Consider the following 230,686-nt stretch of genomic DNA (forward strand, 5'->3'; position numbering starts at 1 on the left):
GAAATAGATTAAAAGTTATCATTCTTTGGGTCGCTATTTTGGCAGGGCTTGGTTTTTTTGCATTGAAGCTGCCTGATGTACTCAGCGGCAATGGATTTGAGTACGATGGGGAATATAAGAAGACACAAAGTATACTACAAGAAGACTTTGGCTATCCCGATTCCTCCATTATCCTGCTTTTTGAGAAGGATCGAACTGTCTCGACTGAAAAGTGGCAGAAATTCATTAACTCTAATCTAAAATCAGCAAGTAAAATCAAGGGAATACAAAAAGTAATCAGCCCTTTCGAAAATAACGGCATGGTAAAAGATGATTATGCTTTTGCGGTCTTAGAAGGTGCCAAGAAAGCAGAAGATATGGGGCCCACAGTTAGCGAACTACGTTCGGCTATACATATTGACGACGGCATGAAAGTTAGTATTACGGGAGAGCCTGCAGTCGTAAAGGATTTGAACGAAGCGAGCCAAAAAGACCTGGCAAAAGCAGAAATGATTGGTCTCCCTATCGCTCTTATCGTGTTATTATTCGCATTTGGCAGCCTTGTAGCTGCCAGCTTGCCATTGATAATAGGTGTTGTTTCCATTCTATCAACGATGGGCCTTGTTTACTTTTATGGGCAATCATTTAACTTAACTATTTTTATCCTGAATATCATTCCGATGATTGGTCTCTCTCTCAGCATTGATTTCGCGCTTCTTTTCATCAGTCGCTACAAGGAAGAATTGCGCAATGCACCGACAGATACAGCACTAGCAACAACAGTTGCTACTGCTGGGAAATCGATCATTTTCTCTGCATTATGTGTATTTATTGGCCTATTTGCACTAATGTTCATTGAAATTGATATATTCCGGAATGTTGCTCTTGGTGGAGTCACCGTTGTCCTTATCTCTGCTTTTTCTGCACTTACCCTACTACCTGCCCTACTAGCAACTATTGGTGGACGAATTCATACCTTTACTTTGTTGAAGGTAAACAGTGAGAAACCTGGTATATGGAGTCATTTTGCTAATTTTGTTATGAGAAGACCCGGAACTATGTCAATTATTGCACTAGCCTTTTTGTTTATTGCGCTAGTACCTTTAAAGAACATGATTTTAACTGTTCCTGGAATTGATGCCTTGCCATCTCAATATGAATCGCGCAATGCTTATGATAAATACGAAAGGACCTTTATCGATAAAGACCAAAGGGTCGAGAATAAGGTAATTGCTGTCATTGAGTCTGATGGACCAGCTTTGGAAGTGAGTAATTTGCAGAACTCTCTAGAAATGATTCATAATATTAACCGCGATGAAAAAGTCGCTTCCGTCGAATCATTGTTCAGCGTTACAGGTATCCATAACGCAAAAAAGCTGGTTGGCGTCCTGCAATCCCCTGGAAACCCTTTAGGAGCAGCTTCGAAGCAATTCGCGGCCGATGATAGACTGCTAGTCAATATATATTTGAATCATGATCTTTCATCAAGCGAAAAACAAAAATGGGTTAGAAAAATGGCTGAAAAAGAGCATAGTGCAACGATCTACTTTGGGGGAGCACCAAAATTCGAGCAAGAGATTTTTGACGAGATATGGAATAAGGCACCTAAGGGCCTTTTTCTCATCATTATTTCCACTTTCTTCATTTTGATGCTGGCATTTCGATCCATTCTTATCCCACTAAAAGCAATACTAATGAATGTGCTGAGCTTAGGAGCAACCTTTGGCATTGTTGTATGGATATTCCAAGAGGGCCACTTATTTCAGGAACCTACAACCATCGCTCTCATCCTTCCAGTATTTGTTTTTAGTCTAGTATTTGGACTGTCAATGGATTATGAAGTATTCCTAATATCAAGAATCCATGAGCTATATATCAAGACCGGAAACAATAATAAAGCAACTTTAGCAGGGCTTATTTCAACAAGTAAAATTATTACTTCAGCTGCAGCCATTATGATAGTAATTACAGGTGCTTTTGCTTTTACTGGAGTAATGCCCGTTAAACAGATGGGAATCGGAATTGCACTCGCTATCCTGCTCGATGCAACCATAATCCGAATGGTTCTTGTCCCTTCTCTGATGAAACTCCTAGGGGACTGGAATTGGTGGTTTTTTGGAAGATCTCATAGAGTAAAACGAAAAGATAAAGGAAATTGCTAGAAGTATATTCATATAAATGGTTTAATAGTATACGGTCCGTATGCAGTTAAATGTCAGAAAACCCCCTATTTCAATTTAAAATAGGGGGTTTTCTCCAATAAAATGTCTATCTTATATTTCCTAGGAAGACAGAAGCCTTTTGCGTTCGTACCTTTGTTCTCCGCCCAATTTTTCCGAATGATATATTGCGTTGATTTCTCCGCCAAGCAATAGCGCTAACCCTGTTAAGAAAAGCCAAAGCATTAGAACAATAACTGCACCAAGGCTTCCATAAGTAGCTGAGTAATTGGAAAAGTTGCTGACATAAAATGAAAATCCTAAAGAAGTTAACTGCCAAGCAATCGTTGCAAAAATCGCACCAGGAATCGCATGCATGAGAGAATACTTTTTATTTGGCGCAAAGTAGTATAAAACAGTTAACACTGCAGTAATGACAACTAATGCGACAATCCAGCGAAGAACCTTTATGAGTATTGCAGTTTCATCCGGCATTGGAATAATTTGCTGTACGAGGTTTAACAATACATTCCCGAAAACAGGTAATACAAGCGCTATGATAAACGCAAGAATCATACCTAATGTTAAACCAATGGAAAGAATTCTCGTTTTGATAAATGACCGTGTTTCTTCTACATCATAAGCTGTGTTCATTGCTTTGATAAAAGCATTCATCCCATTTGATGCCGACCATAGCGTGCCGATTACACCAAAAGTAACAAGTCCCCCATTTCGTTCACTGATAATCTTAATGATGTTCTTTTTCAGGAAACCTGCTGTTTCAGGAGGCAGCACATTATTAACAAACCGGATTGCTTTAGTAGGCTCGATATTCAAATACGGAACGATTGATACTAGAAGAATTAACATCGGAAAGAGTGCCAGCATATAGTAGTATGCTTGTTGTGCGGCCAACCCTGTTGCCCTGTCATTCTTTAGTTCGGTCACAATAGATTTTCCATAAAGGATCCACCTTTTCTTCATCCTTACACCTGCTTTCTGCCATGCTGCTTGCTATCCTTTTCCCTGCTAGGCAGAACGATAATCCTATCGGTAAGAATTTTTACGGCAGAACCGACTTTTCATCATTCCTTTTCCTTCTCCGAATATGGGTCATGCTCATATGCAGGAAGATCACCAAATGGGCTCATTAACCCTTCTTCATCAAGCTCTTCTTCATATCGTTCATGCTGTTTACTTGGATAGATGGAAACAGGATTGCCATGGATATCTGTAGCGGCAAAATTCTCATATTCCTCCACATATCCGGTATACTCCTCGCTTTCCAAATACATGTCATTGTAGTGGTCAACAGGCAACGCCAAATCTGAAGGCGTTTCCGACGTCCCCCAACTCGCTACTTCTTGCCATGAATCCTCGGCATCATATACAACACTTTCGTTCTTCTCATCCTTATCAAACTTGCCAAAGGGCGGCATTAATACACCTTCTTCAATCGGCCTATTCGTGGAAATAGTCCTATCAGGAGAGTGATCAATACAATAGGAAGTATAAGGAAGAGCCTCTAGTCTTTCATATGCTATTTCCTTTCCGCATGTAACGCACTTGCCATATACGCCGTTCTCCATTCTCGTAAGAGCATTCACCACTTCTTTTAACAAGTACTCTCCATGATCATTTAAAGCAATGTCCTTCTCGCGTTCATACAAATCCGTCCCTTCATCACCAGGATGGTTATCGTAGCTAGAAAGCTCCCCCATTGATTCATGATAATGTCCTCGCTCTAGGCCAAAATGATCGTTCATGCTCATATGTTCTTCCAATTGCTCTTTGGATTTTTGTAGCCTTTGCTTTATCTTTTGCATTTGACTGTTTGTCAGCATTAGGATGCTCCTTTCAGAAAAACCGTTTCTTTTAGTATGAAACAAACTAACCGCTTTCATGAATATCTTGCATGGAATAAAATTCTTTGTTACGGAAAAAATAAAAACCGCCATCCAAAAAAGGATAGCGGAAGAAGGTTCTTATTGGACAATGGTTACTTTGACTTGTTTCCTTCCCCATGCCAACGCATCTGACTGGTTCGGGATAAATACATCTATTTTATTACCCTTGATTGCACCGCCAGTGTCAGCAGCAGTAGCATATCCATAACCCTCGACATATACTTTTGATCCAAGCGGAATAACGGATGGATCTACTGCAATAACCTTTGCCCCTGGGTTAGCTTTTAAATTAACGCCAGTGGCAGTTGTTCCAGAACATCCCTTGCAATTTGCTGTGTAAGCTGTAGCAGACACTGTAAACGAAGTTGCATTAGCAGCTTTAACATTTTCTTCAGCTTGCTGATTTGCCGGCTCTGCTGGTGCAGATGCCGTTGCTTGCTCTGGTGCCCCCTGTACAGGTGCTGTTTGCTGCTCTGCCTTAGCTGGTTGTTGCTTACCTTGAGCTGGTTGCTGCTGCGGGGCTTCCTGTGTATTGTTTTCAACTACCGGAGCATCGTCTGCTGTCGGTGTATCTGTGTATATAACTAGTTTTAATCCCGGATGAATCAAATCGGATGAAAGTTTGTTCCACCTCATAACATCCCCAATTTGGACATCATAGACTTTTGCAATATTCCAGAGAGTGTCACCTTGTCTTACAGTGACGGTTTTTACTGGTGATACTTCCAATCGGTCATTTGGATGAATCACATCACTTGATAATTTGTTCCATTTCTTAAGAGAGTTAACCTCTACGCCATACTTTTTAGAAATTCCCCATAAAGTATCTCCCTTTTGTACGACGATTTCTTCTGCCTGCGCATTGGCACCAGCAGCTCCGGAAATTGCCGCTGCAGCAACCAATGATAATACTGTCTTTTTCATTTGTTTGCCTCCCATCGGCTCTTTTTCTCACGTGAACAATCGTATCACAGATTTCTCGGAAAAAAAGAACAAAGGGTTAACGTTTAGATTACGAGAATAACAGATTTATATCAGTGACATTTCAAATTATCTGATAATTAAACAGTTTTCTAGAATAAAAAAAACGGTCAACCTTTTAGGGAGACCGGTTTTTCGAATTTCAAACCAGGGTGGTTTGTCTGAAATGAAAATGACACAATTGAACCAAGAAATCCATGAATATGGGAAATAATAATGGAAATGGAAATTAAGCAGACTTGGTAGGCAAAAGAATTTTGAAGGTAGTCCCTTTATTCATTTCACTTTCAATATAGACTTTGCCATTATGGCTTTCAATAATCTTAAAGCTAACCATCAGCCCAAGACCATTTCCATTTTTCTTCGTGGTATAAAAAGGTTCACCAATTTTCCTTAACGTTTCAGGAGGAATTCCGACGCCTGTATCCTGGATGGAGATTTCAATATTTTCACCAGACTTTTCGGCATGAACATCAAGCTCCCCCCCATTCGGCATCGCCTCAATCCCATTCTTGATAAAGTTTAAGAACACCTGTTTTAGACGATTTTCATCGCAATCAATTTGAACAATCTCTTGATTCGTATCAATCCGAAGTTTAACATTCCTTTTTCTCGCTTCAAACTCAAGAAGAGACACAACATTACGAATGATTGGAATGATGTTCTTTTCTTCTAATTCCACTGCTTTTGGTTTGGCAAGGAGCATGAATTCCTCGACAATATTATTAACCCTGTCAATTTCATCAAGGATAATGTCGATGAATTCCCGTCTTTCTGGGTTCTCTTCATCAAGCTGCAGAAATTCCGCATACCCTTTCATAGATGTTAGCGGATTACGAATTTCATGAGCGACACCAGCAGCTAACTGGCCTACAGCAGCCAACTTATCTTGCCTATGCAAAATTTCCTCCGTCTTTTTCTTTTCCGTAATATCATTTCGGATAGCAAGATACTGATACGGCTTTCCATTCTCGTCAAGAAATGGAACGATCGTTGTACTGACCCAATAATATGAGCCGTCTTTTGCTTTATTCCGTATATCGCCTTTCCAGACTTGCCCTGCAGTAATGGTTTTCCAAAAATCCTTAAAAAAACCTGGCGAATGATAACCGGAATTTAAAAGACCATGCGTTTGTCCAATAAGTTCTTCCCTCGCATACTTCGATATTTCACAAAATTTATCATTTACACTTTTAATGATTCCTTTTTCATCGGTTATCGCCACTATAGAGGACTCATCAAGAGCAAACTTATAGTCTGATACTTCTTTTAAGGAGTCTTTCAGGCTGGCTTCTGCCATTTTACGATTCGTAATGTCTGTCCTAATCGACACATATTGGTATGGTTTACCTTTGCTATTAAGAAAAGGCACAATGGTTGTATCCACCCAGTAAAGACTGCCGTCTTTCGCTTTGTTCTGAATCTCTCCTTTCCATACCTTTCCTGTTCCTATTGTCGCCCACATGTCATGGAAAAAGGATTTTGGGTGGTGACCGGAATTGAGAACAGAATGATTCAGTCCTATCAATTCATTTTCACTATATTTAGAGATAGCCGTAAACTTATCATTCACATAAGTAATTATTCCTTTTGGATCAGTTATAGCGACGATGGATGAAACATTTAGTGCATCTGTAATGTCCTTTAAATTTGAATCACTTACCGCAAGACGTTTGCTGATGAGTGCGCTAGTTCCAATAAGACCTGCAAGAGTGATAATAGAAACAATAAGAATGGAATATATCACAAAAGTTTCTGGAAACCTGTTTGAATCCGCTTTAAGACTTTCTGAACCGAAAAAAACAGCAGCCCTAGTTAACAGAATATGTCCTTGTACTATTGCTCCTGTTACTGTTACAGCACTAAGCGGCTTTAGCCAGGCGTGTTTCTCTCTCGTGTAAAGCTTAGAAAAATACAGAAGCCAAAAAGCGAAAAAAAAGGATATAAATACTAGTAAAAGAGCAGCTATCATTGTGAAAGCTTTATAATGAAATGAAAGTCCCATAGAAAACAGTCCGAAGATATGGACGGAAAGAACCCCTAATGTCATGAAAAGACTGCCAAAAAACAGGTTTGCTGGCCCAAGTTTTTGACTGGCCAGTGTAAAGAAAGACATCCCGGAAAAGGTAATACCAAGTACGATGGAAAGCAAGGCTACAGGAATCTGAACGGAGAAGTTCCCACTGGTATTTGTTGCTAGCATTCCAAAAAAGTTCATTACCCAAATACCAATTCCAAAAGAAAACGATCCAGCCAAAAACAAAAACCGTTGATTCCGGCTCGCTGATTTGATTAATGAAAACAAATCAAGGGCAGTGTAGGATGACATTAAGGTCAATAAAATAGCAACAAGAAGCAAAACAGGGTTAAAAGACATTTATTTTATTTCATCTCCCATCCTTAGTCCCCTAAATTCATTGTCATAATGATTGTAATGTAAGAAAAGAGAGAATGAAAGGAAAAAATTAATTTTTTTGTAATATTTACAAACCCTTTAGCCCTTGACTTAGTAAATGAGATATGGTTTTCTGAATATTTCCTTTCAATGATCAACAACATAAAAAAAGCTTCCTCAATCGGAAGCCTTTTCCCAACATTTTAGGAGACCCAACCATCCTACCAGCTTTGTACAACTTGCGCCAAGTAGCCAAGTAGCCTTTTGCGGGCTTTGTTGGCGGATTCAGCCGGTATGCTGTTCCGCATGAGACCTTTTAAAATCTTTATCAGTTTTTAAAAGATTCTCTTCAACTCTTCAAATGCGGTCTAATCACCGCGAGACTCATTAACCTTTTTTGCTTTACTGAAACTGGACCACTTCTTTACGAGAGTTTTTGTGTTAATCCAATTAACCTACTCTAACAAGTTTTATTGGATTGTTATCAGCAGATCCAATATCCGCTAGCCCATAAATCCGCAGACCTAAAAGAGATTCTCATACCAAATTACGAGGCTAAATGTAAATCGTTCCCCTAGTATTTAGAAACCCATTTTTCAGAAGAAAAGCTTCTTTCCTGCGTATTTTCCCGAATAGGCAGGAGATTCACCTTTTTCCTACTGGCCGACAGATTTGTTGGTAATTAGCAGGTCCATCTTGAGTAAGCAGGTTTGAGAAATGCTTCTTTACAACAAAAGTATATTTGCTGTAAAGATTCTCAGGATTTTTCACACCTCTCTAAAAACAAGAATGGTGGAAGCTTGTAAAGTAAAGGAATTAACGTTTACTCGTTCAGTTACGGAACGAACACGTATGGTTGAGCCTCCTAAAATGTTGGTTTTATTTTTTATTTTCCTTTACAGCTTCATTATAGCATGTTGTAAGCGATTTCAATCTTGACTTTGTGTCATAATTGTGACATTTAATTCATCAAGGATAAGGATGAATAAATCTGATACTCGAGTCAAAAATAAGAGTTGAAAAGGAGCTGATTTTTATGATGAAAAAAGACACTAGACTTACTAATGCACCAAGTAACAGTGAAGTGACCATTCAAACTGGCGATGCTCCGCCTAATAAGAAACATACACCCGGAGATTCTGTGGCAGAACATAAAGACCAAGAAATGGCTAATTTGATGATTGCGGAAAATGAAATTGGACAACAAAACGAAAACCTATAGTTTAAAATATCCCTTCATGTCCCTTTTCTCTATCAAGACACCAAATGAAAGCTTTTTTTCTCGGGGAAAAGTGAACGACTGGGACTTGCTCCATGTATTTACTTGGAAGAAAAGGAGCCATATTTTGTTGGATGATTGTGCCTTCCGCTTTTACTAGCTTCCACCTTGTATGATGAATGTCTACTCGGTACAATTTCCCTCGGAGTTTCGTCCAAAGGCAATATCTCTCTGTAAGCCATCCCTCTAGTTTAATTTTGCTGAAAGTGATTGTTTCTCTACAGGGTGTATACTCAAGACGGCAGTACGCTTCTTGTTTTTTTTCATTAGGTCGAGATTCAATCATATGAAAAAGATCTCCGTCCCGTCCCTTATAAATGTCGGCTTTTTTATATGGGATAGAAAAGGTTTTTCTAGCAATAAATGCTGCAACAGGGCTGGTTGCATCTAGAGAAAAAAAATATGCCCCGGTTCTCGTGCCGCAGCGGACATATGTCCTGACATTAATCTGATTGAATTCTTTGAGACCCGGAATGGGCGGACAAAATCTCACCCGCATATCAGTTACAGTAAATGCGACAATACCAATCCATGCACTTCCTTCAAATGTATCAATCTCTAAACCTGACGGCAAACATTCCTGCAACGTCTCTGGCGGCACAGGAAAGTGAAAGAATACAACATCTTCCCAAGTTTGTTTCATTATCCATGCATTATTTCTTAATGGAAATGGTCGATGTTGAACTATTCTTAATTCCCTTTCCATGATTACCATCCTCCTTATTCATTGAATGTATTATTCCCCCTTTCATAATCATAAACACTTTCTATTTGTTCATTTAACGAGATGTTTCGTAGGCGGAACACCAGGGAAACAGAAACATAGGCTGTAGAATAGGAGGACTGATCAAATGAGAGTATTGACAGCTTCTTCACAACACATTTATGGCTTTGGTCTCGAAAGAGGATTCTTGTATGTCAGAAAAGGAATTTTATTTCCCCAAAAAAGCGTAACATCTGGAAGAGTTACAACAGCAAAGCCATTGCCTTAGTAAGTTTTATTGAACAATGAGTATATAAAAAAAATTTAAATTTATCGTGTTAAGCGAAAACAAAAGGTAGTAAAGGAATTAAAAATAGCATATGTCCAATCCCTTGAGCAAATAGGGTTACCACTGATAAAGGCTATAATAATTTTGAAAACCCACCAAATACGATAAAATCAAAAAACACTAAAAAAAGCTGTCCATAAAGTATTTTGGACAGCCACTCTGACTAAGTTAAATGATTGGAAACATTGTTAAATATGCCATTTTCTTGTCTCTCGTTTCGAATAAGCCAAATAGTTAGCAATAAACCTACTGAGGTCAAAATTGCAAAAAACAAGTAAATGCTATAAACATCAAACTTTTCAAAGATGATTCCTCCTACAAATGTGAAAAACCAGCTGCCAATCCCGTTTCCCACAGCAGAATAAATCGTCACTGCGGTAGCCGTTACTGCTGGTGGAGAGATAGTTTTAATATACTGCAAACCCGCCGGAATAAACAACCCAAGTGAAAAGCCCTGAACAACCGTCGAGAAGTAGACAATCGTTAAATCTGGCTGGAGAAAATAGAATGACCAACGCACTAAGGAAACCGCTCCCCCGATTGCTGCAACCTGAAGCAAACCCAGCCTATTGATCAGTCTGCCTGCAGCTCTCATAAAAGGTATTTCCGATAGAACTGCTATAAGAAAAGCAATTCCTATCCCTGTATACGTCCCTCCCCTGTCTTCAAGAAAAAGCCCGAAGTAAAAATTGTTAGCCAAGTTCGGTCCGAACACAAGGAATGTTACGAACATGAAGACTACAAACTTTTTAATTTGGAATAGTTCTTTCATTCCTCCCAATAGATTATTCCCTTTGACAGGATTCTCCGTTGGGAATTTTAAAGAAATTAACGAGGCAGCAAAAAGGGTTGCGAAAAAGGCATAAAAAATCACCTGTGGGTTCCACTCTGAAAACCTCCCCATTACGAATACCGCAAGTCCAAATCCTAATGATCCAAAAAGGCGTATGTTTCCGTAGTTCACTCTCGCCCTTTCAGAAAATTGCAGAGATATGCTGTCTGACAACGGTATGATGGCACTTTGAAATATACCCGTCATTACAGCAACAATCAGAATCCAGTAATATTGTCCAAATGCTAAGTAGCCTAGTCCGAATATTCCAGCTGCTGCAGTCGTAAGCGTAAGAACTTTGTTTGTAGCGTTTTTGAGATCAGCAACCATTCCCCATATTGGCTGAAAAAAGACCATAATAACTGGGCCAGTGGATAATATCGTCCCTATTTGATAGCCATTTAGTTTTCCTACAGAGCTCAAATACACGCCAAGTAGTGGCGAAAGGCTCCCAAACCCAAAAAAAGCAAAAAGGTAAAAACCTTGAAGGCAATACAATGTTTTTTTATCTTGATTTTTCATTTAAATCCTCCTGGAAGCTAAAAAATACGTAGATTTATATTCTACCACCAAATTGCCAGGAAGAATAAACGTTTCTGTACATAAATATTGACTTATTGTTTCTCTTTTGAGGAGAGATACGCATATACTGAACCGACAAAAAATCCTCCTCCAATAATATTTCCGATTGTTACTGGTATTAAATTATGAATAGCTCCGTTCAAGGAAACAGTTTCAGGATGTTCAACGAATAAGCCGATGGAGAAGAGTACCATATTTGCAATGCTATGCTCAAACCCTGAAGCAACAAACGCAAAAACGACCAGCAGTGTAACACCTATCTTTGCCCCATCCCCCTTAATATAATACGGAACCCACACAGCAAGACACACTAGCCAGTTACAAAGGATAGCCCTAACAAATAGTTGAAGTGTTGGTGCATTCATTTTTAAAGAAGCGGAATACATAAGGTATTGAGACTTTTCAGGCTCACCAAACAAGCCTGAAAGGGCAATAAGCGCCGCAAAAAATATTGCACCAAGCAGGTTGCCTGAATAACAGGCTGTCCAGTTAACAAGCAGTTCCTTAAAAGTCGTTGCCTTTTTCCATGTACTCATGGAAAAGATCATCGTATTACTTGTAAATAGTTCTCCTCCCGAATACAAAATCAATACTAGTGCGATTCCAAAAAATATCGAACTCATCAAGTAAGTGGCTGGTGAATGCACATCAAAATACCCTTCGCCTAGCCTGTATGAAACCATGATCCCAAAGCCGATATAGACACCTGCCAATACCGCCCTAGTCATATACATCGGAAAAGAATGATAAATCATGTCTCTTTTCTTTTCTGCATTTTTAATAGCCATTTTTATTGTATCCATACATCTTTCTCCTCATTGCTAAAGTGAAAAACTTCACAAGTTATCGTATACTGTTATCATACCTTTTCTTTCCTAGAGTGATAGCAAAGAATCATGAACGAAATATGACAACTTTCGAAGCGTTTCCAACGAGAAAGAATGTTCACATTTTCTCTATTGACCAGTTGTTTATCTTTCTTTTTAATAAGAAATAATGCTACGATGCTTCGGTTAACTTTCCTGCATTGTTTTTATATAAACGTATATGGTAAAAGAGTCCCATTAACTTTAATCTTTATCTGTGAGCCAACGTCTTTATCTTCAAAGGATGGGGACTTTTTGCATGATGCATTTTTTTGCAAATTGTTTCCAATATGCATTGTCCCATTAAGATTTTCGATTTCAACAGATTCCAGCCGGTAAATCCATTCTTGAACGACAGGCTGACTAATGTTTAGAACATCAATATGAATACGAAGTGGCTTGGTAGAAATTGCAGAAGACATTCTTTCTGCAGATTCATATCGCTGCGCTTTCTTATTTAGCGTTTTCAGCGTAGCCCTTAGTTCAGAAAGAATGAGATTGAGTTCGGTTATGAGCTTATCCTTTTCTTCACTATTCATGCTGACCCCCATGCCCTTTTTATCAAAATATGAATCACCTGAATGTTTTATGATGCAGACTAGACTACCGTGTAATTTGAAATAAACAAAAAGGAGAATAGCATTCGTGAAAAAAATTTATCTGATCAGTATAATTGTTGTCTTCATTGGAATCACTTCAGGCATTACCTACTTCATCACACGGGATGCTAATGCGAAAATCCCGGAAAACATCGTCCTAGTAAATCAAGATGGAAAAGATTACAAAATAGAGAATTCCAACGCAGAAGTGAAGCTTGTTGAATTTATTTACACTCATTGTCCGGATATTTGCCCAACAACAACTCAAAAAATGAACCTCCTGAGGAAGGAACTAATAAAACAAGGTCTTTTTGGAAAAAAGGTCAAATTTATTACCATTACGATTGATCCGTATAGGGACAGTCCAGAAGTATTGCAAGATTACATGGATGATTTTGGAATTATTAGCGACGGCAATTGGCAACTTCTCACTGCACATCCTAATAGGATGAAGGAAGACCAGAAAAAAATAAAAAGTATCGCCGATACCTTTAAGTTTCAATATCGTGATCCCGGAAACGGATTTTATGTACACAGCACATTTACGTATCTAGTTGATGAAAATAATCAATTTATCAAGAAATTTCCAATGGGTGGAGATTTCAACAAAGATGAAGTATACAAAGAAATTATGAAAGAATTATAAAAAATGGCAGGAGCAACGCTCCTGCCATTTTATCATGTATTAATGTGAATTCACTGCAGCTGTATGTTTCTCGTTTTGCTTCAGGGAGAAAAATTCTGATTTCGGCTTAGTAAAGCTTACCTTAATTCCTGATTCTTTGAGACGATTCACAAACTCGACAAGCTGCTTTTTAGCCATTTATAAAAACTCCTTTTGATACCTGTTTGTATACTATTTTACATCATAAAAATGAAAAATGTGTGAATTCAAGCAAAAAAATTGACAATAAACAAGAAAAATCGTTGCTATTCTATTTTTTTGCGCTTTGTAATTCTTTTTCCCTGCTCTATTCTCCTATTTTCTCGCTTTCCAAGCGTAAAAACACTCCTTGAAAAACGGTATATCTTTTGTTGGGGTCGATGGAAAAACAATAACATGATATAATTCTAATCATATTTGTTAATGGAGGCTATACATGATTACAGTAACCAATGTCGGCTTAAGGTATGGAGACCGTAAGCTGTTTGAAGATGTCAACATCAAGTTCACACCAGGTAACTGCTACGGACTAATAGGAGCTAACGGTGCCGGAAAATCCACTTTTCTAAAAATCCTATCCGGGGAAATCGAACCACAAAGCGGAAATGTTTCACTATCACCAGGGGAACGGCTTGCTGTCCTTAAACAGAACCACTTTGAGTATGAAGATGTCGAAGTATTGAAAGTAGTGATTATGGGACACGCAAGACTCTTTCAAATCATGCAGGAAAAAGACGCCATCTATATGAAGGCGGATTTTACCGATGAAGATGGAATGAGAGCTGCTGAACTCGAAGGGGAGTTTGCCGAGCTGAACGGCTGGGAAGCTGAATCTGAAGCCGCTATCCTTCTCAAAGGTTTAGGTATTGAAGAAGAACTTCATGATAAGAAAATGGCGGACATTTCTGGTTCAGAAAAAGTAAAAGTACTATTAGCACAAGCATTGTTTGGCAAGCCAGATGTCCTATTACTAGATGAACCGACAAACCATTTGGACTTGAAGGCAATTCAGTGGTTAGAGGAATTTCTGATTAACTTTGAAAATACTGTTATCGTTGTATCCCACGATCGTCATTTTCTGAACAAGGTTTGTACAAATATTGCAGACCTTGACTTTGGTAAAATCCAATTGTATGTCGGAAATTACGATTTCTGGTATGAATCAAGCCAGCTTGCATTAAAATTGACACAGGAATCCAATAGGAAAAAAGAAGAAAAAATAAAAGAACTACAAGCATTTATTGCGCGATTTAGCGCAAATGCATCTAAATCCAAGCAAGCTACGTCCCGGAAGAAATTGTTAGATAAAATTTCGCTTGATGATATCCGACCTTCTTCTCGCCGTTATCCTTATGTGAATTTTTCAATGGACAGGGAAATCGGCAACGATGTTCTTCGTGTTGAAGGGCTTTCAAAAACGATTGACGGTGTAAAGGTCCTCGATAATATTAGTTTCATTATGAACAAGGAAGATAAAATCGCTTTAGTCGGAAAAAATGAACTAGCAAAGACCACTCTTTTCAAGATTCTAATGGGAGAAATGGAGCCAGATAGCGGTTCTTACAAATGGGGTGTGACCACTTCCCAAGCATATTTCCCGAAGGATAACTCCCAGTATTTTGAGGGCTCCGAAGAAACGCTAGTTGACTGGCTTCGCCAATTCTCGCCGCAAGATGATAGCGAGAGCTTCCTTCGTGGGTTCCTCGGCAGGATGCTCTTCTCCGGTGATGAAGTATTGAAAAAGGCAAGCGTTCTATCAGGAGGAGAAAAAGTGAGATGCATGCTCTCCAAAATGATGCTCTCTGGGTCTAATGTGCTGCTACTTGACGAACCAACAAATCACTTAGATCTTGAATCCATCACAGCGCTTAACAACGGTCTTATTGCCTTTAAAGGTGCCATGATTTTTTCATCGCATGACCATCAGTTCGTCCAGACAATTGCAAACCGTATCATTGAATTAACTTCTACTGGTTTAATCGATAAGCAAATGAGCTATGACGAATACCTTGAAACACATGAGCTTCAAGCTTAATTAACATGAACTAAAAAAACAACAAAGCCTTCGCTTTGTTGTTTTTTTTAGTTTAATGCTTTTTCGTCTTCTCTCTTGAAGACGATACTTCTTTTCCGCCAATTTCTTTTTCTGTTGTTCCCTGACCTTCTATACCCGGAGAACTTATTCCCGTTTTTGAAGGATCTTCCTTTCGCCTTTTCACACGAACACCCCCCTATCCTTCTTACCATTTCATACAGTGGAAAATATTATTCACTACTTAGGCATATTACTTTTCAACATTGGGAAGTTTACAAAAAGAGGAGGTGTTACTCTTGCCAAAGGTTGGTGTTGAACAGTCACTAGCAAATATTTCAGAAGCGCTTCGGGAGAAAGGCTTTGAAGTGATCGATTTAAGAAAAGAATCCGACGCAAAGGGATGCGACTGCTGTGTTATTTCCGGGTTGGATTCAAATGTAATGGGAATGCAAGATACTGTCACAGCAGGCTCTGTCATTGAAGCAAACGGACTCTCTGCAGATGAAGTTTGCCAACAGGTTGAAGAAAAAACAAGTTTCCAATGATGAAAGGACTGCCTGCAATACGGCAGTTCTTTCATCATTTTCTCTGCTATTCTCCTTACATGTTTTTTTATTCATTTTAATTCGGTATAATAAAGTGCATAATACGTTTTCTTTATTGGAAGGATTTAAAATGGCAAACAATTTTTGGACTCCAGTCATCCTCTCCCTGCAAATAGCAAGTATCGCACTTGTCATTGTTTTTATCTCAGGAATCATTGCAGCACGGTTGTTAACATTAAAAGCATTTAAATTTAAAGGGAAAGTTGTCCTTGAAACCATCCTGCTTCTCCCTCTCGTTCTCCCGCCAACAGTCGTCGGTTTTTTATTAATCATATTTTTTGGAATAAAAAGTCCGATAGGCCAAGCCATTGAAAAAATTACAGGACAATCTATCATGTTCACTGCAACAGCAGCAGTTATCGCTTCATCTGTTGTCGCTTTTCCGCTTATGTACCAGTCAGCTAAAACTGGGTTTATTTCCGTAGACAAAGATGCTGAGGATGCAGCCAGAATCGATGGAGCGGGAGAATGGAAAACCTTCCTTTATATCACCCTCCCACTTTCTGGAAGGGCACTAGTTGCTGGAATTATTTTAAGTTTTGCCAGAGCATTAGGAGAATTCGGAGCAACTCTCATGTTTGCGGGGAACCTTCCAGAAAAAACACAAACCATTCCTACGGCAATCTACATTGCCTTCGAATCGGGTAATATGTTAACAGCATGGCTATGGGTTGCTGTCATGATCTCCTTCTCCTTCATTATGTTGCTTGCTGCCAACAAGTTTAAATAATATTTAACGAATGCGAGAAATTTAACAGACAAGTTATCTCCCCCCTTTTGCATATATATTCTTAAAAGCACTGGGAGGGGTTGGACTTGCATTTTCTTGTAATTCAAAAAAAACAGTTAACAGTCATCATTTTTGTGGTGTGTATCGTACTTGCAGCATTATGGCTATGGAATAACTATTCCACAGTTGCACCAGTAAGCAAAACTACTAGCGAAGATAAAATTCGGGAAATCCATATGGTGACCGGGGAATTTAAATCTCAGAAAAAGGACGGCAGTGAAATAGAAGCTTACCGTTGGGACCCAGGAACGATTTTCCTCAATAAGAATGAGCGTACTCGATTGAAAATCCTAGGTATCAACGGAGAGGAACATCCTTTCGCTATCGAAGGTACCAGTATCAGGGGCGTGGTTAAGAAAGGAGAGGAGACCGTAGTCCCGCTAGAATTTAAAGAAGAGGGTGTATACCGCCTCATCTGTTATACCCACCCTGATAAAGAAAACAACGGTCCAATGATTGCATACATTGTCGTTGATTAGAGAAAAGCAGCAGATTTTGCTGCTTTTTTCGATGAGTTTTAACCCAATAAACAAACTCCACAATACTTTTATATTAATATTAGCAATATAGTAAAGTTATTTGCTATCATAAAGATAGGAGGATTAACTGTTTTATATAACACCTCTCCTTCTTTCTTAGTTGATTATAGTACAGCTTTTGTTTTGGTTAAATTTTCCGTCATTAAATCTCCCTGAAACCTTTATTTTTCTATTGTTCAATTGTTCACAAAAATGTAACACCAAAACTGTTATAGTCATAGTAAGATGTAATTGTAGTAACTGTTGTATAGTATTTAAATAATTTTTTGAGGTGATTTTATAATGGAACAGTGGAAAGGTTTTAAAAGTGGTACATGGCAAAAGGAAATCAATGTCCGCGATTTCATCTTGAACAATTTTACACAGTATAATGGAAATGATGACTTTCTAGCTGAAGCAACCGAAACAACAAAAGAACTTTGGGTTAAAGTCATGGAAATGACAAAGGAAGAAAGAGATAAGGGCGGCGTCCTCAATCTCGATACGAAGACTGTTTCTACAATCACTTCTCATGGCCCTGGCTACCTTGATAAAGAGAAGGAAACAATTGTGGGTGTCCAAACGGATGAACCTTTTAAACGTTCTATGCAGCCATTTGGCGGAATCAGAATGGCAAAAGGAGCGGTCGAAGCATACGGTTATGAACTGGATAAAGAAGTAGAAAAGATTTTCACTGATTTCCGTAAAACACATAACCAAGGCGTATTCGATGCCTATACTAAAGAAATGCTATTGGCTCGTAAAGCTGGTATCATTACTGGCCTTCCTGATGCATATGGTCGGGGCCGGATCATTGGTGACTATCGTCGTGTTGCCCTTTACGGTGTAGATTTCCTTATGGAAGAAAAGAAAAAAGATCATGAAGGCACTAGCAAAGTAATGACAGAGGATGTTATTAGACTTCGCGAAGAAATTTCTGAGCAGTACCGTGCACTTGGAGAATTAAAGAAGCTGGCTGAAAGCTACGGCTTTGACATCTCCCGCCCTGCTCAAAACGCGAAAGAAGCATTCCAGTGGGTATACTTCGGCTATCTTGCAGCGATCAAAGAGCAAAATGGCGCAGCAATGAGCCTAGGCAGGGTGTCCACGTTCCTAGATATTTATGTGGAACGTGACTTGAACGAAGGCAACCTGACTGAAGTGGAAGCACAAGAGCTAGTCGACCATTTTGTCATGAAGCTTCGCCTTGTCAAATTCGCAAGAACACCTGATTATAATGAGCTTTTCAGCGGCGACCCTACTTGGGTAACAGAATCAATCGGCGGGGTAGCTATGGACGGCCGAGCGCTCGTAACAAAGAGCTCGTTCCGCTTCCTGCATACATTAGACAACCTCGGACCAGCGCCGGAACCAAACTTAACTGTTCTGTGGTCAAAAGACCTGCCTGAAAACTTTAAAAAATATTGTGCAAAGATGTCTATCAAGACTAGTTCTATCCAATACGAAAATGATGATATCATGCGCCCTGAATGGGGTGATGATTACGGTATCGCCTGCTGCGTTTCCGCTATGGAAATCGGGAAGCAAATGCAATTCTTCGGTGCACGCGCTAACCTAGCAAAAGCAATGCTCTACGCTATCAACGGTGGTGTGGATGAAAAGCTGAAAATCCAAGTAGCTCCTCAATTCCGTCCAATCACTTCTGAATACCTCGAATATGACGAAGTGATGGAGAAATTCGATAACATGATGGAATGGCTTGCCGGCCTTTATATCAATACACTGAACGTCATTCATTATATGCATGATAAGTACAGCTATGAGCGTATTGAAATGGCATTGCATGATACGGAAATCCTTCGTACCATGGCAACAGGTATCGCTGGTCTGAGTGTTGTTGCAGACAGCCTAAGCGCGATTAAATATGGAAAAGTAAAAGTTATCAGGGATGAAAATGGCATTGCTGTTGACTTCGAGACAGAAGGAGATTTCCCTAAATACGGAAACAATGATGACCGTGTTGACAGCATTGCAGTAGACATTGTAAAAACTTTCATGAAGAAGCTGAAGAAAAATCCAACTTACCGTGGTTCTCAGCATACAATGTCAATTCTCACCATTACATCTAACGTCGTATATGGTAAAAAGACTGGTAATACACCAGATGGACGTCGAACCGGCGAACCATTTGCTCCTGGTGCTAACCCAATGCATGGCAGGGATACTAAAGGAACGCTTGCTTCCCTATCATCTGTTGCAAAAATTCCTTACAATTATGCGTTAGATGGCATTTCCAATACATTCTCCATCGTGCCAAAAGCGCTTGGTAAAGACGAGGAAAGCCGTATTCAAAACCTTGTTTCTATTCTTGACGGCTATGCTGTGAAAGAAGGCCATCATTTGAACGTCAACGTCTTCAATAGAGAAACACTTCTGCATGCGATGGAGCATCCAGAAGAGTATCCACAGCTGACTATTAGGGTTTCCGGATATGCTGTTAACTTTGTAAAACTTACCCGTGAACAACAGCTTGATGTTATTAACAGAACATTCCACGAGACAATGTAAATAACACAAACTACAACAGGGCAACCTTGCCGGTTGCCCTGTTTCTTGATTATCAAAGGAGGAAACATCATGAACGGAAACATTCATTCAATTGAAACTTTTGGCACTGTAGACGGGCCTGGCATACGCTATGTCGTGTTTACCCAAGGATGCCTTCTGCGCTGTCAATTCTGCCATAATGCAGATACATGGGAAATAGGTGCTGGAAAATCGATGAGTGTTTCCGATATCATGGATGATTTGAAAACCTATCTTCCATTCATTGAATCCTCTGGTGGAGGGATCACTGTTAGCGGAGGCGAGCCGCTCTTACAAATTCCTTTCTTGATAGAATTGTTCAAAGAATGCAAGAAACTAGGGATTCATACTGCCATTGATTCCTCAGGCGGCTGTTACTCGCCAAATGCTCATTTTCAGGAACAATTAGCGGAATTACTTCAATATACTGATTTGATTCTTCTTGACTTAAAGCATATTAACAGAAAAAAACACATTAATCTTACAGGGATGCCTAATGATCATATCCTTGAATTTGCCAGGTTCTTATCGGAACGTATGGTTCCGATTTGGATACGGCATGTTCTAGTACCTGGTATAACCGATGATCAGGATGATCTTCAATCGTTAGGTAAGTTCATTGGTACACTAGAGAATATCAAAAAAATCGATGTACTTCCTTATCATAAACTTGGCGTTTATAAATGGGAAGCGCTGGGATTGGAGTATCCTTTGAAGGATATTGAGCCTCCTAGTGAGGATAGTGTTGAAAATGCCATAAACCTGCTTACTGCTGAAGTAAGTTATATGGATTAATGAAAATGCATTAAAATAAACAGTACCCTCTCAGTGCGTACTGTTTATTTTAGTGCTGTCTTTTTAATTATTTTCTTCGCTTATTTCCACAAGACAAGCTACAACTTCCTCTTTTTCCTTTTCTGCAACCTTGGCAGTAATAATTTCATCGCGCTCCAGCTTATCGATTGCTTCACTTTCCGCATATAATACTTGCTTTCTAAGTGTATCCAATAGCTTCTCCCTTATTTCGGGGCTTCGGCTATATAGTTTTTCAATTTTTTCCCGTGTTTCCACAATTCTTTTTTCATATTCAGCAACCACTTCATCTGTTGTCGGTTCAACCGCATACATCCTTGATTGTATATGGCGTACCTCCTGGATTGCTCCTTCAAATCTGTTTAATTTTGCAACAAGGCTTTCGTATTCGCTTTCTTCTTCCCTTTTAATAATGCCAAGCTTTCCGATGAACGGTTTAATTGTTAGCCCCTGTACGACAAGGGAAAACAAAACAACGCTGAAAGCCAGCACTAATACTTCGTCACGAGCAGGAAAGCCTCTAGGAAGACTCATGACTAGCGCAATAGATAGTGATCCTTTTAAGCCCCCCCAATTAAGAATATGAAGCCATTTAACAGGAAAGTTCCTGATAAAAGCCATGCTAATATAAACTGCTGCACTTCTTGAAAGAAGGACTACTGCAATAGATCCAACAATCAATTCCCATTTCTCATGAATCTCAATGACGGTGATTTCAAGACCAACCATGAAGAACACAATAGAATTAGCAAGAAGCGCTGCCACATCCCAAAAGTTATGGATATTTAGTTTGGTCGTAGGCGTCATTCCAATTTTGCCGCCATAGTTCCCAAAAATGATCGCAGCTACCACTACCGCGATTACTCCAGAAGCGTGGAAACGTTCAGCAAGAAAAAATGAACCATAAAATAAAATGAGACTAAATATTATTTCTAAAGGATAATCATCATAAAATTTTGTTAATATGGAGAATCCATAACCCATAAGTCCGCCGACTGCTAGTCCGATTGCAATTACCCTTACAAAATCCATTACTCCTGAGCCAAGCCCCATCCATCCTGCTTCAACATAGCTCAATAAAGTAAAAGCAGATATTTTAAATAGGACAACAGCAAGCCCATCATTAAATAAACTTTCCCCTTCAATCACAATTGAGAGTTTCTTGGTTACACCGAGTGATTTAAAAATAGAAAGAACACTGACTGGATCTGTCGCACTCATCAATGCACCAAAAACAAAAGCAGCAGGAAGCGGTAAATCAAGAAAATACAACGCTGCAAAACCAGTTATCAAAAAAGAAATCAATGTTCCCCCGACCGCAAGGGAAAGAATTGGTATTCTATTTTCTTTCAAGTGATTGTATGGCAATTTAAAAGATGCTTCACCAAGAAGCGCAGGAAGGAATAAAGTTACAATGACAAAATTGAAAACTTCCCCTTCTGTTATCAGCTTTTTCAACGGTTCCAAGAGAGGAATGTTCGCCAAGCCAATGAGCGCACCGACAATGACTAAGGCAATCGGATATGGCTGCTTTATTTTCTTGGCCACTGCTGTCACAGCTGCTGCAAGTAGAACAAGCAACAAGCCTAATTCAAATACATGATGTAAATCTACTTCCTCCAACTTCCTAGCTCCTCTCCTTCTCTATTCCACTCTATGCCATATCTAACGACTGCCTATATTCCGGTTCGCAATTGACACAAACAGGTTCTTCATAATCTAGGACATTCACATCTGCTTCGTTGTAATCAATCCCGCAAAGAGAACAGGTAATCATGCCATCTTCCTCGTCTGCAGCTGCGGGAAACGCATCGTTTATTTTCAGTTCACCGATACGTATTCCTGTGACATGTCCCATCACTTGATTTATATACGCTTCACAAGCTTCGGAAGTCGCCCAAACACCGCGGTCCCAAAACATTTCTTCAGCGCTGCCTGTATCGATGAATAACCCATAGACAGTTTTCATATTATCTTCCCCTTTCCAAAGGCAATATAATCTTGCTATTGTTTAGCCTTTTTTGGAAAGGTTGAAACCAGGATGAAACTTTATCAATATAAGTTCGTATTATAGAAGGTGATTGCTTCCTGCACCATCTTGCTTTATACTCATATCATTGACCTTTAAATTGATGGTAGATGTCTTTAGAGAGGTGACATATTTGTTTGAGATTTACCTTCAAAACTTTGATTTTACTACGGTATACACTGTTTATATAACCTTTCTTCTTAGCGTTTCTTTAAGTGTATTATGGATCGTTCGGGTGGAATTGCCGTTCATCCAGTCTTGCTTAAGGAAGTTAAGCTTCAACTTACAGCCAACCGATTTTATTTATAAAGAATTATCAGGTGGAAACACCAGATTTACACTAAAATTATTGCGGCGTGTTCGAATGAAAGTAAGCAAAGAAGATGACCTGCAGCCTTTTTCTCCTATCAGCTATCATTCATAAACAACAGGAGGAGAAAAATGAAAAAGAAGACAATTTTGCTAATGATGCTGTCTGCCTTTGCTATCCTACTAGCGGGATGCCAATCTACCGGAGGAGACGCGTCTTTCTTTCAAAGGACATTTGTGAATCCTTTTGCAATGCTGATTCATATCTTTGCTGAACTATTTGCCGGCAGTTACGGAATTGCCATTATTATGATCACCCTATTGATCAGGCTCGTTTTAATGCCGCTCATGCTAAAGCAATATAAAGCACAGCAGCAAATGAAAGAAAAGATGGATATATTTAAACCCGAGATGGATCTTATTCAGCAAAAGCTGAAAAAGACAAAAGATCCTAAAGAACAGCAAAAATTGCAGCAAGAAATGATGGGACTTTACCAAAAACACGGTGTCAACCCATTGCAGATGGGCTGCTTGCCAATTTTAATACAAATGCCAATTCTTATGGGACTTTATTATGCAATCCGAGGTTCAGAGGAAATCGCGACGCATTCCTTCCTTTGGTTTAACTTAGGACAGCCTGATTTAATCATTACGATTGCAGCAGGAGTCGTATATTATTTTCAATTCAAGGCTTCCCAGTCCAACATACCAGAGCAGCAAAGACAACAGATGCGATTCTTCGGTTTACTGTCCCCATTGATGATCCTAATGGTTTCTTTTAATGCACCAGCAGCTCTGCCGCTTTACTGGACAGTAGGAGGAACTTTCTTAACAATACAAACCATTATTTCAAGAAAAATATACAACGAAAAACAGAGAAACGAAAACGCTTCTTAATGTAAAGTCCATTACAATAATAAAACGGCTGCACTCATAAATAGTGCAGCCGTTTCTATTGCTCTAATAAATCATCCCGCCAATGTAATATCCTAAAAAAATCGCCAGAAATCCTCCTAAGTAGGTTACGGTTAAATAGGAAATTCCAGCTCTGTAACTACCTGATAGCCATAGCTTTAAAATATCAATATTTATTGTCGAAAAGGTTGTAAATGCTCCCATAAACCCAGTGCCTGCAAACCTAAAAATATCCGGACCGATATCCCCGCCAACTAAAAATCCTAGGAAGAGAGAACCAGTTAAATTAACGATGATAGTTCCGTATGGAGTGAAATTGGGTGCAAGTCGAATCTGTAGAAAGTATCTGCAAACAGCTCCTAGAAACCCGCCAATGGAGATTAGGACTAGTGTCGTCATTTCTTCCTCCCATGACTCCTTTCTAATCCGCCGAGGTAAAAGCCCAGCATTGCCGCTAATAGCCCTCCTGCCATACTTAGAAAGAGATACAGCATCGCTTGAATCCCTCTTCCCTCTTGCAAGAGTTTCATTGTGTCAAGGCTGAATGCAGAAAAAGTTGTAAAAGACCCTATCATTCCGGTAGAGATTGATACAACCAGAACAGGAGGAATACGAATTATTTGTTTCTCCACGATCGCCGCTGTAAACCAGCCCAGCAAAAGGGACCCTGTTATATTAACCGACACCGTTGCCAACGGACCTTCTATAGTAACCATTACGAAATACCTTAACAGACTGCCGACAATGCCCCCTATACCCACTGCAATAAATTTCATTAATAACACTGTCCTTTATTGTAACTAATTATCAACAATAATCTTTCTTTTACATCTGGCCACTTGCCGGCTAGAATATTGAAGGAAACAGTATTTCGAATAGTCTCCCATTTCTTGTACCCCACCAAAAAAAGCTGCTAGGTTCACCTGCAGCTCTAAATCACTTCAAAATACTCCTTGTAATAACCTCCAACCTTACCAGAGTTATCGATAAGGAAGTAAAATTCTTCTGTTTCATTTTTTACATCGTATGATTTTCCTTCGGTAAGGACTCGGTTTACAACATATTTCTTAGCATCTGTATGTACGCACTTCACCTTTTTAATCGTTTCTCTTCCATGCCAATCTAAGTGAATCATTTATTGCCACTCCTCTATACATCAATATCTATTAGTATAAAGAATAAACTAACTGTTATGCAATCCCCTTCCTATCAACTTGCTGCTCTCCTTCTATTTTGTTTATTCTCTTTATATGCAATATATCTCCTTGTTCAAAGGTAAACATCTCTCCGGTGACAATACTCTGCATCGTGACATAACGGATGCCACAAATTTGATCCACCCGAATAAACTGCAAATATGGAAAACAAGTATTATCATATATAATATCATATATATCATTTTGTAAAAGTTTGTTCTTCATGGTAACTCCCTCTTTCCCGGCTGTTTTCCCCAAGGTGTCGGCTGTGTTTATATACCACCGAACATGCCGGAACGAAACCTTTATTTCCTAAAACATTGTGTAAGATCTGGAGTTTTTTTATTACTGGTACCGTTTATTTCCACCTTTATTATACCGTTTCAGGAAATTATGTGATTGAATGTTTATGAAGATTTATTGTATTTTTATCCTGTTTTCTTCAAGATTAAACGAACGAAAATGAAAAAAGGCTCCTGGAAAACCAAGAACCTTTTGAAAAATGATAATGAATTATTTTAGTCATTCTTCCTGTAACGGAAAAGAACATTAGCAGCCACCATCAACGGAATGAAAGCGGCAGCAGTAAAGCCTAGTGCATAGCCTGAGAAGTTTTCTCTGGCAACATGCTTGCCGATAGACATGCCGAGAAAAGATACTTCGGCTATGCTTTGATCCATTAGCCATAGCTCTGCTGCTTTGCTAATAAAAAGCAAACTAATGCAGCAAAGTATTGAAACAATTAACCATTTCATACCGGTAGACCTCCATAAAATTGATCTCAACGTAGAGAACAAACTTAATAACAATTATATGGAGTTAATATTTTATAAGATATAGTTGTAACAAAATGTTCATATATAATTATAAGCGTTTTGTTACAATTTAGATTTTTAACGTACTAACATATTTCTTTGCCTGTTCGCGAAGCTTAAACTTTTGGATTTTGCCCGAAGCAGTCATTGGAAATTGTTTGACGAAAGAGATATACTTAGGTATTTTATATCTAGAAATTTTTCCATTGCAGTATTCCTGAATCTCTTTTTCTTCTGCCGACATTCCCTCTTTTAAGATCACCCACGCCATCACCTCTTCCCCATATACTTTATCTGGAATCCCTATCACCTGTACATCCTGAATCTTCGGATGCGTATATAAAAACTCCTCGATTTCCCGAGGATAAATATTCTCTCCTCCGCGGATAATCATATCTTTCAATCGACCGGTGATCCGGCAGTACCCAACTTCATCCATGATTGCTAGATCCCCTGTGTGCAGCCATCCCTCATCATCAATAGCATCACGTGTTGCATCGGGGTTTTTATAATAACCATGCATCACATGATAGCCTCTTGTACAAAGCTCTCCCTCCATGCCTATAGGCACCTCTTCAGAAGTTCCCGGCTTGACTATTTTTACTTCTACCTGCGGCAAAGCCTTCCCTACTGTTTCCACTCTTATCTCCAGTGGATCATCGGTTCTTGTCTGAGTAATAACCGGAGAGGCTTCGGTCTGCCCATACGCAATGGTTATATCCCTAGCCCCCATTTTCTCGATCACTGCTTTCATCACTTCTGTTGGACAATTTGACCCAGCCATGATGCCGGTTCTCAGAGAAGACAAGTTATATTGTTTAAAATCGTTATCATTTAATTCGGCGATAAACATGGTAGGAACTCCATGCAGCCCCGTACATCGTTCCTTTTGAACTGTAGATAAAACTGCTTTTGGGGAAAATTCTTGGACCGGAACCATTGTTGCTCCTACAGTCACACAAGCCAGCGTGCCAAGCACACAGCCGAAACAATGAAAAAACGGGACAGGAATACAAAGGCGGTCTTCTATCACCAGTTTCATACAAGAAGCGATATTATAAGCGTTGTTCACAATGTTGTTGTGTGTAAGCATAACGCCTTTGGGAAAGCCCGTTGTACCAGATGTGTACTGCATATTAATTACATCATTCGGCTGTAGAGCAGCCATTCTTGCATCGAGCATTCCATCACTAATGCCATTTCCCATTTGCATAATATCCGACCATGTGTAAACTCCTTGATAAGCCTTCTCTCCAAGGACAATTACATTTTTAAGGTGTGGCAGTTTTAGGGTATTGAGCTGCCCAGGTTTTGCGCTTTTTAATTCGGGAACAATTTCATAAAGCGTGTCGATGTAAGAGGTATCTTTGAATTGTTCAATAAGGATAATTGTAGAGACATCTGATTGCCGCAGCAGATATTCCAACTCAGCAGCCCTGTAATTCGTATTTACTGTAACTAAAACAGCACCCATCTTTCCTGTTGCAAATTGAGTGATAATCCATTCCGGTGTATTGGTTGCCCAGATTGCTATGTGTTCTCCTTGTGAAATACCAAGCTTCATCAATCCTTTTGCTGCTTGTCTGCAAACATTATTGAAGTTCTCGTATGTCATACGCAAGTTGCGATCAGAATAAACAACAGCTTCATGGTTCGGGTGCAGCTTAGCCTTTTCTTCCAACAATTCACCAACCGTAGTATTTAAAATTCCCGCCATTTCCTCTTCCCCTCCTTCTCCAAACATCTAAAAAAACGCTAATATATTATATATCTCTGTTGATTGAATATTCAATATTATCTGTTCATTTTCCTTCTTTCCTTTCTTTTCAAGAATCAATTTTTCGTCAGAAATTTTGATGTTTACTTTCACTTTTCGCCTTAACCTCCTAAGATATATGTCGAAAGTGCTATTTTTAAAAGATTTTTACCTAGATTATTCACCGATATATATAAAATCCCACAGAAAAGCCGACTTGTTGGCTTTTCTGTGGGATTCTCTTTTTCACTTAAAAGATGAAAAAAGAATCCATTTCTGTTATGGTTATTGCGACTAAACACCAACCAACTAGAAAGGATTCTTCTAATGGCTACTTTATCGCAAAACACTCTACATTTCAACCGTTCCATTAAATTGTCTAATGATGGTGGTGCGCTTTCTTCTGACACTGGAGAATTCATTTTTCGTGAGTTTGATGAAAAAATCAGTTTCTCACAAACGATTTCAAAACATCTCCAATTAAAAGATGAACGCACGTATTGCTTCCATACGAATGAACATTTACTTCGTCAAAAAATCTATCAGCTGATCGCTGGCTATCATGAGGATGATGCAGCGGACCGTTTAACACATGATCCGGTTTTCACACAGGTTCTTGGCAAATCTGCACTCGCTTCTCAACCGTCCTTATCACGATTTTTTAAGCGCTTTGACACGGAAGCACTAAACCAACTTCAATCAGCCAATCAGGAACTGCTTGACCGGGTTCATCATGCTCGACAATCGAAGACACTTATTTTCGACCTGGATTCCACACATGCCGATACATACGGAAACCAAGAAAATTCTTCCTACAACGCGCATTATTCTACAACAGGCTTTCATCCACTAGTCGCATTTGATGGGCTAACAGGTGATTTCTTGAAAGCGCAATTGCGCCCGGGAAACGTTTATACTTCCAATGGTGTTGTAGATTTTATGCGCCCACTCATCGAGCACTATAACGAAGTTTTCCCCGAAAAATCTTATCTAGTCCGTGGCGATAGTGGCTTCGCGGTGCCTGGTCTATATGAATTATGCGAAAAGGAATCGGTTTACTATATCATTCGTCTAAAAGCGAACGCCAAGTTAAAAGCACTTGCGGAAGAACTACACCCAGCACATGAAATTCATGATGTGTCCGTGACAGAAAGCTATGTAGAGGAGTCCATTTACCAAGCATCTTCTTGGTCAAAGCCTCGTCGTATTATCATTCAGTCCATTCGCCCTGCTGGTGAATTGTTATTTTCACATGCCTTTTTTGTGACGAGTCTGGGTGAAGCCTTTTCGCCCCAAGCGATTGTCACATCTTATCAACAGCGGGGCACAATGGAGAATTTCATCAAAGAAGCGAAAGATGGCTTTGGTTTTGATCAGATGAAAAGCCATGATTTTCTGATCAATGAAGCTCGGATGATGTTGAGTCTGCTTGCCTATAACTTCACGAACTGGTTACGGACATTCAGTTTTCCGACCAAGTATAAGGGCATTCAAATCCAAACGATTCGTACCCGGCTAATCAAAGTGGCAAGTAAGTTGGTGAAATCCGGACGCTCGCTATATTTTAAAATGTCCTCGAGTTTTGTGTATGAACGCTTTTTTTGGGACGTACTCACCCGAGTGCAACAACTAAAATTTGAATAAATACCCTTTTAAAATAAATCGAACCTGCACCAAGGGAGAAGTCTGTCCAAAAATCGGTTTCCTCCCAAGAATCGTTTTAAATTTCCTGTCATTCGATTATTTTCTCCGTAAAAATTCACCTAAACTTTAAAAATTTCATTAAATACCCAGAATTTCAGATCACGGTGAATAATTCAGGTTTTATATAGGGGTTTTCAAAATCTTAATAAACCTTTACAATAAGTTTGTATACAAAAATTGAATATTCAATCCATTCTTACCGAGGAGGAATGCAAATGAAGATTATGAGCAACGAACAATTGGTGGCTTCGTATCGGGATGCATTAAAGACGGATCAGGATAAGGATTGGGCAAAAATTTTAAAAGATGAAATTGCACGCAGAGGTTTACAACCCTTTAAGAACAGGTAAAAAAGTCAATCGCCAGGCATGCCCTGGCGATTTTTTAATGCAACTGTTTTTAATTTAACGTATCTTCTATAAAACCCTAATATAGAAAAAAGCTGGCACAAAGGCATTCATTCACCTTCGTATCAGCTCTTTTTCTAATTAGCTTCCTAATAATAACGACTCAGGATCTTCAATTAATTGTTTCACTGTCTTCAAGAAAGTTACCGCTTCTTTTCCATCAACGATTCGGTGATCATACGAAAGCGCAATATACATCATTGGGCGATTTTCCATTCTATCCGCATCAATTGCAACCGGTCTTGTTTGGATTGTATGCATACCAAGTATTCCAACTTGCGGTCCATTTAATATTGGCGTAGACATCAATGATCCAAATACCCCACCATTAGTGATTGTGAAGGTTCCCCCTTGCAAGTCGCCTAGTGTTAATTTATTATGACGCGCTTTTTCAGCAAGTTCCGCGAGACTGCCTTCAAGCTCTGCAAAGTTCTTTCGATCTGCATCCCTGATTACAGGAACGACAAGACCATCATTTGTAGAAACCGCAACCCCGATATCATAATATTTCTTCATAAGAATTTCATTACCTTGAATCTCTGCATTCAAATATGGCGTCTTTTTTAAAGCTGCCACAACTGCTTTCGTAAAGAAAGACATGAAGCCAAGGCGAACGTCATTTTCCTTTAGGAAACGATCTTTCCATTTTTTACGGAGATTCATTACGTTTGTCATGTCGACTTCGTTGAAGGTTGTAAGCATTGCAGCAGTTTGTTGTACCTCAACAAGCCTGTTTGCAATGGTTTGCCTGCGGCGTGACATCTTAATTCTCTCAACTTCTTTTCCGCTTTCAGCAGTTGGCATAGCTTGTAGAACAGGTTGTGAACCGCTTGGTTTCTCCGGCTGCTTTTGAGCAGGCACATACGCTGAAACGTCTTGTTTTCGTACGCGGCCTAATGGATCAGCAGCAGGCACTTCATTAAGATTAATCCCTTTTTCCCTTGCCAATTTGCGCGCTGCAGGCGATGCAATAATGCGCTCGTCTGCTGTTTCAGATCCTGAGGGACTTGCTTCAGCTGGAATTTCCGAAGTTTCCTTATTATTCGTAACAGGCTGTGGGGCTTTACCGTCCGGCTCATCCACAGATTCCGCCTCTCTGCCTGTGTCAATTTGCGCTGTGCCTTGCCCGATTACAGCAATTGTTTCTCCGACTCGCACAGTGTCCCCTTCTTCGGCTTTTAGTTCAGCAATTACTCCTTCAAAATCGGATATAATTTCAACATTTACCTTATCGGTTTCCAATTCAACGATATACTCCCCTTTTTTCACAAACTCTCCTGGCTGCTTGAGCCATTGGGCTATCGTACCTTCATTGATGGATTCCGCCAATTCGGGGACTTTTACTTCTGCCACCTTAAATCCTCTCCTTATCACATTCTTATTTTAATAAATATGTTTTTTTATTTTGTTAGAGCTTCTTCAATGATTCTCGCTTGTTCCATCTTATGGATGACTGGATCCCCCTCCGCTGGGCTGGAACGCCTGCGTCTTCCAATATAGCGTACATTAAATCGATTTTCGGATGCTTCGTTTATTCTTGGCTCAACAAAAGTCCATGCACCCATGTTTTTCGGCTCTTCTTGTACCCACACAACTTCCTTCAAATTCGTATATTCTTTAAGCCTATGCCTTAATTCTTCAAGCGGGAAAGGATAAATCTCTTCTAAACGGAGGATATTCACCCAATTATGTTTTTCAGCATCCACCTTTTCAGAAAGGTCGATAGCGATCTTTCCTGTACATAAAACCACTCTCTCCACATCATCTACATGATTTGGCAGTTTCGGTTCATTTAAAATTGCTTTAAAGCTACCTTCACTAAATTCTATAGGACTAGAAGCTACCAATGGATGACGCAATAGGCTCTTTGGTGTCATAAGGACAAGTGGCCTAACTGTCTCTTGATCTAGTATTGCTGCCTGACGACGGAGAATATGGAAATATTGTGCTGCTGATGTAAGATTGGCAACTGTCCAGTTATTTTCGGCTGCAAGACTGAGGAATCGCTCAAATCTTGCACTTGAATGCTCAGGACCTTGACCTTCGTAACCATGAGGCAGCAACATCACAAGGCCAGACTTTTGACCCCACTTTGCTCTCCCTGCTGCGATAAATTGGTCAAAAATGACTTGAGCAGCATTTGCAAAATCTCCATATTGCCCTTCCCACAAAACTAGCGTCTCAGGGGAAAAAACGTTATAACCATATTCAAAGCCAAGAACGGCAGCTTCTGATAATGGACTGTTATGAATAGCAAACGCCGCTTTGGCATCCGGTAATGTGTGAAGCGGAGAAAATTGTCTTCCCGACTCACTATCATGGAGAACAATATTTCGCTGTGCGAATGTACCCCGTTCTGAATCTTGACCTGTCAGCCTTACTGGAGTTCCTTCAGAAAGAATAGTAGCAAAAGCCATCGTTTCCGCATGGCCCCAATCGAGTTTCCCGTTCTCATCGAAAGCTGCTTGTCTCCTTTTAAGGATTTTCTCAAGCTTTCCAAACACTTTAAAATTATCAGGCCATATCAATAAATCCTCGTTCATTTTCTTCAGTACATGGAACTCAACACTTGTATTTATTTGTGGTAAACCATTTTCAATAAATTCTGGTGGATTGGTTTCCTCCACAACATGCGTACCAGCAGCAGGAACTTTTTCATAGGCCGCTGATAGTTTAGCTGAAATAGACTGATCTAATTTTTGTTGCATACTTTCATCCATGACTCCCTGAGAAAGAAGCTTCTGGGCATACAAAGTGCGAGTAGTAGCATGTTGGCGAATCAACTTGTACATTTGCGGATTTGTCGTCATTGGTTCATCCATTTCGTTATGTCCATAACGACGATAACCAATCAAATCAATCAGAAAATCTTTGCCGAATACCGCTCTGTACTCTGCAGCGAGTCTTGCCACTGCAATAACAGCCTCTGGGTCATCTGCATTCACATGGACAATTGGTATTTCGTAACCTTTGGCCAAGTCACTCGCATACCTGGTAGAACGAGAATCTGTTGATTCTGTTGTAAATCCAATGGTGTTGTTAGCAATGACATGGACAGTACCGCCGGTATTATAACCTAATAGCCTGCTCAAATTTAGGGTTTCTGCTACAATTCCCTGACCTGGGAAAGCTGCATCTCCATGAATGAGAATAGCAAGAGCCTTTTCCTGCGACTGTTTTGGATAGCCAGGCATAGAACGATCGTCCTGTGCCGCACGCGTGAATCCTTCAACTACTGCACCCGCAAACTCTAAGTGACTCGGATTATTGGCTAGGGTTAGCCTTACATTCCTCGTATTTTCAGCTTTTATTTGTCTGTCAAGACCAAGATGGTATTTCACATCACCAGTCCCTCCGTAATTGATTCCGATTGAACCTTCAGAAGGGACCAGTTCTTTATTCGGTGCATGCTGAAACTCTGCAAATATCATTTCGTACGGCTTTCCAAGGACATGAGCAAGAACATTCAGCCTTCCCCTGTGAGCCATCCCTATATTAACGGTATCTACACCGTTATGGACCGATTCCGCGATAACTTCATCGAGAAGCGGCACCATGCTTTCAAGTCCTTCTATGGAAAAGCGTTTTTGGCCAACAAAGGTTCTGTGAAGGAATCTCTCAAACTCTTCCGTTTCAGCTAACCTTTTAAGAAGCGCTTTCTTTTTATCATGATTAGGTTCGTTAGCAAGACTTCCACTCTCTATCTTGCAGCGAAGCCAATTCTTTTCCTCTAGATCATGCACATGGTGAAACTGATAAGAAATCTTATTTGTGTAAATGCTTTTTAAATGGTCCATAGCCTCCGCACCATTTTTAATATTTCGAGGAGCGTTTGGAGAAATCAATTCTACGGGTATACTAGCCAGATCAGTGTTGGTAAGTCCCCATTCTTTCTCATTCAATTTAGGATCTTCATAGGACATGTCTTTCAGCGGAAAAACATCCGCAGAAAGATGGCCGTAGCCTCTAATATGCTCAGCCATCATTAGCGCAGCAGCTACCTTTTCAGGATTGAATGACTCTAGACCAACCGGTATGGAAGATAAGTCTGCATTCGATGATGATTGCTGCATTTCAGGAACAAACCCTTTGTCAAAGTATTCCCTGATTTCTGAATCGACCAATTTTGGATCTTCCTGATACTTTTCATAAAGTTCGACAACGTAACCAAGATTCGGCCCAAAAAAATCAGGCCAGGCAGCATCTTGGCCGCCAGCAGGTTTTTTCATAAAAAAACTCGCCTACCATTTCATTATTTTGTTTTCGTTTCCACCAGAATATTTCATAATTGTTAAATTGAATAATGTTAAAATTCTGGGGAAAAACGTTTTCATAGCCATTCTATCATTCGTTTTTCATATGCACAAAGGTTTTGACTCTATTGATAGTGAAAACTTCTAAATTGTATTATCTATTAATAATTTTATTGTAAAAAAATAATTAAACAAAAATAAGAACTCTCCTAAAGTCGGGGAGAGTTCTTTCATGATGCTTGAAAAGGAAATAATGTATCCAGAGTAAATGTTTAGAAGAACATGATATTTTGATAGATGTCTTTTGGTGTCTGAGGTTCCCTCCATTTTTCCGCAAATGAATCATAGACAGGCTCGCCTGTTTTCACTAAAAATTCCATATGAGCAGAACAGATGCTTTGATGGAACCTAGGGCCTGAAATAAACAAATCGACTCCATCGTTGTTGATTAAACATAAGCTTTCTTCATGTGTAGAGTAGCGATGATGACCACTTTTAGATTCACGCATTTTCAGAACCTCCCGCTTGATAGTTTCTGCCTCTATTATAAATAAATATTCCGAATTTTCATGTGACAATTTATAGAATTATACATATAAAAAACGGAAAGCAGTGCTTTCCGTTAAAGAAAATTATGCATGGATTTGAGAGTTCAATAAATGGGTTTTCAATTTTTCTGTTATTCCATTTGGAACATCGCCATCCATTTCGATGAACTTCCCATCATAGTCCTTCAAAGCGTGTCTATATCTAGGGTCATAGTAGTATTCCAGGAGTATACGAATAACGGTAGGATAGTCTTCCTCCACAGCTGCAAGCTCTAATTCTGTTATCACCTGATGGTTCTTCAAACGTTTTTCAATTCGTCTAATTTTATCCAGCACTTCCTCCTTGAACCATGGCTGCTTCTTATAAGGAACAACGTATTCAGCCATTATTCTTTCCACTCTCCTTTCAACGGAAGAATGGATATAGATATGCATGGCACTATTTTTGCGTTCTAAAATTGCGTCCGGCTGTACAGCGCGACCAATTCTTTTGCTCTCTGCTTCCATAATAAAATATTGGGAGCCCTTTATTTCCAGGAGTCTTTTGAACAACAAGGCATCAAATGTCTTTTGGTTATATCCCTCACCTGTTCCAATCATACCGAAAAGGGACCCGCGATGGTTGGCCATCCCTTCCAAGTCCAGTACAGGAAGCCCTTCCTTTTGGAGTTCATGGAGGATATCAGTCTTTCCTGTACCGGTCATCCCATGTAAAATGACGGAACGATCAGGAATCAAGCGCGGTATTGCTTGAAGAATGTATTCCCTATACGCTCTATACCCTCCTTCAAGACGAAAGGATTGGCAGCCTGCGTAATCTAGGAAAGTAGCGACTGCTTTACTTCGCATTCCACCTCTCCAACAATGCACAACAGGTACTGCTCCAGAATTTTCAATATCGCGAAGACTTCCTAGCAGTTCCGGCAGCTTCGGAGAAACAATTTCCATTGCTCGCCATCTTGCAGCCATCTCTCCGGAATTCTTGTAAAGGATTCCAATTTCTCTACGTTCTTCGTTTGTGAACAGGGGTATGTTTACTGACCCTGGAATCGAAGCCTCTACGTGTTCAATAGGCGATCTGACATCAACAGGAATATATTCCGCCCCCGTGACAAGCTCTTCAACTGTAATGTCTCTCAATTTAAATCATTCCTCCATTGGAGCATGGGTATTAAATAAAGTGTAAATGGTTAATAAACGTTCCCTATTTTACACCTTTGTGGCATTGTGTGCAAGGACAACTGTTATTTTTTTACTATTCTGTCTTCGGAAAATGTAATTCCTTAATAAATCAAATGGTTATTTAGAGGTTTGATAGGGATACAAGGCAGGGAAAAGCGAAATAATAGGGAGGTTAGTCAACGATGATGAATGATATGATGGCAAGGCAATTTGAAAAACCAGAAGGACTTTTAGGGAAATTAGCAGGAAAAATCATGGATAAAGAAAACAGAGAAATCAATAAGTGGACCATTGAATATCTCCAACCTATAGAAGGAGATAGAATCCTTGAAATAGGATATGGTCCTGGGTTCGCAATAAAAGAGATTGCCTCATCGGTAAGCAATATTACTGTACATGGTGTTGATATTTCCGAAAAAATGAAAGAGACAGCAGAAAGCAAGAATCATGATGAAATAGTCCATGGAAAAGTACAGTTATACCATGTCGATATACACGATTTTGATCAGGGAATCCTCTATCATAAAATATTTTCAGTTAATAACTATCCTCTATGGAAAAAACCTCATGAATCCCTTCTTCACATAATGAAGCTTCTGGAAAACCATGGTGAACTTATTATAACTGTACAGCCTAGAGAAGAAGGAGCCAATGATGAAACAGCTAAAAGTCTAGGAGAGAGTATGAAGGAGGACCTTCTGCTCGCCGGGTATTGCGATATTCAAATTAGCTATTTAAAAATCAGACCAGTATTGACAGTGTGTGTAAGAGCAAGGAAATAATTCGGTTTATCGCCGGATTATTTCCTTTGTTTCTGTTTTCTGTCGATGATTAGAGAAAGCTTTTCTTTCCATGCATTTGCCAATGAAGGAATGCGAACTACTTTTTGCAAATCGCTTATATCCGATTCTTTATTATAAAGCAGTTTATGTGCTTTTAGGATAGAGACATCTTCTTGTTCCCTTTCTAATAATTCAAGCTGATCTTCTTGGGCAATAACCCCCTCTTTCAACACTCTGAAAAAATATCCAGTATAACCTGTTGCCACCACTCTATCCAACAAGTTTTTCACACCATTATATTTGGAAATAGTATTACAAGGGATTCTTCCTTGGGAAATTTGAAGAATAGAGCTGCCCGCCTTATAAATATCCCCAATGTACACATTCTCCTCTAACATGCCAGATACGGTCATATTCTCTCCGAAGGCAGGAAGCATGAAGAATTTCCCACTCTCCTGCTCCCACTTACTATAGTGGTCATAAGAATATAAGCAGACTGCACGGTCGAATCCACCATGAAATTTTTCATTTGCAACACCATCATCGAGAATGCCATGTTTAAGGACAACCGCATTCCTCACCTGCGATTTCCCTATCGCTGATTTTTCTATTTTGCCTTGGTAATGATAAGAAACAGGCAAACCAATATTTAACGAAAGAATGATGCCTTCCATAATGTTTCCCTCTCCCTATTTATTCTTAATGTTCCGCCCTTCTATTTTACCAAAAAGATACAACATTTAATAAAGTACTTTAGCTAATAATAAAAACAGAATGAATTAAAAGGCGGGTCTATAAATGAACTATATAGAGAAATTGTTTACGAAGCCAGGGGAAAAGTCATCTAAAGGTCAATCAGATAAAGGGATCGATAGTCAAAGGGCCGCAATATTTGCAATCGCCTCCATTCCCTTGGTTATGACGCTAGGCAATTCAATGTTAATTCCAGTTCTACCTGTCATGGAAAAGGAAATGAATATTTCAGCCTTTCAGTCCAGCCTCATTATTACTGTGTATTCAGTTATAGCCATTTTTCTAATTCCGGTAGCAGGTTACCTTTCTGATCATATTGGAAGGAAAAAGGTAATCATCCCCAGCCTGATATTAGTTGCAATTGGAGGAGGAATTAGCGGTTGGGCCGCATTAATGGGTGAAAACGGTTATTGGGTGTTGCTTGTTGGTAGAGCGATTCAAGGAGCAGGCGCAGCAGGTTGCTTCCCAATCGTGCTTCCATTAGTTGGGGATATGTTCAAAGACGAAGACGATGTGAGCAGCGCATTAGGAGAAATTGAAACTTCTAATACATTAGGAAAAGTTCTAAGCCCGATTGTGGGATCTTTTTTAGCGGGATTTATTTGGTACATTCCTTTCTTTTCAATTCCAGTACTTTGTGCCATTTCCATCCTATTGATGGTTTTTTTCGTAAAGAGTCCGAACAATAAAGCCGAACCTCTTCCTTTCAAGATTTTCATAAAAAAGATAAAGCTCATTTTTACGGAAAACGGAAAAATGCTTTATGCTATTTTTTTTATCGGGGTTATCCTCATGTTCGTACTGTTTGGAGTTCTTTTTTATCTTTCAGATATTCTCGAGCTCCAATACAATATTAAGAATAGAAAAAAAGGATTGATTCTTGCATTACCACTTGGCGTACTTTGTCTCTCCTCCTTCATTGCAGGAAGGCTGATCAAAAAGGATAAAGTATTGATGAAATGGATAGCATTTTCAGGAGCAGTTCTGCTAGGGGTCTCAACCGCTATTCTTGGTTTTTCAAAAGATCTTTGGTTCATTATCACGATGTTTCTCATCAGCGGAATTGGAATTGGAGCAAGCTTACCGCCACTGGATACTTTGATCACAGAGAGTATCGAAAAAGAAGAACGGGGAACCATTACCTCTATTTACAGCTCAATGAGATTTATTGGTGTAGCCGCAGGTCCGCCTGTCATTGCGCTATTAATGAAGAATTCAGAGAAGACCATGTTTTTTTTGTTGACAGGACTCAGTTTGGCTGCAGCAGCAGCAACATTTATTGCTATTAAGCCAGAAAAGAAAAAAGGGGGACATTGAAAAAATACAAATCGTGACAGCATACCATGAATATGATATCCTAAAAGTGAAATTATAAATAAACCACAAGTGTTGGCCCACCTGTGGTTTATGCAGCAGCTGTTTCCCGGAAGGGATCGGCATTATAAATGACTGGATCCCTCCCTGATTAATTAGGGAGGTCTATTTTTTTTGATTAAATGACAGGATCGCAATAATCAGGCTGGCAAACGTAAACATAGCCATAAATGTCTCGAATACTGTCAAGAGGCATCACCCCCTTTCAGAGGGGATAGCCGACCACCCTTCCTTTCACTAGACTACTGCTTCTTTATTATAACATATCGCCCGCCTTTGAACGAACGCTTGTTCCCCTTATATTTAAATTAAGTCAAATAGCCTATTTAGAACCTTATATTCGGAATAGGTATGATTGTAACTATTACAAATTCTTTGTGAAAAATGTTAAGACAAAAGAATAATTTAAGTAAATTTACGTAAAACATGGTTTTTTACTCTTTTTTTCTCTTCAAAATCTTGTATGATTGGCTTGTAATCCCATTACTACTAACCAAGGAGGAGAAAAATTGAAGAACAATCTCCAAAAAGGAATGCTGGCTTTGACTGCCGCTTTCATGCTGACCGGTGTAGCAACAGGATGCAATAATGATAGTAATGAACAGGAAGAAACAGAAGAAAACCAAGACGTGGAAAATAAGCCTGATAACGAAATGGAAGAAGAAAAAACAGATGAAACAGATCAAGATGAGCAAAATAATGATGAAGCAGATAACGGAGAAACCGAGGAAGATAAAGAAAAAGAGGAATAATCATACTTTAGGCTGAGCCCCCTTGTGGCTCAGCCTTTTTCTAACTTTAGTAAGGAGGCCATTGAACGACCAAAGCTGTTTGCAGCCGCCGGTCAACTTCTTGCCAGTTTACAATATTCCACCACTGTTCTATATACTTGCGCCGATCATTTTTGTATTGTAAATAATAGGCATGTTCCCAGACATCAAGAACTAAGAGTGGGATGGTGTCCCATTGCGTTAAGTTTTGGTGTTTTTCTGCCGTTAATATTTCAAGTCGTCGAGCCCTTGGTGACCAAACAAGCAAGGCCCAGCCTACTCCCTCTACTGCAGCAGCCGCTTCAGTAAAATGCTTCTTAAATTTTTCATAACTCCCGAAAGAATTGGTTAAGTACTTTAATACGATCCCGCCGGGTTTGCCGCCTCCGGTTGGAGACATAACCTTCCAAAATATCGTGTGTAAATAATGTCCTGAACCATGAAATGCAGCTTCTCTTTCCCAATGCTTGATCAGCTTAAACTCATTTGTATCTCTGGCTTTTTCCATCTCCAACTCCGCCTTATTCAATCCTGCTACATAGCTTTGGTGGTGTTTCGTATGGTGGAGTATCATGATCTCCTCAGCAATAAAGGGTTCCAGGGAATTATAAGCATATGGCAATGGCGGCAACCGATGCATTCCAGACGGAATTGTACCTTGTCTCTCTTCCCCTTCACTTCGTATAGAAAGAGAGGTTTGAACTAAAATACTTGAAAGTCTATCATAGAGAGTGTGTGATAATTCGTATAGCTCCGCTTCATTTTGGTTTCTTTCCTCTTCCGCCTTCATTTTCAATAAACCAATGCTTTCCAATAAGGAATCAATCTTTTCCTTGTGTTGGCTCCTTAAAGAGCGAAGCAAACTTTCCATTTCAGAGCACCATTCCATTAATAAGCTTCTATAATGTTGCTTTTCCATCAACATCCCTCCTTAAGAACATCTCTAATGAATATGACAAGAATAAATGGTAAATAACCTAGAAGCAGAACTAAGAGATTCAATTTCTGCCTTTTGCGGAAAAAAAGATTATAATAGGGTTATTATTTCACATTAGAACAGGAGGAGGTTTTTTTATGGGGGACAAAAAAATGCCAGAAACATTAAAGTTGATAAAAGAATTAGTCACTATTCCTAGTCCGTCAGGAAATACAGAAGAAGTAATCAGTTTCGTAGAAGCTTTCTTAAAAAACATTGGGGTTGAGTCAAAAAGAAATCGTAAAGGTGGCTTAATTGCAACACTCCAAGGAGAAGATGATGAACATCACCGAATGCTAACAGCGCATGTCGATACTCTTGGCGCGATGATTAAGGAAATAAAACCTTGTGGCCGCCTTAAGATTGATTTAATAGGTGGGTTCAAGTTCAACTCAATTGAAGGGGAGTATTGTACGGTCGAGACTTCCACAGGAAGAAAATTTTCAGGCACTATTCTTATGCACCAAACGTCTGTCCATGTATATAAAGATGCTGGTAAAGCAGAACGGAATCAGGAAAACATGGAAATACGACTTGACGAAAAAGTCCGAAATGAAGATGATGTAAGGGCGCTTGGAATAGAAGTAGGAGATTTTGTCTCTTTTGATCCTAGAATAGAAATAACTCCATCAGGGTATATAAAATCTCGACACCTTGATGATAAAGCAAGTGTTGCCCTGCTCCTTTTATTAATGAAAAAAATAAAAATGGAGAATATTCTCCTTCCTCACACAACGCATTTTCTTATTTCTAATAATGAAGAGATTGGCTATGGAGGAAATTCCAACATTCCGGCGGAAACAGTGGAGTACTTGGCAGTAGATATGGGTGCGATGGGAGATGGCCAGGCGACAGATGAATATACTGTGAGCATTTGTGCGAAAGATGCAAGCGGTCCCTATCACTATGGTTTACGCAAACATCTTGTTGAATTGGCTTACCGAAACAATATTGACTATAAAATAGACATTTACCCTTATTACGGATCAGATGCATCTGCTGCGATACGATCAGGTAACGATATTGTCCATGGATTAATTGGACCAGGCATCGACTCCTCCCATGCATTTGAGAGAACCCATATCGATTCTCTCGATAATACTGAAAAACTCCTCACCTGTTATATTCAGTCTAAAATGATGTGTTCCTAGTTTTTTAAGGTGATTTGCCCTTTTGGCAATCACCTTTATTTTTTAGGGTTTAGTATTCAAAAGAATTGCTGTTCTTTCCTGCTACACTTATGATATGGAAAAAAGAAAGATATTTAAATAGCCTCGTTTAAGATACGTCTCTGTACAGCCATTAACGCTTCTTCAAGAATTCGGAGCATTTCATCTACTTCCTTCTCATTAATCACAAGCGGAGGAGCAAATACAATAGTATCTTTCCCTTCAAAACAGACAGTCCTGACCATTAGACCTCTTTTAGCCGCCTCGGCGCTCACTTTAGGTGCAATGAGTTTATCGAATCTTTTGCCATTACGATCCATTATCTCTATCGCACCAATAAGTCCGAGTGCACGTATTTCGCCTGCAATTTCTACTTTTTCCTTCAGCTTTTTCAGGCCATTAACAAGTTTTTCTCCCATTACTCTAGAATTCTCTACAAGACCTTCCCTTTCAATTATCTCCAGGTTTTTCAAACCCACCGCACACGCAGTTGCATGCCCACTGTAAGTATATCCATGGAGAAGAACATCACTTGAAAGCTCTACAAGCTCCTTGTGTAGTTCTTCCGTCAAAGCTACAGCTCCCAACGGAATGTAACCACTTGTTATCCCCTTGGCAAGAAGCATTAAATCAGGAACCACATCATAGTGTTCACAGCCGAACATTTTTCCTGTTCTGCCAAAACCCGTTATTACTTCATCTGCAATGAACAGGATATCGTGATCGTCACAAATTTTTCGAATTTCCTTAAAATAACCTTCAGGTGCCATATTTACCCCGCCTGCTCCTTGGATAGGTTCTGAAATAAAAGCAGCAATAGAATTTGCACCTTCTGCTTGAATGCAATCTAGAAGTGACTTAGTGCTTTCAGGTTCCACATGAAGAAAATCAGGTGCCAGTGATGTAGTCATCTCTTGAAAAGGCATGATCCCTGTTGCACTAGTGGCACCAATGTTTACTCCATGATAACCTCTCCTGCGAGAAATAATCTTTTTCTTATCAGGTTTTCCTTTTAGTTTCCAGTAATGACGTACAAGCTTATATGCTGTATCATTCGACTCCGATCCACCTGATGTGAAAAAAACAGCATTCAAGTTACCGGGGGTGATCTCTGCCAGTTTTGTTGCAAGTAAAATTGCCGGCTCATTACTCATGGAAGAAAACGAATTGGTGAATGCCAGCTTTTCCATTTGTTCTTTTGCTGCTTCTGCAAGTTCTGATCTTCCATAGCCAACATTGACATTCCAAAGGGAAGACATACCTTCCAATACTTTCTGTCCAGAAATATCTGTAAGGTAAACACCTTCACCTTTTACAAAAATAAACGGAGCTCCCTGCTGCTGTTGCAATTTTAGTGAAGAAGTGGGGTGAATAAAATGTTTTTTATCCAGTTCGATTAAATCTTCTCGGTGATTTCTTGCCTGTTCCATCATCAATGACTCCTTCCTGTTCAAAAAACACGTTATTTATTCCTTTTCGCAATGGTAAGAAAATTAATTGCTAAATTAAATTTTCTTTACACAGTATTTAACTGTAAACATATAAGAAGAGACTACATGCTTATTCGGAAATCCCCTTTATGCCTGTAAATAAAATTGTTGTCACCTGAATCTAACCTTTCACCGATTATTGCATTCTCAATAATTGTATTTTTTCCTACTACTGCATTCGGAAGCAATACTGAATTTCGAACCACTGCTCCCTTTTCAACTTTTGCAGCATAAGAGATAACAGAATTAAATACTTTTCCATATATTTCACTTCCCTCTGAGATAAAAGACTGTCTGACAAGTGCATCTTCGTCTATATAAGCAGGCACTATACTTTGATTGGAAGTAAATATAGACCATTTTTTATTATCCATTAATATATTGGTTCTGTGAGTTAACAGATCCATATTCGCCTCCCAGAGGCTTTCGAGTGTGCCTACATCCTTCCAATACCCTTCATGCATGTAGGCATATAATGAGAAACCCTCCGCTAACATATACGGAATGACATCTTTTCCGAAATCACTGAAGGAAAGTGGATTGTCATCAAGCACTTCAATAATATTGCGTAAAACTCTCCAATTGAAAATATAAATACCCATTGAAGCCATATTCGAGGCAGGGAATTGGGGTTTCTCCTCAAATTCATGTATTCTTCCGGTAACAGGGTCAATACACAAAATACCAAATCGATTTGCTTCGCTCCATGGTACTGGAATTACTGAAATACTAACATCTGCTCCACTCTTCTTATGCTCTTTTAACATCTGACGATAATCCATTTTATATATATGATCCCCAGAAAGGACGATAACGTAGTCAGGGTCATAAAAAGAAATAAATTCCCGGTTTTGAGCCACAGCATGTGCGGTTCCTTCATACCAACGAGAACGGGTTTTACATTGGAATGGAGGAAGAAACGTAATTCCATCAACATAACGATCAAAACCCCAAATTTTTCCATCGTTTATGTATTTTTGAAGTGTATGCGGTTGATACTGTGTCAGAATCCCGACTGTCTCTACCTCGGAATGAATACAATTGCTCAGTGGAAAATCAATGATTCTATATTTTCCGCCAAACGACACAGCCGGTTTTGCAATGTTTTCAGTAAGGCTTCTTAGTCTTGAACCCCTGCCCCCAGCCAGTATCATTGCAATTAGTTCTTTTTTTGCCATGGTTCCATCCGTCCCATCCTTTCGTTCAAAGTAATAGACTATCGTTTAATCAAATTGGAGTCCAATCTAACCAAATTTCTAACATGGATTAATAGGCCTTTTGGCACAAATTTATCGTATTTCGGTATTCATTTTATAAAAAGTAGCGAATAGCTTTATACGATTTTATGCTATACAACTAATCAGTATGTATTATACTTTTGTTGGTGAGAAAATTTGACTTTCGGAAGTAGCGGAATCAACAATTCAGGCTCACCGCGGCTGGTTGAAGTCTTCACATCCGCAAAAAAACACAGGCAGCTGCCTGTGTTTTTTTACCTTTCATTTAACCGTTAAGGTTTAAGCTATGGTTGTTAACTACTTCCAACACACGCGTCTCATTTGCCATCTGGCTGTGGCAAATCGGGCATTCAGGAGTCTCGCTGCTCTTAAAGTTGTCCCTAACCCAGCAGTTACAATCCTCAGAAGTACAAACCCATACTTTTGTTTCTGCAGTTACAATTTCCTCAGGCAGCCTTCTTCCAAATGCCATTACCTCACGCTCCAATTCTATAGTGTTCATACGGCCAATATAAAAGGGTGAAAAAAAATTCATTTATTATAAAAAGCTTCTCTTAACTTCTTATAATAAATGAATCCACTTTTATTGGTATCAAGTCTAGTATAACATACTCAGTGTAAATTTCCAAAAAATCCTTTCATTCCCTTTCGGCCAGCTGCATCACTTTAAGTATATGCTTCTTCCTATATTTTATTCCTTCGCATTTCCATCCATTTTTGTCGTAAACACCTTTGTTTCCGAATAATTATAAGACGAGCAATACATGTCCAATGATAAAATGGAGGGTTATTGTTGAGTATATTTTTCAGCTATGTTTTTTTAGGTTTATCGCTCGCAGCCCCAATTGGTCCAGTTAATGCAGCACAGATGGACAAAGGAATTCGAAATGGTTTTCTGCATGCGTGGCTGCTAGGACTTGGAGCTGTTACAGCAGACATTATCTACATGGTTGCTGTATTTCTCGGAATAGGCAGATTCTTGGAAACACCTTATATTCAAATGTTTCTTTGGCTATTCGGCGCTTTTATTCTGCTTTATACCGGAATTGAAAGCATTATAGGTGCCGGAAAAATCGTACACCAGACTAGAAAGGATGAATCCAAAGGGAAATCGTTCTTATCAGGATTTCTGATGTCCATTTCAAACCCTTTAACAATCTTATTTTGGCTTGGAATTTATGGTTCTGTTTTAGCGAAAACAGCTGCATCATACGATGCCGTTCACTTAGCCCTTTACAGTTTGGCTATCATCATCGGTCTTTTATCTTGGGACATCGTCATGGCAGGCATTTCAAGCAGCTTCCGAAAACTGTTAACAGCTAAAATACTGACGATGATTTCTGTGCTTTCAGGTATTTCTCTTATTGGGTTTGCCATTTATTTTGGCTGGGAAGCTGCAAAGCTGCTCCTTCGCCTGTAAAACGTAAAGAAGCTTGGGCTCCACCAAGCTTCTTTACGTTTAGGCACCTTGTGGTTCCAAACCTTTTCTTCTTTTTCCAAGTTTATTGATAATAAGGAGGACGGACACGATAATACCAACAAAGAGAAGACTAATAAAAAAGCCTGGACGGCTCCCCTTGTCGAGGAGTGTGCCACTCACTGCAAAGAGGATTAGCAGGATTCCGGTAACCTGCTTTATTTTCTGGAAACTATCCAGGTCGATAATTTTCTTATAGGAAAACAGCACAAACAACCAGTTATACAAGAGCATTAACCCAGCCGCTGTTGTCAAGTATTCATAGATTTTATCCGGCATAGCAAGAGCTAAAACAATCGAGCCGGCTAACCCAGCAATCGTTAGGAGTAAAGCAAAAGCAGGAACCTTTAGTTTCCCTTTTTTCGCAAGAATCTTTGGTGCGTCTCCATCCTTCGCAAGCGTCACAATCATTGTGATGACAGCAAAAAGAGAAGCACACATTGTAGAAAAACCAGCGATAATCATTGCTCCATTGAAAAGATGCGGAACGAGCGGGAGATGGTATCGATCAAGGGCGAGGACGAACGGGCTTTCTTTCGTATTAAAATCCTCAAACCTTACCATCGTTACCGCAAGCGCAATAGATAGAAGGTATATCGTTGTCAATGCTAACAGCATAACTTTTCCTGCTTTTGGAGCATCTTCTTTATTTTTCAACCTAGGTGCCATCATTCCCATGATTTCAATCCCGCCAAAAGCGTAAAATGCAAAAATAAGGCCAGTCCAAAGGCCTTTCATCCCATTCGGAAAAAAATCTCCCATCGAAGCAGGGGTGACAAACTCGTTTCCTTTCCCGTGGATGATACCGAACAAAGCAAGCGCTGCAATAATGAGAAACATCAATATTGCTGCTACCTTGATCACTGCAAAAATATTCTCCATCTTTTCAAATCCGTTTGTTCCTGTCAGTATAACAATGATTCCTAACACTGCAAAGCATGCAGCAAATACCCACATTGGGATATTAGGAAACCAAAAGCGGGAAAAAATCGAAAGAGCGGTCAATTGGCTCCCCATAATGAGCAGCTCTGAACTCCAATAAACCCAACCGCTCGTAAATCCAGCCCAATGACCATAGGCCTTCTTTGCATAGGCTCGAAAAGAACCTTTTTGCGGATCTTTTGCAGACATTCTCGATAGCGCGTCGAATACGAGATAAGTACCGGTTGCTGCAAGAATAAAAGCTACGAGCACAGCAGGTCCTGCCATTGTAATAGCAAGGCTAGAACCTAGGAAAAAGCCTGTACCAATTATGCAGCCTACCCCTATAATGGATAACTGCCACCACTGAAGCTTTTTTCCTTCTGATGATGATGATGATGGCGTGCATTGACTGCCCATCAAATCCCCCCTTTTTACAATATTGTTTGATTTTGAATAGGGTTTTATGTAAGGGATGTTGTTACAATCGATTCTCTAACCATCATTAAATGGTATAATGATAATTGATTGTTTTTTGCTAATGGGTTATATAATAGGAAAAATGAACAATAAAGGATGATAGTACATGTTGAAAATATCCGGACATACAGCGGAACGGCTCGAAGATCCATTCGGTCTACTGGAAGGCGAGCGTTATGAATACTTCTTGAATATTGATGTGGATGAAGAGGATGAATTATATTCAGAAAACGGGCTTTTACTAAAGGTAATCTTTTCGCTAGAAGATGGCAGCGGAAAAATCCGTCAATATTATTTCATTGATAAAGGGACAGAAAAAGTACTGGACTTCGCACTAGAGGAAGATGAGGAAGCTACAGTAAATAAATACTGTTTGGAAAATGTGCCCGTAGAGGAAACTTCATAAAAAACGAAGGAAAGCCGAGTCCGCCGATTTTATAATTCCATATAAAAAAACAGAATTAATTCCGAATTCTAGCAATTAAAGAATGGGGGCAGCCACATTGCTTATTGGACATGTAGAAGAGATCGTCCGTCACCCTGTAAAGTCTTTTCGTGGCGAAAAAGTAGAAGCAACCAATGTAATGAGCTATGGTCTTTATGGTGATCGGAGCCATGCTTTTTCTGATAGAACAAGACCCGGAAAGTTTCTGACCATTACTCAGTTTCCCGAGATGGTACTTTACAGTGCAAAATTCAACGGAGAGGAAAGCATGGATAGATTCCCACCAGTCGAAGTAAAAACTCCATCGAATGAAGTGCTCAATTGGGGAGACAGTCGTCTTACAGAAGAAATAGCTTCAAAAGGAGAACGAGAGATTGAGCCTATCACGTTCGATCCTGCCGCTGTTCCTCTTGGTGCTATTGAAGAAGAGCATATATTAATTGTAACGGATGCATCGATGGAAAAATTGAAATCCTTGAGTGCTAATGCCAATTTAGACTATCAGCGTTTTAGACCAAACCTCTACCTTGCCCTAAATGATAAAGATCCTTTTATTGAAGAGAGCTGGTTTGGAAAAAAGCTGAAAATAGGAGATGCTGTCGTTCTTAGACTAATCAGGCATTGCGAACGCTGCATGATCGTTACTGTTGATCCTATGACGGCTCACACTGATCCTTCTCTCCTTCAGACATTAGTCAGAAAAAGAAATAATCATTTTGGGGTGTATGCAGGAGTCTTAAAAACAGGTAAAATCCGGACAGGCGATCCGGTATACCTAATCGACTGACAATATGCAGGAGAGCCGCCAGCTTTCCTGCATTATTTTCCATCTTCCACTTTTGAAAAAAAGACATGCTCCGCTATTAATTCTTCTCCAATCGTGAAAATACCGAAAGAAAAATCTTTTTGCCTTCGCTTGTCAGTGGGAGAACCAGGATTAAAAAGCAACGTCCCTTCAATATATTGAAGGGAAGGTATATGCGAGTGCCCAAAAATGATTGCATCTACATCATCTCCTTTAAAAGCTTCAACTGCTCTTTGCTTCGTCGACCTCCCCTTGCCATGCCCATGTATAATCCCAATACGCTTCCCCTCTACCTCGAGGATTTCCTTTTCCTTTAAGTATCTCCTAAGTTCTGGCGAGTCAACATTTCCCATAACTCCGACAAGAGGAGCAAGTTGGTGAATTTCTTTATAAACCTCAACTGTTTGCCAATCACCCGCGTGGATGATTAACGAAGCATCTTCTATTTCGCGCTTAATCACCTTTGAAAGCACTCTCCCTCTTTTGGGCAAGTGGGTATCAGACAGAATGACTATTTTCATCCTCGCACCTCCTATTGAAATATTCCCTTGTTTTATTTTTTAAACTCATCAAAAATAGATTACGAAAAATGGGAGAGGCGGAACGGAATAGAATCCACGAATGCTCGTGGATTCCTTTTCTCACGCTTCTTTTTTAGCAGCAGTCGTCCGCTTTCTTTTCGCCGGTTGCTTTTTCGGTTTTGTCCTATCGATTGATGCTTGTAGGGCTGCCATTAAGTCTGTCACATTTGACACAGGTTCTCTATCTGCAACTGAAACAATTTCTTTGCCGCTCCGCTTCGCTTCTATCAGCTCCATTAATGATGCTCTGTAATCATCACGGTATTTTCTTGGCTCAAATTCAGCAGTAAGTTGATCAATAAGAAGAATGGCCGTATCCAATTCCTTTTGGGTAACTTTATCATCCGGAGGCACATTGGGTATATCAGCAGTTTTGCGCACTTCATCAGGAAAATGGATGGTTTCCATAACCAACGTGTTTTCATATACCCTGATCACCGCAAGCTGTTCTTTGGCACGAATAATAATCTTTGCGATACCGACTTTTTTCGATTCTTGAAGCGCTTTTCTTAAAAGAGAGTAAGCTTTTCCTCCCCCTTCATTAGGAGACATATAATATCCTTTATTAAAATAGATAGGATCAATCTCTTCCATATTGACAAAATCGATGATTTCTACTGCCTTTTCTTCATTTTCTTTTCGCAAATTTTCTAATTCTTTATTGTCTAGCACAACAAATTTCCCTTTAGTATATTCATAAGCCTTTACAATGTCCTCAGCTTTGATTTCCCGGTCACACGCTGGACAAACCTTTTCGTATTTCAATGGAGTATGGCACTCTTTATGCAGTGTCCGCAGCTTGATATCCTTATCTTCCGTTGCTGCATGCAGCTTTATTGGAATGTTGACAAGTCCAAAACTGATACTTCCCTTCCACATGGTATGCATGATAATTCCACCTTTTTTCTTTATCTTGTGATGCTGACAGTTAAACATTCCTTTTAAGATTTCCCAATGTATCATTTGTATCATTGTGAATCTTTTAGTGAAAAACTATGCTAAAAGGAATGAAAAAAATGAAACCAATGCTTCCTACATTAACATTTGACCCGCCAATAGGCGAGAACTGGCGTTACGAAACAAAATTTGATGGCTACAGAGCTTTGCTTGATGTAGGAAAGGACATCACACTAACAAGCAGAAATGGAAAATCTTTAAAAAGTATTTTCCCGGAAATTCACCAATATCTTGATACACTTTCCCTTAAGTTGAAAAATACCCTACCCATTCGCCTTGATTGTGAACTTGTTCTGCTGGAAAACAACTACAAGTCAGATTTTTCCGCTTTGCAGGTAAGAGGAAGAATGCGTTCTCCTTCTAAAATTAAAGAAATGGCAGAGAGAAGTCCATGCAGTCTTATCGCTTTTGATTTATTGATGATAAAAGGAAAGGATCTTAGGTTTTTTCCATATTCTCAGAGAAGGAAAAAATTAGAATTGCTTCTTGACTCTCTTGGCTTGCCAAAACATCTAAATGTGGATCATCCAGGTTTGTTAAAAATCGTTCAATCAACAGATCAATTCGATTCATTATGGGAATCTGTCGTGTCCCATAATGGAGAAGGAATCGTTGCAAAAACACAGGATAGCATATGGCAGGAGGGCAAGCGCAGCAACCATTGGTTAAAGCTCAAAAACTGGAAGTATGTTTCTTGTTTTTTAACCGGATACGAAAAATCTAATGGTTACTTCTATGTTTCTGTCTTTGATGAAAAGGAAATCATCCAAATCGGCCATGTGTTGTTCGGTTTTAAACCAGAAGAGAAGGCCGCGCTTCTAGAAACAATGAAGAAAAACAAATCCTCAGAGGATGCTCGATTTATTACAACCCTTCCAGGTATTTGCCTAGAAATAAAGTACCTGGAACTTTATGAAGGAGAACTGCGTGAACCTCATTTTCACCAATTTCGTTTTGATCTCGAGCCTAAAGATTGTACTTTTCATCAATTCAAGGTTCAGCAAAGGAATTTGCCGCCAGGTATTGAAATAACCCATCCGGAGAAAATTCTATGGAAGGATCCTAAGGTTACAAAGCAGGAGTATATCCAATATCTTCATGACGTTTCAGGCTATATGCTCCCTTTTTTAAAAAATCGGCATTTAACCGTGATACGCTATCCCCACGGAACTATGGGAGAAGCCTTCTATCAAAAAAACAAACCAGATTACGCACCAGAATTTGTTCCATCATCCGAATGGGAAGGAATCCAATACTTAATATGTAATGATTTAAAAACGTTAATGTGGCTTGGAAATCAAATAGCGTTGGAATTTCATATTCCTTTTCAGACAATTGGAAAAGACTGCCCAGATGAAATAGTCTTTGATCTAGACCCTCCATCAAGAGATTACTTTCATTTGGCAGTAAAGGCCTCGTTAATAATCAAGGAAGCCCTTGACGGACTACGATTAGAAGCTTTTATTAAGACATCAGGAAACAAAGGTTTGCAAATTTACATTCCTCTTCCTAATGGAAAATATAGCTATGAAGAGACTAGGCTATTTACAGCCTTTGTTGCCCAATACCTTGTTTCGAAGGACCCAGACAGTTTTACAGTTGAAAGATTGAAGAAAAATCGCAAAAACAGACTCTATGTTGACTATGTCCAGCATGCAGCAGGAAAAACAATCATTTGCCCTTATTCACCTAGGGGAAGCGATAGAGCAAATATAGCAGCTCCGTTATATTGGGATGAGGTAAACGAAACTCTCTCCAGCGACAAGTACAAGCTTCCAACAATGATGGAACGCTTAAAAAAGATAGGATGCCCTTTTAAAACATACTTCGAAGCAAAAGATCGCCAGGATTTCGAAGCTGTTTTCAAGTTTTTAAAACAAAAAAAATGATGCGGTTTTTTCCGCATCATTTTGGGTTGGGGGCTTGGATTCGCTCCTTAGCAGAAAGTTTACATCCTTAAGCTTCTGCGATTACCCTTTCGGCTATTTCCTGTATTTTATTGTATCGCTCCTGCTCCTTCAATTCCTTCTTCTCCTGCAATAAGACAGAACCGCCGGATATATCGACATCAACCAACGCTTTGTATAAGTATGTCGCGTTTCCAATTAAATCAATGGAGTAGTTTCCCCCAGATCGATGTACTACGCAACGAACCATTCCACCTGGATTGTATACTTCGATGCTCTTTTCAAAGTCATTTCCCGCAGTAAGACACGTTACGAGACTTGCTGCTGACATCGCTGTACCGCATGCATTCGTAAATCCGACTCCTCGTTCGTAAGTCCTGACAAATATTCTATTTTTCCCTAACAACCTGATAAAGCTTACATTGACTCCATCAGGAAAAAAAGGATTTTTACCGTTTACTTTTTCGCTCAACTCCCATTGCAAGTCAGAATCCAAGTCTACTTGATCCACCATAGCGGCAAGGTGTGGATTCGGAACAGCAAGCGCAGTAAATTCAAGTTGTTCTGACAACTCTGGGATTTTGTCCTTAATAAGTTCCTTTTTATTCAACACAAGCGGTAAATCTTCCAACTGAAAGGAAACAGGTGAAATCTCTACAGAATAAGTCGGTATACCTTCCAATATATCTTCGTCTTTATGCACACGAAGGTCTGCTTTCATCGTCTCTATTAAGGCTTCTGTTATTCCTAGCTGTTCACATACATAGCGCCCGGCACATCTTAAACCATTTCCACACATGGATGCTTCTGATCCATCACTGTTAAAAACCCTCATCCGCGCCTCCGCTCGGTCACTCTTTAAAATATATAGGACACCGTCGGCACCTAAAGCACCTTTCCTGTTACATAAAAGCTCTGCCAGTTTACCTCTAAATATTTCATGTATTTCCAGATTACCTTTTGTCTCATCAATCAACAAAAAATCATTTCCAGAACCATGGCATTTAATAATTTCTATTTTCATTCTAGACTCCTCCAACCACTTTTTATACTAAAAGCTGCCATAACCTAAAGCCAATGTACAAGATTCTAATAGAAAGAAACACTTAGCATAAACTATGGTAGTTTCTTCATTTCCCTCTCCATAAAGCTTCTATTCATTCCCCCGATGGACTTGCTGCGGATTACTCCTTTAGAATCAATGAAATATGTGGTAGGATAGGCCATGATTTCATACATGCTTGATACTTCCCCTTCCTTGTCCAAAGGAACAGTAAAAGTCAAACCGTACTCTTTCACAAACGCTTCTACATGTTGGAGTTTCTTCTCGCTATGTGCCATATTGACCGCTAAAATTACATACCCATTTTCTTTCTGATCTTTAAACATTTCTTCCATTTCTGGCATTTCTGCTCTGCATGGCTTGCACCATGATGCCCAAAAATTCAGCAACACTTTCTTTCCTTTATAATCACTTAATGCAACTGTTTTTCCATCTAAATCTGTCAGTTGGAAGTCAGGGGCTTTATTCCCTTTCTCCAACCCTTCTATTATTGACTTTATATCCTTGATTTCTTCGTACTTCCCTGCTTCTCCAGCTCTCTTTATCATGCCCTCTTCCTTTAGCATGGTTTTGTCGACAATGAAAAGCACTGCAAGAAGAATTCCTACTATTAAAATGAATTTTTTCATCACTTTCCTCCTGTACACTCCCTCCTGTTCATTGTAACTTTTCCTCGTTTACTTGACCATAGAAACGTTCCTTGCCAGAAGCTCAATGGTTGAAATAGCAATATTCGACCGTCAGCACCGCGAGCATAAAAAGCCTATTCTTCCGATTCGCGCCTGCATCAAAACTAAGAATTGGAGTGTTAGGCCGAAATAAGTGGTTCCACCCCGATTTCATCCAACCCGTTTGATATTGAGAAAGCACAAATCCGTTTTCCTTTTTCAAACGTAAATCGGTATACATTTTGGACCCAGAGGACAAGGAGGCAATCTCCCTTTCCGGAAGCATCAACCCTCTTTTTAACGTACCATCATATCGTGCTATAAGATTTCCTTTGTCATCAAAAACTTTTGCTTTTTTTTCCCATACAGTTATCCTGGCATTCATTACTCCTTGCTGATCTAGTAGAAAAAAATCTTTCTTTAAACGTTTATCCATAAAATCCGGAAAAATCCATCTCCAAGCTTTTTCTCTTGACTCCTTGATTTCCCCTACCATTATTCCCTCGGGAGAAAATAATAGCAGTTTCAGTGCTTGAGCTGGAGCAAAAGCTACTACCAGATGCTCTGTATCCAAAATATCAGATTTATTATCTATACTGCAATTCTCTGAACTGGTGAAAGCGATTTGTGATTTATTCAATAAATACCCTTGAAACTGCCAAAAGGAAAAGAATAAATAGGGCCCTGCAGCAAGTCCAAATGGTACTCTGATGGACAAAATTAAACAGAAACCGAGAATGGCAGCCATAATAGTAAGGGAGAGAATAACGGAATTTAAGTAAGAAGATGCGCAATGCAAATAGTATTGTCGGATGCTCATTTAGGTTATCGTCCTTTATTTGAATTCTACTATAGTATATTAATCCTTCTAGAAATCATGCTGAAAAACAGAATAAGGAGTACAGTCGTTGATGACCATACTCCTCATTTTCTTATTTTAAGGCACTTACTGCATTAATCAGTCCAAACCCGGATTTCTCATCATATCCCTTCTTGAACACATCTTTTGAAGAAGATTGAAGGATATGCTTGACTTGAGCTGGTGATAACTGGTCTTTCCCATGCTTTGCTATGATGACACCCGCCAATGCAGCAGTCTTTGGTGCCGCCATCGAAGTGCCAATATAATATGCGTATCCATGACCTGTTACATTTCCTGCGGCATCCACAACAGGTACAGTACTTAAACTCATGTAAGAATTGTCTCCACCTTTTTTAGTTACAGGATCATAATTAGGCCCTCTGTCTCCTCCCGGTGCCATTACATCAATTTTTCCAACGCCGTAGTTCGAGTAGTATGCGAGATTCTCGAGCTTACCGCCTGAAGAAACCCTAATTAACTGTTGACTGCTAGGACTACGATGTGTTGCTCCTTTATCATCTCCTGACAATTTCCCTGGAGAGCTAATATCAACACCGTTATTACCTGCAGATCCAACAACCGTTACGCCTTTTTTAATGGCATACTGAATGGCCCTATTGAAAAGATGAACATCTGCTACCACATCTTTTGTCGCAAACTCTGGATTCTGGAACCAGTCATATCCTCCAAGGGACATATTTACCACATCGACATTGTCATCTGCAGCTGTTCTTAATGCATCAGCAATATGAGAGGTCTCGGCACCACCAGACGGACCAAAAACACGATAAGCGGCAACTTTTAATTCAGGGCCGACACCCATCACCCTTCCTTTTCCAGCAATGGATCCTGCTACATGCGTCCCATGGCCGTCCTGATCCATTGCATCTGGGTAACCTGGAACAAAAGACTTACCATAAGCGTAGTTTTCTTTAATATCTGGATGGTGGTAATCTATTCCCGTATCAATGACACCGATTACAATGTCTTTACCGTTGGTAGATTTTCCAGTTCCGCCTTTCATTTCCCATGACTTTCCCTCATCCGTTACTTGTTTGATATCCCATTGATACTTCTCATAAAGGTCTGATGAGGAAGTTGCGCTTCCTTCCACTGTTAAAGCCTCAGAATCAGCAGGCTTCTCAGGATAGACAATATGCTGGTTCCCTGCTGCCATAACAGAGGTTGATTTTTCGATGTCTTTCAAGAAATTAGGGTTAGAAGACACTACTTCAGCAGCTCCAAGATTTCTTAGCGCAGATTCAACCTTTCCCCCTGCAGACTTGATTTCCTTTTCATAATTAGCTGGTAAATTTCCCTTATCTTTAAAAACAACTATGTACTTTTTTTCTGTAGATGCTAACGCTTTTTCTGTTGGATAACTTCCTGCGAATACCGTTGCTGCTCCCAAAGCGAAGGCAAAGGTACCAGCAATAAATTTTTTACTCATCATTAGAACAACCCCCTTCATCGTTATGTTTTCATTATATTCTAAATATTTAAATTTTCAATTATTTTTTCTGCCTCGCTTCAGTATTAAATGTTTCTTAAGACCCTAGTAGGAGAAGTGATTTGTTCAGTTTTGATATTCCTCTCTAGCTATCCTCCTAAAGAAATGGATTTTTTATCCTTTTTTCAGACGAATAGTGTCGAATTTTTCATTCTAAGGCACTAACAAACAAAAAAAAACCGCTGCTCGGCTCGCGAGCTAACGGTGATCTTCTATCTACCATTTTTCCATTATTAAAAGTGCTGTTTGTGCATTTATTATGGAATAATTACTTAACTGAAGCTAAGAAGTAGATTCACAGATTCATTTGCAGTTCTTTCCTAAAGCAGTCTAAAGATGAATGGGAATCTGTAGTGTTCGCCGCTGTATGCTTTTACTGCTGCAATAATAGTAAAAACCATTGCCATGATACCTAGCAGCCATAATAAAACTACCCCGAGAAGCACAATGATTAAAATGAAAGAAACTAGTCCATACACACTGTAGGAAATAAAGAAATTAAAATATTCTCTTCCATGATAATCAATAAATTCTGATTCATCCTTCTTTAAAAGCCAAATGATGAGCGGGCCAAAGAATGCAGTAAAAAAACTGATAATATATCCTAGATTATTCACCGATATATATAAAATCCCACAGAAAAGCCGACTTGTTGGCTTTTCTGTGGGATTCTCTTTTTCACTTAAAAGATGAAAAAAGAATCCATTTCTGTTATGGTTATTGCGACTAAACACCAACCAACTAGAAAGGATTCTTCTAATGGCTACTTTATCGCAAAACACTCTACATTTCAACCGTTCCATTAAATTGTCTAATGATGGTGGTGCGCTTTCTTCTGACACTGGAGAATTCATTTTTCGTGAGTTTGATGAAAAAATCAGTTTCTCACAAACGATTTCAAAACATCTCCAATTAAAAGATGAACGCACGTATTGCTTCCATACGAATGAACATTTACTTCGTCAAAAAATCTATCAGCTGATCGCTGGCTATCATGAGGATGATGCAGCGGACCGTTTAACACATGATCCGGTTTTCACACAGGTTCTTGGCAAATCTGCACTCGCTTCTCAACCGTCCTTATCACGATTTTTTAAGCGCTTTGACACGGAAGCACTAAACCAACTTCAATCAGCCAATCAGGAACTGCTTGACCGGGTTCATCATGCTCGACAATCGAAGACACTTATTTTCGACCTGGATTCCACACATGCCGATACATACGGAAACCAAGAAAATTCTTCCTACAACGCGCATTATTCTACAACAGGCTTTCATCCACTAGTCGCATTTGATGGGCTAACAGGTGATTTCTTGAAAGCGCAATTGCGCCCGGGAAACGTTTATACTTCCAATGGTGTTGTAGATTTTATGCGCCCACTCATCGAGCACTATAACGAAGTTTTCCCCGAAAAATCTTATCTAGTCCGTGGCGATAGTGGCTTCGCGGTGCCTGGTCTATATGAATTATGCGAAAAGGAATCGGTTTACTATATCATTCGTCTAAAAGCGAACGCCAAGTTAAAAGCACTTGCGGAAGAACTACACCCAGCACATGAAATTCATGATGTGTCCGTGACAGAAAGCTATGTAGAGGAGTCCATTTACCAAGCATCTTCTTGGTCAAAGCCTCGTCGTATTATCATTCAGTCCATTCGCCCTGCTGGTGAATTGTTATTTTCACATGCCTTTTTTGTGACGAGTCTGGGTGAAGCCTTTTCGCCCCAAGCGATTGTTACATCTTATCAACAGCGGGGCACAATGGAGAATTTCATCAAAGAAGCGAAAGATGGCTTTGGTTTTGATCAGATGAAAAGCCATGATTTTCTGATCAATGAAGCTCGGATGATGTTGAGTCTGCTTGCCTATAACTTCACGAACTGGTTACGGACATTCAGTTTTCCGACCAAGTATAAGGGCATTCAAATCCAAACGATTCGTACCCGGCTAATCAAAGTGGCAAGTAAGTTGGTGAAATCCGGACGCTCGCTATATTTTAAAATGTCCTCGAGTTTTGTGTATGAACGCTTTTTTTGGGACGTACTCACCCGAGTGCAACAACTAAAATTTGAATAAATACCCTTTTAAAATAAATCGAACCTGCACCAAGGGAGAAGTCTGTCCAAAAATCGGTTTCCTCCCAAGAATCGTTTTAAATTTCCTGTCATTCGATTATTTTCTCCGTAAAAATTCACCTAAACTTTAAAAATTTCATTAAATACCCAGAATTTCAGATCACGGTGAATAATTCAGGTATATAAGCCTGCAGCCAATACTTTTTCTTCATTGCTCGGCATTAGTATTACCTCCCTCTATATTCCTTTCCTTATCTTACGGAATTCCCCTCAAAAAGATTCATTTTCCAAGGAAGGAATACTTATATTTTTGTTGTTCTGTCCCTTTTTGTAACGAATAAACTATATTACCATTTTATAAGGAGGAAGGGTAAAGCGAGAATTGCTGTTTACCCGTATTAGAATGACATCAATCCTGCTAAAGAATGCTTATGTTTTCCCGATTACCGACATCCCCGCTCTGGAATCCGACGTCCTAGTGGCGGACGGAAAAATAATTAAAATAGGCAAATCACTACCTTTACAAGAAGGAGCGTCCCTCATTGACTGCTCAGGAAAATACTTATTTCCTGGATTCATTGATGTACATACTCATCTTGGTCTTTATGATGAAGGCACAGGCTGGGCCGGGAATGATGCGAACGAAACAATAGAACCGTTAAGCCCACATGTGAGAGCATTGGATGGAGTATACCCACTCGACCCGGCTTTTTCGGATGCCTTAAAAGCAGGAATCACAACGGTGCATGTCATGCCTGGAAGCGCAAATGTAATCGGGGGAACTACTTCCGTCATAAAAACCGCAGGTAAAAATGTCGGCAAGATGATTGTGCGAGAGACTGCCGGCTTAAAAATCGCCCTTGGAGAAAACCCTAAGAGGATACACAGTCAAGGAAATAAAGATAGCATTACAAGAATGGGCATCATGGGCATGCTTAGAGAAGTCTTTTACGAGGCAAAATACGCAGATGACCCGACACGGCTACGCATTGCATCAATCGCTAAGGCATTAAAGCGGGAAATACCTGTGAGAGTTCATGCTCATAGAGCAGATGATATCATTTCCAGCATTCGATTCGCAGAGGAATTTGATTTAGATTTACGAATTGAACATTGTACGGAAGGACATTTAGTATCAGAAGAGCTTTCAGGAAGAGGTTTAAAAGTATCGATTGGCCCTACGCTTACAAGAAGATCAAAGGTCGAACTAAAAAATAAAAGCTGGTCTACGTACAAAGAACTAGATGAAAAAGGTGTGGAAGTTTCCATTACCACTGACCACCCCTATGTTCCGGTTCAATATTTGAATATTTGTGCCGCAATTGCAGTTAGGGAAGGAATGAATGAAAAATCTGCGATTGAGGGGATTACGATAAGGCCTGCACGAAATCTTGGCATCGACAATTTGGTAGGCAGTATTCAACCCGGAAAAGACGCTGACCTCGTTCTTTGGAGCCATTTTCCCTTTCATTACTCCGCAAAGCCAGTATGGACGATGATCAATGGACAAATGTTTTTTCACAACGGAAGAATATTGTAGAAATTTAGCGGAATATCACTGAAAAATTTCCGTTAAAACCTATTTTCTTTTGTTTGATTTTTTAGTATGATTTCTATGAAAAACTCAAAAGAAAAATTTCATATTTAATGTAATGAGGGAAGGCAAATGGTGCGCCACCAGTATCCTGGTTCTAGTGGGTTCGATTCCCACCCCGAAATTTTTTAGCAATTTCACAAAAAATTTCGAGGGTGGTTTGGAGATGATAAGTCTGCCAAAAAAACGAACTGCCCTGTATAGGAGGCTACTGCATGCTCAAAAAACGTGATCTTAGTGATAGCCACGCTTTGTATGAGCTTTTAAAGCACCCCGATGTCTTCCCTTTTGTCCGTGATAAAGCATATTCTTATGACGAATATGTATTTATGACAAAAAAGACAATCGAAGCAGAGGAACGTGGTGAGCTTATTTCTAGAACGATTACAGATGACTGGGGTGCTCCAATCGGGACAATTAACTTATATGATACCAAGGAGAATGCGGGGTTCTTGGGTACATGGATTGGAAAGCCATATCATGGAAAAGGATACAATACGATAGCAAAAGCTGCTTTTTTTCAAGAACTATTTTATGAAAAAGGTATTGAAACGATTTTTATGAGGATCAGGAAGAAAAACATCAGATCCATAAAGGCTGCGCAAAAACTTCCCTATATCATGAAAGCCAATGACTCACGCCCTAACTTGTACGTTGAGATTAATAAAAATGAAGAGATTTATGATCTTTTTGAAGTATCCCGTGATCAGTATACCTTGTATTCTAGAAGGGAAATCGCAAATAATGAAGACATTGCAACAGAACTGCGTGAAGCATAATGGAAACCAGCACCATTCGAAAGGATGGTGCTGGAATATTTTAGTTGACATAACATTATTATGACTGATTCAACCGCTGTAAAGCATGTGCTATAATCAAGGAACAAAAATGCAGTAAACATTTGAGGTAATTATTAATGAAGGAAACTTTCAATCAATACGAAAAAACGAAACAATTACTTACTATTTTATTCCCAATTCTAATCACTCAGTTGTCTATGTATGCGATGAATTTCTTTGATACAATGATGTCAGGCCATTATAGCTCCGTAGACCTTGCTGGTGTTGCGGTTGGTTCATCGCTTTGGGTCCCTGTATACACAGGACTTAGCGGCATTCTCATTGCTGTTACCCCTATCGTTTCACAATTTATAGGTGGGTCAAAAGAAGAAGATGTCGCCTTTACAGTTATTCAGGCTGCTTATCTAGCAGTATTTATGGCATTAGTTACCATTGTTGTAGGTGGTTTTGCTATCACCCCTATTGTATCTAGCATGAGTCTGGAAAAAGAGGTTGAGATTGTTGCACATGATTATTTAGTAGCACTAGGGATAGGGATTTTTCCACTATTTCTTGTTCATGTACTGCGAAACTTCATGGATGCATTAGGCAAGACACAAGTAACCATGATGGTAATGTTATCCGCCTTTCCGATTAATGCATTCTTAAATTATGTATTTATTTACGGGAAATTAGGGTTACCTGACTTTGGTGGAGTTGGCGCTGGCTACGCATCTGCTATCACTTATTGGATACTTCTAATGATTACAATTGGAATAATCCTCCGTAAACGTCCTTTTTCCGTATACCGTATTTTTGACAAATTATTTCGCATCTCCTTTCTTGAATGGAAAGAACTTTTAGTTATTGGAGTTCCGATTGGCTTTGCCATTTTCTTTGAAACAAGTATTTTTGCTGCGGTCACTCTTTTCATGAGTGGTTACGATACGGTTACAATTGCTTCACACCAAGCAGCTTTGAACTTTGCTTCTTTTCTTTATATGGTTCCCTTGAGTATTTCTATGGCATTAACGATTGTTGTCGGCTTTGAGGCAGGAGCAAAAAGATATCGCGATGCTATACAGTACAGCATCATAGGAATATCGATTGCTGTAGGAATGGCAATACTTTGCGGTTTAGGATTATTCGTATTTCGTGAGCAGATAGCTGGAATATACAGTGGAGATGAAAAAGTAATTCAATTAACAGCCCAATTTCTTGTTTATGCTTTGTTCTTTCAGCTTTCAGATGCTATCCAGGCCCCAGTACAAGGTGCATTAAGAGGATACAAAGATGTTAACATCACTTTTTTGATGGCGTTTATTTCCTATTGGATCATTGGCTTGCCAGTTGGTTACTTACTAGCTCAAATGACTGTGCTTGGTGCAATCGGCTTTTGGGTTGGACTGATTGCAGGCCTTGCTGTTGGAGCAACTACTTTGCTGATTAGGTTATTATTCATCCAGAAAAAAAAACTAGGTGAACACCATAGCATCTGAAAGAAAAACCCAGCTTCCACTCAGAAAAGCTGGATTTTCCATTGTATTTTGTTATCTTGCTTTACCTAATACATCCTTTCCTCCGGTAACAGGAATAATTCCTCCAGTTAAGAAATCAGATTTTTCATCAGCAAGAAAAGAAATGACCCGTGCGATATCTTCGCCAGTTCCTGGTCTGCCAACTGGCGATGCTTTATCGATTTCATTAACAGCAGAAGCAATATCTTTTTCCTTCCACTGTGAAACAATATCGCCGGGACATACCATATTAGAAGTGATTCCATGATCGGCTTCTTCTAAGGCGACGGTTCGTGTTAATGATGCCAGTCCTGCTTTTGCCGCAGCAAAAGCAGATCGATAAATCCAGCCCGGAACAGTTTCCACCCGATCATATCCAATCGTGATAACACGCCCCCATCTTTGTTCTCTCATGATTGGCAAAAGCATGCTTGATAAATAGAACATGCTGTTCAAATTTCCATCTATTAAATATTTCCATTCCTCAAGGGAATATTCCCCCATCCTTTTTCGTTCATGAATATAGGGCCCTGCATTGTGAACAAAAATTTCAATCGAACCAAACTCCTCCAATGCCTGTTCTACAAGTTTGCTGCAGTTATTGTATATGGATACGTCTCCAGCCAATGCAATATTTCTCGTTCCATAGCTTTCGGTTAGATTTCTTGCAAGAAGCAGGGCTTCTTCTTCACTTTTTCTGTAGTTAATCACCGTATTTACTCCTGCTTTAGCAAAGCTGTAAGCAATTTGTTTTCCAATTCCGGTTGATCCCCCGGTTATTAACGCTGTTTTCTTAGCCACAACCGATACCCCGCACTTCCTATTAATATTAATACTAACTTAATAGTAATAAGAACATCATGCATATGCAAATCATAACAGTCAGCAAAGAAGCAGGAAAATTACTTAACATTTGGGCATAAAGCTGCATAGTATAATACATCAATGGTTGAGGGAGTGAGAGGATGCATACGGTCATCAATATTTATAGCCTCAAAATCAACAACATTTCTAATAATGGATCACTGAATATCGGGGATTCGCTCCATAATTCACCTACCGCTAATACAAAGTCACAGGGTCAAAATGCTTCGTACGGTGATTATGCCCCTCCGACAGCTGCAATGGAAAATGTTTTCATTGATCCGGATTTGAATGACCAGGGTGACATTGCAGATCCGTCTAACGTTAACTCCATTCAATTTTAGGAAAGTTTGTGATGGTAATGCCTATACAAATAAATTTGTTTAACTTTAAATCAAATGGAATGAATAATAATGCCAATATTGATATTGGTCCGACCGTTCATAACAGTCATACATCGAACTCTAAATTAATAGGAACCAATGCTGCTTTTGGAGACTTTTCACCTGCTTTTGCTTGCTCTGCCAATGCATTCGGAGACCCTGATGTAAGCGACCAAGATCAAATTTTTAACCCTTCCATGCCTGTCACTACACAGCTTTGATGCTCCATTTATGAAAGGAGAGGAAGAAAGCTATGTTTCCTTGGAGCATGCTCCCAAACAATAAAGACATGCAAAAATTGTTCGGTAACATGAAATCTGGTGATGTCGAGAAATATATTCAGGATTTATTCGGTAAAATGTTTAATGAGAATATGGAAGGCGTAATGAACCCAAACGAATGGATGAAAGCTGTTCAACCCCTTCAACAAAACAGTCGGGGTGACACTCAGCACAAGGGAGCTTCCGTATTTGAAACGCATGATTACGTGTATATCCGATTGAATTTAGAACACGAAAATAGCCTAAAGGACATGAAAATATTTCATACATCTAATAAGGCCATAATAGAGAACCTTCCTCAAATAGGAGAGAAATTAAGCATTACTCTTCCTTCCCTTGTTAAAAAAAAAGGAGCATCAGCTGTGCATAAGGATGGTGTACTAGAAATCCGGATACCTAAGGCAGTGGATATGCAATTTTCCGAGGTGGATGTGAAGAATGATAGATAAAGCATTCCAAAAGGGGGTTAAAACGTGGAAGTAGAAAAACTGAAAAATTGGCTGGATCTAACAAAGCAGTATGCCACTGAAAGCTTCTGGAAAGAGGTTTTGCAGCAGCAAAACAATCGTTCGAATACATCCGCTCATTCCAATCAACCACAAGATCGCTTTCCGCATTGCGATCTTTATGAATCTAACGGATATCTTTATGTTCAAGCTGAATTGCCTGGAATACAGGTAGAAAATATTCAAATCATTCTTCAGGGAAAAAGTCTCATTCTAAAAGGACATTATGCAACGCTTAAACCGACAATTAAATACTATTTAAAAGAACGGCCTGACAAGGAATTTGAACGGATTATCCGACTTCCTTATAAAGTACACAGGCAGAGTATTGAAACAAACATTCAAAACGGGCTGCTAACTGTCCTGCTACCTATTTTACCCGAAGAGGAGGCAGTACCAATTACCCTCAATCTTCATCAGCAAAATGAGGCAAAACCATATTAGAGGTTATCCAGTGTAGAAAAAGCTCCGAAAAACGGAGCTTTTCCCATTAATGTTCATGTTTTGTGCTATCATGTTCCATCTTATTACTGTTAGAATCCATATTTTTATTGGATTTCTCTGGTTCACTTGGCTTTCCGATGACAAATTCCTTCTTCGGCATATTATGCATGTCCATGGCAGTTACATGAGAAATGACATAATAAGTTCCCTCTTCTTTAAAGGTTTTTGTTAAAGTGAACTTACCTTTTCCATTATTCTTGGGAGTAAGCTTTTCATGACTGTCATCTTGAGAGCGCCAAATTTCGAATTGAATGTCTTCTGGATTCTCCACTTTTTTATCTCCATAAGTGACAGTTGCTTCAAAATTCACTTCTTCACCTGGCTGAGGAGAATCTGGTGTAACAGCCAGCTGTACATCTAGAAATTGTGGAACCTCTTCACTCTTGTCTTTTGCTTTTTCACCACTGCAACTGCTTAAGACGAAACCTAGCGCAATTAAGCAGATAATCATCGTTTTTCTCATTATTTCCCCTCCGTCGTTCCTTCACACTAAATAACCGGGAAGATCACTCTGATGATCGTCCCTTCCCCTACCGTGCTTTCTATTTCCATTTTGCCACCATGAAGACGAACAAGTTTCTCCGTAATATACAAACCAAGTCCGGTTCCTCCATCAGCTCTTGATCTTGCTTTATTAACGCGATAAAAGCGCCTTGTTATCTTATTTAAATGCCCAGGAGGGATACCAATTCCGGTATCCGCAACCTGCAATAAACACCCATAAGGGTGCTTCGTTAAAGATAAATTAATGGATCCTCCTACATCAGTATAACGAACCGCATTGTCCATGATATTTTGGAGAATCTGTTCAATTCTTGCATCATCACCATTTACAATGATATCAGGATCTAACACCTTCTGGAAAGAAATTTGCTTTTCCTCCATCAATGGTAAATACTTTTGCGAGAAATCTTCCATTAATTGAGCCAAAGGGAAAGGATGTTTTTCAAGAGTATATTGTCCCCCGTCCATTTTAGAGAGGTCGAGCAAATCAGCGACAAGTTTCACCATACGGGTGGCCTCTCGATTGATGAGTCCCAAATATTTTTTCTGTTCTGCTTCAGGCTTTATAATTTCTGAAACTAATGCCTCACTATAACCTTTTATATAGCTAATAGGAGTCCTAAGTTCATGTGATACATCTGCAAGGAAGTCACGCTTTCTCTCATCCTCTTCTTCGATTGACCGTGCCATTGCATTAAAGGCTTCCGAAAGTCGACCCACTTCATCATTTGAATATATTTTCACTCTAGCCGAATAATCCCCTTGTGAAACATGTTCTGCTGCCCTTTTCATATCCACTAATGGCTTTGTCAATTTCTCCGTCATTTTGAATCCCAGGAAAACAGCAATAATGATAAAAGAAGCTCCACCAAGCAACCATAAGAAAGAGAAGTCGTAAGTAAGCTCTGAAATTCTTGCAAGGGGTACATAAAGGTAAATAATTCCTTCTAACCTATCCTTATCCAGCAACGGAATAATAACAGCGACAATTTCTCTATCAAATCTCTCCTCGAACCCCTTCTTTGTTACAGATTTTCCAGAGAGAAGCTTCTCTCTTTCTTTTGGACCTACTAGCGTCTGATAATCTATGTCAAAGGGAAGGCAAGCACTCAATTCTCTAGGGTTGTTTACAATAAAGACTTCAGATTCCGACTTTTTGTTGTACCAAAAGATTCGGTCTTTTAATTCCTTTGTTAAAGCACCACCCTGATAGTCTGCTGCAAGCCGATTCCCTTCCTCTAATAATGCTCTTTCTTCCTGATCTACATAGAGCTTCTCATAAAAGAGATAAGATAAAAGAAAGGAATAAAAAATCGTAATTAAAATGGAAGCTGTAATGGTTAGCCACAGCTTTTTAAAGAGGCTGTTGGCAAGAAACCTCATGTTCCCTGCACCTCAAATTTATAGCCAACTCCCCAAATCGTCTGGATATAATCGCCTGTACCAAGCTTCATCCTTAATGTCTTAATATGAGTATCAACTGTTCTCAGACTTCCATGATAGTCCATTCCCCAAACGTGTTCTAAAAGCTGCTCTCTGCTAAGCGCCTGAGATTGATGATCAACGAAAAAATTCAAAAGTTCAAACTCCTTAAGCGTCAGTGGAATCACTTCCCCTTCCACTAATACCCTTCGTGCTTTCTTTTCGATAGTGATTTTTCCGACCTTCATGACTTCTTCTTCCAGCTTAACAGGCATAGCTCTCCTTAAGACCGCTGAAATTCTTGCGACAAGTTCTCCTGGACTGAATGGTTTTACTATGTAGTCATCACCGCCTAACTGCAAGCCCTTTACTTTATCCCATTCCTCTCCTTTTGCAGAAAGGAAAATGATTGGTACTTGAGAGAAGGAACGAATTTTTTCACATACAGCATAGCCATCCTCATAGGGCATCATTATATCAAGAATGATAAGGTCGATTATATTATCGTGGATAATTTTATAGGCCTCCGCTCCGCTTTCTGCCTGATAGCATTTGAATCCTGAATTCTCAAGATACATTTCTAGCAGGTGCCTCATATCCTCCTCGTCGTCAATGATTAGCACATGGAATGTACTCACGGCATATTCTCTCCTTTGATTATTTGAAATGGGCCTTTCCCCACTTTTATTCTCTTATAAATTTCAAGTCCCTCTGGGTCAACGAGGTAAACATCATCGCTATCATACCCTGCCACTACGAGCATATCTCCCACTGTCTCCACTTCAAATGGGTTGGCTCCAATCCTTAAAGAACCCAATCGCTTCCCATTTCCATTGAATTTGTACAGCATACTTGATCCATGGCTTAATACAAAGAAGTGATGCGAAAAATATGAGAAGTTCACTGGCATTTCAGGGGCATTAATTTGTCTTGTCAATTCTCCGCTATCAATTTTGTACACATGGATTGTTTTTTCCATAATGGATCCTTCTCCATGACCACCTATCCATATTTCGTTTTTTTCTTCGTTTAATATTGCACCAGCCGCAGCGGAATGTATTGGTACAGATTTAATATACTCTCCCTGTTGAAGATTGATGATGTGAAGCATGCTTCCATGGAAGCTAATCGTAAACAGTTTACTTCCATCCTTAGATTGAAGTAATGTAAACGGCGAAGCAGACAATGTTATCGACTTCTCTTTTTTACCCTTATACGTATAGAAATCAAGACTATTATTGGAATCGTTCGAAAAGACGATTCCTTTTTTTCCATCTATTAACAATGCATCTACAAAGCCCTTACCAGTATTCCAGCTTTGTATTTTTTTCCCCTTTTTAAGGGAAAATAAGTCTACCTCTTTTAGTGATTTTCCATAGAGCAGCAAAGTATCTCCATCAGGAAGGAAAATTCCGCCATTGTAAGGTTTATCTACTTTCCAGTCTGCAATTTTCTTCCCCTTATTTACATCGATAAATGTCACAGTCATATCTTTTATATTAACTGTTGAAATGACAGAGGAACTATACTTCACGGAAGCAAAATCCCTGGATGAACACCCCCCTGTCAGAACTGTCAGTATTAAAATGACGAGTGTCAATAAAGGTTTCATCTTATTTCCCCTTTTATCCCCATATACCCCATTTTATTATAAACTTTAATTATGATGAAAATATGAAAACTATAAGCAAAGGAAATTCTTTATTACTGTTTCAGTTTTTCAGCAATTTCTACATATACGCTAATAAGCTGAATTTTATCCTTTTCCTTGAGAGGTGAATCTAATAATCGTTTTACCGCTTGATAAAATTTTTCTTGCATTGTCTGCCTTACTCTTGGATGGGTATTTTCATCCTTAAGTTCGCGCAGAATCGCTTCCTTGAGGGTATGTTCTTCATCATCACAACAAATCAATGATCTGCTATTCCATAATTTACGATATATATCCAATAACCGCTGATATTCCAGTTTTTCCAAAATGACTACCCCCTTTAATTCCTGTTGTTATTTTGTCATAAAATTGCTGACAATAGCAAAGAATACTCCTATGTTTGTAAATAAGGAGGTATTTTGTGGATGGGTGTTCCCTATAGATGTCCGAATTGCAGGACAAACAGAAGCAGATTCAACATCATTAAACAAGTACCACGTGCTGTCAAGCTTGATCCCGAAACTGGGACAGTCATGGAAGAGTACACCACAGAACAACTTAGTCCATTACATTTTACTTACAAAGGACCTGAAGTAAAAATCCAATGTGGTGTCTGCGGATTAATTGAAGAAGAACGAACCTTTGCAAAGTTCGGTGAGAAATAAGAAAAGGAAAGGCTTGGGATCGCGGCTTCAAGCCTCTCCTTACATTCTCATATATGCTGTTACGCACAAAGCAAATATCCTCCTTATCAGCTTTCTCCCCTTCCACATGATAGCCAAGAAAAAGTTTTCGCATTGAAAACAAGTATGATGCTATGCGCCAAAAATAAAAGAACCGATTTAAGCTTGCCGGTTCTCCATCTATAACACTAAATTATTAGTAAGATAGTTTAGGATTCTAACCTTTCAAGCTTCGCCTTAATACACGACCAATCAATATCAAAGCCAATGAATACTAAATTTAGCGGAAGTTTCATATACTCTCTCATAAACAAGGTTGTTCCATAAGAATACTGAAACAAATCAGGAAAATCACAATGATCAAAGTGTAAATAGCCTTTAATCCTAAAAATACCTTCGGGCAAATTCATAAGGAATTCTTCAAATGACCTTTTATTAATTCTGTCTTTAAAAGTAAATACGAACGTACCGAGACCGAGCCTAGACTTTACGTGAGCAGTATCAGCCCCTGACTTGTCATGAAGCACTAGTTCATGATACTTTTTGACAGGTATCTTTGAAAATTGAGTTAAAATAATTTCAGCTGAATGATTTAAGCTTTGAAGCTCCATACAAAGTTTTCCTGCCTCCGATTCAGTTAGAAGATCCGTCTTATTAACAATTAATAAATCCGAAAACTTCACTTGTTCCACTATGAGCTGTTGAATTTGTGGTGGTAATGCGCCTCTTCCCATCCACAAAGTTCCATCCACCGTTGTTAATATCCCTTTCACTTTCAATGATTGACTACATAGCGGGGAGCAAACAGCGTCCAGTACCTCCACAGGGTGTGCGGCACCAGTGGTTTCAATATAGATTGCATCTGGTTTATGAAGGACGAGAAGTTCTTGTATTTGTGCTTCTAGCTTGTCCTGCAGTGTACAACAAACACAGCCCCCAAGAAGTTCTTTTAAAGGGATGCCTTCGTCCACTTCATCTGAATCAATAGAAATTTCACCAAGTTCATTCATGAGTACGGCAACTTTTCTGCCTTCTTCCCGTTCCCTTGATAGCATTTTTTTTAGCAGTGTTGTCTTTCCCGTGCCAAGAAAACCTGAAAGTATGAATACCTCTGTTTTGTTCATTCTCATCTCTCCTTTCCCAATCCTATTTTTACCGTAAAAAGCCCTCCGTTTATGGAGAGCTTTTCTTATTAATCTAATTCTTTCTTTAGGATCTCTGTCGCTTTTTCGATTTGCGGATCCTCTTTTTTTAGTTTTTCTTGCAAAGCACCCATCAATTTCACAGTTGTACTGCCTGAGAGAATACCAGTTTGGTCAAGTTGATTATCCTGTTGGAAGCGGATTACAGCCTGTTTGGTTTTCCCGTCAAAGTAACCATCTTCTCTCCCTGTTGTATACCCTAAAACGTTGAGCATTTTCTGTGCTACCTTTACAGATTCTGAAGCAGAAGACTCCTTAAGTTCTGTATCTGGATTAATGAATGGGAGCGAAGCATATTCTGGTAGTGTAACCTCAAATGTCGGTTTAATACCTTTTTTGTGTATCCAATTACCATTTGGCGTTAACCATTTTTTAGTTGTAAACTTCAGGTTAGAACCATCCTTAAAGCCTTCTGCCCTTTGAACAGTTCCTTTTCCAAATGTCTTTTCCCCAACTAAAGGAACATCCGCAGATTCACTTACAGCTCCTGCAAGTATTTCAGACGCGCTTGCACTTCCCTTATCAATGACAACTACAAGTGGTATATCCTTGTTGCCGTTTCCTTTTGATTTATATTCCTGAACATTTCCCTTTCGGTCCTGCACTTTAAACAGTACTTTTCCTGCAGGTACGAACCTGCCGGATATATCGATGGCTTGATCAAGGAGGCCACCTGGGTTTTGACGGACATCAAGAATAAGACCTTTCATTCCCTTTCCTTCTAAATTCTCCAGAACTTCTGTCAGTTCCTTTGAAGTATGTTCTGAAAAGTTTGTGATTTGAACTTTTGCGATTCCATCTTTCAACATTTCTCCATAAACAGTTTCTATCGGAATAGTATCACGAACAATTGAAATATTTAATGGCTCCTCTATTCCTGGTCGCTGAATGGATAATTTAACTTTTGTTCCTTTTTCTCCGCGAATTAGCGCTACTGCCTCAGATGAGCTCATTCCTTGCAGCGGCTTCCCATCAACCGAGAGAATTTTGTCTTCAGGTTTAAGGCCTGCCTTTTCTGCGGGAGACCCCTTGATTGGAGAAACAATAACAATATGCCCGTCTTTTTCTTGTATCTCTGTTCCAATTCCTTCGAAAGAGGAAGAGATACTCTGATTGAAATTTTTCGCATCCTCTTGGTTCATATAGTCGGAATAAGGGTCACCCAACGAATCAACCATACCATTGATTGCTCCATTAATGAGCTTTTTTTCGTCTACTTTTGTATAGTAGTCTGCTCTTAAAGTATCATAAGCTTCATATAGCTTTTGGAATTCTTCTCGTTCTCTAATCACTTTAACAGCAGGTTTTTCATCATTGCCAAATGCCAGTGCAAAGGTTGTAATTCCTGCAGTTAAGAAAACAATCAGGAATAGAAGCATTGTAAAGTGAAACTTTTTAATCCGGATAAATCCATGTTTATGATGGCCAGGCTCTCCTTTATTAAGGTGATTTTCTCTAGCAGCCATTTCTTCATTGTTCCTTTTATCTTGGTCCATTGGTTCACCACTTTCAAAACAATTGCATTCATTAAAAATCCTTATTGAATAGAATACCATTTTTAATACAAAAAGGACAGGGAAATCCATACAGTATCTACCCGATTTTAAGAGTAAGGGACAGCTTTATTGCTGCCCCTTAGCACTCAAATAATATGAAAGCCTTCTGATATGATAGCTTCTTTCAACGCATCTGTGGATACTCTCTTAGAATCGTACTGTACTAAAACGGTGCATTCCTTAAATGAAACCGTAACAGAAACTACACCATCCTTTTCCATTAAAGCACTTTCTAAGTTGATCTCACACTGATTACATGACATACCTGCAATTTTAAATAATTGAGTTTTCATAAAGTCTCTCCCTTGTTCTACTTGATAAAGATTGGATACCCTTTTTCAAGAAAAATAAGCGCTAGCTTAACTGCCAGCGCTACACACTATATTTTCTTCACCGTTTCAAAATACTCTTCGAGCGTCCACTTATTCTTGTAAATCGTTTCTGCTGCATTCTTTCCCACGAATCGAAAATGCCATGGTTCATATTGGTATCCTGTGATATCTTCCTTCCCTCTAGGGTACCTTAAGATGTATCCGAATCGATATGCATTATCTGCAAGCCAAACTCCTTCTTTAGCATTTCCGAGTTCTTCTGTCAGGTTTAAACCTACACTATTTCCAGAGATGTCCATAGCTAGTCCTGTCTGATGCTCACTATTTCCTGGAAATGCAACCGCTTCTGCTGCCTTTTCTTTGCCAACACGCTGAACCTCTGCGTCAAACACAGCGGTTTGCCTATCATAAGATCGGTATCCAGAAACAGCAAATAATTCTACCCCTTGTTTTCTCGCCTCACTAAACATAATTTCTAATGCCTTTGCAGCATCCTCCCTCAATAAAGCCTTCTCTAGCTTCTCTTCACCAAAGGAGTAAGATACATTCGCTCTCACAAGGTCATCAGGTGTATAACTAGAAGGTAATCCATATTCTTTATTAACCAATGCTAGTTCATTATAAGGATTATTAATAATCTTTTTTCCATCTACTACTTTAATATCATTAAAATATGCGGCTTCCAATGTTGGAGAGTCTTTCCATGGGGTTTTGCTGCTCTGTGGCTTCTCCTTCTCCTTCGAATGATTTCTACTATCCTTGAAGAAATCAGGCGCAGAACAGCCGCTAGCCAATAATGCTGCTGTCGCAAGCATGATGATTACTTTTCTCATTTTATCCACCTATCTGATTGATTTCTATGTTTAAAAATACAATATCTATTTTAGCATGCTTCATGTTTCGACACAAAAATTGAATTTTTCCAAAAAAAACAGGAACCTGCAAAAATAGCCAGGTTCCTGTCGGATATTATAAAACCGCTTCAAGCGCAACTTCAATCATATCGTTAAATGTTGTTTGTCTTTCTTCCGCAGTTGTTTCTTCCCCTGTAAGGATATGGTCGCTAACAGTCAGAATCGAGAGCGCTTTTCGATCAAATTTTGCTGCAAGCGTATAAAGAGCTGTAGTTTCCATCTCAATAGCTAGAATATTATATTTTGCCCACTTTTCCAGCTCGCTGTTATCATTATAAAATTGATCAGCGGTAAAAACATTTCCTGCTTTCAAATGAAGCCCTTTTTGCAATCCGGCATTGTAGGCTTTCAAGAGAAGATTAAAATCGGCTGTTGGCGCATAATCAACTCCACCAAAAGTCAGACGATTCATTTGGGAATCTGTTGATGATGACATTGCCAAGATGACGTCCCTTACTTTAACATCCTTTTGGATGGCTCCGCAAGTGCCAACACGGATAAGGTTTTGCACATTATAGCTGCTCATCAACTCGTTAATGTAAATAGAAATAGAAGGAATACCCATTCCTGTTCCTTGTACGGAAATTTTCTTTCCTTTATATGTTCCTGTATAGCCAAACATGCTCCTAACTTCGTTGTACAGCTTAGCATCCTCCAGGAAAGTTTCTGCAATATACTTCGCACGAAGCGGGTCTCCGGGTAATAGCACTGTATCAGCAATTTCATGTTCCTGTGCATTAATATGTACGCTCACTGTGCTTCCTCCTTTATTTTAAAACTGTTTTTCGTAAGTACTATAACATAATTCCCCTCTATGGGAAAATTATTTGTTGAAGATTCAATATTATGCCAACAAAAAAGCAACGGAAACTTTGCCGCTGCTTGTAATGTATTTAACAGTATCTATCGATGAATGATTTAAGTTTGCTATCCATCGTAGGGATATCCGAATTAGTGATGCTCAATCTAATGTTTGTTTCATCCATTTCCAGTGCTTCAGATAGAAAGCCACCAAGTCCTCGCGCCCTTCTGTCAACTTGCATATGAAGCTCCATTTGTGTAGATGTTACCGGGAAAAAAACCAATTCTAGCTCATCTAGCCTTCCACGGAACGGCCCCGATACCGGAACAAATTCAAATTCCTGGATAAACGGAAGTCTTCTTCGCAAATGATAGGGAGCTTGCTCACATTCGGATTCTCTCAGGCGAAAGCCTAATTTGTCAACTGTTTTAAATACCGCAGCCATTAATTCGGTTGGCAGTACTTTGATGTAGTCCTTATCACCAGGATCTACAGCATTTTTTATATCGAGTCCTGTGGCAACCCATATTTTCGTCTTACCTGCAGAAATTGGTGTGTCTCCAGGAAGGACGAAAGTAAAAGGAATCTCTTTTCTTTCATCTGGAGAGATGACAAATGTTTCGGAGATTCTAAAACGTTCAATCATGCCGGTGCTTGTATATTTTTTGTCATCGGCTTCTTTAACATAAGTAGTATGCAGGGATAGGTAAATATCGTCTACCTTCTGCTCTATATTTCCTCCTTTAATTTCAACAATTCCATTCACTTCTTGTCCAGGTGAAAAGGTATCTTTCTCGAGCTTCGTATCCACTTGAGCAGAACCAATCCCAATGCTTGCAAATATTTTATTGAATAATGACATTTTTTATTTCCTCCTTAAATTGAATAACGATAAAATCAAAATCTTCCTTTATTTCTTTCCAATGGTGATAAGGTTTGTCTAGCTGAAGAAGCCTTCGGATTACCTTCTTAGAGTCATCCAAGATATCTAACTCTTCCTGCCATCCTTTTTCCTTACGATCAAAAATCTCAAGATCATACGATGAGTACAATAGAAAAAGAAGAAAATGGCCTATCCCATAGAAATCACTTCTGACAGACAACTCTTTGTAGGGATTAGGATCGTTTAAATTGAAGGGAGTGTCTTCGGAAGGCAATTGCTTAGCAAGTCCGAAGTCAATAATCCTGACTCTGCCTTCTTCCACCATAATATTCGGTATCCTTATATCCCTATGAACGATTTTCTTATCATGCAAATAGCCAATATGATCAAGGAGTTCACTTGCTATTAGAAAGGATTCTTTCTCGCTAAACCGTTCTCCTTCACAAAAAATAATCTCTTCAAAGTTTTTTCCCTTTATGTACTCCATGACGAAATACGGTAGCTTATTGTCTACCCCCATAGCATAGAAAGTGGGGAATGACGAATGATGCAGCTTTGATAAAAATGCCGATTCCTGTAAAAACTGTTTTCTCCCCTTATGAGAAAGACGTTTATGAAGACGGAGAGTTTTTAAAACTGCTGCTTTACTCTTACCTTTTTCCTTTACAAGATAGCTATTTCCATAACTTCCCGATCCAAGATATTTGCTGACGATATATTTATCATCAATAAGGTCCCCAGGTTGATATTTCTTCTCGGCAAGATTTGAAATGATATGAATAAGCGACTTTAACATAGAGAATATCAGCTGCTGAAAAAGCTGCTTCTGCTTGAGAAGAAACTCCTGCTTTTCCGTTTTCGCTTATAATACTGGTGCCCATAGGAACTATGTCTCCTATATTTATCATCAGAAGAATAGCGGTGCTTACCCATTGAGTTTTTCATTAGGGATTTTAAAATTTTTTTAATCACCTTTTCACTCTCCTACATGTTTTATAGTCTATATACGTTTTTTTCTTCTATAGGTTTCATCAGGAGCTGCGTTTTGATAAATAAATTATCTCTACACGATGCATGAATGCCTTTGACCACAACGACGTTATACACTCTATTTATAATGATAGAAAGGATGCAAAAAGGCGGGCCGTTAATTAGCCCGCCTTCCGTCAAATCTCTTCAGGATCTTCATCAATGATACACTTTTTCACTAGATATTCAAATGTGATATCTGCCATTTCCTCGATTTCTTCCTCAGTGGGAACGTATCCCCTGTTCAAAAGCTCCTGAAAGAAAAAATCAGCAATTTCCTCCGTATCGATAAAAACCTCAATTTCTTTCAAAGAATCGCCCCCTTTGTACGAATGTATGAATTACCCGCTTACTTCATGTCTATGTTATTTCTAAAAACCTTTAGGAAGTAGCATGTTTCCTTATGGACAAACATAGATTTATCAGTAAAACGATGAAGGAGATGACAAAAGAAAATGATAAAACGTGCAATCACACTTTTCTCCAACGATGTCAATAATCCTGAAGGAATCACTGTCAGCACTATAGGTAAAATTACAAAGGTTTTATTCTCCTCCATCATCATGGTCTTTTTTCCATATTTCCTTTGGATTGCTTTCTTGTTTGCGAGAAGTTTATAATCTTACCACTCATTTCCCATATTTATCAAACTAGAAAGCTCAAGCAAAATATAATCGAGCACATCCTCATATTCATCATCGCCAAACCATTTATACAATATAAGGTAATCGTTATAAATGTCCAAAAGGCTGTCAATGATTAAACTTTTTTCACTTGCTTTCAAATGTGCCAACCTCTCAGCTGCATGGTGTAGTAGCTTTCTTTCCTTTTCAGGAGAGGGTAGTGCCGGTTGTGCGGACTTTGACACCGAACCCATTTTTTTGATGGCTGCTTCTGCATTTTGCGCTTCTGCAAAAAGGATCAGCTCCTCTTCTCCAGCTTCCAGCCATTCCCCATCCTTTAAACGAGATAGCTCGTAAATAACGTCTTCCCAAGCATCTTCTTTATATCGCCAAATCTCTGTCCGAAACCCAACAATCTTGAACAAATCTGCTCCATACCCTTTTACTTTAACTAGGTCTCCGAAAAAAAATCTGTATTCTATGTCAATGTGTTCTTTCTCTATAAGCTTTCCTTCATATTCCGAGAGAAGTTCTATGCTTGATTCTAAATAAAGTCCGTCGCTTCTGTTAATTTCATAGAAATATAGTCCGTCAAGCCACTTAACATTTGTCACTTTACCCACAGTACCATAGATTGTGATCACGACTGTATCACCGATTTTATATTTCGGTTCCTTCTTTTTTTCCATTTCCTCCATCCCCTCAATGATGAGCCGTGAAGTTGATTACCATCAGTATATGCTCCTGCAATGAAACCGACACCGTAAGTGTATTAATTGAGCAGACACCTATTTAAAGCAAAAAAAGATAGGGTTTCCCCTATCCTTCCCACTGTAAGTACTGTTCCCATGCTGAATCAAAGACCGTCATACTCGTTAAATAATGACCATTCAGTTCAAGATAGGAACTTAAATCATCATAATCAGTAGACAGCTTGGGAAAACTGTGATCCCGATACGCATCATTCGCAAACCTGCTGATTGTATCCTTCGGGTTCGGATGTCTATACTTCATCAAAAAATGATAAAAGCTCTTTTGCATAATTCTTGCCTCTCTTAAAACCCATAATGGCTTTACTATACCCAATAATTTGCCTCGAGTCTACAAAAATCAGATTCAAATGTCTAAGAATGTGCATGATTATTGGAAGAGTTATCAACCAACTTTGTGTAGAAATCGTTCATCTTGCGAAGAAATCAACCAACTTCTTCAATAAATCAACCAAACGGCGTTCCTGCGCCTTTTTCCGGCATCGGGGTGATTAAAAAAGTCGCTTGCAGGTACTCTTTTTAGGGCGAGCGGGTGGCCTGGGGGGCGGAATCACTCACATTGGAAGAGTTATCACTCAAGTTGAGCGCAGAATCAACCAACTTTGAGGAGAAATCGCTCATCTCGCGAAAGAAATCAATCAACTTCTGCGATAAATCAACCAAACGGCGTTTCTGCGCCTTTTTTCGGTATGGGGTTGCTTAAAAATGCCGCTTGCAGTTACTCTTTTTAGGGCGAACAGGCGGCATGGGGGGGCGGAATCAACTACATCGGGAAGATTATCACTCAAGTTATGCGCAGAATCAACCAACTTTGACGAGAAATCGCTCATGTTGCGGAAGAAATCAACCAACTTTTGCGATAAATCAACCAAACGCTGTTCCTGCGACTTTTTCCGGTATCGGGGTGATTAAAAGTGTCGCTTGCTGTTTGTTGTTCTAATGATTCAGGACTAACTGATGGGTTGCGAGCTGCTTATGGGAAAACAGGAACAAATCATCGTGATCTCAAACACAAAAAAGAACAGCCCGACTGAGCTGTTCTTTGATTGCCTGGCAGCGTCCTACTCTCACAGGGGGAAACCCCCAACTACCATCGGCGCTGAGAAGCTTAACTTCCGTGTTCGGTATGGGAACGGGTGTGACCTTCTCGCCATCGCCGCCAGACTATTTGGTTTGAGGTTTGTTCCCTCAAAACTGGATAATGTATGTTTCAGAAGGTAAAGAAGAATGAGTATGCCANAAAGGAGGTGATCCAGCCGCACCTTCCGATACGGCTACCTTGTTACGACTTCACCCCAATCATCTGTCCCACCTTAGGCGGCTGGCTCCAAAAGGTTACCCCACCGACTTCGGGTGTTACAAACTCTCGTGGTGTGACGGGCGGTGTGTACAAGGCCCGGGAACGTATTCACCGCGGCATGCTGATCCGCGATTACTAGCGATTCCGGCTTCATGCAGGCGAGTTGCAGCCTGCAATCCGAACTGAGAATAGATTTATGGGATTGGCTTCACCTCGCGGCTTCGCTGCCCTTTGTTCTATCCATTGTAGCACGTGTGTAGCCCAGGTCATAAGGGGCATGATGATTTGACGTCATCCCCACCTTCCTCCGGTTTGTCACCGGCAGTCACCTTAGAGTGCCCAACTGAATGCTGGCAACTAAGATCAAGGGTTGCGCTCGTTGCGGGACTTAACCCAACATCTCACGACACGAGCTGACGACAACCATGCACCACCTGTCACTCTGTCCCCCGAAGGGGAACGTCCTGTCTCCAGGATTGTCAGAGGATGTCAAGACCTGGTAAGGTTCTTCGCGTTGCTTCGAATTAAACCACATGCTCCACCGCTTGTGCGGGCCCCCGTCAATTCCTTTGAGTTTCAGCCTTGCGGCCGTACTCCCCAGGCGGAGTGCTTAATGCGTTTGCTGCAGCACTAAGGGGCGGAAACCCCCTAACACTTAGCACTCATCGTTTACGGCGTGGACTACCAGGGTATCTAATCCTGTTCGCTCCCCACGCTTTCGCGCCTCAGCGTCAGTTACAGACCAGAGAGTCGCCTTCGCCACTGGTGTTCCTCCACATCTCTACGCATTTCACCGCTACACGTGGAATTCCACTCTCCTCTTCTGCACTCAAGTCCCCCAGTTTCCAATGACCCTCCACGGTTGAGCCGTGGGCTTTCACATCAGACTTAAAGGACCGCCTGCGCGCGCTTTACGCCCAATAATTCCGGACAACGCTTGCCACCTACGTATTACCGCGGCTGCTGGCACGTAGTTAGCCGTGGCTTTCTGGTCAGGTACCGTCAAGGTACCGGCAGTTACTCCGATACTTGTTCTTCCCTGACAACAGAGCTTTACGACCCGAAGGCCTTCTTCGCTCACGCGGCGTTGCTCCGTCAGACTTTCGTCCATTGCGGAAGATTCCCTACTGCTGCCTCCCGTAGGAGTCTGGGCCGTGTCTCAGTCCCAGTGTGGCCGATCACCCTCTCAGGTCGGCTACGCATCGTTGCCTTGGTGAGCCGTTACCTCACCAACTAGCTAATGCGCCGCGGGCCCATCTGTAAGTGACAGCAGAAACCGTCTTTCAGCTTCCCTTCATGTGAAGGAAAGGATTATCCGGTATTAGCTCCGGTTTCCCGAAGTTATCCCAGTCTTACAGGCAGGTTGCCCACGTGTTACTCACCCGTCCGCCGCTGACTTCCGGGAGCAAGCTCCCTTCTGTCCGCTCGACTTGCATGTATTAGGCACGCCGCCAGCGTTCGTCCTGAGCCAGGATCAAACTCTCCATAAAAGAGTGAGTGATAAGCTCATCAAATAAAACGTTGGCTGATGGTCAGTGACCATCATATTATTGTTTGTTGACGCTTGTTTGTTTAGTTTTCAAAGAGCAATTATGCTGTTTTAATATAAGCGACTTTTATATCTTACAATTTTCAAAGCAAGTTGTCAACACTTTTTTTATCAGTAAGTAGGTGACTAACTTGTTTATTTATCATACCATTAGACATCAAGTAATCCAATGGAAATTTAAGGAGCATAAAAAGCGTCAGATATTAACCTGACGCCTGTTCACCCTTAAGAGGAAAAGTCGAAGTAGTTTCTTTTTAGCAATCTTGGAATTGCCATTAGGTCCTCAAACTTTATTACTTTATCTATTTTACTCGTATCAACAAGAAATAACTGGTCTTCAATTTCCTTTATGATTTCCTCTGTCTGATATGTCATTCCACAGTCTGAGCATGTAATAGCAGGAGTCTCATTAATCGCAATTGCACGAGAACCATCTGGAAGCTCCCAAAAGACTGTATTTCGGGTTTCATCTGCTTTACGACCGCACCATTCACAAATGTGGCTCATTTGCAGCCCCCTATTCATTTGAGACCGGACCTGCGGCCGGTACACTATTATGGGTTTTCTGTTTTTTTAACTGCGCCTGAAACTTCTTTTCTTTTAGTTCATCTCTTTTCTCCCGCTTGTCTTTCAAGGATGCATGGGAAGGGTCTACCTCATAGTGCTGCCTTCGATCCAGTCGTTGAAGATCTTCCGGAACAAGGTTAAATTTTGAATCGTTCATGACTGCTGCTATACCTACATCCGATTTTTTATTCTCATAATTAGGGTAAATCCCTTTGAAATATCCTTCTGCCTTTCCAGGAACATAGTTTTCTGGCTCCGGATAGGAAGTAATGACCCCTTCAAAGTTACGAAGCACCACTTTATTTGGACTTTGAGAAATAAGGTAATTAGGCTGTAAGGATATTTTTCCTCCGCCTCCCGGAGCATCGACAACAAACGTCGGAACTGCATATCCAGAAGTGTGGCCTCTTAGACCTTCAATAATTTCAAGTCCTTTAGAAACCGGAGCTCGGAAATGACCAATCCCTTCGGAAAGATCACACTGGTAAATATAATAAGGTCGAACCCGTATTTTCACCAAATCATGCATCAGCTTTTTCATAATCGGGACACTATCATTGATTCCTGCTAGGATGACAGACTGGTTGCCAACAGGAACACCGGAATTTGCCAGCATTTCGCAAGCAAGTTTTGATTCCTCTGTTATCTCAATCGATGTATTGAAATGGGTATTGAGCCAAACTGGATGATACTTTTTCATAATGTTGCACAAGTTTTCTGTTATCCTTTGCGGAAAAACTACTGGCGCCCTTGTTCCAATTCGGATGATTTCCACATGATCAATTTCACGAAGGCTCTTTAAAATATACTCAAGGATATTATCGTTGATTAATAAACCATCACCACCTGAGATAAGAACGTCTCGGACTTCTTCCGTTTTACGAATATAGTCTATCGCCGCATCCAGCTGTTTTTTCGGTACCCCCATGCCAATTTGTCCCGAAAATCTCCTTCTTGTACAATACCGGCAATACATGGAGCATTGATTCGTTACAAGAAATAAAACCCGGTCTGGATACCTGTGCGTCAGACCTGGCACAGGAGAGTCCTCGTCCTCATGAAGCGGATCTTCTAGATCATATCTTGTTTTATATATTTCTTTGCCAATTGGAACGGACTGCATTCGAATAGGACATCTTGAATCATCTGGGTTCATTAAAGAGGCATAGTAAGGCGTAATATTAAGAGGAATTGTTTTTGTAGAGATTCTAACGCCTTCTTCCTCTTCAGGAGTCAAATTAATTACTTTTTTAAGATCCTCCAGCGTTCGTACAGTATTCGTTAACTGCCACACCCAGTCATTCCACTGTTCCGCTGTCACATCTTTCCAAAGTTCAATATCTTTCCAGTGTCTAGATGGCTTATATAGAGTTTGTTTCATTTCATCGCTCCTCTGCTCATTGTTATTAAAACAACTTGCAAGAACCGTGCCAACGTGTTAAACAGCCGAAAATGTACTTTTATCCCCTTGCAGTTCATTAATAAGTGAAAAATTTTTCAAAAAATGCCGAATAATTGGCAGGCTATTGTTTCTTTAGTTTATATTGAAGAGTTTGTCTTGGTATCTGGAGTAGTTCAGCGGCTTTTTTCATATTTCCTTTGCTCTTTTCCATCGCCTCCAGGATTAACTGCTGTTCAACTTGTTTAAGGTTATCCCTCAATGACAAACCTGGTTTGATTTTTCCACGAGAGCGGTCATTCCCTTTCAGAAATGGCGGGAGATGTACACTAGACAAAGTAGGACCTTCGCATACATTCATCATATACTCAATGGTGTGCTTCAATTCCCTGACATTCCCTGGCCATTTATGTGCATAAAATGCGGATTGTACCGAACCGTCTAATTCCAAAACATTCATCCTAAGCTTGCGGTTAAAAGAATCAATGAAGGCTTCGGCTAAAAATAAAATATCCTCCCTTCTATTTCTGAGTGGAATCAATTCAAAGGAAAGTACATTCAGCCGGTAAAAAATATCCTCACGTATTTTTTTCTCTTCTAGCGCTTTTCTTGGATGCACATTCAAAGCTGCAATAATTCGTACATCAACTGTTTTGACAGAGGTGGCACCAACCCGCCTAACGGAACCGTCTTCGAGCACCCTTAACAGCTTTGCTTGGAGTTCTGCTGGCATAGCATGAAGTTCATCAAGAAAAAGCGTTCCACCGTCTGCGAGTTCAAACAGACCCGGCCTGTCAACAGCGCCCGTATAACTGCCTTTGCATGTACCAAATAAGATACTCTCAAGCAGTGACTCAGGGATAGCCGCACAATTCTGCGCTACCAGAGGGCTTTCATATCTTAAAGATGCATTATGGATTGCATGAACGAAAAGCTCTTTCCCTGTTCCGCTTTCTCCGTATATAAGTACTGGGGAAGAGGATTTTGCAAGCTTTTCCGCTCTCTTTTTCGTTTCGATAAAATCCATGTTTTTTGTTAGCAAGTCTTCAAAAGTATATTTTCCTTTTGCATGTGCTTTTTTACTGACGGGATTCCCTATGCTATTCTTTAGATCAACGAGCTGCTCAGAAAGCTGTTTGAGGCGGGAATAATCTTTGGCAATCTCTACTGCCCCTATTAATTTGTCTCCCATATGAAGTGGCAGGGTCGAATTTACCGTTTCAATTTTTTTGCCATACAAATTTAAAAAATTCTGTGATTTATTGTAAATAGGCTGCTTTGTTTTCAATACTGTCAACAGAGTACTCGTTTTTTCACTTAAGGAGGGAAAGGCGCGAAGCAACGGCTTTCCCAGTACTTCCTTCACTTTAAGCCCATCATGAAGGGCGGCCACTTTGTTATAATAAATCGTGATTCCTTTTGTATCCACAACATGAATCGCTTCATCGACGCTTCCTAAAATAGCTTCCAACACTTCAACGGAAATCTTTTCAGCAATTTCCACTCGTTTCACCTGCCTAATAAACTATATGCAGGGATGCCTAAAAGTTGTCAGTTGTTTGCCGAATATTTGGCACTACCGATAAATCTTTGACCCACATGTTCATGTTCTCAATTTTATCGTAAATATAGCAGTTGTTTAGCATCCTCCCCCGATAACGATAGCCAAGTTGGTGGAGGGCTGCATTCATTCCGAATGACAGGGCCCGAGCCATGGAATAAGTACAATATATACCCATCCCCTTGAGACGATCTTCCAATTTTACTAAAAGGAATTTCATCAGTCCGTATTTCCTGTGTTCCTGAAGAGTTGCACAGTCTGTCAGTTCCGCGTTCCGGTAGATTGCGTCTATTTCTGCGGATGCTGCACTGATAACCTTGCCATGATGGCGGAAACCGTAATAGACTGTACCTTCTCTCATCGTTTTTCTGATATATTCAGGATCATTCAGATTGGTAGGATAAATTTCAAACACCTGTCCATAAAGGTTTGCCAACTCGGTTGCATCATTTTCAACTAATCTAACTATGTTATACTCCGGAGGGGGAGAAATTTGTGGAACCCCGCTGTCTAGCTCCGAAACCTTTGATAAGATTTCATCCTCAGTAACCCAGTAAGCGTTGATTTTCCTTCCTGCAGTGTAAAACTTGGAGAAAAACAGGCAGTCTGACCCATGAAAAAAACCATCTATCATCGCTTCAAATCGAAAACCTTGTTCAATAAGAGCGATGTAATGCTCTTTGCGAGCTTTAAAAATCAATTTTTCCGCTACATGTTCTCTTGCGATTTTTTCCATTTCCTCTACTATCCCATTTATATTACCGTAATAATCTTCCACTCGGATTCTATTATTATACTGATCAACACAAACTGTCACAAAGTAATCCTTTTTTTCTATACGATAAGTCTTGCTTTCCATCATTCGTATTCCCCCTTTTTAAAAAAAGACCAGCCGTATTCGACAGGTCCTTCCTCATAGTAAAAAAATGGTTTACTGCACGATTTCGCACCAATCTAGCAAAGCAAGCGCAAGAATTTCTGCTGTTTCAAACACCCTTGCGATTTCAATATGTTCATTTGCTTCATGCGCAAGGCTCGTTGTTCCCGGCCCAAACACCAAAACAGGGGTTTTCCCAATCTTATCAAGGAACCCGCCGTCTGTTGCCCATGGAGAAGCCTCGATTTTTGGTTTTTCTCGCATCACTTTTACAAAACTATTATAAGCAGTTCTTACCAACTCATGTTCTGCTTCAATACTCCCAGGGAGCCATCTGGCACCGAACCATTCCACTTCAGGTGGGTGTTCCAAAAACCATTCATCCGTTTTGGCCAGATCCGCCATTGCTCCTTCTAATTCCAACATGGCATTTTCCATGGTTTCCTCTGGTGCCACCCCCAATCTTCCTTCAATAATCGCAAGATCCGGAACGGAAGAAGGCCATTCTCCACTACTTATTTTTCCAATATTGATTGGAATAGGAATGGGTATATCAGAAAAAAGCGGATCGGCAATTTTTTCATTACGCGTCTTTTCAAGCTCCTTCAATTTTTCAATTGCAACCATTGCTTTATCAATAGCGCTAATCCCCTCGTACCGAGTTCCTCCATGCGCTTGCAATCCCTTCACCTTTAATCTGAACCACACAGAACCTTGCTGTTTGGGAAAAAATTTCATGTTAGTAGGTTCGGGAATAATTGCTGCATCCGCCTGATATCCCCGTAAAATGGCGGCAAGCGTCCCTGTACCCCCGCTTTCTTCCTCAATGACACTTTGGAAAATAATATCTCCCTTAAGTGTGATCCCTGTTTTTACAATAGCCTCGATGGCAATCAAAAGAGCTGCGGTCCCTCCTTTCATATCTGTTGAACCACGTCCGTACAGCTTCCCGTCCAACACCAGACCGCTGAATGGATCATTCTCCCATGAACCTTCATCCCCCACTGGAACAACGTCAATATGCCCGTTTAAAATAATGGACCGTCCGCCACCTCTCCCTTTGAGAAGGCCGACAACATTAGGATTTCCTGTGAATTCCTTTCGGTCAGAACAAAACGCAGGATGGGAGCGCAGTTTATCATCGCCAATCTCCCATATATCTAGCTCCATTCCTAATTCTCGGCATTTTTCAATAATGATGGCCTGCGCTCCGCTTTCCTCGCCTCTCACACTTCCTTGCTGAACAAGCCTTTGTAAAAACCGAATTCCGGTTTCTTTATTACAACGAATATATTCTCTTAAAGTATTTTCTTGTTTTTTCAAGCGTGTTCTCCTTTCCAACTCCTATTTTTATAACCCTTTACACTCTTTGCTGGTGACAAAGCAGCATCCAGTGCTGTTCCTTATATCATCTAGTGAAAATGGAGGAAATACCTCTGTTAAGAGCAACTCATTCTCCATTAGCGAAAAAACGGCCCTATCAGTAATAACCATATTGACACATCCTGCAGCTGTGATCGGCAAGGAGCATTTCTCTAAAATCTTTGGGTTTCCGTCCCTGTCTATGTGGTTCATAAGAACAATCAGTTTCTTCGCTTTTCCTGCTAATTCCATTGCTCCACCCATTCCTGGAACTTTTTTTCCAGGAATGATCCAATTGGCAAGATCGCCGCTTCGACTTACTTGAAGCGAGCCTAAAATAGACAGATCAATCAAACCTTTTCTAATCATCCCAAAGGCTAAAGCGCTGTCAAAATAAGAAGTGCCCGGTACAGTTTCAACAGGAAACCCGCCCGCATTGCATAGATTTTCATCTTCCATCCCTTTTGGTGGCGTTCCTCCCATTCCGACAATTCCATTTTCAGCCTGAAACATAACCCTTATTCCTGGTTCAAGATGGTCTGGAACGAGCGAAGGAATACCTATTCCAAGATTAACTACCATCCCTTCGGTAATCTCAGCTGCAGCTCTCTTTGCCATCCTTTGCCTCGCTTCTATTGCCATGCCCATTTCCAATTCACCCCAATCGAAGGAACAATATAATTAACGAATACACCTGGCGTCACAACCTCTTCAGGGTCCAAGTCACCAAGCGGAACGATTTCTTCTGCCTCTGCAATCGTTACTTCTCCTGCGGCGGCCACAAGCGGATTTGTATTCCTAGCACTCTTATCGAACACAAGGTTGCCGAACGGATCTGCCTTCTTTGCATACACAATGGAAACATCCGCTGTCAGAGCAGGCTCCACAAGGTACTCCCGCCCATTTAGCTCCATTCTTTCTTTTCCTTCCGCAACAATTGCATTGTGCAGACCGACATCTGTAAGAATCGCACCAAGCCCCATTCCTCCTGCCCTAATCCGCTCGGCTAAAGTACCTTGTGGGGAAAACTCCACTTCAAGGAGGCCTTGATTCATCAACTTTCCTGCAACAGGGTTTGAACCAATATGCGAAGCAACCAGCTTTCTTACAAATCCACGGCTAACGACTTTCCCAATTCCTATCTCAGGAAAACCAGCATCATTGCCTATTAATGTGAGATTGTTTACATTTGAGGCTAACAGGGAATCAACCAACCCCGGTGGAGTCCCTACTCCACCAAAACCCCCGTACATTAACGTCATGCCGTTACGGAAGAAATCAATTACCTTCTCTCTTTTAATTAATTTCCCGAAAGGATTATCCACCTCTCGTTCACCCCCTTACTAAACTTTTGATTTCCAAGTCTACATCCTTCATTACCTTGCGGAACAGCTCGATAACTTCATCTAACTCTTCCCTCTTCACCGTCAATGGCGGTGCAATGATAACTGCATCTCCGCTTGAACCGTCCATCCCGGCTCCAGCTGGATAAACAAGTAAGCCGTAATCTCGCGCTTTCTTCACAATGAAAGCCGTTATATTTAGGCTCTTTGAGAAAGACTTTTTGGAAGCAGAATCCTCAACAAACTCTAAACCTATCAACAAACCTTTTCCGCGCACATCACCAATGAAGGGAAATTCTACTTTCATTACAAGCAGCTTATCTTTCAAGTACTTCCCTTTTGCATCCACATCTTCTACAATTTTCTTTTGCTCCAAATATGTTAATACAGCGAGAGATGCTGCACATGATTGGGGGTTGGCACTTAAAGTGTGTCCGCTCATAATTGATTTTGACCCTTGAAGAATAGGCTCCATTACCTTTTCACTGACAAGTGCAGCGGCAATTGGGGCATATCCCGCTCCCATCCCTTTTCCAACGGCCATAATATCTGGAATCACTCCCCAATGCTCGATTCCAAACATTTTTCCTGTCCGTCCGAAGCCAGTCATTACTTCGTCCGCAATAAAAAGTATATTATGGTGCTCACAAATCTCCTTAATTTCTTCATAATAGCCTTCTGGAGGAGTCAACGAGCCACCTGCAGCTCCAACAAGCGGCTCAGCAATAAAAGCAGCAATGTGTTCTGCGCCAATCCTTCTGATTACCATATCCAGTTCTTTTGCACATTTATTTCCACAACTTCCAGAATCCAGCCCCATAGGACAACGATAGCAATACGGTGGAGGCACATCAGGGAAATCCTGCAGCAGTGAAGTGAATCTTGCACGGCGAGATGGGTGGCCAGACATCGATAGCGCTCCCATTGTAATGCCGTGATAGCTTACCCATCTTGAAAGAATTCGATTTTTGGTTGGCATTCCTTTTTCTTGCCAATACTGGATGGCGATTTTCATGCTTGTTTCCGTAGCTTCAGAGCCACTGTTGACAAAAAAGCTCCAATTCAAGTCTCCTGGTGCCAAATGGGCAATTTTTTTTGCAAGCTTCTCTGCAGGGGCACTTGAGAACTGCGCCCTGTACACAAAAGATACTTTTTCTGCTTGAGCTTGCATGGCAGCAGCAATCTCCTCCACCCCATGTCCAATGTTGGCAGTTACCGCACCTGATGCAGCATCTAAATAGCGTTTTCCAGATGAATCAAATAAATAAACACCTTTTCCATAGACAGCAATTGGATACTCTTCATCAAGCTGTGGCTTAATTAAATATGTCCGTTCCATCTGTTCTCACATCTCTTTCTCTGAAAAGTTCAGAAAATCTTTTGATTATAATTGATTGTATGTTGGGCCTGGACAAATCTTTCGTGGTAAATAGAAAAAAGCACCCATAATCGGGTGCTTTCACTGTCAATTTACTCTTCATGATAAACGGTAATATCCATATTCCCATCCATAGTATTTATGCTGGCTTTACACCCTATTGGAATGGTGGCAATTGGATTCACGTGTCCAAAGTTCACATGAGCGATGACCGGTACCCCTGTCAATTCCTCTTTAGAAGAAATGATTTTTCTTAATGCCTCCTCCGTGACCCCTGAGTCTTTCTGGAATCTACCAATAAGGACCCCTTGAATACCATCTGCATTAGGAAGGTGTAGAAGCGACTGTAAATCACGATCAAAAGTGCGCAAATGCGATTCTTCATCATCTTCAATAAATAGTATCGAGTTCTTTAGTGAAGGCATATATTCTGTTCCTTGCAAAAGGTTTATCGAGGACAGATTACCGCCAATTAATCTCCCTTCAGCCTTCCCTTGTTGAATAGTGAGAAATCCTCTATTCTCATGAAAAGTTCGGTTCTCCTGGTCGAGGTACCACGCATCTTCTGACCAAGATTCTGATGGTTCTATATCGTAAGAAGCATCATTCGTTACTGCTTCCAAAAACGAATCTAGCGAGTATTGAAATCCATGCTTCATACCGAAACTGGAGAAAAATGGTCCAGAATAGGTGACAAGTCCTGTCTTGTGAAATAGGGATAACTGTAGTGCAGTAATATCACTATATCCGCAAACTATTTTCGGATTTTTCTCAATTAGGCTATAGTCAATTTTCTTTAATAACTGATTCGAGTTGTATCCTCCAAGTGCCGCCAAGATACATTTTACTTTGGGATCAGCAAAAGCATCATGCAAATCCGCAAGCCTGTCTTCTACTGATGTACTGAAAAACTCATCATGACCGCTCGTATGTTTTCCATATGTCACCTTGAAACCGAATCGTTCAAGCCTATTCTGCGCAAGTTCCAATTGGGCTTTTTTAAGGACAGCCATTGAAGTGGCTGGTGCAATCACTCTAATTTCATCACCAGGCTGTAATCTATCTGGAATCATAATTACCCCTCCATATATTCACTCAATAAAGTTTATTTTATCAAACAGGAGAGGAGTCCACACTGTTTTTTCAAAAGAAAAAGCCCGCTCAAATGAACGGACCTTGGAACATATTATGCAAAGACAGGCTCCGATTTATTTCCTGTCTGAAGTTTTTCAATAATGTCAGTTGCAATCCAGACTCCGCATGCACTTGCTTGAGCTAGTCCTCTAGTGATTCCTGCGCCGTCTCCTCCAACATAAAGACCAGTGATTTCCGTTTCGAATTTATCGTTAAGCTTCGGTCTTGCAGAATAAAACTTCGCTTCCACACCATAGAAAAGCGTATGCTCCGATGCCAATCCAGGAGTTACAAAGTTGAGCGCTTCTGTCATCTCAATAAGACTTTTCATTGTATTATATGGCAGCACAAGTCCAAGGTCCCCCGGAACAGCCTCCTTCAACGTCGGTTCAAGAAAGCCCTCTTTAATTCTCTTTGATGTCGATCTGCGGCCTTTTAGAATATCGCCATACTTTTGAACAATTAAGCCTCCACTTGAAAGGCTATTAGCAAGGCGGGACACTTCATGTGCGAATTCATTAGGCTTATCGAAAGGCTCTGAGAAAGTATGTGATACTAAGAGTGCAAAATTAGTGTTTGGGCTGCCAAGATCAGGATCTTTATACGCATGACCGTTCGCAAGCATAATTCCTGAATGATTCTCAACCACAACATGGCCGGAAGGATTGCTGCAGAAAGTTCTAACCTTTGTTCCGACAGAAGTGTTATAAACAAACTTTCCTTCATAGAGATTCTCGTTAATTTCTTCCATCACTACATTAGAAGTCTCCACCCGGACACCGATGTCAACCTGGTTATTGATCATTTTCAAACGTCTGGATTTCAACAGCCCTGTAAGCCATTTAGAGCCGTCACGCCCAGGTGTGATGACCACCTTTTCAGCTGTAAATTCCTCCCCGGATTTGAGCTTGATGCCACGAGCGATATAGCTGCCGTTATGCTTATCCGTTATTAAGTCATCAACTTCCGCTTTGAATTTCATTTCAATTTTTGTCAGTAAATATTCATAGATGCTTTTTAGTATTGCTAGGTTCTGTTCTGTACCTAAATGTCGGACCTGTGCCCGCAGGAGCTTTAGTCCCGCAGCATAACCCCTTCGTTCAATATCCCGTACTTTATCTGTAAGCGGATCGGTGATGCTCTCAGTTGCGCCGTGATCTAAGTTTATCATGTCCACATATTTAATCAGCTCGACTACTTTTGATTCAGGTAGATATTCAGTCATCCAGCCGCCAAATTCACTTGTTATATTAAACTTCCCATCAGAATACGCCCCAGCACCCCCAAAGCCATTCGTAATGGAACAAGCCGGAAGACATCCTGCAAAACCTTTTTTACCAGCAGGAGGAGGACATTTTTCAATTTTTTTCTGAAGGATAGGGCAATTTCTCGAATAAATATCGTGACCTTTATCAATCAGAAGCACTTTTGCTTCTGGCAGCTTTAACGTAAGTTCATAGCAGGTAAATATTCCAGCCGGTCCAGCGCCGACAACTATTACATCATAATTTGTTTTCATGCTATATCACCGCTTATCAGTTATTTTTCTTAACCAAAGCTAAATATAGCAAATACAATAGTGATGGTCAACCTAAAAGCGAACTATTTATATCAATGTCAATTAAAATGTTCGTTATTTGTCCTATTAAAGAAAGTTGTTATTGCTTTGGCCATATAGGGTAAATTTAAATAGGAATGCAGAAATCTAAGTTATAAGGATGATTATTTAATGCGTAAAAACTTGTTTATTACAGGCACGGTTGGAATAATTGCATTGGCAATATATTTTCTTGAGACAGCAACTTCCTCTGGGACAGGTAAAGCCAATACTGTATACGAAAAACTCTCCAATGGACGAAATATTCATTACTTGGTAATTGGAGATAGTATTGGCAGAGGTTCCGGAGCTGAAGCAATTGAAGATCGCTGGTACAGCCAATTGGAAGTCCTTCTTAAGGATAAAATGGGAGTGCAGGCGAAACGACAGTCGATTGTCCAAAGTGGAGCAACCGCCTTTGAAGGAATATACCGTTTCCAAACTTCTTCAAGGCTTCGTCCACCTGATGTCATTTTTATCTTTTTTGGAGAGAACGATCGCAAATACATGGATGCTCACGAGTTTTCGTATTTTTATGATAAGCTGTTAAGGGATGCAAAGACAAGATTCCCTGACGCAGAAATCATCACCATTACAGAAAGCCCCTTAAAACAGGATGATTTTGCACGACAAATCCAGCGAATTTCTTATCATTACGGAGCCAAAAATATCGATATGCGAAAGGTTTTTCGTGAAACCGGTATGCTTACAGAGAAGTTGACAGCTGATACTGTTCATCCAAATGGTACCGGCTATCAGCTTTATGCCAACGAAATATTCAATATCCTGTTAAAAAACAGCAAAAACAAGCCAAATATCGCCCAGCTTAAAAATAGCCTTTATGCAAATTCCGAATTTACATTAAAGACGGTCGGCAGAGCCAAAAAAATGGAGGGATTTATAAATGAGGAAGATTTTTACACCAGTAGCACACCCGGGGATTATATTCAATTCCACTTTGATGGTCCCATGCTGGGAGTAAAGCTAACAAGAAAGGAAAACGGCGGAATGGTGAAAGTATACATTGATGGAAAATACATTCGAACCATCTCCACATGGTGGCCTTTTCCAAGGGAAAGAAACCTGTACGTAGCCAGCGGACTTGAAGAAGGAAAACATACAGTAAAATTCGAAGTGATCAATCAAAAATCCTCCCATAATTCGTCAGACCAAGGGAACATTCAGATTTCTTCTATCTTATGTGCAGAAAAGAAAAAAAGATTGAATAATCCTTTATAACAATGTATCTTTACAGACATAACCATACAAGGGAGAAAAAAATGAAAAAGCTTTTTAAAAATTTTCTTAACGGGATACTGACCATCGTTCCCATCATTCTAGTTATCTTTGTCTGTTACAAGACCTTTATGTTCCTGGACGGGTTGCTCGGAAGTTTCCTTGAACCGTTTATGAAGAATGATTATATTCCAGGGTTTGGACTATTGCTCACTCTTATCCTCATCACCCTTCTTGGCTGGCTGTCAACGCGTTTCATCACCGGAACTATTGTCAGGATAACAGACAGGATCCTTGACAGAATCCCTATTGTGAAAACTATTTACTCCGTCATCAAAGATACTCTTCGTTCCTTTCTTGGAGAGAAAAAATCTTTTTCCATCGTGGTGCTTGTCACAATACCAGCTACAGGAATGAAAAGTATGGGTTTTATTACAGCAGACGATTTAGCAGCTTTCTATAGTCCGTTGGAGGATTATGCGGCCGTTTACATTCCCCAGACATTCCAAGTAGCAGGATTTACTTTCTTTGTGCGGAAAGACGAACTTGAAGTACTGAACGTGAAACCTGAGGATGCTATGAAGTTCATTTTGTCAGGCGGTATGACGGCGAAGAAAACATCAAATACATTATGATTGAAAAAAGGTACAGGTTCTCAGCCTGTACCTTTCCATTATTTTAAATGAACTTTCATAAAGGCAGTGGTGCCTTTTTCTGTTTTCCCTGTTTCTATTTTTTCTACTGATAAAACAGCATCGCTGTTCGTAATAATAACAGGTGTAACCGTGCTTTTCGCCTTGTCTCGAATCATCTGTAAATCGAAGCTCATAAGGAGATCACCAGCCTTGATAGCATCACCCTCCTTAACATGCGCCTCAAATCCCGCACCTTTTAAGCCGACAGTCTCGAGTCCGATATGCAGGAGAATTTCCACTCCAGTTTCCGACCTGATTCCGATCGCATGCTTTGTCGGGAAAATTTGAATCACCTCACCATCAACGGGTGAAACTGCCATACCCTCTGTTGGGTCAATGGCAAGCCCGTCTCCCATCATCTTCTCGGAAAATACGGGATCTGGTACATCTTCCAGTTTTACCATGCTCCCTGTTAACGGCGCGAGTAACGTAACAAACTTCCCGTGTTGTTCTTTCTTTCCAAAAAATTTCTTGAACAATTTGCTCATCCTTTCACTTTACCTAAATTATCAAACATTGGCAAATAAGCACCAAAACCCTCTTCTTCTAATTTTTCCTTTGGTACGAACCGCAGTGCTGCAGAATTAATGCAATACCTTAATCCTTCCATGCCTGGCCCATCATCGAAAACATGGCCCAAGTGGGAGTCAGCAGTTGAGCTGCGAACCTCCGTTCTGACCATTCCGTGAGAATAGTCCACTTTTTCAAGAATTTCCAAAGAATCAATTGGCTTTGTAAAACTTGGCCAACCGCAACCTGCATCATATTTATCAAGGGAGCTGAACAATGGTTTCCCTGAAACGACATCGACGTAAATTCCATCTCGGGATTCGTTCCAATATTTATTTTGAAACGGCGGTTCCGTTCTGTTATTTTGGGTTACTTCATACTCCATTGGTGAAAGCTTTTTCTTTAATTCTTCCTTATTCATGCCGATCCCCCCAATGCTTCCGAATGTAAGCTGCACGTCCCGAACCTTCTTGATAAGCACTATATCTTAGAGGATTTTTCTTATAATAATCCTGGTGATATTCTTCTGCTGGATAAAATGTTGTTGCTGGCAAAATTTCAGTTACAATCGCCTTATTGAAAATGCCACTTTCATCAAGCTCTTGCTTGTATTGTTCAGCAATTTTTTTCTGATTCTCATTGTGATAATAAACAGCTTGTTTATATGACTCGCCTCTATCGTAGAATTGACCTCCTGCATCGGTTGGATCTATTTGCCTCCAGAATAGCTTTACGAGTTCGCTATATGGAAAAACTTCATGATCGAAAGTGATTTTCACTGCTTCAGTATGACCTGTTATACCGCTGCATACTTCCTCATATGTCGGATTCTTTGTATGACCTCCGGTATAGCCAGAAACAACGCTTATGATACCGGGAGTCTCCACGAAGGGCTTTACCATGCACCAAAAGCAACCTCCCGCAAATGTCGCCTCTTCAATATTAGAATGTTTCAAGCTCTCCACCTACTTTCACAGTTCTTACTTTCTATTCCCTATTGTAACCAAATTCATTCTAGGAAAACAAAGAATTATGGCGCATTCAACTCACACTAATGAAATAGTTATTTTTTAGCAGGCAGAAGCAATGTAAACGCAATATTATCTTCCTTCAAGTCAAATTTCTCCGCCCTTATGCCGGCACCTCTTTTTAATTCTATTTCCTTAAGCGACACATAAATTGTTTCTTCGTCAGGTTGGATATGTACGAACTTCGGCAGCTGACCATTACGATGAAGCAATCTCAACATGTAGGATACAGGCAAATGAAGATTGCCAACAGATAAGGATTTTTGTCTCAATACAATATCTCCATTATCCATTGTGCTAGGCTCAAAGGTCGCTTTTATTCTTGCTCGTTCCTTAAACAGTGGAATAGTCCCATAAAACTCTACATCTTCGTTGAGATTGACCTGGTAATCAACAGACCCTTTTTCGGATTCTTCCGCGAGATAATGGCTAATCACCCGGTTCAAATCATCTTTATTTGTCCTAACATGAAGTTTGACCGTATCAGATTTTCCGTTGCCACTTCGAGAAATTTCTTTTCCATCTTCCACTGGTGCCAATATCATTGTGACGAGAATTCCTGCTCCAATCACCAAAGCACCTAGCAAAGCAAAAAATGCTAGTTTCCATTTATTCATTAGCTATCTCTCCTCTTTCGCCTCGTGACTTGAATTTTCACCGTGCATTAGGATGATTCTTTCAGGTAAAAAAAGAGCCCGTTCGGGCCCTTAATCTAGTGATTTGATATCTTTGAGGATATCATCAAACGGGACTTCCTTTGAACCGGAATAGGATTTCATAATCTTTCCTTCCTGGTCAACAAGGAAAAAATAGGACTGGTGAACTACTTGGTCCCCGGTCTCCGGTTTCTTTACAAGTGTCTTAAAGTTATCCATCGCGAATGTTTCAATTTCCTCCTGAGAATATCCTGTGAGAAAGCTCCAGTTTTTTGTATCAACATGGAATTTCTCACTGTAATCTTTCAATATCTTAGGATTATCAACAGTTGGATCAACGCTAAAAGATACAAACTCGACATTCTTTAATTTCTCTTCTTTTACCATATCTTGAAGCTTCAGCATATTTGCCGTCATTGGAGGACAAATTGTATCGCAACTCGTAAAGATAAAATCCGCCACCCATATTTTTCCTTTCAGGTCCTTCAGACCGAAAGGCTTGTCTTCCTGATTTGTAAATGTAAAGTCCTTAATTTCATAGTTTAATGGATTTTCAATCCCTTTATCTCCGCATCCCGCGATGAAAATAAGGATCATTAATGGTAAAGCAAGCCACTTGGCTCTCAAATTATCACCCGCTATCATTCTCTTTAAAGATCAAATTTAACCTTACTCAAAATAATACATGAACCCAATTGCCCCTGTGCCTGTATGAGTGCTTATAATAGGTGTAGTCACTTCCATATCGACCTTGGTATAGCCTGTCAATTCCTTGATTGCCTCTTTTAACTTTGTTGCAAGTTCCATCCCCTCTGCATGTGTCAATCCAATACCCTTAACGACCTTCCCTTTAACATCCTCAGCAAACTGCTTGGACAAATATTTAACGACTTGAGAATGACTTCTGGCTTTAGAAACAGGCGTATACTCTCCTCCTTCTAAGGAAGCAATAGGCTTAATATTCAAGAGCGATCCAATCATTGCCTTTCCTTTTCCGATTCTTCCACCCTTCAAAAGGTTTTCAAGGGTGTCTACAACAACGAAAAGCCTTGTTTGTTCCCTTACTACATCGATCCTTGCAATAATTTCTTCCATATTCATTTCTTGTGAGGCCATCACTGCAGCTTCTTCAACTTGAAAGGCAAGTCCTTTTGAGATGAACATGGAATCCACTACCGTTACATTTGCCTTAGACATCTCTGCAGCACTTTGTGCAGAACGGACAGTGCCGCTCATGCCTCCAGTCATATGAATAGAAAGAACTTCATACCCATCCTCACCAAGTTCATCAAACACTTTAAGGAATTCTCCAACTGAAGGCTGTGAGCTTTTTGGAAGTTCAGGTGACTTCTTCATTTCATCAAGGAATTCCTCGGGTGAGATGTCTACTCTATCCAAGTAATGCTTTCCATCAATTATAATGGAAAGAGGTACGATACGAATATCATACCGGCTGATCATATCTTCAGCCAGATCTGCTGTTGAATCTGTTACTATTTTTATTTTACCCATATCAAAAAACACTTCCCTTGCCATTATACATGATATTGCGGCTAATATGAAAAACATAAGCACGAATAGAAAAAAGGGCACCATTTTCCGGTGCCCTTCCGTCAAGCGTTGTTCTTCAGTTCACCAGAAGTAAACAATCTTTCATACTCCGGCCACTTCATTGTTCGTTTAAGGTAATCTCTGAAAGAGTGTACACTTCCCAATTTCCTGTCTCGATATAGAATGGTTATAAACGTTTGCAAACGGACCTGAATCATGAAAAAATGTGGGCTATCTTCCTGCAGGACAGGAATATCAATGACTTTTACCTTCTGTCCAATAAAATTTTTGAACTCCAGGCTTTTGAATAACAAAATATCATCCTCTTTATACCCGTTTGTTTCTATTATAACCGATAATTCACATAAAAAGTATTTCCATTCAATAAATACTCTAATAATTAACGAAAAAATTTTTAGCATATTCTTGGAAGCATGCTTCCGGAAAGCCTTGAAAGAAGTCGCTTTGACCCAATTGGAGTTTCTAAGAGCAGCCTGCCTTTTTCCAAACTAGAAACTGTACCGATTACAACGGCTTCCTTTCCTTCAGGGTAACCATTCATAATGCTAAGTGCTTTATCCACTTGATCCTCCGCTACGATAATAATAGCTTTTCCTTCGTTTGCAACATAAAGCGGATCAAAACCAATTAGCTCACACATACCATCTATTTCTTCTCTAACTGGAATACTTGACTCCTTTATTGTAATGGTAATAGAAAAGTCCTCCGTTATCTCTACGAGCGTTGTTGCCAAACCTCCCCTTGTCGGGTCCCTCATAATCCTTACATCTTCGACATCTTTCACGATTTTCATTAGCATGCTGTTCAGCGAAGCGCAATCACTTTCAACCGGTACGGTAATCCCGAGCTCTCCACGTGCTCCGAGAATAGCCATTCCATGGTCCCCAATTGTTCCGGAAATAATGACCGCATCTCCAGTCTTAAAGGCAAGATTAGGCTTTTTCTCGTCTTCATAGACCCCAATACCCGTCGTATTGATGTAAACACCATCAGCACTTCCACGCTCAACAACCTTTGTATCTCCTGCAACAATTGCGACTCCTGCTTTCTTTGCTTCTAGTGCCATATCTGCTACTATCCTTTTTAAGTCCGATAGCCTGTATCCTTCCTCAATGACAAAACCGCAAGCGAGATAAAGCGGTCGAGCTCCGCTTACGGCCAAATCGTTCACTGTTCCAGCAACAGCGAGTTTGCCGATGCTGCCCCCAGGAAAGAATATTGGCTTAATGACAAATGAATCTGTTGTAACGGCAATTTCATTTCCTGGCAATGTAAGTGAGGCGGCATCAAACATTGCCTTATCTCTGTGACCAAAAGCCTTAATAAACACATTCTTGATTAATTGGTGGCTGAGCTCACCGCCGTCACCATGAGCTAGACTAATTCTTTGTTCCATCAGTCAATCTCCCTTAAGTATTGGTAATAAGCAGAACAGCTTCCTTCGGCAGAAACCATGCAAGGACCAATAGGATTTGTCGGTTTACAAGCTTTTCCGAAAAGAGCGCACCCTGTCGGGCGAATGAAACCTCTAATTACTTCGCCGCATCTGCATTTTGTTTTCTTTGGTTCCCCTGGATTCACATGATGACGTATTTTGGCATTATACTGATTATATTCCTGACGCAAGTCTAGACCGCTCTCTGGAATAGTTCCAATTCCTCGCCATGCTTCGTCAGATACAGAAAAATACTCTTCCATCAACTTCTTTGCTACAGCATTTCCTTGTTTTTTCACAACAGCTCGATGATCATTCACGATTAAAGGCTGTTTAACTAAGACCATTTCCAAAAGCTTATGAATTCCGCTGAGCATTTCTGCTGGTTCGAAACCAGAGATAACGCCGCCTATCTTGTATTCTTGAGGCAGAAAACCGTAAGCTTCTTCTCCAAGGATAATAGAGACATGTCCTGGGAGAAGAAATCCATCAAGTATCACATCACCAGCATTGAGAAGGGTACGCAATATTGGTTCCACGAGCTTCGTTGACATCCAAATGGAAAAATTATCGATACTCCTAGCCTTCGCATCTTTTATTAGAAGAGCCAATATAGGAATCGTTGTTTCGAAACCGATTCCTAGGAAAATAATATCTTTATCAGGATTTTTTTCCGCAATGTCTATTGCATCAACGGGAGAGTATACAACTCTAATGTCTTTTCCTCTTATTTTCGCATCCATCAGTGACTGCCTTGATCCGGGAACTTTCATCATATCACCGAAGGTACAGATAATCCGTCCATCCCCTTCTGCAAGTTCGATCATACAGTCAATGGAATGCTGATCCGTCACACAAACCGGACATCCTGGACCGGAAATTAAGTTAACATCTTCTATTATCGCTTGCTTGATTCCTGATCTTGCGAGTGACATCGTATGTGAACCGCATACTTCCATGAATGCAGGCTTTCGGCCATATACTGTTTGAAATTTTTGAGCTAACTCCTTGACTGCGATTAGCAAGGGTTTTAAAATATCAGGATTTGAGGATTGTTTCAGGACTTCTAGCATTTGTGAATTTCCTCCATTCCTCAACACTTTCTCTTGCGTACGTTTTGTCAATAATGCTCATAGCCTGTCCAGCATGGACAATCACATAATCCCCTTCTGCAACATCCGGAACAAAAATAGTTCCTACGGTGGTCTTTGAACCCATGACATCTACAACAGCAGAGAACTCTTGCTTCTCGATAACTTTTGCGGGTACACCTACACACATTGAATATTCCTCCTTCTTGTTGCAGCAACAATTAACTGGCCGAATGATAGTCCTCCATCGTTGCATGGGATACCTCGATGAACGTATACGCGAAATCCAGCATTCTCTAGCACTTCCTTTAATCTTCCTGATAACCACCGATTTTGGAAGCTTCCGCCTGATAGAACTATTTGTTTTGCTCTGTCGGGATATCTTTCAAACAGAACGATCATAGCCTTTTCTATGCTTACAACAAGCGTCTCATGAAATTTTCTGCTGATAAAAGATTTATCGCTGCCGGATAATACATCTACACTGATTTCCTTTAACATCCTGGCAAAATTAAAAACTATTTGACCTTCCACATATTCAAAGTCAAAAGGATAGACAGAATGTTCGTGGTCTTTACAGCAGCAAAGTTCTGAAAGCATGATTGCAGCTTCCCCTTCATAGGAAGATTCTTCGATAAGGCCGCATATTGAACTAACTGCATCAAAAAGTCTGCCGCAGCTTCCAGCTTCCACAGTATTCATACCTTTTTCTACCATATTGCTAATAACAGCAATTTCTTCTTCTATGGTTGGAAAGACCTGCTTTGCAATTTCAGCTCCTTCATGGCCCAATAAGCTAATAAGCATCGCTGAAGCATTTTTCCATGGGGATCGTATTGCTCTATCACCACCTGGTAAAGGGGTGTATTTTAAGTGAGCTTCCCTTGAGAAATTGCCAGTATCGCCATACAAAATTTCAAATCCCCAAATTTTCCCGTCTGCACCATAACCAGTTCCATCGAGAATAATGCCGTAAGCTTCTCCAGATAATCCATTATCCGCCATGCATGCAGCCATATGGGCATGATGATGCTGAACTTCAACAAAATCTTTAAACGGGAAAGACTTAGCATTTTCCCTGGAATGGTAGCCTGGATGTGCGTCAAGCACCGCAGTATGAAACGGAGTATCGATCCATGATAATAAATGATGGAGCTCTCTTTCAAAATGCTGTATCGTTTCGACATTGTCCAAATCCCCAATATGCGGCCCAATAAATATTTGCTGGTTTCGGCCGATCGTAAAGGTTGACTTCTGTTGCCCTCCGAACGCGATAATCCCATTAACATCATCATGAGAGGAGATTGGATCAGGGACATATCCTCTCGATCTCCTGATGATTTCTGGTCCCATTACAGAAATCTGCATAACCGAATCATCGAGAGGATGTAAAATAGGCCTATTATGAATGAGAACATAGTCTGCAATTCCTTCCAGATACTTCAACGCATCTTTATCCCGGTAAACAAGTGGAAGGCCAGAGGCATTTCCGCTTGTCATCACAAGGTTTTCTAGCTTCATGCTATCAAATAACATATGGTGCAAAGGAGTATATGGAAGCATCGCTCCAATTGTTACCATTCCAGGGGATATGAGATTAGAGAGAGAAGAAGGTAACTTTTTTTCGAGTATAACAATGGGAGCTTCCGGACTTTCCAGCAAGCGTTTCTCCGTTTCGTTAATCAACGCGAAGTTTTGTATACTTCCGAGACTCGCACTCATTACAGCAAAAGGCTTATTAGGTCGTTTCTTGCGCAATCTTAATCTTTCTACTGCGTTATCATTTTCTGCGTTACAGGATAGATGATAGCCGCCCAACCCTTTTATTGCTACAATTTTCCCTGCCTCGAGTGCTGTTGAAGCAGATTGAATTGGGTTATCGGTTTTAATTTCACTCCCGGATGAATCATATAATTTCACTTGCGGACCGCATTTATGGCATGCTATTGGCTGAGCATGGTGTCTCCTATCAACAGGGCTATTATATTCTCCTTCACATGCTTTGCACATTTGAAAGTCATCCATGGAAGTGTAAGGTCTGTCATAAGGGAGCTCGCTAATAATGGTATACCTCGGTCCACATTGTGTACAGTTAATAAAAGGGTATTGGTATCTTCGATCTTCGGGATTCCTCATTTCATCTAAACATTCTTGGCAAATCGCTGAATCGATTGGAATGATTAACTGGGATGCCCCTGTTCTTTCACTTGGAATGATAAGGAAATCATCCATACCGATAAAAATAGCATCCTCACTTTTTACTTCTTTCACTTTTGATAACCTTGGAGCATTTACAAGGATGCTATTCGTAAAATCGAAAAGCGTTTCTTCACTACCTTCTGCATGTATGTTAACACCGTCCATATTATTTTGGACTGTTCCTTTAATCCCAAAGGCTTTGGCCATTTTATAAACAAATGGTCTGAACCCTACCCCTTGGACGCGGCCAATTACTTTGACATTTAATGCTTTTTGCATGATTTCAAGGCTGCCTCAATCCAAGAGAACCACCCATCCAGCCCTTCTTTCGTCCTTGCAGAAAGTTGTATTAAGCTGGACTCTGGATTAATGCCCATTAAGTCAGCAATCGCCTCGTCCACATTGAAATCCAAATATGGCAGAAGATCTATTTTATTGAGAAGAACCAGTTCTGTCCTCAAAAACATAGTCGGGTATTTCGGAATTTTATCATTGCCTTCCGGAACGCTCAACACCACCACTTTATGCTGTTGCCCTAAGTCATATCCTGAGGGACATACAAGGTTCCCGACATTCTCAATGAACAAAATGTCTGTTTCCTCCAGATCAAATTCAGGAAGTGTTGCTGCAACCATTCTTGCATCAAGATGGCAGCCTCCATGTGTGTTAATTTGAACAGCTTGGGCTCCCATCGCACGAATTCTGTCCGCATCCCTGTCGGTTGCCAAGTCGCCTTCGATTACTGCGATTCTATATTTATCAGACAATGAGCGCACTGTTTCTTCCAAAAGTGTTGTCTTGCCCGCTCCTGGCGAACTCATTAAATTAATCACGAGCGTGTGTGTATTTTGGAAGATCTCTCGGTTGTATTCGGCTGCCTTATTATTATTAGTCAGTACATCGGTGCGCAAAGTTACCTTCATTATTGCTGTCTCCCCTCGTACGATAAAATTTGAAACGTTTCGCCTGATACCATTTTTCCGGAAGGCATGCTGCAGTCTGGGCAAAAGGCGAGTTTCTGATCCGGGATATATTCTTTTCCACATAAGATACACTCTGCTTTCGCTTCTTCCCGATGGATAACTAGTCTGGCGCCTTTTTCAAAAAAGTGCAGATTTTGTTCCTTAAATATTTCAAACGCCATTTCGAGAGCGTCAGGAAGCGCATTGCTGATATCTCCGACAATGAGCTCAACTTTTTGGATCTTTTCGATACCTTTTCCTGCCGCATCCTCCTGGATAATCTGGAGAATATCTCCCATCAAAGCCATTTCATGCATGGTCATCATTCCTGTTTTTAGTTCTGTTCCAGAAGGAGATTTGAAGATACCCTTCCTGCAAACGAATAGGATATTCCGTTATTTCCAACTTACCGCTTCCTTGCAAAAAATCAGTATCTTTTTCGCATTGGACACATTTTCCTGTTGCATATAGTGTTGAGATCATAAGAATTTGCGAACATGAAGGACATATCCCACTGAATGCCCTCACATTCTTCTCTGAACGAATGATAATGATAGGAAATCCATTAAAGAATTTCAGCTCGATTCCCTCATTTACTTCGCTTTCCCTACAAACCGTCTTCCACTCAACCCCTAATATTCTATCTGTTGCTATCTCTAGCTTATTTGTATCTTCTTCAAGGAACGGCTCATAAATAAATTTTGCTGTCTTAAGCAGACTTATTTGCATTTCTTTTAGAAAATTAAGCCTGTTCATAATAGCCGTTTCGCCATTTTTCCACCTGGAAGACAATAACATCAATTAGTTTCGGAAGACTTTTTTGGTTCGTTTCCGACAACTTTACACCAAGTTCCAAAGAGGTTGGCTGCATGCCATGCATGACGATATGTTGGGGGTATTTCTCTCTTAACTTAGCGGCAAGCAGCACTTCTTGAAAACCTAATTGATGGATAGACATTTTGATGCCGTAATAAGCAGGAATTTCATCGCCATATAGTGACACTATTGTTCCTCCTTCTTTTCCGGCATTGATGGCATCAATGACAATCAAACTTTCCGCATCTTCTATTGGGCCTAGGAGCTTCATTCCATCCGTAGCGCCTTCCATAATTTCAACAGTCGGATCATCACGGAAAAGGTGTTCAAGGATTGGCAGTGCATGCACGCCAATCCCCTCATCTTGAAAAATACTGTTTCCAATACCTAGAATGGTAATTCTTTTGCTCTCACTCATGTTATTTCTCATCTTTTTCACCAACATATTTCTTAGGTTCCATTTTGTAACCTGTAAAAATAGATGACATCGTTCCATTCCGCTGCAGATAGTCCTCTCGGAAGGCTAGGTAAATATGAATCACTGTAAATCCCATAAAAGCCCAAGCAACTAAATGATGCCATGATCTAACAGTATAGCTGTCACCACCGAAAACAAAAGGGACCCATGAAAAGAACATATTGCCGTAAACAGACTCCGGCTGCGGTTCAAAATACAGGAAGAAACCAGTGAAGATAATGAAAACTGATCCAAGCCCCATAAAAATAATATAGCTTAGCTGCGCCAGCGGATTATGACCGATAAAGTGAGGTTTCTTATGCCTCATGAAAAGATAGAATTTTATTGTTTCCCACGTCTCCACCCAGAAAATCTTCCTGAAGGGGTGTGATATAGCATACCGGTTTCCTTTAAAAACCCAGTATTGTCGGAAAATCATGTTTGCGGTAAAGATGAAGGCACAAAAGAAGTGAATATAACGTGCCCATCCCATCAGATAGGAATAATAAGCGTCTTCAGCAATGGATGCACTGGCAAAGGGCTTCCCGATATAAATTCCAGTAATCATTAATGCGAAGATCGCAATGAAATTAATCCAATGCCAAACCCTTACCGGCAGCTCCCAAACATAGATTTTCACATGGGTATTCGTAATGGTATTATACTTTGCTGCCCGATGAGGTAATAAAGTTGTTTCGCTGGTGCCTTTCACTTCTTTGCCAGTTTCGGTTATGATGGGATTCTGTCCTGGATTGACATTTAAATCCGCCATGCTTAAAAGCCCCCTTATCCGATCCTGATTTCAGTGGAATTTTTCGTTTCCAAGTCTGTCAGATGGACAGCACACGCCAAACAAGGATCGAAGGAATGGATAATCCTCAATATTTCAAGCGGCTGTTCCTTATCCAACATAGGAGTACCTTTCAATGCAGCTTCATATGCTCCAATATTTCCATTATGATCTTTAGGTGATGCATTCCATGTAGATGGTACAACCGCTTGATAATTCTTTGTTTTTCCGTCTTCGATTTCTATCCAATGCCCAAGAGATCCCCGCGGAGCCTCAAGCCAGCCAACACCTTTAGCGAATTTCGGCCATGTTTCCGGCTCCCATTTTGTCTTGTCAAAGGTAATCATGTTGCCATTTTTAATATTTTTAAACAACGCATCCATGTCATTTCTCATCCAATCCGCAATAAGTCCGCACTCAATACCACGAGCGACAGTTCGTCCGAGTGCTGATTGAAGCGCATCTATTGGCAAATCCAGCTTTTTAAGTGTATCGTCCACAAGGTTGACGATATCATCTTTGCCAGCAGCATAACCGACTAGCAGCCTTGCAAGCGGTCCTGTTTCCATCGGTTTTTCCTTCCAGCGAGGAGCTTTCAGCCAACTGTATTTCGCTTCTGTATCAAGCTGTTTGAAAGGAGCTTTCGGTCCAGTGTAATTGAAAGTAGTTTCCCCTTCCCATGGATGTTTCCCGACTCCGTCTTTTTCTTTCCCGCTGTAGCTGTACCAAGAATGATCAATGAACTCTTGAACATGGGATGGATCTTTCAAGTCGATATCATGTAGTTCTTTCAAATTTCCATTTAGAATGATTCCTCTTGGGAAACGGTAATTCTTAATGTCATAAACATTTGTTGTCGAAAAATCGCCGTAGCAAAGGTAATTATTAAGTCCACCGCCATAAGTCCAATCTTTATAATAAGAACCTATTGCCATAAGGTCAGGAATATAGACTTGATTTACAAATTCTCGTGCATGGTCAATAATTTGCGAAATGTGAAGAAGTCTTTCCGCATGTATTCCGTTATCGCTGTTAATATCAAGCGGCGTGGCCATCCCACCGACAAGGTAATGTGGATGAGGGTTCTTACCGCCTAGGATTGTATGAATCTTGACAATTTCCTTCTGCCAGTCAAGCGCTTCCAGATAATGAGCAACAGCCATCAGATTCACTTCCGGCGGAAGCTTGTACGCTTTATGACCCCAATAGCCATTAGCAAAAATGCCAAGCTGCCCACTATCCACAAGCCTTTTCACTTTGTCTTGGATATCTTTGAAATAACCTGGAGAAGATTTCGGCCATGCTGAAATTGACTGGGCTATTTTTGACGTCTCATTAACATCTGCTTTCAATGCACTGATGACATCCACCCAATCAAGGGCATGCAAATGATAAAAATGGACAACATGGTCGTGTATGAAAACCGCTTGATTCATGATCTCCCTGATTAAATGGGCATTTCTCGGTATTTTAATATCAAACGCATCCTCAACAGATCTGACAGCTGCCAGCGCGTGGGTCGTTGTACAAACACCGCATATACGCTGGATATATGCCCAAACGTCACGCGGATCACGTTCTCTAACGATCAGTTCCAAACCGCGAACCGCTGTTCCGGAGCTATACGCTTCCTTTATAACTCCTTTATCATCGACGTCTACTTCTACTCTTAGATGTCCTTCAATCCTCGTAATGGGATCGACTACGATTCTTTCACTCATTCTCCGCCACCTCTTTTGTCATCCATTTTCTTTTTAATTACCGTGCCTGTCGCATGGATTGCAACGCCTGCTGCTGTGAGAGCGGTTGCGGCCAATCCAACATTGTCAGGGTTGATGGTCGTTTGTGTTCCCGGTATTTTAGCTCTTCTCGTATAAAAAGGCCCGTTATCCCAAAAGCCTGCCTCAGAACAGCCAATGCATGGATTTCCTGATTGAATGGGATAGCTGACTCCTCCATTCCAACGCATTTCCGCACAGCTATTATAGGTTGTTGGACCTTTACAGCCGACTTTGTACAAGCAGTATCCCTGCTTCGAACCTTCATCATCGAAAGATTCGACAAACAGACCTGCATCAAAATATGCACGCCGATTGCATTTATCATGTATTCTGTGACGGTAAAATGCCTTTGGCCTTCCTAGATGATCAAGTTCAGGAAGCTGTCCAAAAGTAATGATATGTCCAATCACCCCTGTCATGACTTCCGCAATCGGAGGACAACCTGGCACAAGCATAACTGGTGTATCTTTCATGAAGCTTGTTACAGGCTTTGCATTTGTTGGATTCGGACCAGCTGCAGGTATACCTCCCCAAGCAGCACAGCTGCCATAAGCAATAATCGCTTTAGCCCCTGCAGCCATCTCTTGGAAAGTTTCTTTTGCGTCAATGCCTCCCACAGTTAAACAGCCTTCTTCTGAAGGAAGGCTGCCTTCGACTGCGAGTATGTACTCGCCCTTATAATTTTTAAGGACATGATGCATCGCTTCTTCAGCTTGATGACCTGCAGCAGCTGATAGAACTTCCGTATACTCTAAAGAAATCATGTCCAAAAGAACACTTTCAGCCTTTGGATGGGTTGTGCGAATAAAAGATTCCGAACATCCTGTACAGTCTTGGAACTGCAGCCAGACTACCGGCACCCTCTCTTTCGTTTCCATTGCCTCGACCACTTTATCCGATTCGCTAAAGTCAAGTCCCATTGTTGCAGCTAGCGCTGTGCACATTTTTAGAAAGTCACGCCTTGACACTCCCTGATCAAGGACAGCCTGTAAAACTGTTTTTTTCCTTTTAGTAATCATTTCTACCTCTCCCTCCCCCTATTTAGGTATATATATTTAGTAAGGATTCACATCGAATGTATCATAATGCAAAAGATGCAGTCCTGAATTTTCAAGAACTGACACAAATTATCCCAAATTGTAGAACAAACCAATGTACACGAACGCTTGGAATTCCCTTGTTTCCGCCTCTATCGTCGAATGTAGAGGGAATCCTGGAATCTAATCTTCATAGTGGTAATCCCCTATTAATGATTCCTAAAATAAAAAAAAACCAGGCTTTCGATAGCCTGGGGTTCATCTATTCATTTTCATCGGCTGATTCATCATCGCCGTATTTTTCATTCCACTCTTTTTCCTTTTTTACCTTTCTCCGATAAACAATCTTTGACAAACTGATGCTGATTTCATAAAGGAGCAACAGTGGTATAGTGACGATAAAGTCCGACATAAAGTCAGGTGGTGTAATAATGATTGCAATAAACACAAGAACAAAATATGCATATTTACGGAGTTTAACGAGTACATAAGGGTTAATGATACCAAGAGACGTTAGGAACATGACGACGACCGGAAGTTCAAAAAGCACACCGAATGGAAGCGTCATATGCATAATAAAACGGAAATAGCGATCAGCGGTGAAGTTAGTCACCATTAGATCTCCACCCAGTTCAACGAGAAACTTAAATACTGTCGGAAATATGACAAAGTACCCAAAACTAAGACCGACAATAAATAGAACGAACAAGGCAGGTATATAGGAAAGTGAGATTCTCCGTTCGCTCGGCTTCATAGCTGGCTTCACAAATAACCAAATCTGCATGGCGGCAACAGGTATCGTTCCTGCGATCGCAATCACCGTTGCAAGCATGAAGTACACCCAAATGATATCACTTGGACCAAGGACGATCAATTTAACGTCAAGGTCCCTGACAAAAAAACTGTATATTTCTTCGACGTAGACAAAACCTGCAATAAAAAAAACAAAAAAGGCAGCAACACAAATCATTAGCCTTTTTCTTAATTCTTCCAAATGGTCAACAATATTTAATTCTTTATCTTCCATACATTTCTCCTGCCAAATCCGGAAATCGACCGGTTTTTTCAAAAAAAAAGGTGTAAGACAAAGTCTTCTCACACCTTATTTGGTCACTTTTGCCGCTTCTTTCTTTTCGTCTTCAAACTCTTCCATTACATCGCTTGTAAGCTCGCGTGTTGATTTCTTGAATTCACGAAGCGTCTGGCCAAATGCGCGTCCAATTTCAGGAAGCTTCTTTGGTCCAAAAATGATTAGAGCTAAAACTAGTATAAGAATTAATCCAGGAACTCCGATGTTTGAAAGCATGAAGTAACAACTCCTTCTTTAAATGTGAATCTACCATGATTATATGGTATTTATGCTAGCAGGGAAAGCAAAACAACAAATGTTCATATCTTCTACATAAATTTCTTTTAATATTAGCAGTATTATATTATTATTCCAGTACAATGATGATTCTATCGCTAAATGGTCATTTATACAAGTAAATTAAACAATTGGTTATCCTTATTTATTTCGAGATAGCCAAATCCTTTGCTATTCATTCTTTCAATCAGAGCGTGGTAATCATGCTTTTTTCTCAATTCTATTCCCACAAGTGCAGGTCCGCTGTCTTTATTGTTTTTCTTCGTGTACTCAAATCTGGTGATATCGTCGGTAGGACCGAGCACATAATCCAAAAATTCTCTCAACGCTCCCGCACGCTGAGGAAAATTGACTATGAAGTAATATAGCAACCCTTCATGCAGTAAGGATCTTTCCTTGATTTCCTGCATTCGGCCAATCTCATTGTTCCCTCCACTGATAATGCAGACAACGGTCTTGCCTTTGATTGCTTCCTTCATGCTTTCAAGTGCCGCGATTGGGAGTGCTCCAGCAGGTTCCGCTACAATGGCGTGCTCATTATATAACTCAAGGATTGAGGTGCACACCTTGCCTTCTGGGACAACGATAATGTCATCGACAAGGCCTCTAAGTATATCAAAGGTTTTTTGCCCAACTTGCTTTACAGCAGCACCATCAACGAAAGTTTCAATTTCAGCCAATTCCCTCACTTGCCCATATTCAATAGAAGCTTTCATGGATGCTGCACCCGCAGGTTCTACGCCAATCATCTTCGTAGATGGTGATACGCTTTTAATGTATGTAGACACACCAGCCATCAAACCCCCGCCACCAATGGAACCTAAACAATAGTCTACAGTTTCTTCACAATCATTCATTATCTCAACTGCGACAGTTCCTTGTCCCGCTATGACCTTTTCATCATCAAAAGGGTGAATGAACGTGCCCCCTTCTTCATTGCAACACGCTAACGCCATATTATAAGCATCATCAAATGAATCGCCAGAAAGAATAATTTCAACAAACTCCCTTCCAAACATTTCAACTTGGCTTACTTTTTGTCTAGGTGTCGTGGCCGGCATAAAAATTTTCCCCTTCATTCCGAGTTGCCTGCACGCGTATGCGACTCCCTGAGCATGATTTCCTGCACTTGCGCATACCACTCCATTTTCAATATCCTTTGCCACCATTTTCATACAATAAAACGCACCTCTTAATTTAAAAGAGCGGACATACTGGAGGTCTTCCCTTTTTAAAAATACATTGCAGCCATATTTTTCAGACAGTCTCTCGTTCCTTTGAAGAGGCGTGTGCGCTACAATTTCTTTTAGATGTCTGTATGCGATTAAAATATCCTCGACTTGCAGCCATTTTTTCGTTGAGATTCCTGATTCCATACAGCATCTCACCTTTCCTTACATATTAATTTGTACATTATAACATGAAAGAAAGGATGTTTTTTAAAACATTTGGAAAGTTTGCTTTATCTAAAAGAAAACCCCTTCCCGCAAAAAGCAAAAAGGGGCTTAACTTATACCTTTTTACGATAAATAATAAATTCATAATCGTAAGGGTTTTTATCATTTTTTATTCCATTTTCCTGCCAGTCCTTCTCCCATTCTGCTAGATCAACAAAAGGGAAAAAAGTATCTCCTTCAAAATTTTCGTGAATTAGGGTAACAACCAGCTTGTCGGCGTAAGGCAGGGTTTCTTTAAAAATCTCTGCACCTCCGATGACAAAAACCTCCTCGCCCTTATTAGCAGCCCATTCCATCAATGCAGGAACGGAGTGTAGAACGATACAGCTTTCACTTTTATAATCCTTATTCCTCGTAATGATAATATTTTCTCTGCCTGGAAGAGGTTTTCCGATAGATTCATGTGTTTTTCTGCCCATTGCAATAGCATGCCCTAACGTTGTTTTCTTAAAAAACTTTAAATCTTCCGGCAGATGCCATGGAAGTTCGTTATCCTTTCCTATTAACCCGTTGTCATCCATTGCCCACATCAAAGAAATCATACACTGACCACCCCTTTAATATGTGGGTGTGGATCGTACCCTTCCAAGGTAAAATCATCATATTGGAAGGAAAAAATATCCTTAACTTCAGGATTCAGCTTCATTTGCGGAAGCTCTTTTGGCTCCCTTGAAAGCTGAAGCTTCACTTGTTCTAAATGATTCGTGTAAATATGCGCATCACCAAGAGTATGGATGAACTCTCCTGGCTCATAGCCTGCCACTTGCGCAACCATCAGTGTAAGAAGGGCATAGGAGGCTATATTGAAAGGGACTCCAAGAAAAATATCTGCAGACCTTTGATATAACTGACAGGAAAGTTTGCCATCTGCTACATAGAACTGGAATAAGCAGTGGCATGGCGGCAATGCCATTGTATCGACATCCGCGACGTTCCAAGCACTGACAATCATCCTGCGGGAATCCGGATTATTTTTAAGCTGTTCCATTAGAATGCTGATTTGGTCAATATTCCTGCCATCGGGAGCAGGCCAGGATCTCCACTGATGACCATAGACTGGTCCCAGGTTGCCTTCTTCATCTGCCCATTCATTCCATATCCTAACCCCGTTATCCTGTAGATAGCGAATATTAGTATCGCCTTGAAGGAACCAAAGCAGTTCATGGATAATGCTTTTTAAATGCAATTTTTTTGTTGTCATTAGAGGAAAACCTTCCCCCAGATTGTACCTCATTTGGTAACCGAATGTGCTGATTGTTCCTGTTCCTGTGCGGTCTTCTTTTCGTGTACCAAATTGAAGCACATGCTCGCATAAATCTAAATACTGTTTCAACATTTGACCCCCTTTGATTAGCATGCTTCCTATTTTAACGCAGCATTGCCATTAACGAAAGTTTTCTCTAGGTTACATATCCTTGAGATAAACTTGTAAGTATTTGGTGCTTTCTCTTGCAGTTCCGCGCTCGTAGATTTGCTGTAGTAAAGCATGGCAAATGACTCTGCAAAATACTCTTCTGGGTAGTCCAGCATGTATCGGCGGTTCGGAAAAAGCCGTTCCTTTTCCTCCTCCCATACCGAAAGAAACTCTTTGTTATCGCGAATGCGATCAAACAATAAGCGATCGACGGAATGGGCAAGCTCATGAAGTTCCAAGTTAACCGATCCATGCCCTTTTCCTTTTTCACTAGCACCAATTTTTACTAGTACAAGAGCTGTACCGCCTACTCCGGGAATATCATCCCAAGTTATATTTGAAGAATATCCACGCGGCTTGACACCGGAAAAACTTGACATATTAGGTTGATCTGTTAGCTTTCCATTGAAAAGCTGAACTTTGATGCCCTTTTCTGCGATTCTCTTTAACAGTTTCTCAGGAAGGTTTCCCAGCCGCTCAATGATAGCAAATGCTTCCTTTTCATCGAAAGACCCTTCCGGAAGTATAACAACTCTTCCCAGAAGGCCTTTGGAACTGCCTTCCATTGTGGTGTATAATGAGACACGCTGATAGTCTCTTAACAGCTTGCCACTAGTATATGCATGCATGCTCCCCGGTAATAACACGATGAATACAGAGAGGAAAACCAGTACTTGAAGGAACTTCATGCAAATCATCTACCTTTCAGGGGGGAATCCGTGAAACTTCAAATAAATGATAATCATTCTTTATATAAAATAAGAAACTTCACTTGTACTTTGATTATATCCGGCCAAATGGCCCCATCATCAAAATTATACCATATGATCATAGCCTTACAGAATGCGAGTTAGCTGTGAAAAAACAGGAAAGAAAAGAATGGAAGATTCCCATTTCCAGGGTTTGGTTTTTCAGATTTTTTTTGTCTGTCTCACCTTGTGTATCGGGCACCGGAATAGTAATCCTGGCTCTTATATATAGCAATCTGCTATTTCCTTTAAGTTCTCCGCTCGCATTCCTTCTCCAACAGCTGTAAACCGCCAGCCATTTACTCGTCTTTCTAACTCTCCCACAATCAAACTTGTTTTCCAAGAATAATCCTCTGTTAAACTATACCTAACAAGGTCCTTATTGTTGTCACTTTCAGCAATCCTTATGTAAGCATTGTTCAACATTCCAAAATGGTGCTTTCTCTTACGGCTATTATATATATTGACGACAAATACCAGCTTACATATACGGGGGGTAATCTTGTCAAGCGTAACAAGGATTTGTTCATCATCCCCACTGCCTATCCCACTTAAATTATCACCAGTATGTTTGATTCCTTCATCAACGCTTTTCAGATTTCCATAATGAATAACATCTTGGTTGCCGTGTAGCATACCGTCTTCTTCGAGCATTAGCACAGAAGCATCACAGTCAATATCTGCACTAGGAACACCTAGAAACTTCTCCATTAGCAAAGAGCGCCAGCTTCTAATTGGATCCCACCCAAGTCCAACAATAAACGTTCCTTCTCTCCCAATATGGAGATAGCCCCCTTTTTTAAGCTGTACTGTCATTCGGCTTCCTCCTTTCTTTTATTCCTATTATTCCATCACATTTTCAAAGTTCCCGCATATATTATAGTACTATTCGCATAAAGTAGGTGAACCAGCTTTGCGTGCTAAAAGGCGATACCGGGAAGAACTTGAGGATAAGGATATAGAAATGTTGCTTCAAACATTGAGTTCAGGGAAATTAATTCTGCTGGATATCATTTTTCTTTCGTTTATCTCCCTTTTTTTCATTATTCCTCCCCAATCCCCACTATACTATTACCCGATTGTGTTTGCTTGTATATTTATATCGGCTGCCAGTTTATTCGCTTTCATACATTGGATATTCAAAAAAAAGGCATAGCTGCTATTAATGCTAGCAACTATGCCTGGCAGTCTACTATTGGACATCCTTCCTGCTGTAACGTTCCGGATTTTTCTTCTTTCTGTAAAAATGGACAAGGAAGGTAGCTCCAAACGTGATAAGCAGCAGGATAAAAAAGTCTTTGTGCTCTATATGAATGCCGAAAACTCCCGCAAACATCTTCGCAGCGATAATTCCTATAAGAATATAAGCACTCGTTTCAAGCTCAGGTATTCTTTCAATTAGCTGAAGGAATACACCGGCGACACCTCTCATCATCAATACACCGATCATCCCGCCGAGTAGAAGCACCCATGGTTCTTGGCTGATTCCAAAAGCCGCGAGCACGCTGTCAACAGAAAAGGCAATGTCCATTAATTCCACCGCAGCAACCGTTCCCCAAAATGTACCGAACAAACGCATTAAAATTCCTGACTTAGACATTTCCTCCTGTTCTTGGGAAGGAGCATCTCCTTGCTTTCTTTTATCCAAAAAGTACTTGATTGATAGCCACGCTAAGTATGCTGACCCAAGTACTTTAACCCACCAAAGCTTAATCAGGAACACACCAACACCTATTGCTATAAAACGAAAGATATAAGCACCTATTAATCCGTAGAAAAGTGCCTTTCTGCGCTTTTCTTCAGGAAGAGGCTTTACCATCACAGCAAGTACAAGCGCGTTATCTGCGGAGAGGAGGCCTTCCATTATAACAAGCGAACCGATAAGTCCCCATGCTACTGGATCCTGTAAAACCTTTTGCCACATTTCCCAGTCGAAAAACAGTGCATACGTATCTACAATACCTTGCAAAATATCAGACATTCAAACTTCCTCCACTTTCTTAGTTGCTCTCCAGAAAGGCCCGGCAAAGCCGAGCCCTCTGGTGTTATGACTTTCGTTATTTTATACGGAATACATCTATTACGCAAAATATTTTGATCAACTTCTCCACTTAGGAGGAGTATTCTTATCCCAATATATCGAGCCCAAATTATGATGCTCTTGAAAGTTATCTTGGTGCACATGGTAATGAAAATTAAACCAGAATCCTTCTTTAGGAGGATTCTCCCTTCTAACGTGAAAACGAATTAGATCCTGCATTTCCTCCCCTTTAATATGAAAAATCTTTTCAGAGTAGCCTCCTCCAGGTTCTTCGGAAATCGTGAGGCTTTCAAGCTTTTCTTCTGGATATTGCTGTGAAAATTCTGCGATAGCAGCTTCAATGTTTGGTAGAATCGCCTGCCTGAATTCATCTTCGATTACCGGTCCAATTCTTTTTCCGAATTTTTCGAAGGATTGCTGTTCCGCCTCCATAATTGCATGATTTAGGAACTTGTCTCTTATACCTTTCCCTTCAAACAACAGCGTTTTCTGTTCCACCGCAGCAGAGCGATTCTGTGAAGGAGATTCTTCACCTCTGGAAGGGGGAGAAAGGAGAACATTCGCCTGTGCAGGAGTTACAAGCCCTAGTGTAAGTGCTGAAACAAATACAACGAGAATTTTCCTAATCCAAGTACGCATGTCTTTACCTCACAATTTTGGCATAAAGATTTACCCTTGTTTTTTAGTATACTCGTTTTTACGGAAAAGCGCTGTTGGAAGTTTCATTTTTTAAGAGAATGGGTATAAATTTTTATAAAAACTTTCATGAACGAGGGGGAGAATTTGTGGATTTATCAATGGTCACCACTATAATGAGTCTATTCTTGATTGTATATTTTGTCTATCTAGCAATTGCTGATTAATTTCTTCCATTCAAGAGGCCGTTTCAAGACATAAATTTGAGAGGCCTCTTTTTTGTTTCCATCCATAATGATTCATAAGCTTCTCAAAAATAAAAGATTCATCATTTTAGTGAAGTGAGCAACCCTTTAAACATCTTCTTTCTCCATTATGCCATAGTGAAACTTCGCTGATTTTCTTATAGTTGCTTTAAAGCCAAACTCCTCAAATCTAGCACTTCTGAAATGATCTTTTAGAATAACTCTTTTTCTAGCTACTCGATACGCCTCTTCCACCATCTCGCTTGTAAGGCTGCTGTAATCTGCGAAGTTAGCGAGGCCTCGTATGCCATCAGATTCAAGAATTGTTTCTTCAAACATCGGGTCAAAATACACACAATCTATACTGCCGGTATCCATCCTTTTTAATACCGAAAGAGAGTTATTGTATACAACCTTTACCGCTCTCATAGCCGCATCGATTTCCGGCAGACCCGACTTCCAATTCTTTAACCCTACATAGACAAGGAAAGCCAAAAACCGATTGCTTTCTATCCCGATAACGCTACCTGTTTTTCCTGTCACAAAGGAGGCCACAATACTATCCGAACCAAGACCTAGGGTACAATCAAGTACGCTCATTCCCGGAATTAATTCTGCCGCACTTACCAGTGGATCTTTTTCCCCTTTTAGAAGTCTTTTTATTCTAAACATGGCTGAATTGGGATGGAAAAAGAAAGGTTGTTCCTCCCCCTTTAAATAAAGCTCAAGACGCTCCTTTCCGACAACCATACAGCAGCTATCTTCCATTTTTTCTAATAACTTGGCAACAGATTGTTTTCTTCGCGGCACAAATTCCACGCCTAGCTTCGATGCAAAGAGAAGTGATTTTGTCACCGTTTCATCATCCGGCCGTCCAGCAGTAGTCACTATCATGTTGTTTAAACCTCCGCTTTATCGTAAAAAAACCAAAAGGATGCAACAACATCCTTTTGGCAGTTAATTAGCAGTATTGTTGGAAAGCAGAGACCAGGTTCTCCATTATCTCTTCCATGCTATGGCCTTCTATTTCATGGCGGGGAATGAAGTGAACAACATCTTTCCCCTTCAATAATGCCATTGATGGGGAGGAAGGCTCTAATCCAGTAAAATATTCCCTCATCTTTGCTGTTGCTTCCTTTTCCTGACCAGCAAATACTGTTACAAGCTGTTGAGGCTTCTTCTCCGACCGCAGAATTGACTGAGTGGCTGCTGGGCGAGCTAAACCTGCCGCACATCCGCAAACAGAATTTACGACCACAAGCGTCGTCCCTTGAACATTTTCCATAAACGCTTCCACTTCATCGGCTGTCAGCAGTTCTTTAAATCCTGCAGCAACAAGCTCCTGACGCATTGGTTTTACCATTTGTCTCATATATTCTTCATATGCCATTGACATATACATCCCTCCACTCATTATTCGCAGTGTTAGCATACTATATGTTTTACAGCTAATGCAATTACTTCGCGCAAAACAAATTCTTTTGCCTTCTAAGGAGAAGGAACTTTTGTTGGCACAAAGATGTGAAACATACTTCTATTTCTAGTTATTGTTTTTTCGTGATTCGGTCATTTGCTTCCAAACAGATCCTTTTGCCTCTTCGCCATGGAGAATTCTTTCAGAAGCAATTTTTGCCTGCATGCTGACTTCAAACTCTGGATCGCTCTCCGCTTCCTTTAATGCTGGCAGGGCCCTCTCATCTGCTACTTCATAGAGGAACATAGCCGCTCTCCACCGAACGAGCTTGCTATCATCCTTTAAGGCGTCCATCATTGCCGGAACTGCCTCTGGATAACCTAAATCCGAAAGGCAATCTCCCGCAGTCCTCCTTACAGTAACAGTTTTGTCCTGCAAAGCTTTGTATAGAGCAGGCAACACCGCCTTATCCTCTATCATCCCTAAATAAACGGTAGCTAGTCGACGAATAGAAGCTTTCTCGTCATGAAGAGCCTGTTCTAATAGCGGAAGGTCCCCGATAGTCGGAGCATCCATACCTTCCAGCAGTTGATAGCGAACCTTCCAATCCGGATTGCGGAAGTCTTCCATTGTTACCTTGCCACGCAGCCTTCCAGTTTTTTTGTCTTGTCTTTCCTTCTCATTTACAATGCTTTCTAACCGCTCAGAAGGATATGCTGCAACAAGTTCATCAATGATCGAATTTCCCACCTCATTCAAATCGCCATATCGAACACCTTGGTCCTTCCAGCGTCTTTCTACAACAACATTATCATCAGGACTTCTAATGGCTGTAACTGCATTTAAAAATTCGTCCGGCAGCCCAAAGCGTCGTTCCTCATCTCCATCTGACAGTTTCACCTGCATCGGAATTCCTTTATACATTTGCACTTGCACTTTTATTTCTCCAAAATTCTCCTTCGAACGATGATCAAGTTTGTTTGCTTCTCCCTGTTCCTGTCCAAATATCCTTCTTACTTGACGCAATATTTCCTGCCAGTCAAAGCGAGCATTTCGTTCGACCGCTAAAAAATCAGCGACATGATATACTCCCTTCACTCCTTCAATATGAAGAATTGCTTTAATGATGTCTGGAGCTCTCTCCACCGTGTCTTTCTTATAATTACTGCTTTTGCCCATGGGAAGTTCTTCATCTAAGCTTACTTTCATCGTATTCGGACTTGGTGTTGGTTCTATTGATACAATGCGCAAAATCCCACCCCGTTTCAAACTGAAGTTCCCTTATTTTAGCATAGAGATATCTCAATAACATTTAATGTGCTCTCATGTATCAGCTAGCAGACGATTCGCATAAATAATTTAATAATTAATTCTAAAATTTTGAAATAATGCGTTAAAATATCTATAGGATATTGCCTGATGGATAATAAAACATCGTTTAGAAAGAAATGTGGGAGGGGAAAACAGATTATATGGAATTTAGGGGAGCAAGCGTTTATGACCAAGAGGATTTTTTTACCAATTTTTGAAGAGAAGGGGAAGGAAGGATAGCCCTAACAACGCTATCGAAAGTCCTATCATTTACGATCTCATTGGTAACTTTCAAAATAAAAGTATATTAGATTTAGGATGTGGGGATGCCTCGTTTGGAAAAGAGTTACTAAAACAAGGTGCACAGTTTTATACTGGAATAGAAGGTTCAAAGCAAATGGTAGGCTCCGCAAATCTTAATCTGGCTAATGAAAATGGCATGATTCATCACGAGACAATGGAATCATACACCTACCCCACGAAAAAATATGATATTGTAACTTCTCGTTTCGCCATACACTATGTCTCAGATGTTGATTTACTTTTTCAAAATGTGCATAAGACCTTAAAAGATCATGGTAAGTTTGTGTTCAGTGTGCAACACCCCCTCACTACTTCTTCATTTATCAGCAAACAATCAGGAGATAAACGTGGAAACTGGATAGTGGTTGACTTACGGGAGGGAACACCAAAAAGGGGACATTTCACCAATGATGAAGAGTTCTCAAGAAGACTAAGAATCCCAGTTGTACTAGTTTTTTATTGTACAAAGTAAACGGTTGAAAGGATAAATAAAAAACGCTTGGAAATCCAAGCGTTTTTCTATATGATTTTTATTGTATTTTTTCTTTCCCAGGATCCCGGATTAGCCTTCTGAAGCGATTTCTTCAAGAAAACTCCATCTTTCAATAAGCTGTTCGAGCTTTTGATTCAACCCTTCTTCTTCTTTCATTAGCTCTTGTGCTTTCTCAAAGTTGCTGCCTGTCTTCGCCATTTCCTCAGCTATCTCTTCAAGCCTAGCTTCCGCCTCGGCAATCTTATCCTCAAGTCCTTCCCATTCTCGTTTTTCGTTATAGCTCATCTTTCTCTTTTTAGGTTTTTCCTGTCTCGTATCCCTTTCTGGCTTCTGCTGTGGAGGGATCTCAACTTTTTGCATCTCTTTCTCCAAGTAGTCCGAATAATTTCCGTATACGAAAGAAATGTTTCCCTCTCCCTGTAAAACCAAAAGCTGGTCTACCGTTTTGTCCAAGAAATAGCGGTCGTGGGAGACAGTAATAACAACACCAGGGAAATCCTCTAAATAATCTTCCAGTACTGTCAACGTCTGCGTATCCAGGTCATTTGTCGGCTCATCTAAAAGAAGAACATTAGGTTCCTCCAACAAGAGTTTAAGGAGAAAAAGCCTTCTCTTTTCACCGCCTGAAAGTTTGCGAATAAGAGTACCATGTGTAAAGGAAGGGAATAGAAATCTCTCTAGCATTTGCGCCACAGAAATGGTTTTTCCATCCGTCGTGTGGACAATTTGTGCCGTTTCCTTTAAATACTCAATCATTCGCTTATCTTCTTGAAGCCCTTCGTTTTCCTGCGTATAGTAGGCAATTTTTACGGTTTGCCCGATTTCCATTTCTCCACTATCTAAAGGAATTCTGCCTGCTAAAATATTTAACAGCGTCGTCTTTCCGGTTCCGTTTTTCCCAATGATACCAAGTCTGTCCCCTGGTTTTACAAGAATATTGAAATCATCCAAAATCAGTTTATTTCCAAATCGTTTACTGCCATGCTTTAATTCTAAGACTTGTTTGCCAAGCCTGCTGGCGCCAATGGACATATCAAGCTTTTCATCTGTTTTTCCGGAAGAAACTTGAGACTCGAGCTCCTCGAAGCGCTGAATTCTTGCTTTTTGCTTTGTCGTTCTGGCTTTTGCACCTCTTCTAATCCAGTCAAGCTCTTTACGGAAAAGGTTCTTCCTCTTTTCCGACGTTGCAGCTTCATTTTCCTCCCGGATTGCTTTACCTTCTAAGAATGCGGCATAGTTACCCTTATAACTGTAAAGCGATCCACCCTCAAGTTCGAATATTCTATTCGTTACCCTGTCAAGGAAGTAACGATCATGGGTAACAAGCAGGACACTCCCTGTATAACGCCCTAGATAATCTTCCAGCCATTTGATGCTTTCATGGTCAAGATGGTTCGTTGGTTCGTCCAGAATGAGAAGGTCAGGCGCTTGGATTAGAACACTAGCGAGTGCCACACGCTTTTTTTGTCCTCCAGATAGCTCTGATGTCAATTTTGTAAACTCTCCAATACCTAGCTTTGTCAAAATTGATTTAGCGGCAGTATTGGCATCCCATCCGTTTTCACTATCCATTCGCTGTTGCAATTTTGATAACTTCTCTTGTAAACCAGTATCCTCAGGGCTATTTTGCATTTCAATCAACGCGGTTTCATACTCTCTCATCAGCCTGAGAATCGGAGCATCCCCATAGAACACTTCTTCAAGCACCGTTAATCCTTGATGAAGTTTGGGATCTTGCGGCAGATAGGAAATGGTATAATCCTTACCGGAAATTATTTCACCATTTTCAGCCTGATCTATCCCTGCGACGATTTTTAAAAGAGAAGATTTTCCTGTTCCGTTTACTCCAATGAGACCAACGCGCTCGCGTTCTCCGATTGTGAAGGAAATATCATTAAAAAGCAGTTTTTCACCATACGATTTTGAAATATGATCAACTGAAATCATCTTCATGCGTTACCATTCCATTCACTATAAAATTGTTGTAAATAATCTACCATGACTCTATGGCGCTTTTCAGCAATCTGCCTTGCCGTTTCTGTATGCATGCTATCCTTAAGCTTTAGCAATTTCTCATAAAAGTGGTGAACCGAAGAGGTGTTTCCTCCTCTATACTCTGTAATACTCATATTTTCCCGAACCGGAAGCTTCGGTTCGTAAATCGCATGTCCAGCATTACCTCCGTAAGCAAAAGTTCGCGCAATACCAATAGCACCTAGTGCATCAAGACGATCCGCATCCTGAACAATCTTGCCTTCCAACGTTACAGGTTGGATGTTATTCCCACCTTTATAACTAACTGTTTCAATAGTTTCAACAATTCTCCTCTTTACTTCGCTGGAAAGGTTTAACTCATCTAAAAAATTTGTTAGTTTTGCCCAACCTGATTGTTGTGATTCATTTAGCTTTTCATCTGGAATGTCATGGAGGAGCGCAGCCATTTCAATAATGAAGGCATCTCCAGCATTCTCCATTTTCAAAATAGCTAACGCATTTTTACGGACCCTCTCAATATGATGGAAATCATGTCCGGAAGCATCTTGTCCCATTACGGTTAACACAAACTTTTCCGTCCTATTTTTTATCTGTTGCATTATGTATTCCCTACCTTCCCACATTGTTATTTTACCACGAAGGAAGCTTTATGCCAGTTCATCAAAAAAGCGCTGTATCGCTACAGCACCTTAAAGCATCTGATTCCAGCTCAGTCCAAGTGTTTGCTCACCAGCATGAACTCCAACAACAGCAGCCAGCGGGTAGGAATGAAAGAGAATTTCCGGAAACTCCTCTTCTAGTTCCCTTTGCCATTGATCAGCAGCTTCTTTATTCAATCCGTAAAGAATCCAACCTTCCTTTACGCGTTGCTTATCGTGGGAAGCTTTTAAAAGGCTCGAGATTTTACCCTTCGCTTTTTTTTCACTGCGTGCCTTATCTATCATTTCCAGGACACCTTCAGTAATTTCTATAATCGGTTTAATATTCAGCATACTGCCAAGGTAAAACTTGGCCGCTGTCATTCTTCCGCTTCTATGAAGCTGTTCCAGGCTTCCAATTAATACATAGGTTTTTGTTGCATCCCTTAAGGATTCGAGGACTTTCATTATGTCATCCGCGGATTTTCCGCTCTCCGATAGTTCTATCCCCCTTTTTAACAGTGCAGTCAGCGGATATGACAAAATCTTGGAATCAATCGTAATGACGTTATGGTTGGAAATTTGTGCAGCCTGCCGGCTAGATTCCACCGTCCCGCTCAATTTTCCTGAAACAAGGATGGAAATGATCGTTTCGTATTCTTCTCCAAGCCTATCATAAAGCTCCCTAAATGCACCGATCGATGGCTGGGAAGTTTTTGGTGGGGTATCAAGAGACTTCAGCCTGCTATAAAGCTCTGCGGGTTCGAGATCTACTCCATCAACAAATTCCTCTTCATCCAAGATGATCGTCATCGGAACCTGATAAACATCAGGGTGATTGACCATTTCTTCATCCAAAAAAGCAGTGCTATCCGTTACCCAAGCTATTTTCTTCATTTATGCGCCTCCCTTTAAATATAGTCACTTTCCTTCAACGAAAGAGCATTCCATTTAGAGTAACTTTTCAATTTCCTCCGCCAATTCCGAAGGTTTTGCAGCAGGTGCATGCCTGCTGATAACTTTTCCTTCTCGGTCGACAAGAAACTTTGTGAAATTCCACTTTATCGTTTTCGTTCCGAGCACTCCTGGTGCCTCTGCTGTTAAAAATTTGAACAGCGGGTGAGCATCATGCCCTTTGACAGCAACTTTTTTAAATACCGGAAAGGTTACTCCGTAATTTATATTGCAAAACTCGGCTATTTCAGGATCACTTCCTGGTTCTTGGGCTCCAAACTGGTTGCAAGGAAAACCGAGAATCTCTAACCCCCGTTCCTTATACGTAACATAAATATCCTGCAATCCGCGGTACTGAGGTGTGAAGCCACACTTGCTCGCAGTGTTTACTATGAGCAGTACTTTTCCTTTATATTTCTCCAAAGAGACAGATTCTCCTGTAAGAGAATCAGCCTTTAAATCATAAATTCTCAACCCATTCCCCCCTTTCCCTATCCCAATATCTTTTGTAGTTGATCAAGCGAAGCCGTCATGTAATCCACCATGTTGGCCAAATCTTCTATGTGGTCTTCAAGGACAAGTCTGTTAAAAGAAACATCAACCGAGATATCGGCATTTTCACTTTGACTAAATGGATTAATCGTAGCAACTAAGCTAACCGTTCTCTCTTCTCCCCAAATATTTGTCAATATTTCTCTAACTTTCAGAAGGGTGTCAATATCGTACTTTGTGGAGAAATCAAAAGAAATCTTTACGGTACAGCCAGCATGGTAACGCTTTCCTTTATCAAGAAGCTCAGCAGCCAAATTTTCCAATGAAGATGAAATAGAAATAGAAGCTTTTGTTCCTTTTGCAACTGCGTTCCTTAGCAAAAAGCTAACAGAAAACTCCCTTGACATTTTGGAAAGATTCATGAGGTCATCGCGGTTTGTGATGAGTATTTCTCCTTCAAGGTCCCTGTCATATAAAGCCCCTTCAACAACCACTTTAATATTCTCGAAGGCAGTGGGATCAAACATTTCAACACCACCCTTCCATTTTTTATCAACAAGGGCCAGCATGTTAATAGCTGGCCCATGGGCACCTTAAAACAACCCTGTTGCATTCCCTTTTTCATCAATGTCCATTTTTAACGCTGCCGGCTGTTTCGGAAGGCCCGGCATTGTCATTACATCACCGGTCAAAGCTACGATGAACCCTGCGCCAATAGAAGGTTTTAATTCCCTGACCGTGATTGTGAAGCCTTCTGGCCGACCAAGCTTTAAAGGGTCATCCGATAGAGAATATTGGGTTTTTGCCATGCATACAGGAAGGAGGCTCCAGCCATGCTTCTCAAATTCATCGAGCTGCTTTCTAGCCTTCGGTAAAAATTCCACACCTTCTGCGCCATACACCTTTGCAGCAATCGCAAGGATTTTTTCTTCCAACGAATCGGAAAGGTCATAAATCGGTGTATATTTTTCATTTTTGGTTTCGATTGCTTTCAAGACCAGCTGTGCAAGCTCCTGACCGCCTTCCCCGCCTTTTCCCCAAACATTTGTAATAGCTGCAGGTATATCGTTATCTTTGCAGAGAGTGAGAAGAGTTTCAGTTTCCCTTTCGGTATCATGAATAAAGCTATTTATCGCAATGACAAAAGGAAGGCCAAATGCAGCAATCGTTTCCGTATGCTTCTTCAGATTGGCAAAACCCTTTTTCAATGCGTCAACATTTTCCTGAGATAAGTTGTTTTTTAGGACACCGCCATGCATCTTCAGCGCTCTGATTGTTGCAACAATAACAACGGCGGAAGGATCGATACCAGCAGTGCGAGCTTTAATATCAAGAAACTTCTCTGCGCCTAAATCTGCCCCAAAGCCTGCTTCTGTCACGACATAATCCGCAAGCTTACAAGCAGCCTTTGTAGCGATCACACTATTGCAGCCATGAGCAATGTTGGCAAATGGACCACCGTGGATAAGTGCCGGAGTATGTTCAATTGTCTGGACAAGATTCGGCTTTGCTGCATCACGCAAAAGCAATGCAAGCGCGCCCTGAGCCCCTAAATCCTTGACCGTGACAGGATTTCTATTTACATCATAGGCGATAACCATGCGCGCAAGCCTCTTTTTCAAATCCTGCAAATCGGAGGCAAGACAAAGGACAGCCATGATTTCCGATGCTACCGTAATATCGAACCCATCTTCCCTCGGAATCCCTTGGACAGGGCCGCCAAGACCAATAACCACTTTTCTCAAAGCACGGTCATTCATATCAAGAGCTCTTTTCCAAACGATTCTCCTTTGATCAATTTTTAATTCGTTTCCCTGTTGTAGATGGTTATCAATCAGTGCAGCAAGTGCATTATTGGCAGCAGTAATAGCATGAAGATCGCCGGTGAAATGAAGGTTGATATCTTCCATTGGAAGTACTTGGGCATAACCTCCACCGGTCGCGCCACCCTTTATTCCCATAGTTGGACCCAATGATGGTTCTCGGAGCGCGACCATCGTTTTCTTTCCTGCCTTGTTAAGCGCGTCCGCAAGCCCTACAGTGACTGTAGATTTCCCTTCTCCTGCGGGTGTAGGACTGATTGCAGTAACGAGAATTACTTTTCCATCTTTATTGAATTCTAGTTTTTTCAATGTTTCAAACGATATTTTTGCTTTATATTTTCCATACATTTCGAGATCGTCCGGTGAAAGGCCGATTCCCGCAGCTACATCTAGAATTGGCTTCATCGCACTCTCTCGTGCAATTTCCAAATCAGACTTGATCTTTGTCCCAGTTTCCATCTCTCTTCCCCCGCTTCTTTACTCCGCAATTTTGTACATAGTTATTGTACCATCAGGAGACTCGTTTACGCGCTAGTTTTGCTATTATCGAAAAATTCTCAAATATAGAATTGCCTCAATCTTTCATCATGCTTATAATTAACTTTATTGAAAAAAATAATCGGAAGGAGGCAGCTGTCATGCCAATCAATATCCCTAAGCTTTTGCCAGCAAGAAGCATTCTTGAAGAAGAAAATATTTTTGTTATGGATCAGGACAGGGCACAACAACAAGATATAAGGCCATTGAACATCCTAATTCTAAATTTGATGCCCGAGAAGGAAAAAGCCGAAGCGCAGCTTCTCCGCCTTCTAGGAAATACACCACTCCAGGTCGATATTACGTTTCTAAAAACAGCGACTTACATTCCAAGGCACACGAGCAAATTTCACTTAGATCAGTTTTATTGTACTTTTGAAAAAATACGCGACAGGAAATTCGATGGAATGATCATAACGGGGGCCCCTGTGGAACTCATGGATTTCGAACAGGTACAGTATTGGGATGAATTGAAAGAAATCCTTGATTGGTCGTGTACCAATGTAACGTCTACACTGCATATTTGCTGGGGAGCTCAAGCAGCACTATACCATCATTTTGGTATCGGAAAAATGGAGCTTCCAAGGAAATGTCTTGGGGTTTATTCCCATCACGTGCTGGATAGGAAAGAAAAGTTAATGCAGGGATTTGATGATATCTTTTTTGCCCCACACTCGAGATATACAGATGTTCCTGAACACAAAATCCAGGAAAATCCTGACCTGCTGCTTTTAGCTTATTCCCCCGAAGCTGGTGCTTTTATCATCTCTTCACAGGATGGAAAGCAAATCATGGTTACAGGGCATTTGGAATACGAAACAGATACCTTGGCTCAGGAATATGCGAGGGATACGGAAAAAGGTCTTTCCATTCATTTGCCTGAGCACTATTTTCCGGAAGATAATCCAGGAAGACCACCAGTCAATAGGTGGCGTTCCCATGCTCACCTATTCTTTTCCAATTGGCTAAATTACTATGTTTATCAGGCTACTCCATTTGAATGGCGCTAATTATCAAAACCCGGCTGTCTCAATACGAGACAGCCGGGTTTTTAACTTATATTCATTTCTGCAGCAAAAATACCCACATAAAGGATACAGCCTGCTTCAGTTCCAACGGCATCGCTCCGTGCGGCAAATTTTCAGCAGCCTGTTTATAGACGCCAGTTTCCGCTTTTTTCTTCCATCCACACTCCGCGGCTAACTTCTCAAATTCCCATGGCATCATTGTGTTGCAGACAACCTTCTCCCCATGCAGCCGAGCATAGCTATGTTCCCTAGGAGCGGACGTCGGTCCTAGTATTCCGATTACCGCCTGCCCGCCAGATTTTGTTATTCTGTACATTTCCTCTATTGCCTTTATTGGCGCTTCTGTCCATTCAAGGCTATTTATCGCTATCATTGCATCGAAACTCTCCGCAGCAAAATCTGTTTTCGCAATATCCGCCTTGATAAAACGAGGCCCTTCCTCGCCTAATCTTCCCCTGGCGTATGCAATCATTTCTTCTGAAACATCTACACCTGTAACAAGATATCCTAATTGGTGTAGTTTAAAAGAACCGTATCCGTCTCCGCAACCCAAATCGGCAACTTGAGATCCCGGCTTAACATATTTCATGAAAAAAGGAACAATGTCCTTTCTGCTTCCTGATTCCCACATTTCCCTGCTTCGTGAATTCCATGATTTTGCCATTCCATCCCATTTTCGTTCAGATTCTTTTTGCCATTCAAACTTCAAATAGTATACCCCCTATGTATCCATTTTCCCTACTATCTTCGACAAAGACCGGAAATAACCTTTTTCTAACAGAAAAAGCACCTTTCTTAAGGTGCCTTCCTGTCCTATTCATTGCTCTGACGCTGTACTTCCCTAAGGGCATCGATTCTGCTTTTATCTTCTTCAAAAAACTGTATTAAATCCCCAATACGGTCTATCGCATCCCAGCTTAAGTGATGCTCGATACCTTCGACATCTCTGTAGATATTTTCCTCTTTCACACCAATAAAACGAAGAAGCTGTTCGAGTAGTTCGTGCCTATATACGAGGCGCTTACCCGTTTTTTTCCCTTTAGGAGTCAGCATTAAACCGCGGTATTTTTCATAAACAAGATATTCATCTTTGTCTAGTTTCTGAACCATTTTTGTGACTGAGGAGGGATGGACAGACAGAGCATCGGCAATATCCGAGACTCTCGCATATCCTTTTTCTTCAATCAATATGTAAATCTGTTCGATATAATCTTCCATACTTGGTGTCGGCATCCCTAAACCTCCATTATCCTTTCAATCGACAAATAAAGTGTACTATAGAAAAACATACCGTACAACATTGCTTTTAAAGACAATCCTAACGCACAGCATGGAGAAACTTAAATTTCTGCTCTTCCTCACTCCATGCGAGCTTGGCAGTGAACGAATTGCCGTCTTTTCCTTTAAATTCCATCACTTCTGTCTCACCTTTTGAGAGAAGCTCTTTTAAAATTTTTTGGTTCATGCTAACGCCCAGAATTTTTTTGGAAATCGTAAAGCTACATTGATTCTTTACATAATTGGAGCAGCCATAGAAGCTACCCTTATCAATGATTTTACCGCCGCATTTTTTGCAAGTACCAATAGCCCTTATCCCGCTTTTCCCCTTCCTTTTTCCAGGAACAAAAGAATTTGAGACAGTTTCATCGAAACTCCAAGCTTCTGCTTCTTTAACGGTTTCCGCTACAAGATGACCCACCATTTTCTTTGTTGCGTCCATGAATTGTTTAGGAGATGCCTGCCCTTCGCCAATTTCTTTAAGACGCTGTTCCCATTTCGCCGTCATGCCAGGGCTTGCCAGTATCACCGTGCCTAATGACTGTACAAGTATTTTCGCTTTTGCAGTGGCATACACAAGGTTCTTCCGAATCTCTATATAATTTCGATCTTTCAGCATTGTGATAATTCCTGCACGCGTCGCCTCCGTTCCAAGGCCCTCGGTTTTCATCAAAACCTTTTCCAAATCCTTATCTTCCACGTGTTTTCCAGCTGTTTTCATCAGCGTAATTAGCTGCCCTTCTGTATAGCGTTTTGGCGGCTGTGTCTTGCTTTCCCTTGTATTAACTTTAACTGTTGTTCCATGTTCTCCTTTTTCCAATTGAGGAAGTATCTCTTCTTTATCACTATCTTTCTGTGGAAGCACCTTTTTCCAGCCTTCCTTTACCATCACTTTTCCCTTTGAGATGAACTCAGCTCGTTGATCAACAAGCGTTGTGATGGTGGTAAACTCTATTACAGACTTACCAAAATGCGCGGCAATCAAAGTTCGTGCAAGCAAATCGTAAAGCTTCCTTTCATCTCCTGAGAGTTTGTCCACATTGGGAACCTGTTCTGTAGGAATGATTGCATAGTGATCTGTTACTTTCTTTTCGTTAACATAACGTTTATTATGGTTAATTGACTGAATAGGAAGCGGAAAAAATTCTTTATATTGTGATTGTTGTTGTAACTTTTCCAATATAGCAGGAAACATTGCCGCTTCCCCTGGTGTCACATGACGGGAGTCTGACCTGGGATAGGAGACGAATCCACGCTGATATAGACCTTGAAGCACATCGAGGGTTTTTTTGGGAGGAAATTTAAACCGTCTGTTCGCTTCTGCCTGCAGTGCAGATAGATTATAGAAAAGTGGCGGCAAAAATTCTTTCTTTTCGGCTTTTATATTGGAAACTTCCGCTGGTTTATCTGTGCAGAATACAGCAATTTTTTTTGCAAGCTCTTCCGTCTTAATTCGAGATTCACCTTCTTTTTCCCACTTGCCTGTATACCCTTTTCCTTTTATTTTGAATTTCGCTTCCACTTCCCAAAAAGGTTCGGAAACAAAATTTTCTATTTCCATTTCCCTCTTTACAATTAATGCCAGAGTAGGCGTCTGAACACGTCCTACGGAAAAAACATCTGCAAAACCTTTGTTTTTAAGCAGGATCGTATAGAGTCTGGAAGCATTCATTCCTACCACCCAGTCTGCGCAAGCTCTTGTGTATGCTTCAAAATAGAGATTCCTTGTTTCATTTTCTTTCAAAAGATTTTGGAACCCTTCTTTAATTGCTTTTGGTGTAAGAGAGGAAATCCATAACCGTTTCATCGGCTTTTTGCATCCTGTAAGACGGAGAATATTGCGGATAATCAGTTCGCCTTCTCTTCCGGCATCACCAGCATGAATGATTTCATCGACACTTGAATCGCTTGCTAACTTTTTAATGATCGTGTACTGCTTCGCTTTTCCTTTTACCACTTCATATTGAAATTTAGAAGGAATGAGGGGGAGGCTGTCAAGAGACCACTTTTTCCATGATGCATTATACTTTTCAGGTGACGCAAGCTCAGTTAGATGTCCAACTGCCCAAGTAACATATGCACCATCAGGGAAGGTGTTGTTTGGAAGAATTTCTAGGAAGCCTTCCCGCTTTTTCATCCCAAATACAGAGGCAAGCGTTCTTCCCTGATCAGGTTTTTCTGCAATGATCAGTTTCATTTTATCCTCCTCCATTTTAAGTTTGCTATTATCCCAATTTATTATTTTACTCCTTCCGGAACATTTTTGAAACAGTACCATCGAGGAAGAAAATAATTCGACATGATAAAACAAAAAGTGAAGCTCCAGCCTAAAAACAAGCCGGTCTTCACTATCATTTCATTTTCCTCGTCCCATGGGCATCCTGTACAAACCATTTATCCTGTGGAACAATTGCTGTGACTGTTATAATGAAGGATGGAATTCTCTCTACTTGAAAAACGACAATTCCATTTCCTTGGTCCTTAATGATAAACGAGTCACCATGGGAGTAGGAAAGTATTTTATCCTTGAGCAAAAGGAGTGTTCTTACAATCATATCTTTCTCTAAATCTTCCACTTGTAGCTGAGGAGAGAACCTCACAATCCAATTTTCCTTTTCCGATGAGAATCTGTACATGACCCCACCCTTTTTTGTTTATTGTCATTGATATGAAAAGGATACTGAATTTATTCCTATCCTTCTTGATTGCTAACAATTGCGTGAAATTGTAAGCCTTTCCATTGTTGCTGTTAGATTAAAATTATAGTGAAAAAGGCATACTATCAGTAGAATTTTCCTAATTTGTATTGATTGTATTTTGAATAATTTGACTCTAGTGGGTTTTTTTCGCTGAAAAGTGTTTGCAATGATTGACTGAACAAGCAGTTTTCGTGTATATTATATACATCATTTATCAGAATATATCATCAGTTTATAGCTAAGTATGTTTTTGATGAATGATAATCTCAACATAGGCACATTCGTGTCCTGATAGCTTAGGAGGCAAGATTTACATGCAAAATGGTAAAGTGAAATGGTTCAACAACGAAAAGGGCTTTGGATTTATCGAAGTTGAAGGCGGAGACGATGTGTTCGTCCATTTCTCTGCTATCCAAGGAGATGGCTTCAAATCTCTTGAAGAGGGACAAGAGGTATCTTTTGAAATCGTCGAAGGAAATCGCGGACCTCAAGCTGCAAATGTCGTGAAGCTATAATTTTTCTATCGACTATACTCAAGGCTGGCACATTGCCAGCCTTTTTTGTTTTGGTCACCTTCCTATCCTCTTCCCGCACTCTTTAATCTTTTCGCCAACTGTGCAACTACTAATACAGAAGCGGTGTGCAAACCTTTTCCCTTTTTCTTTTCGATGATACTTCTTCAACAGGCAGTCAGTACAGTAATAACCCATTAACACTTCCGCTTCCATAAGCCACTCTTTTCCCGTCAAGCTCATCCCACGCTTTCTAGATGATTTGCATCTTGCTGTTAATGATCTTCCCTTGCAAAGCTTGTGCAGCAAGTTTGTCTGCTTCTTTGTTTTCATTCCGCGGCACTGCTATATATCTAGGAAGGAGTGCCAGCTTTTTCAGCTTTGCCTCAATTCTGTCAAGCCAATTGTTGAAACATTCTTCGTAACAAGGCCATTCCCCTTCCAACTGCTTCAGTACAACCTGTGAATCACCCTTAAATTCACATGGCATGCTGTGAACCCCAAGCTCTTCCAACAATCCTATCGCAAAATAAAATGCCGCGTACTCCGCTTCATTATTTGATTCCATTTCTTCAATTACTTCATTGGCCCTCAAGCGATATTTCTTTTTTCCCTGACGGTAATAGACGATCGCTCCAAGACCTGCCCTGCCGCTATCCTTATCATAACCGCCATCAAAATAAACAAGCAGGTCAGCTGGCTCCTCCTCTGTTTCCGCAAGGAGCTTTTTCATTTCTTTCAAAGTCCAAGTTGTTCCCATTTCATCTGTGAAATCAAGCGCCTCCGCTGATCGTGTTTTTTCAATATCACTTCCAACTTCAAGTGCTGTTTCCCCGTCCAGCCAATCAGTGAAGAAAGTTACAGGCTGTTTTCCTTTTCGTTTATAGTTCCATTGCAGTTTATATTTCATGAAATCCCATCCTTGTGATAAATAATCGTCCATATACTATCTTACGCAAGCATAGAATACTATACCGTGCATCATGTGTTTTATGTTACACTAACTATTAACATTATAAACCCTATCGGGAGGTATTTCCTTGATCGAAGTGTATTTTGATGGGGCTAGCGCAGGTAATCCCGGCCCTAGTGGAGCAGGAATTTTCATAGTTGATAATGGGGAGGTTCATCGATACTCTATTCCACTTAAAGAAATGACGAATCACGAAGCTGAATTTCACGCTTTTATCATAGCACTTGAGATATGCCACCAAAACGGCTACCGCACCGTATCTCTTCGCACCGATTCAGACCTTGTAAACAAAGCTGTTGAAAAAGAATATGTGAAAAACAAGTTATTTTCACCCCTCTTGGAATCTGCCCTTTGTCTAACAGAGAAGTTTGACCTCTTTTTCTTAAAATGGGTACCCTCTTCCATGAACAAATCCGCTGACGAACTAGCGAGAAGAGCCATTGATCGGAGTGAACCAGGGAGGCAGTAGAAAAATTGAAATTTCCCAACGCTGCAAATTTTTTTTGCTTCCGGCTGCAATGGTATGCGGAGCAACTTTCTTCGTTCTGAAATTAACCTTACTACAGTCCTAATGGTTTCTATTGTAAATTTTTCCCACCAAGGCACATTAAAGAAGTTTAGAAGATTGGCACTCCACTCACAGAAAAACGGGGCTGACCGAGAGGCATTGCCTCATATCAGCTCCGTTTAAAATGGAAAAAGTCTATTTTCTTTAATATATTGAAGTGCTTCTTGTTTTGAAGTAATTTTATTAGCTGCAAACGTCTCCAGCAAAGAAAGATAAAAACTTCCATCAAAGGTTTTCTGCACTTTCAGGGTCACTTCTATTGCAGCGTTGATTAACTCGTCACCCTGGCCAGTATAATGTTTTCCAAAATAAATAAAGCCAATGGCATCTTCCCCTAGTTGAAAGCCTTTGCTTTTCAACGTATACAAAAAATCATCCAATGTGTGCACTACTGGGTCAATCCTCTCTGCCTTTACTCTCCCTTTCATAGTAACAGAATAAACGACAAAATTCTACCATTTTTTTGATACTTGGTATCCAGCCCACCCAATTAAAGCTCCTAGCAATGCGCCTCCAACCACCTCTCCTGGTTTATGCCCAAGCACTTCTTTTAGTGGGTCAGGTGATTTTTCGACATAAGCAACGGGATCATCTTCATGTATCTTATCAATTAATTCATCCAAATCATTCACCTTTAACGTCAATTCCCCTGTTTGCCTGCGAATACCTTGAGCATCATACATTACAATCAGGCCAAAGACTACCGAAAGAGCAAAATCAATCGTCCCAACCCCTTTATCTAATGCGATATACGTTGATAAGGAAGATACACCGGCAGAATGGGAACTTGGCATGCCACCTGTTACAAAAAACTTGCTTGGTCTCCACTCACCAGTATTATAATAATGTACCGGTATTTTCAATCCTTGAGCTAAGCCTATACTCGACAATGCAATCATCAATCCATTATTATTCAATCTTATCACCTCATTATTATTTTCAGATTCGTACGCGAATCTTATACTTTTTTTCACTTCTATTAAGTGAAATAAACCTTACATAGGCGGCTTACTAATAGTTGAATATTCCTCCAAATGGGTTATCTACGGTAATCTCCCATATATCAAAGATACACAATAAAATATCTACAGCAGGTTCCACTACAATTCCATTTTTCTTTAATATGTAAATTCCATAAAAAACAAACCAGCGCAAAAATAAAAGACTGTAGAACAACCTGGTTATCACCAAGTTTGTCTACAGTCTGTCAGATCTTCTAAACAGTACGCAATCATGCATACATACCTTCTGCCGGAAGTATACGGTGAAGGCCCTTTAGCTCTATTTCTGCGAATTTCTGTAAAATCTTATCACTGTCAGGATTGTAGACAGCATGTTCAATCTTGCACTCGACCGGAACGTCACACTTGATTGCCGCAAGCTGCCTGCTCAAATGAAGCATCTCCAAATCATTTTTTATTTTCATTCTCTGACCTTTTGGCAGTGCTTCCAGATTTGAAAGAACACCCTCAACATTATCATATTGCTCCAGTAGCTTAATGGCAGTCTTTTCTCCAATGCCCCGGACTCCAGGATAATTATCGCTAGTATCTCCCATAAACGCTTTTAAATCTACCATTTGTTCTGGCCATATTCCCTTTTCTTCATAGAGCGACTCCCTGTTATGCACTGTATAGTTACCATAACCTTTTTGAAGGAGGATGACAGAAATTCTGTGGTCAATCAACTGGAGGATATCTTTATCTCCTGTAAGAATCAATACTGCAGTAGAATCGGGGGCATTCCTAGAAATGGTCCCGATACAATCGTCTGCCTCAAACCCTGCCAGACCTATGTTTGGTATATCGAAAGCATCGACTATATCCCTTGCTAATGAAAATTGAGGGATAAGTTCAATCGGTGCTTCCTTCCTATTGGCTTTATAATGAGGATAAAGATCGTTCCTGAATGTCTTGCTGCCCATATCCCAACAAACAGCTACATGCGATGGCTGAAAGCCTGCAATGGCTGAAATTAAATGCTTTACAAAACCGTAAACACCATTGGTCGGCATCCCTTTTGAATTGAACATAAACTGACCTGTCACAGCAGTTGCGTAATAAGCTCGAAACAGCAGCGCCATACCGTCTACAAGCATGAGTTTATTTTCTTTCATAAAAGCTCCTCCTCGTTTGTGCCTACCTATTATAACACGAGAAGGAAGCTTCGTTATAGCTGCTCTTCTTCGTTACTCTTACAAACTGGGTTATCTTCATAGGAAATCCAATCGCTAAAACTTCCTGCATATAACTTTACATTCTTAAAGCCAGCTTCCTTTAGGGCAAGAATATTAGGTGTCGCTGTAATACCTGATCCGCAATAAACAATAATCTGCCGGCTCTTGTCCAATTTTGCAAACCTTTCCACTTGCTCCTCAGATGCCTTAAAATAAATATCATCGTAACCTTGAAGCCAAGGCATATTGATCGCTCCTGGTATATGTCCTGCCTTTTTGTCAATCGGTTCCTCTATTCCCAAATACCTTTTTTCTTCCCTTGCATCAATTAAAACTGATTCTTCGTTCTGCACAGCCTTCCTCACATCCCCAACAGAGGCAATGATGGATGAATCTAAAGAAATATGATAGCTCATCTTCGGGTAAGTTTCGATTTTCTTCACCACATTAAAACCAGCGCTCTTCCAAGCATCCAGACCGCCATTTAGAATAAAGACATTGCCGTGACCCACATACTTTAGCATCCACCATAACCTGGCAGCATAAGGTTCTCTCCCGGCATCGTAAAGAATCACCGTCATTTCATTATGAATGCCGTTTTTTTCTAAAGTTTTCCTGAAGGCTTCTGTCTCTGGAAGAGGATGGCGTCCGCCATGTACTCCAACAGGGCCTGACAAATCTTTGCCGATATCAAAGAAAACCGCACCAGGAATATGACCGTTTTCGAAAGCACGCACTCCAGCCTCAGGATCGCCTAAGGAATACCTGCAGTCTACAATCCTGGTATGTTGATCGGATAGCCTTTCTGCAAGCCATTGAGTGTTAACAAAATGTTTCATTCAGCTTTCCCGCCTTCCTTTTTTATTAATTCCTTTATATGCGGCTTAGGGTTCCAACATTGGAATTGATAATGAGGTTTTGTTGCAAATCCAAGTCTTTCACAGAAATAACTCATACCTTCTCCCGTCTTCTGTGGCGAAAAATGAATGCAGGTGGCGCAAGCATGAAAACGGCTTGTCGTGCTCACTCGCCAGCACCGTCACTGTCCTGCTTTATGATGGAAAGCTTTTCTTCAAGCAAATGAAGCGGGAATGTAGTTTCCATTGCCATTAGAATAGAAGTGAAAAATCCGATTACTTCTTCTTCCATCTCTTCAGTTAATCGTGTGAAGTGAGTCTGCAATACTTCAGCATACATGCTCTTCACCCGGTGATTTTCCGTTTGTAAATACTCATCTGTCGGAGTTTGAAGCGCTTGCTCGAGCGCTTCGCTCAACAATTTCTTACCATCCTTTTCAAAGAAATGCTTTGGGTTTTTAAATAATGTTAAATGCTTTTTGCATCCCTTCCTATCCAACTCTTTGAAAGCTTCCTCAAAATCAAGCCGGTAAGAATGAAAATCCTTCCTATAAGGAATAAAGAGAGAAGGATGAATCTCTCTGATACGATCCATAATCGTCCGCTGGTATTCTACTATTTTCTTCACGATGAATGTATCCATTCTGACTGTTGATGCACGTAATTCCTGGGATAAATCGAATCCGACTGCCTTCAGTAAATCATCTAGAGAACGATCCAGCTGTTTCTTTATATCACTTCCATCCTTTAATACTGCAGGATTAAAAGCTTCTTTAAAAAACTCTCCAAATCGAAAAAACACACGTTGTTTTAAATAGAATAAAAGTTCCTCCAATTCCTGTTCCATTGCTTTGATTAGCGTGTCTGGTTTTCCTTCTCGAATGGCAGCAGTTGCCAACTCTCTTTTATTCGTCAGTTCCTGAATCCTTTTCTGCTTCTTTTCACTGCTTTCCTTTGCTGATGCAACCATTTCTGACACCTGGTCAATGGCTTGCAGCCACTTAGCCTCTGCTGAATCAATAGCAACTCTCGCAAGGTCATTAGCGATGAATGAATAAAATGCTTTTTCAAATGTAACAAAGCGGGAATCAGCGGTTTTTTCATTCTCCATTTTTGCCTTTAATGCTGCAATGCTTGAAACAGGAAATAAGGTAGGTTTTCTAATTCCATACTTCACTAACTGCTCTCCCACATAACTCAGTACGTCACCCATTTCTTCCTGGGAAGAAGCAAGGTCAACAGCATTTACTATGAAGAACATTTTATCAAGTTCGAAAGAATCCTTCACACGACCAAGCTGGATAAGAAATTCCCTATCTGCCCGAGAAAACGCATGATTATAGTAAGTGACAAATAAAATGGCATCAGAATTCTTAATATATTCAAAAGCCACACCTGTATGCCTTGCGTTGATCGAATCCGCTCCTGGGGTATCAACAAGCGTGATACCTTCCCTTGTAAGCTTGCAGTCATAATATACTTCTATCCATTCCACAAAGCATGATTTTTCCTCAGCAGCAACATACGCTTCAAAAGATTCCAATTCAAGGATAAACTGTTCACCCAATAAGTCAGAAAAATCATTAAATCCTTTAGAAAAAGCTTTTAAGAAGGAGGCATGAAGGCGATCCTCCGGTCTGGTTTCACCTGTTAGAAACCCAGGTTGGGCAATTTTTATAATGGCATCTTTTAGATTTGATGCAGATGATCCAAAAAGTTTGAGAGAACGGTTAACTTCGTCGAGTAATTGAGACTCCTCTTTCGCTTTCACTACCACAGTTCCATGGGGGTGAAGTGCGTCTACTGGCATTATTTTATTAATGGTAGCGGTAGTAGGGTTGGGAGATACAGGGAGTAGCTTATCGCCAATAAGTGCATTGGCAAAGGATGACTTTCCTGCGCTGAAAGCCCCAAATAGCGCAACCGTAAATTTTCTGTTTTCAAGCCTTTCTGCTTTATGAGTAAGTTCAGCAGCCAACTTTTCCAATCCGGGGAGTCCCTCTAATCCATTTGCAGTGTTCCGAAGCTTCCAAACAGTGTTTTTAACTAGTTTATGAGACTCATCAAGATCGTTAGCTATCTCTCCGGCTTCACTTTCTTCCACTCCCATTGATACTTTTTCCTTTTGAGAAATATGATCTCTGTCATTTTCTAATGAAAGACTGTAAACCACTTCTTCATTGTATTGCTCTGGGGCAAAAAGCAACTCGGCATTCAACGAAACTTCCCCTGTATACTCGGAATTTATGACATCCAGCACTTTCTGTTTTTTCAGGGAAACGTCTGCTAAACACGTTTCTAATTTTTTATACGCAGCATTCAGATTTTCATATCTATGTTCTTCTTCCCGCAACGTATGGAGTTCTTTTTCAGCAGCAACTGACACCAGCTTGGCAAGCTTTTGCCTAATGGACACAAATTGTTTCTTGACTTCTTTTTTTACAGCCTCTGCTACATCATTTGTGTAAACCAAAACATAATCACCAGATAATGATGCGCCGTTTTTTATCGTCTCTGCCAAGAGTTCTGGTGGAAAAACAATTTCATAACCCTGAAGCGAGTTTGTTAGTTCATTATCGTGGACTCCTTTCTCTCTCATCCACTTTTGAATATGTTCTTTAATATGCCATTCAATTTGAGTCTTAATTTTTTCCATCAAATCACTATGGAAAGCTTGCAGCCTACGCTGCCGTTCCTCCCGGGTTTTTTGCTTTGCAAAAAAGAGCCCTGCTTTAAATCCTGACTCCATACTTTCAAGGTAGTTTTCTGCTAATTCCCTTGTTTCATAAGGCATTAAATACGCGTTTTTCAGAATCGCAGTCAATGCAGTATCAAGCTCAATCTCTGAATTCTCTTTGATTCTCTCCAGTTCTCCTACGCTCTCCTGAACGGTTAGAAGTTTCTCCGAAATATCGTCCCATTCTGCCTCTGGTAAATCCTTCAAAGTTTTCCTTGCATGCGAGAGCTCTTCGTCCAACCTTCTATCAAGCTGTTCTAAGTGTTCAAGCGCAACATTAACAGCTGCGTTATGAACGGATTGGATTAAAAGGGGCTCTTTATTTGAAATTTTGTCTTTAATAAATTGCTGCAGGTTTTTAAAATCATTCCCTGATGTTTCAGGCTGTCTCAATGATGTATAAAAAATCCCTTCTGGATGAACCCCCCAAGCAGCAAATGATTGAAATACACTGTCCTGAAATTCGTTAAATCTTAATTCACCCTCGTTATGCTTATCAATTTGATTGACAATCAAATAAAGTTCTTTGCCTGCCTCACACAAATCCTTTGCGAACATGAAGTTCACCTCGGATTGTACATGGTTATAATCCATGACATAAAACACCAAGTCCGCCAGATGCAGCGCTGATTCAGTAGCGATTCTGTGAGCGTCATCTGCCGAATCAATTCCTGGTGTATCCAGGATGACACAATCCTTCAGCAAAGCTGTTTCAGCAGTGCTTATTTCGATCATCCTGATACTGTCTCCGTCCCTGCAATGACGCTTGACCTCTTCATAATCATATGGTGCAGGATACAGCCTTGGCTTCCCGTCTTTAAAGAAAACCCTTGCATATTCGTCTCCGCTTCGGACTTTGACGAGGTTAGCACTCGTTGGAATAGGACTTGACGGCAAAATATCATTACCGACAAGCCTGTTGATCATACTGGATTTCCCTGCAGAAAAATGACCGCAAAAAGCAATGACAAATTCTTTGCTTTGCACCTTCCGACCAAGCTCCAATATTTTAGAAACCGCTTTCTTATCTTCATTTTTCAAACATTCATCATGGAGCGTTCCAAGTTTCTGAAGCAACTCCGGTCGTTTTACTACTATTGATTGACCCATTTTCATACCCCTTGTGACAATTTTGTGAATATGTTCATTATAAATAATTCTTTGCTATTTTCCTATAGTAACAGACAGGATTGAAAAAAATAAAAACCCGGCATAGATAGCCAGGTTCCATCATTTGGTTATTTATATATTTTTTCAATGTGGTTTTAGTACATTACCTAATACATGCTTCATTACTGCACAGTATACAACGACTGTAGAGACTACAAATAGAGAGACCATTCTGGTAACACCATCCTCAAGCTGACAGATTTGTTTAATTGAGAATAAATATCAACCTCAAGTAACAGTTTACCATCATCAATATCCCTTTTCAACCTGTCTCTAACGATTGTCAAACTTATTTAACAAATTAGGCAAAAAACGATTTTTCTCCTTAAAGGTTTCTCCATATGTTGTCCATTCCTTCAGTGCCTTTTCCTCTGCATGAATTCTAATGGATAAAATAATGATGTTAATTACGGTAAAGAATAATGCAGTAAAATATGCTTCAAACATCAGGGGAATAATCATTATTTCCGCTGTTACCACTGCATAGTTTGGGTGTTTTAGCAGCTTGTAAGGTCCTTTTTTCACTGCTTCGGCACCTGGCAGGATGATGATTTTTGTATTCCAAAAAGGGCCAAGTGACATCAATGCCCACACTCTCATAACTTGGGTGGCAAGGAACAAGCTTATCAGCAATGGCCAAAATGCGGAAAGATCCCTTCCCATGAAAACCACTTCTGCAACTGTCGATAGAAGAAAAGCTATATGGATTAGAACCATTGCCTTGTAATGGCCTTGCCCTGCCTCAATGGCTCCCATTGCTTTTAGCTTTTGCTCATTGCTTCTTGCAATTACAAGTTCAGAAAGCCGTTGGAAGATAATAAAACCGATAAAAAGATAAAATACCATCATTCCCACCTCAATAGAAGCAACTCTGAACTAAATCCCGGCCCTAGTGCTGCCGCCAGGCCGTACTCTCCTCCTGATGCTTTCTCCATGAACCGCCTAAGGACATAGAGAATCGTTGCAGATGACATGTTGCCGTGTTCCCTTAAAACATCAAGGGAGACCTCAATCTTCTCTTCCTCAAAGCCAAGTGCTTGTACATATGCATCGAGTACTTTCTTTCCGCCAGGATGTGCGATGAAATGATGAATATTCTCTATCTTCAATCCATCTTTTTGAAGGAATTCCTCTACATTTGGCTTCAGCCAGTCCTGAACAATGGACGGGATGCTTTTTGAGAAAACGACATGCAATCCTCCGTCCTTCACATCCCAGCCCATCACATCAAGAGCGTTTGGCATTAATGTAGCATGTGTATCTAGAATCCGCGGGTTGGAAGAAAGCCTGGAGAATTTCTTATAATCCGATTGATCACCGCAAACTAGCGTGCACGCCACGCCGTCTGCAAACAGGGATGTCCCGACAAGATTACTCTTCGACCGGTCATTAGGCTGAAAAGTGAGGCTGCAAAGCTCTACAGCAAGCACAAGTATTTTTGCTTCAGGAAATGCCTTGCAGTATTCATAAGCGCGGGAAAGTCCAGCTGCCCCGCCTGCACAGCCCAACCCCCAAATGGGAATTCTTTTTGTGTGCTTTGAAAAAGGTAGGATATTCATAATCCTCGCTTCAATGCTCGGTGTACTCATTCCCGTACTTGTAACAGTGATAATTCCATCAATATCTTTGTATGGAACTTTCTCTGTTAAAAACTCTTTGCTTGAAAGGCAATGTTCCATTGCTTTGGCACCTAACTGAACAGCTGTCTCAATGAAAGCGTCATTTTTTTCTTGAAGGCTATGCTCACACTCATACCAATCAAGACTTTTTGCAAATCTTCGCTTTTGTATTTGCCCATTTTGAAACACTTTCAACAGCCTGTTGATATCCTTGAAGTTTTCTGAGAATAACTTCTGGGCAAACTCCATTACTTTATCCTGCTCAACTAAAAATGGCGGATGTTCTTCCACTGTAGACAATATGATTGGCATAGTTTCTCTCCTTCAACATCTTAAGGTTACTTTTTCCATTTACCCGAAGACTATGCAGTGAAACAAGACAAGTGTCCTTTCAAAAAAAATAAAAAAGCTTTCCCGCAAAAAGGAAAAGCAAGACGTTTTGAAGATGTTGCTGTGCATTTTTATTATAGACGAATATTGTCATTAATATGAAAAGGAAATATTTCTTCAGAACCCCTGGATTGTCATTCCGCCGTCCACAAACAGTGTTTGGCCCGTAATATAGCTTCCCGCATCCGTGCAAAGAAAAACTGCTGGTCCTACAAGCTCAGGCAATTCACCAATCCTTTTCAAAGGAGTAACCGCAAGGATGTCATTTACATAACTTTCATCCTGCAGCAATTTTTCTGTAAGTGGTGTCCGAAAATACCATGGTCCAATAGAATTGATATTTATGCCATATTTGCCCCACTCCAATGCTAATACCTTTGTCATTTGTATCATCGCTGCCTTTGTTGCGGCATAGACAACTCCTGTACGTAATGCAACATGGCCGGCAACAGACGAAATATTTATGATTCTTCCTCCCTTGCCCCCCCTTCGCATTTCTTTGCCTGCTTCTTGAGACATCATGAACGCTGACTTAAGGTTTGTATCCATGATGGTTTGCCATTCCTCATCTGTCACATCCATGGCTTTAGTCCTGATATTCATTCCTGCATTGTTGATGAGAATGTCAATTCCACCCCACTCTCGTGCTATATGTTCGACAGCATGTTGGATATGTCCCCTCCGGGTCACATCAGCTGGTACGATCATCGCTTTTCTTCCTAGCGCTTCGACCTTTGAAGCGGTTTCATCTAAGTCTTTTTCTGTTCTTGAAATCAGAGCCACATCTGCGCCTGCTTCAGCAAGGCCAATGGCAATCGCGCGGCCAATCCCACGTCCTGCTCCAGTAACTATTGCTGTTTTGCCTTCTAAATGAAACGAAGGTAAATACATGTTATCATCACCAATCCTTTTTGCAGCTTTTCGTCCATTCTAACACGTTATAGGACAAACTCCCATCAAGGTGATTCCAAACAAAAAAAGCTGGCTCAAAAGGTAATCTCTCTAGCCTTTTGAGTCAGCTTCTTATTGTTCATCATCCTTACTGCGGTTTGGAACCATTCTGTACGTCTATTGTAATTTTTCTGACTGCAAGGATACCGCATTTTGCGCAAGTCTGCATGTTGTCAAAAAGTCGCCTGCACTTCTCACAATAATATCTCTCTATGTTCATCACTTCCCTGAAACAACAGTTTGTTCATTATATGCAGTCATACTGTATTGTTTCCTTTGATGAAAAAAAATCTTATCAAGAAGCGTGCTGTTCCTTTGCAGCAGAAACGGCTGGACTCTTCAATGGTTTCACGTTAAAGACAACATTGAGAATAATAGCAGTGAGACTACCTGCAACAATACCATTGCTTGTCAAAATTTGAACATTTTCCGGCAGCTTCGCAAAAAGTTCTGGGACTGCTGTTACACCAAGTCCCATTCCGACGGAACAAGCAATAATGAGCAGGTTTTCCTGTGATGCAAAGTCGACCTTGCTAAGCATTTTGATTCCGTAAGAAATAACCATTCCAAACATTGCTACCATTGCTCCTCCTAAAACGCTGGATGGAATGATGGTTGTCATTGCGCCAATTTTTGGCATAAAGCCGAGCAGAACGAGGAATCCTCCAGCAGTATAGATAACGCTTCTGCTTTTCACCCCAGAGAGCTGGATAAGTCCAACATTTTGAGAGTAGGTCGTATAAGGAAATGCATTGAAAATTCCTCCGAATAGAATCGCCAACCCTTCCGCCCTGTACCCTGCAGCTATTTCTTTTTCTGAAAGTTTTCTGTCACATATATCGCCCAGTGCAAAATAGACTCCTGTTGATTCAACAAGGCTTACAGCCGCAACCAGTATCATGGTAAGAATAGGAGTGACCTCGAACGTAGGCATCCCAAAGTAAAATGGCTCCGCTATATGAAACCAAGATGCCTCTGTTACTGCAGAAAAGTTTACCTTGCCGAGAATTGCTGCTGTTGCCGTTCCGGCTCCAAGTCCGAGCAGAATGGCGATGGAGCGAATGAATCCAGTAAAAAATCTGAACAGAATAATAATAAAAAGCAACGTTCCAAAAGCTAGTGAGATATTTGTAATCGACCCGAAGTCATGGTTCCCCACCCCACCTGCCATGTTATTCATCGCAACAGGTATAAGCGTAATACCAATAATAGTGACAACAGAACCCGTAACTACAGGCGGAAAGAATTTGACAAGCTTTCCGAAAAAAGAAGAAATCAAGAGGACAAACATTCCTGATGCCAAGATAGCACCATAAATAGCAGATATTCCATAATCACTCCCTATGGCAATCATAGGGCCTACAGCTGTGAACGTACACCCTAACATTACAGGGAGACCAATGCCGAAAAATCTATTTTTCCATACTTGAAGTAGTGTGGCAATTCCGCACATTAGAATATCAATTGATACTAAATAGGTAAGTCCTTCTCCCGAAAGTCCCAGAGCCCCTCCTACGATCAGAGGTACAATCACCGCACCAGCATACATAGCGAGAACATGCTGGATTCCAAGTGAAGCTATTTTCAACGGATTTTCTCTCATTGTATTGCCTCCTTAATTTCCTGAGTAAGGAACTTTACGTTTCCGTTCTCGAGAGAGCTGATTCTTGCTAGTGATTCTACTCTATAGCCCATTCTTTTCAGCTTATTTCCACCTTCCTGGAATGCCTTTTCGATGACAATACCGATTCCAGTGATACTTGCACCTGCTTCTTCTACTATTTTCGCCAGTCCGAGTGCAGCTTCCCCATTTGCTAGGAAATCGTCAATAATCAGCACATTATCTTCCTTTTGAAGGAAATCAGAGGAAACAGAAATTTCATTCGTTTCATTTTTTGTGAAGGAATGGACAGATGCACTAAGCAGATTTTCAGTCAATGTAAGAGACTTTCTCTTTCTCGCGAAGATGACTGGTACATTCATTTGAAGGCCTGCCATTACTGCCGGAGCAATGCCAGAAGACTCGATTGTAAGAATTTTAGTTATTTTGTTGTTGCCGAATCTATAGGCAAATTCTTTCCCTATCTTGAACATTAGCTCTGGGTCTATCTGATGGTTCAGAAAAGAATCGACTTTCAGTACGTTCGGTCCAAGTACCTTTCCTGAGTCAATGATTTTTTGCTCTAATTCTTTCATCCTTCACTTCTCCTTTATCTATAATAAAAGCCCGGGTGCAAGCGTCACTACAATAAAGAGTGAAGCAATGGCCCCGGGCGGGATGACGGAAAAACAGAAGTCTCAAAAGAAACTCCCCATTGTCCACTCATAGTCGGTTCATTTACGGCGACCGGTAGAGACTTGCAGGCCATATTCCTGCGATTATACGAGTGCAGCTATTAATTTTATCAATATTATAATGTTATTCTCGAAAAGTATCAACATCTTTTCTCAAATAAACCGAACATTTTTGAATGAAAACGAAAAATTATTCGGAATATTATCGGTGCTTTGAAGGAAAAGAAGGACCCTCTATTTCCACTCACCTAGATAAAATTTTTGTCCTTCAGGAGACTTTTGTCACTATCGTTCAATACTTCACAATTTTTATTTCACAAAATCTACAAATTTACTCTTCGGATAAAGTGACTTAAATCACCGTTATATCAACTTTCCACTATCAATATAGTGAATATAAAAACAATGAACAATTTGTGAATTAATGAAACGCTATGGAAGTTTATCGGCAATTTTGTATGATGAGATTGTAATTATTCATTTCGTCATTTTTACAAAAGGGGAGTTGAGAGAAATGCCACAGCCTGTCATTCGGAAAAATACAAAAGCGAAAACAGACGATTCATCATCACTTAAAGGAACATTGGTATCCGTATTTATGGTCGGTTTGTTCCTCATTGCTACATGGGTCGGCGTCTTCTATCTATTCATGGACCGTTTTTAAAGAAAGAACAATAAGGGGAGAAAATGTATGCATATTCATAAGTATGAGAAAATATGGCTTATTTTCGGATTGACAACATTGCTTGTCTTTCTATCCGTCCTAGGAGTCAGCGCTTTCTATCTTGGCAATCAGCCTCCAAGCTGCCTAGCTACAATCAATCCAGAAAAAGTGGATACGACGAAACCTTTCAACAAGCCAGGTTTAAAAAAGGTGGAAGGCAAAGATTGGGACTATGAATTGGTGTTTGTGGCATCTGCGTTCAATTATAACCCTGGAGAAATAGAGGTACCAAAAGGTGCTAAGGTAAAAGTGATCGCAACGACAAAGGACGTGATTCACGGATTTGAAGTAGCTGGCACAAACATTAATATGATGCTTGAGCCGGGCTTTATCAGCGAATTCGAAACAACATTCGATAAAGCTGGAGAGTTCCTGATCGTTTGTAATGAGTATTGCGGCGCCGGGCATCATATGATGACATCGAAAATCAAGGTGGTGGAAGCATGAAATCAAATGTCATGAAAATGGTGGATCGCCGTGACGGCAAACTGGCAATGGCCCACTTTTACGTTGCATTTATTGCCTTAGCAATCGGAGGCTTGGCTGGCCTATTGCAAACGCTTGTCAGGTCAGGAAAGTTCGTACTTCCTGCGGGTATTGGCTACTATCAAATATTAACAGTCCACGGTGTCGTTTTAGGGCTCGTACTAACAACCTTCTTCATCATGGGCTTCCAGCTTGCTGCTGTAAGCAAAACTGCTGGAACATTGACAAAAAGGCAAAGAACCATCGCTTGGATTGGTTTTTGGCTCATGACCATCGGAACATTGATGGCTGCAACAATGATTTTATTGAACAAAGCTTCTGTTCTTTATACCTTTTATGCACCACTGCAAGCGCATGCTCTATATTACATTGGTCTTACTCTTGTCATTGTCGGCAGCTGGTTTGATGGGGCTGCTATTGTCATAGCGTACATTGCTTGGAGAAAAGCCAATCCCGGGCAGCCGAGCCCGCTGTTGACTTTCATGTCGCTCGTTAATACATTGCTTTGGATTGTTGCTACTATTGGGGTAGCTGCTACTGTTCTCCTGCAACTTTTGCCTTGGTCGCTTGGGCTTGTCGACAGAGTCGATGTGTTGGTAAGCAGGACGCTATTTTGGTATTTTGGCCATCCACTAGTTTATTTCTGGCTTTTACCGGCATATATGGCCTGGTATGTCGTCATACCGAAAGTCATTGGTGGCAAAATATTCTCGGATTCCCTTGCAAGAATGTCATTTATTCTTTTCTTGCTTTTCTCCATACCTGTTGGATTCCATCATCAGTTGACAGAGCCAGGTATTGATCCAGCTTGGAAATTCCTGCAGGTAATCCTGACATTCCTTGTTGTGATCCCGTCATTGATGACAGCGTTCTCGCTATTTGCAACATTTGAATCTTACGGCCGTTCTAAAGGAGCAAAAGGATTATTTGGTTGGCTAAAAGTTCTACCATGGAATGATGCCCGTTTTACAGTACCATTTATCGGCATGCTTTCGTTTATTCCTGCCGGTGCTGGCGGGATGGTTAATGCATCCCATCAGCTTAATCAGGTTATCCATAACACCATTTGGGTAACAGGGCACTTCCATTTAACATTAGCAACTGCTGTTATTCTGACTTTCTTTGGAATTACGTACTGGCTTGTCCCTCACTTGACTGGCCGTACATTAACTAAGGCAATGAATAAACTAGCCATTATTCAGGCGGTTTTCTGGGCTACCGGCATGACCTTTATGTCCGGTGCCATGCATGCTGCTGGTTTGCTTGGGGCTCCTCGTCGCTCTTCATTCTCCGAGTATGGAGGTGCTGCGCAGGCTGCAGAATGGATTCCCTATCAAGTTGCACAAGCAATTGGCGGTTCCATTCTTTTCATAGGTATCATTCTGATGGTTTACATCTTTATCAACCTTGCTTTTTTCGCACCAAAAGGAGAAGAAGAGTTCCCTGTTGGGGAAGCAGCTGATGAAGCGGAGAAGACTCCGATGGTATTCGAAAATTGGAAGCTATGGTTAGGTATAACCGTTATTTTGATCCTCTTTGCCTACACAATTCCGTTCATTGACATGATTGAAAATGCGCCAATTGGTTCAAAAGGCTATAAGCTATGGTAACAGAGAGCCGGCTAGGTAATGAATGCATTTAAAGATAGTTCTCTTTAACTCTGCAAATAAGTCATTCTTCTTTCCGATATGGAAAAAAGAATGACTTTTTATTATATTTCTCCTTACACCCTTTTTCTCTCCCCCTATTGACTATTGCTGCACGCGAGCAAAATCAACGGGATCTTTAGCAGAATGATAAAAGGAATGCGACATCCATTTAATTTGCGGGGGTTTTTTTGTTGCTTTCCGGAACGACAATGGGATTGACATCACTCTTATCCCTATTGTTTCCATTATAATATTGAGGCACTTCTCCTTGAAGGAAAAGATCCCCTATTTTTACAGAATTGGATATTTCAACTTGCTTTTCCACCAGCGGTATTACAACATTCATTTGAACTGCCACCTTCACGTATATCTCCAGAAAAGTGTTGTTAATCCCTGTTTGCTTAATTCTCGTCTCTACATCGGAAACAACATTTCCAAGAATTTCAAACTTCACAGGGACTTTGGGACCCATATTCATAAACAGCGTATTATTCGTTGCCATACCAAGCGGAATATAATAAACAATCTTCTCTCCATTATTAGTATCATTCGTACCAATTTTTTCTTCAGGCAGCGTCTCTACTATCTTATCGAGATTATGCTGCACCCTTTTTGAAGCATCGTAAATAACCCTATTATATATTTTCGGATTAAAGCTGTAACCTATCGCACCATTATTCTTATGGATGATGATTAATTCGGTCATATCAATGTTACCGGCAATTTCTGTTGAAATAGCATCATTAATGGCAAGTGCCGCAAACTGTCTCGCTTTTGTTTCCGCAACGCTTATTAGGACTGGTTCGATGAATTTATTTATGAGCCAAAGGCTTTGAAACGTGCAAACAGTGAAGGTAATGAAAGTGATAATGAAGATTTGATTTAGGGTTAAAGGACCTTTTCTTCCTCTTCTTTTTCGTATTCGCATGCTGGTTTCCCCCTCTTACACTATAATATGTAAAAGGACCTTTAATAGAATCTTATGTACAAATTGACGTATGTTATGATGGAATATCCCTGCTTTGTCATGAATGCAATAGGAAAATAAAGAAATAAGAACACCGAGAATTTCGGTGTTCTTATTTCTTTATTTTGTTACTCTACCGGTGAAGTAGGAAGGACCTCAAGGACTCTCTCTCTTATCATTTCCGGCACTTCCTCATTCATCAGGATATCCACTCTTCCGCTATCTTCGCTTGTCCTAATCAAGCGGCCAATCCCCTGTCTCAGCCTTAAAAGCATGTAGGGCAAATCCACCTCGATGACAGGGTTATCACTCTCTTTTCTTCTCGCTTTAAATACCGGATCATTCGGAGGGAACGGCAGGGAAAAAATAATAACATTTTCCAATGCTGTACCTGGTACATCTAATCCCTCCCAAAGGTTCAAGGAAAACAGAACGGAGTCTTCTTCATTTTGAAATCTAGATACAAGCATGCTGATTTCCGCATCACCCTCGAACAGGAGTGGGAAAGACCAATCATGATTGGCAGCCTGCAGCTTCACCTGTTCCAGGTCTCTTCTATTAGAGAAAAGGACTAAGGTGCGTCCCCCCGTCTCCTTCAGCCGCTCAATTACATAATTAACTTTCCGGTTAAAGTTTTCTTCTGAAAATTGCAAAACTCTTATTGCCATCCTATTCTCATAATCAAAAGGAGATTGAACTGATAAAGATAGGTAGTCATCAATACCAAGACTTGAAGCAATGTAGTTAAAAGACTTGTTGTCAGACAGCGTAGCGGATGAAAACACAATCGGTTTCTTCTCAGAAAAAACTTCCTTACGAAGGATTTCATTGACCATTTTTGGCATAATGACCAATGTTTTTTCCTCGTCCATTCGTTCCAGCCAGTTAATACCATCCTTCCTTCTGACAAAGAGGGACAATGAGAAACTGATTTGATCAAGATGTTCCTCTACTATTTTTAAGCTGTATTCATTTAAAATGAACATTTCACTATCAAATACAAGTTCCTCTTGGATGGCATCAAGAAGAGACAGCAGTCTGCCAGCATAATTCATTAATTTGTCGGTTCTTTTTACTGTAATCTTCTCAGAGGAACCACTCTCCCAGCTATTTTTGTCCAACTCTTCAAAAAAGCCTTCATTTAGCAGGATCGCTTCTTCCATTAGTAAGAGTGTCCGCTCTCGGATATCATTTTCCATGATTCTCTCAAGGAGGCTAGTTAGCGTTCTTTCCGCAAACCGGTAAGTAAGTGCTTTTTGGCTCGCAAACTCCAATAAGTGTCCTTCATCAAATACAATGCATGAACTCTCTGGAAGGAAAGGTAATTGTCCTTCCCGCTTCCGGGATTCTTTTGTCCAGACGTGTTCCATGTAAAAATCATGCGAACAAACGATGAGATCAAGAGCATTACGATAATGTTCTCTCTGCAGAGTCATACCGCATCGATGGTATCGGCTGCATCCAAGGCAGTCCTGTAAAGGGTCCCAGCCAATTTTCTCCCATTGTTCATCAGTAAGGGAGGGATAGTCCTTCCGATCGCCATACTTTTTAAACTTTTGTAATACATTACCTTCTCCTAAAGCAAATGGAGGAAGTTGATCATATACATCATCATAATCTTCTGCATCGGCAGAAATCTGGGCATCTAATTTGTTCAAGCATAAATACTGCTCCCGCGATTTTGCAAGGCGGACATCAATTTCAAGATTCAATGCTTTTTCCAGTTTTTTGATGTCTCCCTCTTTCTTGACGAGCTGTTCAATTAACGTTTCATCGGCGCATGCTATTATAGCTGGTTTCCTCGTATACCTCGCGTAACAAATTGCATAGAGCAAGTATACAATTGTCTTGCCGGTACCAACACCAGCTTCGGCAAATATTGTTTTCTTATCCTTGAAGGCCTTTTCCAGTTGGAAGGCCATGAAAATTTGTTCATCCCTTATCTCAAAGCCTGCCTCAGGAAGGATATCGTAAAAAACATCCCCTATCCAGTCTCCAAGTTTTTGATGAAAATTCTCAGTACGTTCTATTTCAAATGGCAGGCTGCCAGACATATAATCCCTCCGTAAAATGGTAAAGCGCCTTAAAAGGCGCTAAAATCAGATAACTTTATAACCATTCTATTATAATAGACACCTGCCAATAACACCAATCATTTTATCGAACGATCTACCATTCGTTTTCCTATATTCTGATAGGGGAGGATAAACGATATGTTGTGGCTTTTCGCCATTCGTCTTCCGCCATTTCTAGTCTCCATGACACGGAAGGTTCCGTGCCGTTCTCTTCCGTCATTTCCTTCATTCTAACGATAGCTTTGTGGATTCTCGTATAATCTAATGCTGGTTCGAACATAAACTTCCTCCAATCAACCCTTTTAGATACAATCATATTAATGTTTGTTGCTCTTTATGATTATATTCATTCATGTCTAACTCCCCTTTTATCCTTCCCCTCCTCATCCATCAAAATACATAAAAAAAACAGGGCATCGAAATGATTACCCTGATAAAAATCCTTTACTATTCGGTTCTCGGCCGTTTTTTTCCCCAATACTGATAGTAATCAGTTTTAATAAAACCATTGAACAGCTTTCTTTTCTTTGTTGCAGGCTTGCCGAAGTGTGTTTCAAATTGCTCATCAGATGTCAGGATGTAATAGGACCATGTATCATGAACAGAAAATGCTTCTCCCATTTCTCGATACATCCTTTCAACACTTGGTTTGTCCCCGATCCTTTCCCCATATGGCGGGTTACCGACAAGAACGCCGTATTCTTTTCTAGGGCTGAAATCCTGCACTCTCATTTGTTTAAATGTGACTAGCTCACCCAGACCTGCCTCAAATGCGTTTCCTGCAGCAATTTCAATCATTCTGTGGTCAATATCTGATCCAGTGATATCCAAAGGCTGTTCATAATTCGCTAAGTCTTCAGCTTCAACTCGAGCTTCATCCCAAACCGCTTTTGGCATCCAAGCCCATGACTCTGAAACAAATTCTCGATTAAATCCTGGTGCAATATTTTGTCCAATAAGTGCTGCTTCGATAGGTATGGTACCCGAACCACAAAACGGGTCGGCGAAAGACCTATCCGGAGTCCAATTTGTCAGAAGGACTAATGCAGCTGCCAACGTTTCTTTCAAAGGGGCCTCTCCTTGGCCAACTCTGTATCCCCGCTTATGCAATCCGTTACCGCTTGTATCGATTGTCAATATGGCTTTGTCTTTTACAAGCGACACTTCTATTTTAAATAGAGAACCACTTTCTTCTAGCCAAGAATCTTTTTTATAATGTTTCTTCAATCGTTCTACAATCGCTTTTTTCACGATTGCTTGGCAATCAGGAACGCTGAACAATTTAGACTTCTGCGATTTCCCTGACACAGGGAATTCAGCGTCTACGGGGAGGTAATTTTCCCAAGGAATCGCTTTTGTCTTCTCGAATAATTCATCAAAGCTGTATGCTTTGAATTCCCCAGCTTTTATTTTAATACGATCCGCTGTTCTGAGCCATAGATTAGAACGAGCAATTGCTCGTTCATCTCCCTTGTATGTAACCTTCCCATTCTCTACTTCGCATTCGTATCCAAGCGCACGGACTTCCTTCGCAACAATCGCTTCTAGCCCCATAGCAGCAGTCGCAATCAATTCATATGATTTCATGTCTTCACCCTTTATATATATACTTTTTCCCCACATTATCATAACAGGTTTCCCCTTTCTTCTCCAAGGATACCCGTCTAAAATAAAAGAGCGCTCCACTTGGAAGCACCCTTTACGTCATTTGATTTAGTTGATTACGTCTTTTGTATATGCCAATAACGTTCTGTAAGCCATGTTTTGTTCCCCGTGCTCCATGCGACTAATCGTCTCGCACAAGGGTGGTAACCATCTATCTACAGGCTCCTTAGCCTGTCCTTCTCTTTGTTCATTTCCTCTGAGAAAGCGCCCCTACCATTATTTGGGTTTCTCGCTCGTGGGGTTTACCTCGTTCCACTCTCACCATTTCTGGAGAGACTTCGTCACTGTGGCACTTTTATAGGTATTCATGCCATATCTTTTCCGACTTAGGCATTTTCCCAGCCGTCAGCCGGGAAGATCCCGGCTGCCCTGGCTTATGAATTGGCCAGGCACGAACACTACAGGCATCTCAGCCTGTGCGAGCATGGACTTTCCTCTGCAGCATGCTGCAGCGGTTACCCGAACGCTATTAACAACTACAAACTTATTATATGTAATCGTGAATAAAATAGCAATGGGGTTGTACTTGAAAATATGGATAATTTTAGTTATTCATACAGTTTGTTTCCAAATACATGTTTCTCCAGATTAGACAGACGCTTAAGAATATCAAAGTTTGTCGTTCCAGCCGCCTGAGTAGCAGGTCTGCGGGATGTTTCTTCCAGCTGTTTTTTCAACCTTATATTCTCCTGTTGCAGTTCCTCCATTTCGTGTTGGAATGCTTCATAATCCTTAATGATATCATCAAGGAACTTATCAACGTCCTCTGGTTTGTAACCACGCATGGCAGTCTTGAATTCTTTTTCAAGGATTTCTTTCGCACTTAATTTCATTTTATTGGATATCATTTCTCTCACCTCGATATTCCCAATCATCAAATTATATTCTTTCAAAAACATTCCCTTTTGTCAATTTTTCTTTATACAAAATGCTAATAATCACTATTATTTATTGCTTCTTCCTCAACAAGCTGCTGAAGATCGTAGAAACCAATCAACCTGATATCATATTTTGTATTCTCTTGATGTTTTTTTGCTGCCTCATAAAGATACTTCGGAGTTCCTTCTTTCTCCATATCATAAAGAAGAATGAGCGCGTCCGTTTTCTTTACTATAAACTCATTCGCAGCTTTTAGTTGCCATGGCTTTTCATATGGCTTTCTCGTAACAGAGTCTACATGATCCGAACAGTAGAGTATCGACTCATACCACTCCTTATTCTTATCGCTCCATTTCTCCTCTTGATTTAGAAAAGGAGTGATGATTGACAGCTTTAGTTCTGGGTACAAATTCTGAAGCTCAAATACGGCTTCCGCTGCCCACAATTCAACACCGGGCTGCCCACTTATAACAACCCATTGAAGCCCCTCTTCAATAAGCGACTCTATCTGTTTATACAATGCTGCCTTTATATAGCGCGATGCTGGGTCATCAGGCTTATAAATTCCCAACTCGTACGCTTTGTATCCAGATACAGCGGCAACCTTAACCATATCGTGCTCCTCTCCAACCTCATAGTGAATGTATTCACGCATAACTTGAATTATGAACGATACTTCTAAAGGAATTTTAGCAATAAGTAAAAAACAAGGGCTTAGCGAAAGCCCTTGCAAGAAACTAAAACATCAGAATCCCTTGAAGCCCGGACGCGGACCCATACCCATTGGACCTGACATAGCTCCACCAACAGGACCTGACATTGGCCCACCATAAGGGCCAGCCATTGGAGAAACTTGACTTGGAGAAACCGGACCGGACCCACCATAAAAATGCTGGTGGCTAACTTCATTGACTGCCGATTGTGTATGCGGGAAATAATGAACATGGTTGAATTTTTCATGATGCACATTGGTGGTATGGGCCGGATGGATATGCGGCACCATATTTTCAGAGTAACTATTATTTACGCAGCACTTCGTAGGATGAACAATAGCAGGCAAAATATTTGGTCTACAAAACATCATTTAAAACTCCTTCCTCTCGGGTAATATTTTTTTACATTAACAGCGTATGACCCAGAGAAGACACTTGTTTTAATGAAAACACCTATTTTTCATCAAAATAAGATGAATTTCAGCCCATTTTTTCTATAAGAAGGTATAAAAGTTGTCCTTCAAGCCAGTGAAAAGAATCATCGTCAAACATAGTACGACAAAAAACAAAACCAAAACTGCCTTGTGCATGTATCCCGCCCCATAATATTAATTTTCGATGTTACATTTCTATATTTTACATAGCATTCTTATAACGTACAACAACGAACCGCTTCTTTTTTAAGGGTAAATGTGAATACTTTGTTACATTTTAATTGTTATAGAATGTTGGTAACAATCAGTTTTAGTCGATTCTTGCGCTTGCCCGGGAAATCTTTTTGTTTAATCTTTCTATTCTTTTTCCACAATCTATTAGGATTCTGTCTTTTTTAGGGGAGGAGGGAAATAACTCTACATTACGCCGCGCCTTGTCAGCATACCATAAAGCACTTTCTGGATCTTTTCGGTGGTGTTCCATGTATTTAGCGAGTTCAACGGAAGCCTCTACTACTATTCTTCCAATCGACGCATCGTTTTCCGCAATATCCTTCCATAGTACAACAGCTCTCTCCCAATCCCGTTCCCGTTTGCATTCAAAGGCGAGTGCATGTTTCGCTGCATAAGACTCAGGTACTTCATGCAAAGCAAGAGTTGAAAATGTATCTTTTGCTTTGTCAATGTTTCCAAGACTAGAAAACCAACGGCCAACCTCAAAACTTTCCCTTTCACTTCTCTCGGGATCTAATCCTAGCAACTGTTTTGATAGATGAATATATAGTGTAATTAAGGAAAGAATATCTTGTTCATTATGTTTCAGCACTCCAAATATACCTTCCGGATCCTTCCGTTCGAGGTAGTCAAAATAAATAATTGGAGCTAAATATCCCGGGACATCTTGAGTCCGCTGCAATCCCAGTATATCTTTTTCAACTGCTGCCAGCTTTACCCTTTCAAGCTTATGCTTCCACATCCTCCTAGAAGCATGGTAAAGATCAAAGTGACCAAATGAAGGCAACTTGGGCACATGATCCCTTATGAGAGTATGCCTGGTCTTAACTTGAGGCCAATCAAAGGACTTCCCATTGTAGGTCACAAGCGTCCTATAATCAACAGAGGTGAGAAAACTTTGATAAAGAGCTATTTCTGCTCCAGGGTGGGGAAGAAAATGTTGCTTTAAAATTACCTTGCTATCAGTAACACTCGCATGGCCAAGAAGAAATATTGTATTCCCGGCGCCTCCACCTAAACCGGTTGTTTCAGTATCAAAAAAGAACAGCTCCTCCGCTTTATGTCCTATTGCAGATAATGGATGATTAAGCTCTGGATTATTATTCCATATATTGACTATGTTAATCAATTCAGCAAAGCTATACTTTCCATGACGATACATAATTGGGTATTCCACTTTCCTTACAAGACAGTAGCTATCATCAAAATAAAAAGGTTCGACATTTTCCACTGTCCATTTTTCGAAGAAAGGAATATCCCCGCTCTTATCGATTTGGTCAGGTATTCCCTGTTTATCAGCCTTTCTTCCCGTCGATAAGTGTGGTTTTAGTCGGTTCAATTTGCTTTTTATTGACAAGGCTTTCCCCCTCTCTCTGTTTGATGGCTCAGCAAGCTAAGTAAATGTACTGCATCCGCTTTTGCAGTACTTAATGACGTTTCCGTTCCAATACAGGAAGGGCAACCTGACGCACACGGACAGCTTTCTACAATCTGTCGTGCTTCAGCAAGAACATTTTCAAGGTTTTCGTAAATCTTTTCACTTAGTCCTATTCCACCAGGATAACGATCATAGAAAAATATTGTGGGCTTTTCGTTATGATCCGCCTTCACCTGCGGTACAACATGTACATCAGCTGGATCACACATGACAAAAACGGGTATAATATGCCGCAATGCCTCCGCCGTCCCGACAAGTCCTTCTTCCACTCGCTGTTGAGATAATTGGGTCCAAGAATGCCCTGGAGAAATCCATGCAGCATTTGTGTGTAGTTCTTCCTCTGGAAGATATATAGGACCAGATCCGATGTTTTCATGGGTCTCAAATTTGATTTTCTTGAAAATGGTAGCCATCGCTCTTACACTCACATCGCCATAGCCTGCTTCCGCCACATTTATCCTTCTCTCTTTATCCATTTCCAGAACGGATAAGCTAACAGCAAGATTCGCATCCGTATAATAGTCAACATCTACTTCTCTGACAAATGCCTTTTTTTCTTCCCAGTCAAGCTTCTCTACCTGATATTGTGTTCCTTGGTGCAGATATATTGCTTCCTCATGCAAAAGCGTCATTGCTGAAAAAGTATCCATTTCACCGATTACCTTGACATTAGCGATATCCGAGGTATCAATAATCACTACATTTTCCTGTGAAGCAGAACGGAGGCTTATATTGGTTGCTGGAAAGGCATCGTTCATCCAGTACCATTTTTCCCCTTGGCGGTGAAGGATTTTTTCCTCCTCCAAGTATTCCAGCATGTCCTCTGTCTCTGCCCCTCCAAATTTTTCACCTTTTTGGAACGGAAGTTCGTAGGCAGCACATTTAAGATGATCCACCATAATTATAAGGTTATCCGGATTTATCCTCGCAGTTTCTGGTGAATTATTAAAAAAGTAATCAGGGTGCTGAATAATATACTGATCCAAAGGATTTGAACTAGCTACCATGATAACAAGGGATTCTCCTTGACGCCTTCCTGCTCGACCTGCTTGTTGCCAAGCGCTTGCAATCGTTCCAGGGTAGCCATTCATGATGCATACTTGAAGCCTTCCAATATCTACGCCAAGTTCAAGCGCATTTGTACTAACAACTCCGTAAATCTCACCAGAACGAAGCCCTCGTTCAATCTCTCGCCGTTCGATCGGCAAGTATCCACCTCTATAGCCTCGTATCGCTTTCGGTCCAAGCTTATGCTTCACTAATTCCTGCAGATACGTTAGAAGAATTTCGACCCTGACACGGCTTCTTGCAAAAACAATTGTTTGAATACGGTTTTTCAGCAAGAGGCCAGCAATCGCCCTTGACTCAAGTGCAGCACTTTTCCTTATGTTCAACGGCTTATTTACAATAGGAGGATTATAAAATACAAAGTGCTTTTTACCTGTTGGTGCACCATTGTTATCGACCAGCAACATTTTTTTCCCCGTAAGTTTCTCTCCTAGTTCAACCGGATTGGCAATGGTGGCACTAGTAGCAATGAAGACAGGGTCGCTCCCATAATAATGGCAAATCCTTCGGAGACGCCGAATTACATTTGCTGTATGACTGCCAAAAACACCGCGATATATATGGAGTTCATCTATAATGATATAACGCAGATTTTCAAAAAGGGATACCCATTTTGTATGATGAGGGAGGATTGCTGAATGGAGCATATCCGGATTCGTGATGACAATATGACCTGCCTTCCGTACCTTTTGTCGTATATTAGCTGGTGTATCGCCATCGTAAGTATAGCTGTTAATGTTTAAGCCCGCTTCCTCAATCAGTTCATTGATTTCGCTCTTTTGATCCTGAGCCAGCGCTTTTGTTGGAAATAAATATAGTGCTCTTGCATTAGGTTCTTCCATAATACCCTGAAGAACAGGAAGGTTATAACAAAGTGTCTTTCCAGAAGCAGTTGGGGTAACCGCAACGAAATCGTGTTTTTTTCGTGCATATTCATACGCTGTCTCCTGATGGGTATAGAGCTCTTTTATTCCTCTCCGTTCCAAAGCCCTTTCCAGGGATGTGTGAATATCAGGTAGTGGAACCGTGACAGCAGGCTTTTCATCAATTGTATGCCAATGGACAATATTATCCTTAAGGTTATCGTCTGTTTTTAGCTCCTCCATTAATTCCTGCAAGTTTTTACGGACTTTCATTTTAATCACCTCAATGCTATCATTTTACCGAATATACGTTCCTTTACCAAGAGTTTCGCATATGATGCATGGAATCTTTTAAATCGGGACAGCGACTTCTCTATTTGCTACAATGAACTTATTCTAATATTAGGGCTGGGATGATTTGTGGACAAGTGTAAAATAGAAGAATTGCTTTCAGGATTCAGCTTGTTCAAAGATATGGATTCTGGAGAATGGAACAGGATGGCAGAAATTTCTTTAGAGAGGGATTGGAGGAAAGGGAGTATCATTTTTCATCAAGATGATCCCTTAACAAATGTTTATTTTATCGCAAAAGGGATGGTGAAAATTTTTAAGAATGATGTAAATGGCAAGGAACAAGTTGTTGCAATTTTAAAAGAGGGAGATATGTTCCCTCATGTGGGTTTTTTCAGAAAAGGCGGATATCCAGCCTATGCCGAGGCGTTAAAAGATAGTACGCTTATTGTTGTCCCCGTTTCCGGTTTTGAGAAAGTGCTGATAGAGAATCCGGAATTATCTATTAAAGTGTTCCGAGTACTTGGTGAAAAAATTGCAGATCTTCAGGATCGACTTGAAGCACAAATATTAAATAACTCTTATGAACAAATAATCAAGTTGCTACTCCGCCTCTCAAAAACACATGGAGATGTGCTACAAGATGGCTTAGTAAGGGTGAAAATGGTATTCACTAACAAGGATTTAGCCAATATGATTGGTTCAACGAGAGAAACAGTTAGCAGAACACTCACAAGGTTAAGGCGCACAGGTTTGTTGAAAACTGACGCGAAAGGAAATCTCCTTTTCCATCCTGAGGAGCTGCTTGATGAACTTATCTAGTAGAGTCTAGTCTTTGCTCAATAGAAAAATAACATCTGGGAAAAACACACTCTGTTTTCATCCCCTACTCTAAACGTTATTTCTTGTTGAAAATTTAAAAAGGGCGTCAAAAGTTTAGCGACGCCCTAATGCTCTATTGATTCAGCATATTTTCCATATCTTCTTTTGCTGTCGTAATTAATTTCAATCCAAAATTATCCTGCAGGACACTTAACACTCCGCTTGATATAAATTCTGGAGGCTTAGGACCAATTCTAATATCCTTGATCCCAAGACTGAACAGGCCGAGAAGGATTGCCACCGCCTTTTGTTCAAACCAAGAAAGGACAATGCTCACAGGAAGCTCATTGACAGGAACTTCAAAGGCATCAGCAAGGGCTAGAGCAATTTTGACTGTTGATACAGAGTTGTTGCATTGACCTAGATCAATGTATCTCGGAATCTGAGTCCCCGGTACAACACCATATTCAATATCATTAAATCTAAACTTCCCGCAGGAGGTAGTCAAAATAACCGTATCCTTGGGCAGCGAAGTCGCCAATTCGCGGTAATATTCTCCCCCCTTACCGGGTGCATCACAACCGGCGATGACAAAGAATCGCTTGATTTTACCTTCTTTGACTGCTGCAATTACTTCCGGTGCAAGCCCTATGACTGTTTCATGGTGAAACCCTGTTAAGAGAGTTTCATCGGACTTTATCTCTGCTTCTGGAAGTTCGAGAGCTTTGTTGATCAGTGGAGAGAAGTCATCGTCTGTTATCTTTTGGACATTTTCAAGACCTGCCACTTCGTAAGAAAACATCCTGTCAGCGTAACCACCTTTTATTGGCATTACACAATTTGTTGTAGCGAGAATAGCCCCGGGAAACTTTTCAAAGAGCCGTCGTTGGTCATACCACGCTTTCCCCACATTTCCTTTTAAGTGAGGATATTTTTTCAGTGCTGGATACCCATGTGCTGGAAGCATTTCGGAATGGGTATATACATTAATTCCCGTCCCTTCCGTCTGCTTTAATAGCGCTTCAAGCGCAAATAGGTTGTGCCCAGTAACAACAATACATTTTCCTTCTACTTCATTTTGTGAAACCCTGACAGGCTGTGGAATGCCAAGTCGGGAAGTATGAGCTTCATCTAGCATCTCCATTACTTTTACTGCCGATGTTCCAACCTTCATCAGCATCTCGATATGTTCCTCAACATTGAAATTTGAATTAGTGAGCGTCATATATAAAGCTTCATGAGTAATTTTGTCTACATATGCATCCGTGAAGCCAAGCTGGTTGGCGTGTGTCCGGTAAGCCGCTATCCCTTTTAAAGCAAAAATCATGGTATCCTGCATGCTAGCAATCGTTTCATCTTTGCCACAAACACCGATTACCTTGCATCCTCCTGTAGGTGTTTGTTCACACTGGTAACAAAACATCTTCATCCCCCTCAAATGGTTACTAACATTTCTGATATAAGCTTAACTTTAGATGCTATTCATTATTGTGATACACATCACACCCTTGACATTGTTCACATAATGTTCATATCATCTTGATTTAACTACGAACAGAACCGGAAAGAAATTCACTGCATAAAATATAAGGATTAATGTAGGAGGAGGATTATTAATGGAGGATAAGTTCCATAATAGTAAAAAAAGGGAGACAAAACTGCTTGATTCTGTATTTGGCAGTATGAGTAACCTTCTAAACGAAAAACAGCTGAGAGGTTTTCTGCAAACGATGGACGATTTTTTTCAGAAGCCAATAGGGCAGCAATTTCCCTTTCACAGCTATGTAGAAGAAACAGAAGACGGTTATAAAGTTTCTGTAGAACTACCAGGAATCAGGAAACAGCAAATCAAAATGGAAGTTTTCAGTTCCCGGTTATCTATCCATGTGCATGACTTAAAGTCAGAACGCTTGAGTAATAGTAAGCATAATGTCTATTACCGGAAGGATTCCCTAAAAAACACAAGCAAGACTGTCACCTTTTCAGAGCCGGTGGATCGGGCAGGTACCACCGCGCAGTTCCGCAATGGCCTTCTCGAAATAAATGTACCAAAGCAAAAAGGAAAATCTATTATAATTCATAATGACAACAAGCAGGCGTGAGCCTGCTCGTTCTATGCTTTCAGAATCCCTCCTAGTCCTTTCACCAATGAAGATACCTGGTTTACTGCAGACATCATCTGCCCAGCAGTATCCATCATCTTGTTAAAATCAAGAGTGCCCTCAGCAGTTTTAAACGAATTCATAATCGATTGCATCCCTGTAGGCGGTTTTAATGCAAACGCTTGGGCAGGATAGGGGTTCATCGGTTGAAGAGGATGGATTTGACCATAAGGAGAAAATTCTCCTTGTTGCAATGGATTTTCAAATAATAATTTTGCGTAATCCTGGTCGTTTTTCCATCCTTTTGGTGATATTGCACCCCCACCTTGGTATTGCATGTGTGGTGCATAGTAAGGATTTATTCCCATGGAGTAATATTGCCCCGGCAATCCGTGCACATTTCCGTTATAAGGCCATCTTGTTACTACCGGTTTTTGCATCCCTAACACTATGATCTCCTCCCCCAACAGTGCCTTCATCATGCATTTTATGTAGCAAGTGCCTATAAGGTGCCTTCCATAATGGTACGATAAAAAAATTACAGGGAAAGTATAATTTTTCACTTAACAGCAAAAGCACCCAGTAAAATTCAGGGTGCTTTTATCCGTGATATCATTTGTTTTCCTTTGCTTTCGTTAATGCCAGTATATAATCGAGGACATGATAAACAGATTGGATGCGATCCACGAACCTTTTTTTCCCTGTTTCAGGGTAAAAAGCCTGAACGGATATGATTTCTAAATTCTCCAATGTCGCCTCTATTTGTTTCATATGAAGGTATTTGGGCTTGTTTTTTCCTATCCACTCCACCGCGAAGCCTTGCCATTGATTAGAACACTCTTTCACCTCATCAGCAAAAGGTTTTACCTCATTGTAAAAATCGCCCTGCTGCCCTTCCTCCCTTGCACGTTCGTATTGCTTTGCCGCTGTTTCTACATGTTTCCTGAGAGTGAACGTCAGGCTGATAAAAAGGTCTTCCTTGTCCATTGCCGCCTCCTACTTTAGCCATCTTCAATTTAATGTCATTATCTCCTATTGTAGGATAGCACCTATCTTGCATCAAGGAAGAAGACTTTCCATACAGAGGGATGCGGATTTGTTTCCAATCATGAAGTGTGCTTCTCCGTCTGATGCAATCATTTTTTCAAGCTTACTCATTCGTCTTCCAAAATCTTCTATACTCTGTTTGTGTTTATTCATCATACATTGCCTTTCCTTCTCCGCAGCAGAGATGAGAACTTCCTCCATTTCGTTCAATAGCCCGTTCAGTGCTTCCAACTCCGACATAACCTCCACAATATCCACTCTACCTTTATTCATCTGTAACAAGCCCCTCCTTCTCAATAGTCTCCGTACCTCTGTTTATTATTGCTAAATCAAGTATTCTTTCTTCAATCCAAAGTTCCTTCACACCTGACAAAACTAGAAGCCTTTCGCCAAAGAAAGTGGAATTTTTTTTAGCTCAACGATCTTCGACAAACAATTGCTGCATGAAAACAATGGAAGTGAAACAGACTAAGCGGAGGAGGTGTGAACTCATGAAAAAGGATAATAAGAAAGACTCCCGAGATACCAGTTCGAAAGCAGAAGAACGAAAGACTGGTTACGGTGATAAAAAGCTTGAAGGTCCTAACCGGCCGGCAGAGTGACAGCTGCTTGAAAAGTAAAGGAAGTTTAGTTAAACTTCCAGAGACCGCAGACAGACTCGATTTTCGTCGAGTTTGCCTGCGGTTTTTTCCTTTAGGTGGGTCTGTTGATTTCCGACCAAACAAATACATTCTTCTATAAACGAACGCCTGTAACTTCTCCGAGAAGAACCAATGTATGTAGACTGCGACGTTTTTCCATAAACCACTTTGTAAGCTTTATAGGATGAATTTGTTTCGACTCCCTTTTCAGCCAATACTTCTTCAGTTTTCTAGTTCCATACCAATCCTGCTGGCTTTCTAGGCTATGGGAGATAACAGGGTAAGCAGCTCTAAGGAAGGGAGTATCCCTTTTATTAGGATGCAGCATAAATCTTTCATAATCGTGTCTGGACCCAGTGTGTGGAACGGATATAGCAAAATCAATAAAGCTTCTATATAAAGAAGGTTCAAAAAGAATAGCTGCTAGCCTCTTTCCAAGGTCTATCCGCATGCCAAGAGAACGAAAACCTGCTACGCTAGCGCCGTATAAATCTCCCTGCTTATTCGGTAATAGTACAGCACTATAGTGAAAGTGATCCTGGAATAGGAACATCATCGATCCGAATACTTTCCGCTTATAGGAATGATGATGCATGACAGGTGTATGGATAACATTTTGTTCATTTATTATGAGGGCATTCAACAGCCTTTTTTTGTCTTGCACTTGCCAAAACAAACTCCATTCTTCTTGCATGAATTTAGAAACACCAAAATATTTTAAAAGGTGAAACATCGGCTGCTTTATTGTCGTACAATATTTATAAAGCAATAGCTGGGGATAAGCATCTTTGAAAATCAGCCAATTTGCCCGTTCATAAGTATAAAAGAGCATTCGCCTACTCTCCGCTCTAAGCAGCCTTGGAAACCATTCGCCTTCGAGGTCGCACATATTGTAGCCGCCATTCCTTGAAACCATGCTCGCTAAGAAAGCCCATGAAATTTCGGGATTGTCTAAATAATAAATCAAATATGCCTCTGTACGTGAAATATTATCATCATTAAACTTTGATGTTTTAAGCAGTATTTCCTGAATGAGCGCTCTTTCCGAGAGTGACAGATTATAATCCATTAGCACTGTTTTACCACCCTTTACTCCAAAAAATTCATTTTTGTTGTTATATTGCTATAAAACGGGAACAAATATTCACCCAAACACCGGTCTGTTTTGGTATGATAGGTAGTAGTTTGCAAGGAGGCTCATTATGGTATTCCACTATCCGAACGGGAAAAAGTTTGTTCCCGCCAAAGAGAAGAAAGCTGCTGCTTCCGGTGCCGGTGATCACAGGAAAGAAAAAAAGCTTATTTATAGCAACAGGGGTATGTCATTGGAGGAGGATCTTAATGAAACAAATGCATACTATCTTGAAAGCGGCATTGCCGTCATTCATAAAAAACCCACTCCTGTTCAAATTGTGAATGTAGACTATCCAAGAAGGAGTGCTGCAGTTATCAAAGAGGCTTATTTCAAGCAGGCGTCTACAACCGACTATAACGGGGTATATAAAGGCAGGTATATTGACTTTGAGGCAAAAGAAACAAAATTTACTGCTTCCTTCCCGCTTAAGAATTTTCACGACCACCAAATCAGGCATATGGAAGCAGTTCTAACACAAGAAGGCATTTGTTTTATCATCCTCAGTTTTACCACTATAAACGAGGTTTATCTTCTTGAAGCCTGCCATCTGTTAGACTATTGGGAAAGGATGAAATTAGGAGGAAGGAAATCAATCAAAAAAGAGGAAATCGAAAGGGATGGACATAGAATAAAATTTGGCTTCCGACCGAGAATTGACTATATTAAAGTAATAGATTATCTTTATAAACTTAGTTAGATTTTTTTGCTCCAGAAAGGAATGAGCTGATATGACAGAAAAATACCAGACTAGAGAGGAGCGCAGGAAACAGCTTGCAAAAGGCAATGGAACCAAAGAAACGAAAAATAAGGGAAAGAATAGAAATTCAAGAATCACATTTAAAAAGGTGATGTTTTCCCTACTGATTTTGGTCATTGTCGGCATGCTGACGGGTGTCGCCGCATTTGCGCTCATGGTGAAAGATACTCCTAAACTGGACGAATCCTTACTGAAGGATCCAATCTCTTCAAAAATTTACGATAAAGACAAAAACTTAATCACAGAGGTAGGTTCTGAAAATCGGGATTATGTTGAGTATAAAGATATACCAAAAGTTGTAGAAGAAGCTGTCCTGGCAACAGAGGATGTCCGTTTCTATAAGCACCATGGCATTGACCCGATTCGTCTAGGCGGTGCAGTTGTTGCAAACTTTACGAATGGCTTTGGCTCAGAAGGTGCCAGTACCATTACGCAGCAGGTTGTGAAAAACTATTTCCTTGGCTTCGAAAAAACCCTTAGCCGAAAAGCACAGGAAGCATGGCTTGCAATTCAACTGGAAAGAAAATATTCCAAAGAACAAATTTTTGAAATGTATGTCAATAAAATTTATATGTCAGAAAACAGCCATGGCATTGCAACTGCTTCTAAAATTTACTTTGGGAAGGATTTAAAGGACCTTAAGCTGCACGAAGTAGCATTGCTCGCTGGCATGCCACAGAGTCCAAATAATTATAATCCGTTTACAAATCCAGACAGGGCAGAAAAACGGCGGAATGTTGTCCTCTCGCTCATGCACCAGCACGGTTTTATTTCGAAAGCGAAAATGGATGAAGCAAAAGCAATTCCGGTAGCTACTTCCCTAGTAAAGGAAGAGGACCGTAAACACCGCGATGAAAAACCTTATGATGCCTTTATCGACACTGTCATTGATGAAGTCGATAAACAAGGGGATTTTGACATCTTCTCAGATGGATTAGAAGTATATACAACACTTGACACCGCTGCACAGACCCATGTGGAAACCATCCTGAATACAGAAGAGGCTGTTAATTACCCTAATGACAAAATGCAGGCTGGAATTGTGCTCCTCGATACGGAAACAGGAGAAATCAGGGCAGTCGGCGGCGGACGGCAGAAGGAAAAAGTCCAGCGTGGATTTAACTTTGCAACAGACTTAAAACGCCAGGCCGGATCCACCATTAAGCCTATCCTAGACTACGGTCCAGCTATCGAACACCTCCATTGGGGAACGTACCATGCCCTTGAGGATAAGCCTTATCAATATTCCAATGGACAGCCGATAAGAAACTGGAACAACTCCTATGAGGGAGTCATGTCGATGAGAGTGGCGCTTGCCAAATCGCGAAATATCCCAGCATTGCAAGCATTCCAAGCAGTAGGTAAAGAAAAGGCGAGAGACTTTGCCGTTGGCCTTGGGTTAGATCTCCCTGACCCGATTTACGAGTCTTCTTCGATAGGCTCTGATGAAGTTTCTCCAATGTCGATGGCAGGGGCATACGCTGCTTTTGGAAACAATGGGTTCTATACTAAGCCTCATGCTGTAAAGAAAATTGTTCTCCGCGACAAAACAGAGATTGATGTTGCGCCGGAAACAGAAGTTGCTATGAATGACTATACAGCCTTTATGATTACCGACATGCTGAAGAGTGTTGTGAAAGAACCGTACGGCACTGCTAGTGCAAATGCCAACATTCCAAATCTTCATGTTGCCGGCAAAACCGGAACGACAAACTATACGGATGATGAAAAGTTGAAATACGGAATACCTGAAGGTGCAGTCCCAGACTCTTGGTTCGTGGGATATACGACAAGATACACAGCAGCCGTATGGACAGGATACGAAAAACGAAAAAACTATCTTCCTTCTAACGGCTATGACCAAAAGATTTCTCAAATCTTATTCAAGAATCTGATGAGCAATGTTTCTACAAATGTTGATACACCGGATTTCACGATGCCAAATAGCGTTGTAAAAGTAGCAGTGGAAAAAGGTACGATGCCTGCAAAACTTGCAAGCAAATATACACCAAGCGATCAGATTAGCACTGAATATGCGGTGAAGGGAAATCTTCCAAAAGAAGTTTCCAAGAAATACGACAAGCTTGAAGGACCAACAAATGCTAGTGCAAGCTATGATGAAAAAAAGAATGAAATTAACCTGTCATGGGATTACAAAGAAAAAGACGGTGTCAAGTTCGAAGTAACGGCATCGCTGGATGAAGGCCCAGATCAAGCGTTGACCACTACATCAGATACAAAATTGAAAGTTTCTTCGCCTGTTCCTGGCGGTATTTATTCATTCAAGATAACCGCTATCCGGGAAGACCAAAGGAGCGCGCCTGCAACCGCCACTATCCAAATACCAGAACCGGAAGAGCCTGAATCAGAAGAGCCTGATAAAGAACATCCAGGACAGAATGAAGGACAAACTCCTAGACAAGGGGATGAAGGTACCGGTCATGGAGAAAATGGTAATGGCGGCGGACAAAAGGATGATAACGGCCAGGGAGAAGACGGTAATAACCAGAACGACGGTGATGATAACCAAAATGGAGGCGGGACAGGACAGGAGCCCGCGACCCCTCCTGCCACGAATGGTGGCGGGACAACAACTAGAAACAACGAAAATGATGAATAGATAATCAAAAAAGCCACAGCAGGATTTTACTAGCTGTGGCTTTTACTTTTGTTTGTTTTTCAGTTGAATGGCTGCATACTGCTTTTCCTGTTCCCTCATCATTTCCTCTAACTGCACGAAGGAGGCATACAAGGCTGGTCTGGAAAGAATAAAGCTAATTCTTTCCCTGACATTCACAGGCTTTCCTTCAAGCCTATCCATGCGCTCCAAAGGAAATTCAACAGGTTGACCATTAGACCAGTATAAATACTCAAGGAAAAAAGCAGCAGCCTTTTGCATTTCTTTAGTTGTCTCTTTCTGTCTTCTTTCAGCAAAAAGCAATTTCAATGATTTTATTAGTGTCTTCCATTCCTGCAGCAATAAGGCAAGACTTTCCTCTCTATTTTCCCAGGGCCTGAAGCTTATAAGGTTTGCGAAAAAGGCGGCCTCATGGATGAATGGAATACTGGGATAATAGCCTTCAGAATATTCCTCTTTCCACTCTATATCTCCCTCTGGAAAAAATATAGGTGAAGAAAGCTCCAAAACAGTAATTCTCCTTGATGCCATCACTTTTCCTCCTTGCCTTTCATCCGTTTCTTCCCTTCACGACAGAGCGTGAGGAGGGGACACGTTGGACATTGTGGATTTTGAGCTTTGCAGTGGTAGCGACCAAAAAAAATCATTCTGTGATGGGTCACAGACCACTCTTGTTCTGGAACTTTCCTCATCAACGTTCTTTCGACTTCGAGGACAGAATCCTTCCACCGGCATATACCTAGCCGTTTGCTTACTCTTTCTACATGTGTATCAACCGCGATTGCTGGAACGCCGAAAGCTACGGAGACAACAACATTAGCTGTTTTTCTACCGACTCCAGGAAGCCTTGTAAGCTCGTCCCTGTCTGAAGGAACCTTTCCTCCATATTCATCAATCAGCATCCGGCAAAGCTTTTGAATATTATTCGCTTTATTCCTAAACAATCCAATTGAACGAATATCTCCCTGTAATTCTTCAAGCTTAACACTTAAATAATCCTCTGGAGTTTTATATTTTTGAAAGAGCCTTTTAGTCACTTTATTGACAAGTGCATCTGTGCATTGAGCGGATAGCGCTACAGCAATGACAAGCTCAAAAGGATTAGAATGAATCAATTCACAATGAGCGTCAGGAAACATCCTTCCCATTTCATCAAGGCAGTAGCGTATATGACTTTTATTTAACATTGAATCACCCTTAAAATCTTATTGTAGCTTTTCCGGGAAAACAGCGTAAAAAAACGAGAGATATCACTCTCGCGCTCCTATTGTTCGAGCCAATTATAAAATGGCACAGGCCTTGATTGGACCTTTGCCTCTTCCTGCAGCGGCCTTTGATTGTGACTTTGATGTTGTCTGAATTTCCTGCTTTGCTTTCTTGCCTGTTCAATCGTTTTTATTCCATTTTTCTTCCATTCAAAAAGAATCCTGTCAATATAGCGGAAGTTAAGCTTTCCAGAGATCACCGCTTCCCTCAGCGCGTATTTAATAATGATAGGATCATGCTGATCATCATCCATCCACATCCCAAGCGTCTCACATTCAAACGGAGAAAGCGGCCTTCCAAATTCTTTTTCAAAACAAGTGTAGACATCACTTTCCTCGCTCTGCTTTTGTCTGGCCTGCTCTTTCTTCCTAGAACCTAAGAAACGTTCGACAAGCTTTTCCTGCAATGGTTGAAGTGAATAACGTTCAAAGCGAATCCCTTCCTGCGAATAGCCCTCAATAATTTCGATAAAGCCCTTTTGAATAAGTGATCTTAAAAGCTTAGAGCACTCCAATGAGCTTGCAGTCATCCTATTTGCTAGCTCGACGGGGGTAGGAAAAGCATTTCCTCTTTCCAAGAAGTATTGGACATGCAAAAGAAGTACAAGTTCCTGTTCAGACAGGTTCATCTGCTTATATTGGGATAACAACATGGCTGGAATGGTAATATTGCCTTCCTTAAGCCAATCCAAAATTTCTGATTTTTGCATACCGGACACCTCTTTTAAAGTATAACACGAACACATCTTCCGGTAACAGACTCTGTAAAGAGATTTGCACCAACAATATATTCCCAAAAAAGACAGCCCCGCAAGCAGAATTGCAGGGCCAGCTAATCTTATTATGGGTATAGACGGTTCAGCAAACGCGGGAAGGGTATCGTTTCCCTCACGTGTTCCACTCCGCTAATCCACGCAACTGTCCGCTCAAGACCGAGCCCGAATCCGGAATGAGGCACAGAACCGTATTGACGCAATTCCATATACCATTTGTAAGCTTCGAGCGGTAAGTTGTGCTTTTCAATCTGCTCTTTTAAATATTCGTAGTCATGTACCCTCTCCGAACCGCCAATGATTTCTCCATAACCTTCCGGAGCAATGAGGTCTGCACACAGGACAACATCATCTCTATCCTTTGCAGGCTGCATGTAGAAAGGTTTTAAGTCTTTTGGATAGTGTGTGATGAAAACCGGTTTCTCAAAGGATTCTGCAATCGCTGTCTCATGTGGAGCTCCAAAGTCATCGCCCCACTCAATATCATTGAAACCTTTTTTATGCAAAAATTTAATTGCATCATCGTATGAAATTCTTGGGAATGGGGCTTTTATTTTTTCCAGTTTCTCTGTATCGCGGCCAAGCGTCTTCAGTTCAATTGGGCAATTTTCCAATACCGAAGTGACAATATAAGAAACATAATCTTCCTGCACTTTTAAATTATCTTCAAAATCATAAAAAGCCATTTCAGGTTCAATCATCCAAAATTCAATAAGATGTCTGCGTGTTTTAGATTTTTCTGCCCGGAAAGTTGGTCCGAAAGAAAAAACTTTTCCCATCGCCATCGCTGCAGCTTCCATATAAAGCTGACCCGACTGGGAAAGGAAGGCATCCTCATCAAAATACTTTGTATGAAACAATTCTGTTGTACCTTCTGGAGCACTTCCTGTAAGAATAGGGGGATCAACTTTCGTGAAAGCATTCTTGTTGAAGAATTCGTATGTTGCCCGAATGATTTCGTTCCTGATTTTCATTACAGCGTGCTGTCGGCGGGAGCGAAGCCAAAGATGACGGTGATCCATTAAAAATTCTGTTCCATGCTCCTTCGGTGTTATTGGATAATCAACTGCCTGATGAATTAGTTCTAATCCTGACACTTGAATTTCAAAACCTAATGGAGAACGTGTATCTTCCGTCACGGTCCCCGTTACATATAGGGATGATTCCTGGGTAATCGATTTAGCTAGCTGGAAAATTTCTTCTGGAACATCAGCCTTTACAACTACTCCTTGGACGAAACCTGTTCCATCACGCAGCTGCAAAAAGGCAATTTTACCGCTAGAACGTTTATTAGCAATCCATGCACCGAGTTTAACTTCCTTGCCTGCGTATTTATAAATTTCAGAAATAGTAACCTTATCCACTGTTTATTTCCCTCCAAAATTAAGCAAAGCTTGGGCTATGTACGCTCTTTATTATACCCTTCGGTTAAACCGGCGGCAACCCAATTCCTATTCAGGTTGAAGGATGAGGTGAAAAAAAGGGCAGGAAGCCATTAGGCTTTCCTGTCCTAACTGTATTACACCATGTTTTTTATGACAAAATCAGAAATTCTTCCAACAGCTTTTTCAAGAAGGTCTAATGATGTAGCGTAGGATAGCCTAATATTTTCAGGTGAGCCAAAGCCGGAACCCGGTACAACTGCTACTTGAGCTTCTTCCAATAGCCTTGCCACAAAATGATCTACATCTCGGCAGCCTGATAGCTCTGCAGCCTCCTTTACATTCGGGAATAAGTAGAATGCTCCCTGAGGCTTCAAACAGGTTACTCCAGCGATATTAATTATCTTCTCATGAATGATATCAAGGCGTTCTTCAAATGCTTCCCTCATCACCTCTACAGATTCTTGGCTCCCCGTATAAGCAGCAATCGCTGCATATTGGGAGGTAGCTGTCGGATTTGAAGTACTGTGGCTAGCAAGGTCTGTCATCGCCTGGATGATACCTTCATTACCTGCCGCAAATCCTATTCTCCAACCTGTCATCGAGTGGGATTTCGATACACCATTGATGATGATGGTCTGTTCTTTCAATTTGGGGGAAATGCTTGCAATGGAAAAGTGCTCATTCCCACCATAAAGGAGTTTTTCGTATATCTCATCGGATATAATCAGGATGCCGTGCTTGAGGCAGACGCTTCCTATCTCCTCCAGCTCCTTTTTAGAATAAATCATTCCTGTCGGATTACTCGGGGAGTTTAAAATGACTGCTTTCGTTCTTTCTCCTATCGCTTGTTCGAGTTGTGCTGCTGTAATCTTAAAAGCGTGTGCTTCCTTTGTCTCGATATAGATCGGTACCCCGCCAGCCAATTTTACTTGTTCTGGATAGCTCACCCAATATGGTATTGGTATGATGACTTCATCTCCATCATTAAGTAATACTTGGAACAATGTATACAGCGCATGCTTTGCACCGTTCGTTACAATGATTTCCTTTGCACTATATTCTAACCCTTGGTCATGAAGAAGTTTGCCTGCAATCGCCTTTTTTAATGCCGGAAGACCACCTGAAGGTGTATACTTGGTGAAACCTTCCTTCATCGACTTCGTTGCAGCCTCCAAAATATGATCTGGTGTGTTGAAATCAGGCTCTCCAGCACCAAGTCCAATTACATCCAACCCCCGCGCTTTCATTTCCTTCGCTTTTGCAGTAATAGCAAGTGTTGTAGAAGGTGTCAAAGAACCGACTCTGTTTGCAAGCTTTATTTCCATCCGTAAATCCCCTTTTTAAAAATTATCAATAGCCCTTATTTTTTTGCCTGTATCATAATCAACATAATAATAATTTATGCTATTGCCTTCACTTTTGTAATAAACTTCCCATGATGGTCGATCCGTTTTTTGGATTCTGGCCATACCAAGACGCACTGAAATAATTTCTTCTGGTTGTTTTTCACTATATACAAGATCAATTGCTTCCTGCCTGCTTGTTCCGTCTTTTACTTTACGAGTAATAACCTTCTCTGACTTTTCCGAAACCCATGCATAAACCTTCTCATCTTTTTGATTCTTAGCCTTAAGTACATAGTAGGTTTCTTCCCCATTGAAAAGTTGAAAATCACTAAAATCAGTTAGGTCGGTTTTCTCTTTAAGAATGGTGACGGCTCTCTCTTCCCCTTTTTTTACCGGTGAAACAGAGTTTAAATATATTTTTGTGCAAATTCCTGTCAGGATCACAACGACAACAATCGAAATACCTATCCATTTTTTCATATCATCACTTCTTATGTACGATAAATCGTAAAGACAGCTTTTTCTTGATCCTCTTGGTCCAATGCAAGCCCAAACATCAAATCGCGATCTTTTAATGTACGGTTTAAGGCATCGACTATCTTATACAAATCAGGGCTTTGTTGAATTTTCACCGTTGAAAGAACATCTATTTTGCTTTCCATTCCATTCATCCTCCATAGACTAAACAATATTTGTTACTTATATGTGCTCGTTGCTGGGTAGATAATATCGTTAGTGACCTACTAAATCTCAACACCCATTATAGCAGGTGTTTTAGGAACAAAGCAGGAAAACACAATCAAACTAATCTGGTCTACACATGTATTTGCTGCGCATTTTGCGCAGCTTTTTTTAAAAAAGCTATCATAGCCAGCTATCGATAAATGCGGTCAGTTCTCCCACGCTTGCCTCTTTTACCGGAACAGCAGGTATGGAATCAAGAAAAACATGTCCATAGCTTGAGGTTAGTATTCGGCGGTCAAATACAACCACTACGCCACGGTCAGAGAACGTTCTGATCAGCCTGCCAAATCCTTGTTTAAACCTTAAGACTGCCTCGGGCAATGATAATTCGTTAAAAGGGTTTCCTCCACGGTTTCTTATCCTTGCATGCTTTGCTTTTGTGATTGGTTCATCAGGCGGTGAGAATGGCAGCCGCACGATAATGAGGCAGGATAAGTCTTCTCCTGGAATATCAACACCTTCCCAAAAACTGCTTGTACCAAAAAGAATTGCCTTCTCGAACTTCTGGAAGTTCCTCGTTAGCCGACTCCGGCTCCCTGCTGTAATTCCTTGTGCAATCAATGCAAAATCTTCAAGCATACCGCTTTCCTTAATGAGATCATGCGTCTTTCTCAGCATATCATGAGAAGTAAATAAAATCAGCATTCGACCTTTCGTAGCTTCTGCAATAGAAATAATCTGTTCACTTATACTCACGATATAATCTTCTTCACGTACTGCTTTTATCTCAGGAATGTCTTTAGGAACGAACATCTTTACCTGACTTTGATATTCAAAAGGAGAAGGAATGATTTTTGAAATAATCTGCATCTCATCAATCCCAAGGTTACGTTTCAAATATTCAAAGGTACTATTTACCGATAAAGTTGCAGACGTCATAATGACGGAATTCTTTTTACCAAAAAACCTGTCCTTAAGGAATGGAGAAATATCAGCCGGTCTGCCCGTTATCGTTGTATGGTTTTGCGGAGACCGCAAATCTGCTTCAATCCATGCAACATAGCTTGGATCCCTAAAAAGAATCATGTTTCGGATTTTAGCCCTGATCCCCTCCAGTTCCGCAAGTAATGCTGCGGCTTCTTCCACAACAGCAAGCTCCGTTTTTTTCAATTCCCTGAGCATACCTTGGACTGCTTGAAGACGCATTTTGAGCTCTTTTATTAAATCATTTGCTACAAAGGCAACCCTTTCTGCGATAAGATGCAGGTTTTGATTTTCACGAATTTCTGATTCCTCACCAAGAAGACATATCGCTTTAACCGACCGATAGCTCGTTTGCTTTCTTGCTAGTAGCGCTGCGGCTTTAAAAAATTCTTCCGCTTCCTGCTGAAGCTGGATAATCAGATTGTTGAGTTCATCCGTACTACAGCTCCCCAAGCGAAGTGCTTCCTCTCCTGCAAGGTCCTCGAGCTTGCCGAAAACTTGCTGTTGTTCAGAGAGCCCAAGCTGGTTGACAAGCAGTTTAATGGATAAATGATCAAGTGCCTCACCAAAATAACTGCCGGCCGCTTTTTCAAACTGATGGGCTTCATCAAGAATGATATGGTCATAATAAGGCAGGAATGGTTCATCCGATGCTAAATCTCTAAGCAGCATTGCGTGATTAGTAATAACAATATCCGCCTCGCTGGCCGCTTTTTTTGCCCTTAGAAAAAAGTCTTTCTTGTTCCATATCCCATCCTGTAAGAAGACAGATGAATCGTTCTTTATTTTGTTCCAATATATCATGCCACCGCTTGAAAGGTTAAGCTCATCGCTGTCTCCTGTTTCTGTTTCCGTCAGCCAAACAAGCACTTGCATTTTAGTAAGAGTGGTATCATAATTGTCTTCCTCTTCAAAGATAGAAACTTCGAATCGAGACAGGCTAATATAGTGGCTGCGACCTTTGAGAAGCGCCGTTTTCACATGGTAGCCCAACATATCCCTCAGATTCTTGACTTCTTTATGTAATAGTTGCTGCTGTAACTGAGTTGTATAAGTGCTCACAATTACCGTTTTATTCTGTTGCCTTGCAAAAATTGCTGCAGGCACAAGATAGGCTAAAGTCTTCCCGATTCCTGTTCCTGCCTCAATGATTGCATGCAAGCCCATTTCTAGCGAATGATGAACATCATCCATCATTTCCAACTGCCCTTTTCGCAGTTCAAAATCAGGCATTGCTTTTTCCAGCAATGCCTTTTTATCTTCAACAGTTTCAGGATATGCCATCTGCATTTTTGGGTATGTCTCTATTTCAACAGGCTTTTTTATCGCTAACCCTCGATATACTTCCATTTCAGACGGCAATACTTCAACTGTTTTTTCCTTTTTTAACAGCACTGTTTCAAAAAGAAGATGAAGATCGCTTTTCAAGCCAACAGAAAGCTCCGCCATTTTTCTAATTGTCACCTCGGGCAATGATTCGAGTTTTCCCTGAAGGATGAGTAGCAATTCAGCAGTTACTTCTGCATCGCTGTCGGCTTGATGCGGCCTGTCGTGGTCAATCCCTTCACGGATTGCCAAGTCAGAGAGTTTGTAGCTATCCGCGGAAGGAAATAGTATTCTTGAGAGCTCTACTGTATCAATGATTGGTCCGTAAAAACCTGCAAGTCCCGCCTGTTTCAATTCCTCCTGAAGAAAGTGCAGGTCAAAGAAAACATTATGTGCTACAAAAAAAGCGCCTTCCAGCAAGCTAAGGATATTTTCTGCTATCTCTTTAAAGAAGGGGGCATTCTTTACCATTTCATTGTTGATCCCTGTTAACGATTCGATAAACGGCGGTATTTCCTTCCCAGGATTAACAAGGGAAGAGAATCGATTGGTGATGACTCCGTTTTCAATGACTACAGCGCCAACCTGGATAATTCTGTCACCTTTTTTTGGAGCGTTCCCTGTTGTCTCAAGGTCAACGACGACAAATGTATGATTCATAAGCAGCACCTCAATGTTCAAGTCATCAAAACGGTATCATAAAAACGGAAAAAGAAAAAGCATCATGCCCGATAGGAATTTAAGTTGAGCAAAGAGCTTCCGCGTTTTTAGCGGAAGCTCTACCTTACATTACCGTACTCTCAGGCTCCGCATGGAGCATTTCTACAATACGGTTATTCTCATCCATAATTGCAACCTTTGGTTTATGAGTTGCCATTTCGTTTTCCGCAACGAGAGCGTAAGAGATGATGATAACAACATCTCCTTCCTGGACAAGGCGTGCAGCGGCTCCGTTTAAACAAATGGTCCCACTATTGCGTTTACCCGGGATGATGTATGTCTCAAAGCGAGCGCCATTGTTATTATTAACAATCTGCACTTTTTCATTTGCTACTAACCCTACAGCATCAAGAATGTCACTGTCGATCGTAATGCTGCCTACATAATTCAGATTTGCTTCCGTTACTCTGGCTCTATGAATTTTGGCATTCATCATGTTGCGGAACATTATTCATTCGCCTCCTGTTTATTTAAATCAAGAATGATATTATCAATTAAACGAGCTCTGCTGAATTTAACTGCTAGCGCAATAATAAATCTCCCTGCAAGTTCTTTAACAGGAGTCAGATCAGGATACGAATATATTTCGATATAGTCACATGTCCCACTGCAGTTTTCTTCTAAGTGCTTTTTGATTGCCTCCTCTATCCGAGCAGGGTTTCTTTCTCCGTCGCTCACTAGTTTTTTCGCCAAGAGGAGACTTTGATATAACTCCGGTGCTTCTTTCCTCTCTACGTCGCTAAGGAAAACATTTCTAGAGCTCTTAGCAAGTCCATCTGTCTCTCTTACCGTATCAACCGGCCTTATTTCAACAGGAATACAAAAATCCTTCACAAGACCTTCCACAACTGCAACCTGCTGGGCATCCTTCAAACCGAAGTATACCCTGTCCGGCTGTGTTATATTGAAAAGCTTTGTTAAGACTGTAGCAACGCCGTCAAAATGTCCTGGGCGGGATTTCCCGCACATACAATCTGTCCTGGTGTGAACAGCCGCAGTAACAGACGGTTTATTAGGATACATTTCCTCCACTGCGGGAAAAAATAGAGCATCTGCTCCTTCTGTTTCAGCCAGTACTTTGTCACGTTCGATGTCTCTCGGATAAGAGTCAAGATCCTCTCCAGGACCAAATTGAAGCGGATTTACAAAAATGCTCATCACTACATAATCATTTTCTTCTTTTGCTTTTCTCAGCAAGGTTAAATGACCCTCGTGCAAGTAACCCATTGTTGGGACAAACCCAATTTTTTTTCCGGTTGCTTTCTCGGCAGAAAGTATCCTTCTTAGATCTCCTGCCGTGTTGACTAATTTCATTCTCTGCCTCCATAAAGGGAACTTATGACATCTTCTTTCATTGTGAAAGTATGCTTTTCTTCCGGAAAAGCCCCTTCCTTCACTTCTTCCACATACTCGGAAACACCTTTTATTACTAGAGAATTGATGTCTGCATATTGTTTTACAAATTTAGGTATCTTCTCAACACCATAATTAACCAAGTCGTGATATACAAGAACTTGTCCATCCACCCCTGCTCCTGCTCCAATTCCGACTGTAGGAACATCAAGTATTTCCGATATTTTCTCGGCCAGCTGACGAGGAACGCACTCTAGGACAATAGCAAAAGCTCCGGCATCCTGGCATTTTTTCGCATCTTCGAGCAGCTTTATTGCCGCACCTCTGTCCTTTCCTTGTACTTTATAGCCTCCCAACACCCCAACAGATTGTGGTGTAAGACCCAGATGAGCAACTACTGGGATACCAGCATTAACCAGTGCTTTGATATGAACTGTCACTTCATCGGCTCCCTCAAGCTTGACAGCATGCGCTCCAGTTTCCTGAATGATCTTCTGTGCGTTAATAAGGGTATCCCTTACTGACAGATGATAGCTCATGAATGGCATATCAACCACAATAAATGTGTTGCCAGCACCTCTTTTCACCGCTTTGCCATGATGAATCATATCATCAACGGTAACTGGTAGGGTGGATTCGTAACCAAGAACTACCATTCCAAGGGAATCTCCAACAAGAATTATATCGGCATTTGCCTGCTCTACATGCTTTGCAGAAGGATAATCATATGCAGTAACCATTGCAATCTTGCTTCCTTCCCTCTTCATCCTTGTGAAATCGGTTGTTTGCTTCATATTTTCCTCCTTTTTAGAAAGGAAGAGAGAAAAACAATAGCGATTGTATGAAAAAATAAAGGGATCGCTTCTAATAAACAGAAGGATCCCAGTGCCTTTTACTTGTTTTATCCCTCTGTCCCGGTCCGTTTTCGGATCTAGGCAGAATCTTTTTAAATTTGTAAGGAACCTGATGGTGCAGTTCTTTCGATACCGCCCAAAAAGATTATAGCAAATCGCAAAAGCTATGACTACTGTTTATTCTTCCTCCAGCAAGATATCCGCTGAGTATATTTGACGGATATTTCCGTCCTCCTCTTCCAACTTCAATACGCCATCATCTGTGATCCCTTGTGCAATACCTTTGTAATCTCCAGTGAGAGTACGTGCAATTATCCTTTGCCCAATGCTAATTGCATAGCTTTCCCATAAAAGTTTGATTGGAAGAAAGCCTTGGGATAAATAGATATCGTAAAGGTTTTCAAACCGTAAAAGCAATGCTTGAATCAAGCTGGCACGAGAGGTATCTTCTCCCTTCTCAATAGAAAGAGAAGTAGCCGTTTCAAATAATTCAGGAGGAAAATCAGTAACCCTTTGGTTCACATTCATTCCAATTCCGATAATTATCGCATTAATTCTGTCAGATTCCGCCTGTAATTCAGTGAGGATCCCAGTGACCTTTTTCTTTCCAATCAGGATATCGTTAGGCCATTTAATTTGCGAAGTTAATTCGGTAACGTCCTCGATTGCCTGAACGGCTGCGACAGCAGCAATCAATGTAAGCTGCGGCGCCTTAGCCGGCGGAAGATCCGGTCTAAGAATAAGGCTTGTCCAAATACCAGTGTACTTCGGGGAGTGCCACTTCCTTCCGAGTCTGCCTCGACCCATCGTTTGCTCGTCGGCCACGATTAGCGTTCCCTCAGGAGCTCCTTCCGCCGCAAGCCGATGAGCAATTTTTTGAGTAGATTCCACACTCTCTTCATAATGAATTGTTCTGCCAAGCCTCTCCGTTTTTAATCCAAGACTAATTTCATCACCGGAAACTTTACCAGGCACTTTTACTATTCTGTATCCTTTTTTTCTAACAGCTTCAATAACAAATCCATCATGGCGCAAATCCTCCATATGTTTCCAAACGGCAGTTCTTGAGCATCCCGCTATCTCAGCAAGCTTTTGGCCTGAGAGAAACTCACCGTTTGAAAGGTTGAAGGCATCAATCAGCTTCTTTCTTAAATCAGTTTGCACGATATCAGCCACTCCTTTATTGCGCTTTTCTCGTTTTCAAGATTTCCTTTTACGATTCTTGCTTCTATTTCTGCCAATAGTTCTTTCACCCAAGCACCTGGCGTCTGCTCTCTCCAAAGAAGAAGGTCCTCTCCAGTTATATCGAGTTCTGCCCGCTTTTTTATTGGGAGGTTTGAATAGATAGCCTGGACTTTTCCTGAATCACCATCACCTGTTAAACTATCAAATACCACTTCAGTCAGAATAGAAAATTCGAAGCCTGCATGGTATATACTGATTTTATCCCATTCAGATTTAAGCCTGAATTTCAGCAGTACGAGGACTCTAAGAATGCTTTTTATTTTCTTGGAGGGTAATCTCCATTGCTTCAAAAACATTTCCGCTTCTTTTCCCGTTGAATTCAACGCGTGTAAAAGAAGCACCCACACTCCTTCAACAGGTATTTCACTTTCACATTCCGAAAGTTTATAGAGAGCTGTTTCCTTCCCCTGCAGACCCGGAAGGAAATTATGTATACCTGCACCAGTTAATAGCATGATCGCTTTGCTTCTGAATGGACCCCCTAATAGTTTTTCAAATTCGGCAGCCTTCCGTTCAACCGCAACAGAGGAAAGTAACGGACCACTAGATTTCAAGGCAGCATATGTCTTTTCTTCGATCTCGAAACCTAACTGCGACGAGAAGCGAATGGCTCTCAGCATGCGCAATGCATCTTCGCCAAATCTCTCGTCAGGGTTACCAACCGAAGTGATCATTTTTTGTCGGATGGAAAGCTGACCATGAAAAGGATCAATGATGTTTCCTGTCTTATCCATCGCCATAGCATTCATCGTAAAATCACGGCGCATTAAATCTTCTTGGAGGGACCGGATAAACTCTACTCGATCTGGTCTTCTTCCGTCCGAATACGTCCCCTCCATACGGAAGGTAGTAACTTCGTATGGCTTTCCATTATAAATAACAAGAATGGTACCATGCATAATGCCAATATCGACGGTCTTCGAAAAAATCTCCTTCAACTCCAAAGGTGTAGCAGATGTTGCAATATCAATATCTGAAATAACTCTGCCGAGCATAGAATCTCTTACAGAGCCACCGACAAAATACGCTTCGTAACCTTCAAGTTCCAGTTTTTCCAGAAGCGGAACTGCTTCCAGGAAAAGTGGGTTCATAGGATTCCCCCCTCACCCTTCAGAAGTCTTGCATACACTTCTTCATATTGAGCTACAATCTTTTCTGCGCTGAACTTGCGATAGGCTCTTTCCTCTGAGTTGCGGGAAAACCGGGCATACATATCCTCATTCGTTAAAAGCATGATAGACTTTGAAGCAATTTCTTCGATGTCTCCAAGTTCGCAAATAAAGCCTGTCGTTCCATTCTCCACCACTTCAGGAATACCGCCCACATTCGTTACGATACAAGGTACTCCCGCAGCCATCGCTTCTAATGCGACTAAACCAAAGCTCTCCTTTTGCGATAAAAGGAACATTAAATCACTGATAGTGAAAAGTTCTTCCACGTTTTCCTGTTTGCCGAGAAACAAGACTCTGTCTCTTATTCCAAGTTCTCCTACCAGATCGCAGACTTTTTTCATTTCAGGACCATCCCCTACGAGAAGGAGCCTAGCGGAAACATTTTCAGATATCTTGGAAAAAGCACGCACTACATCAAGGACACGCTTCACTGGCCGGAAATTCGATACATGAATGATCACTTTTTCTTCCTCGGTGATTCCATACTCTTTCCGAAGATTATTCTTTTTAAGATTAGCGTACACCCGAGGATCGATAAAATTATAAATGCATTGTATTTCTTTTTCCGGATTGAGCAGTTCTTTCGTCTGAGAAACAAGTGAATTTGATACAGCAGTAACCGCGTCGGATTTTTCAATGCCGTACCGGATGGCTTCAGACAAGGAGGCATCATTTGCAAGGACTGTTATGTCGGTACCATGAAGTGTTGTAACAATTTTCAAATCCCTGCCGCACATTTCCCTCGCAAGTATGGCACATATAGCATGAGGAATTGCATAATGAACGTGAAGGACATCCAGTTCCTCCCGAACAGCGACTTCTGCAATTTTACTAGCAAGCGCTATATCATATGGAGGAAATTGAAATACTGAATACTGGTTAACTTCTACTTGATGGTAATATATATTGTGGTACATCTTATTCAAACGAAAAGGCAAACTGGAAGTAATAAAATGAATTTCATGGCCTTTTTCAGCCAGGAGTTTTCCAAGTTCTGTTGCTACTATTCCCGACCCGCCAACTGTGGGATAACAGGTAATGCCAATTTTTAACTTACTCATCCTTCATCTCCTAACAGATCGTGTACAAGAAAAGGTTCCCTTGTCAGAAAGCCCTCTGCATACATAACGCCAGCAGCCTGCCCGAACATCCTTTCCCTTGCAAGTACTGTTTCGATATAACCATTAACTAGAGGGGTATCAGCGCCGCCTTCACTTTTCGTGAATTGACTTTTATATGCATTTAAAGCTTTTGCTTTCTGCTCTATGTAGGAACTGGCATCAATAACGAAATGGGGTTTATGATAACCGTTAATGATATAGTAAAACAATCGCGATGCTTTATGAGGCTGATAGCCTCCTTCTGTTTCGTACTTCTTTATTCCCGCTGAAAAAAAAGCCTCCTCGACGATTCTGGAACAATTTCCATGATCAGGATGTCGATCCTCGCTGTATGGTGCAAAGATTATATCAGGCTTATACTTTCGAATGATATGTGCTGTTTTTCGAATATAATCATCCTTCAAAAACAATCCCCTGTCGGGAAAACCCAGTGTTTCCCTCACTGAAACACCGAGAATTCCAGCAGCATGGCTGGCCTCTTTTCTTCTTAGTTCGGTTGTTCCGTTTGACGACAGCTCTGCTTCAGTCAAATCGCAAATTCCAATTTTTCTCCCTTTTGCTGCATATTTTGCAATCGTTCCGCCCATGCCAATTTCTACGTCATCGGCATGAGCGCCGAATGATAAAATATCTAGCTTTATGCTCTCCTTCATTTTTCGTCACCGCTTCCGCCAGAAAGTTTTCTCCAGTCAAGGTCGCCGCGTTCTATTCCCCTAATTAAAAGTTCAGCCGTTCCCATATTCGTTGCGAGCGGGATGGAATACACATCGCAAAGACGGACTAGAGCGGATACATCTGGCTCATGTGGCTGCGAAGTAAGGGGATCCCGGAAAAAGAAAATGGCATCCATCTTGTTTTTGGCAATCATCGCACCCACTTCCTGGTCACCGCCAAGTGGACCTGATTGAAATCTGTGGATGTCCAGTCCAGTTGCTTCCATGATGCGAAGTCCCGTTGTCCCAGTTGCAAATAATCTATGTTTTTCAAAAAGAGGTTGATAGGCAACAGCAAATCTTACTAGATCATCCTTCTTTTTATCATGAGCTATGAGGGCAATATTCAAGTTGATCCGCTCCTACTCTAGGATATTTTCGAGTCCGTATACAAAAGAATCAAGCTTTACCACTGTATCAACCGCAAGCTTCACACCTGACATAAAGGAAGCACGGTTATAAGAGTCATGGCTAATGGTAAGCGTCTGCCCATCTGCCCCGAACATTACTTGTTGATGAGCAACAAGGCCTGGAAGTCGAACAGAATGAATGCGCATTCCTTCAAAATCGGCACCACGAGCGCCACCCATCGTTTCCTTTTCATCAGGATGTCCCTGCTTCATCGCTTCCCTTGTTTGCGCAATCATTTGTGCTGTCTTAACAGCAGTCCCTGATGGTGCATCAAGCTTCTTATCATGATGAAGTTCGATTATTTCTACTGCGGGGAAATACCTTGCTGCCAACTGAGAAAATTTCATCATCAGAATAGCTCCTACTGCAAAGTTAGGAGCAATAATACAACCAAGTTCTCTAATCTGGCAAATCTCTTCCAGCTCCGCCAAATCCTCTTGGGTAAAGCCAGTGGTGCCAACAACTGGTCGAACTCCATGCTGCAAGGCAGTCCTGGCATGATCCATCCCCGCTTCAGGAGTTGTGAGGTCTATTAGAACATCCGGTTGTTCTTTCGTTAGGCAAACTGCCATTTCAGTGTAAACAGGTGCTTGGGATGGCGGCATCCCTTCTATCTCTCCTATCGTCTTCCATCCTTCCCTATGATCTATTGCTGCGACCAGTTCAAAGTTTTCTGTATTCAAAACCATTTTTACCGCTTCGCTTCCCATTCTCCCGCGTGGCCCAGCCACTGCAATTTTGATTTTATTCATTTTTTGTTTCCCTTCCCCTCTGAGTCGATTCTAGTCCACCTATCCTTATCACGTGAGTTATATTTCTTCATTACCGTATCATGAGCTTCTTCTAAATCTATTCCAAGCGAGTTCGCAAAACAGATTAGGACAAACAGTAAATCTCCTAGCTCTTCTTTAATTTCCTTTTCATTTTCACTTGCCTTCTTTGGCTTTTCACCATAATAATGGTTGACTTCCCTCGCCAGTTCTCCAAGTTCTTCCGTCATTCGAGCCATCATGGCAAGCGGACTGAAATATCCCTCTTTAAATTGACTGATATATGTATCGACTTCTTCCTGCAATTGATTGACGGTTTTTTTTTTACTCAGTGTTCTCACCTCTAGTTTTTCTGCTTTCCTCATTTTGATGTTAGCCTACCGGCAACTCTTTGACAAATATTTTTGTATGTTTTCAGCAATACTCGACTGTAAAAGATTGCCCTTAAGGAATATATTTTATATAATTAATCCGCTTTTGTTTTCAATATTTTCGTATTATTTTAAGAACGGGGGAATAAAATGATTTTTGGCCTTAGATTTAAAAATATACTTTTCATTATGCTTGGCGCTGCGATATTTTCTTTTGGCCTAGTACACTTCAATATCCAGAACAACCTGGCTGAAGGCGGATTCACTGGTATTACCCTGCTGCTCTACTCTGTATTCAAGTGGGCGCCTTCTGTAACAAATCTTCTTTTGAACATCCCGCTCTTCTTTTTGGGATGGAGGCTACTTGGAAGGAGTGTTTTCCTTTATACCATAATAGGAACATTGAGCGTTTCGTTGTTTTTAGCGATTTTCCAAAAATATCAAATTGAAATGCCGCTATATGAAGACTTATTTCTAGCATCATTGTTTGCCGGTGTTTTTATCGGTATCGGACTTGGAATTATCTTCCGTTTCGGTGGGACTACAGGAGGAGTTGATATCATCGCACGCCTTGCCAATAAATACTTTGGCTGGACGATGGGTAGAACGATGTTTATTTTCGACTTTTTCGTCATTACACTTTCCCTTCTTACATACCTCGACTACAGGGAAGCGATGTATACGCTGGTCGTCGTCTTTATTGGTGCCCGTGTCATCGATTTTATGCAAGAGGGCGCTTACACTGCAAGAGGCGCGATGATCATTTCAGAAAAAAATGAGCAAATTGCCGACAAAATCCTCATGGAGATGGGGAGAGGAGTAACCGTGCTTAAAGCAATCGGCTCCTTCACCAAAAAAGAGCGCAATGTCCTTTACTGTGTAGTAGCGAAGAATGAAATTGTCAAGCTGAAAGATGTTATCAACTCCGTGGATCCTCACGCATTCGTTTCCGTATCAGTAGTTCATGACGTTCTTGGGGAAGGTTTTACCCTCGATGAGAATAAGTTGCCGCTAGAAAGATGAAAAGCCGCCAATTTGGCGGCTTTCCTATTCGTCCCTCGTCATGCCTGTATAAATTAAAACAAGTCGCACAAGTTCCAGAACGGCAACAGCAGCTGCGGCTACGTACGTCAGGGCAGCGGCGTTCAGTACTTTCCTGGTCTCCCTTTCCTCATCATTTCGGATCACACCCGCGGAAACAACTTGCTCCATTGCACGGCTAGAAGCATTAAATTCAACCGGTAAGGTAATGACCTGAAAGACTACCGCTCCTGCCATAAAAATAATTCCTGCTAGAAGCATACCCGAAAGATTGGCGAAAATACCGATCATAATCAATACCCAGGAAAGATTCGACCCAAGACTAGCTACCGGAACAAGCGCATGACGGAACCGAAGGAAGGAATAATTTTCGGCGTCTTGGATTGCGTGTCCTACTTCATGCGCCGCAATAGCAGCAGCAGCCACAGAGTGACCATGATAATTATTTGATGATAATCTCACCGTTTTTGATCTTGGATCGTAATGATCGCTTAAATGTCCCCTAGTTTCTTCAATACCGACATGATAAAGACCATTTTCATCTAAAATTTTTCTTGCAACTTCAGCTCCCCGCATTTGAGACGATGAGGCAACTTGCGAATACTTTTTGTATGCACTCTTCACCTTCATTTGTGCCCAGAGGGGAATGATGATGATGATTGCAAAATAAACGAGAAATAACAATATGGAACCTCCCTAAAGGTCATGGTGTTAGTAATTATTTTAGTAGGCTTCCCAAACGGTGTCAATTCTTTCGCTCTTTTTGCCTGTTTTGTTTTTTCTCTTTATCTGCCCGGTATTTTCTCCATCCGACATAAGAAAGAGTTAAAATAATGATGCTGCCAGTGGAAAGGATTACCCACCATAGTGACGGATCTGTTTCATCTTCCGTCATATCATCGAATATCGTTTCCAAATCCGCCTCCAAAGCATCGAGCTCTTTCTGGCTTGTATATTTTGTAACAATATCCGGCCGATAATGGTCAATATAGTTTACTCTTGCATCCAGCTGCTGCATTCTGTCACGTTTGATATCCACCTTTAGGCTTGGATGGATCATTTCATAGAGAGAAAGGAAAGAGTTAAGGTTTTGGTTAAAATCGCTGCTATCTCCTTCTTGTGCAGCTTTCTTCATGCTCCCGAAAACGGTCATGATAGGTTCTTCCATTCCAGTCCATAGGGGCTGATGCTTAGAATGAAGCGCATCCATCACTAGACGAAATTTTGTTACTTTACCCATTCTTTCATCATGCTCCATCGCCACGCTTGTCACCGCTTTTTCAGCTTCATCATGTGCCACAGTCACAATCCTCAGCTCATCCATTGAAAAGCGACTGCCTTCTCCCGCTGCTTCAAGAAATTCTTTTTCGAATTGATTCAGCAGCCTTTTGGCATCGTTATAGCGGTGAAGCTTTACCATCTGAAGTGATTCATCCGAAAGGCGATCAAGCTCGTCAACCGGAGATAAATTTTCTCTCCCATATGCTGCTGACAGCGGGCACAGCAATAACAATGTGAGTATTACAGCTACGATTCTCGGTCCCATCCCCTGTCCCCCCTATAATTGCTTTTACAATATATGAGTACATGGACAAGGATAGACCTTTTCGACCATTATTCTATTGTTAGAACAATGCGTTTTTTTCTGATCGTGAAATGATATGCAACCCAAATCGAAATGACACTCAGCCAAAAAGTAAAGTAGCTTATTTCTTTTATATAGGTATCCAGCATATGATACCGGGGCATCATCATAAAGACATAATCGATAATCTCATTATGAAGAACAAAAATTGCAGCAACTGCTAAATGCTTTAATCGGAAACGATAAAAGGGAGCAAACAGCAGTCCTTCCATCGCCATAGCGAAATGTGAAGCAACAAGCATCCATCCAACTGCGTCCATATGTCCAGTAGTAGTAAAAACAAGCAGATTCATGACAACTGCCCATATTCCATACTTAAAAAGCGTAACAAAAGCAAGCGCCTCGAAATAAGGCCAATTCCTTCTAAGAAGAAATCCAATTAAAACAAAGACAAAAAACAGGCTCGCTGTCGGGCTGTCAGGTACAAAAAGCAAAAATATAGCAGGAGTATCTGCTAACTGCCATTGATACCAGTAGTATCCATAAGCTGTTCCTGCAATATTCGCTAAGAGCAAAAACCAAAGCATACTCCTTGTTGCAAGCTGTGGATATAGCAATTTGAACATTGGCCCCATCCTTTTTACGGAGTGTTTTTTTTGATAACGCAAGAACGCAACAAAAGAAAGTAAGCATAAATCCACTACCAAACTAATTATCTGGATTTTAAAAAAAGCCAGCGGAAATCGCTGGCTTTTCATGCTTACTTTAACTCTGCTAGATATTCGGACATTTTCTTCAGCTCTTCATCAGAACCTTTGAAAATTCCTGCAGGCATAGCGCCTTTACCTTCTTTTGCAATTTTAGCAATCTCTTCAGGTTTCAATCCTGTACCAACTAGTTTCGGTGCTGATGCTCCTCCTGAGAGTTCCCCGCCATGGCAGCTCGTACAAGTGTTAGCTTGTGCAATTTTGTAGCCTTCTGCATTCTTGTCAATTGTAACATCAGATATCTCACCTTGTTTCTTTGCAGCTTCCCAATCATGAGTAGCAACTGATTCCCAAGTTAGATAGAAAATGCCAGCAATCGCCAAGAGCATGAATGCCGTTGCTAAAGGTCTTCTCGTCGGGCGGCGCTCAGGCCCCCTGTCAATAAAAGGTGCCAACATTAATGCTCCGAATGCCAGTCCTGGAATAACCATTGCGCCGATAACAGTATATGGGCCAGAAGCAAAAGTGTACTTCAATAGCTGGTATAAGAAAAGGAAATACCAGTCTGGTAGCGGAATATAGCCTGTGTCCGTCGGGTCCGCAATCCTTTCTAGCGGTGACGGATGGGCTACTGTCAAGCATAAGAATCCAATCAGAAAAACAGCGCCGACCATCCATTCCTTCAAAAGGAAGTTTGGCCAAAAGGCTTCCGTTTTGCCAGGGTATTCCGAATAATCCTTTGGAATATTAGGTTTTCGTTCTGCAGGAACACGTGAGTCTCCTACAAACTTCATCCCTTTACCGCGATGCATCGAGCAATCCCCTCCTTTTTCCGTAAAGTTGTACGAATAAGTTCGTATCCGAACAACAGTTTATTTACCAAAAATCATAATGGACCTGAAATCCCTTGTTTCCGAATCATCAGGAAGTGGGCTCCCATCAGTCCGAGAAGTGCTGCCGGCAGGAAGAATACATGAATGGCAAAGAAACGCGTAAGTGTTTGAGCTCCAACGATATCATGATGACCAGCCATCAATGTTTTAACCTGAGGTCCAATAAGCGGAGTTGCTTCCATGATTTGCAGCGTTACCTTTGTCGCAAAGAGCGCTTTCATATCCCATGGAAGAAGATATCCTGTCAATCCAAGTCCAAGCATTACAAAGAAAATCAAAACTCCTACGACCCAGTTAAGCTCACGTGGTTTCTTATAGGCTCCCTGGAAAAATACGCGAAGAGTATGTAGGAACATCATGACAATAACCAAACTTGCTCCCCAGTGATGCATTCCCCTGACAATCTGGCCAAAAGCTACTTCATTTTGAAGGTAGTACACAGATTGCCATGCGTTCTTAATATCTGGAACGTAGTACATTGTTAAGAACATTCCAGATAGAATTTGAATGACAGTAATAAAAAATGTCAGGCCGCCAAAGCAGTAAACGAAAGCCGAAAAATGGTGGGCTGGGTTTACATGCTCGGGAACCTCATGGTCAGCGATATCCCGCCACAAAGGCGTAATATCGAGCCGTTCGTCAACCCAGTCATAAATTTTATTCAGCATGAATTACGCCTCCTTCCGTGGTTTGGCTTTTCCAAGATACAGAATACCGTCCTTAACTTTGTAAGGATATTCATCGAGCGGTGCCAACGGCGGTGTGCCCTTAACATTCATCCCGTCCTTTTCGTACAAGCCGAAATGGCATGGACAAAAGAACCTGTTTGGATTGTTTTTGTCGGTGTTCCAGGCAACAACACAGCCTAGATGCTTACAAACTGGCGAAAGGGCTACAATCTTGCCTTCGTCATTCTTGTATACCCATGCAGTATTAGTAACCTCCGACTCGTACCACGCGTCTTTTTGTTCAAATGTGAAGTCGACCCGCTGCGGTTCTTTCGTGATTTTGTCGACATTTAACTTTGTCGCAGTGAAATCACCGGCAGCATTTGCTTTCAAGACTGGGTCCACTGCAAAACGGACCATTGGCATCAGCATGCCAGCAGCCATGAAACCGCCTACACCTGTAAGAGTATAGTTCAAAAATTGCCGTCTTGAAACACGATTTTTGCTCACCTTTTTCCCCCCTCTATTCCCAGGTCAATCCCTTTGGACATAATTTGAACACATTTATACTAGGACATAATCATGATATATCAATCTTTCTATAAAATCAATATAATACTATGTTGAAAACATTTTTTGCAGTGACTTTCCTTACACAGTATCAGATTCCTCCCATTTTTGAGCAAATAGCGACATCAACTGCGCTGCCTGGTCTTCCAATGCGGCGGTTTTCGAGCGCTCGTCCATTTGCTGGAGAGGCAAGGAAGGAACCCATAGAAGATTTCCGCCAATTTTGTCTTCTCTTTGCTTCCATGCAAGATCGGAAGTAATGAAAAAAACATGCCTTAAACTAACTTTTCCTAGTGACTTATTCCACTCTTCCAACTGAGGAAGCACGTTATCTTCCATACCCTTTTGATAAGGAATCCCCGGCATAAGAATGACACGTCCCCTGAATTGCCTCTCTAAAAAACCGGAAAGCAATGTAGCAAATTCTGTTTTTGTTGCAGAGTCTTTCATTCCATCTTCTAAATCGATTGGCAACAGTGGAATAATGGCAGTATCCACATACTCTGCCGCCTGCAAATACATTTCGATGTCAGCAGGTACCCATTTCATCATATCACTCCAATGACTTTTTCTTTTTCATACTTCATCCTAATCCTACCATGACGTCCTGCTTGTCCAAAATAAAAAGCCTGCTTGATAACAAGCAAGGCTAGCTACTTACGAGGTACGAGTTTCTTCAGCTGCTCCGTAAGCCTTTTAAAAGCTTCCTCATCCTGTCTATCAAGAGCTTCATCAATAAGTAAAGTCAGCTTCTCCCTTTGAAACCGTTCAATGCTGTCTGATAAGAGTCTTTCCGCAATAAGCCTGTCTTTTTCGCTTATTTGGGTATTCCTGGGCATAAAAGGGTTATCTTCAAGCACTGCTGCAAACTGAGGGGCTTTGTTGGAGGCGTGGAAATTCAACTGAATATAAATCTCCTCATCACGGTTGAGCCTGATGTCATGGAAAGACTTCTCAGCATCAGTTGTCATTACATTTTCTTTGTAAAACCGAAATGGCACTTCATCGACACAATGCGTAGACATTAACAGCCCCCTTGGACAAAACTGGGCGCTTTCAACGAAATGGACTCGTTTCATCAGCTGGTCATGACTCATCAAATAGTTCAGTATCCAAACACATTCCCGTCTCTTCAGTTGGTAATGGTTCAAAAACCAGCGGATAAAGTCCTTTTTCTCGTTGACAGAAACAGGGGTTGTCATTTTGATTCCCTCCTCTGCAGCTCAACTTTTTTAAACGTCGTCTGTAAGTCGTTGAAGAATTTCTCGGTATTCCTCATTCCCCTGGTCATTTCTAGCTAGTGTACTAAAAATTTCGCCAGCCTCGGCTATTTTTCCTTCTTCAATCAAAAAATAACCGTAGTCAACAAGAAAATCTTTGTTGTCTTTAAAGAAATTATATGCAAGACGGTATTTATTTAATGCCTCTGAATATTGTTCCAAATGAGACTTTGCAATTGCAGAGTCCCATAGCAACTGCGGCTCTTCTTCTTCATTTGCTTCAGCAATGGAAATCAATTCATCGACTTCTTCATACCTTTCCTGTCTGATCAAGAGCCTGTTAAGCAATAGAATACCTTGGGTAAATTCCGGATCAAGGGCAATCGCTTCTCTCAGCAGTCTTTCCGCTTCACTTTCATTCCCAAGCTTCAGTGCAAGTTTTCCTCCATAAAAATAAAGTTCCTTATTATAGGAATCAGCTTTAATACCTTCCATAACTGCTCCGAAGGCTTCTCTATCCATCCCCTCGTGTTCATATGCCCTGGCGAGGTACAGATATAAGGAGTGATATTCTGGGTCAAGTGCTCTCAATTCTTCAAATTTCCCAATAGCTGTATTATATTTTCCAGCCTGCAATGCAGTGAAGGCATATCCAAACAGTGTATTGATTTCAAGTTTTTGTTCCATAGCCTTCTCATAATAAGGAAGAGCCTCTTCAAATTCTCCTGATGCACTCAAGTTTTCTGCTATCCTTTGGTATACATTTGAACCAGCAATCTCTTCCTGTTTTTTCAGGATTTCAGCATAGGAAGAAATAGCCTCCGAGTGTTTTCCTTGTTCCGCATATAGTTCTCCAAGAGCAAAATCGAGCAGCGATTCATTTGGCAAAAGACGTTTAGCTTCCAAAAGCTTACGCTCACTCACCTCATATAGCCCTTCCATTTGATAAAGATCAGCCATTAAGAGGAGGGCTCTGGGATACTCTGCATCATCAGGACGAACCTGTTCAAGCAGTAGCATTGCTCTCTCCTCTTCCCCAGATTCCAAAATAATTTCAGCCAATAGGACAAGAATTTCTCCTTCATTTGGGTAGCTAATTAACAGCTTTTCAAGAAGTGTCTGTGACTCTTCCAGAAGTCCGAAACGGACCAGTTCTTCCGCAAGGAGAAACTGCTCTTCGTCGCTTCCCATTTCCAATACGTATTTGAATGCCTTTTGGGCTTCTTCAAGGTTTCCTGTTTCCAGATGCTCTATCATTTTATGTACCATCATTTTTCTTCCTTCCCTAAATACCGGGGAGTTAAGAGAAGCATATAATCGTATCACTCTGCTTTTCTAATCAACCGCTTTCCCCATTTCTCAACTACAAATTGTACCTTACCTTTGCTTTATGCTGCAAATAACATATTGACTTCATGAAATGTAACTTACATCGCGTTCTGGCTAACGAATGGCAAATTGGTCGCGAGCTTGCCTTTTTAATGCTGTTTTGCTTCCTTTCACCTTTATTAGGAAAAAGCTCCCTAGGGTTTTAATCGCATAGAAATGCGAGATGCTCGAAGAATCGGGGATATGATACATTTATCGCTTCGCACTTCTCCAGGTATACCTCTCCGTTAGCTATGAGGGAAGCGATAGCAAGCATCATTCCAATTCGATGATCTCCATGGCTTGAGACTGTTCCACCATGCAGCATGCCACCCCCAGTAATGATCATTCCGTCTTCAGTTGCTTCAATGTTGGCACCAAGCTTCGTTAACTCTTTCACTACAGTGTCAATTCGGTTTGTTTCTTTTACCTTTAACTCCTTGGCATCCCTAACAATCGTCACTCCAGTTGCCTGAGTAGCAATAAGAGATATAATTGGTATTTCATCTATCAAGCGGGGAATCATCGCTCCCTCGATAACAGTCCCCTGCAGTTCAGAGTATTTCACTCTTATTGTCCCGCTTGGCTCACCTGACCCTTTGTTACTTGGAGATATTACAATCTCAGCTCCCATTCTTTCGAGTACATCGAGTATTCCTGTGCGCGTGGAATTCAAACCTACATTCCTTAACTCGATATCACTGCCGGGAACGATGCATCCTGCAGCAAGGAAAAAAGCGGCTGATGAAATATCTCCGGGTACATGAACATGGGTACCTGATAGCTCTTGTCCTCCTTCTACAGAAGCAGTTAGGCCTTCTGAAGTAACGCTTCCCCCGAAAAGTTCAATCATCTTTTCCGTATGGTCCCTAGTTTTTTCTGGTTCCACAACCGTTGTTCTGCCTTTTGCCTGCAATCCAGCAAGCAGGATGGACGATTTCACCTGTGCACTAGCGATTGGCAATTTATACTCGATTCCTTTTAACGCATCGCCTCTCACAGAAAGCGGAGTATATTCGCCACTTTTTCTCCCATCTATAGAGGCTCCCATCAGACGAAGCGGTTCCACCACTCGTGTCATTGGCCTCTTGGCGATAGAATCATCCCCTGTCAAAACCGTACGGAATGGCCTTCCCGCAAGAATTCCTGTAAGCAGTCGGATTGTCGTTCCAGAGTTTCCAACATCCAGTACCTCCACAGGCTCCCTAAAGCCTTTCAAGCCTGTTCCTTCAATAATGACTTCAGTACCTTCCTGCTGAATGTGTACTCCTAACTTTCGGAAACAGGAAATAGTACTAAGACAATCTTCTCCTGGGAGAAAGTTCTCTACAGTGGTTTTGCCTTTGGCCATAGCACCAAACATGACTGCCCGATGAGAAATAGATTTGTCTCCTGGAACTTCAATGGTTCCAACAAGTCCGCTCTTCGTTGTTTGTAACCTTCTCGCTTCCATATTCGACTCCTTTTTATCCTACTGACATATCATAATCCGTATTACGTAATAGACAATTCTGTGCAAACAGCCTATCGCTCTCTGTCTGAAAACTCAGCACTAGGACCCCGTATACCCCTTCTCTTGTCTCAACAATCCGGATATTTACGATGCTAATTTCCTCCCTCGCAAGATACCCTGTTATTTCGGAAACCACACCTGGGTAGTCCGGAACGTCAACAAAAAGATCGTAAAAAGATGGAATAGCTCCTTTATCCCTTGTTGGGAGGCCGTCCCGATACTGTTTTGCCTTTGTAATATAGTCTTTAATAGAGCCAGCATCTGCGGATAAAAGAAGCTCCTCCACATGATGCATTTCATCTTTCCAATCTTTTAAAAGCGTCAGTAAAACATCTCTATTATCTATAAAAATATCCTTCCACATCTCAGGACTGCCTGAAGCAATCCTCGTAATATCCCTGAACCCTCCTGCTGCCAATCTGCCTACTAACTCATGGGTTTCCTCCGCTTGAGCCGCCTGATGAACGAGTGAGGCTGCGACGAGATGAGGAAAATGGCTGACAACTCCTGTCAGATAATCGTGATAATCTGGAGATACAACCAAAAACTTTGCTTTCGTCCCTTTTAGCCATTCTTTCAATGCTTCCATTGAGCTCGCACTGACATATTCCTCAGGTGTAAGCATATAATAAGCATTTTCAAAAAGTATCTTCTTTGCTGCGGTCACACCGCTTTTATGGGAGCCGGCCATTGGATGGCCGCCGATAAATACTGCCCCATTTTCTCGAAGAAGATCACCATACCGGCTAACTGTTCGCTTCGTACTCCCCGTGTCGGTAACAATAGCACCCTGCTTAAGCCGCATTTTCGATAGCATCTCCATAATCCCAACGGATGCGGCTACCGGAGTGGCTACAATAATTAAATCCGCCTTGCCTGCTTCTGCTTCAATTCGGTCGGCTTCGCAATCGATTATTCCTAGCAATTTTGCCAATCTTAACTGTTCCTTATCTTGATCATATCCAGTCACTATACATTCTTCATTTTCAGATTTAATACAAATCGCAAGCGAGCCGCCAATCAAACCAAGCCCAATGATCAATACTCGTCCGGTCAATATGGTTCACCTTCTAACATTGCTTTTCTTGCTTCCAGAAAAACCTTCAATGCATCTAGCAGTGCCCTGTTTTGCTCAGCAGTCCCTATCGTAATCCTTGCGGTAGTTGGGAAGCCTAGTGCTTGACCCGATCGTACAATAAAACCGTTTTCCAAAAGGTACTGAAAAATTTCATCCCCGTTAAGACTGAAATCAATTAGGATAAAGTTTCCTTGTGAAGAGTAAAACTTCAGTTTATGCTTTTTACAGAACGCTTCATATTGTTCCATTCCTTGACGGTTCAAAATTTTTGCCGTCTCAACAAACTGCTGATTTTTCACTGCTTCTTCCGCAGCGGCTAGCGCAAGTGAATTAACATTGAAAGGCTCCCGGACAGGCTCTAATGCCATAATGATTCCCGGATGGGCAAACCCATAGCCAATCCGGAGGCTAGCCAGTCCATAAACCTTGGAAAAAGTACGGAGCACGATTAAATTTTTAAACATCCGCACAAGTGCTGGTGAATGATAATAATCGTCAGCGACAACATATTCATAATACGCTTCATCAAGGACTACTAAGATATCTTCGGGAACTCTTTCCAAAAAGTCGAGAATTCTATTCTCGGAGATATAAATTCCTGTAGGGTTATTCGGAGAGCATAGCCATACAACTGCGGTATCACAGTCAATAGCCGCTAACATTCCCTCAAGGTCATGAGCACCGTTCAAGAGAGGAATTTCTCTTATCTCACACCCTTCAATAAGTGCATTATGTCTGTATTGAGGAAAAGTTGGGGTAGCCATTACTGTATTCGTACCTTTGTGTAATAGTGATCTGGAGATAATTTTGATCAGTTCATCAGAGCCGTTACCAAAAATCAACTGGTTTCCATCTAGCTCTAAATGAGAAGAAAGGATTCCTCTAAGTTTTGTAGCACTACCATCTGGATATAAAGCAAGAGCGTTGCTGGAATCCCTTAGGATACCAAGAACTTCAGGAGGGCAACCAAAAGGATTTTCATTAGATGCAAGCTTAACAATACAGTCCAATCCATTATGGTTCTTAACCTCTTTAATCGTTTTTCCGGGCTGGTAAGCCTTTAGCCCCTGAATCTGTTTTTTCCATTTCATCTGCCCAGCTCCCATCCCGTTCCATTCCACTTCTAATCTTCCATCACTTTAAAGTTTAGACTTAAGCAAATCAGGTCTCAATCGTTTGGCTTCCTCTAGGTATATATGTTCCACTTTATCCTGAGGGACATCTGTATTTACATGCATCATGACTCTGATGCACTTAGGTAGCGATGAAGGGACTGGAATTTCCTTCATACACATTACCGGTACATAGGACCAGTCATTAAATTTCCTTAGAGCTTTAGCAGGAAATGCTGCAGAGAGATCTTCTGTTACCGAGATAAACACAGAGGCAACTTGGTCGGGATGAATCCTATTACGTTCTATAAGCTCGAAAAAGAGTCTCTCCGTTTTTTCTAGGATTTCCGCTTCTGTATTTTCCTTAACTGTAATGGCACCTCTAACTCCCCTTATCACTCACAGCCCCCCTTTTCTAGGAATTTATTCAGCAAGGAAAACAAAAGGCTATCCGGGATTTCCTTCTTCACCGGGGAGCCGATATCTTTTAAAAGTATAAAAGTAATCTTTCCGCCCACGGATTTCTTATCCTGTTTCATTCTTTTCATGAGACGTTGAGTGGAGATTCCCTCAGGAAGATGCGTTTGATAGCCCAGTGTTTGAAGCCAGTTTATGTATGAGGCAAAAGAAAATTTCAATCCCACAATTTCTTCGCTCAATTTAAGTGCAAATAACATACCAATAAGAACCGCTTCACCGTGCGTCATGTTGCCATATCCACATTCCCCCTCGATTGCATGACCCAATGTATGGCCGAAGTTCAGGAAAGCTCTAACCCCGGTTTCTTTTTCATCTTGAGAGACAATCTCACTTTTAATACTGATGCCTCTTTGGAGGACAAATTCTAAGTCTGTTTGCTTCATGGAAGAAAGATCATTAATATTTTCCAAAAGCCATTGAAGTAAGGCACGATCGCTAATCAACGCGTGCTTGATGATTTCTGCAAAGCCTGATCTCCTTTCCGCAATCGGAAGAGAGGAAAGATAGTTCGTATCATAAAATACTGCTTCCGGCTGATGGAAGGCACCAATCATATTTTTTCCAAGCGGGTGATTAACAGCTACTTTCCCGCCAACAGCACTATCATGTGCCAATATTGTTGTCGGTACTTGAATAAAAGGAATCCCTCGCATAAATGTTGCAGCGACAAAACCCGCAAGATCCCCAACAGCACCTCCGCCAAATGCAATGATTAGCGAGTTACGGTCCAGTTTATGTTCTAATGCACTTGTCAGGCAATCATAGTAGACTTCGAAAGTCTTCGCATGTTCACTAGACGGCACTGTTTTAACATAATAGCGATACTCTTTTAGTTGTTCTTTCAGAACGTTTAAGTAAAGCATGCCAACTGTTTCATCCGTGATAACCATAATAGAGGTAAGGTTAGGAAAAGACACTATGAAAGGAATCATCTCTCGCGAGGCATTTTCTCCTAATGTTACCCAGTAACCCTTAGATGCAGTATTGATCTTTATCCTCTTCATTAAAATTCACTCGCATACTTACGATGTGCTTCAATTGACTCTTTTAAGCTATCTAGCCGATCGGATGCAAATTGTTCCACCAATGCAGAAGCGAGTTCCCATGCGACAGCATGTTCCGCCACTACAGCAGCTGCAGGTACAGCGCAGCTGTCGGAACGCTCAATGCTTGCAGCAAAAGGCTCCTTTGTTTCAATATCTACACTTTGAAGCGGCTTGTATAATGTTGGAATTGGTTTCATGACTCCCCTTACTACAATCGGCATGCCCGTTGTCATACCGCCTTCAAACCCGCCGAGCCTGTTGGTCCTTCGCTGATATCCTTTTTCCTTATCCCAAAGAATTTCGTCATGCACTTCACTTCCAGGTCTCTTTGCCGCTTCAAATCCAATGCCAAATTCCACACCTTTAAAGGCATTGATACTAATTATCGCTGCAGCAAGTTTAGCATCTAGTTTCCGATCAAAATGAACATAACTCCCAACTCCAACAGGCATCCCTTCAACGATAACTTCAACAATACCACCAATGGAATCGCCATTTTCCTTAGCCTCATCTATTTTCTCCATCATTGCTTTTTCAGCAGTTGAATCAAAGCATCTTACAGGCGAAGCTTCTGTTTTTTCATACAGTTGTTGAATAGACTTATAGGCAGCAGGTTGTGCTTTTATTCCGCCGATTTCAAGTACATGAGAAGCCAACTCTATTCCCAGCATAGACAACAACTTTTTTGCAACGGCGCCTGCAGCAACCCTAATGGTTGTTTCTCTGGCAGACGAACGCTCCAAGACATTTCGCATGTCTCTGTGGCCATATTTCAGCGCACCATTCAAGTCTGCGTGTCCCGGCCGCGGCCTTGTGATTTGGCGCTTTACTTCTTCCGAGGTCCCAGCCTCCAGGGGCTCATGCCCCATTATTTTAGTCCAATGACTCCAATCCCTATTTTCAACAGAGAGCGCAACTGGTGAACCCAAAGTTAAGCCATGCCTTACTCCACCAAGTATTTGAACAGTATCCTTTTCAATTTGCATTCGCCTTCCTCTGCCGTACCCTTTTTGCCGTCTTTTAAGTTCTTCATTAATATCTATCGCTGTAAGCGGCAATCCAGCTGGCAAACCTTCAATAATTGCTGTTAACTGGGGACCATGTGATTCCCCTGCAGTTAAAAATCTCATCATTCTTTCTCCCTTCAACTCATTAAAGGATTATGTACCAATATATCATAGGCCTATTAATAAAAATAGCCAAATTTTTAAAATTGTTGCTCAAATGACCGGGTCTCAAATGGGTTGTTGACATTTTATCATGAACGCCCTTATTCCCGCAAAAACGCAATATTTGCAAAAAAACGGGAATCATTCTAATCTCGTTGGTAGACTATTGGAGGAACGCTCCATCCAACCCTTTAGTTAAAATAAAAAAGAGACAAACTCAATAAAAACGGAGTTTGTCAACAAACTGAAACGGGAAAGTATCCCATCTTCATAGTTTTCTATAAAAAAAAGTATCGGCAGCTTCAAATCCATACCTACCTGGATTGAATATTTGCTCTGTACTTCCAACGAATAACATTCCGCCTTTTTTCAGTGATCCACTGAACTTATGATAAAGCTCTTCTTTGGCAACTTCTGTGAAATATATCAAGACGTTGCGGCAGACAATCAAGTCGTATCCTTTCTCAAACCTATCTTCAAGAAGGTTATGCTGTTTGAATTGTACCCGCTTTGCTATATCAGGAGAGAGTTTGTAGTGCATTCCTTCCTTTGCAAAGTGCTTTTTGAGCATGGATTCTGGAAGCTCCTTCAAAGCCCTATCCGTATAAACCCCAAGCTTTGCCTTTTCCAATGCATTCCTGTCAATATCTGTCGCATCAATAGTAAATTGGTTTAACGGCAAGTATTGAGATAAAACCATAGATAAAGTATATGGCTCTTCACCCGTTGAACAAGCAGCACTCCATATTTTCAAGCTGCTACCTCGGAGTATTTCGGGAAGAATCCTATTTTCCAGTATATTCCACCTATTTGCGTTTCGATAAAATTCTGACACATTGATTGTTATACGGTCAAGAAATTCATGGAGGAGAACCGGATCACAGTCGATCGCTTGAAAATACTCTGAAAAGGATGTGAAGCCCTTTTTCTCGTATAACGACGTCAACCGCCTTTTCATTTGTGCCTCTTTATAGAAAGCAAGATTCACACCTGTCTTGCGATAAACTTTTCCGATAAATTGTTCATAATCCTGATTCATATCCTTAACTCCCTTTTTGGCAAATATCCCTAGTGATTATATCGGCCAAAAAAGCTTCTTGTTCATCTTTTCCTATTAAAAAAAGCGCCTGCGAAATGCAAGCGCAAATGTGATTAATAAATCCACTCGTTGATAAGCTTGTTATATTCAACCAATTCTTCAGGCTTGAAGAAGAGACCGATTTCACGGGTAGCGCTTTCAGGAGAATCTGAGCCGTGGATGACGTTCTTGCCAACAGTCAAACCGAACTCTCCTCTGATGGATCCAGGAGCAGCGTCCTTTGGATTGGTTGCACCCATCATTTGGCGCGCAGTTGCAATGACATTCTCGCCTTGCCAAACCATCGCGAAAACTGGTCCTGAAGTAATGAAGTCTACAAGCTCTCCAAAAAATGGACGCTCTTTGTGTTCTCCGTAATGCTGTTCCGCTAATTCTGCAGGGATGCTCATTAGCTTAGCTCCAACAAGCTGGAACCCTTTCTTTTCAAAGCGCGCAACAATGTCCCCTACAAGCCCGCGTTGTACGCCATCAGGCTTTACCATCAAAAATGTTTTTTCCATTTTCTCCACTCCTAATATAGGTATGTACGTAGAATGCTTTTCATGAAAGCAATCTCTGGAAATAGTAACATTTTTTCACGACATTGGCAACTTTCTAAAATCTTCTCTTTCCAATAAATTTCGCAATATCTTTCAGCGTTCTTTTCGCCCTGTTGGAAGGAAGCGTATCGAGAACATCCAGCGCTTTCTTTAAATAAAGGTCGCTCATTGCAAGCGAACGATCTATTGAACCTGTTCTTTTGATCAATGAAATAATCTTTGCAATTTCTTCCTTATCAGTATGCTCATGTACATTCGTAATGCGCATCTTCACATCTTTTGCTTCCATTGCAAACAATACTGGAAGGGTAATGTTTCCTTGCAACAAATCTCCACCGGCTGGCTTGCCAAGCTCTTTTTCCGTTCCTGTGAAGTCAAGAACATCATCAGTTATTTGGAATGACATTCCTACATAATATCCAAATCTGTATAACTTTTTATGTACATCTTCGGTACACCCTGATGCCACTGCGCCCAACTGACAGCTGGCTGCGATGAGCAACGCTGTCTTCCTTTTGATTCGCAATAGGTATTTGCGAAGATTTTGTTCAAAATTATACTTGTCCTTCAGCTGATCTATTTCCCCTATACATAATTCCACAATTGTATCGGAAAGAATCTTATGCGCCAAAGGATCTTTGATGTTCGTCATGAGTTCAAGTGACCTGGAGAAAATATAGTCTCCGGTATACATTGCAATGCGGTTATCCCATTTTGCCTTGATTGTTGGCTGGCCTCTTCTCAAATCAGCATCGTCAATAACATCATCATGAACAAGCGAAGCCATATGAATCAGCTCAAGGGCAGTCGCAACATTTTTCACTTCTTCTATCGAATAATTCCCAAATTTCGCACCAAGCAAGACGAAAACAGGACGAATCCTTTTTCCTCCGGCATGTAGCAAATGAAGAGACGCTTCTCGAAGCAAGGGAGACTCTGCTAGTATCGTTTCCTCCAGTTCTCCCTCAATCTTTTTGATATCCGCATTCAAATATGAATACACCATTGACATTTTCAATCGTATCACCCAGCTCTTCAATCCTGCTGCCATTTCCCGGCTCTCCTATAGAGGAGTACAGGAACAAATTTTATTTTGCGACAGGCCAGTTTCTTATTTGCGGCCGATGTGGGCAGCTGCCACGCCACCACTGTATGGTTTGTAATAGACGTCTTTAAATCCTGCCTTACTGAACAGGTTTCCAAGCTCTTTCATCCCTGGAAAATCACGGGCTGACTCTTGCAGCCAGGAATACTCATGATAGCTTTTTGCAAAGAGCTTTCCAAGCACAGGCATAATGAACCGAAAGTAAAATCTGTATGCCTGAGTAAAGCCGGGTATTTCTGGTTGGGATGTTTCCAGGCATACTGCCATACCACCAGGCTTAAGGATCCTGTACATTTCCTTAAGCACCTTTAGATAATCAGGTACGTTCCGAAGCCCAAAACCGATGGTTACATAATCAAAGCTGTCATCTTCAAACGGAAGCTCCATTGCATTCCCCTGAATAAGCGTAACTTGGCTCAGACCTTTGGTAACAATTTTCTCTTGCCCTACTTTCAGCATGTTGCTGCTGAAATCCAATCCGACAACTTTCCCTCCAGAGCCCACAGCCTCTGCAAGGGCAATAGTCCAATCTGCCGTGCCGCAACATACATCGAGCGCAGTGCTTCCCTTCTGCACATCCATCCGCTTCATTACATCACTGCGCCATTTGATATGTTGTTTGAAGCTGATGACAGAATTCATCTGATCATAGTTCTCCGATATCTTTTCAAAAACCTTATGAACCTTTTCCTCTTTAGACTCCGCCATATTTACCCTTCTTCCGCAAAAATATTCACCATGGACTGATGCTCTCCAAGCAAGGTCTCAAGCCATTGCGAGAGGACATGATTGATCCCCGTAAGCTTTTTCCTTGTCTCAATGATCTTGTTGATGGAAAACTCCCTGTATCTTTCGCATATTTCAAAGAGGTGTTTATCCTGCTCCTTTGTCACATGTTGAAGACTTTGATCCGAGTTTAGTAAAGAGAGTTTACGGAGGCTGTCAAAAACGATGGAAGCACCTGTCTCAATGAATTGCTTTTCCTCTCTCAAAAGTCTTTTGACAAAGAGCGATTCTATAACCAGATCCTTCCACGTGCTAACTTCACAAAAGTCCGCTACTTTACAAATGAGCGACCCTTCGATTTCCTTCAGGCTTTCCATTAAAACCTCGATGGTTTTTGCTTCCTGCCGATATACAAGTATTTTCTTGTCATTTATTGTTCTCACACCTGCTGCCAGCATATCAATCAGTTTAATTTCTTCAGTCTCTGCAAGGAGCTTATAATAGAGGCCGCTGTAATAAACTCCGGCAAGAACTGTTAACTGACGGACCTTCCGATCGTCATCACCTTCGCCAGGTGTGTTTTCCCTTACAAGCTCATGGGTATCCAGGGCTATTTGCAAAAGCATTGCCGTAATAGTATAAGTCTCTGTCCGTACCTCTTCCATTCCTAATGAATCGAGAAAGGAGTAAAGCAGGACCAGCTTGTCTTCATCAATAGGAGGAGATGCAACGAACTGCTGAAGGTAAGAATGGGAAAGCCTTCGCTCCAGCGATCCCCTTACTTTCGTTAACTTTTTCTCGAAATCCTGCAATGCGATCACCCTTGTCCCTCAATTATATTGTGATGCCAGACGGACAGAAATATGTCGAAATGCAATAGCCTTTCACGGGAACACAAGGGGCTCCACCGCTTCGTTCCAATTAAAACCGCCATAAATCACGACTATTCCTTTTACTATGTTAAATCCGAACTTTAAAGGCGTGACCATTATATCATAAAAACCAGTGCTTTGCGCAGGTTTCAGTGCCATTTGTCGAATTTCCCCTTTAATCTATCAGCGATTGTTCGTGTTACGATTTCTTTTCGCTCTTTAGCTCTCCAAAAGCAGTCATGATTGTCGCCTGTCCCCGCACTTTGATAGCTGAAGTATGCTCAGTGAATTGGGCGATCATTACTTCACCGTAATCCAGCTTTTCCGAGTGGTGAAATCGTGTATCCGTCCCTCGCGTCAGCCCAATCACATTCACTCCATCATCTTCAGCTTTAATAACGACAAAGTCGCTGTTTGCACTTTGTTTTTTTTCCAAGCGAATCAGCCTCCTAAAATATTTTCCTGCACTGCACCTGTCGAAGATGCAAAATGAAAGGCCCGTCACCGGACCTTTCTATCAGCCTTTTATCAATGAAAGAATTTCCGCACGAGCACTGACATCCTCAGCCAACGTCCCTCTCACGGCAGATGTAACTGTCTTTGCACCAGGCTTTTTCACACCGCGCATTGTCATACACATATGCTCTGCTTCAATAACCACCATTGCTCCGTAAGGCTGAAGCTTTTCCATGATGGAATCGGCAATTGTGGAAGTAATCCTCTCTTGGAGCTGTGGTCTCTTAGCTACAGCCTCTACAGCTCTTGCAAGCTTTGAGAGACCTGTTACTCTACCACCCTTTGGAATATAGGCAACATGTGCAACACCAAAGAATGGAACAAGGTGGTGTTCACACATTGAATAAAATGGAATATCTTTCACAAGGACAAGTTCTTCATGATCTTCTCCAAATATAGTCTCAAAGTATTCTTTAGGATCTTGATTCAAACCTGCAAATACTTCCTCATACATTCTAGCTACCCGCTTCGGTGTGTCAGCAAGGCCTTCCCTGCCTGGATCTTCTCCGACTGCCTCAAGTATTAAACGTACCGCTTCCTCTATTTGGGCACGATTGAATTCTGCCATGTAATTTTCCTCCTAAACTGTATCTGTCTCTCCTTATTGTTCGTCGAAAATGAAAGGTTTATGACAATCTCATATTAGCATAAGCTTTTCAATGTAAGCAAAAATGACGTTTGCTAGAACTGATAACATATCAAAAAAGGCCGCTTCATAGCGGCCTTTTTTCAAGCATGTGCCAGATGGCACATCTATGTAATTATTTTACTGCATCTTTAAGCGCTTTGCCTGGTTTGAAAGCAGGCACTCGGCTAGCTGAGATTTCAATTTCATCTCCTGTTTGCGGGTTGCGGCCTTTGCGGGCAGCACGTTCGCGTACTTCGAAATTGCCGAAACCGATCAATTGGACCTTCTCACCATTTTTCAAAGCATTCAGGATTGAATCAAAAACAGCGTCAACCGCTTTAGTTGCGTCTTTCTTTGAAAGTTCTCCAGCTTCAGCAACTGCATTGATTAGTTCTGTCTTGTTCATGCGATTCACCTCCTCCCAAAGATTTCATTGCACTTTAGAAAATCAGACTGTTACTACATTTCTAAACAAAAACAATGAATCCTATACGTTTGCGGAGCAATTTACCAGCAAGTACTCCATTTCAATCAAAGTCCCTGCCGGAAATTAACCTGAACCCTAGAAACCCCTACTAACATAAGGGTTTACGGGTACTTCGCTAATTCAGTTTAAAGATTATCACAATCATATAAGCTAATCAAGATAAATTCAATATTTAATGGGAATCTTTTCTTATATGAAACAGAATTGTAATATCTCACTCCTCCATATTACCCGGTAGAAAACTACCTCAAACATTCCTTGCGTAATCCAATCATTTTTTTCACAAAAAAAGCCCCCGAGGGGGCCTGGATAAATATCAGCTTATTTAAAGGATGATGGCAATCAGCCCGCCAGAACCTTCATTAATGATCCGTTCAAGCGTTTCCTTTAGCTTATAGCGGGCGTTTTCTGGCATTAGTGAAAGCTTGGCAGAAATTCCTTCTCGCACGATGGAGCTAAGGCTTCTGCCAAAAATATCAGAATTCCAAATGGATAATGGATTATCCTCAAAATCTTGCATAAGATACCTTACGAGTTCTTCACTTTGCTTTTCTGTTCCTATAATTGGCGAGAATTCTGATTCAACATCCACTTTGATCATATGAATCGATGGGGCGACTGCCTTCAGCCTCACTCCAAACCGGGAACCTTGGCGTATAATTTCTGGTTCTTCCAAGCTCATATCTGCAAGGGAAGGGGAAGCGATTCCGTATCCAGTTTGTTTCACCATCTTTAAGGCATCCGCTATCACATCATATTCCGCTTTCGCATAAGCAAAATCCTGCATCAGTTCGAGGAGGTGATCTTTACCCCTGATTTCAATCCCAACAATTTCCTTCAGGATATCATCATAAAGATCATCTGGGGCAAATAAGTCAATTTCCGCGATTCCCTGCCCCATTTCTATGCCTGCAAGATTCGCTCTGTCAATATAATCATAATCACTGAATAACTGGACAACCCTATCAACATCTCTCAATCTCTTAATATCTTTTACCGTTTCTTTTACTGCGTCCTGATAGCTTTCTCTCAACCAATGATCTTCACGAAGCACCATTACCCAGCTAGGCAGGTTAACATTCACTTCAAGCACAGGAAACTCAAACAATGCTTCACGAAGAACATTCAGCACATCGCTCTCTCTCATTCCTTCCACACTCATTGTCAGGACGGGAATATCGTATTTCTCCGCAAGCTGATCCCTTAACGTCTCTACATGGGGCTGATGCGGTTGCGCACTGTTAATGACCATGATAAATGGTTTGCCAACTTCCTTCAGCTCCTCGATCACTCTTTCTTCTGCTTCAATATAATCAGCTCGAGGGATTTCTCCAATAGTACCATCTGTTGTAATAACGACCCCGATTGTCGAGTGTTCCTGGATGACTTTTCTAGTACCTATTTCAGCTGCTTCATGGAATGGGATTGGTTCTTCATACCATGGTGTGGTAATCATCCTTGGGCCATTCTCATCTTCGTATCCCTTTGCACCAGGTACGGTGTAACCAACACAGTCTACCATTCTAATATTCACATCAAGGCCTTCATCCACATGAATGGAAACAGCCTGATTTGGCACGAATTTTGGCTCGGTTGTCATGATTGTCCTGCCTGCAGCACTTTGAGGCAATTCATCCTGTGCCCTCGCCCTGTCAGCCTCATTATTTATATTTGGTAGTACTACAAGTTCCATGAATTTCTTGATGAAAGTGGACTTACCAGTCCGAACCGCACCCACAACACCTAGATAAATATCGCCTCCTGTCCTTTCGGCGATATCTTTGAAAATATCTACCTTTTCCAAGTGATCCCCTCCCGATCCTTTATTAATGGGAAAAAATAATCCTTATTGGTAAACTGGGACAGTTTATATTTATGATGTTGTCCTATTACCATATGACTTCTTTTTTTATTTTCCCCGAAAACGCTGCCAACGATAACAGCCGGCTGCCTTAATGTACGATTACAACAAAAAAACCTTTCTCCTACAATATATTTTGCAGAAGAAAGGTTATGACTATTTCTCTAAAAACACTGGCTCATCCCCTGTAGAACCTATCGTGTAAGGCAGAGAATATGCGGGAACAAACAGTGAATCTTTCAACAAAAGATAAAGTATGTCTGTTCCTGGGGAAACGGAAACTTTTGATTCTCTCAGCTTTTCATACAAATCTGTTCGGTAATCTACATAAATCTCCCCTTCACCAGAAATCACAAAAGGAAGGTTCTTTCCTGTGAAAGGACTGACAGCTACCGGCTCCTCTTTGTATCCTAGCTTCTTGAAATCAAGTGTGAAAACATTCCGCGATAACTGCTTTTTAAAAGGAGGGTAACCCCCAACTTTTATTCTCATTTTTATTTCTCGTATTTTTTCGGCTATTTTTACATCCAGCAGTTTGACAGTTGGATTTTTTTCGGTATCCACCATAACATACTGAAAATCCCCGCCGCTTTCAAAGGCATTACCTGGTATTTCAGGTATATACCTCGGAACAATCTTTTCAAAATCTACAGGGTATTTTTGATAGATAGGTGTATCCGCCTCTTTTGTCTTGATTGGCAGGAATTCGCCTTGATCTTTTCTATACTGATTTACTGCTTTTTGCACACGATCCACTTGGTCTTGGTATGGAATACTATTTTGCACAAGGTTTTCTTCAGGGTACATACAGCCAGTTAAAGCAGTCAAAAGTAAGAATCCTATCAGTAGAGCAGTAATTTTTCTCATCTTCTCCCATTCCTTCTACCAATATTTTTTGTCAATTGGTCGGACCACTCATCACGACCATGAAAATGACAAGGCCAGCAAAAATCATCAGGATGTAGGCCACTATTGCGGAAAAAACCTTTAATATTCCGCTTAGCTTATACCTGCTGAGATACAGGAAAACAAGCGAAAGGCCCATTGCAAACATTCCTGCAAAGGAAATATACATTTTCATTAAACCTGTTGACAAATCTACCACTCCCCTTTTCCGCAATGTATTATAACACATGGAAATAGAAGTGGACACAAACCCGCACTCAAAAAAAAACTGAAGGAAAGAGAGGGGCAAACTCTTTTCTTCAGCATATGTTGACTAAATAACCCTGGCCCTGTTCAAACCACCAGTTTGCTTCGTTGCATTCTATGCGGACTGTTCCTGCATCGCATCGTCGAACGCCTATTTTTTAAAATTTATTATCGGAATCCCCGAATTGGCCGATTAGAATATTTTCCAAATCTTCCATTTCACGGGTCCTCCTTCTTGTCATCAGTTCATCAACAGCATTCTTTGCCTCTACCCCATCAAATAGTATCTGGTATAGAGCCTCTGTAATCGGCATCTTCACACTATATTTCGCAGCGAGCTGGTGAGCAGCCTTTGTTGTTCTGACTCCTTCAACGACCATTCCCATACTATCCAGCACTTCCTGCAGACTCCTGCCTCTTCCCAGCATATTGCCTGCACGCCAGTTTCTGGAATGCACACTTGTACAAGTAACAATAAGGTCGCCTATTCCAGTCAGTCCGGAAAAAGTAAGCGGACTGGCCCCCATCTTCACTCCAAGCCTAGCTATCTCAGCTAGTCCCCTAGTGATAAGAGCCGCCTTGGCATTATCTCCATACCCTAACCCGTCAGAAATTCCTGCAGCCAGCGCAATGATATTTTTTAACGCACCGCCAATTTCCACACCAATGACATCCGGATTGGTGTATACCCTGAAATTTTGATTAATGAACAATTCCTGGACTCGCTCTGCGGCAGACATGTCTTTAGATGAGACCGTTACAGTAGTTGGATGGCGAAGGCTAACTTCTTCTGCATGGCTTGGCCCTGAAAGCACCACCACCGCTGAGAGCAGCTCGTGCGGTACTTCCTGCTCAATCATTTCAGAAATCCGAAGAAGAGAGTCTGGTTCAATTCCTTTGCTGACATGAACGATTTCAAGTGGCTTACGATGTACTTTGACCATTTTCCCCAATACTTCCCGTATAGCTTTCGTCGGCACAGCCAAAATGATTGTCTTAACACCTGCAAGGCTTGCTTGCAAGTCTACATATCCATGAATACCCTTAGGAATCTGTACTTCAGGCAAGTACGCTTTGTTTGTACGAAAAGTATTGATCTCGTCAATTTGTTCTGCATTATGCCCCCATAAACGTACATCATGCCCGTTATCGGCAAGCACCATGGAAAGAGCAGTACCCCAGCTTCCTGCACCGATAACAGCAATCGCTTCCCTATTCCGTTCCATTTCTTGTCGCCTCTTTTCTAATTTGTAAGCTAGCTTCAGCTTCGTTCCCGAGCAAAAATCTTGATTGGGGTTCCTTCGAAGCCAAAGGCCTCCCTAATCCTGTTTTCAAGGAATCTTTGGTAGGAGAAGTGCATCAATTCTGTATCATTGACAAACACGACGAAAGCTGGCGGTTTGACGGCAACCTGTGTCGTATAAAAAATCTTTAATCTACGGCCTTTATCAGCAGGTGCCGGATTCCGTGCAACCGCATCAGATATTACTTCATTCAGTATATTCGTCTGAACTCTCATCGAATGATTTTCGCTTGCTGTATCAATGGCAGGAATCAGGGTATGGACTCTTTTTTTTGTTTTAGCAGATAAAAAGACGATTGGAGCATAGCTTAAGAATAAGAAATTTTCCCGAATGTTTTGCTCAAACTGCTTCATTGTCTTTTCGTCTTTCTCCACTGCGTCCCATTTATTCACAACAATTACGACGGCTCTTCCTGCCTCATGGGCATAACCTGCGATATGCTTGTCCTGTTCGAGAATCCCTTCTTCCCCATCCAGGACAACGAGCACAACATCCGAACGTTCAATTGCCCTTAGTGCCCGAAGCACACTGTATTTTTCCGTGCTTTCGTACACTTTCCCTTTTTTTCTCATACCCGCCGTGTCGATAATCACATACTCTTGCCCGTTGTAAGTCAATTTCGAATCAATCGCATCTCTTGTTGTACCCGCGATATTACTGACAATAACACGTTCCTCTCCAAGGATTGCGTTCACAAGCGACGATTTACCAACATTAGGACGCCCGATTAGGGAAAACTTTATCGTATCTTCATCATAAGCTTCTTCCTCGTCTTGTGGGAAGTGTTTTGCTGCTTCATCAAGCAAGTCTCCCAAGCCAAGACCGTGGGAACCGGAAATCGGAATTGGCTCCCCGAAACCAAGCGAATAAAACTCATATATATCGCTCCGCATTTCAGGATTATCAACTTTATTGACTCCTAGGACAACAGGTTTTTTCGATTTATAAAGAATTTTGGCAACCTCTTCATCTGCTGCAGTCACACCTTCCCGTCCATTTACGAGAAATAAAATGACATCGGCCTCGTCAATTGCAATCTCTGCCTGCTGCCTAATTTGCTCAAGGAAAGGCTCCTCCCCGATATCGATACCGCCTGTATCAATAATGTTAAAATCGTGCGTCAACCATTCCCCCGAGCTATAGATCCGGTCCCTGGTCACGCCGGGGATATCCTCAACTATAGAAATACGTTCACCAACGATTCGGTTGAAAATCGTCGATTTCCCTACGTTCGGACGGCCGACGATCGCTACCACTGGTTTCGCCATGAACTTCACCCTTTCAATTTCAATAGGCCAGTATACTAACTTCTGTTTCCTGGCCGCTGTTTTTTTATAAAAGAAACCCTTCTAGTGGACAGAAGGGTCTGGCTTTATCAGTTTAACAAAAGATTCGTATTGTAGGCAAGAAACAAAAGAAAGACATTAGTTTGTAAAGCTATTCAATGCCTTACAATAATCAACAACTCTTCAGAGAGAGCGTGAGCTATACCATCAAGGATTGCCTCAAGATTCGCTGCATAACTTTCCAACTCCGCCTTGCTGTCACAGTGGAAAACAGCCATCCCTGAAGTGATTTTCTTCGGATTGGTCGTGATGGCTGCAAGTATGCATTTTTCGATTGTCATCCTTCTTTCCTCCTTCTCTCCATCGGCATCCTTATTGCATTTTCCAAAGTAGGAACCGCTCCAATTACGCGAATAGCCCGTTGTGCATCACGATGCTGCGGAAGGACAAAAATTCCGATTCTTCCATCATCTAAATCCCTTTTCGCTAATGGAACCAAAGCTGGTGTTCCAGAATCGCGATAGACCCCAAGTGCCGTAGAAAGATCGTGGAGCACCGCCTGCCTTTGCCCCAGATTTGCAATGGTAGAACGCGCATCAAAATTTTTAGGTTTAAGAATGAAACCCATACCATATTTCAGTACTTCCTTCTGCCGTTCTGGCAACCCTATGTTCATGATATAAATATTATCGACATACAATCCAGAACCTTCAAACCTTGGTTCCATATACTCAATATCCACTAGGTCCTTCAATTTTCCCCCGGCCATCATCAAACGGGAAAGAAACATGCTGACGATTGCAACAATAGCTGCGACCCAGACATTAAACATCAAGTAGGAGAAAGTTGTAAACAACGAGGTCATGATCACAAGGTAATTCCTGCTTTCAAAAGCTATAGCAATTCCTTCGATATAGGTTTTTCCTCTTGTAACTAATTCGTAGTGATCAAGTTCTGTAAGTGTATCCCGTTCCATGTTTCGCACTTCTCTAAACTGGGAAGCGGCAACGGTTAGAAAAGTAATTGCTGTAAATTCCTCTTCAAGTATTGCCGGGACAGCAATCGTGCCTAGTCCAGCTGCTATAAAGCCAATTGCAACATGAATAATTTTCCCGTGCAGATATGTAGGATATTGCCGATAGTCTGTTCTAAGCATAATAAGCCTGGAAATAGTACCAGCTGCTAAGCCAAAAAAAATGGGTAACGTATATTCATTCATGGGATGGCTTGCCTCCTTTTTCTTTGCTGGATAGAATTACTGATTGCCTGGGTCATCTGACAAAAACCGGTCCAAGCAACAGTAAGAGTTGATGCGCATGCTATCAAATCAAGAAAACCCAAAGACATGGATTCATAAGGAATAGCATGCTTTGATAAGAGGAAAGCAAACAAAATATCACCTGACAAAAATCCACCAATTAGGACAACAATACGAGACTTCAAATTATGTTCAAGAATTTGCACTAAGAGGAAACCGCTAGCTGAAAGCATGGCAGTCCTTCCGAATAGCACCCATACAGGGTCGTACAATTCAATCAGCCTAAAGCTTACATATGCTGACATGAGAATTAAACTCGAGGCTGCGAAACGAAGCATCCTCCAAAAATGATTGGGATAAGTAAGAATAGTAATGAGGAATACCAATAATATTCCGACAAGTGGCACATCGAATAATGGCGTTTTAACATAAACTTTCCCGCATGTAATCACGAGAAGAATCCCAGCAGAAAGCTTAAGCCGATGAGGGGCTGTCTTTCTCATTAAAAATGTCGTATACACCCACCACAGCCACAAAAACCAGTAAAAAACTGCACCTTCCAACCTTTCACCCCCTATCGTTACCATTATGCCTTGACTGTATTCAATTTAATCGCTCACGAATAATTTTTTCTATGTGCAGCATTTTATATAATAGGGGGTGATCATGTGGGAAGAGACAGGCAGGAGCGAAAATTGAGAGAAAGCCATCGTGTTGAAAGCGATCGTGATCAGGCACTTCATTATCCTGGAGCAACAAAGCTCGAGGGACCGGAAAAAGCACGAAAGCGCAATAAGTAAACGCATAAAAATCCCCCGCAAAAAATTGGCGGGGGATTTTGTATTGTTAATTTTTTAGATTTTTTAATTTGTCACCGAGGAGTTCACCAAGCTGAAAGCCCTTTGATTCTTCTGGCAATTCATAATCATCGTCAAACTGATCTTCTTTTGGTTCAAATTCTTTCATGCTAAGAGACAACCGTTGTTCTTCCACGTTAACGTCCAGGACCTTGACTTTAACTTCCTGTCCTTCCTGCAAAACCTCATGAGGTGTTCCAATATGGCGGTGTGAAATTTGGGAAATATGCACAAGCCCTTCGACTCCTGGAAACACTTCAACGAAAGCTCCATATGATACAAGCCTTTTCACAACACCTTCAAGGGTGCTACCTTTTGGCGCTTTTTCTTCAATATCAGACCAAGGTCCAGGGAGAGTTTCTTTGATAGATAAAGAAATTCTTTCGTTGTCTCTGTCAACACTAAGCACTTTAACTTGAACTTTTTGCCCTTCCTGTACTACATCTGATGGTTTTTCCACATGTTCGTGTGATAGCTGGGAGATATGAACGAGACCATCTACCCCACCGATATCCACAAATGCACCAAAGTCTGTCAGACGCTGAACGGTACCCTCTAAAACTTGACCAGCATCAAGGGAACCAAGGGTGTCTTGTTTTTTCTTACTGTTTTCTGCTTCAATAACTGCACGATGGGAAAGGATCAACCGGTTCTTCTCCTTATCCAGCTCGACAATCTTGAAAGAAAGGCTGCGTCCTTTATAGTCAGAGAAATCCTCAACAAAGTGAGCTTCTACCAGTGAGGCAGGCACAAATCCCCTTACTCCAAGATCAACAACAAGGCCGCCTTTTACTACATCTTTTACTTCTGCTTCGAATATCTCACCATTCTCATACTGGTCATGAAGCTTATCCCATGCTTTCTCTGCATCTACTTTCCTCTTGGAGAGGATTAGAGCTTCTTCTTCTACCTTTAGTACTTCTAGTTCAAGTTCTTCGCCCTCGGAAACAGCATCATCCGCTTTTTCAACGTGAAGGCTGGAAAGTTCGCTTATTGGAATAATTCCATCTAATTTACTATTTTCAATATTGACTATTACCTGTTTTTCCTCTACTTTGGTAACTTGGCCTTTCACCCTGTCACCTGCTTCGTAGTTTGCTACTTCAACCTGATTCATATCTTCTGACATATGTACTCCTCCTTGTCCATGACTGTCCTGTAATATAGAAAGTGATGAAACATCACACAGGTAACAATAGTAATATAGAATATTTTAAATTATTTCTATTTAATAACTTCTTACAAATAGCTGTTTTTGTCAAGCAGAAACCATTATCTGTATTCTTCGATCAGCTTCCGAATTTCATTCATAATCCTCTCCGTTGCTTCCTCAGCACTTGCTTTCCTGCTTCGTAAATCCTCGAAGGAAATAGGTTCCCCATAAACGATTTTAAGCCTTCTAAATGCCTTATACGGGCCAATGATGGCGCAAGGAACAATGTTAGCGTTAGAACGTAATGCAAAAAAACCGGCCCCTGCTAGTCCTTCGCCAAGTTCTCCCGTCTTGCTTCTAGTTCCCTCTGGAAACAGTCCTAAAACCTTTCCTTCTTTTAAAATTGCCAAACCCTTTCTTAATGCCTCACGATCGCTCATTCCGCGTTTTACCGGGAAAGCATTTAGCCTTTGGACAATTCTCCCTAAAAAGGGAACATCAAAAAGCTCCGCCTTAGCCATGAAATGGACAGGTCTCGGAGCTGTTATCCCTACAACCGGCGGGTCAAGATTATCGATGTGATTGGTACAGAGAAGAACTCCCCCATCTTTCGGAAAATTTTTGTTTCCTATCACTTCGAAGCGGTAGATTGGTTTTAATACACCATATACTAAGTTTTTAGTAATTGTATAAATATTCAAATTCAACCAATCCTTTCATGCGTTAAACCCATTATTTTATCCACTACTTGCCCGATGGAAAGCGAAGTAGTATCAATTTCTACAGCATCCTCCGCCTTTTTCAAGGGAGCAATTTCTCGTTCTGAGTCGATTTTATCCCGGCGGGCAATTTCTGCTCTGTGTGTATCAAGATTAGAAGGAAAGCCTTTTTTTATGTTTTCTGCATGGCGACGCTGAGCACGTTCCTCCACACTCGCTAACAGGAATACTTTCACTTCGGCATTAGGAAGAACATGCGTGCCAATGTCCCTGCCGTCCATTACTACACCGCCTTGTAGAGCGAACAGCTGCTGTCTTCTGACCATTTCCTTCCTGACAGCTTCATGTCTCGCCACAAAGGACACACTGTTTGTAACATTCTCTTTCCTGATTTCGGTAGAAACATCCTTGCCATCGAGAAGGACAATTTGACCATCAATGCCAGGGAGCAGTTTGATTTCAGTCTGTTGCAGAATATTTGCTACTTCGTCTTCAGATTGCAAATCCGCTTCGTGCATGATTGCTTTTAGTGTCAATGCCCGGTACATTGCACCCGTATCAATATATATGTAAGCCAATTTTTCTGCCACTATTTTAGCGACAGTACTTTTTCCTGCTGCAGCAGGACCGTCAATTGCAATGGATATCTTTCTCATATTTCCTCCTGTAAAACCATTAATGCATTTGTACTCTATATATTTTAACACAACTTCACCGCTAAACCTCTGATACTTTGCTATTTTTCACTGCTCCAAGGGCGGATGGTCTCTACTGTCTCGGGACTTTTTTCCTTTATGACTCCTTCATAGCGTGAGATTCTGTCCAACTGAGGGAACAAGTTTAGTTGATGCAAGAACAACTGTGACAATAACATAAACAATCCCTGAATAATTAAAAGTTTAATTAATATGCGCTCAAAGCTTTTCATTTTCTCCACCTCATCCCTATTATGGAAAAGAACGAAAAGTTTTAACCATGTACTAATAGACCTTTCTTTTTCAAATCAAGCTGCCGCTCAAAGCAAAATCTGAGGAAAAGTTGCTTATCTAGCGGAGAAGCATCAAGGAACATGACAGAAATGCGGAAGTATCCTGTGTCCTTTTCTTGGGTTCTAATAATTTTACTGCGAATATGTCTATACTTGAATTCTCCATCCTGCATCGGCAAAACTAGGAGACAGATCACTTCTATACCAGGTTTAAGCTTTTTTCCCTCAGCAGCCAGGAGAGCAGCACCGCCTGCACTAAAGTCCTCCGTAACCGCAGTAAACATTGTTCTGCCAGTTTCCAGTGACAATACAGCAATATCGATGGATGCCTCCACTCTGACATATTGCCTTCGCTGTACTTTGATCACGGTAGCTGGATTAGGCTTAGAAAGAATCAACATAGGAATTCCTTCTTTTATCCTGCCTTTTACTTCCGTAGGGAACTGATATCTTCCCCCTCCCTCTCCTGTAAACATTGCCTTTAGAGGGGTCCCTTCCAAAAGATAGACATTTTTCCCTGTATTGATGTTTAATGGATAGTCAATAAATAGACTATTCTCCCTCATCTCAACAATTTTGCATTTATAGCTTTCACAAGCATTGCCGTAAAAATGTTCCAGTATAATGGCATCCCCAATTTTCAGCATCTCGCCCACTCTTTCCTTAATGTCCCTTTTTTTCAATCCTGTCTTTCATTATCACTTAAATGAAAGTCCTGTGCAAGAGCACTTTGTGATGGGCTCTCAAACTTTCAACAAAAAAAAAGCCGCATAGGAACTGCCGGCTTTAAATCATATATGCTTTAAAAATTCGCCTCGATATTATCCATCCTATCCACCTGTTCTTCTTCACCATTGTTTGCATTTATAAAAATTCGATAGGTGTCTTTTCCAAGTGTTCCGGTAAACTCGTAGCAAAGGACTTCCTCTCCCAGCTTGTTTAACATGACGGCAAGCCTTTTTTCTTTTATAGCCACATTGGGATTAACTTTTGTCAACGCCTCTGATTCCTGAATACCCGGCTCAAACGACGCCCTTTGATGGTGAGATTTCAAATAATCTTCACCCGAGAAACCTATTATGCCTCCATTATCGAGTCCTACTTTAACCTTCAAAGTATCAGGATATATCCTTACTCCCTCTTTGTTTCCTACGTAAGTGAATGTTCCTGCAGTGTCATATTGAACACTGTCCAACAATTCGATATCCTCAAATTTATTTTCCCTTAAAAAGGCTAATGCCTTTTTCTCCGCTTCATTTAGACTCAGTTTTTGTTTCCCCATCTCTCTCGAAAAAATAAACCAAATAGGATACCCCCCTTTTTTAGTAATATCCATTGTTGCTTCGGAACCGTTAACTTTTGATGTCATATTGACACTGAAAAAGCTGTTTTCGGAGCCTTTTCCATTTTTCGTAACACGTATTTCAGTTTCTTTAATATTTGGAACAGTTTTTTTCAACATGGTAACAGCATGTTCTTTTGTTATTTGATTTCCTTTTAAGTACTTGAACCCATTGTTATTTTTTTTCATGCCAAATGCAGCAGGACCAAAATCATTTTCGGCAAAGCCTTCTACTGTTTTTTCCACTGTCTTCAGACCATCAATAATCGTATTATCTGCTGCTTCTTTTCCTGTTGCCAATGCCATTTCAACATCCATCCATCTCAGATTATTTTTCAATACAAGATGTTGAACTTGTCTCAAGTCTCGCTTAATATCACCTGATTGCTTATAAAGGGATTCTAATGTTTTATATTCTTGATCAGAAAGTGGATTCTTATCGAGATCCCTAACGGCTGTTCTGTATGTGAACTCTCCGATATTCGTTAATAACTCTTCCGTTTTGTTGAAAGGAAGAAGCGTTAACGGAAGCTGGCCAACGTCGCTTTGTGCTTCTGACGTAATTCTCCAAACCTCGGCAAGCGCAGGCGAAAGGGATGTTCGCGAGTTCATTGCGAGAGAAGTCCCTATCTTGTCATGCAGCAGGTCCATTTGAAAAGTAAGATCGTGGAATGCCCGCTGGTAAGTGTTTTCCGCATTGATGAGAATGGCATTCTTCTCCCGATGCTCTTGATAGCCCCAATATCCTGTCCCTGCTACCGCAATAGATAGCAATGCAATAATGATGCCCCTTAACAATACAATCACCCCTATTCACAAAAAATGTGCTTCCCGATTCTTTTGATTTGCGGACGGCTCCAGATCCATTTACTTGTAGCGGTGGCCGGATTGAAATAGTATAATGCATCCCCGGTAGGATCCCATCCATTCAGCGCATCTACGACGGCCTTCTTGGAAGTTTCGTTTGGAGTTAGCCATATTTGGCCGTCAGCCACTGCCGTGAAGGCACCTGGTTCAAAAATGACTCCAGAAATAGAATTTGGAAAAGAAGCGTTTTCTACTCTATTGATAATGACGGCTGCAACTGCGACCTGTCCGATATAAGGTTCGCCCCTCGCCTCCCCATGGACTGCGTTTGCCATGAGCTGGATATCGTTTTTAGAATATCCATTCGGGACATTTGCAGCTGTGACTTTCGTTTGCGGAGATTTGGTTTTCTTTGTCGCAGTGCTCCTGTTATACTTCGAGGCCTTCACAAGCTTTTGTTTTGTTTTGGCACCAGCCAACCCATCTACCGGAAGTCCAAACTTTTCTTGGAAGTTCCTAAGAGCCCAATAAGTCCCCCAGCCAAATACTCCGTCTACTTTTCCTTTATAGTAGCCTAGATACTGAAGCCTTGATTGCAGCTCAATAACATCTTCGCCAACGGCACCTCTCTGAATTACTTGGTTAGAAAAAGCCTCCGTTGGTTGCTCTATCATGGCAATTGGCACAACCGCAAGCATGGCAATAAGCAAAAGTGTCTTGCAGCGTAATCTAATCCTTTTCATTTTGCCCCCCCTAACAGTTAGCAATTTGATTTGACTCTATTTTTTGTCAACGTCAGACTTTTATACAAGCAAATAGAAAAGCTCCTTCATTTTTCAGAAATGAAGGAGCTTTTAAACAAAGAGTTTTCGAAATGCCTGGTGCTCAATATTCTTGCTTTTTTTACTTTAACAAGACCCAGCCACCAGAGGAAAATCATAAAGGGAACCATCAGTGCGAGCCAATCTTTCATTGTAAATAAGATATAATCATAGAGTCCATGAAGGACTAATGGAATAAGAAGAGCTAACGCAATCCATTTAGCCTTCGATTTTTCAGAAAATTTCCCTTTTCCCAAATAATACCCCATAATTACCCCAAATAAAGCATGACTGGAAACAGGCAGAAGAGCACGTCCAAGTGCAAATTCCAAACCATTAGAGAACAGGTAGAAAATGTTTTCAACCGTGGCAAAACCTAAGGAAACGGAAGCACCATAAACAATGCCGTCATATGGTTCATCAAAGACAACATGTTTATATACTGTATAATAAATAATAAACCATTTGAAAAATTCCTCAAGAAAACCAGCATTCCAAAAAGCCTGGGATATTACGGACTGGGAGCCTACTTCCGTCTGAATAACATACTGTATGAACATGATGGGAAATACGAGAATCGCACCGAAAATAAAAGTTTTAAATACCATAGAAAGCGGTTCGCTATCGTATTGGTCCCTCAGGTAAAAATAGCTAAGCAAAGCCAATCCGGGAGCAATCCCTGCAGCAACTATTCCCAGCATAGGCTCCCCCTCTTTTCAATTTGTTGTAATCATCGTATCATGATATCAGTAGAAATAAAATGGAATTTTATTCGCAAGTGTAATTATGGAGGTAACAATATGAAAAAGAATATCCTCATCATCCATACAGGTGGCACTATATCCATGAGGGAAGATAAAACCGGATCGGTTGCGCCTGGTGAAACGAACCCATTAACAGACAAATCTGATATGATTTCTGATTTAGCAAACATCATTATTGAGGAGCCGTTTAACTTGCCATCTCCTCATATCACTCCAAAAGAAATGCTGAAATTAAAGTCTATTCTAGATTGCCATGGCAGAGAAAAGAAAATTGAAGGAGCGGTCATCACCCATGGAACAGATACGCTCGAGGAGACAGCATATTTTCTCGATTTGACTGTACAAACAAAATTTCCAATTGTGGTAACTGGGGCCATGAGATCAAGTAATGAAATTGGGTCAGATGGATTATATAACCTTCTATCTGCTGTCAGGGTAGCTACAAGCGAAGAAGCGAAAGGCAAAGGAGTTCTTGTTGTCCTGAATGACGAGATACACACCGCTGAAAACGTAACCAAAACTCACACAAGTAATGTTTCCACCTTTCAAAGTCCACAATATGGTCCGATCGGCATTGTAACCAAGAGAGGAGTACTATTTCACCATATGCCCGCTAGACAGGAAAGCTACGATATTGTCGACGTATCAAAAAGAACTATTTTAATTAAAGCGCATGCAGGAATGGATTGCTCGCTCTTGAGTGCTGTAAAAGGCTTGAAGGTGGATGGTGTTGTCATTGAAGCATTAGGACAGGGCAACCTCCCGCCTGCTGCTCTCCCTGGAGTTAAAGAACTCATTGCTGAAAATATTCCTGTTGTCATTGTCTCCCGCTGCTTTAACGGAATTGTTCAAGATATATATGGATATGAAGGGGGAGGTAAACAGCTGAAAGAATTAGGCCTCATTTTCTCTAACGGATTAAATGGGCAAAAGGCAAGAATAAAACTGCTGATTGCTCTTTCTCAAACGACGGATATGAAAGAAATTGATCGGATGTTCCAGCTCTAGCATTAGAAATAACGGGCAGTGATTACTCTGCCCGGTTTCTTTCTCTTTCTTCGATGGCAGCTGCAATCTGTCCCCCATGAAACCTGCCATTTTCAATAAAGATCTCATTGGCATTATTTCCTGCGGCAATTACGCCAGCAATAAAAACACCTTTTATATTTGTTTCCATTGTTTCAGGGTGATGAACAGGTTTTCCTGTTTCATCATCGATGGAGATTCCAATATCCTTTAGAAAATCGTGATCCGGATGGTAACCGGTCATCGCAAACACAACATCATTTTTAATGGTATATTTCTCCCCGCCCTTTAAGTACTCGATTGTTTCTTCCTGTATTCCTGTCAATCTTGCATCAAATTCCATCCGAATCACACCGTTACGTACAAGCGATTCGAATTCAGGAAGTATCCAAGGCTTAATGCTGTTAGAATAATTCTTTCCCCTGTAAAGAACTGTAACCCTGGCACCTGCCTTGACGAGTTCGAGCGCTGTATCCACACTCGAATTCTTTCCTCCTATCACAGCTGTATCCATATCAAAAAAAGGGTGGGCTTCCTTGAAATAATGAAAAACTTTAGAGAGGTTCTCACCCGGAATACCCATATAATTAGGGTTATCATAATACCCTGTTGCAATGACCACATAAGAAGTGGTATATTCTTGTTTGTCTGATACTAGCCTGAAATGGTCACCGCATTTAGTAATGGAAATTACCCTCTCATACGCATGAATGCGAAGATTTTCTCTTTTCGCTACTTCCCGGTAATAAACAAGTGCCTGATTTCGCTTTGGCTTATGATTTTCAGTAATAAAAGGGATATCTCCAATAGACAGTTTTTCACTACTGCTAAAAAAAGTCTGGTGAGTAGGATAATGATAAATTGCGTTTACAATGTTTCCTTTTTCAATTATAAGGGGGTTCTTCCCTACTTTTTTCAAAGCAATTGCAGCAGCAAGGCCACAAGGACCAGCACCGACGACAATTACATCCTCTATATTTTTCATTGCTTTCACTCCCTGGGATGTCGTTTTTAGATAAATAAAAATCTCCTATCCATATATGATAGGAGATTTCAGCACGGTATTCAATGTTGGAATACCTTTCTAATACAGGTGGTTTTTAAATCCAGCCTCTGAACCTGCTTGCTTCGGCCATTTTCCGGACGCCGACCATATAAGCAGCAAGACGCATATCCACTCTTCTAGTGTGGGCTGTTTCATAAATACTATTGAAAGACTTTACCATCACTTTTTCAAGTTTTTCTTCTACTTCTTCTTCCGACCAGTAATAGCCTTGGTTATTTTGAACCCATTCAAAGTAGGAGACAGTCACACCGCCAGCAGATGCAAGAACATCTGGGACTAAAAGAATTCCACGGTCTGTCAAGATCCTAGTTGCTTCCAGCGTAGTAGGACCGTTTGCTGCTTCCACGACAATCTTCGACTTAATATTATGGGCATTTTCTTCTGTAATCTGGTTTTCGATTGCTGCAGGTACAAGGATATCACATTCAAGTTCAAGAAGTTCCTTGTTAGAAATCGTATTATTGAACAGTTTCGTCACCGTTCCAAAGCTGTCCCGGCGATCCAACAGATAGTCAATGTCGAGACCTTCAGGATCATATAATGCGCCATAAGCATCAGAGATACCCACAACTTTTGCGCCAGCATCGTGCATGAATTTTGACAGGAAGCTTCCTGCGTTACCAAAACCCTGAACTACTACTCTAGCACCTTTAATATCAATGCCTTTTTTCTTCGCTGCCTCGCGGATACACAATGTTACACCCTTGGCTGTTGCAGATTCCCTGCCATGAGAACCGCCAAGTACCAACGGTTTTCCTGTAATAAAACCTGGCGAATTGAATTCATCAATCCGGCTGTATTCATCCATCATCCATGCCATAATCTGCGAATTGGTAAAGACATCAGGCGCAGGTATGTCCTTTGTAGGGCCAACGATTTGGCTGATTGCACGAACATAACCCCGACTTAATCTTTCCAGTTCCCTAAAGCTCATATCACGCGGATCACAGATAATGCCACCTTTGCCTCCGCCGTATGGAAGGTCAACGATTCCGCATTTCAGACTCATCCATATTGAGAGCGCTTTAACTTCTTTCTCAGTGACATTCGGATGGAAGCGTATACCTCCCTTTGTCGGACCAACTGCATCATTATGCTGCGCCCGGTAGCCAGTAAAGACTTTAACAGAACCGTCATCCATTTTAACAGGTATTTTTACTGTCATCATTCTGAGTGGCTCTTTCAACAGCTCGTATACCTCTTCAGGGTACCCAAGCTTCTCAAGCGCCTTGTGAATCACTGTTTGCGTGGATCGTAAGACGTCGTGTTGGTCTTCATTGTGCTGATTTTCATTACCGTTTGCGGCTACCATTAAAATAAACCTCCTAAATCACATTGCGGTTGTTGTCTGCTTTCATGACATAGTATACACCTTTGATTATTTAATGCAAGGATAAATAATACTTTTCGGGATTTTTCGATTACTTTGTGAAAACGCTCTCAATTTTATTGCATCTATATTTAAAAATTCCCTTTATATCTACACTTTTTCAAATCAAACAGATCGTTTTACTGCTGAAATTACATAATTATTCATTTTACTCGTATAATAATATAAAGCGGAGAAACTCCGCTTTAACCAAAGTGCAACTGCAATGTCTCTATAGCACTCTCACTAATAATGGTCTTTCCATACTCTTTTAGCCTGTTGATGCTGAAAATCGATGAATTTCCATACTCAGCTAAAATCGCAATTACTTTATTTTGATCCATATTAGGACAGTCCATCTCCAAAAAATATGTGTCATTGTAAGAATAGAGAGTCCCGCCAATAATCCCGGCTTGTGAAAGTCTTGTAGAAAGACTCACAATATCTTCAAATGAAGCAAACTCAAAGAGAATAGTTTCACACCCATCCATTTTCACTTGCATCTCAATCAGACCGTTGGCATAATCCTCCTCTTCGGTCACTTGCTCCCCCATTGTAACTATCATTACCATTCCTTGGGCATGCAAAGAAAATATCTCCACAGCAACTGAACCGAAGAAATCAATCCCAAATTCATCGCTTGCTTCTTCTAGCATATCCTGAAACAATTGCTGCCATTTTAATGAGTCTTTCCAAATATCTTCTTTTGTCAGCCCTCTGTCTGACAGATCGTCAGATGTAAGGAAAATTTTAATTTTATTGAGAGTCATTCTTTCTAAGCGCATCATAATGCCCCCTGCCATCACAAAAGCTCTTGATCTTAGTTTATGTAAACTTTTCCGTATTGTGAGACTTTAATCGCTCACTTAAGCTTGTCGTCAGGCACTGATTTACCTTTATCATATGGCCTTTATGAACCCTTATTTGTTCACCGTTATAAAGGCGATTTCCTGCTTCATTCCTAGGCGGGTCAATGATTTTATACCTCTAGATTATTCATGGCTATATACTGCTGTTCTTTATCGTCAAAATGTGGGTTTCTGCCCTTGCACCCAAGCGAAGAGGCAACAGCGAGGTTCCATAACCATTGCTCGTAAAGATTGGAGTCGAACCAACTTGCCTAAACCCACCCTTTTTATAAGGTCCGATGCCAAATAAGCGAATTTGTCCCCCATGGGTATGACCCGATAGGACTAATCCTATTCCATGTTCTTCTATAATGGAGTCAAGTATTGCTGGGTTATGACATGCTAATATTTTGAATGATGCATTTCCGGCGTCTTCAATAGCGTAATGGAGCTGACATCTGCCGGCTGTTATGTCATCAACACCAAGTAAAGCGATTGTCTCCCCTTCAGCACTCTCGAAAATCACTGCTGTATTATCAAGTATTTTCACTCCCATGCTTAACAGAAGAGCATCTAACTCATGCGGGTCGATTTCGTAGTCATTATTCCCCCAAATAAAATACACCGGACCAATTTCCTTCAGCTTTCTAATGTTTTCTTCTATCCTTGCATAAGATACCCCTTTTTCCGCAAGGTCTCCGCCGATAAGCACAATTTCTGCTTTTCCCGCCACTTTACTAATGATGGTATCAGAAATTTTTCTTCGATGGATATCGGAAATAAAAAATATCTTTATCTCCCCAAATTGAGCAGGAAAATTTGTTAAAGCTATCTCCATTTCGAACACTTTATCTGAAAATGCTTCCCGATACATGTGAATCAACAGTGTCAATATTAATAAGAACAGCAGGAGTAGAACAACCTTGATCATTTTCAGTATTTTCCCCTTAACTAATATTTTACAAAATCATACCACGCTTCTAATATAAATGTATAGCTGAAACAGCCCCATGCATTTTGCATGGGGCTGTGAAACACTCCTGTTAATCTTCGTGTATATTCAAAATACGAAAGCCTGACTGCTCCAATTTGTCAATAAATTTGTCTACGTTATCCTTTTTCTCCACTTTCATAACGATCCGTCGGACAAGTTTATCTGTCTCATCGAAAGTAACTAGGGAAATGATATGTTCATGGAATTGATGAGCAATTTCCGCAAGGCGGGCAATTCTTCCTTCTGTTTCAACCGAGGTAAATGCAATTCGGACACCTTTTTGCTTGACTCCAAAAGCACTTTCGAACTGTTCAAGGACATCTGCTCTGGTTACAACCCCTAAAAACTGCTTTCCTTCCTCATTGACCACTGCCATCAATGGAAAATCCTTCAGTTCTAGCAGAGTTGTTTCAAATATTTCAGAACCAGTCAAATACTTGTCTTCAAAAACTACTGCCTCTGCAGCCTTTGTGTTTTTCAAGTATTCTGTTTTATCAGTACCTGAATCAAAATAACCTTTTAAGATGCCGTATCTTGTTACGATCCCCAAGTAAATATCCCCGTCAAGGACCGGAAGAGCATCAATGCTGTGTGCTTCTAATTTTTCAAAAGCTTCTTCTAGCGAATCAGTGTTACGAATGGTCACACATTTAAATTTGGGAATCATGATACTTTTGATAAACATCCTATTCACCTCTGTTGTTTATGTCCTGCTCATACACTATATACATTCGACAAAAAACCCTATTATCCTTTAGCATAAATTATTTTTCACAAAAACTCGTACATCTTTCATTTACTTTCATGGTATAAATTTATATCATACTGCTTCTTCATCATTTCAAAGACAAGATGTCTATTCTTCCATTCTTCTTCTTTTTTCCATAAATCCTTGCTTTTATCTATAATTTCGCACCTTAATGCGTGAAATTCCTTTTCTGCCTTCTCTCGTTTGTTTCTCAGAAGGTTCATCAAGCCAAACAGCCCGCCTGTTAAGACAAACCAGTACAGATTGGCTGATACTGAAACGAAATGGGAGAAGACGCTGTATGCAGAATGCGAATTCGGTTCTATCACGTTTTGAAAAAGATAATAAATATAAACTGCTGAAATGGTGACGAAGGCTAAAAGACACACCTGATGCTTTTTTTTTGCTGAGTCAAATTTCTGTTTCTTTTTTACAACACCTAATAGCATTCTTTTTGTTGCTTCATCTGTTCTGTTGTTAAGTGTGACAATCGGACTTTCCAAGCTCCTCCCCCCTCGCTTGAAATATATGAAACAACAACCTTACATATGAAAAAATGAATGCACAGTTTAAGCTGCGCTTTCACTTTTTAGTACAAAGCTGGCAATTCCTATTCTCGATTATCTCCGCTTTGAACCCGAATACTTTCAAAACCATCGTTGATTACTGGGACATTTCTCTCACTGTCACCCGGCAGATACATCGTAGCAGCGACAATAGATACAATCATTAACAGAAAGAAAAAGACAAGTAGCCTAATTACAGGATATTTCATCTTTAATTTGGTTCGGCTTTTTTTCTTTGCATGCTGACTGCTTCTTGGCGGCAATCCACTCTCCATATTGGAATTTTTATTTCTTACAATTCTTTGTCGCAATCTCTCAGCCTGGTCCCTGTAAGGCGCTTCTGAATTCATATTGCATCCCTTCCTGTCAACCTTTTTTCTTTATAGATATGATGAAGCCAAGAAGAAAATCAATCATAAAATGCATGGTTATTGTCACAGACAAATTACCTGTTTCCTTATATATATATCCGATCAAAAAACTCAATACCATAATATTGACAAACAAGAACCAGTTATATAAATAGCGATAATGTACTAACGCAAAGATAATGCTAGATGGCACCAGCCCAAAAGCAGTTTGGATAACCCCCCTGAACAGAATCTCTTCCGAGAGGGCAACAATCGCAGAAATGAAGGCTATTTCTATCATTGTCCTGTTTTGAAAGAGCTTCTCATTCAATCCTCCATCATCATAAAACCGAGGAGGAAGCAGCCTCATCATCAATAAATCAACTGCTGCCACGGCTACTCCAGTGGTGACACCAATTGTAAGCAATTCTGGTTCACCCCACCGAAACAGTGAAAAGAAATCAGCAGGCTTGGAAAAAAGAAAAGAACCCATAATACATGACACTATTAAAAGCAAAAATTGGGTGAAGTATAAATGGTACAGAATTTGTTTATCACTAAGCCCTTTGATTAGATCTGCATGCTTTCGATCCATATTTACCGCCTCAATAATAGTGAAGCTAGCTCTTCTTGCCAGGTCACATGATAATTTCTGGAACTGTTTTTGATTTTCTTGACAAAGGACAAATAAGAAAAACCGCAGGAACTGCAGCAGGTTTCTTTACTTATATCGGCATTTTCCCCAAAAAATTTGAGCAAAAACACCCTTTTGCAGCTTTCAGCAGAAATAAAGGCAAGCATATCCTTGATTTTGTTTGATTTCACCTTTCTCCTCTGTTCTACATACAATGAGAATTTCTCTTCTATTGCACCCATTTTTTCCTGTTTCCATCTTAAGAGAAAGTCACAAAGCAATCTCCATTGAATCTCAGTTAATCCAGCAGACGGAACAAGTTGTTTCTCATAAGTTTTGCAGTCTCCAGGCTTCATTCCAATTTCTTTTGCAAGCGAAAAGAAGGAGCTTATTTGAATATCATCCGGAAGCTCTAATGCTGCCAGCCCAAAGCTCAATTGCTCGTCCCCTGGAGAATAAAGGAGAATGGCAATACTTTTTCCGTTGTCTCTTCCTGCTCTACCGATTTCCTGAACATAGGATTCGATGTCAAGCGGCATATGGTAATGCAATATAAACCTCACATCCTGCTTGTTAATTCCCATTCCGAAAGCACTTGTGGCACAAATGATATCAAGCTGGCCTTTGACGAACTGTTGCTGTATCAATATCCTATTTTCCTGCTCCAGCCCTCCATGGTAACTCATCGCATTCATGCCATGTTGACGAAGAAGGATTGCTATTTCTTCCGCCTTTCTTTTGCTGGAAAAATAAATAATTCCCGGCCCTTCAAGGCTTTCTGCCAGCTCGATGACACGGGATAATTTTTTGTCTCTGCCTACCTGTTCTACAGATATCGCGATGGCAGGCCGATCAATTGAATAAACAATTTCTTCCCAATCATCAAGATGTAATTGCCTTGCAATATCCGCTCTTACCTCACTCGTTGCAGTTGCAGTCAATGCTAGCGTTATAGGATTCCCAAGATTTTCTCGAACATCTCCAAGCCTTGCATAATCTGGTCTAAAGTCATAGCCCCATTGTGAAATACAATGGGCTTCATCCACAACGAATAATGCAATCTCAAGTTCTTTCATCCTCGCAGTCACCATTGGAATACCTAACATTTCCGGAGAAATGAAAATGAATTTATAGCCTTCAAGGGATGCCATAGCCCTGTTTTTTTCCTCAAGAGGAAGGAACGAGTTTAACGCAACCGCTCTTTTTTCTCCTGCAGCCCGTAGCTGTTCTACCTGGTCATGCATCAATGAAAGCAGTGGAGATACAATGAGAACAGAACCTTTTCTCATGTATCCCGGAAGCTGATAGCATAACGACTTCCCAGTACCCGTTGGAAGCATGCTGATCGTGTGCTTTCCTCCTAGAACAGAAGATATCGTTCGTTTCTGCCCAGGCCGGAATTCCTTATGGGAGGTATAGACCCTTAGTGCCTCCATTAGTTCCATTTCTGCCCACTCCTTGCCAGGACTAACCTAATTTCAAAATAACTCGCTTCGGGGACAAAGCTGCGAATTTCCTTTAATTTTCGGACAGTTGTATTGCTGGCAGCCTCAATAATTTTTTCTTCTTTTTTTCGCTGTACATATTTTGAGATATCAAATTTAGGCGCATTTAATGCTATTTCAACGATATGGTCTTCGATGGTGTTTAATTTAAGATTTCTCATAGCAGCAATTTCATCGGGCTGATAACCTTTATTCAACAAGGAAAAGGTTTTTTCAGCTGAGAGCGTAAAAGGTGCAGCAGCTCTGCCTATATTGGAAACGGCACTTAAAATTGGTAAACTTGATCCTTGCTCTTCAATTGTCTTCAAAAGGAAATGAAGCAGATTTGTAAATTCAAGCTGAAAACGGAAATAATCCATACCTGTTACTTCAGCGGCTTGGATTGGCGTAAGCCCTATCCGTTGATGCCCTGTCAGCCGCAGGATAAACAATGTGGGATTCAAAGCAGGTGCCCGCTCAAAACAATAAAGCAGCTCTCGGTAAAGCCGTTCGGAGATATCCCTCCTTTTCTCTTTTCGATGAAGAAGGAAGGACTTTACCCATTGAAGGGTTTCCTGCCTATTCTGAATCGGTATATAGTCTTTCTGTTCATATAATAGGTTGGAACACACTTGAACAAGGAGGGACAGCCTTTCCCAGAATACCCTAGTGATATGCTGATATTTCAAGCCATCGTGATACTGAGGGATTGGATATGCCTTAAGGATCCTATCTGCCTTCATCTTCCCCGATTTCGTTACCATCCAAGTATCAGCAGCTGTCAATATGAGAAGCCCTGAAGATTGTAAATGAATTGCTGTCTCTATGAGTTTTTCTCGTTCTATCTCGGGAAAAGAATGAAAGAAAGGAGTCAGATGATAAAAATGGGCATCTTGAATTGTCTGTGCAGACTTTTTACCATGAAATAGGTGGAAAAGAGAAAAGATTGTACGTTCTCCTTTCAATCTATTTAAGCAGTGAAGTAAAACTGCCTCAAAATAGGTAATTTCCATGATATCACCTTTCAACCTGCATAATTTTAGAAAAAAGTGCGTAAAATTTAATACTGGAGTGACATAATCATTTTATCATGAAACAGGCTACAGGCGATGAACAAGCTATTATATACATTCTAAAACCCTATGTATGATAAGCATTCTCAATACATTTTTTATTGAAAAGTTAGTCCAGCAGATTTACAATGAATAAGAGAATTGAATTTCACAATTCCGTAACGAAATGAAACATATTGAAAAAACCAGGAGGGTATTTCACATGGCAAAGTATACAATTGTTGACAAAGAAACTTGCATTGCATGCGGTGCTTGCGGAGCAGCTGCGCCAGACATTTATGATTATGATGACGAGGGCATCGCTTTCGTAACGCTTGATGAAAACGAAGGTATTGTGGAGATTCCAGATGTACTAGTTGATGATATGATGGATGCATTCGAAGGTTGCCCGACAGATTCCATCAAAGTAGCTGACGAACCATTTAATGGCGATGCATTGAAATTTGAATAGTATATGTACATACCCCCGCTATCCTGCGGGGGTATTTTGTATTTAAAGGAAATAACGAGGGCTGAACAGCCTTCCCATAGAGAATTAAAAAAAGACCGCAGATAACTCGCTGGAAACCGAAATTACCTACAGTCTGAAACATGGGCTAAGCCACTGTTTGATTTTTTATCACGCATTCTTCAAGCTTTGTTTACCAATCCATGGAGCCATTTTAGCGAATAAGAGCAAGAAAGCTCCGGAGATTAACAATCCCTTAACAAGATTGAATGGAAGAATTGCAGTTACAGCAAGCATCTTCGGAAGTTCAAAGTTCATGAAGAATGCGTAAGCCGGAAGGAAAACAAAATAATTTAAAACACTCATCAGGACCGCCATGAACACTACTCCTGCCGCAAGCGCAGTTGTCATGCCTCTTTTTGACTTTGCCCTATTATAAATAAAACAGACAGGAAGGATAAACGCTGCTCCAGCAGCAAAATTGGCAATCTGCCCGATAGGGACTCCTGTTTGATTTCCCATCATAAAGTAATGAAGAATATTTTTGAAAAGCTCCACAAGGATACCCGCGGCTGGCCCAAAAACAAGTGCAGCGATCAGCGCAGGTATATCGCTGAAATCAACCATTAAAAAATTAGGGAATGGTGGCAGCGGGAAATTTAGCAGCATGAGCAAGTACGATATACTGCTAAGCATGCCAATAGTTACAAAAGCTTTTACATTCATTTTTTTCATTTTCCTCTCTCCTTTTTGAGATCCATCGACTCAAAGAAGAAAGGTTCGGCAATAAGCTTCCCTCAGCTTTTAAAAACCCCCAAGTTACTACTTGAGGGAGAGTTTGCTGAGGCACGCTTTAATAAACGTTCAAAACACCTGCAATTTTTTGAACGTCTGCAGAACCTCCATCTCCTCCCATCCAGACTTTACTGTCGGCTTTGGAATCTCACCAAATCCTGCCTTTCGGCTCGCGGGCTAAAGAGCACAAAGCTCATTACCGCCGGTCGGGAATTTCACCCTGCCCCGAAGATAGATCAATATTAAATTACGAAATTATTATACTGAAAAAACCATGCTTTGTGAAGTACCTTGCATAAGAAAAACAATGGAAACAATTATTTTACTTTTTTTCAATAATCAATATTGAAAATCCACTAACATTTTCTCGTCTGAAAAATTTTTTTACGCGCTGACAGCCCCTACACCCTTCCTCTATAAAACGCTTACACTTTCATACATGAACATTCTGTGACATTGACATCTCAATATTCGTCTTATAAAATATCAGAAAATTAAAGAAGTTTTTCCGAGGAGGATGAAAGATGTTTCAAATACTAGCCGCGGATGCAATAAAGGAAGAAGGTTTGCAGCCATTGCTTCAGATGGAAAATGCTGTTGTATATAGAGGGGAAACGTATGATCAGGATATACCACTCTCTCAAATCGACGCGCTACTTGTCAGAAGTGGAACAAAAGTAACAGCTGAATTGCTTGATAGAATGCCTTCTTTGAAAATAGTTGCAAGAGCGGGAGTTGGTGTGGACAATATTGATATCGAAGCAGCAACTAAAAGAGGAGTCATTGTCGTAAACGCACCCGACGGCAATACGATTTCGACCGCAGAGCATACTTTTGCTATGATGGTATCCCTGCTCCGAAACATTCCACAAGCTTGTGCCTCTGTTAAAAACGGTGAGTGGAAACGGAATGTATTTATCGGGAGTGAGTTGTACGGAAAGACTTTAAGTATTGTCGGCATGGGCAGAATTGGATCGGAACTTGCCAAACGGGCAAGAGCTTTCGGTATGAAGGTAATGGTATTTGACCCTTTTCTTACAAAAGAACGGGCAGAAAACATGGGTATTGATTCTGGCAGCCTTGAGGAAGTGTTGAAAAACGCTGACATTATTACTGTACATACTCCCCTGACAAAAGAAACAAGAGGCCTCATCAACA

The 230,686-nt window shown here is 40.8% G+C and carries 246 protein-coding genes, 2 rRNA genes, 1 other RNA gene, 1 pseudogene and 2 riboswitches (2 of these 252 only partly in view); of the genes and pseudogenes, 50 read left to right on the plus strand and 200 right to left on the minus strand.

The genetic code is table 11. The features are described 5' to 3' along the window. On the plus strand, window positions 1-2,141 hold the 3' portion of the coding sequence (locus BQ5796_RS08220) for an MMPL family transporter (RefSeq protein ID WP_071459796.1). The gene continues 28 nt to the left of window position 1, outside the view; the window shows 2,141 of its 2,169 coding nt (coding positions 29-2,169); the start codon falls outside the window, past its left edge; its stop codon occupies window positions 2,139-2,141. 120 nt (window positions 2,142-2,261) lie between these two features. Here BQ5796_RS08220 and BQ5796_RS08225 read toward each other — a convergent pair whose 3' ends face one another. From BQ5796_RS08225 to BQ5796_RS08240, 4 genes and pseudogenes are all read right to left on the minus strand, one after another. Next, on the minus strand, window positions 2,262-3,122 hold the full coding sequence (locus tag BQ5796_RS08225; RefSeq protein WP_071459797.1) for a YihY/virulence factor BrkB family protein: 861 nt from the start codon (window positions 3,120-3,122) through the stop codon (window positions 2,262-2,264). Window positions 3,123-3,223: 101 nt separating this feature from the next. Continuing rightward, entirely contained in the window at window positions 3,224-3,982 is a 759-nt protein-coding gene (locus BQ5796_RS08230; protein WP_071459798.1) for a TraR/DksA C4-type zinc finger protein, read from the minus strand. Window positions 3,983-4,123: 141 nt separating this feature from the next. Then, window positions 4,124-4,405: pseudogene (locus BQ5796_RS18835) on the minus strand (3D domain-containing protein); the annotation flags it as partial. Window positions 4,406-5,255: 850 nt separating this feature from the next. Beyond that, entirely contained in the window at window positions 5,256-7,403 is a 2,148-nt protein-coding gene (locus BQ5796_RS08240) for a PAS domain-containing protein (protein ID WP_071459800.1), read from the minus strand. Window positions 7,404-8,457: 1,054 nt separating this feature from the next. Here BQ5796_RS08240 and BQ5796_RS08250 point away from each other — a divergent pair. After that, entirely contained in the window at window positions 8,458-8,643 is a 186-nt protein-coding gene (locus tag BQ5796_RS08250; RefSeq protein ID WP_071459802.1) for a hypothetical protein, read from the plus strand. A gap of 1 nt (window position 8,644) precedes the next feature. On the opposite strand, the gene BQ5796_RS08255 is transcribed toward BQ5796_RS08250, so the two are convergent. Continuing rightward, window positions 8,645-9,406 carry a YqjF family protein gene (locus BQ5796_RS08255; protein WP_071459803.1) on the minus strand — a complete coding sequence of 254 codons (762 nt, stop codon included), beginning with the start codon at window positions 9,404-9,406 and terminating at the stop codon, window positions 8,645-8,647. 145 nt (window positions 9,407-9,551) lie between these two features. Here BQ5796_RS08255 and BQ5796_RS18115 point away from each other — a divergent pair, with 145 nt between their 5' ends. Continuing rightward, window positions 9,552-9,692 carry a hypothetical protein gene (locus BQ5796_RS18115; protein ID WP_159430992.1) on the plus strand — a complete coding sequence of 47 codons (141 nt, stop codon included), beginning with the start codon at window positions 9,552-9,554 and terminating at the stop codon, window positions 9,690-9,692. Window positions 9,693-9,915: 223 nt separating this feature from the next. Here the strand turns inward: BQ5796_RS18115 and BQ5796_RS08260 are convergent, their stop codons facing one another. The 3 genes from BQ5796_RS08260 to BQ5796_RS08270 form a co-directional block, all read right to left on the minus strand. Continuing rightward, on the minus strand, window positions 9,916-11,106 hold the full coding sequence (locus tag BQ5796_RS08260) for an MFS transporter (RefSeq protein ID WP_071459804.1): 1,191 nt from the start codon (window positions 11,104-11,106) through the stop codon (window positions 9,916-9,918). Between the two features lie 92 nt (window positions 11,107-11,198). Continuing rightward, complete coding sequence (locus BQ5796_RS08265) at window positions 11,199-11,969, minus strand: formate/nitrite transporter family protein (RefSeq protein ID WP_071459805.1); 771 nt, start codon at window positions 11,967-11,969, stop codon at window positions 11,199-11,201. Between the two features lie 230 nt (window positions 11,970-12,199). Then, the gene (locus BQ5796_RS08270; protein WP_071459806.1) at window positions 12,200-12,571 is read right to left on the minus strand and encodes a hypothetical protein; all 372 of its coding nucleotides are present in this window, start codon (window positions 12,569-12,571) and stop codon (window positions 12,200-12,202) included. Window positions 12,572-12,677: 106 nt separating this feature from the next. Between BQ5796_RS08270 and BQ5796_RS08275 the strand changes: the two genes are divergently transcribed. Continuing rightward, a complete protein-coding gene (locus BQ5796_RS08275) occupies window positions 12,678-13,277 on the plus strand; it encodes an SCO family protein (RefSeq protein ID WP_071459807.1) in 600 nt (199 codons plus the stop codon). Between the two features lie 39 nt (window positions 13,278-13,316). Here BQ5796_RS08275 and BQ5796_RS18280 read toward each other — a convergent pair whose 3' ends face one another. Then, window positions 13,317-13,454, minus strand: a complete 138-nt coding sequence (locus tag BQ5796_RS18280) for a hypothetical protein (RefSeq protein WP_200792872.1) — start codon at window positions 13,452-13,454, stop codon at window positions 13,317-13,319. 277 nt (window positions 13,455-13,731) lie between these two features. Between BQ5796_RS18280 and BQ5796_RS08280 the strand changes: the two genes are divergently transcribed. Continuing rightward, window positions 13,732-15,330 carry an ABC-F family ATP-binding cassette domain-containing protein gene (locus BQ5796_RS08280; protein WP_071459808.1) on the plus strand — a complete coding sequence of 533 codons (1,599 nt, stop codon included), beginning with the start codon at window positions 13,732-13,734 and terminating at the stop codon, window positions 15,328-15,330. A 52-nt stretch (window positions 15,331-15,382) separates the two neighbouring features. On the opposite strand, the gene BQ5796_RS17365 is transcribed toward BQ5796_RS08280, so the two are convergent. Next, complete coding sequence (locus BQ5796_RS17365; RefSeq protein ID WP_074033935.1) at window positions 15,383-15,514, minus strand: YuzL family protein; 132 nt, start codon at window positions 15,512-15,514, stop codon at window positions 15,383-15,385. Between the two features lie 112 nt (window positions 15,515-15,626). Between BQ5796_RS17365 and BQ5796_RS08285 the strand changes: the two genes are divergently transcribed. From BQ5796_RS08285 to pflA, 5 genes are all read left to right on the plus strand, one after another. Then, the gene (locus tag BQ5796_RS08285; RefSeq protein WP_071459809.1) at window positions 15,627-15,875 is read left to right on the plus strand and encodes a YkuS family protein; all 249 of its coding nucleotides are present in this window, start codon (window positions 15,627-15,629) and stop codon (window positions 15,873-15,875) included. A 130-nt stretch (window positions 15,876-16,005) separates the two neighbouring features. Continuing rightward, window positions 16,006-16,665: a molybdate ABC transporter permease subunit gene (gene modB, locus BQ5796_RS08290; protein WP_071459810.1), complete on the plus strand. Its 660-nt coding sequence runs from the start codon at window positions 16,006-16,008 to the stop codon at window positions 16,663-16,665. Between the two features lie 86 nt (window positions 16,666-16,751). Beyond that, complete coding sequence (locus tag BQ5796_RS08295; RefSeq protein ID WP_071459811.1) at window positions 16,752-17,204, plus strand: cupredoxin domain-containing protein; 453 nt, start codon at window positions 16,752-16,754, stop codon at window positions 17,202-17,204. 342 nt (window positions 17,205-17,546) lie between these two features. Next, the gene (gene pflB, locus BQ5796_RS08300) at window positions 17,547-19,772 is read left to right on the plus strand and encodes a formate C-acetyltransferase (protein WP_071459812.1); all 2,226 of its coding nucleotides are present in this window, start codon (window positions 17,547-17,549) and stop codon (window positions 19,770-19,772) included. 69 nt (window positions 19,773-19,841) lie between these two features. Next, a complete protein-coding gene (gene pflA / locus BQ5796_RS08305; protein WP_071459813.1) occupies window positions 19,842-20,585 on the plus strand; it encodes a pyruvate formate-lyase-activating protein in 744 nt (247 codons plus the stop codon). Window positions 20,586-20,648: 63 nt separating this feature from the next. Here pflA and BQ5796_RS08310 read toward each other — a convergent pair whose 3' ends face one another. Beyond that, complete coding sequence (locus BQ5796_RS08310) at window positions 20,649-22,226, minus strand: cation:proton antiporter (protein WP_071459814.1); 1,578 nt, start codon at window positions 22,224-22,226, stop codon at window positions 20,649-20,651. 31 nt (window positions 22,227-22,257) lie between these two features. Beyond that, entirely contained in the window at window positions 22,258-22,572 is a 315-nt protein-coding gene (locus BQ5796_RS08315; RefSeq protein WP_071459815.1) for a hypothetical protein, read from the minus strand. Window positions 22,573-23,073: 501 nt separating this feature from the next. On the opposite strand from BQ5796_RS08315, the gene yidC reads away from it, so the two are divergent. Further along, window positions 23,074-23,838: a membrane protein insertase YidC gene (gene yidC / locus BQ5796_RS08325; protein WP_071459817.1), complete on the plus strand. Its 765-nt coding sequence runs from the start codon at window positions 23,074-23,076 to the stop codon at window positions 23,836-23,838. A 63-nt stretch (window positions 23,839-23,901) separates the two neighbouring features. On the opposite strand, the gene BQ5796_RS08330 is transcribed toward yidC, so the two are convergent. From BQ5796_RS08330 to BQ5796_RS08355, 6 genes are all read right to left on the minus strand, one after another. Then, the gene (locus BQ5796_RS08330; protein ID WP_071459818.1) at window positions 23,902-24,255 is read right to left on the minus strand and encodes a fluoride efflux transporter FluC; all 354 of its coding nucleotides are present in this window, start codon (window positions 24,253-24,255) and stop codon (window positions 23,902-23,904) included. Continuing rightward, window positions 24,252-24,632 (minus strand): fluoride efflux transporter CrcB, encoded by a 381-nt coding sequence (gene crcB / locus BQ5796_RS08335; protein ID WP_071459819.1) that lies wholly within the window; start codon window positions 24,630-24,632, stop codon window positions 24,252-24,254. The genes BQ5796_RS08330 and crcB overlap by 4 nt, the downstream gene beginning before the upstream one ends. 155 nt (window positions 24,633-24,787) lie before the next feature. Then, window positions 24,788-24,991 (minus strand): DUF6501 family protein, encoded by a 204-nt coding sequence (locus BQ5796_RS08340; protein WP_071459820.1) that lies wholly within the window; start codon window positions 24,989-24,991, stop codon window positions 24,788-24,790. Between the two features lie 55 nt (window positions 24,992-25,046). Further along, complete coding sequence (locus BQ5796_RS08345; RefSeq protein WP_071459821.1) at window positions 25,047-25,277, minus strand: hypothetical protein; 231 nt, start codon at window positions 25,275-25,277, stop codon at window positions 25,047-25,049. A 293-nt stretch (window positions 25,278-25,570) separates the two neighbouring features. Beyond that, complete coding sequence (locus tag BQ5796_RS08350; RefSeq protein WP_071459822.1) at window positions 25,571-25,807, minus strand: hypothetical protein; 237 nt, start codon at window positions 25,805-25,807, stop codon at window positions 25,571-25,573. A 130-nt stretch (window positions 25,808-25,937) separates the two neighbouring features. Further along, window positions 25,938-27,575: an AMP-binding protein gene (locus tag BQ5796_RS08355; protein WP_071461209.1), complete on the minus strand. Its 1,638-nt coding sequence runs from the start codon at window positions 27,573-27,575 to the stop codon at window positions 25,938-25,940. A 375-nt stretch (window positions 27,576-27,950) separates the two neighbouring features. On the opposite strand from BQ5796_RS08355, the gene BQ5796_RS08360 reads away from it, so the two are divergent. Together BQ5796_RS08360 and sda are read left to right on the plus strand one after the other, a co-directional pair. Further along, on the plus strand, window positions 27,951-29,267 hold the full coding sequence (locus BQ5796_RS08360) for an IS1380 family transposase (protein ID WP_071458948.1): 1,317 nt from the start codon (window positions 27,951-27,953) through the stop codon (window positions 29,265-29,267). A 275-nt stretch (window positions 29,268-29,542) separates the two neighbouring features. Further along, a complete protein-coding gene (gene sda / locus BQ5796_RS08365) occupies window positions 29,543-29,677 on the plus strand; it encodes a sporulation histidine kinase inhibitor Sda (protein WP_071459823.1) in 135 nt (44 codons plus the stop codon). A 138-nt stretch (window positions 29,678-29,815) separates the two neighbouring features. Here sda and odhB read toward each other — a convergent pair whose 3' ends face one another. The 4 genes from odhB to mnmH form a co-directional block, all read right to left on the minus strand. Then, window positions 29,816-31,087, minus strand: a complete 1,272-nt coding sequence (odhB, locus tag BQ5796_RS08370; protein WP_071459824.1) for a 2-oxoglutarate dehydrogenase complex dihydrolipoyllysine-residue succinyltransferase — start codon at window positions 31,085-31,087, stop codon at window positions 29,816-29,818. 47 nt (window positions 31,088-31,134) lie between these two features. Next, window positions 31,135-33,963: a 2-oxoglutarate dehydrogenase E1 component gene (locus tag BQ5796_RS08375; protein WP_071459825.1), complete on the minus strand. Its 2,829-nt coding sequence runs from the start codon at window positions 33,961-33,963 to the stop codon at window positions 31,135-31,137. Between the two features lie 296 nt (window positions 33,964-34,259). Continuing rightward, window positions 34,260-34,496, minus strand: coding sequence for a hypothetical protein (locus tag BQ5796_RS08380; RefSeq protein WP_071459826.1), 237 nt, complete (start codon window positions 34,494-34,496; stop codon window positions 34,260-34,262). A 123-nt stretch (window positions 34,497-34,619) separates the two neighbouring features. Then, on the minus strand, window positions 34,620-35,675 hold the full coding sequence (gene mnmH / locus BQ5796_RS08385; RefSeq protein WP_071459827.1) for a tRNA 2-selenouridine(34) synthase MnmH: 1,056 nt from the start codon (window positions 35,673-35,675) through the stop codon (window positions 34,620-34,622). A gap of 224 nt (window positions 35,676-35,899) precedes the next feature. Between mnmH and BQ5796_RS08390 the strand changes: the two genes are divergently transcribed. Then, entirely contained in the window at window positions 35,900-36,499 is a 600-nt protein-coding gene (locus BQ5796_RS08390; protein ID WP_234969324.1) for an SAM-dependent methyltransferase, read from the plus strand. 17 nt (window positions 36,500-36,516) lie between these two features. Here the strand turns inward: BQ5796_RS08390 and BQ5796_RS08395 are convergent, their stop codons facing one another. After that, the gene (locus BQ5796_RS08395) at window positions 36,517-37,173 is read right to left on the minus strand and encodes an MOSC domain-containing protein (RefSeq protein WP_071459828.1); all 657 of its coding nucleotides are present in this window, start codon (window positions 37,171-37,173) and stop codon (window positions 36,517-36,519) included. A gap of 124 nt (window positions 37,174-37,297) precedes the next feature. On the opposite strand from BQ5796_RS08395, the gene BQ5796_RS08400 reads away from it, so the two are divergent. Then, window positions 37,298-38,569: an MFS transporter gene (locus BQ5796_RS08400; protein ID WP_071459829.1), complete on the plus strand. Its 1,272-nt coding sequence runs from the start codon at window positions 37,298-37,300 to the stop codon at window positions 38,567-38,569. Between the two features lie 162 nt (window positions 38,570-38,731). On the opposite strand, the gene BQ5796_RS18840 is transcribed toward BQ5796_RS08400, so the two are convergent. Next, window positions 38,732-38,815 (minus strand): putative holin-like toxin, encoded by an 84-nt coding sequence (locus BQ5796_RS18840; RefSeq protein WP_428839317.1) that lies wholly within the window; start codon window positions 38,813-38,815, stop codon window positions 38,732-38,734. A 320-nt stretch (window positions 38,816-39,135) separates the two neighbouring features. Here BQ5796_RS18840 and BQ5796_RS08405 point away from each other — a divergent pair, with 320 nt between their 5' ends. After that, the gene (locus tag BQ5796_RS08405; protein ID WP_071459830.1) at window positions 39,136-39,378 is read left to right on the plus strand and encodes a hypothetical protein; all 243 of its coding nucleotides are present in this window, start codon (window positions 39,136-39,138) and stop codon (window positions 39,376-39,378) included. A 46-nt stretch (window positions 39,379-39,424) separates the two neighbouring features. Here the strand turns inward: BQ5796_RS08405 and BQ5796_RS08410 are convergent, their stop codons facing one another. Continuing rightward, window positions 39,425-40,315: a superoxide dismutase gene (locus tag BQ5796_RS08410; protein ID WP_071459831.1), complete on the minus strand. Its 891-nt coding sequence runs from the start codon at window positions 40,313-40,315 to the stop codon at window positions 39,425-39,427. A 170-nt stretch (window positions 40,316-40,485) separates the two neighbouring features. On the opposite strand from BQ5796_RS08410, the gene BQ5796_RS08415 reads away from it, so the two are divergent. Then, window positions 40,486-41,523 carry a M42 family metallopeptidase gene (locus tag BQ5796_RS08415; protein WP_071461211.1) on the plus strand — a complete coding sequence of 346 codons (1,038 nt, stop codon included), beginning with the start codon at window positions 40,486-40,488 and terminating at the stop codon, window positions 41,521-41,523. Window positions 41,524-41,636: 113 nt separating this feature from the next. On the opposite strand, the gene BQ5796_RS08420 is transcribed toward BQ5796_RS08415, so the two are convergent. The 3 genes from BQ5796_RS08420 to BQ5796_RS08430 form a co-directional block, all read right to left on the minus strand. Next, window positions 41,637-42,971, minus strand: coding sequence for an aminotransferase family protein (locus tag BQ5796_RS08420; protein ID WP_071459832.1), 1,335 nt, complete (start codon window positions 42,969-42,971; stop codon window positions 41,637-41,639). Between the two features lie 122 nt (window positions 42,972-43,093). Continuing rightward, window positions 43,094-44,209, minus strand: a complete 1,116-nt coding sequence (locus BQ5796_RS08425; protein WP_071459833.1) for a glucose-1-phosphate adenylyltransferase — start codon at window positions 44,207-44,209, stop codon at window positions 43,094-43,096. A gap of 325 nt (window positions 44,210-44,534) precedes the next feature. Further along, complete coding sequence (locus BQ5796_RS08430; RefSeq protein ID WP_071459834.1) at window positions 44,535-44,741, minus strand: cold-shock protein; 207 nt, start codon at window positions 44,739-44,741, stop codon at window positions 44,535-44,537. 321 nt (window positions 44,742-45,062) lie between these two features. On the opposite strand from BQ5796_RS08430, the gene BQ5796_RS08435 reads away from it, so the two are divergent. Continuing rightward, window positions 45,063-45,689 (plus strand): LysE family translocator, encoded by a 627-nt coding sequence (locus BQ5796_RS08435; protein ID WP_071459835.1) that lies wholly within the window; start codon window positions 45,063-45,065, stop codon window positions 45,687-45,689. Between the two features lie 39 nt (window positions 45,690-45,728). Here BQ5796_RS08435 and BQ5796_RS08440 read toward each other — a convergent pair whose 3' ends face one another. Further along, window positions 45,729-47,087, minus strand: a complete 1,359-nt coding sequence (locus BQ5796_RS08440; protein WP_071459836.1) for an amino acid permease — start codon at window positions 47,085-47,087, stop codon at window positions 45,729-45,731. A gap of 166 nt (window positions 47,088-47,253) precedes the next feature. Between BQ5796_RS08440 and BQ5796_RS08445 the strand changes: the two genes are divergently transcribed. After that, window positions 47,254-47,553 carry a DUF6509 family protein gene (locus tag BQ5796_RS08445; protein WP_346190284.1) on the plus strand — a complete coding sequence of 100 codons (300 nt, stop codon included), beginning with the start codon at window positions 47,254-47,256 and terminating at the stop codon, window positions 47,551-47,553. Window positions 47,554-47,650: 97 nt separating this feature from the next. Next, a complete protein-coding gene (locus BQ5796_RS08450) occupies window positions 47,651-48,379 on the plus strand; it encodes an MOSC domain-containing protein (protein WP_071459837.1) in 729 nt (242 codons plus the stop codon). A gap of 32 nt (window positions 48,380-48,411) precedes the next feature. On the opposite strand, the gene BQ5796_RS08455 is transcribed toward BQ5796_RS08450, so the two are convergent. Together BQ5796_RS08455 and ku are read right to left on the minus strand one after the other, a co-directional pair. After that, window positions 48,412-48,918, minus strand: a complete 507-nt coding sequence (locus tag BQ5796_RS08455) for a metallophosphoesterase family protein (RefSeq protein WP_071459838.1) — start codon at window positions 48,916-48,918, stop codon at window positions 48,412-48,414. A gap of 120 nt (window positions 48,919-49,038) precedes the next feature. Further along, a complete protein-coding gene (gene ku, locus BQ5796_RS08460) occupies window positions 49,039-49,866 on the minus strand; it encodes a non-homologous end joining protein Ku (RefSeq protein WP_071459839.1) in 828 nt (275 codons plus the stop codon). Between the two features lie 128 nt (window positions 49,867-49,994). On the opposite strand from ku, the gene BQ5796_RS08465 reads away from it, so the two are divergent. Further along, window positions 49,995-51,824 carry a DNA ligase D gene (locus BQ5796_RS08465; protein WP_071461213.1) on the plus strand — a complete coding sequence of 610 codons (1,830 nt, stop codon included), beginning with the start codon at window positions 49,995-49,997 and terminating at the stop codon, window positions 51,822-51,824. A 67-nt stretch (window positions 51,825-51,891) separates the two neighbouring features. On the opposite strand, the gene dapF is transcribed toward BQ5796_RS08465, so the two are convergent. The 5 genes from dapF to BQ5796_RS18415 form a co-directional block, all read right to left on the minus strand. After that, entirely contained in the window at window positions 51,892-52,866 is a 975-nt protein-coding gene (gene dapF / locus BQ5796_RS08470) for a diaminopimelate epimerase (protein WP_071459840.1), read from the minus strand. Between the two features lie 92 nt (window positions 52,867-52,958). Next, window positions 52,959-53,534 (minus strand): TlpA disulfide reductase family protein, encoded by a 576-nt coding sequence (locus BQ5796_RS08475; protein WP_071459841.1) that lies wholly within the window; start codon window positions 53,532-53,534, stop codon window positions 52,959-52,961. 82 nt (window positions 53,535-53,616) lie between these two features. Then, the gene (locus BQ5796_RS08480; RefSeq protein WP_071459842.1) at window positions 53,617-54,393 is read right to left on the minus strand and encodes a hypothetical protein; all 777 of its coding nucleotides are present in this window, start codon (window positions 54,391-54,393) and stop codon (window positions 53,617-53,619) included. Window positions 54,394-54,505: 112 nt separating this feature from the next. Next, window positions 54,506-55,888: a S8 family serine peptidase gene (locus tag BQ5796_RS08485; RefSeq protein ID WP_071459843.1), complete on the minus strand. Its 1,383-nt coding sequence runs from the start codon at window positions 55,886-55,888 to the stop codon at window positions 54,506-54,508. Between the two features lie 377 nt (window positions 55,889-56,265). Then, window positions 56,266-56,562 carry a DUF4870 domain-containing protein gene (locus BQ5796_RS18415; RefSeq protein ID WP_346190285.1) on the minus strand — a complete coding sequence of 99 codons (297 nt, stop codon included), beginning with the start codon at window positions 56,560-56,562 and terminating at the stop codon, window positions 56,266-56,268. Window positions 56,563-56,704: 142 nt separating this feature from the next. Between BQ5796_RS18415 and BQ5796_RS08495 the strand changes: the two genes are divergently transcribed. The 4 genes from BQ5796_RS08495 (at window position 56,705) to BQ5796_RS08510 (ending at window position 61,892) form a co-directional block, all read left to right on the plus strand. Further along, a complete protein-coding gene (locus BQ5796_RS08495) occupies window positions 56,705-58,021 on the plus strand; it encodes an IS1380 family transposase (protein WP_071458948.1) in 1,317 nt (438 codons plus the stop codon). A gap of 402 nt (window positions 58,022-58,423) precedes the next feature. Further along, on the plus strand, window positions 58,424-59,560 hold the full coding sequence (locus BQ5796_RS08500; protein ID WP_071461215.1) for an amidohydrolase: 1,137 nt from the start codon (window positions 58,424-58,426) through the stop codon (window positions 59,558-59,560). A gap of 269 nt (window positions 59,561-59,829) precedes the next feature. Then, entirely contained in the window at window positions 59,830-60,393 is a 564-nt protein-coding gene (locus BQ5796_RS08505; protein ID WP_071459844.1) for a GNAT family N-acetyltransferase, read from the plus strand. A gap of 137 nt (window positions 60,394-60,530) precedes the next feature. Further along, a complete protein-coding gene (locus BQ5796_RS08510) occupies window positions 60,531-61,892 on the plus strand; it encodes an MATE family efflux transporter (RefSeq protein WP_071459845.1) in 1,362 nt (453 codons plus the stop codon). A 51-nt stretch (window positions 61,893-61,943) separates the two neighbouring features. Here the strand turns inward: BQ5796_RS08510 and BQ5796_RS08515 are convergent, their stop codons facing one another. Continuing rightward, entirely contained in the window at window positions 61,944-62,711 is a 768-nt protein-coding gene (locus BQ5796_RS08515) for an SDR family oxidoreductase (protein WP_071459846.1), read from the minus strand. Window positions 62,712-62,875: 164 nt separating this feature from the next. Between BQ5796_RS08515 and BQ5796_RS08520 the strand changes: the two genes are divergently transcribed. From BQ5796_RS08520 to BQ5796_RS08535, 4 genes are read left to right on the plus strand one after another with little or no spacing between them, the layout of a single operon-like run. Beyond that, window positions 62,876-63,118 (plus strand): spore germination protein, encoded by a 243-nt coding sequence (locus tag BQ5796_RS08520; RefSeq protein ID WP_071459847.1) that lies wholly within the window; start codon window positions 62,876-62,878, stop codon window positions 63,116-63,118. Window positions 63,119-63,135: 17 nt separating this feature from the next. After that, window positions 63,136-63,378: a spore germination protein gene (locus BQ5796_RS08525; RefSeq protein WP_071461216.1), complete on the plus strand. Its 243-nt coding sequence runs from the start codon at window positions 63,136-63,138 to the stop codon at window positions 63,376-63,378. Between the two features lie 32 nt (window positions 63,379-63,410). Beyond that, the gene (locus tag BQ5796_RS08530; protein WP_071459848.1) at window positions 63,411-63,887 is read left to right on the plus strand and encodes an Hsp20/alpha crystallin family protein; all 477 of its coding nucleotides are present in this window, start codon (window positions 63,411-63,413) and stop codon (window positions 63,885-63,887) included. 24 nt (window positions 63,888-63,911) lie between these two features. After that, a complete protein-coding gene (locus tag BQ5796_RS08535; RefSeq protein ID WP_071459849.1) occupies window positions 63,912-64,388 on the plus strand; it encodes an Hsp20/alpha crystallin family protein in 477 nt (158 codons plus the stop codon). A gap of 46 nt (window positions 64,389-64,434) precedes the next feature. On the opposite strand, the gene BQ5796_RS08540 is transcribed toward BQ5796_RS08535, so the two are convergent. The 5 genes from BQ5796_RS08540 to BQ5796_RS08560 form a co-directional block, all read right to left on the minus strand. Beyond that, window positions 64,435-64,911: a FixH family protein gene (locus BQ5796_RS08540; RefSeq protein WP_071459850.1), complete on the minus strand. Its 477-nt coding sequence runs from the start codon at window positions 64,909-64,911 to the stop codon at window positions 64,435-64,437. 26 nt (window positions 64,912-64,937) lie between these two features. Next, complete coding sequence (locus BQ5796_RS08545) at window positions 64,938-66,335, minus strand: sensor histidine kinase (RefSeq protein ID WP_071459851.1); 1,398 nt, start codon at window positions 66,333-66,335, stop codon at window positions 64,938-64,940. After that, window positions 66,332-67,012 (minus strand): response regulator transcription factor, encoded by a 681-nt coding sequence (locus tag BQ5796_RS08550; protein ID WP_071459852.1) that lies wholly within the window; start codon window positions 67,010-67,012, stop codon window positions 66,332-66,334. Before BQ5796_RS08550 ends, BQ5796_RS08545 begins: the two co-directional genes overlap by 4 nt. Beyond that, the gene (locus BQ5796_RS08555) at window positions 67,009-67,986 is read right to left on the minus strand and encodes a YncE family protein (RefSeq protein ID WP_071459853.1); all 978 of its coding nucleotides are present in this window, start codon (window positions 67,984-67,986) and stop codon (window positions 67,009-67,011) included. Before BQ5796_RS08555 ends, BQ5796_RS08550 begins: the two co-directional genes overlap by 4 nt. Window positions 67,987-68,078: 92 nt before the next feature. Next, window positions 68,079-68,351, minus strand: coding sequence for a hypothetical protein (locus BQ5796_RS08560; RefSeq protein ID WP_234969325.1), 273 nt, complete (start codon window positions 68,349-68,351; stop codon window positions 68,079-68,081). A 99-nt stretch (window positions 68,352-68,450) separates the two neighbouring features. On the opposite strand from BQ5796_RS08560, the gene BQ5796_RS08565 reads away from it, so the two are divergent. Beyond that, window positions 68,451-68,690, plus strand: coding sequence for a DNA alkylation repair protein (locus tag BQ5796_RS08565; protein WP_071459854.1), 240 nt, complete (start codon window positions 68,451-68,453; stop codon window positions 68,688-68,690). 227 nt (window positions 68,691-68,917) lie between these two features. Here the strand turns inward: BQ5796_RS08565 and BQ5796_RS08570 are convergent, their stop codons facing one another. The 8 genes from BQ5796_RS08570 to BQ5796_RS08605 all read right to left on the minus strand — a co-directional run bounded on the left by BQ5796_RS08570 (window position 68,918) and on the right by BQ5796_RS08605 (window position 75,737). Next, window positions 68,918-69,832: a CobW family GTP-binding protein gene (locus BQ5796_RS08570; protein ID WP_071459855.1), complete on the minus strand. Its 915-nt coding sequence runs from the start codon at window positions 69,830-69,832 to the stop codon at window positions 68,918-68,920. Between the two features lie 68 nt (window positions 69,833-69,900). Next, a complete protein-coding gene (locus BQ5796_RS08575) occupies window positions 69,901-71,406 on the minus strand; it encodes a lmo1851 family serine protease (protein ID WP_083413168.1) in 1,506 nt (501 codons plus the stop codon). 146 nt (window positions 71,407-71,552) lie between these two features. Continuing rightward, window positions 71,553-71,759, minus strand: coding sequence for a heavy-metal-associated domain-containing protein (locus tag BQ5796_RS08580; protein WP_071459856.1), 207 nt, complete (start codon window positions 71,757-71,759; stop codon window positions 71,553-71,555). A gap of 86 nt (window positions 71,760-71,845) precedes the next feature. Beyond that, window positions 71,846-72,631 (minus strand): M15 family metallopeptidase, encoded by a 786-nt coding sequence (locus BQ5796_RS08585; protein WP_071459857.1) that lies wholly within the window; start codon window positions 72,629-72,631, stop codon window positions 71,846-71,848. A 136-nt stretch (window positions 72,632-72,767) separates the two neighbouring features. After that, window positions 72,768-73,466: a purine-nucleoside phosphorylase gene (deoD, locus tag BQ5796_RS08590; RefSeq protein WP_071459858.1), complete on the minus strand. Its 699-nt coding sequence runs from the start codon at window positions 73,464-73,466 to the stop codon at window positions 72,768-72,770. Window positions 73,467-73,605: 139 nt separating this feature from the next. After that, entirely contained in the window at window positions 73,606-74,376 is a 771-nt protein-coding gene (locus tag BQ5796_RS08595; RefSeq protein ID WP_071459859.1) for a sporulation protein, read from the minus strand. Beyond that, window positions 74,360-75,193: a serine/threonine protein kinase gene (locus BQ5796_RS17370; RefSeq protein WP_074033939.1), complete on the minus strand. Its 834-nt coding sequence runs from the start codon at window positions 75,191-75,193 to the stop codon at window positions 74,360-74,362. The genes BQ5796_RS08595 and BQ5796_RS17370 overlap by 17 nt, the downstream gene beginning before the upstream one ends. Window positions 75,194-75,563: 370 nt before the next feature. After that, window positions 75,564-75,737, minus strand: a complete 174-nt coding sequence (locus tag BQ5796_RS08605) for a YozD family protein (protein ID WP_071459861.1) — start codon at window positions 75,735-75,737, stop codon at window positions 75,564-75,566. A gap of 144 nt (window positions 75,738-75,881) precedes the next feature. Between BQ5796_RS08605 and BQ5796_RS18120 the strand changes: the two genes are divergently transcribed. Next, a complete protein-coding gene (locus tag BQ5796_RS18120; RefSeq protein ID WP_159430993.1) occupies window positions 75,882-76,046 on the plus strand; it encodes a hypothetical protein in 165 nt (54 codons plus the stop codon). Between the two features lie 2 nt (window positions 76,047-76,048). On the opposite strand, the gene BQ5796_RS08610 is transcribed toward BQ5796_RS18120, so the two are convergent. From BQ5796_RS08610 to BQ5796_RS08675, 14 genes are all read right to left on the minus strand, one after another. Further along, complete coding sequence (locus BQ5796_RS08610; RefSeq protein WP_071459862.1) at window positions 76,049-76,738, minus strand: hypothetical protein; 690 nt, start codon at window positions 76,736-76,738, stop codon at window positions 76,049-76,051. Window positions 76,739-76,868: 130 nt separating this feature from the next. Then, window positions 76,869-77,090: a YozE family protein gene (locus tag BQ5796_RS08615; protein ID WP_071459863.1), complete on the minus strand. Its 222-nt coding sequence runs from the start codon at window positions 77,088-77,090 to the stop codon at window positions 76,869-76,871. 777 nt (window positions 77,091-77,867) lie between these two features. Continuing rightward, a 5S ribosomal RNA gene (gene rrf / locus BQ5796_RS08620) occupies window positions 77,868-77,983 on the minus strand. A gap of 76 nt (window positions 77,984-78,059) precedes the next feature. Continuing rightward, a 16S ribosomal RNA gene (locus BQ5796_RS08625) occupies window positions 78,060-79,609 on the minus strand. Between the two features lie 284 nt (window positions 79,610-79,893). After that, window positions 79,894-80,175: a YokU family protein gene (locus BQ5796_RS08630; protein WP_071459864.1), complete on the minus strand. Its 282-nt coding sequence runs from the start codon at window positions 80,173-80,175 to the stop codon at window positions 79,894-79,896. Between the two features lie 10 nt (window positions 80,176-80,185). Further along, a complete protein-coding gene (gene kamA / locus BQ5796_RS08635) occupies window positions 80,186-81,616 on the minus strand; it encodes a lysine 2,3-aminomutase (protein WP_071459865.1) in 1,431 nt (476 codons plus the stop codon). Window positions 81,617-81,758: 142 nt separating this feature from the next. Further along, a complete protein-coding gene (locus BQ5796_RS08640) occupies window positions 81,759-83,138 on the minus strand; it encodes a sigma-54 interaction domain-containing protein (protein WP_097677989.1) in 1,380 nt (459 codons plus the stop codon). A gap of 37 nt (window positions 83,139-83,175) precedes the next feature. After that, window positions 83,176-84,057, minus strand: a complete 882-nt coding sequence (ablB, locus tag BQ5796_RS08645; protein ID WP_346190286.1) for a putative beta-lysine N-acetyltransferase — start codon at window positions 84,055-84,057, stop codon at window positions 83,176-83,178. A gap of 69 nt (window positions 84,058-84,126) precedes the next feature. Then, complete coding sequence (locus BQ5796_RS08650; protein ID WP_071459866.1) at window positions 84,127-85,395, minus strand: peptidase; 1,269 nt, start codon at window positions 85,393-85,395, stop codon at window positions 84,127-84,129. Between the two features lie 27 nt (window positions 85,396-85,422). Further along, on the minus strand, window positions 85,423-86,082 hold the full coding sequence (locus BQ5796_RS08655) for a 3-oxoacid CoA-transferase subunit B (protein WP_071459867.1): 660 nt from the start codon (window positions 86,080-86,082) through the stop codon (window positions 85,423-85,425). Beyond that, window positions 86,067-86,759 carry a CoA transferase subunit A gene (locus BQ5796_RS08660; protein ID WP_071459868.1) on the minus strand — a complete coding sequence of 231 codons (693 nt, stop codon included), beginning with the start codon at window positions 86,757-86,759 and terminating at the stop codon, window positions 86,067-86,069. The genes BQ5796_RS08655 and BQ5796_RS08660 overlap by 16 nt, the downstream gene beginning before the upstream one ends. Window positions 86,760-86,766: 7 nt before the next feature. Then, window positions 86,767-88,116 carry an aspartate aminotransferase family protein gene (locus BQ5796_RS08665; RefSeq protein ID WP_071459869.1) on the minus strand — a complete coding sequence of 450 codons (1,350 nt, stop codon included), beginning with the start codon at window positions 88,114-88,116 and terminating at the stop codon, window positions 86,767-86,769. A gap of 131 nt (window positions 88,117-88,247) precedes the next feature. Continuing rightward, window positions 88,248-89,228 carry a S66 peptidase family protein gene (locus BQ5796_RS08670; RefSeq protein ID WP_071459870.1) on the minus strand — a complete coding sequence of 327 codons (981 nt, stop codon included), beginning with the start codon at window positions 89,226-89,228 and terminating at the stop codon, window positions 88,248-88,250. A 113-nt stretch (window positions 89,229-89,341) separates the two neighbouring features. Beyond that, window positions 89,342-90,808, minus strand: coding sequence for an NAD(P)/FAD-dependent oxidoreductase (locus BQ5796_RS08675; RefSeq protein WP_071459871.1), 1,467 nt, complete (start codon window positions 90,806-90,808; stop codon window positions 89,342-89,344). Window positions 90,809-91,018: 210 nt separating this feature from the next. Between BQ5796_RS08675 and BQ5796_RS08680 the strand changes: the two genes are divergently transcribed. After that, on the plus strand, window positions 91,019-92,125 hold the full coding sequence (locus BQ5796_RS08680; protein WP_071459872.1) for an SGNH/GDSL hydrolase family protein: 1,107 nt from the start codon (window positions 91,019-91,021) through the stop codon (window positions 92,123-92,125). Between the two features lie 41 nt (window positions 92,126-92,166). Next, window positions 92,167-92,757, plus strand: coding sequence for a DUF502 domain-containing protein (locus BQ5796_RS08685; protein ID WP_071459873.1), 591 nt, complete (start codon window positions 92,167-92,169; stop codon window positions 92,755-92,757). Between the two features lie 38 nt (window positions 92,758-92,795). Here the strand turns inward: BQ5796_RS08685 and BQ5796_RS08690 are convergent, their stop codons facing one another. The 30 genes from BQ5796_RS08690 to BQ5796_RS08840 all read right to left on the minus strand — a co-directional run bounded on the left by BQ5796_RS08690 (window position 92,796) and on the right by BQ5796_RS08840 (window position 117,724). Beyond that, on the minus strand, window positions 92,796-93,296 hold the full coding sequence (locus tag BQ5796_RS08690) for a PTS sugar transporter subunit IIA (RefSeq protein ID WP_071459874.1): 501 nt from the start codon (window positions 93,294-93,296) through the stop codon (window positions 92,796-92,798). Between the two features lie 5 nt (window positions 93,297-93,301). After that, complete coding sequence (gene msrB / locus BQ5796_RS08695) at window positions 93,302-93,748, minus strand: peptide-methionine (R)-S-oxide reductase MsrB (RefSeq protein ID WP_071459875.1); 447 nt, start codon at window positions 93,746-93,748, stop codon at window positions 93,302-93,304. Next, the gene (gene msrA, locus BQ5796_RS08700) at window positions 93,741-94,229 is read right to left on the minus strand and encodes a peptide-methionine (S)-S-oxide reductase MsrA (protein WP_071461221.1); all 489 of its coding nucleotides are present in this window, start codon (window positions 94,227-94,229) and stop codon (window positions 93,741-93,743) included. The genes msrB and msrA overlap by 8 nt, the downstream gene beginning before the upstream one ends. A 161-nt stretch (window positions 94,230-94,390) precedes the next feature. Then, window positions 94,391-94,972 carry a YpmS family protein gene (locus BQ5796_RS08705; protein WP_071459876.1) on the minus strand — a complete coding sequence of 194 codons (582 nt, stop codon included), beginning with the start codon at window positions 94,970-94,972 and terminating at the stop codon, window positions 94,391-94,393. A gap of 90 nt (window positions 94,973-95,062) precedes the next feature. Next, window positions 95,063-95,638 (minus strand): SCO family protein, encoded by a 576-nt coding sequence (locus BQ5796_RS08710; RefSeq protein ID WP_071459877.1) that lies wholly within the window; start codon window positions 95,636-95,638, stop codon window positions 95,063-95,065. 42 nt (window positions 95,639-95,680) lie between these two features. Beyond that, window positions 95,681-96,523, minus strand: coding sequence for a DegV family protein (locus tag BQ5796_RS08715; RefSeq protein WP_071461222.1), 843 nt, complete (start codon window positions 96,521-96,523; stop codon window positions 95,681-95,683). A gap of 101 nt (window positions 96,524-96,624) precedes the next feature. After that, the gene (locus tag BQ5796_RS08720) at window positions 96,625-96,876 is read right to left on the minus strand and encodes a DUF2535 family protein (protein ID WP_071461223.1); all 252 of its coding nucleotides are present in this window, start codon (window positions 96,874-96,876) and stop codon (window positions 96,625-96,627) included. A 101-nt stretch (window positions 96,877-96,977) separates the two neighbouring features. After that, a complete protein-coding gene (gene hypE / locus BQ5796_RS08725; protein ID WP_071459878.1) occupies window positions 96,978-97,979 on the minus strand; it encodes a hydrogenase expression/formation protein HypE in 1,002 nt (333 codons plus the stop codon). Further along, entirely contained in the window at window positions 97,979-99,091 is a 1,113-nt protein-coding gene (gene hypD, locus BQ5796_RS08730; RefSeq protein WP_071459879.1) for a hydrogenase formation protein HypD, read from the minus strand. The genes hypE and hypD overlap by 1 nt, the downstream gene beginning before the upstream one ends. Then, window positions 99,057-99,299 carry a HypC/HybG/HupF family hydrogenase formation chaperone gene (locus tag BQ5796_RS08735; RefSeq protein WP_071459880.1) on the minus strand — a complete coding sequence of 81 codons (243 nt, stop codon included), beginning with the start codon at window positions 99,297-99,299 and terminating at the stop codon, window positions 99,057-99,059. The genes hypD and BQ5796_RS08735 overlap by 35 nt, the downstream gene beginning before the upstream one ends. Further along, window positions 99,290-101,587, minus strand: a complete 2,298-nt coding sequence (gene hypF, locus BQ5796_RS08740) for a carbamoyltransferase HypF (protein ID WP_071459881.1) — start codon at window positions 101,585-101,587, stop codon at window positions 99,290-99,292. The genes BQ5796_RS08735 and hypF overlap by 10 nt, the downstream gene beginning before the upstream one ends. Further along, window positions 101,572-102,231, minus strand: a complete 660-nt coding sequence (hypB, locus tag BQ5796_RS08745; protein WP_071459882.1) for a hydrogenase nickel incorporation protein HypB — start codon at window positions 102,229-102,231, stop codon at window positions 101,572-101,574. The genes hypF and hypB overlap by 16 nt, the downstream gene beginning before the upstream one ends. After that, window positions 102,231-102,587, minus strand: coding sequence for a hydrogenase maturation nickel metallochaperone HypA/HybF (locus BQ5796_RS08750; protein WP_071459883.1), 357 nt, complete (start codon window positions 102,585-102,587; stop codon window positions 102,231-102,233). Before BQ5796_RS08750 ends, hypB begins: the two co-directional genes overlap by 1 nt. Further along, window positions 102,580-103,026: a Rieske (2Fe-2S) protein gene (locus BQ5796_RS08755; RefSeq protein WP_071459884.1), complete on the minus strand. Its 447-nt coding sequence runs from the start codon at window positions 103,024-103,026 to the stop codon at window positions 102,580-102,582. The genes BQ5796_RS08750 and BQ5796_RS08755 overlap by 8 nt, the downstream gene beginning before the upstream one ends. Then, window positions 103,013-103,504: a HyaD/HybD family hydrogenase maturation endopeptidase gene (locus BQ5796_RS08760; RefSeq protein ID WP_234969326.1), complete on the minus strand. Its 492-nt coding sequence runs from the start codon at window positions 103,502-103,504 to the stop codon at window positions 103,013-103,015. Before BQ5796_RS08760 ends, BQ5796_RS08755 begins: the two co-directional genes overlap by 14 nt. A gap of 1 nt (window position 103,505) precedes the next feature. Beyond that, window positions 103,506-104,315 (minus strand): Ni/Fe-hydrogenase, b-type cytochrome subunit, encoded by an 810-nt coding sequence (gene cybH, locus BQ5796_RS08765; RefSeq protein WP_071459886.1) that lies wholly within the window; start codon window positions 104,313-104,315, stop codon window positions 103,506-103,508. Window positions 104,316-104,329: 14 nt separating this feature from the next. Further along, window positions 104,330-106,054 (minus strand): nickel-dependent hydrogenase large subunit, encoded by a 1,725-nt coding sequence (locus BQ5796_RS08770; protein ID WP_071459887.1) that lies wholly within the window; start codon window positions 106,052-106,054, stop codon window positions 104,330-104,332. After that, window positions 106,051-107,133 (minus strand): hydrogenase small subunit, encoded by a 1,083-nt coding sequence (locus BQ5796_RS08775; protein ID WP_071459888.1) that lies wholly within the window; start codon window positions 107,131-107,133, stop codon window positions 106,051-106,053. The genes BQ5796_RS08770 and BQ5796_RS08775 overlap by 4 nt, the downstream gene beginning before the upstream one ends. 280 nt (window positions 107,134-107,413) lie before the next feature. After that, window positions 107,414-108,178 (minus strand): twin-arginine translocase subunit TatC, encoded by a 765-nt coding sequence (tatC, locus tag BQ5796_RS08780; protein WP_071459889.1) that lies wholly within the window; start codon window positions 108,176-108,178, stop codon window positions 107,414-107,416. 75 nt (window positions 108,179-108,253) lie between these two features. Then, complete coding sequence (locus BQ5796_RS08785; protein ID WP_071459890.1) at window positions 108,254-108,457, minus strand: twin-arginine translocase TatA/TatE family subunit; 204 nt, start codon at window positions 108,455-108,457, stop codon at window positions 108,254-108,256. A 170-nt stretch (window positions 108,458-108,627) separates the two neighbouring features. Beyond that, window positions 108,628-109,893, minus strand: a complete 1,266-nt coding sequence (gene ilvA, locus BQ5796_RS08790; RefSeq protein ID WP_071459891.1) for a threonine ammonia-lyase IlvA — start codon at window positions 109,891-109,893, stop codon at window positions 108,628-108,630. A 134-nt stretch (window positions 109,894-110,027) separates the two neighbouring features. Beyond that, on the minus strand, window positions 110,028-110,516 hold the full coding sequence (locus BQ5796_RS08795) for a dihydrofolate reductase (protein ID WP_071459892.1): 489 nt from the start codon (window positions 110,514-110,516) through the stop codon (window positions 110,028-110,030). Next, window positions 110,513-111,307, minus strand: a complete 795-nt coding sequence (locus BQ5796_RS08800) for a thymidylate synthase (protein WP_071461224.1) — start codon at window positions 111,305-111,307, stop codon at window positions 110,513-110,515. Before BQ5796_RS08800 ends, BQ5796_RS08795 begins: the two co-directional genes overlap by 4 nt. Before the next feature lie 29 nt (window positions 111,308-111,336). Next, entirely contained in the window at window positions 111,337-112,077 is a 741-nt protein-coding gene (locus BQ5796_RS08805) for an anthrax toxin lethal factor-related metalloendopeptidase (RefSeq protein WP_071459893.1), read from the minus strand. A gap of 282 nt (window positions 112,078-112,359) precedes the next feature. Then, on the minus strand, window positions 112,360-112,953 hold the full coding sequence (locus BQ5796_RS08810; RefSeq protein WP_071459894.1) for a TerD family protein: 594 nt from the start codon (window positions 112,951-112,953) through the stop codon (window positions 112,360-112,362). A gap of 376 nt (window positions 112,954-113,329) precedes the next feature. Beyond that, on the minus strand, window positions 113,330-114,118 hold the full coding sequence (locus BQ5796_RS08820) for a TerC family protein (RefSeq protein WP_071459896.1): 789 nt from the start codon (window positions 114,116-114,118) through the stop codon (window positions 113,330-113,332). 117 nt (window positions 114,119-114,235) lie between these two features. Continuing rightward, a complete protein-coding gene (locus BQ5796_RS08825) occupies window positions 114,236-114,817 on the minus strand; it encodes a YpjP family protein (protein ID WP_071459897.1) in 582 nt (193 codons plus the stop codon). 350 nt (window positions 114,818-115,167) lie between these two features. Further along, window positions 115,168-115,953 (minus strand): class I SAM-dependent methyltransferase, encoded by a 786-nt coding sequence (locus BQ5796_RS08830; RefSeq protein WP_071459898.1) that lies wholly within the window; start codon window positions 115,951-115,953, stop codon window positions 115,168-115,170. A 67-nt stretch (window positions 115,954-116,020) separates the two neighbouring features. Beyond that, window positions 116,021-116,455, minus strand: a complete 435-nt coding sequence (locus tag BQ5796_RS08835) for a BrxA/BrxB family bacilliredoxin (protein WP_071459899.1) — start codon at window positions 116,453-116,455, stop codon at window positions 116,021-116,023. 144 nt (window positions 116,456-116,599) lie between these two features. After that, a complete protein-coding gene (locus BQ5796_RS08840; RefSeq protein WP_071461225.1) occupies window positions 116,600-117,724 on the minus strand; it encodes a conserved virulence factor C family protein in 1,125 nt (374 codons plus the stop codon). Between the two features lie 168 nt (window positions 117,725-117,892). Between BQ5796_RS08840 and BQ5796_RS18750 the strand changes: the two genes are divergently transcribed. Together BQ5796_RS18750 and BQ5796_RS08845 are read left to right on the plus strand one after the other, a co-directional pair. Beyond that, entirely contained in the window at window positions 117,893-118,024 is a 132-nt protein-coding gene (locus BQ5796_RS18750; RefSeq protein WP_346190287.1) for a hypothetical protein, read from the plus strand. Next, window positions 117,999-118,559: a class I SAM-dependent methyltransferase gene (locus tag BQ5796_RS08845; protein ID WP_346190288.1), complete on the plus strand. Its 561-nt coding sequence runs from the start codon at window positions 117,999-118,001 to the stop codon at window positions 118,557-118,559. The genes BQ5796_RS18750 and BQ5796_RS08845 overlap by 26 nt, the downstream gene beginning before the upstream one ends. 90 nt (window positions 118,560-118,649) lie before the next feature. On the opposite strand, the gene BQ5796_RS08850 is transcribed toward BQ5796_RS08845, so the two are convergent. The 6 genes from BQ5796_RS08850 to BQ5796_RS08875 form a co-directional block, all read right to left on the minus strand. Continuing rightward, on the minus strand, window positions 118,650-120,533 hold the full coding sequence (locus tag BQ5796_RS08850) for an ABC-F family ATP-binding cassette domain-containing protein (protein ID WP_071459900.1): 1,884 nt from the start codon (window positions 120,531-120,533) through the stop codon (window positions 118,650-118,652). Further along, a complete protein-coding gene (locus BQ5796_RS08855; RefSeq protein ID WP_428839294.1) occupies window positions 120,530-121,174 on the minus strand; it encodes an HD domain-containing protein in 645 nt (214 codons plus the stop codon). The genes BQ5796_RS08850 and BQ5796_RS08855 overlap by 4 nt, the downstream gene beginning before the upstream one ends. 90 nt (window positions 121,175-121,264) lie before the next feature. Beyond that, complete coding sequence (locus BQ5796_RS08860; protein WP_071459901.1) at window positions 121,265-122,110, minus strand: DegV family protein; 846 nt, start codon at window positions 122,108-122,110, stop codon at window positions 121,265-121,267. Window positions 122,111-122,164: 54 nt separating this feature from the next. Beyond that, window positions 122,165-122,641, minus strand: a complete 477-nt coding sequence (locus tag BQ5796_RS08865) for a glutathione peroxidase (protein WP_071459902.1) — start codon at window positions 122,639-122,641, stop codon at window positions 122,165-122,167. 17 nt (window positions 122,642-122,658) lie between these two features. After that, complete coding sequence (locus BQ5796_RS08870) at window positions 122,659-123,186, minus strand: hypothetical protein (protein WP_071461227.1); 528 nt, start codon at window positions 123,184-123,186, stop codon at window positions 122,659-122,661. A gap of 66 nt (window positions 123,187-123,252) precedes the next feature. Next, complete coding sequence (locus BQ5796_RS08875) at window positions 123,253-124,941, minus strand: formate--tetrahydrofolate ligase (RefSeq protein WP_071459903.1); 1,689 nt, start codon at window positions 124,939-124,941, stop codon at window positions 123,253-123,255. 179 nt (window positions 124,942-125,120) lie between these two features. On the opposite strand from BQ5796_RS08875, the gene metA reads away from it, so the two are divergent. Then, window positions 125,121-126,029, plus strand: a complete 909-nt coding sequence (gene metA, locus BQ5796_RS08880; RefSeq protein WP_071459904.1) for a homoserine O-acetyltransferase MetA — start codon at window positions 125,121-125,123, stop codon at window positions 126,027-126,029. Window positions 126,030-126,081: 52 nt separating this feature from the next. Here the strand turns inward: metA and BQ5796_RS08885 are convergent, their stop codons facing one another. From BQ5796_RS08885 to BQ5796_RS08900, 4 genes are all read right to left on the minus strand, one after another. After that, the gene (locus BQ5796_RS08885) at window positions 126,082-126,711 is read right to left on the minus strand and encodes a class I SAM-dependent methyltransferase (RefSeq protein ID WP_071461228.1); all 630 of its coding nucleotides are present in this window, start codon (window positions 126,709-126,711) and stop codon (window positions 126,082-126,084) included. Between the two features lie 149 nt (window positions 126,712-126,860). After that, window positions 126,861-127,280, minus strand: a complete 420-nt coding sequence (gene mntR, locus BQ5796_RS08890; RefSeq protein ID WP_071459905.1) for a transcriptional regulator MntR — start codon at window positions 127,278-127,280, stop codon at window positions 126,861-126,863. Between the two features lie 85 nt (window positions 127,281-127,365). Continuing rightward, complete coding sequence (locus tag BQ5796_RS08895; RefSeq protein ID WP_071459906.1) at window positions 127,366-129,522, minus strand: DNA topoisomerase III; 2,157 nt, start codon at window positions 129,520-129,522, stop codon at window positions 127,366-127,368. Between the two features lie 154 nt (window positions 129,523-129,676). Beyond that, on the minus strand, window positions 129,677-129,961 hold the full coding sequence (locus tag BQ5796_RS08900) for a hypothetical protein (protein ID WP_071459907.1): 285 nt from the start codon (window positions 129,959-129,961) through the stop codon (window positions 129,677-129,679). Between the two features lie 377 nt (window positions 129,962-130,338). Between BQ5796_RS08900 and cspD the strand changes: the two genes are divergently transcribed. Next, the gene (gene cspD, locus BQ5796_RS08905) at window positions 130,339-130,539 is read left to right on the plus strand and encodes a cold-shock protein CspD (RefSeq protein WP_071459908.1); all 201 of its coding nucleotides are present in this window, start codon (window positions 130,339-130,341) and stop codon (window positions 130,537-130,539) included. A gap of 54 nt (window positions 130,540-130,593) precedes the next feature. Here cspD and BQ5796_RS17375 read toward each other — a convergent pair whose 3' ends face one another. Together BQ5796_RS17375 and BQ5796_RS08910 are read right to left on the minus strand one after the other, a co-directional pair. Then, window positions 130,594-130,779, minus strand: a complete 186-nt coding sequence (locus tag BQ5796_RS17375) for a zinc-finger domain-containing protein (RefSeq protein WP_083413083.1) — start codon at window positions 130,777-130,779, stop codon at window positions 130,594-130,596. A 10-nt stretch (window positions 130,780-130,789) separates the two neighbouring features. Next, the gene (locus BQ5796_RS08910; RefSeq protein ID WP_071459909.1) at window positions 130,790-131,446 is read right to left on the minus strand and encodes a reverse transcriptase-like protein; all 657 of its coding nucleotides are present in this window, start codon (window positions 131,444-131,446) and stop codon (window positions 130,790-130,792) included. Window positions 131,447-131,576: 130 nt separating this feature from the next. On the opposite strand from BQ5796_RS08910, the gene BQ5796_RS08915 reads away from it, so the two are divergent. Next, window positions 131,577-131,978, plus strand: a complete 402-nt coding sequence (locus BQ5796_RS08915; RefSeq protein WP_071459910.1) for a reverse transcriptase-like protein — start codon at window positions 131,577-131,579, stop codon at window positions 131,976-131,978. A 218-nt stretch (window positions 131,979-132,196) separates the two neighbouring features. On the opposite strand, the gene BQ5796_RS08920 is transcribed toward BQ5796_RS08915, so the two are convergent. The 10 genes from BQ5796_RS08920 to BQ5796_RS08970 all read right to left on the minus strand — a co-directional run bounded on the left by BQ5796_RS08920 (window position 132,197) and on the right by BQ5796_RS08970 (window position 144,173). Next, on the minus strand, window positions 132,197-132,466 hold the full coding sequence (locus tag BQ5796_RS08920) for a DUF6123 family protein (RefSeq protein WP_071459911.1): 270 nt from the start codon (window positions 132,464-132,466) through the stop codon (window positions 132,197-132,199). Between the two features lie 63 nt (window positions 132,467-132,529). Next, on the minus strand, window positions 132,530-132,994 hold the full coding sequence (locus BQ5796_RS08925) for a divergent PAP2 family protein (protein ID WP_282956856.1): 465 nt from the start codon (window positions 132,992-132,994) through the stop codon (window positions 132,530-132,532). Between the two features lie 314 nt (window positions 132,995-133,308). Continuing rightward, the gene (locus BQ5796_RS08930) at window positions 133,309-134,193 is read right to left on the minus strand and encodes a 5'-3' exonuclease (RefSeq protein WP_071459912.1); all 885 of its coding nucleotides are present in this window, start codon (window positions 134,191-134,193) and stop codon (window positions 133,309-133,311) included. 53 nt (window positions 134,194-134,246) lie between these two features. Further along, entirely contained in the window at window positions 134,247-135,092 is an 846-nt protein-coding gene (locus BQ5796_RS08935) for a sulfurtransferase (protein WP_071459913.1), read from the minus strand. Between the two features lie 184 nt (window positions 135,093-135,276). Continuing rightward, window positions 135,277-138,957 carry a dynamin family protein gene (locus BQ5796_RS08945; protein WP_159430994.1) on the minus strand — a complete coding sequence of 1,227 codons (3,681 nt, stop codon included), beginning with the start codon at window positions 138,955-138,957 and terminating at the stop codon, window positions 135,277-135,279. A 333-nt stretch (window positions 138,958-139,290) separates the two neighbouring features. Then, the gene (locus BQ5796_RS08950) at window positions 139,291-139,866 is read right to left on the minus strand and encodes an isoprenylcysteine carboxyl methyltransferase family protein (RefSeq protein ID WP_346190289.1); all 576 of its coding nucleotides are present in this window, start codon (window positions 139,864-139,866) and stop codon (window positions 139,291-139,293) included. Beyond that, window positions 139,863-140,948 (minus strand): type III polyketide synthase, encoded by a 1,086-nt coding sequence (locus BQ5796_RS08955; protein WP_071459917.1) that lies wholly within the window; start codon window positions 140,946-140,948, stop codon window positions 139,863-139,865. The genes BQ5796_RS08950 and BQ5796_RS08955 overlap by 4 nt, the downstream gene beginning before the upstream one ends. Window positions 140,949-141,143: 195 nt before the next feature. Next, window positions 141,144-141,917 carry an SDR family NAD(P)-dependent oxidoreductase gene (locus BQ5796_RS08960; protein WP_071459918.1) on the minus strand — a complete coding sequence of 258 codons (774 nt, stop codon included), beginning with the start codon at window positions 141,915-141,917 and terminating at the stop codon, window positions 141,144-141,146. 355 nt (window positions 141,918-142,272) lie between these two features. Further along, a complete protein-coding gene (locus BQ5796_RS08965; protein ID WP_071459919.1) occupies window positions 142,273-143,580 on the minus strand; it encodes a nucleobase:cation symporter-2 family protein in 1,308 nt (435 codons plus the stop codon). After that, entirely contained in the window at window positions 143,577-144,173 is a 597-nt protein-coding gene (locus BQ5796_RS08970; RefSeq protein WP_071459920.1) for a xanthine phosphoribosyltransferase, read from the minus strand. Before BQ5796_RS08970 ends, BQ5796_RS08965 begins: the two co-directional genes overlap by 4 nt. A 110-nt stretch (window positions 144,174-144,283) precedes the next feature. After that, a riboswitch (purine riboswitch) is annotated at window positions 144,284-144,384 on the minus strand. Between the two features lie 402 nt (window positions 144,385-144,786). Here BQ5796_RS08970 and BQ5796_RS08975 point away from each other — a divergent pair. From BQ5796_RS08975 to BQ5796_RS08985, 3 genes are read left to right on the plus strand one after another with little or no spacing between them, the layout of a single operon-like run. Further along, on the plus strand, window positions 144,787-144,936 hold the full coding sequence (locus tag BQ5796_RS08975; RefSeq protein WP_071461230.1) for a subunit I/II of b(o/a)3-type cytochrome C oxidase: 150 nt from the start codon (window positions 144,787-144,789) through the stop codon (window positions 144,934-144,936). A gap of 27 nt (window positions 144,937-144,963) precedes the next feature. Beyond that, a complete protein-coding gene (locus BQ5796_RS08980; protein ID WP_071459921.1) occupies window positions 144,964-145,443 on the plus strand; it encodes a cytochrome c oxidase subunit II in 480 nt (159 codons plus the stop codon). Then, complete coding sequence (locus BQ5796_RS08985) at window positions 145,440-147,092, plus strand: b(o/a)3-type cytochrome-c oxidase subunit 1 (RefSeq protein WP_071459922.1); 1,653 nt, start codon at window positions 145,440-145,442, stop codon at window positions 147,090-147,092. The genes BQ5796_RS08980 and BQ5796_RS08985 overlap by 4 nt, the downstream gene beginning before the upstream one ends. A 208-nt stretch (window positions 147,093-147,300) precedes the next feature. Here the strand turns inward: BQ5796_RS08985 and yunB are convergent, their stop codons facing one another. The 10 genes from yunB to BQ5796_RS09030 form a co-directional block, all read right to left on the minus strand. Continuing rightward, entirely contained in the window at window positions 147,301-148,059 is a 759-nt protein-coding gene (gene yunB, locus BQ5796_RS08990) for a sporulation protein YunB (RefSeq protein ID WP_071459923.1), read from the minus strand. Between the two features lie 167 nt (window positions 148,060-148,226). Continuing rightward, entirely contained in the window at window positions 148,227-150,152 is a 1,926-nt protein-coding gene (locus tag BQ5796_RS08995) for an ATP-dependent DNA helicase (protein ID WP_071459924.1), read from the minus strand. 130 nt (window positions 150,153-150,282) lie between these two features. Further along, complete coding sequence (locus BQ5796_RS18125) at window positions 150,283-150,453, minus strand: hypothetical protein (RefSeq protein ID WP_159430995.1); 171 nt, start codon at window positions 150,451-150,453, stop codon at window positions 150,283-150,285. Between the two features lie 167 nt (window positions 150,454-150,620). Next, window positions 150,621-151,760, minus strand: coding sequence for a THUMP domain-containing class I SAM-dependent RNA methyltransferase (locus BQ5796_RS09000; protein WP_071461231.1), 1,140 nt, complete (start codon window positions 151,758-151,760; stop codon window positions 150,621-150,623). 161 nt (window positions 151,761-151,921) lie between these two features. Beyond that, window positions 151,922-152,305: RNase P RNA component class B (gene rnpB / locus BQ5796_RS09005), an RNA gene on the minus strand. A gap of 81 nt (window positions 152,306-152,386) precedes the next feature. Then, the gene (gene gpsB / locus BQ5796_RS09010) at window positions 152,387-152,686 is read right to left on the minus strand and encodes a cell division regulator GpsB (RefSeq protein WP_071461232.1); all 300 of its coding nucleotides are present in this window, start codon (window positions 152,684-152,686) and stop codon (window positions 152,387-152,389) included. A gap of 83 nt (window positions 152,687-152,769) precedes the next feature. Continuing rightward, window positions 152,770-153,330 (minus strand): SLOG family protein, encoded by a 561-nt coding sequence (locus BQ5796_RS09015; protein ID WP_071459925.1) that lies wholly within the window; start codon window positions 153,328-153,330, stop codon window positions 152,770-152,772. Window positions 153,331-153,462: 132 nt separating this feature from the next. Further along, entirely contained in the window at window positions 153,463-153,801 is a 339-nt protein-coding gene (locus BQ5796_RS09020; RefSeq protein ID WP_200792874.1) for a spore coat protein, read from the minus strand. Window positions 153,802-154,174: 373 nt separating this feature from the next. Continuing rightward, window positions 154,175-155,455: a ribonuclease H-like domain-containing protein gene (locus BQ5796_RS09025; protein ID WP_071459927.1), complete on the minus strand. Its 1,281-nt coding sequence runs from the start codon at window positions 155,453-155,455 to the stop codon at window positions 154,175-154,177. After that, entirely contained in the window at window positions 155,446-157,740 is a 2,295-nt protein-coding gene (locus BQ5796_RS09030) for a DEAD/DEAH box helicase (RefSeq protein WP_071459928.1), read from the minus strand. Before BQ5796_RS09030 ends, BQ5796_RS09025 begins: the two co-directional genes overlap by 10 nt. Before the next feature lie 147 nt (window positions 157,741-157,887). On the opposite strand from BQ5796_RS09030, the gene BQ5796_RS09035 reads away from it, so the two are divergent. Then, complete coding sequence (locus BQ5796_RS09035) at window positions 157,888-158,580, plus strand: Crp/Fnr family transcriptional regulator (RefSeq protein WP_097677992.1); 693 nt, start codon at window positions 157,888-157,890, stop codon at window positions 158,578-158,580. Window positions 158,581-158,713: 133 nt separating this feature from the next. Here the strand turns inward: BQ5796_RS09035 and hcp are convergent, their stop codons facing one another. Beyond that, window positions 158,714-160,009, minus strand: coding sequence for a hydroxylamine reductase (gene hcp / locus BQ5796_RS09040; protein WP_200792875.1), 1,296 nt, complete (start codon window positions 160,007-160,009; stop codon window positions 158,714-158,716). A 187-nt stretch (window positions 160,010-160,196) separates the two neighbouring features. Here hcp and BQ5796_RS09045 point away from each other — a divergent pair, with 187 nt between their 5' ends. Next, complete coding sequence (locus tag BQ5796_RS09045) at window positions 160,197-160,682, plus strand: Hsp20/alpha crystallin family protein (RefSeq protein WP_071459930.1); 486 nt, start codon at window positions 160,197-160,199, stop codon at window positions 160,680-160,682. Between the two features lie 11 nt (window positions 160,683-160,693). Here BQ5796_RS09045 and BQ5796_RS09050 read toward each other — a convergent pair whose 3' ends face one another. From BQ5796_RS09050 to BQ5796_RS09065, 4 genes are all read right to left on the minus strand, one after another. Further along, the gene (locus tag BQ5796_RS09050; RefSeq protein ID WP_074034002.1) at window positions 160,694-161,122 is read right to left on the minus strand and encodes a YppG family protein; all 429 of its coding nucleotides are present in this window, start codon (window positions 161,120-161,122) and stop codon (window positions 160,694-160,696) included. Window positions 161,123-161,294: 172 nt separating this feature from the next. Beyond that, on the minus strand, window positions 161,295-161,669 hold the full coding sequence (locus BQ5796_RS09055; protein WP_071459932.1) for a YppE family protein: 375 nt from the start codon (window positions 161,667-161,669) through the stop codon (window positions 161,295-161,297). A 72-nt stretch (window positions 161,670-161,741) separates the two neighbouring features. Then, the gene (locus BQ5796_RS09060) at window positions 161,742-162,002 is read right to left on the minus strand and encodes a hypothetical protein (RefSeq protein WP_071459933.1); all 261 of its coding nucleotides are present in this window, start codon (window positions 162,000-162,002) and stop codon (window positions 161,742-161,744) included. A gap of 462 nt (window positions 162,003-162,464) precedes the next feature. Continuing rightward, on the minus strand, window positions 162,465-163,439 hold the full coding sequence (locus BQ5796_RS09065; RefSeq protein ID WP_071461234.1) for a DUF2515 family protein: 975 nt from the start codon (window positions 163,437-163,439) through the stop codon (window positions 162,465-162,467). A 133-nt stretch (window positions 163,440-163,572) separates the two neighbouring features. Between BQ5796_RS09065 and recU the strand changes: the two genes are divergently transcribed. Further along, window positions 163,573-164,202, plus strand: coding sequence for a Holliday junction resolvase RecU (gene recU, locus BQ5796_RS09070; RefSeq protein WP_071459934.1), 630 nt, complete (start codon window positions 163,573-163,575; stop codon window positions 164,200-164,202). Window positions 164,203-164,233: 31 nt separating this feature from the next. Next, window positions 164,234-166,882, plus strand: a complete 2,649-nt coding sequence (locus BQ5796_RS09075; RefSeq protein ID WP_071459935.1) for a transglycosylase domain-containing protein — start codon at window positions 164,234-164,236, stop codon at window positions 166,880-166,882. A 42-nt stretch (window positions 166,883-166,924) separates the two neighbouring features. Here BQ5796_RS09075 and BQ5796_RS09080 read toward each other — a convergent pair whose 3' ends face one another. The 18 genes from BQ5796_RS09080 to BQ5796_RS09165 form a co-directional block, all read right to left on the minus strand. Next, on the minus strand, window positions 166,925-167,431 hold the full coding sequence (locus BQ5796_RS09080; protein WP_071459936.1) for a YpoC family protein: 507 nt from the start codon (window positions 167,429-167,431) through the stop codon (window positions 166,925-166,927). Beyond that, the gene (gene nth, locus BQ5796_RS09085) at window positions 167,431-168,087 is read right to left on the minus strand and encodes an endonuclease III (RefSeq protein ID WP_071459937.1); all 657 of its coding nucleotides are present in this window, start codon (window positions 168,085-168,087) and stop codon (window positions 167,431-167,433) included. Before nth ends, BQ5796_RS09080 begins: the two co-directional genes overlap by 1 nt. A 77-nt stretch (window positions 168,088-168,164) precedes the next feature. Then, the gene (locus tag BQ5796_RS09090) at window positions 168,165-168,875 is read right to left on the minus strand and encodes a DnaD domain-containing protein (RefSeq protein ID WP_071459938.1); all 711 of its coding nucleotides are present in this window, start codon (window positions 168,873-168,875) and stop codon (window positions 168,165-168,167) included. A 131-nt stretch (window positions 168,876-169,006) separates the two neighbouring features. Continuing rightward, the gene (gene asnS / locus BQ5796_RS09095; RefSeq protein ID WP_071459939.1) at window positions 169,007-170,302 is read right to left on the minus strand and encodes an asparagine--tRNA ligase; all 1,296 of its coding nucleotides are present in this window, start codon (window positions 170,300-170,302) and stop codon (window positions 169,007-169,009) included. 155 nt (window positions 170,303-170,457) lie between these two features. Beyond that, the gene (locus tag BQ5796_RS09100) at window positions 170,458-171,642 is read right to left on the minus strand and encodes a pyridoxal phosphate-dependent aminotransferase (RefSeq protein WP_071461235.1); all 1,185 of its coding nucleotides are present in this window, start codon (window positions 171,640-171,642) and stop codon (window positions 170,458-170,460) included. 21 nt (window positions 171,643-171,663) lie between these two features. After that, window positions 171,664-172,149, minus strand: a complete 486-nt coding sequence (locus tag BQ5796_RS09105; RefSeq protein ID WP_071459940.1) for a cell wall elongation regulator TseB-like domain-containing protein — start codon at window positions 172,147-172,149, stop codon at window positions 171,664-171,666. An 11-nt stretch (window positions 172,150-172,160) separates the two neighbouring features. Beyond that, on the minus strand, window positions 172,161-172,331 hold the full coding sequence (locus tag BQ5796_RS09110; RefSeq protein ID WP_071459941.1) for a YpmA family protein: 171 nt from the start codon (window positions 172,329-172,331) through the stop codon (window positions 172,161-172,163). A gap of 202 nt (window positions 172,332-172,533) precedes the next feature. Beyond that, a complete protein-coding gene (gene dinG, locus BQ5796_RS09115; protein WP_071459942.1) occupies window positions 172,534-175,323 on the minus strand; it encodes an ATP-dependent DNA helicase DinG in 2,790 nt (929 codons plus the stop codon). 124 nt (window positions 175,324-175,447) lie between these two features. Further along, window positions 175,448-175,831, minus strand: a complete 384-nt coding sequence (gene panD, locus BQ5796_RS09120; RefSeq protein WP_071459943.1) for an aspartate 1-decarboxylase — start codon at window positions 175,829-175,831, stop codon at window positions 175,448-175,450. Then, the gene (gene panC, locus BQ5796_RS09125) at window positions 175,831-176,697 is read right to left on the minus strand and encodes a pantoate--beta-alanine ligase (RefSeq protein ID WP_071459944.1); all 867 of its coding nucleotides are present in this window, start codon (window positions 176,695-176,697) and stop codon (window positions 175,831-175,833) included. Before panC ends, panD begins: the two co-directional genes overlap by 1 nt. Then, the gene (gene panB, locus BQ5796_RS09130) at window positions 176,694-177,530 is read right to left on the minus strand and encodes a 3-methyl-2-oxobutanoate hydroxymethyltransferase (protein ID WP_071459945.1); all 837 of its coding nucleotides are present in this window, start codon (window positions 177,528-177,530) and stop codon (window positions 176,694-176,696) included. Before panB ends, panC begins: the two co-directional genes overlap by 4 nt. Window positions 177,531-177,767: 237 nt before the next feature. After that, window positions 177,768-178,754, minus strand: a complete 987-nt coding sequence (locus BQ5796_RS09135; RefSeq protein WP_083413085.1) for a biotin--[acetyl-CoA-carboxylase] ligase — start codon at window positions 178,752-178,754, stop codon at window positions 177,768-177,770. Beyond that, window positions 178,739-179,926 (minus strand): CCA tRNA nucleotidyltransferase, encoded by a 1,188-nt coding sequence (locus tag BQ5796_RS09140; protein WP_071459947.1) that lies wholly within the window; start codon window positions 179,924-179,926, stop codon window positions 178,739-178,741. Before BQ5796_RS09140 ends, BQ5796_RS09135 begins: the two co-directional genes overlap by 16 nt. Next, window positions 179,923-181,068: an N-acetyl-alpha-D-glucosaminyl L-malate synthase BshA gene (gene bshA, locus BQ5796_RS09145; RefSeq protein WP_071459948.1), complete on the minus strand. Its 1,146-nt coding sequence runs from the start codon at window positions 181,066-181,068 to the stop codon at window positions 179,923-179,925. The genes BQ5796_RS09140 and bshA overlap by 4 nt, the downstream gene beginning before the upstream one ends. Then, window positions 181,065-181,781 carry a bacillithiol biosynthesis deacetylase BshB1 gene (gene bshB1, locus BQ5796_RS09150; RefSeq protein ID WP_071459949.1) on the minus strand — a complete coding sequence of 239 codons (717 nt, stop codon included), beginning with the start codon at window positions 181,779-181,781 and terminating at the stop codon, window positions 181,065-181,067. Before bshB1 ends, bshA begins: the two co-directional genes overlap by 4 nt. Next, a complete protein-coding gene (gene mgsA, locus BQ5796_RS09155; protein ID WP_071459950.1) occupies window positions 181,778-182,191 on the minus strand; it encodes a methylglyoxal synthase in 414 nt (137 codons plus the stop codon). Before mgsA ends, bshB1 begins: the two co-directional genes overlap by 4 nt. Before the next feature lie 12 nt (window positions 182,192-182,203). Continuing rightward, complete coding sequence (dapB, locus tag BQ5796_RS09160) at window positions 182,204-183,004, minus strand: 4-hydroxy-tetrahydrodipicolinate reductase (protein WP_071459951.1); 801 nt, start codon at window positions 183,002-183,004, stop codon at window positions 182,204-182,206. Then, the gene (locus tag BQ5796_RS09165; protein WP_071459952.1) at window positions 183,001-183,387 is read right to left on the minus strand and encodes a nucleotide pyrophosphohydrolase; all 387 of its coding nucleotides are present in this window, start codon (window positions 183,385-183,387) and stop codon (window positions 183,001-183,003) included. The genes dapB and BQ5796_RS09165 overlap by 4 nt, the downstream gene beginning before the upstream one ends. 156 nt (window positions 183,388-183,543) lie before the next feature. Here BQ5796_RS09165 and BQ5796_RS09170 point away from each other — a divergent pair, with 156 nt between their 5' ends. Further along, window positions 183,544-184,416 carry a YitT family protein gene (locus tag BQ5796_RS09170; RefSeq protein WP_071459953.1) on the plus strand — a complete coding sequence of 291 codons (873 nt, stop codon included), beginning with the start codon at window positions 183,544-183,546 and terminating at the stop codon, window positions 184,414-184,416. A gap of 24 nt (window positions 184,417-184,440) precedes the next feature. Here the strand turns inward: BQ5796_RS09170 and BQ5796_RS09175 are convergent, their stop codons facing one another. The 32 genes from BQ5796_RS09175 to BQ5796_RS09325 all read right to left on the minus strand — a co-directional run bounded on the left by BQ5796_RS09175 (window position 184,441) and on the right by BQ5796_RS09325 (window position 211,239). Then, on the minus strand, window positions 184,441-185,118 hold the full coding sequence (locus BQ5796_RS09175; RefSeq protein ID WP_071459954.1) for a zinc metallopeptidase: 678 nt from the start codon (window positions 185,116-185,118) through the stop codon (window positions 184,441-184,443). A 61-nt stretch (window positions 185,119-185,179) separates the two neighbouring features. Further along, the gene (gene ypjB / locus BQ5796_RS09180) at window positions 185,180-185,980 is read right to left on the minus strand and encodes a sporulation protein YpjB (RefSeq protein WP_071459955.1); all 801 of its coding nucleotides are present in this window, start codon (window positions 185,978-185,980) and stop codon (window positions 185,180-185,182) included. 68 nt (window positions 185,981-186,048) lie between these two features. Then, complete coding sequence (gene lhaT, locus BQ5796_RS09185) at window positions 186,049-186,645, minus strand: lipoprotein heptaprenylglyceryl N-acetyltransferase LhaT (RefSeq protein WP_071461236.1); 597 nt, start codon at window positions 186,643-186,645, stop codon at window positions 186,049-186,051. A 134-nt stretch (window positions 186,646-186,779) separates the two neighbouring features. After that, window positions 186,780-187,538, minus strand: coding sequence for a menaquinol-cytochrome c reductase cytochrome b/c subunit (locus tag BQ5796_RS09190; RefSeq protein WP_071459956.1), 759 nt, complete (start codon window positions 187,536-187,538; stop codon window positions 186,780-186,782). A gap of 74 nt (window positions 187,539-187,612) precedes the next feature. Next, window positions 187,613-188,287, minus strand: coding sequence for a menaquinol-cytochrome c reductase cytochrome b subunit (gene qcrB / locus BQ5796_RS09195; RefSeq protein WP_071459957.1), 675 nt, complete (start codon window positions 188,285-188,287; stop codon window positions 187,613-187,615). Between the two features lie 3 nt (window positions 188,288-188,290). Further along, entirely contained in the window at window positions 188,291-188,797 is a 507-nt protein-coding gene (locus BQ5796_RS09200) for a QcrA and Rieske domain-containing protein (RefSeq protein ID WP_071459958.1), read from the minus strand. 141 nt (window positions 188,798-188,938) lie between these two features. Next, the gene (locus BQ5796_RS09205) at window positions 188,939-189,406 is read right to left on the minus strand and encodes a YpiF family protein (RefSeq protein WP_071459959.1); all 468 of its coding nucleotides are present in this window, start codon (window positions 189,404-189,406) and stop codon (window positions 188,939-188,941) included. A gap of 104 nt (window positions 189,407-189,510) precedes the next feature. Next, on the minus strand, window positions 189,511-190,059 hold the full coding sequence (locus BQ5796_RS09210) for a ReoY family proteolytic degradation factor (protein WP_071459960.1): 549 nt from the start codon (window positions 190,057-190,059) through the stop codon (window positions 189,511-189,513). A gap of 30 nt (window positions 190,060-190,089) precedes the next feature. Further along, a complete protein-coding gene (locus BQ5796_RS09215) occupies window positions 190,090-191,349 on the minus strand; it encodes a tetratricopeptide repeat protein (protein WP_071459961.1) in 1,260 nt (419 codons plus the stop codon). A gap of 259 nt (window positions 191,350-191,608) precedes the next feature. Beyond that, window positions 191,609-192,898 carry a 3-phosphoshikimate 1-carboxyvinyltransferase gene (gene aroA / locus BQ5796_RS09220; protein WP_071459962.1) on the minus strand — a complete coding sequence of 430 codons (1,290 nt, stop codon included), beginning with the start codon at window positions 192,896-192,898 and terminating at the stop codon, window positions 191,609-191,611. A 13-nt stretch (window positions 192,899-192,911) separates the two neighbouring features. Next, on the minus strand, window positions 192,912-194,015 hold the full coding sequence (locus BQ5796_RS09225) for a prephenate dehydrogenase (RefSeq protein ID WP_071459963.1): 1,104 nt from the start codon (window positions 194,013-194,015) through the stop codon (window positions 192,912-192,914). Then, the gene (hisC, locus tag BQ5796_RS09230; RefSeq protein WP_071461237.1) at window positions 194,012-195,127 is read right to left on the minus strand and encodes a histidinol-phosphate transaminase; all 1,116 of its coding nucleotides are present in this window, start codon (window positions 195,125-195,127) and stop codon (window positions 194,012-194,014) included. The genes BQ5796_RS09225 and hisC overlap by 4 nt, the downstream gene beginning before the upstream one ends. 48 nt (window positions 195,128-195,175) lie before the next feature. Then, window positions 195,176-195,547, minus strand: a complete 372-nt coding sequence (gene aroH / locus BQ5796_RS09235) for a chorismate mutase (RefSeq protein ID WP_071459964.1) — start codon at window positions 195,545-195,547, stop codon at window positions 195,176-195,178. Further along, window positions 195,544-196,632, minus strand: a complete 1,089-nt coding sequence (aroB, locus tag BQ5796_RS09240; RefSeq protein WP_071459965.1) for a 3-dehydroquinate synthase — start codon at window positions 196,630-196,632, stop codon at window positions 195,544-195,546. The genes aroH and aroB overlap by 4 nt, the downstream gene beginning before the upstream one ends. Next, window positions 196,632-197,804, minus strand: coding sequence for a chorismate synthase (aroC, locus tag BQ5796_RS09245; RefSeq protein ID WP_071459966.1), 1,173 nt, complete (start codon window positions 197,802-197,804; stop codon window positions 196,632-196,634). Before aroC ends, aroB begins: the two co-directional genes overlap by 1 nt. 307 nt (window positions 197,805-198,111) lie before the next feature. Beyond that, window positions 198,112-198,882, minus strand: a complete 771-nt coding sequence (locus BQ5796_RS09250) for a CheR family methyltransferase (protein ID WP_071459967.1) — start codon at window positions 198,880-198,882, stop codon at window positions 198,112-198,114. Between the two features lie 113 nt (window positions 198,883-198,995). Next, on the minus strand, window positions 198,996-199,442 hold the full coding sequence (gene ndk, locus BQ5796_RS09255) for a nucleoside-diphosphate kinase (protein ID WP_071459968.1): 447 nt from the start codon (window positions 199,440-199,442) through the stop codon (window positions 198,996-198,998). A gap of 94 nt (window positions 199,443-199,536) precedes the next feature. Continuing rightward, a complete protein-coding gene (hepT, locus tag BQ5796_RS09260; RefSeq protein WP_071461238.1) occupies window positions 199,537-200,499 on the minus strand; it encodes a heptaprenyl diphosphate synthase component II in 963 nt (320 codons plus the stop codon). A 93-nt stretch (window positions 200,500-200,592) separates the two neighbouring features. Further along, complete coding sequence (locus BQ5796_RS09265) at window positions 200,593-201,294, minus strand: demethylmenaquinone methyltransferase (protein ID WP_071459969.1); 702 nt, start codon at window positions 201,292-201,294, stop codon at window positions 200,593-200,595. Window positions 201,295-201,296: 2 nt separating this feature from the next. Further along, window positions 201,297-202,133 (minus strand): heptaprenyl diphosphate synthase component 1, encoded by an 837-nt coding sequence (locus BQ5796_RS09270; RefSeq protein WP_083413086.1) that lies wholly within the window; start codon window positions 202,131-202,133, stop codon window positions 201,297-201,299. A 63-nt stretch (window positions 202,134-202,196) separates the two neighbouring features. Then, window positions 202,197-202,343, minus strand: a complete 147-nt coding sequence (locus BQ5796_RS18130; protein ID WP_159430996.1) for a hypothetical protein — start codon at window positions 202,341-202,343, stop codon at window positions 202,197-202,199. A gap of 40 nt (window positions 202,344-202,383) precedes the next feature. Beyond that, window positions 202,384-202,620 (minus strand): trp RNA-binding attenuation protein MtrB, encoded by a 237-nt coding sequence (gene mtrB, locus BQ5796_RS09275; protein ID WP_071459971.1) that lies wholly within the window; start codon window positions 202,618-202,620, stop codon window positions 202,384-202,386. A gap of 81 nt (window positions 202,621-202,701) precedes the next feature. Continuing rightward, window positions 202,702-203,268: a GTP cyclohydrolase I FolE gene (gene folE / locus BQ5796_RS09280; RefSeq protein WP_071459972.1), complete on the minus strand. Its 567-nt coding sequence runs from the start codon at window positions 203,266-203,268 to the stop codon at window positions 202,702-202,704. Between the two features lie 193 nt (window positions 203,269-203,461). After that, entirely contained in the window at window positions 203,462-203,734 is a 273-nt protein-coding gene (locus BQ5796_RS09285) for an HU family DNA-binding protein (protein WP_071459973.1), read from the minus strand. A gap of 406 nt (window positions 203,735-204,140) precedes the next feature. Then, window positions 204,141-205,619: a stage IV sporulation protein A gene (gene spoIVA / locus BQ5796_RS09290; RefSeq protein WP_071459974.1), complete on the minus strand. Its 1,479-nt coding sequence runs from the start codon at window positions 205,617-205,619 to the stop codon at window positions 204,141-204,143. Window positions 205,620-205,832: 213 nt separating this feature from the next. Next, complete coding sequence (locus tag BQ5796_RS09295) at window positions 205,833-206,543, minus strand: hypothetical protein (protein ID WP_071459975.1); 711 nt, start codon at window positions 206,541-206,543, stop codon at window positions 205,833-205,835. Between the two features lie 31 nt (window positions 206,544-206,574). Next, on the minus strand, window positions 206,575-206,781 hold the full coding sequence (locus BQ5796_RS09300; protein ID WP_346190290.1) for a DUF2768 domain-containing protein: 207 nt from the start codon (window positions 206,779-206,781) through the stop codon (window positions 206,575-206,577). 205 nt (window positions 206,782-206,986) lie between these two features. After that, window positions 206,987-208,054 carry an NAD(P)H-dependent glycerol-3-phosphate dehydrogenase gene (locus BQ5796_RS09305; RefSeq protein ID WP_071459977.1) on the minus strand — a complete coding sequence of 356 codons (1,068 nt, stop codon included), beginning with the start codon at window positions 208,052-208,054 and terminating at the stop codon, window positions 206,987-206,989. 35 nt (window positions 208,055-208,089) lie between these two features. Next, on the minus strand, window positions 208,090-209,400 hold the full coding sequence (gene der, locus BQ5796_RS09310) for a ribosome biogenesis GTPase Der (RefSeq protein WP_071459978.1): 1,311 nt from the start codon (window positions 209,398-209,400) through the stop codon (window positions 208,090-208,092). 173 nt (window positions 209,401-209,573) lie between these two features. After that, window positions 209,574-209,759, minus strand: a complete 186-nt coding sequence (locus tag BQ5796_RS09315; RefSeq protein ID WP_071459979.1) for a capping complex subunit for YIEGIA — start codon at window positions 209,757-209,759, stop codon at window positions 209,574-209,576. Then, window positions 209,756-210,637: a YIEGIA family protein gene (locus tag BQ5796_RS09320; protein WP_071459980.1), complete on the minus strand. Its 882-nt coding sequence runs from the start codon at window positions 210,635-210,637 to the stop codon at window positions 209,756-209,758. The genes BQ5796_RS09315 and BQ5796_RS09320 overlap by 4 nt, the downstream gene beginning before the upstream one ends. Beyond that, window positions 210,634-211,239 carry a YphA family membrane protein gene (locus tag BQ5796_RS09325; protein WP_071459981.1) on the minus strand — a complete coding sequence of 202 codons (606 nt, stop codon included), beginning with the start codon at window positions 211,237-211,239 and terminating at the stop codon, window positions 210,634-210,636. Before BQ5796_RS09325 ends, BQ5796_RS09320 begins: the two co-directional genes overlap by 4 nt. A gap of 105 nt (window positions 211,240-211,344) precedes the next feature. Between BQ5796_RS09325 and BQ5796_RS09330 the strand changes: the two genes are divergently transcribed. Next, the gene (locus BQ5796_RS09330; protein WP_071459982.1) at window positions 211,345-211,476 is read left to right on the plus strand and encodes a YpzI family protein; all 132 of its coding nucleotides are present in this window, start codon (window positions 211,345-211,347) and stop codon (window positions 211,474-211,476) included. Window positions 211,477-211,522: 46 nt separating this feature from the next. Here the strand turns inward: BQ5796_RS09330 and rpsA are convergent, their stop codons facing one another. The 8 genes from rpsA to prsW form a co-directional block, all read right to left on the minus strand. Beyond that, on the minus strand, window positions 211,523-212,662 hold the full coding sequence (rpsA, locus tag BQ5796_RS09335; protein WP_071459983.1) for a 30S ribosomal protein S1: 1,140 nt from the start codon (window positions 212,660-212,662) through the stop codon (window positions 211,523-211,525). A gap of 143 nt (window positions 212,663-212,805) precedes the next feature. Further along, window positions 212,806-213,387: a lysophospholipid acyltransferase family protein gene (locus BQ5796_RS09340; protein WP_071459984.1), complete on the minus strand. Its 582-nt coding sequence runs from the start codon at window positions 213,385-213,387 to the stop codon at window positions 212,806-212,808. Window positions 213,388-213,389: 2 nt separating this feature from the next. Next, complete coding sequence (gene cmk, locus BQ5796_RS09345) at window positions 213,390-214,061, minus strand: (d)CMP kinase (protein WP_071459985.1); 672 nt, start codon at window positions 214,059-214,061, stop codon at window positions 213,390-213,392. 80 nt (window positions 214,062-214,141) lie between these two features. Further along, a complete protein-coding gene (locus tag BQ5796_RS09350) occupies window positions 214,142-214,333 on the minus strand; it encodes a YpfB family protein (protein ID WP_071459986.1) in 192 nt (63 codons plus the stop codon). 41 nt (window positions 214,334-214,374) lie between these two features. Beyond that, window positions 214,375-215,040, minus strand: coding sequence for a flagellar brake protein (locus BQ5796_RS09355; RefSeq protein WP_071459987.1), 666 nt, complete (start codon window positions 215,038-215,040; stop codon window positions 214,375-214,377). A 155-nt stretch (window positions 215,041-215,195) separates the two neighbouring features. Next, the gene (ypeB, locus tag BQ5796_RS09360; protein ID WP_071459988.1) at window positions 215,196-216,533 is read right to left on the minus strand and encodes a germination protein YpeB; all 1,338 of its coding nucleotides are present in this window, start codon (window positions 216,531-216,533) and stop codon (window positions 215,196-215,198) included. 11 nt (window positions 216,534-216,544) lie between these two features. Then, window positions 216,545-217,240 carry a spore cortex-lytic enzyme gene (sleB, locus tag BQ5796_RS09365; protein ID WP_234969377.1) on the minus strand — a complete coding sequence of 232 codons (696 nt, stop codon included), beginning with the start codon at window positions 217,238-217,240 and terminating at the stop codon, window positions 216,545-216,547. Window positions 217,241-217,371: 131 nt separating this feature from the next. Further along, window positions 217,372-218,064 carry a glutamic-type intramembrane protease PrsW gene (gene prsW, locus BQ5796_RS09370; RefSeq protein WP_071459990.1) on the minus strand — a complete coding sequence of 231 codons (693 nt, stop codon included), beginning with the start codon at window positions 218,062-218,064 and terminating at the stop codon, window positions 217,372-217,374. A 99-nt stretch (window positions 218,065-218,163) separates the two neighbouring features. Here prsW and BQ5796_RS09375 point away from each other — a divergent pair, with 99 nt between their 5' ends. Next, the gene (locus tag BQ5796_RS09375; protein WP_071459991.1) at window positions 218,164-219,135 is read left to right on the plus strand and encodes an asparaginase; all 972 of its coding nucleotides are present in this window, start codon (window positions 218,164-218,166) and stop codon (window positions 219,133-219,135) included. Window positions 219,136-219,157: 22 nt separating this feature from the next. Here the strand turns inward: BQ5796_RS09375 and BQ5796_RS09380 are convergent, their stop codons facing one another. The 10 genes from BQ5796_RS09380 to BQ5796_RS09425 all read right to left on the minus strand — a co-directional run bounded on the left by BQ5796_RS09380 (window position 219,158) and on the right by BQ5796_RS09425 (window position 228,225). Further along, complete coding sequence (locus BQ5796_RS09380; RefSeq protein ID WP_071459992.1) at window positions 219,158-220,138, minus strand: YpdA family putative bacillithiol disulfide reductase; 981 nt, start codon at window positions 220,136-220,138, stop codon at window positions 219,158-219,160. Between the two features lie 115 nt (window positions 220,139-220,253). Next, window positions 220,254-221,531 carry a Glu/Leu/Phe/Val family dehydrogenase gene (locus BQ5796_RS09385; RefSeq protein WP_071459993.1) on the minus strand — a complete coding sequence of 426 codons (1,278 nt, stop codon included), beginning with the start codon at window positions 221,529-221,531 and terminating at the stop codon, window positions 220,254-220,256. Between the two features lie 263 nt (window positions 221,532-221,794). After that, window positions 221,795-222,373 (minus strand): genetic competence negative regulator, encoded by a 579-nt coding sequence (locus BQ5796_RS09390; RefSeq protein WP_071459994.1) that lies wholly within the window; start codon window positions 222,371-222,373, stop codon window positions 221,795-221,797. Between the two features lie 217 nt (window positions 222,374-222,590). Further along, window positions 222,591-223,367 carry a metallophosphoesterase gene (locus BQ5796_RS09395; protein WP_071459995.1) on the minus strand — a complete coding sequence of 259 codons (777 nt, stop codon included), beginning with the start codon at window positions 223,365-223,367 and terminating at the stop codon, window positions 222,591-222,593. A gap of 112 nt (window positions 223,368-223,479) precedes the next feature. Beyond that, complete coding sequence (locus tag BQ5796_RS09400) at window positions 223,480-224,115, minus strand: CBS domain-containing protein (RefSeq protein WP_071459996.1); 636 nt, start codon at window positions 224,113-224,115, stop codon at window positions 223,480-223,482. A 107-nt stretch (window positions 224,116-224,222) separates the two neighbouring features. Beyond that, window positions 224,223-224,681 carry a YpbF family protein gene (locus tag BQ5796_RS09405; protein ID WP_234969327.1) on the minus strand — a complete coding sequence of 153 codons (459 nt, stop codon included), beginning with the start codon at window positions 224,679-224,681 and terminating at the stop codon, window positions 224,223-224,225. 107 nt (window positions 224,682-224,788) lie between these two features. Beyond that, window positions 224,789-225,094: a hypothetical protein gene (locus BQ5796_RS09410; protein WP_071459997.1), complete on the minus strand. Its 306-nt coding sequence runs from the start codon at window positions 225,092-225,094 to the stop codon at window positions 224,789-224,791. 16 nt (window positions 225,095-225,110) lie between these two features. Continuing rightward, a complete protein-coding gene (locus BQ5796_RS09415; protein ID WP_071459998.1) occupies window positions 225,111-225,689 on the minus strand; it encodes a CPBP family intramembrane glutamic endopeptidase in 579 nt (192 codons plus the stop codon). 2 nt (window positions 225,690-225,691) lie between these two features. Next, on the minus strand, window positions 225,692-227,173 hold the full coding sequence (locus tag BQ5796_RS09420; protein ID WP_071459999.1) for a RecQ family ATP-dependent DNA helicase: 1,482 nt from the start codon (window positions 227,171-227,173) through the stop codon (window positions 225,692-225,694). After that, on the minus strand, window positions 227,164-228,225 hold the full coding sequence (locus BQ5796_RS09425; RefSeq protein ID WP_071460000.1) for a YpbB family protein: 1,062 nt from the start codon (window positions 228,223-228,225) through the stop codon (window positions 227,164-227,166). Before BQ5796_RS09425 ends, BQ5796_RS09420 begins: the two co-directional genes overlap by 10 nt. 262 nt (window positions 228,226-228,487) lie before the next feature. On the opposite strand from BQ5796_RS09425, the gene BQ5796_RS09430 reads away from it, so the two are divergent. Next, a complete protein-coding gene (locus BQ5796_RS09430; RefSeq protein WP_071460001.1) occupies window positions 228,488-228,736 on the plus strand; it encodes a ferredoxin in 249 nt (82 codons plus the stop codon). A 168-nt stretch (window positions 228,737-228,904) separates the two neighbouring features. Here BQ5796_RS09430 and BQ5796_RS09435 read toward each other — a convergent pair whose 3' ends face one another. Further along, a complete protein-coding gene (locus tag BQ5796_RS09435; RefSeq protein ID WP_071460002.1) occupies window positions 228,905-229,468 on the minus strand; it encodes an ECF transporter S component in 564 nt (187 codons plus the stop codon). Window positions 229,469-229,633: 165 nt separating this feature from the next. Then, window positions 229,634-229,765: riboswitch (FMN riboswitch) on the minus strand. 287 nt (window positions 229,766-230,052) lie between these two features. On the opposite strand from BQ5796_RS09435, the gene serA reads away from it, so the two are divergent. Beyond that, window positions 230,053-230,686: the 5' end (the start) of a phosphoglycerate dehydrogenase gene (gene serA / locus BQ5796_RS09440; RefSeq protein ID WP_071460003.1), read on the plus strand. Its footprint extends 941 nt past the window's final position; 634 of the gene's 1,575 nt are visible here — the first part of the coding sequence; the start codon lies at window positions 230,053-230,055; the stop codon falls past the right edge of the window.

This window comes from Bacillus massilinigeriensis, assembly GCF_900111815.1.
Taxonomy (GTDB): Bacteria; Bacillota; Bacilli; order Bacillales; family Cytobacillaceae; genus Mesobacillus_C; species Mesobacillus_C mediterraneensis.

Bases quoted from the DNA above. Each gene is read 5' to 3' on its own strand.
- BQ5796_RS08225 (WP_071459797.1), bottom strand. From the start codon at position 3,122: ATGAAGAAAAGGTGGATCCTTTATGGAAAATCTATTGTGACCGAACTA.
- BQ5796_RS08230 (WP_071459798.1), bottom strand. From the start codon at position 3,982: ATGCTGACAAACAGTCAAATGCAAAAGATAAAGCAAAGGCTACAAAAA.
- BQ5796_RS08240 (WP_071459800.1), bottom strand. From the start codon at position 7,403: ATGTCTTTTAACCCTGTTTTGCTTCTTGTTGCTATTTTATTGACCTTA.
- BQ5796_RS08250 (WP_071459802.1), top strand. From the start codon at position 8,458: ATGATGAAAAAAGACACTAGACTTACTAATGCACCAAGTAACAGTGAA.
- BQ5796_RS08255 (WP_071459803.1), bottom strand. From the start codon at position 9,406: ATGGAAAGGGAATTAAGAATAGTTCAACATCGACCATTTCCATTAAGA.
- BQ5796_RS18115 (WP_159430992.1), top strand. From the start codon at position 9,552: ATGAGAGTATTGACAGCTTCTTCACAACACATTTATGGCTTTGGTCTC.
- BQ5796_RS08260 (WP_071459804.1), bottom strand. From the start codon at position 11,106: ATGAAAAATCAAGATAAAAAAACATTGTATTGCCTTCAAGGTTTTTAC.
- BQ5796_RS08265 (WP_071459805.1), bottom strand. From the start codon at position 11,969: ATGGATACAATAAAAATGGCTATTAAAAATGCAGAAAAGAAAAGAGAC.
- BQ5796_RS08270 (WP_071459806.1), bottom strand. From the start codon at position 12,571: ATGAATAGTGAAGAAAAGGATAAGCTCATAACCGAACTCAATCTCATT.
- BQ5796_RS18280 (WP_200792872.1), bottom strand. From the start codon at position 13,454: ATGGCTAAAAAGCAGCTTGTCGAGTTTGTGAATCGTCTCAAAGAATCA.
- BQ5796_RS08280 (WP_071459808.1), top strand. From the start codon at position 13,732: ATGATTACAGTAACCAATGTCGGCTTAAGGTATGGAGACCGTAAGCTG.
- modB (WP_071459810.1), top strand. From the start codon at position 16,006: ATGGCAAACAATTTTTGGACTCCAGTCATCCTCTCCCTGCAAATAGCA.
- pflB (WP_071459812.1), top strand. From the start codon at position 17,547: ATGGAACAGTGGAAAGGTTTTAAAAGTGGTACATGGCAAAAGGAAATC.
- pflA (WP_071459813.1), top strand. From the start codon at position 19,842: ATGAACGGAAACATTCATTCAATTGAAACTTTTGGCACTGTAGACGGG.
- BQ5796_RS08315 (WP_071459815.1), bottom strand. From the start codon at position 22,572: ATGAAAACTGTCTATGGGTTATTCATCGATACAGGCAGCGCTGAAGAA.
- yidC (WP_071459817.1), top strand. From the start codon at position 23,074: ATGAAAAAGAAGACAATTTTGCTAATGATGCTGTCTGCCTTTGCTATC.
- BQ5796_RS08330 (WP_071459818.1), bottom strand. From the start codon at position 24,255: ATGACGACACTAGTCCTAATCTCCATTGGCGGGTTTCTAGGAGCTGTT.
- crcB (WP_071459819.1), bottom strand. From the start codon at position 24,632: ATGAAATTTATTGCAGTGGGTATAGGGGGCATTGTCGGCAGTCTGTTA.
- BQ5796_RS08340 (WP_071459820.1), bottom strand. From the start codon at position 24,991: ATGATTCACTTAGATTGGCATGGAAGAGAAACGATTAAAAAGGTGAAG.
- BQ5796_RS08345 (WP_071459821.1), bottom strand. From the start codon at position 25,277: ATGAAGAACAAACTTTTACAAAATGATATATATGATATTATATATGAT.
- BQ5796_RS08350 (WP_071459822.1), bottom strand. From the start codon at position 25,807: ATGAAATGGTTAATTGTTTCAATACTTTGCTGCATTAGTTTGCTTTTT.
- BQ5796_RS08360 (WP_071458948.1), top strand. From the start codon at position 27,951: ATGGCTACTTTATCGCAAAACACTCTACATTTCAACCGTTCCATTAAA.
- sda (WP_071459823.1), top strand. From the start codon at position 29,543: ATGAAGATTATGAGCAACGAACAATTGGTGGCTTCGTATCGGGATGCA.
- BQ5796_RS08375 (WP_071459825.1), bottom strand. From the start codon at position 33,963: ATGAAAAAACCTGCTGGCGGCCAAGATGCTGCCTGGCCTGATTTTTTT.
- BQ5796_RS08380 (WP_071459826.1), bottom strand. From the start codon at position 34,496: ATGCGTGAATCTAAAAGTGGTCATCATCGCTACTCTACACATGAAGAA.
- BQ5796_RS08390 (WP_234969324.1), top strand. From the start codon at position 35,900: ATGATGAATGATATGATGGCAAGGCAATTTGAAAAACCAGAAGGACTT.
- BQ5796_RS08395 (WP_071459828.1), bottom strand. From the start codon at position 37,173: ATGGAAGGCATCATTCTTTCGTTAAATATTGGTTTGCCTGTTTCTTAT.
- BQ5796_RS08400 (WP_071459829.1), top strand. From the start codon at position 37,298: ATGAACTATATAGAGAAATTGTTTACGAAGCCAGGGGAAAAGTCATCT.
- BQ5796_RS08410 (WP_071459831.1), bottom strand. From the start codon at position 40,315: ATGGAAAAGCAACATTATAGAAGCTTATTAATGGAATGGTGCTCTGAA.
- BQ5796_RS08415 (WP_071461211.1), top strand. From the start codon at position 40,486: ATGCCAGAAACATTAAAGTTGATAAAAGAATTAGTCACTATTCCTAGT.
- BQ5796_RS08420 (WP_071459832.1), bottom strand. From the start codon at position 42,971: ATGGAACAGGCAAGAAATCACCGAGAAGATTTAATCGAACTGGATAAA.
- BQ5796_RS08425 (WP_071459833.1), bottom strand. From the start codon at position 44,209: ATGGCAAAAAAAGAACTAATTGCAATGATACTGGCTGGGGGCAGGGGT.
- BQ5796_RS08430 (WP_071459834.1), bottom strand. From the start codon at position 44,741: ATGGCATTTGGAAGAAGGCTGCCTGAGGAAATTGTAACTGCAGAAACA.
- BQ5796_RS08440 (WP_071459836.1), bottom strand. From the start codon at position 47,087: ATGGGCAGTCAATGCACGCCATCATCATCATCATCAGAAGGAAAAAAG.
- BQ5796_RS08445 (WP_346190284.1), top strand. From the start codon at position 47,254: ATGTTGAAAATATCCGGACATACAGCGGAACGGCTCGAAGATCCATTC.
- BQ5796_RS08455 (WP_071459838.1), bottom strand. From the start codon at position 48,918: ATGAAAATAGTCATTCTGTCTGATACCCACTTGCCCAAAAGAGGGAGA.
- ku (WP_071459839.1), bottom strand. From the start codon at position 49,866: ATGCATACCATGTGGAAGGGAAGTATCAGTTTTGGACTTGTCAACATT.
- BQ5796_RS08465 (WP_071461213.1), top strand. From the start codon at position 49,995: ATGAAACCAATGCTTCCTACATTAACATTTGACCCGCCAATAGGCGAG.
- dapF (WP_071459840.1), bottom strand. From the start codon at position 52,866: ATGAAAATAGAAATTATTAAATGCCATGGTTCTGGAAATGATTTTTTG.
- BQ5796_RS08475 (WP_071459841.1), bottom strand. From the start codon at position 53,534: ATGAAAAAATTCATTTTAATAGTAGGAATTCTTCTTGCAGTGCTTTTC.
- BQ5796_RS08480 (WP_071459842.1), bottom strand. From the start codon at position 54,393: ATGAGCATCCGACAATACTATTTGCATTGCGCATCTTCTTACTTAAAT.
- BQ5796_RS08485 (WP_071459843.1), bottom strand. From the start codon at position 55,888: ATGATGAGTAAAAAATTTATTGCTGGTACCTTTGCCTTCGCTTTGGGA.
- BQ5796_RS08495 (WP_071458948.1), top strand. From the start codon at position 56,705: ATGGCTACTTTATCGCAAAACACTCTACATTTCAACCGTTCCATTAAA.
- BQ5796_RS08500 (WP_071461215.1), top strand. From the start codon at position 58,424: ATGACATCAATCCTGCTAAAGAATGCTTATGTTTTCCCGATTACCGAC.
- BQ5796_RS08505 (WP_071459844.1), top strand. From the start codon at position 59,830: ATGCTCAAAAAACGTGATCTTAGTGATAGCCACGCTTTGTATGAGCTT.
- BQ5796_RS08510 (WP_071459845.1), top strand. From the start codon at position 60,531: ATGAAGGAAACTTTCAATCAATACGAAAAAACGAAACAATTACTTACT.
- BQ5796_RS08520 (WP_071459847.1), top strand. From the start codon at position 62,876: ATGCATACGGTCATCAATATTTATAGCCTCAAAATCAACAACATTTCT.
- BQ5796_RS08525 (WP_071461216.1), top strand. From the start codon at position 63,136: ATGCCTATACAAATAAATTTGTTTAACTTTAAATCAAATGGAATGAAT.
- BQ5796_RS08530 (WP_071459848.1), top strand. From the start codon at position 63,411: ATGTTTCCTTGGAGCATGCTCCCAAACAATAAAGACATGCAAAAATTG.
- BQ5796_RS08540 (WP_071459850.1), bottom strand. From the start codon at position 64,911: ATGAGAAAAACGATGATTATCTGCTTAATTGCGCTAGGTTTCGTCTTA.
- BQ5796_RS08545 (WP_071459851.1), bottom strand. From the start codon at position 66,335: ATGAGGTTTCTTGCCAACAGCCTCTTTAAAAAGCTGTGGCTAACCATT.
- BQ5796_RS08555 (WP_071459853.1), bottom strand. From the start codon at position 67,986: ATGAAACCTTTATTGACACTCGTCATTTTAATACTGACAGTTCTGACA.
- BQ5796_RS08565 (WP_071459854.1), top strand. From the start codon at position 68,451: ATGGGTGTTCCCTATAGATGTCCGAATTGCAGGACAAACAGAAGCAGA.
- BQ5796_RS08570 (WP_071459855.1), bottom strand. From the start codon at position 69,832: ATGAACAAAACAGAGGTATTCATACTTTCAGGTTTTCTTGGCACGGGA.
- BQ5796_RS08575 (WP_083413168.1), bottom strand. From the start codon at position 71,406: ATGGACCAAGATAAAAGGAACAATGAAGAAATGGCTGCTAGAGAAAAT.
- BQ5796_RS08580 (WP_071459856.1), bottom strand. From the start codon at position 71,759: ATGAAAACTCAATTATTTAAAATTGCAGGTATGTCATGTAATCAGTGT.
- BQ5796_RS08585 (WP_071459857.1), bottom strand. From the start codon at position 72,631: ATGAGAAAAGTAATCATCATGCTTGCGACAGCAGCATTATTGGCTAGC.
- BQ5796_RS08595 (WP_071459859.1), bottom strand. From the start codon at position 74,376: ATGTCATTATTCAATAAAATATTTGCAAGCATTGGGATTGGTTCTGCT.
- BQ5796_RS17370 (WP_074033939.1), bottom strand. From the start codon at position 75,193: ATGTTAAAGTCGCTTATTCATATCATTTCAAATCTTGCCGAGAAGAAA.
- BQ5796_RS18120 (WP_159430993.1), top strand. From the start codon at position 75,882: ATGATAAAACGTGCAATCACACTTTTCTCCAACGATGTCAATAATCCT.
- BQ5796_RS08610 (WP_071459862.1), bottom strand. From the start codon at position 76,738: ATGGAAAAAAAGAAGGAACCGAAATATAAAATCGGTGATACAGTCGTG.
- BQ5796_RS08615 (WP_071459863.1), bottom strand. From the start codon at position 77,090: ATGCAAAAGAGCTTTTATCATTTTTTGATGAAGTATAGACATCCGAAC.
- BQ5796_RS08630 (WP_071459864.1), bottom strand. From the start codon at position 80,175: ATGAGCCACATTTGTGAATGGTGCGGTCGTAAAGCAGATGAAACCCGA.
- kamA (WP_071459865.1), bottom strand. From the start codon at position 81,616: ATGAAACAAACTCTATATAAGCCATCTAGACACTGGAAAGATATTGAA.
- ablB (WP_346190286.1), bottom strand. From the start codon at position 84,057: ATGATGGAAAGCAAGACTTATCGTATAGAAAAAAAGGATTACTTTGTG.
- BQ5796_RS08655 (WP_071459867.1), bottom strand. From the start codon at position 86,082: ATGGGCATGGCAATAGAAGCGAGGCAAAGGATGGCAAAGAGAGCTGCA.
- BQ5796_RS08665 (WP_071459869.1), bottom strand. From the start codon at position 88,116: ATGGAACGGACATATTTAATTAAGCCACAGCTTGATGAAGAGTATCCA.
- BQ5796_RS08670 (WP_071459870.1), bottom strand. From the start codon at position 89,228: ATGATTCCAGATAGATTACAGCCTGGTGATGAAATTAGAGTGATTGCA.
- BQ5796_RS08675 (WP_071459871.1), bottom strand. From the start codon at position 90,808: ATGAAAACAAATTATGATGTAATAGTTGTCGGCGCTGGACCGGCTGGA.
- BQ5796_RS08680 (WP_071459872.1), top strand. From the start codon at position 91,019: ATGCGTAAAAACTTGTTTATTACAGGCACGGTTGGAATAATTGCATTG.
- BQ5796_RS08685 (WP_071459873.1), top strand. From the start codon at position 92,167: ATGAAAAAGCTTTTTAAAAATTTTCTTAACGGGATACTGACCATCGTT.
- msrB (WP_071459875.1), bottom strand. From the start codon at position 93,748: ATGAATAAGGAAGAATTAAAGAAAAAGCTTTCACCAATGGAGTATGAA.
- msrA (WP_071461221.1), bottom strand. From the start codon at position 94,229: ATGGTAAAGCCCTTCGTGGAGACTCCCGGTATCATAAGCGTTGTTTCT.
- BQ5796_RS08705 (WP_071459876.1), bottom strand. From the start codon at position 94,972: ATGAATAAATGGAAACTAGCATTTTTTGCTTTGCTAGGTGCTTTGGTG.
- BQ5796_RS08715 (WP_071461222.1), bottom strand. From the start codon at position 96,523: ATGGGTAAAATAAAAATAGTAACAGATTCAACAGCAGATCTGGCTGAA.
- hypE (WP_071459878.1), bottom strand. From the start codon at position 97,979: ATGGAACAAAGAATTAGTCTAGCTCATGGTGACGGCGGTGAGCTCAGC.
- hypD (WP_071459879.1), bottom strand. From the start codon at position 99,091: ATGCTAGAAGTCCTGAAACAATCCTCAAATCCTGATATTTTAAAACCC.
- BQ5796_RS08735 (WP_071459880.1), bottom strand. From the start codon at position 99,299: ATGTGTGTAGGTGTACCCGCAAAAGTTATCGAGAAGCAAGAGTTCTCT.
- hypF (WP_071459881.1), bottom strand. From the start codon at position 101,587: ATGCAAAAAGCATTAAATGTCAAAGTAATTGGCCGCGTCCAAGGGGTA.
- hypB (WP_071459882.1), bottom strand. From the start codon at position 102,231: ATGAAGGTAACTTTGCGCACCGATGTACTGACTAATAATAATAAGGCA.
- BQ5796_RS08750 (WP_071459883.1), bottom strand. From the start codon at position 102,587: ATGCATGAAATGGCTTTGATGGGAGATATTCTCCAGATTATCCAGGAG.
- BQ5796_RS08755 (WP_071459884.1), bottom strand. From the start codon at position 103,026: ATGAACAGGCTTAATTTTCTAAAAGAAATGCAAATAAGTCTGCTTAAG.
- BQ5796_RS08760 (WP_234969326.1), bottom strand. From the start codon at position 103,504: ATGAGTGAGAGCAAAAGAATTACCATTCTAGGTATTGGAAACAGTATT.
- cybH (WP_071459886.1), bottom strand. From the start codon at position 104,315: ATGGCGGATTTAAATGTCAATCCAGGACAGAATCCCATCATAACCGAA.
- BQ5796_RS08770 (WP_071459887.1), bottom strand. From the start codon at position 106,054: ATGAGTGAAAGAATCGTAGTCGATCCCATTACGAGGATTGAAGGACAT.
- BQ5796_RS08775 (WP_071459888.1), bottom strand. From the start codon at position 107,133: ATGATTACTAAAAGGAAAAAAACAGTTTTACAGGCTGTCCTTGATCAG.
- tatC (WP_071459889.1), bottom strand. From the start codon at position 108,178: ATGGAAGATAAAGAATTAAATATTGTTGACCATTTGGAAGAATTAAGA.
- BQ5796_RS08785 (WP_071459890.1), bottom strand. From the start codon at position 108,457: ATGCTTTCAAACATCGGAGTTCCTGGATTAATTCTTATACTAGTTTTA.
- ilvA (WP_071459891.1), bottom strand. From the start codon at position 109,893: ATGGAATCAGGAATCTCAACGAAAAAATGGCTGCAAGTCGAGGATATT.
- BQ5796_RS08795 (WP_071459892.1), bottom strand. From the start codon at position 110,516: ATGATTTCTTTGATGTGGGCAATGGATGACAACGGGTTAATAGGAAAG.
- BQ5796_RS08805 (WP_071459893.1), bottom strand. From the start codon at position 112,077: ATGAAGTTCCTTCAAGTACTGGTTTTCCTCTCTGTATTCATCGTGTTA.
- BQ5796_RS08810 (WP_071459894.1), bottom strand. From the start codon at position 112,953: ATGACAGTACAGCTTAAAAAAGGGGGCTATCTCCATATTGGGAGAGAA.
- BQ5796_RS08820 (WP_071459896.1), bottom strand. From the start codon at position 114,118: ATGTCTGATATTTTGCAAGGTATTGTAGATACGTATGCACTGTTTTTC.
- BQ5796_RS08825 (WP_071459897.1), bottom strand. From the start codon at position 114,817: ATGCGTACTTGGATTAGGAAAATTCTCGTTGTATTTGTTTCAGCACTT.
- BQ5796_RS08830 (WP_071459898.1), bottom strand. From the start codon at position 115,953: ATGATAGTGACTACTGCTGGACGGCCGGATGATGAAACGGTGACAAAA.
- BQ5796_RS08835 (WP_071459899.1), bottom strand. From the start codon at position 116,455: ATGTCAATGGCATATGAAGAATATATGAGACAAATGGTAAAACCAATG.
- BQ5796_RS18750 (WP_346190287.1), top strand. From the start codon at position 117,893: ATGGATAATAAAACATCGTTTAGAAAGAAATGTGGGAGGGGAAAACAG.
- BQ5796_RS08850 (WP_071459900.1), bottom strand. From the start codon at position 120,533: ATGAAGATGATTTCAGTTGATCATATTTCAAAATCGTATGGTGAAAAA.
- BQ5796_RS08855 (WP_428839294.1), bottom strand. From the start codon at position 121,174: ATGCAACAGATAAAAAATAGGACGGAAAAGTTTGTGTTAACCGTAATG.
- BQ5796_RS08860 (WP_071459901.1), bottom strand. From the start codon at position 122,110: ATGAAGAAAATAGCTTGGGTAACGGATAGCACTGCTTTTTTGGATGAA.
- BQ5796_RS08870 (WP_071461227.1), bottom strand. From the start codon at position 123,186: ATGTTTGATCCCACTGCCTTCGAGAATATTAAAGTGGTTGTTGAAGGG.
- BQ5796_RS08875 (WP_071459903.1), bottom strand. From the start codon at position 124,941: ATGGAAACTGGGACAAAGATCAAGTCTGATTTGGAAATTGCACGAGAG.
- metA (WP_071459904.1), top strand. From the start codon at position 125,121: ATGCCAATCAATATCCCTAAGCTTTTGCCAGCAAGAAGCATTCTTGAA.
- BQ5796_RS08885 (WP_071461228.1), bottom strand. From the start codon at position 126,711: ATGGCAAAATCATGGAATTCACGAAGCAGGGAAATGTGGGAATCAGGA.
- mntR (WP_071459905.1), bottom strand. From the start codon at position 127,280: ATGCCGACACCAAGTATGGAAGATTATATCGAACAGATTTACATATTG.
- BQ5796_RS08895 (WP_071459906.1), bottom strand. From the start codon at position 129,522: ATGAAACTGATCATTGCAGAAAAACCTGATCAGGGAAGAACGCTTGCC.
- BQ5796_RS08900 (WP_071459907.1), bottom strand. From the start codon at position 129,961: ATGTACAGATTCTCATCGGAAAAGGAAAATTGGATTGTGAGGTTCTCT.
- cspD (WP_071459908.1), top strand. From the start codon at position 130,339: ATGCAAAATGGTAAAGTGAAATGGTTCAACAACGAAAAGGGCTTTGGA.
- BQ5796_RS17375 (WP_083413083.1), bottom strand. From the start codon at position 130,779: ATGAGCTTGACGGGAAAAGAGTGGCTTATGGAAGCGGAAGTGTTAATG.
- BQ5796_RS08910 (WP_071459909.1), bottom strand. From the start codon at position 131,446: ATGAAATATAAACTGCAATGGAACTATAAACGAAAAGGAAAACAGCCT.
- BQ5796_RS08930 (WP_071459912.1), bottom strand. From the start codon at position 134,193: ATGAAAGAAAATAAACTCATGCTTGTAGACGGTATGGCGCTGCTGTTT.
- BQ5796_RS08935 (WP_071459913.1), bottom strand. From the start codon at position 135,092: ATGAAACATTTTGTTAACACTCAATGGCTTGCAGAAAGGCTATCCGAT.
- BQ5796_RS08945 (WP_159430994.1), bottom strand. From the start codon at position 138,957: ATGGGTCAATCAATAGTAGTAAAACGACCGGAGTTGCTTCAGAAACTT.
- BQ5796_RS08950 (WP_346190289.1), bottom strand. From the start codon at position 139,866: ATGATGGTATTTTATCTTTTTATCGGTTTTATTATCTTCCAACGGCTT.
- BQ5796_RS08955 (WP_071459917.1), bottom strand. From the start codon at position 140,948: ATGCCAATCATATTGTCTACAGTGGAAGAACATCCGCCATTTTTAGTT.
- BQ5796_RS08960 (WP_071459918.1), bottom strand. From the start codon at position 141,917: ATGTATTTACCTTCGTTTCATTTAGAAGGCAAAACAGCAATAGTTACT.
- BQ5796_RS08965 (WP_071459919.1), bottom strand. From the start codon at position 143,580: ATGAGAGAAAATCCGTTGAAAATAGCTTCACTTGGAATCCAGCATGTT.
- BQ5796_RS08970 (WP_071459920.1), bottom strand. From the start codon at position 144,173: ATGAAAGAATTAGAGCAAAAAATCATTGACTCAGGAAAGGTACTTGGA.
- BQ5796_RS08975 (WP_071461230.1), top strand. From the start codon at position 144,787: ATGCCACAGCCTGTCATTCGGAAAAATACAAAAGCGAAAACAGACGAT.
- BQ5796_RS08980 (WP_071459921.1), top strand. From the start codon at position 144,964: ATGCATATTCATAAGTATGAGAAAATATGGCTTATTTTCGGATTGACA.
- BQ5796_RS08985 (WP_071459922.1), top strand. From the start codon at position 145,440: ATGAAATCAAATGTCATGAAAATGGTGGATCGCCGTGACGGCAAACTG.
- yunB (WP_071459923.1), bottom strand. From the start codon at position 148,059: ATGCGAATACGAAAAAGAAGAGGAAGAAAAGGTCCTTTAACCCTAAAT.
- BQ5796_RS08995 (WP_071459924.1), bottom strand. From the start codon at position 150,152: ATGTCTGGCAGCCTGCCATTTGAAATAGAACGTACTGAGAATTTTCAT.
- BQ5796_RS18125 (WP_159430995.1), bottom strand. From the start codon at position 150,453: ATGTTCGAACCAGCATTAGATTATACGAGAATCCACAAAGCTATCGTT.
- BQ5796_RS09000 (WP_071461231.1), bottom strand. From the start codon at position 151,760: ATGAAATCATATGAATTGATTGCGACTGCTGCTATGGGGCTAGAAGCG.
- gpsB (WP_071461232.1), bottom strand. From the start codon at position 152,686: ATGATATCCAATAAAATGAAATTAAGTGCGAAAGAAATCCTTGAAAAA.
- BQ5796_RS09015 (WP_071459925.1), bottom strand. From the start codon at position 153,330: ATGGTTAAGGTTGCCGCTGTATCTGGATACAAAGCGTACGAGTTGGGA.
- BQ5796_RS09020 (WP_200792874.1), bottom strand. From the start codon at position 153,801: ATGATGTTTTGTAGACCAAATATTTTGCCTGCTATTGTTCATCCTACG.
- BQ5796_RS09030 (WP_071459928.1), bottom strand. From the start codon at position 157,740: ATGAAAGTCCGTAAAAACTTGCAGGAATTAATGGAGGAGCTAAAAACA.
- hcp (WP_200792875.1), bottom strand. From the start codon at position 160,009: ATGAAGATGTTTTGTTACCAGTGTGAACAAACACCTACAGGAGGATGC.
- BQ5796_RS09045 (WP_071459930.1), top strand. From the start codon at position 160,197: ATGGAGGATAAGTTCCATAATAGTAAAAAAAGGGAGACAAAACTGCTT.
- BQ5796_RS09050 (WP_074034002.1), bottom strand. From the start codon at position 161,122: ATGCAAAAACCGGTAGTAACAAGATGGCCTTATAACGGAAATGTGCAC.
- BQ5796_RS09055 (WP_071459932.1), bottom strand. From the start codon at position 161,669: ATGGACAAGGAAGACCTTTTTATCAGCCTGACGTTCACTCTCAGGAAA.
- BQ5796_RS09060 (WP_071459933.1), bottom strand. From the start codon at position 162,002: ATGAATAAAGGTAGAGTGGATATTGTGGAGGTTATGTCGGAGTTGGAA.
- BQ5796_RS09065 (WP_071461234.1), bottom strand. From the start codon at position 163,439: ATGGATTATAATCTGTCACTCTCGGAAAGAGCGCTCATTCAGGAAATA.
- recU (WP_071459934.1), top strand. From the start codon at position 163,573: ATGGTATTCCACTATCCGAACGGGAAAAAGTTTGTTCCCGCCAAAGAG.
- BQ5796_RS09075 (WP_071459935.1), top strand. From the start codon at position 164,234: ATGACAGAAAAATACCAGACTAGAGAGGAGCGCAGGAAACAGCTTGCA.
- BQ5796_RS09080 (WP_071459936.1), bottom strand. From the start codon at position 167,431: ATGGCATCAAGGAGAATTACTGTTTTGGAGCTTTCTTCACCTATATTT.
- nth (WP_071459937.1), bottom strand. From the start codon at position 168,087: ATGTTAAATAAAAGTCATATACGCTACTGCCTTGATGAAATGGGAAGG.
- BQ5796_RS09090 (WP_071459938.1), bottom strand. From the start codon at position 168,875: ATGCAAAAATCAGAAATTTTGGATTGGCTTAAGGAAGGCAATATTACC.
- BQ5796_RS09105 (WP_071459940.1), bottom strand. From the start codon at position 172,149: ATGAAAAAATGGATAGGTATTTCGATTGTTGTCGTTGTGATCCTGACA.
- BQ5796_RS09110 (WP_071459941.1), bottom strand. From the start codon at position 172,331: ATGGAAAGCAAAATAGATGTTCTTTCAACGGTGAAAATTCAACAAAGC.
- dinG (WP_071459942.1), bottom strand. From the start codon at position 175,323: ATGAATCATACATTTGTCGTCGTTGACCTTGAGACAACAGGGAACGCT.
- panD (WP_071459943.1), bottom strand. From the start codon at position 175,831: ATGTTCCGCAACATGATGAATGCCAAAATTCATAGAGCCAGAGTAACG.
- panC (WP_071459944.1), bottom strand. From the start codon at position 176,697: ATGAAATTAGTCAACACGGCAGGAGATCTAAGAAGGATACTTTCTGCC.
- panB (WP_071459945.1), bottom strand. From the start codon at position 177,530: ATGAAGCAAACAACCGATTTCACAAGGATGAAGAGGGAAGGAAGCAAG.
- BQ5796_RS09140 (WP_071459947.1), bottom strand. From the start codon at position 179,926: ATGAACCCACTTTTCCTGGAAGCAGTTCCGCTTCTGGAAAAACTGGAA.
- bshA (WP_071459948.1), bottom strand. From the start codon at position 181,068: ATGAGTAAGTTAAAAATTGGCATTACCTGTTATCCCACAGTTGGCGGG.
- bshB1 (WP_071459949.1), bottom strand. From the start codon at position 181,781: ATGAAGGAGAGCATAAAGCTAGATATTTTATCATTCGGCGCTCATGCC.
- dapB (WP_071459951.1), bottom strand. From the start codon at position 183,004: ATGAATAAAATCAAAATTGCAGTGGCTGGGCCACGCGGGAGAATGGGA.
- BQ5796_RS09165 (WP_071459952.1), bottom strand. From the start codon at position 183,387: ATGAGGAAAGCAGAAAAACTAGAGGTGAGAACACTGAGTAAAAAAAAA.
- BQ5796_RS09170 (WP_071459953.1), top strand. From the start codon at position 183,544: ATGATTTTTGGCCTTAGATTTAAAAATATACTTTTCATTATGCTTGGC.
- ypjB (WP_071459955.1), bottom strand. From the start codon at position 185,980: ATGGGACCGAGAATCGTAGCTGTAATACTCACATTGTTATTGCTGTGC.
- lhaT (WP_071461236.1), bottom strand. From the start codon at position 186,645: ATGTTCAAATTGCTATATCCACAGCTTGCAACAAGGAGTATGCTTTGG.
- BQ5796_RS09190 (WP_071459956.1), bottom strand. From the start codon at position 187,538: ATGCATCGCGGTAAAGGGATGAAGTTTGTAGGAGACTCACGTGTTCCT.
- qcrB (WP_071459957.1), bottom strand. From the start codon at position 188,287: ATGCTGAATAAAATTTATGACTGGGTTGACGAACGGCTCGATATTACG.
- BQ5796_RS09205 (WP_071459959.1), bottom strand. From the start codon at position 189,406: ATGAAATGGGTACCTGCTGACATCGAAATGTATTTGCAGGCGGCAGAG.
- BQ5796_RS09210 (WP_071459960.1), bottom strand. From the start codon at position 190,059: ATGACAACCCCTGTTTCTGTCAACGAGAAAAAGGACTTTATCCGCTGG.
- BQ5796_RS09215 (WP_071459961.1), bottom strand. From the start codon at position 191,349: ATGATGGTACATAAAATGATAGAGCATCTGGAAACAGGAAACCTTGAA.
- aroA (WP_071459962.1), bottom strand. From the start codon at position 192,898: ATGGAAGCGAGAAGGTTACAAACAACGAAGAGCGGACTTGTTGGAACC.
- hisC (WP_071461237.1), bottom strand. From the start codon at position 195,127: ATGAAATGGAAAAAACAGATTCAGGGGCTAAAGGCTTACCAGCCCGGA.
- aroB (WP_071459965.1), bottom strand. From the start codon at position 196,632: ATGAAGAGGATAAAGATCAATACTGCATCTAAGGGTTACTGGGTAACA.
- aroC (WP_071459966.1), bottom strand. From the start codon at position 197,804: ATGAGATTTTTAACTGCAGGGGAATCACATGGTCCCCAGTTAACAGCA.
- BQ5796_RS09250 (WP_071459967.1), bottom strand. From the start codon at position 198,882: ATGAATCAGGATTATGAACAATTTATCGGAAAAGTTTATCGCAAGACA.
- ndk (WP_071459968.1), bottom strand. From the start codon at position 199,442: ATGGAAAAAACATTTTTGATGGTAAAGCCTGATGGCGTACAACGCGGG.
- BQ5796_RS09265 (WP_071459969.1), bottom strand. From the start codon at position 201,294: ATGGCGGAGTCTAAAGAGGAAAAGGTTCATAAGGTTTTTGAAAAGATA.
- BQ5796_RS18130 (WP_159430996.1), bottom strand. From the start codon at position 202,343: ATGGCACTGAAACCTGCGCAAAGCACTGGTTTTTATGATATAATGGTC.
- folE (WP_071459972.1), bottom strand. From the start codon at position 203,268: ATGGCAGAATTCAATCGTGCCCAAATAGAGGAAGCGGTACGTTTAATA.
- BQ5796_RS09285 (WP_071459973.1), bottom strand. From the start codon at position 203,734: ATGAACAAGACAGAACTAATCAATGCAGTTGCTGAAGCTGGAGAACTT.
- BQ5796_RS09295 (WP_071459975.1), bottom strand. From the start codon at position 206,543: ATGAGAAAAATTACTGCTCTACTGATAGGATTCTTACTTTTGACTGCT.
- BQ5796_RS09305 (WP_071459977.1), bottom strand. From the start codon at position 208,054: ATGGAACGGAATAGGGAAGCGATTGCTGTTATCGGTGCAGGAAGCTGG.
- der (WP_071459978.1), bottom strand. From the start codon at position 209,400: ATGGCGAAACCAGTGGTAGCGATCGTCGGCCGTCCGAACGTAGGGAAA.
- BQ5796_RS09315 (WP_071459979.1), bottom strand. From the start codon at position 209,759: ATGACAATCGAAAAATGCATACTTGCAGCCATCACGACCAATCCGAAG.
- BQ5796_RS09320 (WP_071459980.1), bottom strand. From the start codon at position 210,637: ATGAATGAATATACGTTACCCATTTTTTTTGGCTTAGCAGCTGGTACT.
- rpsA (WP_071459983.1), bottom strand. From the start codon at position 212,662: ATGTCAGAAGATATGAATCAGGTTGAAGTAGCAAACTACGAAGCAGGT.
- cmk (WP_071459985.1), bottom strand. From the start codon at position 214,061: ATGAGAAAGATATCCATTGCAATTGACGGTCCTGCTGCAGCAGGAAAA.
- BQ5796_RS09350 (WP_071459986.1), bottom strand. From the start codon at position 214,333: ATGAAAAGCTTTGAGCGCATATTAATTAAACTTTTAATTATTCAGGGA.
- BQ5796_RS09355 (WP_071459987.1), bottom strand. From the start codon at position 215,040: ATGCTGAAAATTGGGGATGCCATTATACTGGAACATTTTTACGGCAAT.
- sleB (WP_234969377.1), bottom strand. From the start codon at position 217,240: ATGCTTGCGGTTGTGCCAATTGCCATGATAGAGCAACCAACGGAGGCT.
- prsW (WP_071459990.1), bottom strand. From the start codon at position 218,064: ATGCTGGGAATAGTTGCTGCAGGGATTGCTCCCGGATTGGCTTTGCTT.
- BQ5796_RS09375 (WP_071459991.1), top strand. From the start codon at position 218,164: ATGAAAAAGAATATCCTCATCATCCATACAGGTGGCACTATATCCATG.
- BQ5796_RS09380 (WP_071459992.1), bottom strand. From the start codon at position 220,138: ATGAAAAATATAGAGGATGTAATTGTCGTCGGTGCTGGTCCTTGTGGC.
- BQ5796_RS09385 (WP_071459993.1), bottom strand. From the start codon at position 221,531: ATGGTAGCCGCAAACGGTAATGAAAATCAGCACAATGAAGACCAACAC.
- BQ5796_RS09390 (WP_071459994.1), bottom strand. From the start codon at position 222,373: ATGCGCTTAGAAAGAATGACTCTCAATAAAATTAAAATTTTCCTTACA.
- BQ5796_RS09395 (WP_071459995.1), bottom strand. From the start codon at position 223,367: ATGATCAAGGTTGTTCTACTCCTGCTGTTCTTATTAATATTGACACTG.
- BQ5796_RS09400 (WP_071459996.1), bottom strand. From the start codon at position 224,115: ATGTTTATCAAAAGTATCATGATTCCCAAATTTAAATGTGTGACCATT.
- BQ5796_RS09410 (WP_071459997.1), bottom strand. From the start codon at position 225,094: ATGAATTCAGAAGCGCCTTACAGGGACCAGGCTGAGAGATTGCGACAA.
- BQ5796_RS09415 (WP_071459998.1), bottom strand. From the start codon at position 225,689: ATGGATCGAAAGCATGCAGATCTAATCAAAGGGCTTAGTGATAAACAA.
- BQ5796_RS09420 (WP_071459999.1), bottom strand. From the start codon at position 227,173: ATGGAACTAATGGAGGCACTAAGGGTCTATACCTCCCATAAGGAATTC.
- BQ5796_RS09425 (WP_071460000.1), bottom strand. From the start codon at position 228,225: ATGGAAATTACCTATTTTGAGGCAGTTTTACTTCACTGCTTAAATAGA.
- BQ5796_RS09430 (WP_071460001.1), top strand. From the start codon at position 228,488: ATGGCAAAGTATACAATTGTTGACAAAGAAACTTGCATTGCATGCGGT.
- BQ5796_RS09435 (WP_071460002.1), bottom strand. From the start codon at position 229,468: ATGAAAAAAATGAATGTAAAAGCTTTTGTAACTATTGGCATGCTTAGC.